The sequence below is a fragment of the Methanosphaera sp. BMS genome, from assembly GCF_003268005.1.
Taxonomy (GTDB): domain Archaea; phylum Methanobacteriota; class Methanobacteria; order Methanobacteriales; family Methanobacteriaceae; genus Methanosphaera.
On sequence record NZ_CP014213.1, the window covers coordinates 2,240,515 to 2,471,200 of the forward strand.

Sequence of the window (230,686 nt, forward strand, 5' to 3'; positions counted from 1 at the left end):
GTGCTGTACACATATCACAACATCCCACAGATCATCATGAATTACCACCAACAATGAATAAAGCAGTAGAGAATTTACCGACAAAACCCCACAAAGTAAGTGCAGATACAATCTATAAACAAGAATCTACTCTTCAATATCTTGAAAAAGAAGGTTATGATGGAATAATATCAGATCAAGGACAAAACAGGATAAATCAAGGTAAAATACCAGACAATCTATTCCATAAAGACAATTTTACATACAATTTTGACAAAGACACATTTTCAATATCCCTCTGGAGAAACATTAAATCATAAATCCACCACATATGAAAAATTAGAAGCAGATGACACAATAAACTTTAAAACTTAGTAAAATACCATATAGATGACTACATGTTAGAAATAATACAAGAATTTGATGACATCAAATTCAAACTAACAGAACTAAAAAAATCAAACAGTATTACAAAAGAGTGAAAAAACAGACTTTATGCCAACACTCTGATTTTTTTACACATAAATATATATAATTAATTGACTATATAGTCATATATATAAGAGTATTTTTTCAGGAGTGTCTCTATGAATGAAAAACAGCAACGTATAATGGAGTCAGGACTAAAAATATTTGGTAAAAAAGGATATGGTTCAACGACTACCGCTGAAATTGCTAAGGATGCAAATATAAGTGTCGGAACATTATTCAACTACTATCCATCTAAACAGGAATTGATCAATCAACTCTATTTATATGCTAACAGGGATTACTGTAACTATGCAAAAAATCTAAAAGAGAAAAAAGATTTCAAAAAGGGAATGATAGAATTATGGTCCCGATGTATAGACTATGCACTAGACAACCAGGATACTTTTAGATTCATAGTCCTCTTTAGAAATTCACCAGTAATAACTGATAAAACGATACAACAAATCAATGATGAATCAAAATTCTTTGAAAACGTATATAATAAGTTTAGAGAAAGAAATGAAGTCAAAATATATTATGATTTGTTCAGCTACATAATGTTTGGTTGCTTAATAGCAACATTGGAATTCATAGAAAAAAATCCTGATAAAGAAGTAGAACATATAAAAGATGTATCCTTCGATTACTTGTGGGATGGAGTTAGCCCATAGGATACATGAATTTATTATTAATAGGTGATTAATTATGGATAAATTTGCTTTTGGAATGATGCGTCTTCCACAATTGGATGAAAATGATCCAACAAAGGTAGATGTGGAACAGGTAAAACAGATGGTGGATGCATTTATAGAAAACGGTGGCAAATACTTTGACACGGCATATCCTTATCATAATGGTGTAAGTGAAAACGTACTCAAAGAGGCAGTAGTTGACAGATATCCAAGGGAGGATTTTATTGTAGCTACAAAATTACCAATATTTTCAGTTACCAAAGCCGAGGATATGGAAAAGTTCTTCAATGAACAACTCGAAAAGTGTGGCGTGGACTATTTTGATTATTATCTGATACATAATGTTAATGAGATGACACATCATGCAGTATATGATTTTGATTCATTTGAATTTGTAAGACAAAAAAAGCGTGAGGGAAAAATCAAGCACATGGGATTTTCCTTCCATGACAAACCGGATGCATTAATTGAGGCATTGGAGGCATTTCCTGACTGTGACTTCGTTCAACTACAAATTAACTACTTGGACTGGGATAATCCATCAGTAGAGTCAAGAAGATGCTATGAAATAGCATGTGAATATAATAAGCCTGTTATTGTAATGGAACCTGTTAAGGGTGGAGCTTTAGCTAACTTACCACAACAAGCTGAAGAGATATTCAAGGAATATGATAATGAATCTGAAAATGTATCATGGGCATTAAGATTCTGCAATGACTTGGACAATGTTTTCATGATTCTAAATGGTGTAAGTAGCATAGACCAGATGAAAAGTAGCATAAACATATTCAAGGATATCAAACCGCTCAATGATGAAGAACATGAATTGATTTTAAAGGCATGTGATGTAGTAAATGAGTTAACCCCTATTAAATGTACTGAATGTAACTACTGTATAGAGCATTGTCCTGTTAATATTCCTATATCCAAGTACTTTTCCATATATAACACAAATCACATTAATATAACGCAGGGTGGAGATCCAATTAACGCATCTGTTAGCTACCTTGTAATTGCCGAAAGCGATGAACATGGTGCGGCAAATGATTGTATAGAATGTCAGGCATGTGAAAAATATTGTCCGCAACACTTGGATATACATGAACTGTTAAAAGATGTTGATAAGAAGTTAAACAATCCTATGATGAAAGAATTTTTATCCACCTAGGCGGGATAATATTTTCAAAACCATAATCGGATAATCATTTTTATTTAGCATTATCCGTTCTTTACTTTTTTTCTTATAAACTTAGTTGAATATGGACTTCAGTCCCAATAATGGCATTATTTTTTTTTAAAAAAAATTAAAAATAGGGTGGGGGATTAATATTTACTCTTTTTTACATACTTTGGCGTATTCTGCCCCTTGTATGTCATGGTATTTTACCATACCAATCATTTCTCTTTGATCGATTAATTCCTTGTCTTCAAAGGATACTGTGTCTTCATTGTATATTGCACATGATGATTTTTTGGTAATTACTTTCATTGATCCTTTGTGTAATCTTACTTCAACGCAGCCGTTTACTCTTCTTTGCATGTGGTCATTTACAACATCCAGGTCTTCTCTTAATGGTTCATTCCATAATCCGTTATATACCAGTTCCGCATATGTTTGACTTAGGTTTTCTGCAAATTTAATTTCCTTTCTACTGAAGATTAGTTTTTCTAAGGCTGAATGAGCTGTTATTAAGAGGATTGCTCCTGGTGTTTCATAGTTTTCTCTTGATTTCAAGCCTATGATTCTATCTTCAATCATGTCTATTCTACCTATACCATGTTCACCGGCTATGGCATTTGCTTTTCTGATAAGACTTACAGGATTAAGTTCTTCATCATCAATAGCTACTGGTTCACCGTTTTTGAATGTTATCTTAACTATTTGTGGTTCATCAGGTGCATCGATTGTTGATTTGGTCCAAGCGTAGATATCTTCAGGAGCGGCTGTTGCAGGGTCTTCTAGTAGGCCGCCTTCTATTGATCTGCCCCATAGGTTTTCATCTATACTGTATATTTTTTCTGATGGTAATGGTATTCCATGTTCCTTTGCATATTCCTGTTCTTCTGTTCTTGTAAGGTTATAGTCTCTTACAGGTGCTACGATGTCTATGTCTGACTCTGATCTTATAGTAGCTTCAAATCTGAATTGGTCATTACCTTTTCCGGTACAGCCGTGTGCTATTGTTGTAGCATTTTCTTTTTTAGCTATTTCAACAATTTTTTTTGCAATAAGTGGTCTTGCAAATGCTGTACTTAATGGGTATCCTTCATATAATGCGTTTGTTTTTATACATCTGAATGCATAATCTTTTGCAAATTCCTCTTTTGCATCTATTGTGTAGTGTTTTGCTGAACCGATTTTTTCTGCAGCTTTTTGTGGTCTTTCTATTTCATCTTCTGGCTGACCTACATCTACACAAGCCGTGATTACTTCCATGTCATATTTTTCTTCCAATAATTTTACACATACGGAGGTGTCTAATCCTCCACTAAAAGCTAGTACTACTTTATCCATTATTTCACCTTTGTTTTTAGTTTTTTTGATTATTTTTATATATTAAATTGAATTGACTTTTTTATTATAAATTTAGTATATATTAATATATGTTCTTGATTTCTATTAAATTATACCTTTAACTATCGGGTCGACTCTTTAAAAAATTAGGGGGGATGGGGTTTTTGAGTAATACATTCTTTGTTTATTTTGTATCTTTCTTTTTTTAAGGTATTCTTGCCAGTCTTCCTTCCTTTGTTTTATATTTTCTTTTATATTTCTTAGATATTGTTTTGGAGAAAAAAATTTTCGATTCTATTCTTCTAGTGTGACATGTTTGAGTTTTCGGTGTATAATTTAAAGCTTATGAAGTTGTTTTTGTTATCTGTTTTTTGATGATTGTCATCATGATTACTCACTATAATTATCATTATCTAGTGTTTCATAGGATTTATGCAATCTATTATTAAGTTGATATTTTTCTTATATTTTGAGTGTTGGCATAAAAACTTCCTCCAGCATTTAAAAATATCAATTGGTACTTTGATACTATATTACTAATTATCATATAAATCCCCTTAAAAATAGTTATAAGTTTCGTTTTTAGGAATGATGTATGCTCTTTTAATTGAATCAATATAAGTTACATTATCTTTATTGTAATTGCCGTAATCATCAAAGGGTACAATTATTTTATCAATATAATTAGTTTTATTATTTGGTATAATTGTTCTACCCTCAATATATTTATTATATAAACTAAACTGGATTTTATTTTTTATTCCGTTTATTTACAACTATGGTTAACAACGACAATGAAATGATTATCATACAGTCATAGAATATATCCAATTGAAAAACAATCATAACTACAAGAGAGATTACTGAAATAATTTCAATTAGCAAATTATCATACTTAATGTTCATAGAAATCACTACTCATTGGTTATATACATTAAAAAACATGCAACAATACCTATTATTAGTATATGTAAGTTTTCAAAAGTTCCTGTTTTAAAGTAGTTGTAAATGCCTAAAATTAGGCATAATATCATCAAACATAATGTAAAAAGAACCTCTATTTTAAAAACTGTCATATCTATTCACCTGTTTTGTTTGTTAAAAAATTATGCATATATTCAATCCCTAATTATTGAACTTTATTTTTTTAAGTACATGTATATGTATTTATTTGTAAACTTGCTCTTAAGACAAATCTTCCTTCAGTAGTCAATGATGTTCCTAATTTATTTATCAATTTTAATGTATTTACTACATTCTAATAGTTCCATATGGTATTATTGCTGATTTTATTATTGTTGGTGTTGCTTTTATCCGGTAATATGGGTTTAATATAGATGCTTTATCTTTCCTGCAGTATTTAAGTATAATTCTATGTCCATTCCTACAAAAAACCATATATTAATCCTGTTGGAATATTTTTAAAGGAGAGTGTCAGGGAGATTATTTTGAATATTTTTTTCTAATTTTCTCCCAAACACCATATTTCTTAAAATGGGTATGGGTATCGATTATAATTAGTATTAAAAAACATGAAAAAAATCCCAACATTTTTTCGTCATGTTTAATGATTGTTAATACTAAGAATGGAATACAAATAATCCATGAAATTATCAGTTTACCATCAGGAGCAGTAGTTATATGAAAAAAATCAACAAAATTATAATAATCTTCACCAATTTTCTTTAAATATCTTGATAATTTCATAATATCACTACTCTGGAATTTCAATACCAAAAATTGAGTATCCATAATCGATACCATTTGATACAAAATAACTTTCAGCTTGTTTTTTTAATAAATTATTAAATGAACTGTAAGTATTTGTCTTTAAACTGGTCATCAGTACGAATTTTCCTTCATCGAATAAAGGTAATCCTACTTTCTCAAGTAATTGTAATCCTTTTGCAGCATTTCTTACTTCTCCATATGGTACTATTGCTGATTCTATGATTGTTGGTGCTGCTTTTGTTCAGTAATATGGGTTTAATATGTCTGATGGTTCATCTGCTCCTGCAGCATGTAAACATAATCCTATACCCATTCCTACTATTGCTACTCCTACTACTACTGGAAGCATTGTTCCACCTGATGCAAGTACTATTGTCATACCAGCGGTTATTGCTGTTCCACCCGCCCAGTCTTCAAAGAAACTTACCATATCATCAGATATGCTTTGACTTAATTCCAATCCTTCCTGCATCATTTGAAGATTTTCCTGACCCATACGATACCCGATAGCATCAATATAATTTGTCAGATTTCTAAGAGCATTTGAAAAGGCATCTGTTCGTTCATCATGGTAACATTCCCCTTGATTGTCTAGTGTTGTTGCACCTTTGAGATACTCTGGAGTCAGAAATATTAATGTTTCATAAAAATTGTAAGTGTATGTCCATACAATTCCCGTGTCTAATTCTATGATAAACAAACATTGTAGCTCATATCCATCTGCATATGGAACTATTTTAATGGTATTGTTATCCTCATTATATATTATATTTAGTGTTGATTCATTTAATGATTTCCAGAATATTTGGAATGCACTTGTTGTTGTTTGGCCTGAAGCCTGCAATGCCATTCGTTCACATTCAGATAACATTAATGTAGACATTAATCTGAAATATAATTTATTTGATTCATTTCCATATATGTTTAAACCTAACGTTGGATCAGGTGTTGTCATATAGGTTATTCCACTACAATGTACTCCAATAAGTACTTGAGCTTCTTGTTGTCTTGAAAATTCAACATTTAGTTTATCTGCAAAAAACTTGCTTGTTTCGTCATAGAAGTATATGGTTGAAAGAGCAGTTAAATAAGTTCCGTAATATGATTTAAGTACATTAGTATTGTAATTATCTTTCAAATTCATGTACGACTTCAAAATACTTGTATTTATTACTTTATTAGTTAAAACATATGTTTGAATAGTGTTAAATGATATCTCTGAGTTATATTCTGATGTCAATATTTCTGTTTTGGACACCATGTCAGAATTATGATTTGAGATAAATCTGGTGAAAAATGTTTTATATGCATCCATATTATAGAAATACAAATCAACAAGTTTTGAACGCTGATTATTATTAAATACATAAACGCTGGTAACATTGTTATTATTAAACAGCTTACTAACACTAATAGTATTAACATCACCATAAACACGATTAATATATTTAATTGCTATATTATAACCATCCTTATATAAGAGTACCCCATATTCATTTACAGGTGTATCCGTCAATATAACAGTACTGTTTAATCTATAATTATAGAAATAATACTTACCATTATTTAGATTATCAATAAATGCTTGATTAGATGTGTATAGTTTGGTATTACCTAATGATATCCACATACTTTCAAATGAAAACTCCATTAAATAAGTATAATTCATAACAGTTTTAGACCCATTTATTGGATTGTACTCGATTGTCTTGGAGTACTTGTCATTATATTGTGTGTATATTTCTATTTTGGTATTGGTATCTGTTGTGTAGCTTCCGTAGTTGTTTAGTGTTTCTGTTGGTGCTTGTGTCTGGTTATACTTTGTTATGTTGAATTTTCCTGGCTGGTTGGATTGTATGATTATTTTCTGCTGTCCATTGCTCCAGATGTTACTTGCGTTCATGATTGTTATGGTTGGTCGCTCGTCCGGGTGCTGTACTGGTGTGTAATTGAATACCTTTGATTTGTAAAGCTGAATATCATCCTGCGTGTAGTATTTTAGTCGTGTGTTTTTGTTCAGGTATATTTTATCATTGTTTTTAGCAGTTTTTACTGTTGAACTATTATTTGGATTTGTACCATCGGTTGTATAGTATACAGTGCAGTTTAGTTTGTTGGTACTGAATTGTATTCTTTGTTTGTTGTTTTCCAGTGTTGTCAGTGGTCTTATTGCCGTTATTGGTGGTGTGATTACCTTCGGTGGCTGGTAGAATGTTACATCAGATGTGAATCCTTCATTATCCACCAATATTACTCTTACCTGTGTCTTTATGGATATCATTACCTTGGTGTTGTTAGTCCACGTGTTACTGCTAGTATTCGGTATTGACCCGTTTCTTGTATAGTAGATTGTACCTGCCTTGTTTATTTTTACCGTTATGTTCTGGTAGTTGTCACGTACATCTGTAATGTTTTTAATTGTTACCACGGGTTTAACCGCATTCATACGATAACTATAGACGTTGCTGGTTATTGAACCGTATACTGAGATAAATCGTAGGTCAGTATAGTTATTTATCTTTATGGGTGCATTATACTTGGTGCTCTTGGTGGTAGGTATGCTGCCGTCGATTGTATAGTATATGCTGGTTGTGGGCAAGGTATATGAAATGTATACCTGTTGTGCCTTATTAGTTATCGGTGTCTTGTATACAATGTACGGCGTTGAGCCTTCACTAAGCTTCATGGATAGAACTGCACCGCATTCACCGTTAGCCTTAACTGCAAAATACTTCAAAGTCTTACTCGTATCATAAACAAATGCTTTGTTGTATTTTGTACTGCTGGTTGTTGGATTAGCACCATTTAAAGTATAATAAACCGTACAGTTGTTTACGCCACTAAAAGTAGTATTATATGTGGTGGACGTGAGTTTGCTTAGAACTACCTTTACACTTAAAGCGGTGGTGGTGTTACTTACAATAGCACTGGTATCTCCACTTGCCCTGTCATTGTTGGGGTTACGTCTAGTGGAATCTCTGGATTTGTCATCTTCGACAAAATCATCCTCATCCTCATCAATAGTAGTATCGTTTAGTTCTATTATTTCAGAATTTTCAAATCCATCCTCAAAATTATTATCGGGAATAACTTCCCCATTATTCATATCTTTATCCATGTCTTGTTTAATGTTATTATTGTAATTTGCAGTTGCAGTAATGCTCATGTCATCATCATTTGATTCGTTGACATCCATAGCACATGCTACACTAATGCAAGAGAGAATAACAAATAAAAACAAGATTATCTTCTTATAGTTAATAAATATTAGCCTCCAATTATTTTTTTATCGATTAATTAATAATTAATCAGGTTATTTTGTCGTTAATCCTATAACTCAACTTAAAATTCGTTATATCAAAAATGATTAGCAACATTAAAACTTCTTTCTTAACTTATTAATAAAGATTACCTTTTTATTAAAAAAATGACTCTTTAAAAAATTGTGGGGGATGGGGTTTTTCAATAATACTTTTTTTGTTTCTTGTTTCGTTCATATATTACTTTGTTTAAGTGTATTCTTACCAGTCTTCCTTCATTTGTTTTATATTTTCTTTTATATTTCTTAGACATTTTTTTGGAGAAAAAAATTTTCGATTCTATTGCTTGTAGAGGCTATATTTGAGTCTGTTGTGTATATTTGAAGTTTCTGAATTGGTCTTGTAATCTATTTTTGATGAATGTTTTGATTTGTCCAGTATAATCGTTTAATTCTGACATTAATGTAGTTAATAGTTCAAATGATTTATTATAATCATCATTATCGAGTATTTCCTATAATTTATATTTTAAATAAGTGTATTTCTGTTTTATAGTGATTGTATCGTTGTATGATTTTGATAAGTTTTCTAAACCTCATTGAAGAAATATTTTACAATTGATTTTCCTTTGATTTCTTGTATTTTTTTCATTCGTTTTATTTTTCTTCCAATATTGATTGTTTTTAGCATGAAACATACAGTATTGGTGGTTAAATACTAATTTAGCTACTATTGTCTGTATTTATCTAAATTGGTAGTTATGCATTTGACAGTTATGTTTTAATGTATTTTCTTAGGAACGCTTCAACATTTTCGGAATTTTTATGATCATATATTTTATCGGCTATGATTTGATCTTGCTATAACTCATATAATGCAAAACGGTCACAGAATAGTACTAAAACAAAATACAAACATCAACAAAAACACACAATACTAAAAAAACATAATCTAAAATGACTAACCAACCCATATTAACTTTTTTTTACGAAAAATTAACCAATTCCCAGTTTAATACAAAACCGATATAACCTTGTTATATTAATGATGTGAAATCAACAGATTCATCAAATAATTCAGAATAATAGTCATATCATTTCAACCACATTTTCAATAGCCACTTATTATTAATATTTCAAAAGGGTCGGTCAAAAGTCAATATATACTAATCTATATGAGGAGGAAGCTGTTGATTTATTTTGAGAATTTTTTTTAGTAAGTTAGATAAGTGAATAGGTACTTTTTTGCTGAAGTTTCTTTCCATCCTCAACCTGTAGAGGTTGAAGTATTCATTTTAGGATAAATAATGAATATGACACATGTTTTAAGAAAAAAGAATTAAAGGATTCATCGGGTATGCCTATTAAGATAGGAAAAAGTAGCAATACTTTTTTGCAAAGTATACCCTCCTAAATTAATACAAACCCCTCCCCCAATTTTTTAAAGTCTCGTTGGGTCAAATCTCTCCATTTTATATTATCTTTTCATGATTATTTTTCTTGCGAGTACTTATCACACGCTCGCATTTACTTTAAATACTTTTACCTATATAATTAATATATCAATCAGCAGTTCAATATTTGGACGGAATTGAAAAATCAAATCAACGGGTCATCAATATGGAGTTTAAGATTACTGTAATTGATTCTGCTACCGCTTCCAGGGTATTAGGCAATGATACTTTAAACAGGTATCTTGTCAATAAAGGTTTTTTCAGGGCAAATGACTTCAAAAGTCTCATTGAATTAACTGTGGAAGGTTCTGTTGTATTAACTACTGAAAACAGGGGTGATGATTATCTGTTGCTTGCAGGGGTTCATGGTAATGAACTGGCTTCACAGGCTGCATTAACCAGGCTTTTGTATGAATTATATTCCGATAGGTATTCATTGAATCATACATTGCACATCATTCCATTTTTAATTCCAGTATCCACTTCTAAAAATACTCGCAATTACAATGGATTGGACATGAATAGAAATGCATTCGTCGATGGACCGACTAAGGCCGTCGTTGATTATGGGGTGAATGTCGGCATAAAGGCACTGTGCGATTGCCATTCCACAGATCCATCATTACAGCCAGGAGAAAATAGCGTTTTCTGTTCATTCAGACCACAGAAGGAAAGCTATTTTCTGGCAAAGCATATAGCTGACAGGACAAACTCAAAACTCCTGCCGATATCCAGGGCGGGTTCAGTGTTGAATGGTGCCGTTGAGGATGAGGCAAATCTTAGGGGAATACCATCAGTTACTTGTGAAGCATTGGAAGTTAACGGAAAAATATCCGACAAGTCCGTCTTAACTTCATATAATCAGGTAATGTCTTTTTTAGATTATTTTGATATTATAAAAAGATAATGTTAAATTAGGAGAATAATATTTAGTAGGTGAATCGTCATGTCAAATTATAGAACTCATGCCATTGCAGGAATAGTCATGGCTCTTCCATTTGTTCCGGATATATTTTATCTTTTCTTTGCGTTAATTGGTGCTTCAATATGTGACTTGGATCATGATAATAATAGACATAAGGTTAACTCCATGATGATTACCGGAGTAGTATTATCTGTAATATTATTCTTCTTCAATTCCAGCAGTATATCTGCATTGATTTTGGTTATATTGTCAATGATATTCTATATATCTAAACATAGGGGATTTACCCATACATTATTGGGGATTATTCTGTTACCCGCATTGTTCTTGTTTATGATTATGGGTTTTATTTCATTTTTCAACAGGATATTCTTAATTCTGAATATTCCCATACCGCACATGTTGGTGTTGTTTGTAACCATGGCCATTGCAGGATTCTTTGTAATCAGTCGTAAATATTATATATTGTATTTTATTGTTCTTGGATTGTATTTGTATGTGATTCCATTAGATTATTCAACAATCAACTGGACTATGGCACTTGTAATGTTATTTGTTGGTGCTATGAGCCATATTATCCTGGACTTATTAACGCCTGCAGGTTTAAATTTGTTTGAACCATTTTCTTCTGTTGAATGTCATAAAAAATGGGCTTTGGGTTTTGTTGTTATATGGATAATAATGGCATTATTTGTTAGTTTGCATCACGGCCTCTTTTTTACCCACCCCTAATTTTTTTACGTTTGCCTAAACCTTTTGCAAAAATATTAAATATACTTGTTTATAAATAAATAATTATACTATATACTTGAATTTTGGAAGTTTTTCTTTTTTGAGTATGGAGTTTTTATAGCTAATTACAAAAAAATATTGATTAACAAATAGATGATTTGTACATTTAAAAGAAATGTAGATCGTCTTAAAACCTTTGAACAAGGGGTTTGCTTGGTTATTAAACCAATAACTGAGAATCTTCATATAATGGAGAGGTTCTAAATTAAAACGGAGTTTAATTTATGTTTTTAAATAGAATAATCTACGGAATTGAATTTTTCGTAGTATTAGTAGTCGAAATAATTAAAGCAGTACTTGATACAAGTATGTGCTGTCTCAAGGGAGATGTAGATCCTATTGTTGTTGAGATTAAACCTGATCTTAAAAGACCAGTATCTCTTGCAATTCTATCTAATACTATCACATTAACACCTGGTACTATTACCATAGGAATGGATCAAGAAGCTGGAAGCTTAACAGTATCAGCTATCACACCTCGTGCAACAAAAGATATCATACCTCTTGAGCCAATAATAAAGAAAATGTTAGAATAAGCATAGGGTGATGAGATGGATTTTTTAACGATATCTGAATTGTTCCTCATGTTATGTTTTATTGTTTACATGTTTGCTAGTGTAAAAATAGCAACAAGAAGAACAGGCGGTTCAGCATTAGCTGGGGTAGCTGGTTTTTCAATCGCAGCTGCTGTTGTATTGACAATGGTTACTACATTAGCTGGTGTCGATTTCTGTAAAGACATAGCATTTGCATTAATAATATTAGGTCCTGTAGGTACAATTGCTGCAGCTTATGTATTAGCTGGAGGGGATTTATAATGGATTTAACAACATTCACAATGGGTGATCCTGTATCTATAATATTAGGAATAATCTTTATTATTTGTGGTATTTTCGTATTGATTACTGCAAAAGGATTGTTATCAAATACTGATGATGAATTACAATATACAGTATTTGGTAGATTAGAAATATTAGGTATTGTGGACATGGTCAGTGTATTAGTCTTAATCTTACTAGGTCAAGCAGCATTAGGAGTAGTATACTTTATATTAGCACCATTTGCAACACATGCTATTGCTAGTGGACATTTCCACGGAGAACAAGGAGAGCATTAATATGACAGGCGTAGAAATTTTGGTACAAAATTTTGTTCCATTTGTGTTATATATATTAGCAATCTTAGGAGCAATTGTTTGTTTAATGCAAAAAGACTTATTAAGAATGGCAATATTAACCAGTGTAACAGGTTTTATGTTAGCAGCTATTTATCAAGTCTTATTAGCTCCAGATGTAGCATTAACACAAGCTGTAGTAGGAGCAGCTATTGTCCCAACATTAGTGGCTCTAACAATATTGAAAACAAGAGAAGAACCTGTAATAGAAGATGATGGGCAAGGTGATGCATAATGGCAATAGAAGCAGTTCAATGTGGATCATTATTAACCGCAGCACTTTTAATGATTATAGGTTTAGTAGCATTAGTCTACTTAGATAATGTTGTAAAGAAAATTATTGGAGCAGCATTTATTGGTGATGGTGTAAACCTTTTATTAGTTTCACTAGGTTACAGAGCTAACGGAATTACATACATATTATTACCAAATATGGATGTAACAAACTTCTTAGGTCACGCATCATATCCTTTACCATTTGCATTAGTACTTACCAGTATTGTTATCGGTGCAAGTACTCTTGCTGTAATGTTAGCACTTTCAGTAGTTTTATATAAAAGACACGGTACACTCAGTGCAACCGTTCTATTAAATGATAAAAAACTTGGAGAGGATAACAATGAATAATGCTATTAATATATTCCAAGGGGGTATATTCTAATGGATGGAACAATATTTATTCCATTGATGGTTATTATACCTATGATATGTGCAATTTTAGTGAACCTTATACACGGTTCTGAGAAAATCACAAAAGTTATTGCATGGATAGCAGCTATATGTTTACCAATCATACCATTAGTTGCAACATATGGTAACCACTTCTTTGGAGCATACAAACCATTATTAGCAGGTAATGTATCTTCATTATTACCTCAAGCTTCACAAGCAATTATTTCTGGATCAATACTGGAAATTTTCCACCCTGCAATCACATATGCATTTGGTCCAGGACAACAAGTAATATTATTCGTATTAGGTTTAGTAGCAATGTGTGCAGTATTCATATCAATTGCTGAAACCAAAAAGACATCTGGTGTATATTTATTCATGTTATTCATGCTATCAGCAGCATTAATGGCATTTATATTAACAGATGATATATTCAACTTGTATGTATTCTTCGAAATTGCTGCTTTAGTACAGGTAGGTCTAATACTTGTATCAAGAGTAAAAGGCAATTACGAAACCGGTCTAAAATACATGTTACTCGGAGAAATCGGTGGATCTTTCATGCTAGCAGGTATTGCAGTACTCCTCGGTTTAACTGGTAACGTAAACATTTCTGATATAGTAATCATGATACACGCCGGTGCAGTAAACCCATATAATCCAGTGTTATTATTTGCTGCAGGTATGTTAATTTACGGTTGGTTATATGCAACAGGATTACCACCATTTAACGCTATTAAATCAGAAATTTACAGTAAAGGATTACCAAGTGGATCTATGATTTTACAGGCATTCTCAGTAATCGGTTGTATCAGCATAGGTTTAGTAATCATAAGAATATTCGGATATTTACCTACAGCTCAAATGGCAATGCTTGCAGTATCAGTAATCGCTATGATATTAGGTATCTGTATGGCTATGGTACAAGATGATTACAAACGTATCATCGCATACTTAGCAGTCGGTGAATTAGGTTATATCGGAGTAGGTCTAGGATTAGGTACTCCATACAGTATAACAGCTGGATTATTCCAGGCAGTTAACGAATTAGTAGTAACTTCATTCCTATTTATAGGATTTGGATTAGTATTATACAAAACTAAAACAAGTAAAATTAGTAAACTTGGTGGATTATTAGAATATATGCCTACAGCAGCATTATTAACTGTACTTGCTGGATTCACAATGGCAGGTGTACCTCCATTCAACGTATTCCAAAGTAAATACATGTTATGTCAAGCTGCCCTACAAGCAGGAATTCCAGAACTTGCAATAATAATGATTATATTAAGTATTGTAACATTCTTAGCATTCCTCAAAATCGCATATGCAGTATTCTTAAGACCTAAACCAGACGAATTAGAAGTATCCAGTGCAAAACTTCCTAAAACAACTATTGTTGTAATGACTGTATTCTTAATAATCTGTTTAATAATCGGTTTATTCCCAAGTCTAGTTACTAGTAAACTTGCAGTCATGGCTTTAGGTGCTTTGGCATTATAATGAGTGGGTGATAAAATGAATATGTACGAAAAACTTGTAGAAACATTAAAAAGTACATTTGGGGCAGATCCTGAGAAAACATTAGTACCAGGAGCACAGACTTCATCAATTCTATCTGCTGAATTAGTCTTAATGGCTTCATTATTAATTGCGGCATTAACCATCAGATTAGTTAGTCCTGCATTAATGATTGTAGTAGTTGTTGGATTAATGTTATTATTCATGTATGGAACACCATTAATGCCTAAATTGTACAAAGAACATTCAGATGATTTAAATAACATGATGTTTTATGCTGTGTTAACTTTAGCAATTATTGCAGTTGTATTTTATTGGGGGGTTTTATAGATGAAGGCTTCTATTAGAGATGTTGCATTAGCTTTATCTGTAGCAGCATTTGCAGCTATATTCTTAAACGCAACATTCAATTTCAGTGGTATGATTTTCCCTGGTATAAATTATATCTATCAAGGATTAGGAGTAAACATAGCACCAAACTTAGTTACAGACATAGTATTCGATTTCAGAGGATTCGATACATTAGGTGAAGCATTTATTCTTATAAGTGCAGTTGTAACTACAATGTTAGTATTTGGTAGAGGAAAAGTAAACCTTGGAGGCGACGACGATGAGTGATCTTCTTAAATTAATCGCATACCCAGTATCCTTTATTATGTTAGGTTATGGGGCTATGACAATACTCGGTGGTCACATCACTCCTGGAGGAGGTTTCCAGGGTGGAGCTATCATGGCTTCTGGAGCAATATTATGTATCCTCACATACGGTTTAAAAGATAACCCATTCAATCTTTCACACACAAGGATGTCCATTGTAGAAAGTTTTGGAGCATTAGGTTACATCTTTTTAGGTTTAGTTGGATTATTCACCGGTGGATCATTTTTATACAACGTAGGAACAAACCTCTCAGGTTTAGTACCTGGAAGTTTAGCTACAATATTTAACTATCCTGATGCATTACATGCTGGTATAGTACCTTACTTGAATATTGTAGTAGGTATGAAGGTATTCATAGGTTTAACTACATTAGTAGTTTTATTCTACGGTGTAACTAAATTACAAAAAGATTACATTGATGATGAGGAAATAGATTAGGGGGAGTTTTATGGTTTTAGAATCAGCAGCACCAAATTTATTTGGTATATTATACCTTGGACCAACATTATTTGGTTTAATTATGGGTTTTATAGTGGGAGCTATTATGCATAAAACACCAACTAATGGAATTAAATTGAATACATCTTCTTGGATTGCAATAATAATTGGAGCAATTATCGTTGCATGGTGGTTAGGAACCTTCCCATACTATGCAGGACTTCAATTCGGTCCAGGATTTGTAGCTTCAATAATAGGTGCAATAATCGGAAGAACACTTTTAGGAACTAAAAGTAACGCTTAAGTGGGGTAATAGAGAATGTTTTTATCAAATCCAGGTAAATGTAAAGGCTCAGGTGATTGTGTAGATGCTTGCCCTACTGATGCTATAAGAGTAGAAGACGGTAAAGCAAAAAGTTGTATTACCTGTGGAAAATGTGAACGAGTATGTCCAAATAGAGCCATATTTAAAAATAAATTTGGCGGTTATGTAGTAGACAGAACAAAATGTAATTTATGTGGTATGTGTCAGAAAGTATGTCCTGTTGACATGATCCGTGTGAAAGATGGAAAAATCATGGGATTATGTTCAAACTGTGGCGTATGTGTACCAGCTTGTCAAGAAGGAGCAAGAATGGCACCACCATCAAAACCTGTTCCAATGGAAAAAGAACAAGTAAACAGATTCAGTGTAACCACAGACCATGAAAACTGTATTGAATGTGGAAGATGTGCATACTTCTGTCCAACAAATTCAATCAAATTCTCATACATAGAACCGGGTGCATGTACCAAGTGTGACTTATGTAGAGATGTATGTCCTAGAGACGCAATCGGACCAATTGAAGAAGGCGGACAATATCAAATCGATACAGCAAAATGTGCAGTATGTTACAAATGTTTAATCGAATGTCCAAACGATGCAATTGTAGCAGAACACGGAGTACTTGAAATCCAACATCCAGAATATGATGTTGAAAACGATACTAAAATGATTTCATGTCTAAATTGTAAAGTATGTGTAGATGCATGTCCAACAGACGGATTAAAAATTGAAGGTAAATCAATAAGATTTGATCCTGATTACTGCTTACTCTGTAACGGTGATGACGATGCATGTGCAGCAGACTTTGATCATGCACCATGTGTAAGTGCATGTCCTCAAGGAATTTTAGAGTTTGTACCAGATTCCAAAATTACACTTGAAGGATATTGTGTATCCTGTGGTGGATGTATAGCACAATGTAAATATGATGCACGTAAATTTGCTAACACAGTATGGAATGGAGAAATCAAACCACAATGTATCAAATGTGGTATCTGTGTAGAAGTATGTCCTAAAGGAGCTTTATCCATTGCAGATGGAGAAGTAAAAGTTAACTTTGATGAATGTGTACTTTGTGAAAAATGTGCTATTCACTGTCCAGTAAATGCTATACCTAAAACATCACCACTTAAAATGAAAATAACCAATGGTTATTCAATGATAAACAATAACCTTTGTGTTGGATGTGGAAAATGTGTTGATGCATGTGTATTCAAAGCTATCTCTTCAGATGAAGACGGTAATTTAGTAATCGATAACAACAGATGTATTTACTGTGGAGCTTGTAGAACTGCATGTCCAGCAAGGGCTATTAAAATACAAAGAGATTTCGAGGCAACAATATGAGTATAGGAAAAGTTTTTGTCAACGGGATATATGTAAACCTTAAAAGGTTAATCTTTGGTAGTGATTGTGTAACTGATTTACAACTACGTCAAGATGCTTTAAATGGTAATATACAACCTTCACCTAAAGTTGCTCAACTCGAATGTATTGGTTGTGGTGGTTGTGCTAATGTATGCCCTACTAGGGCAATTACAATGAAACCAATAGAACCAGTTGAAATAGCTGAAGGTATTATCAAAAACGCAATACCAGAAATTGATGAAATTAGTTGTGTACACTGTTATCATTGTCATGACTTCTGTCCGGTATTTGGTTTATTTGGAGTAGCAGCTACTATACATCCTAACGATGTTGGAACAAAATGTCAAAAAGATGTAACTAGTATGTTAGTTGATCCAGCTGAAGTATCAGACCAACAAATCAGGATGATTGCACAATACTTAACCGATGATTCAATTATCCAGAAAAATAAAGAATTGAAAGAACAAGCACAAAAAGAAGCAGAAGCTAACGAAGAAGTTGCAGATGCATCTGAAGTAGCTGAAGATAAAGAATAAGAGGGATAGAAATGGGAATTAAATCACACTCACGTCAAAAGGCTATACATCTCATGCTTGTATATACAGGCGGATGTAATGGTTGCGATATTGAAATAGTTAACACTGTTCTATCTCCTAAATTCGATATAGAACAATATAATGTATTCCTAACATGGAATCCTAGAGAAGCAGATATATTAGTAGTATCCGGTCCTGTAACTCATTGGACAAAAGAGCCATTAATAAAAATCTACGAATCAATACCAAATCCTAAATTGGTTGTTGCAGTAGGTGCATGTGCTTTAACCGGTGGAGTATACAAAAATATTCATGGAGAAATTCCATCAGAAGAAATTGCAGGTCCAGTAGATAACGTTATTCCAGTAGATGCAAAAATCCCTGGATGTGCTGTAAGACCTGAAGATGTAGTTGCAGGTGTAGTAGGTGCAGTAACAGCAAATCTGCTTGATGTTGTAGATAATAAATAAGGAGTATTTTATATGGTTACTAAAATAGATGGAGCAACAACTTGTAACGAAGTAGAAAGACAAGTTTTTGAAACAGAAATAAATATGGGAACAGTACATCCAGCAGCTTTAGAACCTTACAGGGTTAGATTATTTGTAGAAGACGAAATAGTCAAAGATGCTGAAATTACTGTAGGTGTAAACCATAGAGGAATTGAAAGAATCATGGAAGGATTACCAGTAGAAAAGGCTAATGCTTTAACTGAAAAAGTATGTGGTATCTGTTCAAACGGACACATCTACAATTCCTGTCGTGCTGGTGAAGGTGCTTTAGGTATAGAAATACCTGAAAGAGCTGTATATCTACGTGTTCTTGCAGAAGAACTTGAAAGATTACACAGTCACATGCTTTACTTAGGACACGGTTCAGAAGTTTTAGGTCATGAAACTTTCACAATGAGGATCTTTTACATAAGGGAATCTGTTATGAGCCTACTATACATGATGGGTGGAAACAGAGTACAGTATGGTATATCTGTATTAGGTGGAATCAGACCTAGGGCAGACTTAAATTCAAGAGAACAACAAAGAATTCTTGATACAATGGATTACATTGATGAAAAAGTAGCTGCATTCGCCGAAAGGTTTGTTGCAGATCCTATGGTGATGAGCCGTATAACCGGTACTGGTGAATTATCACAGAAACAGGCATTAGACTTGCATGTAACCGGACCATCATTAAGAGCAACAGGTTACGCTTTCGATCAAAGAACAAAAATGTTCGAATATGAACCATTTGAATTTGACGTAATCACTCAAGATGGTGGAGATGTAAGAGCAAACATCCTCATGAGAGCTACTGAAATATTTGAATCAACTAAAATCATCAGACAAGTTATTAAAGGTCTTCCTGAAGGTCCTGTAATAAACAAAGATTGGGAAATGGTTGATTCACCAGTATATAAAAGTTATATTGAAGTACCTCGTGGAGTATGTTACCATTCCTATGGTTTAGAAGATGGTAAAGTAAGACACAGTATTATCAGAACACCATCAATGTCAAACATTGGGGCTATGCAAGAATCATGTATAGGACACCCTGTACAGGATGCTCAACTTAACATTGTATCATGTGACCCATGTTTCACATGTACAGACAGAGCTATTCAAATAATTAAATTATAGGAGATTAAACAATGGATTTAGTATCAACAATAGGTGCTGTTATTGGAGCTTTTATAATTGCAGGAATAGTTTGTTTATGGTTACCAGGTATTGAAAAGAATGCTGAAGCAAGAATTCAACAGAGATTAGGTCCACAATTTGCTAGTCCAGGATTATACGCAACCTTTAAATTTATATTTAAAGAAGCTTTAACGCCATCAGCAATTATGCCTAAATTATATAATGCTTTACCAATATTTACTTTAATAGTAGTTGCAGCATTATTCTTAATAATTAACAGAGAAGCAATGATCTACTTAGGTACTTTTGCTAGTTTAGTAGCATTAGTTGGTTTATTAAAAGTAGAAGAAGTAATGTACTTATTTATGAGTTCATTTTCTCAGTCTTTAATGTCTAAAACCATGCCTTTCCCAGATCATGCTAAAGGTGGAAAACATAGAGATGCAAAACAATCATTCACAGAACAAATAAGTGCAAGCAGATCATTAAGACTTATATCTTATGGTAGTTTACCATTTTATATATCCTTATTCGTACCTGCAATTTTAGCTGGTAGTATTGATTTAAGCAGAATTGTTATATATCAACAATTAACCGGACCATTCTTATTCACATTACCAGGTCTAATTGCATCTGTTGTATTTATCATAGGTTTCTTAATAGTGTTAAATTCAAACCCATTTGCATTTTTAGAAGGTCATTCAGACGTAATTCAAGGTCCATTAATGGAATATATGTCTAAATCAAGAGCTATATATACTATGGCACATGCTTTCTTAATATTTGTAGGTGGATGTGTATATTCAACATTATTCTTAGGATATCCTCCTTGTTTCGGAATATCAATGATTGTTCCAATCATATGTTCTATAATTATAACAGTCATTGCAGCAGTAGTCAGTGCATTCGCACCATTATTCACCAACCGTGAATTCTATCCTACTGTCATAGCTACAAGTATGATATCTGTTATAGCAGTATTAGTTGCTTTCTTATAGATTATAATTAAAGGTGATTAAATGAAAATAGTTTTAAGAGCTCATCATATTATTAGCTTAGCAGGTTATATTGTAGAATTAAGAACTTCCTTCAGAAATTTAATCGTTGTCAATCATTCTGACGAACCTATTAAACTTGAAGTTCCTGTCCTTAATGATGGATGGATTGAAGATCATAAGAAGTTAGGTTTGGAGATTATTCCACTAAATGATGATGATGATTTCTTAGTTCAATTCCAAATGGCTAAACATAAATTAGATGAAGAAAGAAAACAATTAGCTCAATAAGTTACGAATAGTTAATCTTTTTTAGATTAACTTCATTCTTTTTTTTAAATATTTTTTTAATAATAACTAAATTATATTTTATCCTGATAAAATTTCATGGACTTTTTTGATTTTGAATTTTGATATACCTAAACTTTATATACTAAGAAGAACTTATTATTATATAATTAGGTACAACTAAAAATTATATTTATAATTAACCTAATTAACAAATGTTTAAAATTTTTCTTGATTTGCAAAAATCATATAATAAAGTTAATTTCGGAGGAATAAATTATGGCAAGAACTGTAGATGATTTACAACCAGGAGAATCTGGTATAGTTAAAAAACACAGAGTACATGGATCTCTTGGAAAACACCTTAGAGAAATGGGTTTAATTAATGGTACTGCTATAAAATTAGAAAGAAGAGCACCATTAGGTTATCCAGTTGAAATCCGTATTCAGGGATTTTCATTAGCTCTAAGAAAAGAAGAAGCTCAAGCAATTGAGTTACAATAGTTCAAATCTTTTATATTTTAATTTATATCATATGCAATGATTTAAATTATGAATATAATCTATTCATTTTATTGACCTTTTATAGGTTTTTGCTTATCGGATACTAGTTATCTAGTAAAAAATTCATTTGGTTTTTTCAAATGATGACTTTAAAATTAATAAAAAATATTCACAAAACTTAATTTAGGCAAGCCTAAATTAATAGACGAAGAGGTATAATATGGCGAAACTAAAATTTTTACTCGCCGGTAATCCGAACGTAGGAAAAAGTACCCTGTTCAATCATCTAACGGGTATGAAACAACACGTTGGAAACTGGCCCGGTAAAACAGTAGAACGTAAATCTGGTAGTTTCAAATTCGATGGAAACGAAATCGAAGTAATAGATCTTCCAGGTAACTATAGTTTAACCCCATATTCAGTAGAAGAAATAGTTTCACGTGATGCAATAATTCATGAACCAAACGATGCTGTTATAAACATCATTGACGCGGAAAATATTCAAAGAAACTTATACCTAACATTACAAATCATGGAAACTGGTGCTAATACAGTTTTATGTGTAAACATGTTAAACTATGCTGAAGATGTAGGGTTTGAAATCGATCTTAAAAAATTAGAAAAAACATTGGGAATACCTGTAGTAGTTGTAGATGCAAGAGAAGCAGATGGAATTGATGAATTAATCAAAAGAACCATCGAGACTACTAAAAAACCAACTGACAACTCAAAAGACTTGTCCTATGGTATTGAATTAGATGATCAGATAGAAGAAGTCAAAAAATTATTCCCAAATCTAAAGATGGGTTCAGCACCTGATTCATGGGTAGCTGTTAAATTACTTGAAGCAGATGATGAAGCACTAGACTTGGCAGAAGCATCTCCAGACAAGGAAAACTTAAGAAAATTAACAGAAATCCGTAAACAATTAGAAACTGAATTTGACGATAAAATTGATGATGTATTTATTGACGCAAGATATGCAGAAATTGACAATATAATGAAAAAATGTGTCAAAAAACCATCAGGTGAAAATGAAACACTTACAGATAAAATTGATAAAGTAGTAACTAATAGATTCATTGGAATTCCAATATTCTTATTTATCATATTCTTTGTATTTTTCATTACATTCAAAATCGGAGCCCCATACCAGGACTTCATTGATTATCTATTCGGATTATTGGGTGACTGGTTATTAGGATTCTTCGGAGAAGGTTTAATATCCTCATTACTAGTCAAAGGTGTAATCGGTGGAGTAGGTTCTGTATTAACATTTGTTCCTATCATATTCATATTGTTCTTCTTACTAAGTTTAATAGAAGATTGTGGATATTTAGCTAGAGCAGCATTTGTTATAGATAGGTTAATGTATAAATTCATGGGATTATCTGGTAAGGCATTTATTCCATTAATATTGGGAATTGGTTGTAATGTAACAGGGGTTATGGCTACAAGAACATTAGCAAATGAAAGTGATAGAATCTCAACAATACTCGCATTACCTTTCATTTCTTGTAGTGCAAGAATTCCAATATATGCATTGTTTACATCAGTATTCTTTGCTGATCCAATACAACAGAGTGTAGTGACATTCGGATTATACATAGTGGGAATGATTGTATCAGTCATAGTTGCAAAAGTACTTAAATGTACAGTATTCAAGGATGATTCAGCACCATTTATCATGGAACTGCCACCGTACAGAATTCCAACACTTAAAAGTTCCCTATTGCACATGTGGGAGAGAGGTTCCCTTTTCATTAAAAAGGCAGGAACAATAATTTTGGGTGTTTGTGTACTTGTATGGATTTTAAGTAACTTACCACCTGGTGTTGAAGAAGCATCAATTAACAGTGTCCTTGGTATGTTCGGTAGTATAATAGCACCTATATTTGCACCATTAGGATTCGGATTCTGGCAAGCAGCGGTAGCATTCGTAACAGGTTTACTTGCTAAGGAAACCGTTGTAAGTACATTCGGAACATTATTTGGTGTAGGTGAAAGTGGATTGGAAGCAGTATTACCTGTACTATTTACTCCACTGTCAGCATTGTCATTCATGATGTTCTGTTTATTAAGTGGTCCATGTGCAGCACACTTCGGTACTGTTAAACAGGAAACAAACTCATGGAAATGGACAATTCTCTCATGGGGAATGTGTTTCATAATAGGATATGTAGTGGCATTAATAATATATCAAGGTGGATTACTCATATTAGGGCCTAATTCACCATATGTATAGGTATAATAAACATACCTATCTTTCTCTTTTTTAGATTATAGGAGGGAAATATTATGATTATTGGAATAAATACCAAAAAAGTTAAAATAAAATCAAAAAAATAAATATCTTTACTAATTAATAATGGAGGAATTATAATGCAATGCATGTTATGTGGATGTAAATTTGACTTAGAAGAGGCATCCAAATGTGAATGTAATTGTGCTTTTGGTGGATGTGGGGGACAAAATGTCAAATGTCCAAATTGTGGATATGATACTCCGGTACCAAGAGAATTAAGACCTAAAAATAATTCAAATATAATGAACAAAATCAAATCATCATTACGAATATAAATCAAATGAGGTATATACATGGCTATTTGTAGATTATGTGGACATGAATTTGATGAAACAAAAGAGGAATTACTTGAATGTAATTGTGGTTGTGGATCCGATAAGGTACTATGTCCAAACTGTGGTTATGACGTAAGAGTCAAATCAAACGTTGCCAGAAGGCCTAAGACTGAAGAGGAAATGGGTTTTTTTGGTAAATTAATTAACAAATTAAGAATGGATACTAATTAATACTATATTTATTTATTCTTAATAGTTTTATTTCTAATTTTATTTCTAATATTACTTTCAACGCTTTAATTTACTTTAGTAACTTTTTTATAACATTTTTTAAATTTTTCACACTTTTTAATTCATAACTCTCCCTTTATTGCCTACATGTTTTATTGTTTTTTATCTGTTTTTTAAACAGATTATCTTTAAATATCTTACTTTTAAACTAATTTCTTTGCTTTTGTTATATATTCCTTCGGATATAATAAACATTAATTAATTAATATATTCTAGATTTAAACTATAATTTTTTGATAATTTAAAAATAGGGGTATGATAATATGAATGGAATAGCTTGTTTGTTTATTGGTGGGATTACGGCATATCTCTAAAAGGATTTCTGGGAGAAAGTGGCATGGCTACTTTAATTAGTATAATCGTTGGATTTATGGTAATGGGCTTTATCGCCACATTGTAGGCAAGCTAAACAGGTAATTTTTTTATCCTCATTTTTTGATGTTTAATGTTTGTCATGTAAGATATCGGTTAATTTATCTTTCTGGTTGTTAAGAATCAAGGTTGATGGTTATCAAAATGTTAAGGATAATTTTTCTTTATAATTAAATAATTCTAAAAACTATAAAAAGGGTAAAAAAAGATTAAAGATGTGTGATTGCATATTTATCATGGGATTAAAGGGTATTGTCAATATTATCATTTATGTGGTGAAATGGGATTTTTTCATTTTACTTTAATTTCCAGGGTAAGTAACAATACCCATTTTGATAATATGCGGGTGGTACTTTTTACCACTACTACTTATTATGTAAGGGGTAGTATATAAAGATTACTTTATAGTTGTTAAATAATTTTTTACTTACCAATTTTTTTTATCAACTTTAATTTAAATAATTTATTTTTTGCTAAGTTTTTCTTGATTTTCTTTTTGAAAAAAATTTTATATAGTATATCCCTTAAACTTATTATTAGAACTCAATTATATATTATCTTTGAAAGGATGTAACAATGACCAATGCAATGAATATAAAAGCAATAGAAAAACCGGGTGTTTTAAGTAAACTAACCAGTTTTATTGCTAAAAGAAACGTTAATATAGTCTATACTCAAGTATATAGGGAATCTTCAGAATATGCTTCAACATATATAGAAGTAGAAGATGTTGATGATTTCGATTTATTAGTTAAAGATATCGAATGTATTGATGAAGTGTTGAGCGTTAAAAAATCACCATCAATGGATAAAATCTGGGGAAAAAGAATCATCATTATCGGTGGGGGTGCCCAAATATCACAAGTTGCATTAGGTGCAATAACAGAAGCCGATCGTCATAATATCCGTGGCGAAAGAATAAGTGTCGATACATTACCAATTGTCGGTGAAAAGAAGTTAACCGAGGCAGTAAGGGCTGTATTGTCCCTTCCACGTGTCGGCGTATTGGTTCTTGCCGGTTCATTGATGGGCGGTACGATTGTCGATTCCATCAAGGAAATCAAACAGCATAGTGATATAAAGATTATCAGTTTGAATATGGTCGGTTCCGTGAGGAATTATGCTGATTTGGTCGTAACTGATCCTGTTCAGGCAGGAGTCATGGCAGTAATGACCGTTGCCAATACTGCCAAGTTTGACATTGATAGGGTTGATGAAGTTTTATAATCCATTTGTTTTTGCTGATTTTTTTTCACTTTTTTCTAGGATTTCTTTTTTTCGTTAACCGGGCATTTTTCTAATTTTATGTATTCATTTATTGATTCACGGGTAGTGCCTATTATTAATTTGTATATTTTTATACCGGAGTCTTTATACAGATATTCTTCACATACACCAGAAGCAATAACCCTTTCATTATTCTTTACAATTCCCGTATAAGTATGAGTAAATGATATTATACTTTCAATATTTCTGGGTCTACCTTCTAAAAATTCAACATTGCTTATTGTATATGTAGCTGGATTGTCATAAGAAAGTGAATCATTAATTATGTCACATTTTATCCTAATCTTTTCCAATTGATTAATGCTGACATTCTCCTCGATATCAATTTCATCCTCTTTTCTGTTTAATAAAATATCAAACAATGTATTATTAATAACTCCCCTATTATTCTTACGTGATTCATACCATTTGAATTCATTAAAACTCATGGAATCATCCTTTATACGCTTATTATAAACAAATTCCCAATAATCATCCCCAATAGCATCCAAGCATACATTTTTATCATTCTTTGCATTTGAATAAAATTCAATTGCCCTTCTATGTTCATCCAGTCCGAATACTATAAAATCAATATCCGATGTTTCATTTTCAAGACCAATCAATGAAGAACCGGTAACACCCATATTTTCATAAGCAATGCCTGCACAATCATGAAATGTATCAGACAATAAACAAATCTTCTCATAAAGGGATGATTTGTTTCTGTTTTCCCTGATTTTTTTCAATCCTAGAATAGGATCATATACTTCAACGACATCCTCCTTTAAAACACCCATCATTTTTTTATTGATTATATTCCACTCGAATAAATAATCAGGATGATTCCTTTTTAAATAATCATATGCCTCATTGCTGTTAACCTTTTTATATCTAACACCATCCAAAACTCTATCTCCATCATCACACGGCACATATCTCAAAAATGCAATATAATGGGTTTTCGGATGATTATAGCTGTTTGCCGCAAAAAATAGATTGTCCCTAGTTTTTAAATAAAATCTTGTATTGACCTTCATGATAACCCCTCATATCTTAGTTTAATCTATGTCCATTATCCATTAAATTATTATGTGATTAAAGATATAAGTTAATATGAAAATTTATGGAATGGATATGATGCAGTATTTAAAATGGAATGATGGCAACAAATATGATGGAAGCCAAATAAATCCATCATGGGCTTTTAGGGAATTTGCAGTTAAAGATTCAACAATAGTCTCATGGGTTGGCCCCATGGATATTCAATCAGACAACCTTATAGACTATGAAGATGTAGGATTGGATATTAAGGGAAATAAGATGTTACACTTTATAGTAGAACACTTTGATGAACAGCCGGGTAACCTACGCCTAATATATCATAGGCAGCGATTGCTTGTTATGATAACAAGAGACATCCTAAAGGATTATTCTGTGGATACAACTCAAGACGGGGATGACATATTCATAGACAATAAGAAGTTATCCGTATCAATAGCATCGGCATCAATAAGTTCAATGAAGATACATTTTGCATTAAACATCACTACACAGGGAACACCGGATGATGTGGAAACCTCAGCACTGGAGGATAATATGGATATGAATGAATTATCTGCCTTACAGGATAAAATAGCAAATGAATACATTCATTTCATGGATGATATTGAAAAGGACATAACAAAGACAAAAGTATTTTAGGTGATTAATATGATGAAAATAAATTTAGATGGAATACACACGAACTTACGTTTTTCAGCAGCACACATGGTAATAGGACACCAGTCCTGTGGAAAGATACATGGACACAGTTACATAGTGGATGTTGAAATAGAGGGTAAACGTACCGGACAATTCGGATTTGTAATAGACTTCAAGGTATTAAAGGACATCACACGAAAAATATGCAAATCACTCGATCATAGGGTGCTAATACCATATGACAGTCCTGATTTAAACGTAACGTTTGAGGATGACAATTCAATAGAGTTCACTGTACTTGACTGTCTGGAATATAAGCTACCAAAACAGGATGTAGTACTGCTTCCAATAGAATCCACAACTGCAGAATCTTTATCCACATACATCACCGAAAAGATCGTTGATGAACTGGAGGATAAGGACACTTTAAATTACATCGAAGTACAAGTCAATGAGGGAATAGGACAGGGTGCTTCATATCGTAAATACATAGAACTTTAATTATTTCTTTAATAAATGGGGAGGTTTTACTATCACGGTCAATATTAGTGAAATATTTTCAAGTATACAGGGAGAAGGAAAATTCATAGGTAAACGACAGATATTCATACGATTTGCAGGATGCAATATTGACTGTAAGTACTGTGATACCTTGGAGAGCAAATCCTTCGATACGGGCAAGTCTTATTCTTATGAACAGTTGAATGATGAGATTCAATCTTTAATGACCGAAGATTTCCATTCATTGGAAATAACCGGTGGAGAACCGCTTGTTCATGCGGAATATATTAAGGAATTCTTAAACACATATCCATATCCGGCAATGCTTGAGACAAATGCAACACTGCCTGATAATCTACTGCTATTGAAGGATGTAATCAGCATAGTCTCTATGGATATAAAATTACCCGAACATTTTGATGATCAATTACAGTGGAAACAGGTGTATTTAAATGAGTTGGAATCAATCAGGATTATGCAAAAAGAGAATATGGATTATTATCTTAAGATTGTCGTAAGTGATGATACGCCTTTGGAGGTTATCCAAAAAATACTTGATGACTTAACAAAAATTCAATCAGATGACATATTGCTGGTCATTCAACCTGTAAGTCCTATGGAAAAATGGACTGATAAGACACACCTGTTTGAAATATCCGAACTTGTGGGTAAGTATTATCCCGTATCAATCATTCCTCAGATTCATAAGTACATGCAAATCGATTGATTCATACCACTTTCCTCTTTTTAAATATTTTTTAGATTTGACCATCGCTTTTTTTTTCGATGAATATTAATTATTAAACGTTACAATTTCATGACTTACCTTTTTGACAAATCCAATAATTTTTAAAAAATATTATTATAACTTAAATCATAAATAATATTATTTGATAAGAATTACTAGTCTTATAAATAATTAATATAAGAGGGAAATATCATGAAAAAACTAAATAAGAGCATAATGTTATTTATCACATTGTTGATATGCGTCATTTTCTTATCAGGTATTGTAACAGCAAACGACTCATCAAGTACATTCATAACGGATGAATCTTCATCAATGATTAATGAGAATGTTGCTGATACATCAGATAATCAAATGACTCTGCTAAATGAAATAAACGATAATGACATTCAGACAGGCATGCAAAGTAGTAAAAAAGATAAAAACATAAAGGATGATACAAAGCTACAAACAGTTTATGTTAATTCCGGGGCAAGCCAATCAAATACGGGTGAAGACAGACAAAATCCTACAACATTAAACAATGCCCTCAATAACGTTGCCGACGGCGGAACAATATATCTGATAACTGATTCGTTTACAGATACATACAACTTGACATCAACGTTATCTCTAAGCAGATATTCAACGAACATAAACTCATTAAACATCATCGGAGAAGAAAATAAAAACATTACAATCTCTGGTAATAACAATACACAGATATTCAATATATATTCAACAACCGTCAATATTTCAAACATTAACTTTAAAGATACGCAATTGGATTCATCCAGCAGTATATATGCAAGCAGTTCAACATTAAATTTCATAAACTGCAGTTTCGCGAATAATTATCGTAAGGATTATGGGGCAAGCATCTACGCATCATATTCCACCATCAACTTAAACAATTGTAAATTCGACAACAATACGGCTAATTACGGTGGGGCAATATATCTAACAAGATCCAATTTAACGGTTGATTCATCAGAATTCAATGATAACAATGCATTCAGTGGGGCGGCAATCTATGCATTAAATTCTAAACTAACAGTCAATTCATCAACATACACAAGAAATAATGCAAGTTTCGGATCCTCCGTATATGCTCTTAAATCCAACATCACCAGTGGTAATACAAGATTTATCAATAACACCGCACTGTATTATGGTGGAGCAATCATTCATCTTAGCGAAGGAAAAACAGTTATAAACAATTCGTCATTCATTTCAAACGGTGCCCGATACGGTGGAGCGGTTTATGTAATGCAATCCGATTTAAACGTTACCTATTCCGTATTTGAAAACAACACCGCCCAGTCGGCATCAGCCATATACACATATAACAATACGGTTCATATTAAAAATAACTGTATTGTAGACAACTGTTTAAACAATTCATTAATATCAATGGCATATCCGAAAAGTTACATCCTTGATGAGAACTGGTGGGGAGTGAATAATCCGGATTTCTTTAAATTAACGGGAGGTTATATCCCAGATACATGGGTATTGATGACATTTAAAAATAATACGTCAACACAAACGGATAAACTAAATCTAACGGTATCCATCAATCAATTATCCGGTCAAAACACTCTTCAAAATCCAATACCAACAAGAAAAGTGATATTTTCCTCAGAAAGCGGTGAATTTGATAATGAAGTGATGGATATATCAACAAGCGTAACTAATGGATATTCCGGTGATTCAACGCTTTATGCAAGAATAGATAATCAGTATATGCAATTAAACAGTAAAATAATCCCATCCCTTCTAATGGATGATTACATTACAAACGAAAGCAGCATTAACCTTACAATAACTGCCAATAAGGACATATCAGGTACGTTTAACTTAACATTAAACAACTATACCTCAAAGTTGACTGCCAAACAAAAAACAAGATTGTACTATCCAATATCCGACTTAACTCCGGGAGAATACATCATCAACTTAACGTATATGGGAAATACGAAGTATGATACTGCAAGTGTAATCTCTCATTTGGTGGTTCAATCAAAGAATTACACTCAAAATGAAACAATACTTCCAACATTAACTAAAGAGACAATTAACTCCACAACATTGCCATCCAAATATAATCTTTTGGACTTGGATTTACTTACTCCTGTAAAGTCACAGGGATCAGCGGGTAGCTGTGTATCATTTGCAGCAGTTGGAGTAATGGAATCGGCCTTAAAGAAATTAACCAATATGACCTATGATTTATCTGAAAACAATGTAAAAAACATGTTTAAGAAATATTCAATTCTGGGCTTATCCGGTTTGGAGCCCAATGATGGAGGATATGACATGGAACCCGTTGGTTATATGGCCAGTGGATATGGTCCTGTACTGGAAAATCTGGATGAATACAACACACAATCCCACATCTCCAACATATTCGAACCGCTAATCAGGGTACAGAATATATATTTCATACCTGCACGTAATAATTTCACGGACAACGATAAAATCAAGGAAGCTATAATGAAATACGGTGCCATGTATACCGGTGTAAAATTAAGTAGTTCATTAAACCAGTATAATGTCGGCGTTAATCAATCAACACATGCCGTTTGTATTGTAGGATGGGATGATACGTACAGCAGAACTAATTTCTCACCTAATGCTCCTGGAAATGGTGCATTCATTATAAAAAATTCATGGGGAGAAAATACTGGAAATAACGGTTATCAATATGTTTCATATTATGATAGTGTAATAGGCAACATCCCATATGTCGGTGATTATAACTCATTAAACTTTGTAATAGACTGTGACAACAGTTATAATTACTCCAACATCTATCAATACGACAGTGTGGTTTACGTCTATACATTAGGGGATACCGATGGTCAATACTGGATAAACAACTCATATACCATCCAAAAAGATGAGGTAATATCTGCCGTCGGAACATACTTTATTGATGATTCGGAATATGAAATGAAAGTCTATATAAACAATAACCTCGTTACAACAAAATCCGCTAAGTTAACCCAGCCTGGTTATCAAACAATACAACTGGATAACTTCTATCGTGTAAAGAAAAATGATGAGGTAATGGTGGTCATCCGCATTAAGCAAAACATCGGGGATGGTAACATTTATGTGCCGTTACATGATAATGAATATCCAATAGCCTACTCTAATCCCAAATCATTCATAAGTTATACGGGATTTCAGTATGAAAACTTAAAAAGTCAGGATACGGTAGCACCTATAAAGGTATACACCATGGATGTGGCGGAATTTGACACAAACGTAGATGTGGATTTAAGAAGCATCAATATAAAAACTGATATAACCAATTTGGATTCTGATGCAAAACTGTACTATAAAATAAACGGGGAATTTATTAAGGATTCTGAGGATAACATAATATTCACGGATTTGACGGCAAATGACTCAAGCGTTGAATTAATCTATTACAAGGACACCCTAACCGGAAACAATGTTACATTGGATACCATATTATCATATAAGGGATTGAACATTACAAAATCATTGGAATTCAATCCAATTAGGGAAATACGATTGGAAATTGATAATATAACTGCATATATCAACACCCCTATATCAATATCACTTAATGTTACCAATCAGGACAATGAAAGATTAACAGGTGGATATGTGGTATTTAATGATGTGTATGGTAATAGCCTGGGTCAAGCAGATGTAATTGATGGACTGGCCACAATCACGCTTACATTCGATGATTATTATGATGATGTGCTAAGCGTAACCTACTTTGATAAGGATAATCAACTGCTAACAGAAAACACAACCTCATTAACGGTTAAAAAGCATGAAGTCATAATTCAAATGGAGGATATCGTTGCAAATCCGGGGGAAACCGTGACGTTGACTGCTAGGATAACTGATGAAGCAGGTTCCAACATTGAAAACGGTAAGGTGGTCTTCAAAATTAATGGTAAAACACTAAAAGATGTTAATGGCAAGGTAATCTATGTAAAAGTGAGGGATGGAATAGTATCAACTCAATATACTATAGCAAGTAATACTACAAACGCTAATTTAACTGTTCAGATAACATACTCCGGTTCAAACAAATACGATTCATCTAAAAATGAATCTACCATAACAATCAATCCATTAACGCCGGAACTTAGATGTGAGGATATCACTGCCAACAAATCCGGTCAGATAACATTGAAGGCTTGGATAAATGACGGTGACAATAACATAAACAATGGAAAGATAGTATTCAAAATCAATGGTAAAACGATAAAGGATGAAAACGGTAAGGTGATATATGCCAAAGTAGTAAACGGAAGTGTCGCCGTTAACTATACCCTACCTGATTCCATGAATGCCAAAAACTATACAATTACGGCGGTTTTAATATCCTCGGACTATCCAAGACTGGAAGATACTAAGACATTGACCGTACTTTAGAGGATATTCCTCATTACCCTTATTTTTTCAAACTAATTTTTTCTTTATTTTATCTTACAATACTCCTCTTTAAACGGAATTCTCACCTAAATTAATGATTCTCCACTGCAATGTCTCATATTACAATTTAAAGTAGTTTAAATTTTTTCAATCAAAAATAACTATTCCTATCTTCTTTTTATAATTTGATTTATAGAAAAGATCATATGTATATCATAGGATATCTTGTTTCTGGTAGTATTTGCTTTAATCCAATTGATTAAATTTATCCTTATCCATTCATATTCTTTTTGTTTTCTTGAGGATAATTTACATTTATCAATAGTAAATCTTATAATGTTATTGTAATAAATATTATATTAGGAAGTTTAAATTAATAATTAGGTTATTATATTTTTAATAATATACGGAGTTGGTAATATGGATGTAGATATGAAGGATAGCATTGGAATAAAGGATGCTATGACCTATAATGTCATTACAGCTACTAGTAACACCACGGTTTCTGAAATAGCAAAAATAATGACTGAAAATGATATAAGTTCGGTGGTTATACTAGATGATGAAGTTGTAGGAATAGTGACTAGTAGCAGTATAATCTCTAAGGTCGTATCAAAAAATATTGCACCAAAGGATATTACGGCCGATATGATAATGACGGATTATATTAGTATTGGATTAAATGCTTCCTTAATTGAAGCTTCATCAATAATGTTAAAAAACAATTCTAAACTAGTATTGGTGATGGAAGATAAACAATTAAAGGGTATCGTTTCACAAACCGATGTAGTTAGAGTTTCACCCGAATTAATTGAATTATTTGTCGAACAAAGCAGTATTGACGAAAGCACTTATTCAGATGATGTTAACTATAAAATAAACTATGACGAAAACTTGGATGAGGGTGTATGTGAAAAATGTGGAGTCTATGATCAACTAGAAGAGGTTGACGGTCAGTTTTTATGTTCTGGTTGTATAGATGAATCAGATGAAGACTAAAAACCATTCAAAATAATACGATAACAAATAACAGGAGAGGAAATTATGCGAAATAAATTAATCAATAAAATAAACACAATCGGAAATCCAGCAAACTTACAAATAACTAAAAAAGCAGACACTGATGGAGATATTATGGAAATAGCTTTTAAAGATGTTGTAACAGCATCTCAAAGTGCATCCATAATCGAAATAGCAAACTTAATGAGTAAAAAAGACTTCAGAAGAGTACCAATAACAGATCCTGGTAGTGGAAAACTAATTGGAATAGTAACGACAATGGATATTCTTGACTTCTTCGGAGGAGGAAAAAAATACAATTTAATAACACAAAAACATCAAGGTAACTTCTTATCCGCTATTAACGCACCAATTAAGGAAATAATGACAACCGGCGTAAAAACAATGACCAACAAAGACACCATAGTTGACGCCGCCACATTAATGTTAGAAGAGGATATCGGTGGATTCCCAGTAGTAAATTCAGAAAACAAAATTGTTGGAATGGTAACTGAAGGAGATATTGTAGATAAACTACATAAATTAATATCAAATGTTGAAGTCCAGGAAGTAATGGCTACAAAATTAATAACAACAACACCAGGTACACCTATTGAAGGTATCGCCAAGATTATGGTAAGAAACTCATTAAGAAGGGTACCTATTGTAGGTGAAGATGCAAATTCACAATCCAAAGAGGAAAAATTATTAGGATTCGTAACAGCATCAGACATACTAAAATACATAGGAGAACACAAGTTATTCGCTAAACTATTCTCCAATGAAGGTGAAGACGTAGTAAATACAACAGTAGACGAATTGATGGTAACCGATTTAATAACAGTATCAAAATATGACAAATTAGGAACAGTTGCAACTTTAATGATGGAAAACAATATACGTGGAGTACCAGTAGTTGATGATGATAAAAATACATTAATCGGTATAATAACAATTAGGGATTTATTAAAATCAATTATTGAATAAAATTTTACAAATGAGAATATTATCTTGACTATAGGTATTTATTATAAGTCATAGATAAATAATAAGTGTACTCAAAAAAACACAAGGAGTCGATTATAATGACAATAGATAAAATAATGGCAAAAGATATTGTAACAGTACGCAAAGATCAAACAGTATTAGATGCAGTAAAACTCATGAGTAAACATAAAATTTCCAGATTGCCTGCAGTTTCAGCCAAAACCGGAGAATTGGTAGGTATAGTTACTGATGTAGACATTGCAACTAAAACATCATCATCAAAATATGAATCTTTACCATTATCACACATAAGGATTTCTACAATAATGACGCACGATGTCATCACAGCAAAAACATCCGATTCTAAATTGTCAGTTCTTAAAACAATGGTAGATAATCATATTGGTGGAGTACCAATCATGGATGAAGATAAAATTGTTGGTATGGTGACAAAAACAGACTTCTTAAAAGACTTAGACAAACAACCATATAATGAAGTAGCAATTAAGGAAATTATGACAAAAAGGGTCGTAACTGTAAGTCCTGACGATAGATATGTCCACGCTAGAAGATTAATGTTGGACCACGGTATAAGACGTTTGGTTGTAGTAAATGCCGGAGTTATTATAGGTATTTTAACAGTTAAAGATTTAGCTAAAACTATCATTGACTTTAAAAAACGTGTACCGGAAAAATATCAGCATTCACAGATAAGAAACTTATTTGTACAGGAAATCATGTCCCAGACTATTGAAACAGCAGACCAAAACGACACAATATCTGACGTAGCTAAAGTAATGGTTGAAAAAGAATTTAGTGGAATGCCAATAGCCGATGAGAAAAATAAGGTACATGGTATAGTATCTAAATCAGATATACTTAAATATATATACAATTATAGTAGAAAACGTGGAAATTACTAAATTTCCATTTTACTATTTTTTTAACATTTGACTTTTAAACATTTTATATTAACAGAACTTTTTTTCATATTCATTTTAAATCTATTTTTTCACAAAAAGATATTAATTTTATGTAAACATATAATTATATAATGATTAATAATAAACAAGTTGGTTATCTTGGTCCCGAGGGGACATTTTCCAATGAGGCAACTATAAAAATAACCGGTTCAAAAGACAACTTATTGGCTTTTGACAATATTATCAGCATCTTCGAAGCATTGACTAATGATGAAATCGATGAAGCAGTAGTTCCAATTGAAAATTCAACCGAAGGATCGGTGATGGTCACATTAGATGCACTTATGCATTATAATCTTAAGATAAAGGGTGAATTCTTACTTCCCATACATCATTATCTATTGGTACAAAAGGGAGTGACAATCGATGACGTTAAACTCATCTGTTCACATCCGCAAGCCATAGCACAGTGCAGGATATACATACATAAAACCAGTAAACAAGTTCGTGCAACATCAAGTACGGCCGATGCTGCAAGATATGTATGTGAATTATCAAATGCCGCCGTTATAGGAAATAAAATGCTATCCCAGAAATATAATCTTGAGATATTGGATGAACAAATACAGGATTATGACAATAATGTTACTAGATTCGCATTAATATCTCATGAAGATGACCTGCAGATAACCTCAAATGATAAGACATCAATTATCATCTCGTTGCATGGTGATAAACCAGGGGGATTATATGAGGTTTTATCAATATTTGCCAGGGATTCTATTAATCTTACGAAAATAGAGTCCCGACCATCCAAAAGGGGAATGGGCAAATACTTGTTTTTTATTGACATGGAAGGTCATAGAAATGAATCCAAGATTGCCAATGCATTGCAGGACGTTAGAAGGAAGGTTGACTTCTTCAAGATATTGGGTTCATATCATCAAATAACAGTTGGGGGGAATTAAAATAGGACCAGGAAGCTCTCGGCGAAAAATAGAACAAAAATTAGAGGATTTAGAAAGACAAAAAGATGAAGGATATATTACCTTAGAGGAATATGATACATTAAGAATCAGATATGAAAGAAAGTTAGGTAATAGGGAGGCAGTTTCCAAACTTCAAGAAAGAAAAGGATTCAAGCCATCAAACATTGCAGAGAAAAAAGCAATCAAAGAAGAATTATACGATGATTTTGTAGACAAGTATGCCAAACAAGAAAATATTGATGCACAGAAGGAGGCATCAAGCTCATTAAGTGGCAAGACTAAGGGAATGCTTCTATTGGTGTTTGTATTGGTGGCATTTACCATAGGGATAGCCGCCGGAATGACTGCATTGCAATCCCATCATCAGGAAGTAATTTCAAATATAACCGTATCGGACTCAGCATTTGTTTCCAACACCACATTAGAACAGGCAAAAAATTTAACTCAACAAAATAATAATATGACATCAACCAATACCAAGAAAACAACCAAAAAATCAACAAATACATACAAGAAAAATTCGACATCAAGTTCAAGTTCATCAAGCTCGGACAGTTCATCCGGTTCAAGCGGTTCTGGTAGTTCATCTAACTCAAGAAGTTCAAGCGGTTCCGGTAACTCCAGATCATCAAGTGGATCATCTGGTTCAAGCAGCTCTAGTAATTCGAGATAATTGATTTAACAATTAATTTAAGGAGACATAATATATGAATAATAAAAAGTTATTATTAATTTCATTATTGGTTATTGTAGGCATGTCAGGGTGCATGGTTGTAAGTGCCGCCAACTTTGAACAGAATGGTGTAAGATTTGAATATCCTGATGATTGGAATCAAGTAAAAAGTGTGGCTGAAGGTACAATTGCTGCCATAGCATATTCTAAGGATAGTAGTATATCGATACTTGTTCAACAGGTACCTTCAGAGTATGGTTCTACATTAGAAGAGGCATATGCGGAAAACAATAAAAGATTGGCGATGATGCCGGGATATACAAACATACAGGAAAATAAGACAACATTAAAAAACAAGAATCTAACCCTTCACAGATACATAGTAAGTGATCAGAATGGATTACAGAAAGAACACATTGCCTCATGGACAAAAATGAGTGACGGTAAGATGTATGTGATATTATATTCGGCTCCGGTTGAAAATTATGAACAATATAAGGGGGCCTATGATGATGTGGTATCATCATTTGTATTAGAAAGTGATCCTAAAGAGTCCATCATTGATCAGGTAACCAACTTATTTAAATAGGTGGATATTATGAAGATTATTCTATGTATTACCGGAAGTATAGCGGCAGTGGAAGATTTAAAACTTGTACATCAATTGCAGCGTAGCGGTTTTGAAGTCGAATGTTTCATGAGTCCCTCAGCATGTGAATTAATCACACCATTATCAATGGAATTTGCAACCAAAAATCCTGTGAATACAAAAATAACGGGTTATGTAGAACATGTTACCAATGCACAGGCAGATTTAATACTAGTTGCACCATCTACGGCAAATACCATAAGCAAGTTTGCAAATAAGATTGCCGATACAAATGTCACCACGCTATTGCTGACTGCCAGCGGCTATGATACACCCATCTTATTTGTACCGTCAATGCACATATCAATGTACAGGGCTATCGAGGAAAACATCAATAAGATAAAAAATCAACATCCTCAGGTACATTTCATGGAACCGGTCAATGCCGAAAGAAAGGCCAAGTTCCCATCAAAGGAAGATATTGTACTGGAAGTAGAGAGAATGTTGTCTGATGCAACATTCAAGAATAAAAATGTTCTGATAACTGCCGGGGCAACGATTGAATCAATTGATCCGATGAGAATCATTACAAATAGAAGCTCCGGTAAAATGGGCGTTGAATTGGCTAAGCAATTCTATCGTCAGGGTGCTAATGTCACGTTATTATGCGGAAGAACACAGAATGATATTCCAAGTAATTTCAATAGCATTCACGTAGAATCAACACGGCAAATGCTTGATGTTGTCACGGAGCTCGTTGATGATATGGATATTTATGTATCTGCAGCGGCCATATCTGACTTTAGGCCTGATAATGATAGTACATCCAAGATTTCGTCAGATAGTGATGTTACATTAAGTCTTGTCAGATTACCCAAAATATTGGAAAAGGTTAAACAATTAAATCCCGACATATTTGCCGTTGGATTTAAGGCAGAATCCGGATTAACTGAAGATGACCTAATCGATAGGGCAAGAAGTCGTATCGAGAAATATGGTGTTGATTTGATGGTTGCCAATGACATTTCAAGGGCTGAATGTGAACCTGGTTCTAATAGTAATGAAGTTTATCTTGTGGATAAAAAGTCATGTGATAAACTGCCTCTTGACTCTAAGAGAAATATATCACAAAAAATAGTTGAAAAAATAAGTGAATTGTATAATTCACATTAAATCCTCTCTTTTTTTGAATTATCATTTTTTGGGAAATGATTTTATGATTTGATTATATTTACTCGTTTTTTAAGAATTGTTAAAATTCCAATTCCAGCGTTACTGGACAATGGTCTGATCCGTAGACATCACTCAATATGCCGGCAGACGTTATGTTGTCCTTCATTTCCTCATTGACGTAGAAGTAGTCAAGTCTCCAACCTGCATTACGTTCTCTTGCACGTGTCCTGTAGCTCCACCATGTATAGTTTTCGGCACTTTCATCAAATAATCGGAATGTATCGATAAATCCTGCCTCTTCAACTTTGTCAAGCCAAGCTCTTTCTTCCGGCAGGTATCCTGATTTTCCTTCACAGTTTTGTGGGCTGTAGACATCTATGGGATTATGTGCAATGTTGTAGTCTCCTGTTACTATGACGTTTTTGCCGTTGTTTTTTAAATCCAGCATTACATCAAGTAGTGCTTCGCAGAAGTCTACCTTGTAATCCAGTCGTTTTGCTTCCATTCCACTGTTGGGAAAGTATATGTTAAATAATGTAAAGTCGGGGTATTCAATTTGAAGAACTCTTCCTTCCTTATCCAGTTCTTCTATTCCAAGTCCTTTCCTGACACTAATGGGCTCTATTTTCGTGTATGTTCCAACACCGCTATATCCCTTCTTTTCAGCCTCATTGAAGTATGTGCTGTATCCTTCTATATTCAATACCTTTTTTGGAATTTTTGATTTTTCGGCCCTTACTTCCTGGAAATTGATTATGTCACCATCAGTATTGTCTAGCCAACTCCAAAATTCCTCTTTTTTGCTTACCGCTCTGATTCCATTAACATTCCATGATACTAGTCTTATTGTCATATAAACTCACTTCATTATATTCTTCTTTTCATTTTCATTAGTAACAAATATCGCTAAAAGTATTTTTCACAAATAAATGCAATATGATCCTTCTCATATGGGTCAAGTTTTATTTCTTCCAATATTCTAAGGCCACCTTCTTCCAGCTTTCTTTTTTCTTCCTTAAAAATAACACTTGGCTTCTTAGTCACATCAATACTTCTGGCTTTAATCATTATTATGCCGATTGTATCTTCCCTTGCAAATAGTTTAAAATTATCCAGGAATAATTTTGTCTGGGTAGCCTGTGCCACATCACTATATATTATGTCAACACTCTCAACAAGGGCCTGGTAATCTGATGGATGGGTTGCATCCTCAAGAAGTGCCAAGAGATTACATCTATTCTTGGAAACATCCAAGAATTCCCTCATCATCGTAGCCGAAAATTCCACACAATAAATTCTTCCATTTGTACATATGTCCGATATGTGTGAAGGGGTAGTACCGGCCGAAGCACCCAGATACAATACGGTAGAATCCTCTTTGAATGGGAATATACTAAGGCCGTTGATGATGGCCGCCGCTAATTTCGAACGCCGGGGATTCCATAACCTGAACTGTTTATCCTCATAGTCCAACAATTTTTCCTGATAAACTTGCACTCCTGGAGTTAAGTTAACAGTAGCAATCTGATTATCTATCTGGTATACGTTTTCACCTATCTTATTTATCTGCATAACTCAAACCTCCTAATATGTATATTCCCCTTTTTTAAGTTTTCTCTTGTTACGTTTGGATTTCTTTCGTTTATCCTTTTTGGATTTTTTGCCCTTTTTTTGCTTTGCATCATCAACTGATTTTTTATTCCTACGTTCAGGGAATGGATTGTCCTTTTTAATTTTTTCAACACGTTCATCCAGCTGTTCTTTTAATTCAGGACTGTACTCACCTGTAAATGCATCACGTCTTGCGGCAATTGTAATTTTACCCGCCACAGCACGTGCAAGCTTTCCCCTATGCCACCAGTTGGATCCGCGAATAGCAGGATGCTGGAAGATAAGCCCATGCTTCGGAGGTTTTTCACCGGTCTTAAGGTGTCTGAATACGGCCTTCTCGGCACCTATAATCTGAACGGTACTTGAAGGAAGCTTCGCCAGATTTTCAAGTCCATTGCAGTGGGCAATCAGCTTGGCCGCCAGGTTGGCACCGGCGACATCATAGAGATTCGGTGCAACATCATGCACCTTCTCCTGAATATACTCCTCCAATGTATTCTTGCTCTCATATAAAGCGTTTAAGCTAAGTGCAAATGATTTGATTATCTCAAGGTCATTATCATTCATTTGAATATCGTACTCGTCGCTTAACGTCACATCGGTACCTTCAAGCAGCGGTGAATTTCTAATGTTTTCACGTGTAGTCTCAAAAGCTATCAGCCTGGTATACAGTTGATGGTTATGCAGCTTGTCAAGCTCCGGAAGATATGGCATACACCATTGACGCAGCCTTTCAATCAGCCTGCCGGTACTGTCCTCCAAGTCCTCCAATGCATTGATTGTTTCAACTATCATCACGTCATTGGTTTTAACCGATTCGGTAATTTTGTTCTTGCTTGCTTCCATGTACTGATTATGTGCAATCTCCAGCAGTTTTTCATTGCTGAAGCCGGAGATATCTCCTATGATATCATATAAATTGTCCCTTACGTGTTTGCCGTAAGAATTGCCCTTTTCTACCATGATATTTTCAAAACATTCAAGGCTTTCATATGCATTCAATGGCTTGTTCGTTTCAATCAGGATATCGTCATACCTGGAGGATAATTCATCTATAAATTCAACTTCATATGAAGTGAGTATACATTTATCAATAGCCTCAATAAGGCTGGCACCATCATCAAGTAATAGTTTTGATGACGCAATTTCATAGTCTTCATTCAATGCTATGAATCCAAAATTTGTTGTTATAATAATGACCTTCATAATTAATAATTTGATTTTCATAATTAATTATGCTTTGCAGCAACTTAATTTTTAAATCCGATGAAACTTTTTTTTAATATTAAGCATTAATATTCATTATGGCTTTATTAGTTTAGTTATTTTTTATTATGTTATTGTACATAAGTATCTTTTTTCAAAATAATGATAAAACTATTGTTTATTACAATAATTCTCCTTAATTTTTTAATTATTAATAACTATGTTAAATAGATAATTTTATTATAATATATTACAAAAATTATTATTGAAAATAAATTAAATTTAATAATCATTTAACATATTCATATTTTCAATTTGTTTATTAAACTAATGATTAATTTAGTTTTTTAGTACGAAAAGTATATGAAATAAATGAATTTTTAATTTATTTTCAAATTTAAAATAGGGGATGTTCTAAGTTCTTGTTAAAATAAAACCGCCGTAATTGTCGAATTATTTAATAAGTTGAGAATATTCCAATGATAATATAACAAATGGAGGTAATTGAAAATGAAATCATTTTCAAAACAATTGATTGTACTTGGATTAGTACTACTGGCATGTGTATCTATCGTCAATGCAACAGATGTATCTGATGATGTTGCAGTCGATTCTATTGAAACGCCTGCAGTTGATACACCACAAATAGAAACAAATGTCCAAGAACAAAGTAATTCTGAATATAATTCTGATATAAATCAGAATGCCAACGGCAACAGGGATATTGAAACAACTTTTTCTGATCAAGTTCTAGATATCCAGGATGACAGATATAACTATCAAACATTAACATTAAATGACAATGTACTTGTACATAGTTCTACCGATTTCCAATTAACCAATGTAGCATTCAATGCTGATGGAAACAACATAACAATAGAAGGATTAACAATAAACAATTATAATGACAACAACAACGGTATAGTTGTCACAGTATCTTCCGGTTCAAGTAATGTAAACATCATTAACAATACTATATCTAACCAGAGAACAGAACATGGAAAAATACAGGCAGTATTTGTTAATTCATCTGAAAATGTAAATATTATTGACAATATTTTAACAGTCGAAGGAGTTCCACAAGCATTAGGTTGGTATAACATTACACCTACAAAATGGTTAAGTGATGCCAAATTATCCGGTGTATTGGTATTAAATTCCGAATCAGTAAACGTATCAAACAATATCATTACAGTATTGAATGCAACCGATTACGGTATTCCGGAGGAATACACTACAGTCGAAGGACTAACAATCAAATCAGGAACTACAAACTCTGTATTTGATAATAATACCATTACAGTCAACGGATCGGAGTACATTTATGGTATATCTGTAAGTGAGGGCGTAACTTACATAAACATTACAAACAATGATGTTTATTTAAACGGTACAAATTACATTTGTGGTATCAACTTGGATAATATTACATATTCAAATATTACTGGAAATCTGATAAATGGTACTTGTCTAAACACGTCAGAAACTCCAATAAGAAGTAACGAATCAATGGCTTATGGTATCAATCTAATTTCACAGAATATCACTATTGATACGGAAACCAATTTCATCAACGTAACAGACAATACAATCAATTTAACCAGTACCATTGCATATGGTATTGAATGTTATTATGTTGATAACATAAAAATAGAGGATAACAAAATTAATCTGACTGCCAACAAGGCTATGGGAATAGCAGCTACAATCATGGATTTATCCAATATTACAGCAAATAAGATTAATGTAACAACATGTAATGATCGTACATTGAAGAATGTGGTTGAAGCTATTCAGCCAGTCACAACAGGTATTTATCTGTTGGCATGTGTTGACATGGAAGGAAACATTAATGATAATATAATAAATGTTACTGAAACAGATGATAGTGGGGATATTTATTCAATTATTTTAACTTCTTCTAATCTTTATGATGAATATGGAGTGAATGATAATTATATGAGTTCATATTCAACTGATACTCAGTTGGATGGGGATGATTCTGTTTATGATGACTGGGAAGAAACAGATGTAAGTAACAATCATGCATTAAGTGAGTGGATTAATCCCTCTTCATCTTTTTTTTCAAATAACCTAATTAATAATAAGCAGCTCAAATCTTCACCCAAAACATCACCAAAAACAATTGTCTTAAATGAAACAACATATGACACTTATATAACTAACGGATACCTTAATGATAATGTATCTGAGGGGGATGTTATCGATATAACATCACAGTTGGACAGTTCTTATTATTCATTAATAATCAATAAGCCTGTCAATATAACCTCTTCTAATGGAGAAGCCCTTTTGATTTTCCATACGGGATCTACAGATAGTTACGGTGGTTATTCAGGGGGTATTTTCAAGGTTTTACCGGAAGGTTCCAATTCCAACATTACAAACATAAGACTTAAAAGTACCCGTGTGAGCATTGAAGGTGCAAGTAATCTTTTCATAGACAACATAACCGTGAATCAAGGTTCTGGAATGGGAGTAGGTTCATTCAGTATCAGAAATAATTCAAATAACGTCACGGTTATAAACAGTATGTTTTTAACCAAGGATAATGGTGGACATAGTAATATTGTATTTGCCGGAGCTCAAAACTGTTTATTTGAAAACAATACCGTGACTGCAGAGGGCAATGTTGGAAATATCGTTTATTTAACCACATATAATACAGTTCCAGTGGTGGGTGATTATTTAAACAACAATATCACCATAAGAAACAATTATATTGATGGAAGCAAGGCATCCGTACAGATGATTTGTTATGGTATAGCTTTAGAAGGTAATGGCATAATCATAGACAACAATACCATTTTATATGGTGGAGAAGTAATCATCAATCAATGGGGTGGAGCAAACATAAACAACGTCACAATATCCAACAACAAAATCCCAAACGGTCATACATACGTAAGTTTCAAGAATACAACAGCATATGGCAACGAAATTAACAATGCACATCTGGCTAATGTAAATGCATACAACAATACATTCGGTACTGCAATATTATCAGACTATAATAATTTAACCGGCAATACTTTCGAATATCTGACATTCGATTCAAGTAACAGGGAGTTAACCAATGACAACAACATATCCAATCTCATCATCAGCGGTTCAAACAACAATGTACATGACCTGAAATTCACTAACCTAACCATCAGCGGTCAGTCAAATAACATAACCAACACACAATCAGAATATGTGTTAATCACGGGTGATAACAATAATTTTACATGTAATAATGTAAGTTCCTCCTATGAATACTCCATCAATGTAACCGGTCAATCAAACACAATAACCGATAACATTATTTATTCATTAACCAAGTGTGGAGATAATGCGGTTTATACTACTAAAACCAATATTATAGAAAATAACCTGCCATTAAACAATGAAACATTTGTCATTACTGACGATAACTACAGCCAATTCTTTGATGAAAATGGATTTGTAAATGCAAATTTAATACCAAATTATGCAAACATAACATTAAATGGCGAATTTTATAATAAAGACTTCAAATTTAGGGATAACGTATACACAATTACTGGAGATGAAGCCGTATTATACAATGCGACAATCTTAAGCAATGATTCTCGGCTTGTTATTTTTAACATCACAATCAACAATACTGGTGTTGCAAATGCAATAAACGTTAATTCCGATGGATCAATACTTAAAAATATTAAAATATATTCTGATAATAGTGGTGATATGGATGCGGTAATATTAAACGGAAATAACATTGAATTTTCAAATAACCTTATTAATATTACTTCCAGTGCAGTTGTTACTGCTATAAAAGTAATTCAAACAGATTCAAATACCATCCGTAATAACACAATATACATTAAAGGAAGTGATGTTGTTGCAGTTAATGTTACCGGAAGCAAAGTATCAAATCATATGGAAGAAAATAAAATCACAGTCAATGCAACAAATGCTATGGGAATACTTGTCAATGCAGACAACATTTCAAGCACTAACCTTTCATATGCAAATATTACAGTTAATGCCTTAGATACAGCAACCGGTATCATCATTGACAATAATGAATGTGCATTGGACAATTATTTATATCGTGTTGTCATCACGCTTAATGCTGAAAATACCAGCTTCATAAAAATAAATCAACAAAACAAAACCTGTGATAATAACACGATAAGTATGTCCTGGTTTAATTCCAATGCTACAAATACTATCGGTATAACCCTCAATGGTGATAATTTTAATTCAGCAGGAACATTGACATTTAATGTTACCACAACCAACTCATTTACAGGTATTAAAATAACAGGAACGAACAATACTATTTACCGTATTGATAGTGAAATTACAGGTTCAAATAAGGCTGATGATTTATCTAAATCACAATTATTATATGTGTATAATTCTGAAAAATTTCAAATAACTTCTCAAAGTTATCATAATCTTACTAATTCTACGGCAATTGTAATAGAAAATACTACAAACAGCGTCATATTTGCCCAAAACATTAATATAAAAGGTGAAGGTGTAGGGTGTATAATATCTAATGTGACAGATACCATATTCCAGACAAATAGATACAATACAAGCAATCCTCTTATAATCACGGATTCTGACAACAACAATTTCACATTTTCTGCATTCAATAATGATGCAACAGTCGTGTTAAGTAATTCCAAAAACAACATATTCAATCGAACCGATTTTAATTCTAACGAATTCACATTTATTGAATTAGAAGAATCAAATACTATATACAGTTCAAATACGTTCCGTAGCAATATGAAATTTACATTGAAAAACTCAACGTTAATGGAAAATAAGATTAATAACATAACATTGATAGAGTCTGATAACATAAATATATTTAAAAACATAATCAATGAAACATTGAACATAAATAACTCTGATAGCATTAACATAACCAACAATACTATCAACACAAATCAGGAGTATACTGTAATATTGAACAATACCTCAAATACACTTGTTAAAGGAAATATCTTATATGCAAGTGAAAAAGAGGGGGATAACTCAGTATTTAACAATGATTCATCAAATACTGTTATTGATAATGCACCGGATGAAGATATAATACTTACCGATGAAAACTATAACCAGTACTTTGATGAGAATTCCAGAATTATAAAGGAAACACCATTTATCAATGTAATACTGGGTTCAGACTTATATAATAAGGACTTGACATTTATCCAGAAAACGAACATGACTAACCCTGATAAGTATACTATATATAATTCAACCATAACATTCACTGATAATTCCAACTACGTGGACAATCTAGTAATAAAAAATATAAACAAGGATTATGCATTTGTCTTAAACGGCTCAACAAGAATAAACAATACAGAAATATATAATGGTACTGTTTTTTCCAGTGCTGAGTCATTTATTTATAATGTAACTATTAATAATACTGATGATAGGATATCTTCAGTAATCAACACAATTATAAGATACTCCAACATTTACCAGGAAAACAGGATTAATCAAGCAAAAGTAATTAGTGGTTCTACAATTGACTACAATAATATTACATTAAATGGTAATGGTACAGTATTTAATAATATAGCTAGGCTCAATTATAATAATATAACAGTTAACTCTTCAGATACTGTTGTAATATTAATCAAAAACTCAACTAATAATCTAACAGTTGAAAATAACAATATAAATGTTACAAGTGAGAATAAAGTTGTTGTAATTGATTATCAGTCACATGATAACTATATAAAAATAGAAAAGAATAATATCACCACCAATACCCTACAAGGTACAACACCATTAATTATCATAAAAGAAGCACCAGTAGATCAAACAAACACAGTTAAAGATAACTATATAGAATCAATAGATTTGAAGGGAAATCATGCAGTAAGTAAAAACAAAAATGTCACTATTTCGAATAATATTCCAGTACAAACCTTGACCATGGTATTGACTGATGATAATTATGGGGAATTATTTGAAGATGAACTATTCATCTTTGATGCAGATGTAATTGAACTTGGATCAGATATCTACAACAAAAACATGATATTTGACCAACAAAACCTTGAATTGACAAATCCTAACAATTACACGATATACAATGGAACCATTACATTAAATCAGGCTAAAAACATTAAAATCAATCATATCAACATAAATAATACAGATAAATCAGTACTACTAATCAATGATGCACAGGTTACTTTTACAGAAAATAACATATACACACAGTCAGATAATCAGGAATTGATAGTACTCAATACTCCAAACTATAAATCTACTATAACGAATAATAATTTAATATCTACCGGTAACAATAATACATTATATGCATTATATTTAAATAATTTGAGAAGCCCTACTTTCAATAATAATAACATGACGATTGAAGGGGATGATAATACCGCAATACGTGTTGTCAGCACTAACAGTAAAACATCTATTGAATCCAGCAGAGTCTTTGTTAATACTGATAAAGCTTCAACTCCAATAGTAGTTGATAAAGCAAGTGTAAATTTCAAAAATAATGTTGTACTAGTCAATACAACCCAAAATGGCGTACCGATAGTCAAAGTAACATATACAAAAGGAGAAGTAAGCAATAACTACATTGAATCATTGGACTTGGTGGGAAACGATGCAGTAGATACAACAGCTACAAAAAAATCAAACACGCCTACCACTACAGGCTACATTTCAAAACTGGATAACATAATACTACCTGAAGAGATAGTGGTAAATGAAGAAAACATTTTAACAATAACGCCGACAGATGCATTCGGACGAGAAATAACAGGAACAGTCACAGTAACCGACGGTGAAAACACATACACTACAGATGACAATGCAATAACCTATACTTCAACAACCACTGGCGATAAGACACTGACAATAACCTACACAGATCCAACCGGCAAATATAACACCACAACAAAAACAGTAGACATCACAGTACAATCACCAACATTAACGATAGATCCTATAACAGCAACAGCAGGGGATATTATTAACATAACCGCGAGAATCACGGCCAATAATCAGACAATAACTAGCATAAATGCAGGTAAAATAGCATTCAAAGTAAACGGAAAAACATTGAAAGATGCTAACGGTAAGGTAATCTATGTAAAAGTAGTAAACGGTACTGCAACCATCGAAAATTACATAGTGCCAACTGACTGGACAAAAGAAGGCACAACAATAGAAGCAATATACTCTGGATCAACAAAATGTGCTAAACTGACAAGCCAAAAAACAGACATCACAGTAGCAAAATCAGTACCAACACTAACAACAGAAAGCATAACCGCCGGTGCTGGAGACACCATCACATTGACAGCTACAATAACCGATGGGGATAAGCTAATCAGCAGTGGTAAAGTAGTCTTCAAGATTAACGGTAAAACAGTCAAAGATGCTAACGGCAAGGTAATCTATGCCAAGGTATCCAACAATCAAGTAAGTGTAACATACACTTTGCCTGATGATATGAAAGCTAAAGATTACAACATAACGGCAGTCTTTTCATCCTCGGACTATGATAGGTTAGAAGATACTAAAGTCTTGACTGTTAACTAAAAAGATATTATGTCTAATTTATATTAGATTTTTTTATCTTTTTCATCTTTTTTTTATTGTATTTTAATATATCCTTCAGAAATACCTTTTATTTTCTCATCAAATTATTAATTCTTTTTTAGGACATGATATAGGGGACATGTCTTCTTTTTTCGAAGATTCATTGCTTTTTCATCCATGGTATAACTTCATTCCACGTTCATGTTCATCTTCTTTAGCACGTGATTGAATGTTAAAATCGGATAAAATTTATATTAATTCAAATAAACAAATTAATATTATTGAATGTTAATCAAATATTTTTTATTAGGGGGATGCATTTATGAAGGCTAGTTATTTATTATTTCTTCTGATGATATTGCTTCTATCATTATCTGTAGTATCGGCAGATTCAAACACTACTGATGTTGACGATACGACTACTTCACTTGTCGGTGAAAAAACAGATAATAATCAAGTAGAAGTTTATGAAGATGCAAAAGACATTAAGAAAGGGGCAATTACAACCAGGCTAACAAGGGATAATTATAACCAATACTTCAAGGAAGATTCAAAAACAAACATGACAGCCACTACGGGACTTGTCTATAGCGGGGATACCATCAACTTGGAAGGAAGCTTTGAAAACGTCAATTTCACCTTGGACAAAGAGAATCTGACATTGACCAGCATAAATAAAAACGCTAAACTTATCAACTGTACGGTATCCGTAACTGCCAAAAACTGCAGGGTATCAAACCTCAACATCAATAATACGAACGAGTACGGTTTGGGAATATTCGTCAACCATACAACCAACGCCACGGTATATAATAACACGGTATTCGTACAGAACCTATATGCATACGGCATAGTATGTGACAGGATGATGAATTCAACAATAGAATCCAACAACATAACCAGTAAAAGGGTTGATAATCCCCCTTTATTTTCAAACTATAAGCAGTGTGCGGTGGTATTGACAACATCCCACCACAACAGCATACTCAACAATAGGGTAAACTGTACATTCGCAAACGGCATATATCTGAGCGTCTACGGCTCAGTATTTATGGAGGGAGGATACAGCGATAACAACCTCATCGAGGGAAACTATGTCCTGGGTGGAGATACGGTATGGTGCTATACTATACAAGTCATGGGTTCAAACAACGTCATAAGAAAAAACACGGTACTTGGTGGACATAGGGGAGTGTCCTGTGAGGGAAATAAGAACAACACTATCATAGAAAACAACATTCATGCAATTATGCAGGCAGTACATACGAGTGGAATATGTACTGTAGTAAACAACAACATTACTGTAGATCAGTCAGCCGTAGGTGTTTATACCGGAGATGCTAATGTAACAATAGAAAATAATAGAATTAACTCAGTCAACTCTCCGGCAATAAAGATAGCTTCAAGCAACGTAAAGATAAACGGCAACGTCATCACTTCATCAAACAGCTATGGAATATACTCCAAAGGAGCCCATAAGAACATCAACATAACAAACAACAACATCACCAGTCAGGAAACAGGAATACTCTTTGAAAAACAGTCAAAGACTAAACGTGTAAACAACATACTTGTACATAATAACAAGATAAACTCAAAATCAACATATGCGATAGACTTCTCACAGGCCGGCTCCCTTCAAGAGGATGAAATCCATGTAAACGTAACAAAAAACAATGTACTGTTATCAAGTAAGGGAAGTGGACTGGTAAATGCTTATCTGCCACCAACGGCACTAATCGGTTCTGTTGTGGTTGAAAAGGGAATCAATGCAACAGTAACTATGTCCAACTACCATACATACTTCAACGCCGAAGGTATCTCAAAGCCTGTAATTACTCCAAACTCAAACATCACCCTAAAAGGAGTGTTTAATGACGTTGATTTCCAGTTTACAAATCAGGTAAATGTCGTCGGACAAAACTGTATCATCAACATGGGAAGCATAATATTATCTGAGGATGCATCACTAAGCAGTCTGAGAAATATCAGAATAAACAATACCAAAAAAACGAACAACGTAAACAGACATGCAATAGAACTTATCGAGGTAAACAATTGTAACATAACCAACATAACAATAGACAATTATGACTTGGCCGAAAGTATTGGAATACTGGTATATTCATCCAGTGGAAATACAATATCCAACAATAACATCTCAACAAGTGGAAACTACGTAAATGATGGAATATTCATATACACATCGGACATAAACACCATTAAAAACAACACAGTCCTCATCAACCAGGGCAATAATCCTTATGAGGATTATGGAGAGATAATGTTTAGCGAAAGGCTTGGAACAATAAAGAATATCCAGCATGAACACGCTATAGTTATGATATATTCCTCATCAAATGCAATAGACCATAATATCATAAGCAGCAAATCCCAATTTAAGTCTTATATCCGTCCAAGCGAGGAGTTACAAAACAGTTTGACAGGTATAAAAATCTACTATGACAGTCATTCAAACAACGTCACATACAATCAGGTATACCTTGACAGTTATGCACCATACACCATTGGAATGAGTGTTGTGGGAGCTCCTACTGCCAGTACGCTTCTCCGATTGAACTCATCAAACAACCTCTTTAGAAAAAATACGGTCAAGGTTCTTGGAGGATACTCCACAACCGGATTTATCGCAGGAACAAACAGTGTTGACACAACAGTCAATCAGAACACCCTCACAATAACACCTAGAAGAAGTGCAAAATACTACGCCGATTACGGCTATGGATTAGTACTTAATTCAACTGCACGCTTAAACTTTACAAACAACAACGTTACCAGTAAGGCATCCTCCACATATAATGTCCTCTTGGATCATTCAAATTACAACAAAATATGTGAAAACATATTCAAGGTGAAGGGAACAAAACCATATGGAGTTGCAAGTACTCTTTCAACACATAACACCATCAGAGAAAACATATTCGACATAACTATGAAAAACTATGGAACAACCACTCCAATTGACGAACAGGTAATAGACAGTGGTGACTATGGGGTATATCTAAGTAAAAAATCACACAATAATTCAATAACGGCCAATACGATAAAAACCAATGCATTATGGGCTGTGATGGTTGGAGAGGATTGCGTACAAAACAACATAACAAACAATTCGCTTCAATCAAACAAGACATTCGGTGACAGGGCAGTAAAAAATGAATCAAAAGCATTGATTCAAAACAATTACCTATATCCAATAAAGTGCAGTGCAAAGAATGTTGATGGAATTGTCGGTTCAAACATTACTCTAATAGCATATATGAGTTCAAGAACAAAAGACTTATCCAACGTAACGGCAACATTCAGGTTAGGTGATGTTGTAGTGGGAAAAAGCAAGATAACCGATGGAAAGGTAAGTGTTGTCTATCAGATACCTTCCTATTGGAGAGCTGCCAATTATGATATTATCGTAGTGATGGGTGGTACGAACTTCCAGAACTCAACTGCACGTGCAACAGCCACAATAACCAAAAATGCAACAAAGACTGTCATAACTGCAAATAAGGTACTTGGAACTCCGGGTTCAACAGTTCAAATGAATGCCACAGTAAGGGATATATATGGAAACAACATGAACGGCAAGGTGGACTTCATATTAAACGGTACAAAAGTTGCCACAAAAACCTTAACTGATGGAAAGGCAACTTACTCTCATAAAATACCTTCAAACAGTCCTATTACAACAATACCTCTTGTAATAAAATATCAGGGAAATGATCAATTCGCTCCTTCAGAGTTATCAACAATACTTGGCATACAAAACAAGGTAACGGCCACGGTATACTACTCCAATGCAACAATCGGTTCACCTATCGTCTTCAAGGCAAAATTCACACAAAACGGCAAGGCATTAACCGGTGGAAAGGTGGCAGTAAAAATCAATGGATTAACAATAGGAACATGCAACATCATAAATGGAATGGCAACATACAACTATGTAATACCGGTAGGCTACAGTGTATTCCAGAAACACGTCGTACAGTTTGTATATGGTGGAACAGATACGTTGACATCTGCCAGAGCAGAAAGGGCATTTGATGTATATCCTATGAAGACGGTGATACAGTTAAACAGGACAAGTGCTAAGGTCGGTCAAAATATCACCATGAAAGTACGCATAACCAATGAATCATTAACTCATAACGCGGTATCTGGTAAGGTGGCACTAAAAATTAAGGGCGTAACTGTAAAAGATGCCGACGGCAATCCAATAGTTGCCGTTCCACAGAAAGGTATAGTGAATATTAAAATACCTATAACAAAGTCACTGATAGGAAACAATACGATCACTGTGACATATAGTGGAAATAACCGTTTAACAGGTGCAAGAGTAGACTTTAAGGACATACTTGTGGTTAGCAGTTAACTCCTCTTTAATTTATTTTTTTAATCAGACAAGAAATCATCTTTAATTTTATTCTCCTCCTGAAACTTTGTTTTTTTGTTAATTTTATCTATTTAGCGAATATTTCTAATGCTGTTGTATGGGTCATTTTTCCCTTAAAACAGCCTCACTGCTAACGGTGGGGGGTTGTATGTAATAATAATCTCGACTTCCAACATGCATGCAGTGGATGGCAAAAAAAGCCCAATATACTGGCTAATATTAAAATACTTTTGACCAAGTTTCGTAAATCTAACAGTACTAGTTATTTTATAATTATCTGTCTTTCTTATTTCATAGCATTCATTACTGGATTTATTCCAGTACTTCTCATCCCATCAATCGAATTTTTTTCATTAGCCAAAAAAAGTATGTTACAGTCTGAAATAATTGGAATATCAACTTAATTAAAAGAAGAAAAAATGTTATTAAAATCATTCTGACATCAATGATATAACAATTAAACTTTACTCGATTAAATTTAGGATAAATGATTTATAACATTTCTTCCATATATATATAGCTTAATAACTATGTGTAATAATTAATTTGAATGCTTTATTAAAAGAATCAGAATAAATACTTTATTTTTAATTATTCTACTCTATTAATGTCCAATTTAAAAAGCTGCAAATAACCAAAAAGGTTCTGTCCTTTTTTTTATTGGATTCAATCAATTTATTGTTACGTTAGTCTTATTAAGTTATATGCATTAGAAACTTTAACCGGAATTTCCTAGAAATATATTCTAGAATAACTGTTATTCTAGAGTAAATAATTATGAAGTCAGGTTATTGTTCTAATAATAATTATGTTTCATGAAGTTTTTACATGAACATATAATAATTACCACAAAAAATGGAGGAATAAAAAACACATGTTGAGTAAGAAACATATAGTTATCTTCATGGCATTACTTGTTTTTTGTATGAGTGTAGCAGTAGCAGCAGATACTAATGACACTGCCAGTGTTAACTCTGATGTAGCTGATACAGTTGAAGTAGATACAAGTAATGTTCAAACACAGACAGTTGCAAGTGTAAGGGAAGATAATAATCAAAAAATAGTTAAAGAAAGTAAAACGGTTAAAAACGATGAAAATGACCCTGTACTTGTAACTACAAGTACACAGTTTGATGATTTATTTGAGGATGTGTCTACAAATATACATCAAATTAAAAGTGAATATACTGGTAAAACAATTAAAATCAATACTGATATAACAAAAAATGAACAGTCATACATTATTAATATTCTTATAACATTAACCAGTGACAATAATAATACCATTGACTTAAATACCAGTAACGGTTATGAAAATACTATTATACCACGTTGGACTTCTATAAACTTTACAAGTGGAGCATCAGGTTCCAGAATAAGTAATATGCAATTTTATAATACACAAATATTTGTAAAAGGAGCTAATGATATAGAATTCTATAACAACACATTAAACAACGGTGCATCATTTAGTGGAGCACAATGTAGTCTTGTAGCAGGAAACACATTCACAGGAACAGTAACCATAGCAAAAAATTCAACCGTAAAAAACAACATATTCTACAAAACAGCAACAATAAATCAAAACTCTGACATAATAGACAACCAATTTAATGGTACAGTAACAATTAAAAAATACTCAAACGTTAAGGACAATATATTCAATGACACAGTAACAATAAATGAATACTCTAACGTTACAAACAACATATTCCGATCAGATGTTATACTAAAAAATAATGTAAACTTCAAAAATAATAACGCAGAAAACTCAACAGTATATGTAATTGGTGCAAATTGTGATTTATGTGGAAATAGGATTAATACATTAGTAATTTCTGCATACCCAGTTTATGTTTGTAGAGATAATATTTTTACTAATTATCCAACAGATCCAAATATTTCCTGGTATTTTCATGGTTCAAGAAATAGTAATTTAGATAAAAACTATTTACGTTCAGTAAAAACCTCAAGTGTAACAGAGGGAATAGAGTATGAAGAAATTGATATTGATGATGAAGAAACTTTTTTAAAATACTTCCGTTATCAAGAACAAGGTGAGGCATGGTTACCTCTTGGTACACACATTACTGGAAATACAAGATTTAAATTAGGTTATTTCCCAGAAAAAGGTAAATTATTTTATTTAATGCTTCCAGTTTATGGTCAATATATGGACAGTCACTTTTCAATAGTTGGGAAGAATAATCTTACATTAAATAACGTTGGTTTTTATGTTGTTGGAACACATTGTTCCATATCCAATTTTAATTTAGTTTATGACTTAGAAGATGAAACTGACAATATACAACCAGTTGCTTGCCAAGATTTTGGTATGTCTGGTTGTTATATTGAGTTTGATAATTTAAATATTACCTTAAACTGTGAATATGGAACAATTAACACAGTCTTTGGAACAACTAAATCAAATAATTTGGGTAATATAATTCTTCAAAATTCAACAATTAATGTTAAATGTCCAGCTAGCTCATTTGCAGTAATAAGTAACAATGCAGAGAATACTAAAATATTAAACAATATAATTAACATTGAAGAAAAGTATAATGTTGGTGATAATCCTTATATTATAGGAATATATGGGGATGTAAATTCTACTTTAAACCACAATTCCAATAATGTAACTTGTATTAATAATATAATTAATATGAATGGTGAATCCACACTCATAGCAATAAAAATAGGGGGTAACACCAATACAATTACAAACAACAACATAACAGTAACCACAACAGGAACAGCAAACGGAGTAGAACTCACAGGAAACGACAACATAGTAAAAAACAATAAAATATCCGCTAATGACAAAACAGGTAACGATGCAGTAACTGCAACCGGCGAAAACAATATAGTGGAAAACAATACCGCATCTGAAGCTGATACCCGTATACCTACAAGCATCGAATTAAACTATGATGGCACTCCTATTGATGTGGGACAACAATTAGTTATTCGTGGAGCATTCAAGGCAGGTAAAGATGAAACAGGTGCCGAAGACATCAAAGTATATGATAACAACGAATTGATTGCAACCATCAATACCATTGATGAATTTGGTACAATCACATATGCATATATTCCAACAGTAAGTGGAAGTCATAATATAACCTTTGCATTTGAAGGAAATGACACCTGCAAAAATACATCCACCACCATAACAGTAGAAGTAAATGAAGTAATAGAACCAACAAAAGAATACACACTTAAAGTAGACACAACCGAATTCACACAAGGTGAAACCACAACAATCACAGCAAGTATATACTATGGCGATGAAAACGAACAAGAAATAGCAACAAACATAAGCAAAGGAAAAATATCATTCAAAGTAAATGGTAAAACACTTAAAGATGCTAACGGTAAGGTAATCTACGCCAAAGTAGTAAACGGTACGGCAACAATAGAAAACTACCCAATACCAGAATCATGGAAGGAAGGTTCAACCATACAAGCCGTATACTCAGGATCAACTGATCTTGAAAAAATGTCAAGCGAAAAAACAGAAATCACAATAACCACAACCGAACCAACAATCACAACAGAAGACATAACCACTCAAGCCGGAGCTATAATCACACTCAAAGCAACAATAAACACCGACGTCACAATAAACACCGGTAAAATAGTCTTCAAAATAAACGGAAAAACAGTAAAAGACACAAACGGCAAAGTAATCTATGCCAAAGTATCAAACAACGAGGTAACAGTAGAATACACATTACCAGAAGAATACACCACAGGCACATACAACATCACAGCCGTATTTATCTCACCAGACTATGAACGCCTGGAAGATACCAAAACCTTGACAATCACAGCATAAACATGCATTTGTTGTTTAAATATAATAGGAGAAACGTTTTATTTATTATAAAACATTTTTATCCTACCTTTTTTTTTTATTAATGTTTTTTTGTCTTTGATTTTTGAAATACTCTTTTTTTTAAGTCTTGTATGTTGTTTTTTGCTAAACATATGGGAGACATTATTAATTTTATTGCTTATGAAGAGATACTGCTAATTAAATGTTTGGAGCATGAAAAGAAAAGTATAATGTTTTGTTAGATTTAAATACAATAATATGATTCAATGTGACTGATAATCAAAATCATAGAAACAATAATATTTTTACTGGAAATGGTTCTAGCTTATATGTGTGGGGGTTTAATCAAGTAAATGATTTCAAGAATGGAAAAATCTTGAAAATATTTTTTTGTTGTGATAAACAATCGTTTTTCCTCCTTTAATCTAAGTACAATATTTTTTTATTTTATTTGCGAGTTATTAACATAGTTATGGGTTATTTTTGCTTGAAACAGCATTCTTTGCTAGCAGGATTTGTGGATTGTATGGGAGTTAAATGTCTAATCATATTCTTATATATTGGGATAATATAATGCTAATTAAAGGCTGCTGATGGTTAATACAATAGAAACAGAATTTGGTTCGTACAAAGCCATTAAAGAGGAGTATTATGTTATTTAAGGATAAATTATAATCTATTTTTATAAAAGTTTCGGGAAAAGACATGGAAAACTTTTTTTTGACTCTCTAATAATTTTACAATTAATATAATCAAACTAATATGTTCTATTTATTTAAGATGATAAATATAAATATCGAATTAATCATAGTAAAAAGTATAAGAAATAATAATTTAATATTTGGTGATAGTATGTTTAATAGGATTAAAATTGCCAAAAATTTTGCAAAAAGAATTAAATCGGATAAGATTAATCAAATTATATTGTTTGGATCGGTGGCACGTGGGGATGATGGGGAAGATTCTGATATAGATATATTAATTATATCACCAAATTTAAATGAAATTCAAGATGACGTGGATGATGAGGTAGTTGAAGTTATTTTAGAAACAAATCAATTTATATCTGCTCATTTAATGACTACAGAACATTTTAATAAAACCAAAAGTAATTCTTTTTTAAGAAATGTTCTAAAGGACGGTGTTGTAATTGGATGAAGTTGAGGGATATGTTAAATTAAGTCAGGAACATATTGAATCTAGTCTAATATTGCTTGAAGCAAAGAAATATCGAAGTTCAATATCTAGTTCTTATTATGCAATGTTTTCAATAGCAAAAGCATTACTTATTAAAGAAGGTATTGAAACTTCAAAACATTCTGGTGTTACAAGTTTCTTTGGTCAATATATTGTAAAAGGTAAAGGTTTTGATAAAACGGTATACAAATATCTCACTCGAGCTAAAACCTATAGGAAGCAAGCGGATTATGATTGTACTACTGAATTGGATGAAAGTGATGCAAAAACTATTTATAATCGTGCCATAATTTTTATTCAAGAATCAAAAAAGTTTTTATAATCATTTTAGCTAACAAATTTGCTTGAGATGTACGTTTGAAAAAGGACAACTATGCTCCTGAAAGAAGAGGGAAAGTCAACCTCTCTAAATCTCTCACTATAAAATATTATTTTGTAAAATGAAACTCGTTTTTTAATTAAAAAATTCATTGTATCTTTTTTTGTCTTTAATTTACCCCTCTTACGGATTTTTTATGATTTACTAAAAAATTCTATTAACCACCATTTACATAAATAATTAATAATAAAGAAAATATTTTTTAAGGATTAATTATTATGTTGAAAACAGATATTCTTGGTATGAAATTATCCAATCCCCTCTTTTTGGCAGCGGGTATTCTCGGAACTACTGCTAGTAGTATGAGGATGGTTGCTGAATCCGGAGCAGGGGGAATTGTAACAAAGTCGTTTAGTCTTGAAGCTAATGACGGTTATGATAATCCGACAATAGTAAAGATTGAAGGTGGAGTAATTAACTCCGTTGGACTTGCCAGTCCTGGAGTGGAGGAAAAAACAAAGGAACTAATTGAATTGGAGGATATTCGTGATAAGACACCTGTAGTTGCATCAATATATGGTGATAGTGAAGAGGTATTCTGTGAAGTGGCCAAGCGTACAAGGGAGTATGTTGATGCTTTTGAATTGAATGTCTCATGTCCTCATGCAAAGTGTGGCTTTGGATCAAATATTGGTGAAAATCCGGACATGACATATGACATCGTCAAGGCAGTCAAGGATGAAATAAAAGACACTCCTATAATTGTAAAGCTAACGCCTAACGTGACTGATATTACAGAAATAGCCAAAGCAGCAGAAAATGCGGGGGCTGATGCTCTTACGTTAATCAACAGTGTGGGTCCGGGTCTTCGAATAGACTATAAGACGTCCCGGCCAATACTTAACAATGTACTGGGTGGTATTGCAGGGCCAATGATAAAGCCGATAGCATTGAAGTGTGTCTATAAGACATATCAGACTGTGGACATTCCAATATTTGGGGTTGGTGGAATACGTGACTATAAGGATGCATTGGAATTTTTCTATGCAGGTGCAAGTCTGCTGCAGATAGGTACATCCATAATGTATGACGGACCGGAGATATTCAGTAAGATATCACAGGACTTGGAAGCATTTCTTGAAGAAGAAGGATATAATAGTATAAGTGAGATTATAGGATTAACTCATAGATTAGAGTAGGAGGTGTTTTAAGTGATAAGTAACGTTTATGATGATGAGGTGCCAAAGGTTGTTAAAATTAAGGAAACAATAATTGAAACACCAACGGTTAAGACATTCATATTTCCCTTTGAAATTACGGATGATATTCATCCTGGACAATTTGTAATGGTATGGGATTTAAGCAATGAAAAGCCGATGACCATTTCAATTATTGATAAAGAAAATAATCTCATGGGAATTACCGTCCGTAAAGCGGGACCGTTTACAAATAATCTGTATGATAATGTGGATGTCGGGGATTATCTGGGAATTCGTGGACCATATGGTCATGGATATGATCTGTCCGGTTATAAAAGGATATTGGCAGTTGGTGGAGGGTCAGGTGTTGCAAGTCTTGGACCGATAGCCTCATTCTATGATAATGTTGAGTTTATCTCGGCTGCCAGTTGCAAGGATGAACTGGTATTTGTCGATAGATTTGATAAGCTGGAAATAGATGTACGTGAGTGTACTGATGATGGCAGCTGTGGTTATAAGGGTTTCAGCACGCAACTGGCCGATGAGCTATTATCCACGGGGGACTATGATATAGTTATAGGCTGTGGACCTGAGATAATGTCCTATAAGTTGTATGAACTGGCAGATAAGTATGATATTGACTGTCAATTGGCACTTGACAGATATATGAAGTGTGGATTGGGTATATGTGGTCAGTGTTGTATGGATGATACCGGCTGGCGTGTATGTGTTGAAGGACCGGTCTTTGATAAAAAGCAGTTGGGTATGTTATCGGAGTTCGGTAAGTATCGACGTGATGCATCGGGCAGTATTGTTGATTATTAATCTCCTCTTTTTTTATCTTTTATTATAATTCATTTTCTATTTGATTTTGTGGTGGATGGTATCTACAAAGCTTTGCCAGTTAAGTTTGACTATTTTTGTTATTTTATCCGATTTTCTGATGCGGATTGTGTCATTTGTTCTTATTTCATAGGGATTGCCGTCACTTAATACATATGCCTGGGTGTTATTTCTAAGTTCTGTAATTTTAATTTCTATCAGTGCATCGTCTGAGAATACTACGCTTCTATTTAGTAGTGTGTGGGCTGCTATGGGGGTGACTGTTAATATGCATGCTGTTGGATCAACTATCGGTCCTCCACATGATAGGTTATATGCCGTTGAACCTGTAGGGGTACAGACTATTATTCCATCAGCCGTGTATGAATTGATTAATCGTCCATTAACTATTGTATCGAAACGTACTACTCCAAAGCTATTTTTTGATATTGCTATTTCATTTAATGCATCTTCAATTTCTATAATTTCTCCATTTTCTTTTATTATTTCTGCCTTTAACATCATACGTTCTTCGATGAAGTATTTCTTATTAATCAGGTCATTTATTGCCTTGTCAATTTCATCCGGATTTATATCTGTAAGATATCCTAATGTTCCACAGTTTATTCCTATAAGGGGAGCTGTTGCTAGTTTTGAGGATTTTAAGAATGTGCCGTCTCCACCGATTGAACAGATCAGCTTAGCCTCTTCTGGATTATCACAGATTTTCAGGTCATGTCTCTTGCATATTGAGATTAGTTTTTCTTTTGTTCGGATGGCTTTTTTGTTATATTTATCGACATTTATAAAGAGCGTCATATTAATATCTATGTTTTAATTGTGATATATATCCTTTTGAATATGTGACTATCGGTTATTTGAATGGGTATAGGGATATGTATTTTTTGCTTGCATTATCTTTCAGATTCCTATTTTTGCAACACTTCTCCCGATTTCTTTTTGTTCTAACATCTAAGTTATAACTTATAACTTATAACTAATAAATTATAACATTTATTTTTGCAATGATTTGTCATTTTTTTAATTTAATTTTCTAAAAGATAGTATAAAAAGAAATTAGGTGGTTAAATTAACTTTGTTTGGATACTTTCACCTATTATTTCATCAAATTCCAAACCTTTGCTGAATGCCAAGTCAACGTTTACCCTATAGTTTCCGTTACGTGTCACATGTAGATCTTCAAGTTTGATAAATCTCCATTTTTTACGAATAAACTTAGCACCAACATATGCTGTTGCACCGAATATGTTAGAAAATTCAATCAGATTCTCAATCTTTTCTTGATCTATATAGATGTGTTCTTGTCTTGTGGATTTTACTTCTATTGCCAAATATAATTTGCCGTTTCCTGCAAGTACGTCCGGAAGGGGTCTTTTGGTAGCACCACCACTGGCCGGTGCCCTCATAGCTGCAAAACCGGCATCCCATAATCTGTTTACCAAGTCTCTTTCTTCAGTAGAACCTTTTTTGCTCATGTTATTTTGTTCCTTAATAATTGTCTATTATTATATTATGTTAAAGGTGTATAATTATATTTTAAACATGCATGATTTATGCCAGAGTAACTTTTTAAAACAAAATCTTTCTATAACATTTGGAACGATTGTTATACTGATTGAATTAGGATGACTTGACAAAAAAAATTTTGAAAATAAATGGGAAAATTTCATTTTATTTTGATTGCATTATACTTAAAATTTCAAGTTATTATTTCACTTGTTATGGATAACACTATAAAAATAAAAGTATTGTTCTTTATTTTAAATGGTATATTATTAAAAATATTTGTTTTTAAACTTTCACATGTATATCATTTATCTTGAAAAGACAAGTTTTTACTATCACAGTTTAAATCCTGTTCCTATAAATAATGCAACGTCACGTCCTATATCATCATAAACGTCCACATTGATTATACTTTTGGTTCTTCCATTTTTTTTACAAATCTAAGAGTAAAACTTTTTTTTGTTGTGAATTAATTTATGCCAAGTCTTAAAAAGTAAATATAATATGGGATTTGGTTGATTTTTTCATGTCTTTTTACAGTATTGTCTTGGAACTATCCAGAAAATGGATTTTTATTGAAATTGAAAAATCAATATCGTAGTTATACGTAATTTTTCAGATTTTACATGTAGTATTCTAAATCTATAAATAATATAAAAACTATTAATATTTACTTGGACATATCATTATTTATTAAATAGATTTTCAAGGGATTTTCATGGTATATAGTATTGATGAAATTAGGGATATTGTAATTCCAATAGTTAAAGAGTATGGAGTTGCTAAAATAAGTCTTTTTGGATCATATGCCAAAGGAAAAGCAACTGATGAAAGTGATTTGGATTTTATAATGGATAAAGGTGATTTAGTAGGTTTACAATATTTCTCATTATTAAATAAATTGGAAAATGCCTTTAATTGCAAAGTTAATTTAATCACAACTGGTTTTTCAAATAAAGATTTTTTAAATAGGATTCATAATGAAGAAGTGTTACTCTATGAACGATAAGGATAAAAAATTTGGAATATTTGTTATATCATTGTAAAAGACTGCAAAGACATGTTGATTATTTTGTTGATGATTGGATTGAGTATAGTACTAATGAACATTATCAAGCAGCTTGTGGATTAGAGATTGTTGAGATAGGCGAATATATTAAAAGATTGTCTCCATAATTTTTGGAAGAACATCCTCAAATAGATTGGAGTGGCTTAATAGGCTTAAGAATTATTCATGCCCACCATTATGAAGGTATCATGTATGATTTAGTTTGGGAAGTTATTAAAAGAGATATTCCTGAATTGAAGAATTATTTGCAAAAATTATTGTAGTTATATGAAAACTATTTTTTCTATCTTTTTTAATGAGCGATTCATATGTTTATAATCGTTAATTGGTTTTATTCTATTGAATATTGGTTTTATGATATTTAACATCTATTTTTAACATTTAACCCTGTTTAATCAAAAAAAGTTTAAAAGTTGGTTAGATATAGAGTCATAGTTCTAACAACTGGTTATTTTTTTTCAAGTTTAAATCCTGTTCCTATAAATAATGCAACGTCACGTCCTGTATCATCATAAACGTCCACATTGATTATGCTTGTGGTTCTTCCATTTTTTCTACATGTAGCCTTTGCAAATAACTTATTGCCCTTCGGTGCACTTAAGTATGTGATGTTCACGCTTTGGGCTACAGTCAAGGAGTGAATGTTATTGGATAGTGTTGCAAATGCAAAATCTGCCAGTGTAAATATGGCTCCACCCATTACTCCACCATAAGCATTCTTATGGTTGTCATTCAATTCTAGGCTGCATAGGGAATAGTCTTCTGTTAACTCTTCGAGTTTGACTCCATTGTTAGTTGCAAATTTATCTTTCTTGAATTCTTTTCGTGCTTCTTCTGTTGAATTATATACGACCATTTTTTCACCTTCATGTTGTTGTATTTGGATTATTTTTTCTTATTTTTTTATTTATATAATATAAATAATAGCGGTGTTATTTAAAAATAAGCGGATTGACATTTTTGTCAAAGGTCTGCAATATATATCGGGGGGTCATGAATAAAAAAAGGAAATGGGGAATCTATACGATTCCTTGTGCTTGCATAGCTTCTGCTACTTTTTCGAATCCTGCTATGTTAGCACCTGCAACATAATCGTTTCCTTGTTCATATTTGTTACAGCTGTCTTCGATTTGTTTGAAGATGTTTTTCATGATGTTTTCAAGTTTGTTGTCAACTTCTTCGAAGGTCCAGTGTAATCTTTCTGAGTTTTGACTCATTTCAAGAGCTGATACTGCTACTCCACCAGCGTTTGCTGCTTTAGCAGGACCGAATACTACTCCGTTGTCCTGTAGGTATTTTGTTGCTTCAAGTGTTGTAGGCATGTTTGCTCCTTCTACTAATGCGAAGTAGTTGTTTGAAAGTATATTTTTAGCATCTTCTATGTCTACTTCGTTTTGTGTAGCACATGGTAGAGCTACATCTGCTTCTATTGTCCATACTCCTTTACCTTCATGGTATTCAGCTGATGGTCTTTCTGCAGCGTAGTCGCTCATTCTTAATCTTCTTACTTCTTTTATGTCTTTGAGTAATGCTACATCGATTCCATCTGGGTCATATACCCATCCGGTTGAGTCGGATGCTGTTACAGGTTTTGCACCTAATTGTTGTGCTTTTTCAATTGCGTATGTTGCCACGTTTCCTGAACCGGATACTGTAACGGTTTTTCCTTCTAAGCTTTCTCCGTTAGCTTTTAACACTTCATTTGTGAAGTATAATAATCCGTATCCTGTTGCTTCTGTTCTTGCTAATGAACCACCGAAGGTTAATCCTTTACCTGTTAATACTCCTTCGTATTGTTTGGTTAATCTTTTGTATTGTCCGTATAGGTAACCTATTTCGCGACCACCTACACCTATGTCTCCTGCAGGTACGTCTTGGTCTTGTCCGATGTGTCTGTATAATTCGTTCATGAAACTTTGACAGAATGCCATTACTTCACGGTCTGATTTACCTTTAGGGTCGAAGTTTGATCCTCCTTTTCCTCCGCCTATTGGAAGTCCAGTAAGTGAGTTTTTGAATATTTGTTCAAATCCTAAAAATTTGATAATACCTATGTTTACGGAAGGGTGGAATCTTAATCCTCCTTTGTATGGACCGATTGCACTGTTGAATTGTACACGGTATCCTGTGTTTACTTGTACTTGTCCTTGATCGTCTACCCATGGAACTCTGAATTTTATTTGTCTTTCAGGGTTTGCTAATCTTTCTAGAAGTGCATCTTTTCTGTATTGTGCTTCGTTTGCATCTACTACTACTTCTATTGATTTATATACTTCATTTAATGTTTGGTGAAATTCAGGTTCACCTGGGTTTTCTTGTGTAATTTTATCAATTACTTCATCGACATATGACATAATTATTATTCTCCATTGTTTTAGTTTTACTTTCATATGATTAATTTATGAAAATTATAAACAGAAATATACTTCCGATAATAAAGGAAATCATTTTCCGTTCTAACGTATAATAATATGATTGAACTTATATTTAAATTTATTTGTAATTAAATTTCTATGGTGATTTTTAGATAATAAAATAAGCGGCCATGATGATTAACAGCATGCTATTAAATAATAGATATACCTGAAAAAAAATGGTAATGACATAATTTTCAATAAAAAAAATGGGGGGATGGAAAAAATATGGAGTTAACCAAACATCTTGTCCTCAATGGTCTTAACCTCTTTTTTAGACTCACATATTGCATAATCAATATGCTCTTCAGTAATTTCATCACAAGACTGGCTGATGGCCCTATGAAGAGCGGTTTTAAGTATTTTCTCCTTCAAATCCCTACCTGAAAAGCCATCTGTCTTATCAACCAGATTGTCCACATCAAATGATGCTTCAAGAGGAAGAGTTTCAATGTTTGTCTGAAGAATCAGTAACCTGTCCTTTTTACCCGGTAAAGTAAATTCAATCTCCTCTTCAAAACGACTTCTAATGGCATAATCAAGAAGTTGTGGATTATTTGTGGCACAGATTGTAATAATGGAATCATTATCCTCGATACCATCCATCTCAGTAAGAAGTGCATTTACAATCTCTGTAACATCACCCCTAAGACTCTGATACTTACGTTCCAAACCAATGGCATCTATCTCATCGATAAATATCACAGTAGGTTTGTTGTTTCTTGCTTCTTCATACAACTCATGAATCTGCTTTGAACCATCACCAACATGATCTCCGATTAAACTGGTGGCCTTAATCATTTTGATGGGAACATCCAATTCATTGGCCAATGCCTGTGCAAGCATAGTCTTACCGGTACCAGGCATTCCATAAAATAAAATATTCTTAGGAGCCCAATTTTTGAACTTTTCCGGATTTTCAAGATATTTTGTAATAATCTTACTCTTATCCTTAGCCTTTTGTTGGCCTATAACATCATCCACCACGTACTTCTGATTCTGTATGCTTTCAATTGATTTCTTTTCAGTAGGCAATAATAAAAAGGAAGTGTTGTTTGTAATGTATGAGTTATCCGGCCTTACATCCACAATCTGATATGCAAAGTCCGGAAGCAGTTTCTGGTCAAATATGTACTGGTACTTATGTACCTTATACCCATTCCATTGGTCAGTTGCATAAATATCAAATAATTCCTTATTTGTAACCTCTATCTCCGGTGATTCAAGGTAATTGCTTTCCAATGGATAACCAACCGCCTTTAAAATAATTAGTTTCGCTTCCTTTTTCTCATTTCTTACCTCATATCTGGCCTGATTATTTATTCTATACGGATTCTCTTGTCTCACAATTTAACTCCTAAAAATTAATAGTAATATCTGCTTCTTCGTTATCTAAATTAAACTCTATGTTTTCAACACCATTATAAAGTACTTCAAATACTTCCCATAATGTGTCATTATCTGCCTTGATAATGATGGAATTTTCCTCTCTTGTAATTGATGAAATACCGGGAAAATCTCCAAACAAGTCATCCTTAATCTTGGAATATAATTCATCTGTTAATGTCATGTCATTCACATTAATTTTGATTGAATATCACTGCTGGCAATGGCACCCTGGGCTGTGGCAACGGTTATCTGTTTAATGCCACCAGTAACATCCCCTGCAGCATATGCTCCCTCAACGGATGTGGCCATGTTCTCGTCAACAATAATATATCCATATTCATTACATTCAACACCGCTTGATTGTGCAAGTTGACTGTTAGGGTCATGACCAATAGATAGGAATATACCATTTATGTCAACAGTAATCTCTTCATTAGTCTTGTTGTTGATGAGTGTTGCACTTTCAACAAATACGTCTCCATTAACACTTTTAACTTCACTGTTCCAGTAAATCTTGATATTATTGTCCTCTAAATCCTTTTGAAGTTTGGCATCACAGCGTAGTTTGTCACGTCTGTGTACAAGTGAACATTTAACGCCAATTCTGTTTAAATAAAGTGCCTCTACCGCTGCACTGTTTCCGCCGCCAACAACAAGTACCTCTTTATCCACAAAGAAATTACCATCACAGACGGCACAATAGGATACTCCACGACCAGCATATTCTTCAATTCCAGGTGCGTCTAATGATCTTACATTGGTACCGGTGGCAAATATGACCTTTTTGGCTTCAATATCCTCGTCACTTGTTTTAATGATAAAATTGTCTTTTGTTTTACTTACCTCAGATACGGGGGTAAATTCCTTTATTTCGGCATATTTTTTTGTCTGACTAGCCATCATTTCTATTAATTTCATACCCTCTATGGCCTCAAATGCAGGATAATTCTCAATAAGCGGTGCATTGTTAACGGTTCCACCAACCTGTTTTGAGTCAATTATCAGTGCATTTAGTCCTGCCCTTCCGGCATATATGCCTGCTGTAAGTCCTGCAGGACCGGCACCTATAATCACAACATCATACATGTACAATCACCTAGTTTGTTAAATTCATTATCTCTTTCTTGATTATGCTGCTCACGGTTTTACCGTCAGCCTTACCCTTAAATTTGGCCATGGCCTTACCCATCAACGGACCCATGGCACCCATTTTACGTTCAAGAATCATGGATTCATTTTCTTTAATTATCTCTTTAATGCCCTCTTCTATCACGTCATCGGATAGTTTTTCAAGGTTATTCTTTTTAACGCTTTCTTCGGCACTGATGCCATTACATGCATCTTTAAGAACTACTTCTGTTTCAGCTGCCGCTATGACATTATTATCAACCAGAGAGAATATTTCGACCAGGACATCCCTATTTAACTTACTGATATCCAAACCGTCACGTCTTAAATCTTTAAGGGTATATGCAATATCCGATGCTATTTTAACAGATTCCATATTAGGTAACTCTTTTTGAACCTCTTCAAATAAATCTGCATTGTTTTCCTGCACCAGTTGTTCTGCCAGATCCTCACTTAATCCATAACTTTCTTTTATACGTTCCTTTTTAACAACAGGTAACTCAGGTAGGTTGGATGCTATTTTTTCTACGCGTTGCTTGTCAATGATTTCTGTAGGGATGTCTGTTTCAACATACATTCTGCTGGCAGTCGGCAGTGGTCTGAGATATTCAGTATTTCCATTATCCATTGCACGCCGGGTTTCTTCCGGTACTCCGACAAGTGACTGTTTTGCTCTTTTAATAACTTCCTTCAATGCATTGTTTGCCTTGATTCTGTTACCTGATACAAGTATAAATGCATCATTTTCTCCAAGATTCAATTTGCTTTTAATCGTATCCACTTCTTCCTGGGTTATGCCGTATGCTGGTAATTCATCCGTATGGAATAATCCTTTCACACCCATTTTCTTTCCATGTTCTGAAAATTCAGTACCTAATCTGCGTCCAGGTTGAACTTCCCTTCCGATAAGTCCGTTAAATCCACGTAATATTATGGCTAACACTGCACTGTCATCTTCGGATAATGTGGATTGAACAACCTTGGACTGTGAGTTTTCCAGAAGTTCTGTTACGTCATGAATTTCTTCTTCAACTTCTGCATCTCTTTTGTCCAGGATTTCTGCAATTTCAATTAAGTTCAGTTGTCTTTCAACCTCATTTTCCACGATTGTAGGCATTAGGTCAAGGTCCTGAACACCTTTAACTTCTATTCTGGCACCATCTTTAATTGATATGTTTAAATCTTGTCTTATTGTACCAAGTCCACGTTTTACACGGGTACTTCTAAGTATTTGTCCAAGCTGGTATGCAACGGCCTTAACCTGTAACGGATGATGCATATCAGGGGATGTGGTAATTTCGGCAAGTGGTATGCCCAGCCGGTCTAGTCTGAATATGATTTTACCATCTTCTTCTCCTATACGACGGGCTGCATCTTCTTCAAGTCCCAATGTTTCAATGGTAACATTGCCATATTTTGTTTCAACATAACCGTCGGTAGCTAGTATACCTGTTCTTTGGAATCCACTTGTATTACTTCCATCAATAACTTGCTTACGCATTGTATGGAATTCATCCACTACTTTCATGTTCATAAGGCAGGCGAGGATGATTGAAATATCAACAGCTTCCTGGTTAAGTGGTGCAGGAGGTTCTTCATCCGCTTCAACTAGGCAGGTATGGTGATTGTATGTTTCATAGATAAACTGTAGGTTACGTTGTGATTCCTCGTAAGCAGCACGGTCAATTTCTCCAAGTTCACTCTGTGTTGGCCTTAATCTACGTTCCAGTCTACCTTCCGGTTGTTTATCTGTCAAGGAGTTTGGACATCTACAAAATAGTTTTGTCTGACTATCTAATTGTTGATGTATTTCAAGTCCCATCATTAATCCTAATTCTTCATAATCAAATTTATCTTCAGACATCTAAATACACCTCAATTAATTTTTTATAAAATACCTCTGGCTTAGTGTGGTGTTTATTTCACCTTTAAGATTGCTTTGCATAATGTAACGTATTTCATCACTTTCATCGCTTTGACCTACTGCCCATAATAGTTTTGTATATGCTGTTTCCGGGAGCATATCGGCCACAGGTATGACATTTTCATGAAGTAGTCTACGTCCGCTACTGTAAACGTTCATGTTTGTTCTTCCAAATAAGCATTGTGATGTCATGACAACTGGTATGTTTTCATCTGTTGCCCTTGCTATTGCCGTTATAACCTCATCGCTGCAGTGGCCCAGCCCTGTTCCTTCAATTACAAGTCCTTCATATCCCTTATCTACGTAAATGTCAATAAGTTCAGGACTGATTCCCGGATACATCTTAACCAACGCAACCTTTTCTGCCAGGTTATCGTTAATGGCAAGTTCGGTTGAATCTCTTTTGAAGTATTCTACTTCTTCATCCACCATCTTAACTTTGTTGTTGCTTATTCTTGCAAGCGGATTCATGTTGATGCTTGTAAAAGTGTCCCTACGTGAGGTATGCATTTTACGTGCACGGTTTCCTCTATGTAGGTCACATGATGGATCATCTTCTGTTGAATGCATACAGATACATACCTCGGCAATGTCTGACTTTGTCGCTGTTACAGATGCCATCAGGTTTGTAAATGCATCACTTGATGGTCGGTCTGAACTACGTTGTGCACCGGTTAATACGATTGGTACCGGCGTGTCCAACATGAAACTGAGTGCTGAAGCCGTGTAATGCATGGTATCTGTTCCATGTGCTATAATCACTCCGTCTGCGCCATTGTTTATCTCATCATAGATGCTGTTTGCCGTTTTAATCCAGTATTCCGGATTCATGTTTTCACTTAATATATTGAAAATGGCCTTTGCGTTGATATTGGCGTAATCCACTAATTCGGGTGTTGCCCTTAACAGGTCATCTGCCGTAAATGCAGGATGTACCGCTCCTGTTTTGTAATCGATTACACTTGCAACGGTTCCCCCTGTTGAAAGGATGGATAGGTTATCCTTATCACTACTTATCTGTTTGTCTACAGGATCCAATTCTATCTTCGGTTTTTCTCCGTCGGCAATTTTTTCTATTTTTGCATCCTGGATATCAACACCAATGTTGTATCCACTGTTTAATTTGATGATTAACGTGTTTTCATTTGAATAATCTGGTTTTTCAAGTAACATTCCCTTATGGGTGATGTTGTCTTTTTCTATTTTAATTATATCTCCAACGTTTATGTCGGATAATTCTAGAAAATCACGTACATATCCTTCATATACCATGTATTTACCTCGTTTCATTGATTTTTTTTTAGTAATTTATATTATAATGAGTTTTAGATAATTTTTTTCTAAAAACTTATGATTTTTTCATTTAATAATATATAGATATATGATTTTACTAGCTAATATTTTTAGCTATTTTTGATAATTTTCTTAGGTACATTGTTCTTTCATGATTCATTGCCCCTAGTTTTACTGATTGTAATTATACCTTTAAACTTATATATTAAAACTTCTAACTTATAACTTTTAACATATAAATCATTACTTATAAGTTATAACTTTTACTTTTCATAATCTAATTCTCTAATAAAATCTTCAAAAAAAAACGATTATCTTCCTTAAGATATTAAATAATCACAACAGAAATAGTTTATATCATGAGACGTAATAAGAAAATCTGTCACGTTTAAATTAATCAATTGTTTGTCAAACTAAAAAAAAGAGAAGGGGAATGTTAAATTCTATTCATTGTTTTTACTAGGAATAACCATTACCGGCACTTTGCTGTGTCTGACAACTTTTTCAGTTACACTACCCAGCAGGAATCTGTCGAGCATGTGTTTACCACTACTTGCAATGACAACCAGGTCAACATCTTCCTCTTCAGAAACTTTTAATATTACTTCTGCAGCGTTACCTTCAGTAACAGTCTTTGTAGTTAATTTAACTGACTCGTCATATTGTACTATAGGACATGTTTTGATTGTTTTTTTAACTTTTTCAAGAATTTTAACACTTTCTTCTTCCATAATCAATTCGGTTTGGGTAATTAAATCTTCTTCAGGAAGACCGGTTAAGTAAACACTATCAACCACATTTAATATGATAAGTTCTGCTTTTTCATGTTTTGCAATTTGCATTGCATGTTTAATTGCTCTTTTGGAATTTTTTGAACCGTCTGTAGGTAATAAAATTTTATCATACATTTTTTATACATCTCGATATATCGTTGTTTTATAATAATACTTATATTTCTGATTAATAATAAGATTTTTTATTCATGAAGTTTATCTTTGAATTCAAAAATGAACATAGCAAAAATTCATCCGATAAATCATAATCATGATTCGATAACACTTTCATTAAAAATAAAGTAAAGTAATATTCAAAGGTAATATTTGCAGTTAAAAAAAAGGATTATTGATAAAATGGGGGTTACAACGACTAAAAAAATGTTGGAAGGGATAATTTATGATAATGGATTATTTGCTGTTGAATAATTTCTTAGCACATCTTATTGTTTCATCATCATTTTCATTGGCTGCTTTCTTAAGATTTTTTATTATGTCAAACATCATCTTGTCAACGATACTGTGGGTCAACTGATTGAGTACCTTCACTTCTTTATCACTTAAATCAAGCATATTCAATGTCTTATCCAGCTCCTGTTTTCTTATCTTTTCTGCCTCTACATTAAGTGATGATAATATCGGAGAAATTTCCAATTGTTTGAGTGAATTTTTAAGAAGAATGGTTTCCTCCTCGATAATCGCTTCAGCCTTAACTGCTTCTTCTTCACGTTTTTTCTTGTTTTTATCGGTAACATATCTTAAATCATCGATGTTGTATAATTGAACCTTAAGTTCCCTTACATCATCATCTATATCCCTTGGATTTGCCAAGTCTAACATTACCATATTTTCAAGATGTTCTTTAGGTAGAACTTCGATTCTTTTCTTATTAATCAACGTGTGCGGTGCACCTGTAGCACTTATTAGAATGTCGATTTTATGGAGATTCTCATCCATTGAATTGAATCTGATTGCTATTCCATCCAGTTCCTTTGCAAGTTGCTGTGCCTTGTCATAGGTTCTGTTTGCAACTACTATTGCATTTGTCTGTTTTTCAAGAAGTGCCTTTGAGACTACCGTTCCCATTTCACCGGCACCTACGATAAGAACGTTCTTACCTTTCAGGCTTCCATATTTTTGTTCTATGAGTTCTACTGCTCCACTACCGACAGATACTCCCCCTTCATTGATATGCGTATTTTTTCTAATGGACTGACCTACATGTATTGCCTTTGTAAATACCTTTTCCAGTTTTGGTCCAATCGTAGCCTCTTTGATTGCATTTTTACGTGCAGTCTTTATCTGTCCGAGTATCTGATCTTCACCCATTATCATGGATTCAAGTCCTGAGGCTAATCTTAAAAGGTGGTTTATTGCAACGTCATCCTTTTCAACAATAAAGTTTGTTGTTGGTAGGGTCACATCATCATCTACAATAAGGTATATCTCGTATCTGTTACATGTCTTAAGGGTTACTTCCTCTTGTATGTTAAGCTCTTCGTGTAATTTGGAATTCAAGTCGTCTAATTTGGAATATGATTGTTCCATAGTTCCAATATCTGCGATTTTATAGTCTATTCGTATATTTAATAACATTAATTATCCCCTGTCATAATCAATAAAAATAATTCTTTTTTAATTTTTAAATAATGTTTATCAATGATTCTTGATTTTAATACTTATGCTATCTTTTTAATTATATATCCTCTTTTTAATACTTAAATAATTTGTAAAGTTAACTTAAAATTTTTCTATGATTTCTTTAACATATCTTTTTGCTTCATCAATATCATTGTTCTGGATAAGCTCTCTTACTCTTTCATCTTCATTAATCTTAAGCATGTATTCCTTTCTATCCTGCTGTGAATCCACGTTCGCTTTCAGCAATTCTCTCACATATTCCTGCAATTGAATATAATAAATATCCTCATCGGTTATGATACTTTGAATCTTTTTTCTGAGTGTTTTTGCCATTAAGGGACTTTTGGAACCGGTGTATACGGATATTGTCACGCCGCCGATATCGAATGTCGATGGAAATATCACATTGCTGATTGAAGGATCGCTAGAACAGTTGATAAGTTTATCGTTTGCTTGGAGTGCTATTTTCTCATTGAGTTCGATGTCATCTGTGGCAACAACAATCAAATCTGATTCGTCAATCAGATTGTCCAATTGATCATTGTCATAAAAATGTGCACCTTTCTCCAGAAATTCATCTTTAACGTCTTCATCAATTGATTTGGTAACTATGTTGACATTGGACTGGGCCTTTAAAAATCTTCGTGCCCTTCTTATTCCAACCGAACCTGTACCTATTATCAGTACATTCTTGTCTTTCATATCTAAATATAATGAGGTTAGTGCCATTAGATGACCTCTTTAAAAATAATTTAAAAAATAAGTATATGAATGAAACTATAATGTTTTCATCCTAAGATTTCTTATTGCAGTTTTCAAGTCATTATCTGATGATTCTAATTCGTTTTTTGCTTCATCAAATGATATGTTAAATGTATCCGCCAATGATTGTATATCCTCATCAGAATAATTTACAGTATTAACATTTGAATGTTTTAATATTTCTTCAGCTAACTGCTTTTTAAGAGTCATGTACTCATCATGGCTGATGCCGTTAGCCTGTAGTTCCATATCCCTTAGTGGGCATGGCTTTGAATCTTTACAACACCATACGAATGAACCAAAACATGTACTTGCCCCATATTTAAGTTTTGTTTTTTTGGCAAAGTCCTCTTTAATTTTTACAAATTCCTGTGGAGTCAACCCTATTTCATTAATTTTCATATGTACTGGACATGGCTTAACCGGTGGACAACAGAATGCTAATCCACGTGCATCTCCTCCTCTACATACATGAGCTGGTGCATCATCCCATCCCATTCATATCCCTCCTTATTAGTATCCAATATTTTTTATAGTTATTTATAATTTGTTAAATATCAATATTATACTTATTGAAATATATGGGTAATGTCTCCATCAAGTGCTGCACGTGCTACCGATACGCTACTTGCACCTGCGTCCAACATTTTCTGATATCGTTCATGACTTGTCACGCTATTGTTTGCTATGATATGCATATCTGTAATTGAAGCTATCCTGTTGATGATTTCATAATCCGCCTCATCTATGCCCGGGTTAAATGCATCTACATGTAAATATTTGACGGGATATGATTGAATGGATTCCACTATTTTTAATGTATCAACATCTTCTACGTTGGCCCTTATCTTTACACTAATGTCGAATGTGGTATTTTCACATAACGCGTCTATCATTTCAAGCAACAATTTCTCATTTTTGAGCAGTGCTTGACCTGCACCCGCATCCTGTGTTGCTTCTTGTCTACAATGGGCATTTATTTCCACGATATCCAATTGTGTATTTTTATATATTGCCTTGAATGAATCAGCACTAACTGCTCTCATGTTTGCCGCTATTTTTCCTTTCCATTTTGGATTATATTCTTTTATGATATCTATCTGTTCATTAATATCCTCTGATAAATGATGAGGACATGTGATAAATTCTTGCCTGTATTTTACAGAGTTTTCCAGTCCCGCTTTAAATGTCTCCAAGTCGATGTTATATCCACCTAGCGTTATGATATCTACATTTTGTTTTGTGAATTTCTTACAAAATTCACCGTCATTAATTCCTGCCATTGCTGATAATACATTCATTATACTTCACCCATATTATATCAATATTCATTAATATGTAACATAGTTAATAAGTACTTTGATAACTTTTTGTAAAAAAATATTTGATTGGAGCTTAATTAGATTGGATGTTTAATCCTTCCTAAATTCATTATACTTTCAAATAACGATTTTTAAACAAAAAAATTAAAATTAGTAAGTATGTTTTTTCATACTATTTCTTGATTAATCAGATTTATTCGAGGTCATTAAGTAATAACACTGAATCACTTGTCTTATTTGCTCTTATATCCTCTAATCCAATATCTGCTAAATCTGCAGCTCGGCCAGGGGTCTTTGCCATTCCCACGCCTGCCTTAAGTTTAACGTTGGTCTTCTCATCAACCTTTTTGAGCACTTCTCTTAATTTGTCCATGCTGATATTGTTTGATGGGGCCATGTAATTGTCTCCACCAATGAAGAAGCATAATGCATTCTCGTTTCTAAGCTCAAGCATTAATTCATACAATACATTATAAACTTTAATGGATGTGTCATAGGCATTCTCCACATCGGTCAAAGTATTTGTTATGTCATTAATGTCTATATGAGCTATCTGTACAAGACTGTCATCCTCATCTGCAAGTGAATCGATATTCAATATCTCACATCTTTCGGATGATTGTGCTCCTCCACCCTGTTGAATCATTTTTGTAGCAATTTCCTGGGCCTCATATGCAGTTTCTGCACATCCAACACCCATACTGATTGTTATAGGGTATCTGTTTCGGATTGATTCCTGAATTCTTTTATGATCCTCATAATCCATTCCATTGCTCACGGCAATTAAATTATCAAATCTGTTGAAGAAAACTATTGCATCATGTGAACCAAATTCACGTTCCAAATCTCCGTATAATCTTGATTGTAACGTTTGTAAATCAGGTTCAAACCTTGGCCCTGGAGTTACAGTCCATGGTCCATAATTATCTATCTGAATTAGTGTTATCTGTATCATTTCATCACTTAAAAAAATATTTTTAATCCCATTATTTATACTTCTTCAATAATCGTTCTACTTAGAGTTATCTTATCGTTCATGTTTTTAAGTATTATATTCTCTATTGAAACTTTGGGTATAAATTCCTCTATACTATCTTTATATTTTTCATCATTAGTATTTATTATGTAATGATTAAGGAAATCTTCATATATTTTTGCAACTGCCCTGCAATTAATCTCCATACCCTTTGCCCGCATAAACTTTGCAGCCGGACCACTAATTGAATCCTCACCTACAAGTGGGGATACGCTAGTAACATGGGTTTTTTTCAATGCATTTCTAACTCCTGGCATAGATATGATTGGATTTATTGATGTAATAGGATTTGATGGGCCTATAATGACCTGATCGGCATTTTCTAAACTTGATATCACATTGCTTGATGCTTCTACAGTATTGTACTCAATATCCACTACCTCAGGCTTTGATTGGTGTTTTATCAGAAATTCATGAAAAGACATTGTGCCCTCATTCGTATGAATTTTAACAATGCTATCCTCGTTGCTCATCGGAAGAACCCTACTGCTTATGCCTAGTTTTTCACATTGTATTTTAACGGCATCCTCAAGTGAATGTTTCTTAAGCAGCATAGTCTTCTGTATCTTTAATGCACGGTCTTTATCACCAATTCTAAGTGTTTCATCAAAACCCAATTCTACAAGTGTTTCATGTGTATGGAATGTATCGTCACGTCTGCCATACCATACATCCTCATTTATCAGGTCTGTCAGGGTATACATCACACTGTCAATATCGGCCGATACATAAACTCCGCTGAAATAATCATTTTCCAACGTATTTACAATAACAGTCAATTCTTCTGGATTTACCACTTCCTTTAATCCTTGAAGTAGCTTCGGAGTACCAGTTCCACCGGATAATACACAAATCATATCAATTACCTGAACGCGTCCATACTTTTTTCTCTAATTATCTCATCAATTGATGAATCATTAATTGAACACTTTGAAAAACGGGAATCATATCCTCTAATTAACACAAGACAAATTCCATTATCGCTTTGACCCATAAGAAGGCTTGCGGCAGAGGCCAATTCATCACCTGTAGCTTCAATAGTACTTTGCAGCTCCTGATTGTACAAGTCATAACATCCTCTAAAGTCACTGCATGGATGTATGCCGCTAACGCCTATGGCAACACCGATTGCACCGACACGCCATGCACGGCCTTGGGTATCCGAGATAATCACTGCAATATCACAGCCATATTTCTCATCAAGATATTCTTTAATTTTCTGTGCTGATTTGTCTGGATTAACAGGTAGCGGAGTAACATAACCCTCTTTGCAATTACTGTTGTCAATGCCGCTATTTGCACATATGAATCCATGTTTTGTCTCTGTTATTATCAAGCCTTCCTGGCATCTGAGGACGTCATTGGAGTTATCCAATATTATCTGACATAATTCGGCATCTTTTTTGCTAACTTCAGACATTTCAATGGCTTCTTCTGTTACTTCAACATCATCCACCTTTATGATATTTCCCTCAGCTTTGCTGACAACAGTTTCAGCAAGTACCAATATGTCATCGTCCTGTAGCTTGATGCCATTTTTCTCCAATGAATCATAAATTATCTCCGACAGATTATCATTTTCTTCAATAAGGGGAATGTCTTCTATTCCAATTAACTCTATACTCATATTATCACAGTCAACACTTTTTTTTTCAATTAACTCTAATCTCAAAGAATTTATTAGCAATTTCATTCAACTGATAAAATAATCAATTCATAATTTTTTTTTAAAAAAAATATTATAGGGTGGGGGTTATTTATTCAACGGGATTCTTATAACCGATTTCCCAGTCATCATCCTTAATAAATGCAGCACAGCTTGTTACAGGATTTGTAAATTCACTAAATGATCCTTCTCCAAATATGTATTCACATGCTTCCTGTGCATTGCTTGCTTCATATTCAACGCTTCTTGGTGAGTTGTGTTCATAAGTGGAAACATAGTATGCTTCATTAGGGTTTACTTTAATAACTTCCAGGCTGCTGTCGGTTACAATACCAATAAATCCGTTACCGTCCTTGTTGATGACTGCACCAATACGTGGCGTGTTATAGTCATCCTTTTCATAATCCATAGTCAACAATGAATATGCAAGGCTGTCTCTCAGGTTCATTCCTTCTCTTATTTTACCGGCAATAATGTCGGTATGTGAACCATTTGTAATTACACATACATCATCAATTATGTCAACACAATTGTAGCTTATGTATGGATTTTTATAGATGTCTCCTTCTGAACCTTCTGTAGGTACAATTGCCACCTTGTTGTCATTCACTACTGATTTACGATTTGGAAATGATCTACTTGACACACGATATGATGCATAAGTTCCATTTTCATTACTTCCAATTGATATTATTCTTCCAAGATACATGTCTAATCAACTCCTAATTTAATGTCTGCTATGATGCGGACGGTGCTCGCACCGCTACATCATCTAATTCTGCAGGTGATGTTATTGTTATCGATCCAGTTTTTGAATCCATTACTATTTGGCCTTCATCCATTACTCTTGTATGTACTGCTATAGCACCATTTCTTATGTATTCTGACTTGTCAACACCATTTACCGTTACCTTATGCAGTCCATTTAACGGCATCAGATAATACTCCGATGTACCTGATTGACTGGTAGGCTTTGCAGATATCTGTTCCGGTGTATGATTCTGGTCCAGTGATGGTTGTTGGCTAATCATTACTAATAGAAATATCATTATTGTAAAAATCACATCTAATAATGGTACAAGATTAATGTTTGGTGTTTTCTGGTCGATTTTATTCTTAAATCTTTTCGTGTCTATGGTCATTAATCTCACCTTATTGTCTTAGTTTACTTTCAACAATTCTGTTAGATGCGTCTGTTCTTTCACGTATAATTGTTTTTATACCTTTTTCTAACATGTTCGGCTTAATGTCTATCAATAGATTTGCCTGTTCTTCATCTATTTCTCTTACCTTAATTATACCTGGTGCGTCCTGTAGTGCTTCAATGACTTCTTCTTTATCTGATTCAATCCAGATTTTCATTTCGGCATATCTCCAGTTGCTCATTTTCTTGGCTATTTCAATGTTGTCCAACTGCACTTCTATTAAACTTTTGATGTATGTATAAAACGGTAGTAATATGATTGCAACGGCCAATCCAAAGATTGTTGTAATGATTGAGACATAGATACCATTTGACATTAAAGTAATATCACTATTTACGCCTAATTGTTTAAAGGTATACCACATTCCTATTACAGTACCAATTAATCCGAGTAAAGGAGCAATTTCAATTATTGTTTGTAGGGATGAAAGTCCTTTCATCATTTTACCCATTTCAACGATAAATACCTGTTCCATGTTGTCTTCTACTTCTGATTTGCTTCTGTAACCTATCTTAAGTGCTTCTGAGATGATTCTTGAAATTGGTGTTTTGAAGTTTCCAATAGCTCTTAGTGCCTCTAATGAACCACCATGTGCCATTGACTCGTTAACTATTATCATTATTTCGGATAAGTCAATCTTTGAAGCTCTTCTTAAATAGATTATTTTTTCAATTGCTAGGAATAATCCATATAATCCTATAATCGTAAGGATATAAGTGATTATTCCCCCACTTTGAAACATGGATACTAAGTCATTAAATGTTGAAATGATTATTCCTAAAAAGTCCATTTTCTATAACTCCTTAAGTCAACTGTAATAAATTTTTAATTATCTGTCATTATTAATAATATTTATATTTAACTTTTATACTATATTAATTTACAGTTTTTTATCATATTATCTTTCTTTCATTTTCACTACAGTATTCCATGTCTGTCTAACAATTGGAGGGAAATTTTTATTTAGACTTTCAAGGTAAGCTATGGTATATTTATCGCTGGGATAACCTGATCCTATATCTCCATATTCTCTGCGGAGTATTGCCATCTGTTTGTCTCTTTCAACCTTGGCTATTATTGACGCTGCCGATACGATGTCATATATGTCATCTGCCTTATGTCGGGTAATCACTTCGATTTCAGGGTATTTTTCTTGTATGTTGTCATGGAATCTGTCTTCTTTTACGTCAATACAGTCTATGTAACATTTGTCTGGATTGCTGCGTGTTATTATATCGGTCATTGCATTTGTCTCTATCTGGTTTAGGTTTGTTCCATTGAGTCTTAGATTATCTATTTCCTGTGCGGTTATTATGTTGGTGTATGTTTGACTTATTTTTTTGATTTTTCTTGAAAGAACGCTTCTTTTTTTACTGCTAAGTCTTTTTGAGTCCTTAACTCCTATTCTTTCTAAGAATCTGATTTTATCTATGGGCATCAGTACTCCGCCTATTACAAGTGGACCCAATACGGAGCCACGTCCGGCTTCATCTATACCTAATGCGTATGTTTTTTCATCTGTTGACATAATTTTTAATTTCCTGGTGTTTATGTTATCTTTTTTATTTTTTTTAATAATTGAATTTTTGCAAAATGATATTTTTTGTATCATTATAATAACATTTATATGTATCAATAAACAATGTTTAATTATAAGTATTTTTATTATTTATTTTAACATTATTGAATTGCCATTAGTGAATATGATATAATCCATAAAATAATTAAATATATCTGTTAATTGATACATAAATATAAATTAAAGCAAATAAAAAAGGGAGTTCAAATATGGAAACAAACATATTAAAAATTATTACATTGGCGGATATAGCTTCATTGGCAAATGGATTATGTGGATTTTTCTCAATAATATCAATACTTCAAAACAATGTCATACTATCTGCACAACTATTGCTACTGGCAGTGATCTTTGATGCAATGGACGGAACATTAGCCCGACTATTTAATAGTGGCAATGTCGAACATGACGTCTTCGGAGAAACAATTGACTCTTTATCTGATATGGTTTCCTTTGGTGTGGCACCAGCCGTAATCATCTACATGATAACTGGTCAATTATATGTCTTAATAGCATCAGCTCTCATAGTCATCTGTGGAATATTAAGATTAAGCAGATACAATACCATAAGTGCATTTACAGATGCTCCTACAACAACATTCATAGGATTGCCAATACCTGTAACGTCTTTTATACTGGCGGCATTTATGCTATCCTCATATAATGTCATGCTGCTATTTGTCGTTATGATTGTATTGTCAATATTGATGGTAACGGATATAGAATACCCTAAAATCAAAGAAATACCTATAATAGTAATTGTATTGATATTGATGATACTGGCAGCAATTCCATCCTTAAATGCAATGCTATACAAAATTCCGGCATATCTCCTATTGATTCTTGGATTATTATATGTTGTTGGAATTATTGCAATTTCTATATATGATAACAGAAACATTAATGGTAAATTACAGGAGTTTGATGACTTTACTAACATTCTAAATAAACGATAAAATACTTTTTTTTATTGTAATATTTTTTTTTTAAATTATGAAAAGATTGCATCGATTATTAAAACATAACAAAAACATTTATCAACGATTGGAATTCTTAAAAAAAGATGACAAACCAAAACTTCATAGAAATGAAAATTATGACTATAAAAATGATGATTCAACTAAAGAATTTAATGTAGGTTTAATTGTCATTATACTGGTAGTCTTATTGTTGATTACATTCGGATATTACCTCTTGGTATTTCAGCCACAAATGCAGGAATTACAGGAACATAAAAACATCAAAATCAATCAGGTTAATCAACTATTCAACACCACCACGTCGGAGGATGCCAATAAACAAGCAATTCTTGCAAAAATAGACTCTGCATCCACAGTCAGTCAAGTGGATGACATAGACGTATATGCATGGGCAACGCCGATAATCAAGAATAATCTTAAAGAACAAATAAAAAGCCAAAAGGATAAGTTTGGAAGGGTACAGATAAACACTGAAAATACAAGCAACATAATAAGCCAAAGTGATGCAAACAAGTACTTAAATACATTGGATGCAGATGGCTTATCAAAAACCTCAATATCCATGCCCGATACAGTGATAATACCTTTGAGCTTAAACAGGCGTCAGGCAGCCAGTGGCCTGTTGAAAACTGGAGACAGTGTGGATATATACAATACCAACAAAGAAATAAGTACCAGTCATGACCATTTAAACGCTACTGGTGATACTCACGAAATTTCCGATGAATCTAATCAGACAGAAAACAAAACATCCCTTGAAAACATTCCCGTAAATTCGACCGTGGATAAAAAATTAGTGGGTGGGGCAACTGTTGTATCAATTCTTAGATCAAAGGATTCGGGAAGTGTAGACAGCAATATAGAATTAAGTCAATATCCACATACTCGAAATTATACACAATCCAGTAAGGTGGATATAGAAGAGGTAATCCGAGCTAAAAGCTCCGGAACTCTGGATGAATCAAAACTAAAAATCATACTTGAGGATTACGGCTGGAAAATATCCAATTATGAAAGACTGGCTAATATAGGTGATCTTGACTGTGAATATATTATCATGCTTGAAGTGCCACGTGATGCCACTCAGGATTTGATAAATAACATGGACACGTTACTTCTTGTAATACCAAGCTATGACGCACCGGATTGGGTGATACTGTGAAAAATGATGAAAATAAAATGGATAAATATTTTGAAAATTTAACTGATAGAGAACGAGCAATATTTGAAGGTGGTATAAGTATGGGTTCACTATATCATCAATTTGTCGGAACCCCTGTAAATCTTGATACCTGCACTTCATTGGAAGATGCCATAAGAGAAAGTATTATGCTGCAACCTGCAGTAATTGATGTGGTAGTTAAATTAGATAAAGGATTGATTAAACAAGCAACTTCTTTGTCAACATATACTTCTCTTGCAGGTAACATGCTGAATATTGAGATTACTACCAAAATTCATGAAGAATTGGTTACTACATGTATATCATATAATGAAGAATTGGATTATCCATTGATGTATATAAAGGACTGATTAACTTTCATCATCATTCCCTTTTTTATCTTCTGTTCCCGCTGATAATTCCTTAATCTCTTCGGGAAGTCTATTTAACAAACGGTCAATAAAACTCATGCTTTGAACCTGGCCTATGGCAAAACTGTATTTTTCCAATCTTTTCAACGTATCATTCAATTCATCCTGTGTCTTGTTCAGTCTTTCCTGTGCATGTTCTCGTTTGTTTTTAATTTTAGTATTTTCCTGAACTTGTTTGTTAGTCTCATCCACTTGCTGTCTGTATTTTTCTTCCAATATGTTGTTATCATTGTTTAACTTATAAATTGTGTTCTTTTGTGTTTCCACTTCTTTTTCTAATTTATCAATATCCTTTTTAAGTCTTTGAATATCTTCATTTGATCGACTTAGATTGTCCTTCAGGTTTTTATTTTCATTTTCCTTACTTAAAATTGTTTTTTCCTGTTCGGTTATTATTTTCGAATCATTTTCAGACTTTTTATCGAGTTCTTCTATTTTTTCCTTTAGACTTGCATTTTCATTCTCTTTTTTTGAATATGATTCTTCCAGTGTGGAGTGTTTTTCATTAAGATTTTTGATTTCATCTTTTAAATTGTTGATTTTTGTTTTTGTAACTTCCACATCATAAACATCCTCGGTGATATAATTTTCAATAGCCTTTTCGATTTCTTCTGAAGTATGTTTATAAGTAGTTCCATATTCCTCTTCAATTTTTTCCTGGAATTTGTTCCATAAATCCTCATTGATCTTTACTGTTTTTCTTACATATTCGCTCATATTACCATACCTAGTTACTCTATTTATCTTCGGGTAATATATATTTAATGCTTCCCTCCTGCTTTTTAGCCGGTTGTCAGACATGACAAAAAAGATGAAATCATCTTTTCAAAGTATGTTTTCATATCTATGATTATAATATATGTTTTCGCAATTATGTCTTTTCTTTATCCTCTTTTGAAATGTTGTTTTTTAAAGTATGATTTCATACTTCATACTTTTTTACATATTGTGCATTAAAGTTGATTTCATAGTTTCAATGTATGATTTCCGATTTTCAAAAACAAATATTTGAATTTAAAATTATGAATTTTGAAATTAATTTTTCATGTAAAATCGAAGTATGTTTTTCAAAATCAAATATCTGAAAAGTTGAAAAACATCCTCATCAAAAGTATGTTTTTCAAAGTATGATTTTTGTTTTTGACTGATGATGAAATTTATTATAAAACAGTTACTCTCCCTTTATTTGTAGTTTAAACGATTATTTGTGATTTTTCAAGAATTATGTTTTTTCATATTTTGATAATATTTCGCCATATTTCATAATAGGTGTCACCATTTTTTTCATTAAATAATTTGGATATATTTCACTGTAAGTCATGGCAAATAATTGAAAAAAAATGTGGGGTTGACAGTAATATTTCACAATCGGATAAGTGGATTATGTGATGAAGATTCATATTAAATTCTTGCATATAAGCACAGGGCATATGCCAAAAATTATCCCTGATGAATACCAGGAATCTAGTTAACATATGTCAAATTATAATAAATTGTCATTACTTTTTAGCTATTTTATCATAGTTTTTTCTATTATTTGTTGAAATTATCTGTTATTTCTTTATACAAACAAACATTGTATAATAATATCCATGTTTTCACATATCCTTTCTATCCATTTGACCTTTTTAATTGTATATTCAAACATATTATTTTTTATATTAAAAAAAATAAATATACATATATATAATCTTGAATGTTCGGATAGTAATGTTATACAAAATTCATTATTTATTTGATAAGAAAATATCCCAGTATCATGTTAGGGTATATACAAGGATATTTTTTCACAGATTTATTATTATATACAAGTTATATTTTATAAATTCATAAAAGATAGGTAAACAGGGTTTTATATAAAGACAATCACCCTTTCATACTTTTCTTTTTAATCAAGATTTAAATAATCGATAATTAGGTAATAATATGATATACTTAAACGAAGACTTGTGTAAAGGATGCTATTTATGTATGGAAGTATGTCCACGTAAAGTATACACACCTTCTGAAAATTTAAATCATAAAGGAATACGTGTACCTGTATTTGACCTGGAAAAATGTGTTAAATGCCAGTTATGTACATTAATGTGTCCTGATCAAGCAATTTTAATAGAGGATGATGATTAATATGGCCGATAAAGAAGTATTTGTACAAGGAAATGAAGCCTGTGCATTAGGTGCAATAGCTGCAGGTTGTAGATTCTTTGCAGGTTACCCAATTACTCCATCAACCGAAATTGCAGAAATAATGAGTAAAAAGCTACCAACCGTTGGTGGCAGATTCATACAGATGGAAGATGAAATCTCCGCAGTAGGAGCCATAATAGGTGCCAGTTGGGGTGGACAGAAAGTTGTTACAGCTACCAGTGGTCCAGGATTTTCCTTAATGCAAGAAAACATAGGTTATGCAGCAATAACTGAAACACCAATAGTAATAATAAACATGCAAAGAGGTTCTCCATCAACAGGTCAACCTACACGTTCAGCTCAGGCAGATATGATGCAGACAAGATGGGGATCACACGGTGACTACGAGACAATATCACTTGCTCCATCATCAGTACAGGAGTGCTTTGACTACACAGTAGAAGCATTCAACCTCGCAGAAAAATATCGATGTCCAGTATTTGTAATGGCAGATGAAATCGTAGGGCACATGAGAGAAAAAATCACAATACCAGAAAAGATTGAAATCACGCCAAGACAAATGCCAGAAAAAACAGACAACTACCTACCATATGATGCACCGGCAGACGGCACAACACCAATGCCCGCATTTGCATCAGGATTCAACATACACGTAACAGGATTAACTCATGATGAAAGAGGTTATCCAAGTACGGATGATCCAGAAGTACATTCAAAGCTAGTCACAAGATTATGCAATAAAATACTAAAAAACAGAAGCGACATAGCTCAGATTGATACAAAATTCATCGATGATGCCGATACAATCGTGTTAAGTTACGGTATACCCTCCCGGTCTGCACTAACAGCAGTTAAAAAGGCAAGAGAGAACGGATTAAAAGTAGGCTACATTAAACTAGGAGTAGTATGGCCATTTGCAGAAGAATTACTCCTCGAGTATACAAAAAATGCAAAAAGAATAATAGTCCCAGAATTAAACCTAGGACAAGTATACCTAGAAGTAGACCGCGTACTTGGTAAACATGCTAAAGTGGAACTAGTATCTAAAATAGGTGGAGCACTCATAACACCAGATGAAATTTTAGATAAAATAATGGAGGAATAAAATTGATAGAAAATGAACATCCTCATAAATTTATTAAATATCTACGTCCTGAAAGACTACCTCATCTATTCTGTCCAGGTTGTGGAAACGGGATAATATTCAACACATTATTCAACGCAATAGAAATGTCCGATATAGACTTTGAAAATATCAGTATGGTATCAGGTATAGGCTGTTCCTCAAGAATCCCTGGATATGTAAAATGTGACTCACTACACACAACACACGGACGTGCCATAGCATTTGCCACAGGACTAAAAATGGCAAATTCAAACCAGGACGTAATAGTAGTAACCGGTGACGGAGACGCTACATCAATCGGTGGAAACCACCTTATACACGCAGCACGTAGAAACATTGACCTAACAGTAATATGCGTAAACAATGACATATACGGTATGACCGGAGGACAAATAAGTCCAACCAGCCCAAAGGGAAGTTATGCTACAACAGCACCATACGGATCAACCGACAAGCCATTCAACATAGCAGAAGTAGTTAAGGCCGCCGGAGCATCCTACGTGGCAAAATATACCGTAGCTCAGCCAATACAGGTATCCAATGCAATCAAAGATGGACTGGCCAACAAAGGCTTTTCATTCATAGAAGTAATAGCCCAATGCCCAACATACTACGGACGTAAAAATAAGCTTAAAACACCAATATCAATGATAGACTGGTTTAAAGAAAACACAATTACCTTAAAACAGGCAGAAGACATGACCGATGAAGAATTAGAAGGTAAAATAATTACAGGCGTATACGTTAATAAGCCAAGAGCAGAATTTATCGAATCAATAGATGCAATCGCAGCACAAAACTCTGAAATTACACCAGAGGACAACATCAACAAAGCATACATGGGTGATTAACAATGAGAACAGAAATAAGAATCGGTGGATTTGGTGGTCAAGGAATATTAATGTGTGGTATAATCATAGCAAAGGCAGCATCACTATACGACCATAAATTCGCAGTACAAACCCAATCATACGGTCCAGAAGCAAGAGGAGGAGCATCACGTACAGAAGTCGTATTGAGTGATGAAGAAATAGACTATCCAAAGGTTGATGCACCTGAAGTATTCGTAGCTATGAGTCACGAAGCATTCCTAAAGTATGTGGAAGATGTAAAGGACGGTGCAATACTAATAACAGATCCAGACTTGGTAGATGAAGATGAAATAATAGACATCATCAACAAAAAGAATTTCAAATACTACACCTCCGATGCAACCAAACAAGCACAAGATACGCTTGGACTAAAAATAGTTGCAAACATCGTAATGCTAGGTTCATTTGTAAAGGCAACCGGATTAATCTCTGAGGAATCAGCAAGAAAAGCAATCCTTGAAAGTGTACCACCGGGTACAGAAGAAAAAAATATAAACGCATTCGAGCTAGGAATGGAAGTAGTAAAAAAAGCAAACTAATAAAGAATACAATACAAAAATAATTATAACAAAAAAAATAGCACATGGTGAAATAATGAATATACATGAATATGTTGCAAAAAATATCTTCAGACTATGCAATATAAAAGTACCTGAAAGTTACCTTGCAAACACTCCCGAAGAAGCATATGAAAGAGCACAAATGATAGGAAAACCTGTAGCGGTAAAATCCCAGGTACTAACCGGTGGACGTGGAAAAGCCGGAGGAATATTATTTGCAGATACACCTGAAGAAGCTAAAGAAAAAACCAAAGAACTATTCAAAAAAACAATCAAAGGAGAAAAAGTAACCAAAGTACTGATAGAAGAAAAAGTAGAAGGTACCATAAGTGAATACTACCTGACCATCATTCTAGACCGTGACGCCAAAAAACCACTAATCATGGCAAGTACAGCCGGTGGAATGGACATCGAGCAGGTAGCAAAAGAAACTCCTGAAAAAATAGTCAAAAGATATGTGGAACCACTAGAAGAATTCATGCCATACCAGGCAAGAAACATAGCACTCGAAATGGGTGTAGACACAAGTGAAATATCCGCTATCGGAAACTTAATCTGGAAATTATACCAGGCATTCCAAGAATATGACGCTACAGTAGCAGAAATAAATCCACTAATCAAAACAGAAAAAGGATTCATCGCCGCAGATGCAAAAATGGCAATAGACGACGATGCATTCTTCAGACACACAAAACTCAAAGAAATGGATGAATTCAAAGATAATGAATTTGCATACGTAAAACTTGACGGAAACATAGCCGTAATAGGAAACGGGGCAGGATTAACACTAACCGGTATGGACTTAATAGAATACTACGGAGCAAAACCAGCCACCTTCCTTGATGTAGGTGGAGGAGCATCCGAAGAAAGTATTACACACGCAATTGAACTAGTGCTTAAAAATCCAAATGTTCAAGTCATCTTCCTAAACGTACTTGGTGGAATAACACGTGCAGATGACGTGGCAAGAGCAGTGGTAAACATCGCAAACGAATACGGTAACAAAGTGCCAATAGTAACCAGACTAACAGGAACAAACGAAAAAGAAGGTCAGCAAATACTCAAGGACAACGGCATTTCCTTCGAAACATCCATGGAAAAAGCAGCACAAAAAGCAGTATCACTGTTAAATTCATAGATTTTTCTATGGATTATCTTTTTTTAATTCTTTTTTATTACCAATTTTTTGCATCTATTTTTTCTATGAGCATTTTGCAGCTTCAGATTTCAAATAATTTTGCAGGATTTATCTTAAATTGTAGCATGTTTGCGGATTTTTTACCTTTATCTCCACCTTTACGTTGCATACTGATTTTTCCGATTTTCAGATTACCCTTTGGTGTTATGAAAACTTCTCCTTTCGAATAATAATTAATTACTTTATTAATAGGTTGCAAGATCCATCGTATGTTATCTGTCTTTTGAACAACAAGTATCCATTCTGTCGAATAGGGGCCTCTACCTCTGAGTAAATCACAGATAATCCATATCTTGTTGTCATTAAAGAAGTTCAATATATCTTTTTGTTGTTTTGCTGAAAATTCATTTAAGTAAATTCTTTTTTTATCATCATCAGTACATGGTTTTAGTTCGCCAGTATAATATTTTAATAGTTCTGTTATATCATCAGGTATGTTCCACATCTTTTGATAGTTGTCAATCCACCTTTTATCGACTTGATTAAATCCTCTATAGCTGCTTAGTGATTTGACCTGTATATTATGGGTGTCGGTATGTTCGGTATCTGTTCTTGATATCTTAACTTGTATATCTGTTTTATTGTTTCTTATTGTATTGCTTTTTACTGATATGATCTCACTTAGCTTGTAACCCATTATTTTTAACCATTGTTTGGAGTCTTCATCTTCTTTCCAGTTATTGAATTTATTCACGATATCCTTTTCACTTTGAAAACCGCTTTTTGCAATTTCAGAACCATTCTGTTTAACCATTGTAAATACTTCCATCTTTTATTAGCTCTCTAATTATATACTGTAATATGTCAATTATGATACTGTTACCAAATTGCTTATGTGCCTGTGCTATGGATGGATTGATTTCATAATCATCTGGAAATCCCATCAAACGGGCAGTTTCACGTGGATGTAACTTTCTTACATTATTGTCAATATAATATAATCCTGTTTTTGAACCATTTCCTCCACCGGTTGCTGATAATGTTATTGCATGACCTTTATCTGAATATATTCTATCTCCCTGGCCGCCCTTATTTACGGTACCTACACGGATAGGTTTATTACTGCGAGAATTATTTATTTTACTGGTATCCAGTTTGTATTTCTTATTCAACACGAATTCATTCATGTTCCCTTTTAGCAGGATGTCTTCAAGGGCCACATCTTCATTTGTCGGATCTGGAAACTTAAAGTTGTGATTATCGATATCCTCTCTGATACATATGATGTATATGCGTTTTCTGCTTTGAGCGATACCATATTCACTGGCATTTATGACTTTGTAATATATATTATATCCTAATCTTTCCAGGTTCTCCTTAATTGTTATGAATGTTTTGCCGTGGTCATGTCTTTCTAGGTTACTTACATTCTCTAAAAATATAATCTTTGGTTTGTGATGTTTTGCTATTCTTATAATTTCAAAAAATAAGGTTCCTCTGATGTCTTCAAAACCTAATTGTTTTCCGGAGATGCTGAATGCCTGACATGGAAAACCTGCACATAATATGTCATGTTTTGGGATATTTTCCTCATTGATGTTGCGGATATCTCCATGGGAGTGTGTGTTGAAATTCGTATCATATGTTTCACATGCATATTTATCTTTGTCTATACTGTATACACATTTTGCCCCAAATGATTCAAATGCTATTCTGAACGCTCCTATTCCTGAGAATAAGTCTATGAATTGCATATCTTTCAGCAGTTCTTTTTCATTTTCACTTAAGTTTATCATTTTTTACTTCAAACCCTTTGGTGCTTATTTTAATTATATTTTATGAATTATTATTTATATATTATTTGATTAAGTAAATTATTTCTTCTGACATAGTATTTTTGAGTATGTCTCTATTTTTCCATGTTCCATACTTTAATCTACTTTACTTTCTCATTGTTCTACCCTTTTTATTATAACTCATAACTAATACCCTATATCTTATATGTTATATGTAATAACTTATATCTATTAACTTATATCTAATAACTTATATGTACTAACTTATAACTAATAACTATGTTCTTATAACTAATAAGTAAAAACTTATAATAAAATCAAGGCTGTTCTAAGATATATGGTTGATATCAAAACGATAAAAAAATGTTATAAAAAAATGGTTAAAAGAGGATATGGGGAAGAGAGTGTTATTTTTGAGGTAGGTATTTGTCAAGTAATGATTGAATTGTTCTCCAAATCATATCAAATATATTTTGTGCATCTTCACTGTTTATATAATCGGATACCTGATTTTGGTATTGATTTGCCTTATCCTGAACGGATTGCGTTTGCTGAATACTGTCTGCTATGTTGTTTATGTCATCACCGGATATCTGGATGTTGTTGTTGCTTGCAATGTTGTTTACAATATTGATTATGGTCTGCTTATCGGTGGTATTTTCCTTTTCAACTTCATCTTTAGCCTCATCAACTAAGTTTGCAACATCATCAGCACTAAGGTTTGTGTTATTTACAACTTCACTTTGTGTATAAATCTCATTGTTTGCAGCATTCTTAACTTCCTCAGGGATAAGTTGACCGGTTGCAGTTTCATACGCTTTCATAATACCTGCAAGTGCTGATTCACCGGTTGCCGTAATAGGACTGGTTACAATCACATGGCCCTTTTTAATTCCGGCGGAGTCAAGTGCGGATTTATACATACTAGGTGTTACAGTGGTAATTTTTGGATCTACATCAATTTTAATATTGTTGTTGCCACTTAAATCAACCATTGCACATGAAAATATCTGATTGGAATTATAAGTCCTTTGACTTATACCGGATGATATTCTGTTAACGTCATTTGATGTAATAATCTTTTCATCTGCATCCTTCAAACTTACATGTCCATTTCCTTCAAAGTATTCATCTACCATCTGTTTATATTCAGGATTATTATATGTTGTTTCACCATATGTTACTGCTATAGAATTGTTTCCATTACCGCTTGAAGAACCCAGCGGTACAAATAATCCCACAGCAATAATTATCAGTATTATTATACCAATAAGTTTTCCACTCATTTTATCACCTCTACTATAATAATTTACATTCTAATTATTATACTTTGTGGGTAATTTATCTCCGAGCAACAATACCCTACTTTTTTCAACTTCATTTATAACATCCAAACCAGCCTTACTGGCCACGTCATATGCAAAATCATGCAATTCTTTGGTTGTAGGCATATTTTCCCATTTTAACCTGTTTCTTGAGTCTCCGACAAACATGTATGCCTTTATTTCAACATAATCAATGTCCGTTTTATCAATAATTTTTGCATATTCATCTGTATTAAGCATATTCAACTCATTGACAGACGTGATTCTAAGAACCTTCCTTGTATCAAGGGTACTTAATAATTCAAGGCTTTCATTTAATTTTTCCCATCCATTTTCTACCTGTGGAAGACATACCTTCCTATAAACATCCTTGTTCGGAGCATCCAATGAAATGTATAGTTGGGTCGGCTCCTCATCTTCAAGCTTCTTAAGCAAATCAGGTCGTTCACCATTCGATACTAGAAATGTAGTAAAGTCCTTCTTTTCAAACTCCCTTAAAAGCTGATTGATTTCAGGATATAATAACGGTTCACCGGCTAAGCTAATGGCCGCATTATTGGGAGTTAGGCATTCGTCAAGCTTTTTGGGATTTGCATTTTCGTTGCCGAAAAATCCGCATAGCAATTGTTTCTGATTGGCTATGCAATCCTCAATAATAGTCTTTGGGTCATCATAGTCATCACTATCCCATGATGTCTTGGTAATCTCAGTATCCCTCCAACAGAATAAACATTTATGTTGACAGTAAGGTATTGCAGGTGACATTTGAAGACATCTATGGCTTTTAATTCCATAGAACTCTTCCTTATAACAGACACCATCATCAACAATACTCTTTCTGGTCCAGTGACATATCTTGTTACCGCTATGCAGATGTTGTCCGCTAAATCGATATCCTTTCTTTTCCATATCTTTCTTTTTTGTTTCTGAAATTAACATATGAATATTTTATTTGTTTTTTATTGGTTAAAAATATATTTGAAATATTCCTTTTTACCATCCACCTGTAATTTTCAAGAAAGGAATTTCATGGTAAATTACTATAATTTAAATGTATATAATATATAATATTAGTAAGATGATTTTTTTATCTTCAAATATAATAAAAATTATTAACTTATAATTAGTAGGTATTTTTTATGGCAAAAAACAAAACACCAATAATAATATTAAATTATAAAACATATCTGGAATCAACTGGAAATAATGCAATACAATTATCAAAATACGTTGAAGAAGCAAGCAACGAAAGTGGTGTCAATATGGCAGTAGCACCACAAGCAGTGGATTTATACAATGTCATAGAAGCTGTTGATATACCAGTATTTAGCCAGCACATGGATGCTATAACACCTGGTGGACATACCGGTTCAACACTTCCTGAGGCAATCAAGCAATCCGGTGCAGTGGGATCATTAATAAACCACTCAGAACAAAGATTAACATTAGCTGATATCGAAGAGGTTGTATCTAAAACTAAAGACTTGGAATTAAGCAGTGTCTTATGTACAAATAACGTGAAGACAAGTATGGCCGCATCATTATATAATCCGGATTACATTGCAATCGAACCACCCGAATTAATCGGTACTGGAATACCTGTATCCAAGGCAAATCCGGAAGTCGTTGAAAATACTGTCACTCAAATACATGATATAAACAGGGACATCTCAGTATTATGTGGTGCAGGAATAACCACTGGTGAGGATATGAAAGCTGCATTGGATTTAGGTGCTGAAGGAGTACTCCTTGCTTCAGGAATTATCAAAGCAGATAATCAAAAAGATGCCTTACTTGATTTGGTAAGTTTAATATAATAAGGGGTTTTTTATCATGGAACATGAATTCAATACTATGGATGATTTTGACTTAGAAGGAAAAACAGTACTATTGAGAGTAGATGTCAATTCACCTGTAGATCCGCTAACGGGGGATTTACTTGATGATACAAGAATGCAATTACACTCTATCACAATCAAGGAATTGCATCAGCGTGGTGCAAAAGTGGTTGTTCTTGCTCATCAAAGTAGGCCTGGTAAGTCAGATTTCACCACACTTAAAGAGCATGCAATATCATTATCCAATATCGTAGGATGCGAAGTACAATATGTTGATTCAATATTCACAAAACAGGCACAGGATATCATTTCCAATATGGTAAACGGTGAAGTTGTACTTCTTGAAAACTTAAGATTCTTCTCTGAAGAAATGCCTAAATTAACCGTGGAAGAACAAAAAAACAGTATCTTGGTACAATCACTTGCACCTCTTGCTGATTATTATGTAAATGATGCATTTGCAACAGCTCACAGATCACAAACATCTCTTATTGGATTTGCAGAAGTTCTTCCATCAATGGCCGGACGTGTAATGCAACAGGAATTGTCCTCATTATATGGAATACTTGACAACGCTCAACAACCACGTGTATATGTATTGGGTGGAATCAAAGCCGATGATTCCATTGAAGTGATGGCAAATGCCCTTAAAACTGATAGGGCGGATTGTATCTTAACAACCGGACTGGTGGCAAACATATTTCTCGTTGCGAGTGGAGTTGACTTAAAAGAATACAATTATAATTTTATAGTGGAACGTGGATATGAAAGTTATATCGATGTTGCTAAAGAATTGTTGAAAGATTATTCCGATAAGATAATTTTACCTGTTGACTTGGGAATTCTTGAAAATGAATCTCGTGTTGATTATGCCGTTGATGAAGTACCTAATTTGCCTATTTATGATATAGGATTAAAAACTATTGAATTATATAAGGAGAAAATCTATTCTGCTAAAACATTATTTGCAAATGGACCTGCTGGTGTATTTGAGATGAAAGAATTTAGTAAAGGTACTCAGGACTTGGTGAATGCATTATCATTATCCGAAGGATTTTCTATTATTGGTGGAGGACATTTAGCAGCTGCTGCTAGTAATATGAACTTGGATGGAGAAATAACTCATATTAGTAGTGGTGGAGGGGCCAGTATTAATTTAATTTCTGGTAAAGAATTGCCGGCAGTTAAAGCATTGGTTGATTCAGCTAAACGATATAAATAAAATTAAATTTAATTATTTGATATGAAAGGATACTTCTTATCCTTTTTTCTATCCATTTTGGCTTTGCTTAGGTGATGATATAACCATAACCTTTATATATAAAGAAGGACTTAAATAATAAATGACTTCTACTTGTTATATGCTAACAAGTATTATGAGATATATGCCTTAGTAGCTCAGTCTGGTGGAGCACTTGACTTGTAATCAAGCGGTCGGGGGTTCAATTCCCTCCTGAGGCTCTATATCATATAATTTTAATGGGGGTCCGTAGGGTAGCTTGGTCGATCCTTTGGGCTTTGGGAGCCTGAGACTCCGGTTCAAATCCGGGCGGACCCATTTACCCGTCTTAGCTCAATTTGGCAGAGCATCGGACTGTAGATCCGAATGTTGCTGGTTCAAGTCCGGCAGACGGGATATACCTTAATATTTTGTATGTTATTAAATTAACATACAATGTATTAATTTATAGAAAATGATAACATTTATATACTATAAGCAATATAGTATAGTATAGTTGCTTTTATAACTAAAATAATTATTTAGCATATGCCGTGGTAGTGTAGAGGCTATCATGCAGGCCTGTCGAGCCTGCGACTCGGGTTCAAGTCCCGGCCACGGCGTTACACATTTTTATTGGGGCTCGTAGCTCAGTCTGGGAGAGCGCCTGGCTTTTAACCAGGCGGTCGCGGGTTCAACTCCCGTCGGGCCCGTTATATTATACTTAATTTTATTGAATCTATTTTAAGTTATTATTTAATGTTATATTTAGTTATTAAACATTTTTTTATTGGGGCTCGTAGCTCAGTCTGGGAGAGCACCTGGCTTTTAACCAGGCGGTCGCGGGTTCAACTCCCGTCGGGCCCGTTTTATAATGATAATTTTTTTTCTTAGTAATCATTTTATACTATTAAAAATATAACTATACTTTAATCTTATTAATGTTGATATATTAAGACTTATTAAATTGGAGGATATTACTTTGAACGTGGATATATTACAACATAACTTAGTTCCGGAACATTTAATCTTATCAGAAGAAGAAGCACAAGAGGTTCTCGATGAACTAAATGTCTCCGAAGATCAAATCCCAAAGATATTACCTGCAGATCCTGTAGTCAAAGCCATCGGTGCAAAAGTTGGGGATATGCTTAAAATTACCAGAAAAAGTGAAACAGCCGGTGTTTTTGTAGCATATCGTATGGTAAGAGAATAATCTTATCCTAACAAAATTCTTTTTTTAAATTTTAACCATAATCTTTTTTATTCATATTAATTCTTATTTTGTTGTTTCATCACTATTTTATTCACAATTATAATGATGTAAATTAATTTTATCTTCTTATATTATTTCTTGTCAAAATTATTTTTTCTTAAATTAATTGTACTCCAATCCAGTGTATATGAATAAAACTTGAAAAACACATTAACCTATTATGATTTACTTCAAAAAATACATGAAATTGGATTTTTTTTGTTTCAAAATAATTGACAATTTCTAATGGGAAAATATTTTAGTCATAAGTTATTAAACAATTAATGGGAGGTATAAAAAATGAATTTTTCTATAAGTGAAAAATATAGTTCAATTATCATGATTATTCTGGGTATCATAGCATTATTATTCCCAATGCTTTCCACTGGAGCAATCGGTTTCATGAGTGGAATTGTTCTAATATTATTGGCGGCTGGTTTTATAATTGCCGGAATATCAGAATTGATTTTAACTAAATATTATGGACTTGCATATATCATTCTTGGTATATTATCTATGGTACTTGCTTGTTGTTTTATATTTAATCCTGCATTAGTATCTGGAATTTTAGGATTTATGATTTATCTATTCGGTATCCTGTTAATTGCATTAGGTATAATCTTGTTCTTTATTGGACCATTAGGTATACTTGGTATTATTACCTTAATGTATGGTATATTAACTATTGTTGTAGGTTACTTCATTAATGATCCTAGAATGTTAGGTACATTAATAGGGTTATGGCTATTAATATTTGGAATATCATCATTATTCCTTGACAATAAAGATTATATAGATGTATAATCTTAAACTATCTTTTTTTTAAGTTTAATATTTTTACTTTTCTCATTTAATAATTTCCTATGCTTAACTGATATCTTAATGAGGGTCGTATTTTTGGGGGGGCACTGTCCATCTGACCTTATTTATATTTTTCATAATCTATTTTGACAACCAATATATATTTATATGATGTGGTATATACATATGATATACGTATTAATTTATAGAATTAAATGTTAAATCATGTTTCCTTAATCAGATTTTAGAGTTCTATGTTTATTCAAGCGTAGGATTTGAAAAACGTTATTCTAAAATTCAATATGAAAAAAGTAATTTAATCAGGCTTTTAAAATCTTATGTAAGGTTTTAAGTTTTGATTTTTGTAGAATATTTGATATATTTAAAATAAGTTTATAATAATATCTAATAATTGCATTTCAGGGATTGATTATCTTTATTGTATTTTATGGAATTTTTTTATGATTTCAATGTAATTTATCTTTGAAGAAAACTATTAGATTAAGTGATGGGTTATTTATAAATTGGATTTTTTTTATATTAATTTATAAAATATTTTCTTTGTATTTTTTGTTGGATTTTTTTAATTGCAAAGACTTAGTTATCGGCATGATGACTCTATGGATGTAGATACATTTTTATCTTAAGATGACTCTATGAAAGTTCCTGAGAATTTTATCTAAATTTAAAGGGGATTCTATCCGTTTGGTTATTTTACATGATGACTTGCTCTTTGGAAAATTTAACGAATAATTCATAAACCTATAAATCATTTAATCTAATTTTTATATTATTATTTCATCTAATTACCATCACTTATGGGTGATTAATAATATGCGTAATTATTGGCTTTTAATATGAATCTCTTTTTATAAATATCGGATATTGTCAGTAGTTGATTGAAAAACTAAAAAGAATCAAATTATGATAGAGTAGTGTGTAATATTATTTTATTGATTCTTTTGTATTGGGAGATGGATATATGACTAAAAACGCATGGTCGTTAGTTGATTCATTTTTTGATGAATATGATATCGTTGATCACCATATACGTTCATACAATGATTTCTTGGATAATAAAATTCAGGAAATTGTCGATATAACTGAACCAATCACCCTGGATCATGGGGAATATACTATCAAGACAGGTGATGTTGAAATAGTAAAACCATTTATCAAGGAAGCTGATGGTTCAAAAACTACCATCGAACCTGCTGAGGCCAGGTTAAGAAATCTTAACTATTCCGCTCATATGTATCTTGACATGGCCCTTGTAAAAGGCAACAGTGAAGATTATGAGATGGAAAAGGTATATATAGGTGAGTTACCTGTCATGCTTAAATCAAAGGCATGTCACTTACATGGTTTAAACGATGAAGAGTTGGAAAAAGTTGGTGAAGATCCACAGGACCCTGGAGGTTACTTCATTGTAAACGGTTCTGAAAGGGCTATCGTTACAATGGAAGAAATTGCACCAAACAAAATAATCTTAGAACAAAGTGAAAAAGATAAAGCTGATAGAAGAGCACGTGCAGTTGTAACTTCTATTAAAAGTGGATTCCGTGCAAGAATAACTTTAGAATACAGAAAACCTCATAAAAAAGGTGTATTTTTAAGAATATCATTCCCTTATGTACCTGGTGAAATACCACTTGTAATCCTGTTAAGGGCACTTGGATTTGAAAAGGATGTTGACTTGGTAAACAGTGTATCCGAGGACATTAATACACAATTCCTGTTAATAGATGATATACAGACAACTGGTATAAACACTCAATATGATGCCGTAAAATACATCGGTAACAGGGTAGCAAAAGGAATGACTGAAGAGTATAGAATTAAACGAGCAGAAGATGTCATTGACCGTTATCTATTGCCTCATGTAGGAGTTGCTCCTGAAGATCGTATAGATAAGGCAGTATATCTTGCTGAAATGACTGATATGCTTTTACAAGTTATTAACGGTGAACGTGAACCTCACGATAAGGACCACTATGCCAATAAAAGATTAAGAGTATCCGGAGATTTAATGGAAGACCTCTTTAGGGTGGCCTTCACATCACTCACAAGGGATATGACCTATCAATTGGAACGTAGTCTTTCAAGAGGAAAGGAGCCTTCCGTAAAACAGGCGGTACGATCTGATGTAATTACCGAAAACATTAAACACGCAATTGCAACAGGTAACTGGGTTGGAGGAAGAGCAGGGGTTAGTCAGTTGCTTGACAGAACCAGTTACATGGGTACATTATCACACCTTAAACGTGTTGTAAGTCCATTGTCAAGAAGTCAACCTCACTTTGAAGCAAGAGATTTGCATCCAACACAATTTGGAAAGATATGTCCAAACGAAACGCCGGAAGGACCAAACTGTGGTTTGGTAAAAAACCTGGCCGTAATAACAAAGATATCCGAGGGATATCCATTGAAGGATATTGAAAAGGATATCAAAGCAATGGATTTAATCACACCATTAGATCATAACCTAGAACAAATATAAGGAGAATTATAATGGCAACAGTTAAAGTATATATAAATGGTAAATTAATTGGAACAACAGAAGATCCAGAAGCATTTGTAGCTGAAGTTAAAGCCAAAAGAAGATCTAATGAGTTGACTAATGAATTGAATATCACTTACTATGAAGAAAATAGTGAAGTATTCATATTCACCGATCCGGGACGAGCTAGAAGACCATTGGTAATAGTTGAGGATGGTGTGTCAAAGCTTACCGATGAAATCATCGACGATGTTGTGGAAGGAAAACTCAAATGGTTTGACCTTATACACAATGGTATCATCGAATACATTGACGCAGAAGAAGAAGAAAACGCTTACATAGCAATGTTCGAAGAGGATTTAACCCCTGAACATACACATCTTGAGATAGATCCTTCAACAATGCTTGGTATATGTGCAGGAATTATTCCATACGCTAACCATAACTCTTCTCCGAGAAATACGATGGAAGCAGGTATGACAAAACAGGCATTGGGATTGTACGTGTCAAACTATAATTTAAGAACAGATACACGTGCACATCTATTACATCAGCCCCAGATGCCTGTCGTAAAAACAAAGAGTATGGAGTCAACCGAGTATGATAAAAGGCCATCAGGTCAAAACTTTGTAGTGGCAATTCTTTCATATCAGGGATATAACATGGAAGATGCACTTGTTATGAACAAGGCCGCATTGGAACGTGGACTTGGTAGATCATCATTCTTCCGTTCATATGAAGCATCCGAAAGAAGATATCCTGGTGGACAGGAAGACCACTTCGAATATCCTGAAAATATGGTGAGAGGATACCGTTCAGAGGAAGTTTACAAAAACCTCGATGAGGATGGACTGATAAACCCTGAGGTAACCGTAGACTCCGGTGACGTACTCATAGGTAAAACATCCCCTCCTAGATTCCTGGAGGATGTGGATGAATTCGGTACTGTAGCCGAAAGAAGACGTGAAACAAGCGTTACTGTTCGTCATGGTGAACATGGTATAGTCGATAAGGTAATGCTTACAGAAACCATTGAAGGAAGCAAACTTGCAAAAGTAAAGGTCAGAGATCACAGACAACCTGAATATGGTGACAAATTCGCATCACGTCACGGTCAGAAAGGGGTATTGGGTCTAATAGTTCCTCAAGAAAACATGCCGTTTAATGAAAATGGAATGTGTCCTGACTTAATGATAAACCCTCATGCTATCCCATCAAGGATGTCCATCGGACAGATTATTGAGATGCTTGCAGGTAAGGCAGGATGTATGGAAGGTAAACGTATAGACGGAACGCCATTTACAGGTGTGCCTGAGGAAGAAATCAAACGTCTGCTACATGAAAACGGATTTGAAACTCATGGCCGTGAACAGTTATACAATGGTATAACCGGTGAAAGATTCAATGCAGAAATCTTTGTGGGAGTAGCATACTACCAGAAATTACACCACATGACATCAGATAAGGTCTATGCCAGAAGCCGTGGTCCTGTACAGGTACTTACCCGTCAGCCAACAGAAGGTAGGGCAAGAGAAGGTGGACTCAGATTTGGGGAAATGGAACGTGACTGTCTAATTGCACACGGTGCAGCATTATCCCTAAAGGAAAGACTTCTTGATGAGTCAGACAAATATGAGGCATTGATTTGTGGAGATTGTGGAAGACTTGCAGTAAGGGATAAGATACGTGACAGAACTTACTGTTCAATATGTGGTGAAACTGAAACATTCCCTGTAGAAATTTCATATGCATTTAAATTATTGTTAGATGAACTTAAATCACTATGTATATCTCCAAATCTTGTATTAGAGGATAAAGCATAGCTAATTTGCAAGGAGGATTAATAGTTGAAAGGAATAATTAAAAAGATATCTGAGATAGACTTTGGTTTAATGTCTCCTGAAACAATCAGGAAGATGTCCGTAACCAAGATTGTAACTCCGGATACATATGATGAAGATGGTTATCCAATAGAAGCGGGACTTATGGATCCAAGACTTGGTGTAATCGATCCTGGACTCAAATGTCGCACATGCGGTTCTAAAGGTGGAGACTGTCAGGGACACTTTGGACATATTAACTTTGCAAGACCCGTTATTCACGTAGGATTTGCAGATACCATACATAAGATATTAAGATCTACCTGTCGCAGCTGCGGTTGTGTACTCTTAAGCGATACCGAAAAGGAAAAATACAAGGATAAGCTTGAAGAAAGAATAGCCAATGGTGAAGATATTTCCAAAATCTTAAAACAGATTCACGTAGCCGCTAAGAAAGAAAAATGTCCTCATTGTGAAGAGGAACAGGTAGAAATAAAAATTGACAAACCGATTTCTATCGTTGAAGGTAACTACAAACTAACGGCAAGTGAAGTACGTGAAAGATTGGAAAACATACCTGAAGATGATTATATCTACATAGGTATCAACAAGGACGTTGCAAGACCTGAATGGATGGTATTGACTGTTCTGCCTGTACCTCCTGTAACGGTAAGACCTTCAATTACTTTGGAGACCGGTGAACGTTCTGAGGATGACTTAACCCATAAGCTTGTAGACATATTACGTATCAATCAGAGATTGAAGGAAAATATGGAAGCGGGAGCTCCACAGCTGATTGTTGAGGATTTATGGGAATTGCTCCAATATCACGTTACAACCTACTTTGATAATGAGGCAAGTGGAGTGCCACCGGCAAGACACAGATCCGGAAGACCATTGAAAACACTGGCTCAGCGTCTTAAAGGTAAGGAAGGAAGGTTCAGAAGTAACCTTGCAGGTAAACGTGTAAACTTCTCAGCACGTACGGTTATCTCACCGGATCCTAACATCAGTATCAATGAGGTTGGTGTTCCTGAGATGATTGCAAAGGAAATTACCGTACCTATCACCGTGACAAAGTGGAACATAGACCAGATGAAGGAATACATTAAAAACGGTTCAAACGTTCACCCTGGAGCCAACTATATAATAAGGCCAGATGGACGTAAAATAAGGGTCTATGACGAAACCAAAGAGGCAGCAATGGAAAACCTGGAGCCTGGTTACATAGTCGAAAGACACATCATCGATGGGGACATAGTACTGTTTAACCGTCAGCCATCACTTCACCGTATGTCAATGATGGCTCACGAGGTAAGGGTGCTTCCTTACAAAACATTCAGATTACATCTGTGTGTATGTCCGCCATACAATGCAGACTTCGACGGAGACGAAATGAACATGCACGTATTCCAGACACCTGAAGCACGTGCCGAGGCAAACAATATCATGAAGGTACAGGAACATATCCTATCACCTCGTTATGGTGGTCCGATTATCGGTGCTATTCACGACCATATTACCGGTGCATACCTGCTTACACATAAGGACACGGTCTTTGAAGAGGATAAGGCTCTTCAAATAATAAAAAGGGCTAAAATGCCTCTGCCTGAAGCTAAGGGCGAACCTTGGACAGGTAAGGAAGTATTCAGTTTACTTCTTCCGGACAGGCTTAACCTTGTATATAAGGCTGAAATCTGTAGAAAATGTGAAGAATGTAAATATGAAAACTGTGAATACGACGCTTATGTAGTAATCAGTAACGGTCAATTATTACAGGGAGTAGTGGATGATAAGGGATACGGTTCCGGTAGTGGAAAAATACTCGATGCTATCGTGAAACAATTCGGTCCGGCCGAAGCAAGATACTTCCTGGATCATGCTACAAAACTGGCTGTATTCGGTGGTGTAATGCAGAGAGGATTCACAACCGGTACGGCGGATGAGGAAATTCCTAAAGAAGCTGAGGAACGTATTGCAGAGCTTCTTGAAGAATCCGACCAGAGGGTAGAACGTCTAATTCAAACATATGAAGACGGTGAACTTGAAGCATTGCCTGGCCGTAGCTTACGTGAAACACTTGAGATGAAAATCATGCAAGTGCTAGGGGAAGCTAGGGACAACACTGGGGTTATCGCAGAACGTTACTTTACAACCTCAAACAGTGCGGTTATCATGGCACTTACCGGTGCAAGGGGTTCCATGTTGAACCTAACTCAGATTGCTACCTGTGTAGGACAGCAGGCTGTTCGTGGTGGACGTATTAACAGGGGTTATATAGATCGTACATTACCTCACTTCCACAAGGGGGATGTTGGTGCTAAGGCAAGTGGATTTGTAAACAGCAGTTACAAACATGGACTTGATCCATTGGAATTCTTCTTCCACGCTATGGGTGGTCGTGAAGGACTGGTGGATACCGCTATTCGTACAGCACAAAGTGGTTACATGCAAAGACGTCTTGTAAATGCATTGCATGACTTGAGTGTACATGAGGATGGTACCGTAAGGGACAACAATGGTGTAATCGTTCAGTTCAAGTATGGGGAAGATGGAATCAACCCGGCAAAAAGTGATTATGGAAAAGTTGCTGATTTAGATAAGTTGATTGAAGAAATGAGATTAGAATCTAATGTAGCAGGTAAATAATGGTGATCTTATGGATTTGGATGAAATTCAAAATATAGTTAATGAAGTAGGTGCAGGTTATTTTCCAATAAAGCTTGTTCAGGAAATCAATGATGCATGTAATCGTAACGATTTAAGTGACGATGAGGTAGAAACCTTGGTTCTTAAGGTCAAGGAAGCTTATGAACGTGAAGAAGTTGAACCTGGAGAATCTGTTGGAACTATTGCAGCTCAGTCTGTAGGAGAGCCTGGTACACAGATGACCATGCGTACTTTCCACTATGCAGGGGTAGTAGAGTTAAACGTAACTTTAGGTCTTCCTCGTCTTATTGAGGTTGTGGATGCTCGTAAGAAAATCTCAACGCCTACTATGGAGATATATTTCACTCCTGAGTATAGTAATGATGAGGAATTCATTACCAAAATGGGTAATACCATCGGTAAGATTACGTTGAACGACATTATTAAGAACTTCAACGTAAATTATATGGACAACGTCATTACGGCTGAAATTGATCAGGATATCATTGATGAAAGAAGACTTGATATTAATGAAATTTTAAGTGTGATTGATAAAACTTTTAAACAAGTAAAAATAGATAATAATGTACTGAGTTTTGAAACCACATTTTCTAAAGATGAAGAAAAAATTTCACATGGTATTCGAGAATTAAGATTACTTGCAGATAAAATCAGAGATCTTCAGATTAGTGGTGTTAAGGGTATTGGTAAGGTAGTTATTCGTAATGAACATGATGAGTGGGTTATCCACACTGAAGGTTCAAATATCGGTGCCATCTTAAAACTGGAAGGTGTCGATATAGTTAGGACAACTACGAACGATATCTATGAGATTGAAAAAGTTCTTGGAATTGAAGCGGCAAGAAATGCCATCATCCATGAGTTATACACGACAATGGAAGAACAAGGGCTTAGTGTGGATATTAGACATATCATGTTAGTTGCTGATATGATGACAGTTGACGGATTCGTAAAATCCATTGGCCGTCATGGTATCAGTGGTGAAAAATCAAGTGTGCTTGCAAGAGCAGCATTTGAGGAAACCGGCAAACACTTACTTAACGCTAGTATTCGTGGAGAAACCGATAAACTCTCAGGTATTATCGAGAATGTCATTGTAGGTCAACCTATACCTCATGGTACGGGGTCAGTTGGCATAAATATGAAAGAAATTGATTAATTAGGAGGCAACAAATGGATATAGAAAGAGGAATCCGTGTAGCCGTAGATACTGGTAAGGTTATATTAGGATCCAACAAAACAATCCAAGCTATAAAACTTGGTAATGGAGAATTAGTTGTAATCGCTAACAATGCTCCAAAAACTTTAAAAGATGATGTAGAAGCATATTCAAAATTATCTAATATACCAGTATACACTTTTGAAGGTTCAAGTGTGGAATTAGGTTCAATCTGTGGTAAACCATTCACAGTAACAACCCTTATGATTCAAGAACCTGGAGACTCTAATATATTAGAGATTAAGGAGTAAATGAACATTATGTCCGTCAAATTCACAAGCAATGAAATAAGATATATTGCATTGTTTGAAACTGTTACCAATGCAGTTGTTAAGGATTGTATTGTAGATGACGAACATGATAGAGTTACTTTTTTGGTAAAAAAAGGAGACATGGGATTAGCAATAGGAAAACGTGGTAGTACTATTGCTAAGATGCAAAAATCAGTTGATAAGAGTGTTGAAATAATGGAACACTCTGATGACCCAGGCGAATTTATAAAAAATTTATTATCTTCTGCTAAAGTAAATTCAGTGGAATTTACTACAGATAGTAAAGGTAACAAAATCGCCACCTTGGATGTCGACTCAAAGGATAAGAAAAATGCCATTGGTAAAAATGGTCAAAATATCCAGCGAGCCAGACAATTTGCTAAAAGACAATTTGAAATTAGTAATATAATCATAAACTAACCGTATTTATGATTTTGGTATTTGGGCATACTTAAGCAAAATCTTGCTTAAAATCCAACGCCTAAATTCTTAAAGAAACTCAGTTAATACTAAAAGCTATGATGAAAAGTACGTAAATAATAAGTGCAGCATCACAAATAACAGCTCTATATGTAAACGGTGAACAAAAATTATCATCACATGTATTGCATGTGGAGATGTTTTATTAAAAAAACTTTGAATAGAATAATTAATGTATAAATGGAGGAATAAATTTGCCAGGATTATTCGCAGCAAAAAAATTAAAAGATAACAGACAAAACTTCCGATGGAAAGACACACAATACAAACGTAAAACCCTCGGATTAGATATTAAAGCAGATCCGCTAGAAGGATCACCTCAAGCTAGAGGAATCGTAATTGAAAAAGTAGGTATCGAAGCAAAACAGCCTAACTCTGCAATCAGAAAATGTGTAAGAGTTCAATTAATTAAAAACGGTAAACAAATCACTGCATTTGCACCAGGTGACGGTGCTATCGGTTTTATCGATGAACACGATGAAGTAATGATTGAAGGAATCGGAGGACCATCAGGTAGGTCCATGGGTGATATTCCTGGAGTAAGATGGAAAGTTACAAAAGTAAACAACGTAGCTTTATCAGAAATGGTAAGTGGAAAAATCGAAAAACCAGTAAGGTAGATATTTACGCATAGGAGTTTAATTAATATGAGCTTTAAATTATTTGACAAATGGGATGTAACAGAAGTTACAGTAGAAGATATGGGATTACAAAACTACATATGCTTAGATGAAATTGTTGTACCACACACTATGGGACGTCACGTAAAAAGACAATTCGCAAAATCCAAAGTATCAATCGTAGAAAGATTAATGAACAAAGTAATGAGAACCGAAAGAAACAGTGGAAAGAAAAACAAAGCATACTCCATGGTAGAAGATGCATTAGATATCATCCACAAAAAAACCGAACAAAATCCTATACAAGTATTAGTAAAAGCTGTAGAAAACACAGCACCTAGAGAAGAAACAACCCGTATTAAATACGGTGGAATCGGTTACCAAATAGCTGTAGATATAGCACCACAAAGAAGAGTGGATTTATCATTAGGATTCATCACAAAAGGTGCAATGCAGTCAGCATTCAAAAACAAAAAATCAGCAGCACAATGTTTAGCTGATGAAATATTACTTGCAGCAGATGAAGATTCAAGAAGCTTCGCTGTACAGAAAAAAGAAGAAAAAGAAAGAGTAGCAAGATCTGCACACTAGATTTTAAGGATATACTTCTTTCTTATATCTTTTTTTTAGAATCATGAATTTTATCACAAATCTTTAAAATAAATGAATCCTTGGTATTCACAATTTTAATGACATGATAAAATAAACAAATGCTAATCAATATAAAAAGTATAAAGTAAACTTTAAACATAAATTATTATAATAAAAATAAGGTGATATATTTGAGTCGACGAGATCAAATGGTAGATAAAATCAAAGAATTAATGTATGAGCCAGATTATATCAGAAACATCGGTATAGTAGCTCACATCGACCACGGAAAAACAACATTATCTGATAACCTATTAGCAGGTGCAGGTATGATTTCAGCTGATTTGGCTGGAGATCAAAGACTACTTGACTTCGATGAACAGGAACAGGAAAGAGGTATCACCATCGATGCGGCAAACGTATCAATGGTACACACATACGATGATGAAGAATACCTAATCAACCTCATCGATACACCAGGTCACGTAGACTTCGGTGGAGACGTAACACGTGCAATGAGAGCAGTAGATGGTGCTGTTGTAGTTGTATGTGCAGTAGAAGGTGTAATGCCTCAAACAGAAACAGTACTCAGACAAGCATTAAAAGAAAATGTTAAACCAGTACTTTTCATTAACAAAGTGGACAGGCTAATCAACGAATTAAAACTCGATGATGCTGAATTACAAAACAGATTCATTAAAATCATCGCAGGAGTAAACAAACTCATCAAAAACATGGCTCCTGAACAATACAAAAATGATTGGCAAGTAAAAATTGAAGACGGTTCAGTAGCATTCGGTTCAGCATACCACAACTGGGGTATCAACGTACCACACATGCAAAAAACCGGAATCACATTCAAAGATATCGTAGCATACTGTAACGAAGATAACCAAAAAGAATTAGCACAAAAAATCAAAATCGAAGAAGTTATCTTAGGAATGGTAGTAGAACACTTACCAAGTCCAAAAGTAGCACAGGCATACAGAATTCCTAAAGTATGGTCTGGAGATATCGAATCAGTAGAAGGACAAGGTATGATAAATACTGATTCAAAATCACCATTAGCTGTAATGGTAACAGACGTAAGTATCGACAAACACGCAGGTGAAATAGCAACCGGTCGTGTATATGGTGGATCAATCGAAAAAGGATCAGAAATATTCTTCGTAGGTTCAATGAGCAAAGCAAGAACCCAACAAGTAGGAGTATATATGGGTCCTGAAAGAATCAACACCGATGCAGTACCAGCAGGTAACATCGTAGCAATTACCGGAGCTAGAGGAGCAGTTGCAGGGGAAACCATCACAGATGCAGACCACAAAATCGCACCATTCGAAAGTTTAGAACACATATCTGAACCGGTAGTTACAGTAGCAGTAGAAGCTAAAAATACAAAAGACTTACCAAAACTCATTGAAGTACTAAGACAGGTAAGTAAAGAAGACCCAACAATTCGTGTAGAAATTAACGAAGAAACCGGTGAACACTTACTGGCTGGTATGGGTGAATTACACTTGGAAGTTATGATTTACAGAATCAACGAAAAAGGTGTGGAAGTAGACACTTCAGAACCTATCGTAGTATACCGTGAAACCATTGCAGGTACAGCTACAAACGTTGAAGGTAAATCACCTAACAAACACAACAGATTCTACATTGACATCGAACCATTACCTGAAAACTTAATGAATGCCATTAACGAAGGGGAAATCGAAGAAGGTAGAGTAAAAGGTAAAGAAGAAGCTAAAAAATTCCAAGATGCAGGAATGGACAAAGACGAAGCAAAACGTGTTTGGGACGTATACAAACACTGTATGTTCGTTAACATGACTCGTGGTATCCAATACCTCGCCGAAATTAAGGAATTATTACTTGAAGGATTCGAATCAGCACTTGAAAGCGGACCATTAGCAAACGAAAAAGCAATGGGATTCAGAATCAACCTCATGGATGCAAAACTCCACGAAGACGCAGTTCACCGTGGACCTGCTCAGGTATTACCTGCTATAAGAAAAGCTATCTATGGGGCAGTAATGCTTGCTCAACCAACACTCATGGAACCAATGCAAAGAGTATACATAAGTGTACCTCAAGACTACATGGGTGCAGCAACTCGTGAAGTACAAAACAGACGTGGTCAAATCGTGGAAATGGGTCAAGAAGGAGATATGTCAACTATCGAATCAAAAGTACCTGTAGCTGAAATGTTTGGATTTGCTGGTGACATCCGTTCAGCAGCTGAAGGACGTTGTATTTGGTCAACTGAAAACTCAGGATTTGAAAGAATCCCAAGAGAACTACAAAATCAAATCGTAAAAGAAATCCGTCAAAGAAAAGGTCTAAACCCAGAACCATATGGACCTGATCACTACCTAGGATAAGATTACTATTTATCATAGTAAACTTCTTTTACATTTTTTTTTAATTTACTTATTATTATCGTCTATTTTTTAATATAAATCCAAAATCAAATCCTAAAAGTTAATTCAAAGCTAATTAACTCATTGAAATATTTTGATAAATAGCTGATATTGAAAAAGTATATTAATAACAATTAACATAAAGAATAATTGATAAAAAAAATTTATTGTAATTTAATTAATGTACATAAAGATAATATGAAATATATTTTACAAGGGAATATAACAATTCCCTGTTATATTTCTTTGTATGAATACATTTCTTTTATTACAAAGTTAGAGGACGTTCTCTAGATAAGTAAATCTAGCAATCGGCTTACTAACACTTATAAATCACACTATATGAAAAAATAGTTCCTGATTTATAAATTATATTCAAAATACATGTTATATTAATATGGAGGAAATATAATGGCAAAAGCAAAAGAACATATGAACTTAGCAGTAATTGGTCACGTAGACCACGGAAAATCAACATTAGTAGGACACCTTTTATTATTATCAGGTGCTATCGCAGAACAACAATTAGATGAAGGAGAAGACAAATTCAGATTTGTTATGGACAAACTCGGAGAAGAAAGAGAAAGAGGAGTAACCATCGATCTCGCTCACGAAAAATTCGAAACCAAAAAATACGAATACACTGTAGTAGATTGTCCAGGACACCGTGACTTCGTTAAAAACATGATTACCGGTGCTTCACAAGCTGACGCAGCAGTTCTCGTAGTAGCTGCAAACGACGGTGTAATGCCACAAACAAAAGAACACATCTTCTTATCAAGAACTTTAGGTATCAACCAAATTATCATTGCAGTAAACAAAATGGATTTAGTTGACTACTCACAAGACAAATACAACGAACTCAAAGAAGAAGTAGGAAACTTAATCAAAACAATCGGTTTCAACCCTAAAGAAGTACCTTTCATACCATTATCTGCATTTGAAGGAGATAACATAACAGAAAAATCATCCAACACACCATGGTATGACGGAAAAACTTTAATTGAAGAATTAGATGAATTCGCAGCACCTGAAAAACCAACATCATTACCATTAAGATTACCTATTCAAGACGTATACTCAATTACCGGTGTAGGTACAGTACCTGTAGGAAGAGTAGAAACTGGTATCTTAAAAACTGGTGACAACATAGCATTTGAACCAGCTGGAGTAACTGGTGAAGTAAAATCTATCGAAATGCACCACGAAATTCTCCCTGAAGCAGAACCTGGAGACAACGTTGGTTTCAACGTAAGAGGTGTAGGTAAAAACGATATTAAACGTGGAGACGTAGCAGGAACCACAGCTAACCCACCTAGCGTAGCAAAAGAATTCAAAGCACAAGTTGTTGTATTACAACACCCTGGTGTAATCACAGTTGGATACACACCTGTATTCCACGCACACACATCACAAGTAGCTTGTACATTCTTAAGATTAGACACCAAACTCGACCCTGCAACCGGTCAAGCTAAAGAAGAAGACCCTGACTTCCTCAAAACTGGAGATGCAGCAATCGTTACCATTAAACCTACAAAACCTATGGTAATTGAAAAAATCAAAGAAATTCCTCACATGGGAAGATTCGCTATCCGTGATATGGGTCAAACCGTAGCAGCAGGTATGTGTATTGACATTACCGACGCTAAATAAGTAAATTAACATTTACTTATTAACTTTTTTCTTTTAAATTTAGATTCCCATGTGATAACTATTTTTCAAATGGATTATTTTACAAGGATAAAATATTTTGCATGTGTTAACCTATATTTTTCATATGTAACTTTTGAATATAATTGCATGGAGTCTGGTAAACGATTATTTTTTTATTTATAAGGAGAATTTGAATGAACAAAGCTAGAATTAAACTAACAGGAACCGACCCAGAAAAAATAGCTGACGTATGTGATCAGCTTAAAAAAATTGCTGAAAGAACTGGTGTCGACTTATCCGGACCTATCCCACTTCCTACTAAAAAATTAGTAGTTCCAACAAGGAAAAGTCCTGATGGTGAAGGTAAAGCATCATGGGAAAAATGGGAGTTAAGAATTCATAAACGTCTTGTAGGAATTGAAGCTGATGAAAGAGCTATGAGACAGGTTATGAAAGTTAATGTTCCAGATAATGTAAGTATTGAAATAGAACTTAAAGCATAATCATAAACTATATAAATCATTACTATCATATATAGTAATAGATTTGTATTAGTTAATTTTTTTTAAAATGCCGAGATAGCAAAGCCAGGTAACGCGCCGGACTTGAGATCCGGTGGGCAATTGCCCGCATGGGTTCGAATCCCATTCTCGGCGTAATTTTTATATTCACATACTATATTTTTATCATTTATTTTTTATTTTTTTTGAATTTACAATTACTTTGAGATCTTTTTATTTTTTAATGTTTTTTCACGTATTTTAAAATGGAATCCTATTGTTTTTATATGCTTTTCAATTGCAGTTATCAATTCTTTTTTGAGAGATTTTCCTTAACAATCCATTAAACTATTGATTGATGTATGGTATCATCTTTTTTATTTAAAATTAACCAAGGTTTCTTTATGATAATCAATTTCATGATTAAATATATTGCATTCAATTACATTTAACTTGACAATCACTTAGTCTACTTTCAAAATTATCCATGTATTAGAGGGGTTTCTTTTTCCCATCAATATGATTTTTGGACATTTCATTGAAATAATAGTCAGGGGATGTTAATATTACTCTTAGTAAAAATAGAAAAATAATGGGGGTCATTAGGTTAAATGGATGATTAACCGAGTTATACCTTGTATCTGAGGATTCCTGCTATTCCACCGAATGCACGGTCAAGTTGAGTTCCTTCTTCTGTCTCGATGGATATGATTTCCACTTGTGTAGCTACTTCCTCTGCAAGTTCGATGAATTCCTCTGTGGTTTCCTGTGTTTTTGTAATGTTCATCTTGTCATTACAGTTAGGACATTGTTTGTCCGGTGCTTCCTGATGTTGTCTTGTCGTTATGACTTCTATCGTACCGCATGAAGGGCATTGGTATGTTTGCCTGTTTGTCTTAAGGTTTTCTGATAACAGAAGTGTTTCTACCGCTCCCATCTGCAGGTTTTGTCTAACCTGTTTTTCACCATATGTGGAAAGACCATTTTCGGATATGAGTCCTGAAAGGAATTTCTTCATCAGTTTCTTTTCTCGCATGATGTCCATTTCTTCAAGTGCATCTGTGGATTCATCAATTACCTCCCTTATTCCAAAGTCTCCAGTATATGATGTGTCTACGATGTTGATGATTTTATCCTTTATCCTGTAGTCCAGGTAATCTCCCTCTTCAAAGTCATTTTTTGTATGACCCGGTCCTCCAATAAGTACACCTTTGAGTTCATCATCAATAGGCAGGAACGTGTCGTTGGAATGTTGTCCTATACGTTTTAGGAATTTATGTGCCTCATCTTCAATTACACGGTCAAACCTTCTTTGTGATTGTCCTCCGGCTTTATGTTTGCCTGGTACACCACTGGTTAAGGTTTTCACGATGTCTATTCTTTTTCCTCTTAGGGTTGCTATCGTTGCCTCCTTCCTGTCAAGTACCAGTACGCCGTATACTTCCTTGTATTCTATTATCTGTTTTAAAGGATCCAGGAAGAATTGGCTGTCACAGTGGTAGATGTATGTCTGTACAGGTTCCGGCGGTTCAAACACGTATGTCTCCATCTTTTCGGTACCTGGTCCTCCCTTAGGTATCATTCCTACAAACATTACCAGTCCTTTTTCGGGTGGCTGTGGGAACAATTTAAGTCTTTGGATGATTACCTCAATCGCGGATTGCACATTTTTTCTAGTCTGTTTACTCTTGATGTTGGAACTTTGTCCGATTTCATCAACCATCTGTTTTCTAACGTCACTTACCTGTTTGTCGTGTGGTATGTATACACTCACAAGTTCGGTTCCTCTTCCTTTTTTATCCTCTAATTCTTTCAATGTCTTTTTAACTTCATACATTTCCTTTGATGATACTTCACTCATATTATCAAAATCCTTATTAAATTATATAATGTTGTTAATGATTAAATTAAATTGTTAAATATGTGTAATCGTTCTCGTTTTTTTGTAGGCGGTTATATTGTTATATTTTTTTTGTTTGAAGAATTCGTTACACAATCATAAAAATCGATATCCATATTTATAGTATATTATAATGTTTGTTTTTCATAGTATTTTATATTGATTGTTTTTTTGTCATGATATCTTCATCCTTTCTGGATGGATGATTTTTCTTCCCCGGATATTTCTTGTTTTATATGAATTATACGAATGATTATTTTATAGGTTATAATCTTAACATGATGTTATAGTTGATATAAATACGTTTATTTTTATCCTCATATGGAATATTTATTATTTAATTCAACTCATGTATATCTAACATATTCATTAATTCATTTTTATGATAATTCCTTTGTTCCCATTTCCCGTTGATTTTTTAGATAACTATATCAATATTTTTTAACATAAATAAATAGTGATAATATAATATTAATTTATGGGGTTTTAATTAATGCGAATTGTAATAGCAATAGGCGGATCAATATTACTCAAGGAATATGATAGTAAAAAGTTTGAAGCATATGCAGAAATAATAAAACAATTGAATGACGATCATGAAATATTCATAGTTGTTGGTGGAGGACGACCGGCACGGGACTACATTGGTGTTGTAAGAGATATGGGCGTATCCGAATCCATATGTGATGAGATAGGTATACAAGTTACACGTGTCAATGCCAGATTATTGCAATTAGCTCTTAAAAACGAGTCCTACCCGGCAATTCCCGAAAACTTCCAAGAAGCATTGGAATATGCTTGCAGTGGAAAAATTGTAATCATGGGTGGAACGGAACCGGCTCACAGTACCGATGCGGTAAGTTGTATACTTGCAGAGTACGTTGACGCCGATTTGGTGATAAATGCAACCAGCGTTGATGGATTATACGATAAGGATCCAAACAAGTTTGATGATGCCAAAATGTTTAGTCAGGTAACACCGGACAAGCTTTTGGAAATAGTATCCACCAATGACAACAAGGCAGGAACCTATGAATTTATTGATAAAACGGCAATTGGAATTATCAAAAGATCTAACATAAAAACGGTTATAGTGAATGGTAACAACCCTGAAAACGTTAAAAAAGCTATAACAGAACCAATTGGAACTCTAATTGTTAATGAATAAACACTTTTTTCAGGAGGTAAATTAAATGGTAGTAGAAGCTCACAGACACTGTGCTATATGTGGTAAACCGATACCATTATCTGAATCATTCTGTTCTGACCAATGTCAGGAAGCATTCCAGCTAAAACAGAAACAAGTAGCTAAACAGAGAAAAATATTACTCGCACTCGTAGCTATATTCGTGATTATCTACTTTGCATTCATGTTCCTTAAATAGGATCATGAATTTCTTTTTTTAATTTTTTGTTATTTAATATAGTTTAAACTCATTTTATTTAAATAATCAGCATAATTTTCTATAAAAATATTTTTTTTAACTATTTATTAGTGTAAACTCTTCAAAAATAAGTATCAGTTCTAGTTGATGGGGAGATGATTTTTTTTTAATAAAAAAATAAAAAAAAGAGGGTGTTATAATGCCACACCCATTTCCAATTGTTCGGTTAGTTCCTTATACCTGTTTCTAATGGTCACTTCTGTAACACCCGCGATGTCTGCAACGTCACGTTGTGTTTTTCTTTCACCCAGTATTACACTGGCAATGTACAATGCCGCAGCCGCTACACCTGTCGGACCACGACCACTGGTTAAACCATTCTGCATGGCCTCATTGATTATTTCAATTGCCTTGGATTGAACTACACCTGATAAGTTAAGTTCACTTGCAAATCTTGGAACATAATCAATAGGGCTGGTAGGTGGAAGCCTTATGTGTAATTCTCTAGTAAGGAATCTGTAAGTTCTACCTACCTCTTTTTTGCTTACACGTGAAACTTCTGCTATTTCATCAAGTGTCCTTGGCACTTGACATCTTCTGCAAGCGGCATATAAAGAAGCAGCAACTACTCCTTCTATACTTCTTCCCCTGATAAGCTTGTTTTCCACGGCATTTCTGTACACGACAGAAGCTGACTCACGTACAGATCTTGGAAGACCCAGTCTGGATGAGTCACGGTCAAGTTCACTAAGTGCGAATGCAAGGTTTCTTTCAGTAGCCCCGCTTATTCTTATTTTACGCTGCCATTTTCTAAGCCTGTACCACTGTGCCCTGTTTCTTGCAGGGATGTCTCTTCCATAGATATCCTTGTTACGCCAGTCAATCATGGTAGACAATCCTTTATCGTGTATGGTATATGTGATTGGAGCACCTACTCTTGTACGTTTGTCCCTCTGTTCATGGTCAAATGCCCTCCATTCAGGACCCATATCAACAAGGTTGTCATCAATTACAAGTCCACATGTACCACATACAACTTCTCCACGTTCATGATCATTTATCAAACGTGTAGATCCACATTCAGGACATTTGGTCTCTTTTTTCTCCATCTCTGCAACGTCTTCTTTCATCTGTTGTTTTTCACTGATACCTCTTTCTTTTTCCAGTTCTGCTTCCAGTTCCTCGGAGTCGGTGTTGTCAATTTTGATGATTTCCTCAACGTCTAAATCGGAGTTTGACATTAATTCTATGTCACTGTCTTCATCCATCATGATGTCAGTACCGGTCATTGGTGCCGTCATGAATTCACTCATGTCGTCGGTTGTATCATCATCGTTGGAGTTTTTGTCATCTTTGAAGTTGTCCATGATTTCAAGTAATGGATTAGGATTACTTCTTTTAGTCTTTTTGCTTGTCTTGTCCGTTTCTTCACTTTTCTTTTTCTTTGGTCTTCCTGCCTTTTTCTTAGGAGCCGCATCTTTTTTCTTTTTAGGTCTTCCCGGACCTCTTTTTTTAGGCTTTTCTTCAGGTTCGTTTTCTTCAGTTTTTTTCTTTTTTGGTCTTCCTGCTTTTTTCTTGGCCGGGGTTTCTTCTTTTTTGGGTCTTCCTGGGCCTCTTTTTTTAGGCTTTTCTTCGGTTTCCAAGATGGTGGTTTTGTGTTTGTCGTCTAATTCATCATCTTCTACAACATCTTCTTCAGCCTTTTTTTCCTTTTTAGGTCTGCCCCGTTTTTTAACTTTCTTATTGGTGGTTGTTTTATCGTCACTTTCAGAGTCTTCTTTTTTCTCACTGTCGGAGTCTTCTTCAGCTTCTTCAGCTTCTTCAGCTTCTTCCTCTTCAGATTCATCTTCAGTTTCCTCATTTTCTTCTTCAGACTCTTCTTCTTCAGCTTCTTTTTCTTCTTCTTCAGGTTGATTTTCAGCTAAGTTTTCTTCTTGTTCTTCTATTTGTTCGACTTGTTCTTCTTCTACTTTTTCCAATTCTTTCTTAGCTTTTTTCTTATCATCTTTTATTCTTTTAGAAGATTTATGAGGTCTTCCATATCTTCTTTTTCGTCTTAGTATGCCTGCCGTGGTCTCATCCTCCTTTTCTTATTTTTTGGTGGTAAGTAAACTGCTTCCCCCACATTTATCTTATGGAATTTCTTGTTTGTCTTAATTGATACGTATGGATTTTTTGTTGATCCAATGATATCATTAATTTTGCCAATGGCTTTGTTGTTTTTGTTGACTACAAGCAATCCAATTCGTGGGCTTTTATTTGATGGTACTATTATTTTATTAGTACTTGTAACATGGCTTATATTACCAATCTTTTTTAATTTGCTGTTTTTCCTTGTCATGATTTTTTTAAAATTTTTATTTAATTTTTCAATTAATTAGGAAATGTTATATTGTGAATAACTTGTTTTAGGGTCATGTTTTTATTGTTGAAATTTTTATATTTAAAAAAATTGTAATTTGTCGGATCTTGATGTTTTGTTTGTGGAGTTCATATCTTGATGATATTTTAAGTCAATGTAAATCATTATTTCCTATTTATTTTAATTATCATCGTTTCATATTCTTTTTTCACTATCGAAAATTATATTTCTATAATTTATACTAGTAGTTTGTATGTTTTAATATATATACTTTTGGATACCTTTATATACTAATGTCTTTTCATTTAATTCTTATATATATACTTTATATCCCCGAACATTATTTTTTGAATCTTAATTAACTAATAATTAATTTGTTCTTTAATTAAAAACTTAATGGATGGATATACTCGAAGCATACAAATTATGGAAAAATACTAATAGGCAAATAAGACATTCAAATCAAATATGGGTGAATAAAAAAAATGATGAATAAAAAAAATAATCATCAGGATAAAAATAAATTAGTCAATATCCAATATCTTATCCATCCGATTGTCCGGATCATTCATTTGAGCCATAAGCTTCTGCTCAAATTTCTTAATATTGGATACCTCCTCCAAGACATCATCAATTCTCTCCTTAGGAACAACAACAACGCCTTCACTATCGCCTACAATATAATCCCCATTAACAATGACATTACCCTCGATATTCAAACGTTCATTAATAACACCATTGTTCAATGCATAACCGGCATTAGGCATAGTGGCTTTGGAATAAACGGGATAACCCAAGTTTTTAATTCCCTCAGTATCACGTGAAGCCCCATTAATGACAGTGGCCTGAAGACCATGTTTTTGTGCAGCTTGTGAAGCCAATTCTCCCCAAATGGCCGTTTCATCATCAGAACAATCAATCAATAATATCTCATCTTCCTCACATTCATATATTGCCTTGATACCAGTACCCCAGTCACTGGAATTAGTCTGTGCAGTTCTGATTTTTCCTACAATTTTAGATTTTCCATCAATCGGCTTAACATTCCGGATAACTCCATTCTTACCACATACCTTTTTCATAGCATCAGAAACATTATCCGTGGTGGCCTTATCAAGTAGGTTATCTAAAGTAATTTTGTTTTTGTTTTTTCCATGATTCAAAATATTCTTCGGTGTAATCTTATTAACAGACATCATTATCCTTCCCAAAAAAAAATAATAAAAAAAAGTTTAAATTAATCTTGTGGTGTTGTTACCTCTTCGACTAATTTTCTACCGGCAACAACTTCATCAACACTATGAACAGAAGCTCCATAATGTTCAATAGCCTCTTTAATCTGATTATACTTAAGATCTGATCCTTCCATAGTGATTTTAATATTCTCAGTATCCTTATCAATTTCCATTAATGTAATGTTAACACCATCAACACCATCAAGATCACTTAAATAAAGTGCAAATGAAGGCAGTGATGGGCTATGTGGTTTAAGCACATCTAAAACTACTCTTATCAACGCATTCTGCATTCTGTTAAATCCTCCGATTTAATAATTCATTATTATATTAATATATGGTACTTTATATAATAAATATATTTTTTTTCTTTATATGCGTAGGATTACTTAAAATCATATTTTTATCAAAAAAATACTCCATTTCATCTATTAAAACCTAAAGTTAATGAAATATGCTTGAATCAAATAATATTATGTTAATGTAATTTTTTTTCTTCGTTATATTATTATATAACGCAATAAAAATAAAGAAATATGACAAACTAAAAACAAAGAATAAAAAAAGGTTACCTGAAGATTAACTATAGATTATAACCAGTTAACAATAAACGTTGTAAAAAAATAGAGCAAAAAAAGGGAGTTTAGTTGGTGATTTTTATCACTTTTGTCGTGTTTCTCTGTGAGTTGTATGCCAGTCTATCCTGTGTAATAACCTCTATATTGGCGTAGTTTTTAGATTGAGGTACCGGTATGTTTTTAAGGTCTAAGACTCCATCGGTTGTGTAGTAGTACTGTACATTGGTACCGTTTTTGAGTGTTACACCATTAACTTTTATTATACACTTGTTAGGACCGGCCACTACATTGCCGAGATAGTCCTTGATTGTTATTTTCATGGATAATGTGTGTGTCCTGTTGTTTATTGTGGCATTGGCTAGGTTGATTGTGATGTTTGATCTTTCCACCTGGAAGGTTGGTGTTTTTGTCATAATATTCTGATAGTTTTTATTGTAGAGTCCCACTTGTATTGTGTGATTTTTTGGTGTTAATGTCTGCATATCTGTTACGCAGGATATTCCTAGTGGTATTGTGTAGTTAACCGTTGCCGTACCGTTTACTATCTTGACTTTAAGCATTTCTCCGTTAGCATCCTTGAGCGTTATACCGTTTATTTTGAAGTATACGTATTCGTCCTGGTATCGTGTTATGTTGCTTGTTTTTTTGCCGTTTGTGGTGTCATAGATTTTAGCGGTTATCGTGAGTACTTGTCCCTGTTTGATTATCTTCTTGTTTGTAGTTACTTCTATTGTAGCGTTACGTTTGGATATATTTATACTCGCAGGGCTACTAGTGGATGCATTGTATATCGTTGTACCCACATAGTATGCAGTTATGTTTTTAGCATTGGTCATATTAATATCTGGTATGATAGTTGCTGTAGCTACTCCCTTTACGACTTTTATCTTGAGTGGGTTATTTGAACCGGTTAGTTTTCCGTTGTCTTTTATTGTTACTCCGTTTACTTTGAATATGAGATTTCCCTCGTTTACCTTACCTCCGTTTGTATCGGTTACTGTTGCTTTGATGGTGAGTTTTTCTCCTATAACACCAATAACTGGGTTTACCGTGGTTTGTGTTTTTATCTTGTTCTTGACTGTTATTTTGATGGTTTTTGTACTGTTGTTGTATCTGCTGTCTCCAGTGTATGTTGCGGTTATGTTTTGTGTTTCAACTTTAGTAGGTGTATAATTTTGTGTTACTATTCCATTATTGTTTGTTTTTGCCGTTACTGTTTTTCCATTGATATTTAATGTTACTTGTTGATTTGCTAACTTGTTTCCATCTGCATCTGTTAGTGTCACGGTAATGGTTACTTGTGTGTTGTTTATAGGTGTGGTGTTGGATACTTTAAGATCTATTTTTGTATTTATTTTTTTGACTGTGATGTTGGTTGTCGCGGTACTGCTATTGTGCTGACTGTCTCCATTATATGTAGCAGTTATTGTTTGTTTTTCTACTTTGGTTGGCGTGTATGTTTGTGTTGCTATTCCATTGTTATTGGTTTTTATGTTGAAAGTTTTATCACTTACTTTTATTGTAATATTTTGATTTGCAATTGCTTTATTATCAGCATCTGTCAGTGTTGCTGTAATTGTAATGTTTGTATTGTTTACTGGTGTGCTGTTGGATACTTTTACTGATAGTTTGGTGTTAATTTTCTTAACGGTTATGCTGGTTGTTGCAGTACTATTTATGTATTGGCTATTTCCATTATAGGTTGCTGTTATTGTCTGTTTTCCTAGCGTTGTTGCCATGTAGGTTTGGGTTACTATTCCATTATTGTTAGTTTTAACTGTGAATGTTTTATCTCCAGTAGTTATTGTAATGTTCTGATTTGTCAATTTATTGTCATCTGTATCTGTTAGTGTTACGGTTATGTTGATTGGTGTGTTGTTTATTGGTGTATTATTGGATACTGTTAGTGTTAGTTGTGTGTCTATTTTGTTTGCGGTGATTTGTATTGTTGTGCTGTTTTCTTGGTATGGATTGTTTGCCTTGTATGTTGCGGTTATGGTTGTTGTTTGGTTGTTTGTTGGTGTGTATTCGATACTTGCAATACCCTCGTTGTTTGTTGTTATCGTATTTGTCTGGTCTTTTATTGTTACGAGTATGTTTTGTCCTGGTAGTGTGTATCCTAGTTGGTCTTTTAGTGTGTAGGTTATGTTTATTGTATCATTTACGTATGGTTGTGTATTGTTTATGGTGGCTTCTATTGTCGTGTTTAACTGTTCATATTCTACATTAAATTCAAGAGTAGCACTAGCATCTTTATATACTGTGGACTCATTTGCATATTTTGCTTCAACTGTTATCGTGTCATTATTATTTACAGTTACAGGGTATATTAACTTACCGTTTTCACCTGTTAGGTTATTATATGTTAGTAGGGTATCTGTTGTGTTTTTTATTGTTAGTGTTATGTTGGCATCTTTTACTCCATTTTTATCCACATCAAGTAATTCTACAGTTATGTTAAATGTTTTATTAACATATACCGTCTCATCACTTTTGCTTATATTTAGTGTCGTGTTTATTTTTTCAACAGGTATTAATATACTCCTGGTTGAGTATTTATAACTTGTTGTTTCAGGATGTGAAGCGTTTACTGTGATTGTTTGATTGTTTACTGGCATGTATTCCAGGTAGGCGATTCCATATTGGTTTGTTTGAAGTGTCTGTTCCTGATTGTTAATTTTTATGTCTATTTGCTGATTTGATAGGTTTTTATTATTCACGTCTGTTAAGTGGAATGTTAAATTAATAACATCATATACATATGGATTAGTGTTATTAGATGATATTGTAAGTGTAGTGTTAACCTTCTCATCATAGAACACATTACCCACAACACGAGCACTACCCTGACCGGTTGTATTTGTGTATATTGTATTATTGTATTCAGTTGTATCATCACCTATATTATCCTCTATTTTAACGTTTTGACTACCCTCTGCTATTTTAATTGGTTCACCGTTTTTGGGTGCGTTGTTGGCTATGAAATTATTCTCCTCAACAACCACAACACCACGATTGTTGTATATTGCTGCTCCATCTTTGTATGCAGTGTTGTTTGTTAATGTGGAGTTAGAAATATTAAATGACTCCCCGCCGTTGTGTATTGCTCCTCCACGACCAGTTCCATCGTTAGGATTTCCTGCTTTGTTGTTTTCCAGTATGGAGTGTATGATTGTTAGCAAACCATAGTTGTATATTGCACCTCCATCAGTGCTTGCGGTGTTATTGTTGAGGTTGGATTGTGTTATGTTAAGATTACCACCATTACTGTTGTATATTGCACCTCCAACTACATATTGTCCTGTTGCCTTGTTTTGTGTGAGGTTGGATTGTGTTATGGTAAGATTACCACCATTGTTGTATATTGCTCCTCCCCATCCATAATGTCCTGTTGCCTTGTTTTGTGTGAGGTTGGATTGTGTTATGGTAAGAGTACCACTACCAGTGTTGTATATTGCACCTCCAAGTCCATATGTTTGTCCTGTTGCCTTGTTTTGTGTGAGGTTGGAGTCTGTTATGGTAAGAGTACCACCATAGTTGTATATTGCACCTCCACTCCCATCTAGTTGTCCTGTTGCGGTGTTATTGGTGATATTGGCATTGGTTATATTAATAGTTCCCGCATAGTTGTGTATTGCACCTCCATATCCATAGTTTTGTCCTGTTGCTGTGTTTTGTGTGAGGTTGGATTGTGTTATGGTAAGATTACCACCTTCGTTGTATATTGCACCTCCAAGTCCATCTCTATTTTGTCCTGTTGCGGTGTTATTGGTGATATTGGCATTGGTTATATTAATAGTTCCCGCATAGTTGTGTATTGCACCTCCATATCCATAGTTTTGTCCTGTTGCTGTGTTTTGTGTGAGGTTGGATTGTGTTATGGTAAGATTACCACCTTCGTTGTATATTGCACCTCCAAGTCCATCTCTATTTTGTCCTGTTGCGTTGTTTTGTGTGAGGTTGGATTGTGTTATGTTAAGATTACCACCACGGTTGTATATTGCACCTCCAAATCCATATCCATTTTGTCCTGTTGCCTTGTTTTGTGTTAGGTTGGAATTTAATATTGTTAAGTTACTGCCTGTACCATTGTTAACTATTGCTCCCCCATATTCAGTTGCGTTGTTATATGTTAGATTGGTGTTGTTCAGGGTTATGCTACCATTAACATTGTTTATTGCTCCTCCATTCTTTGTTGCGTTGTTGTATTCAAGTATTGAATCGTTAATGTTTAAATTACCACCATATGCGTTGTGTATTGCACCTCCAACTCCATTTTGTTGTCCTGTTGCTGTGTTGTTGTTGAGGTTGGATTGTGTTATGTTAAGAGTACCATCTTCGTTGTATATTGCACCTCCAACTCCATTGTATTGCCCGTTTGCTGTGTTTTCGTTGAGTTTGGATTGTGTCATGTTAATAGTACCATATATGTTGTATATTGCACCTCCTTCTCCACTTGTTTGTCCTGTTGCTGTGTTTTGTGTGAGGTTGGATTGTGTTATGGTAAGAGTACCAGTGTTGTGTATTGCACCTCCTTCTCCACTTGTTTGTCCTGTTGCTGTGTTTTGTGTGAGGTTGGATTGTGTTATGTTAAGAGTACCACCATATGAGTTGTGTATTGCACCTCCACATCCATTGTTTTGTCCTGTTGCTGTGTTTTGTGTGAGGTTGGATTGTGTTATGTTAAGAGTACCACCATATGCGTTGTATATTGCACCTCCAACTCCCTCTAGTTGTCCTGTTGCGGTGTTTTGTGTGAGGTTGGATTGTGTTATGTTAATAGTACCACCATATGCGTTGTATATTGCACCTCCATCTCCATCTCCATATTCTTGTCCTGTTGCGGTGTTTTGTGTGAGGTTGGATTGTGTTATGTTAATAGTACCACCATATGCGTTGTATATTGCACCTCCATCTCCATCTCCATATTCTTGTCCTGTTGCTGTGTTGTTGTTGAGATTGGTGTTGGTTATGGTAAGAGTACCAGTGTTGTATATTGCACCTCCCTCTCCATATCCAATTTGTCCTGTTGCGGTGTTTTCAGTGAAGTTGGTGTTGTTTATGTTAAGAGTACCAGTGTTGTATATTGCTCCTCCTTGTCCATCTTGTGCATGACAGTTGGTGATTGTGATGTTGTTAAGGTTTAACATTTGATTACTTGTTATATTTAAAAATCGGTATTTGTTATCTCCGTTTATTGTGTAACTGTTTCCGTTTATTGTAATGGTCTTTATATTAGTATTTAGTGTTGGGCTGGCTGTGAGTGTTATGTTGGAGTTAATGTTTATAGTTACTTCTTCATCGGTACTATTTAATGCATTTTTTAGTTCAGCGTAATCGCTTACGTCATGGGTTTGGCTTGCGGTTTTTAAGTTTTCTTCTTTTTTGTTTATTTTCTTTTCATTTATTATATTTTCTTCTATATCTGTTATTGTGTTGGTATTTTGTACTGTTTCTTTTGTATTTATATCAGTACTTTGTGTTGTGATTGTATCACTTGTGGATTCATTTTGTATATCTGCTGCAGTTGCAACTCCCACTAAGAGTACTAATACTATGACAAATAACAGTACTTCTTTTATTTTTTTCATATTGAACTATCCCCATTAGTTATAGTTTATTATGATATTCTATATGTGAAGTGGTGGTATTTAATATTTTTTAGAGTTTTTTATAAAAAAAGAAGTTAAATTAAATAGTAATATACTTATTAAAGAGTTTATATTCTGAAATTACTGATTTTTCTTAGGGCTGTAATGATTGTATCCTATGTATCTTTTTTCTATGATTATTTAATGTAGGTACATGATTAATCATGATAATTAGGGGGTGAATATTATCTTTTTTTATACAATTTTCCTGGCGTATAATTATTTGTGTTTTTGTTCATTTTGTAGGTCCAATTAGTATATCTTATATTTTTTATTATTTTTCTTGTTTTACTAATCTTTTGTTTATAATATAATTACTTTTTGTATCTATCTGTTTATTTTGTTCTTCTTCTTTTCTTATGTTTTGTCGCATATTATATTAATATGCGATATATTTGAGTTTTATCCGGTAATGTTAAAATATTGTCTTTAATATTTATTTTCTTCTATGATATTTCCAATGTTTTCTTGTCATATATTCATATACCATGTTTTTTTGGGTGGTGGTTTTAGTCTTCATGTTCTCATATAATTCTAAAATAAAATATTATTTCTTTATAATTTTTTTTAGTTGATGTTCTATTTCATTGACTTTGTCTAGGGCCTGTTTGCTGGATGGGCTTCTTTTTGATTCACTTTTTTCAGATGTCATATTTGAATTTTATAATGTTACTCACATTTTTGGTGTCTAAAATTATAATTACTTTTATTATCTATCACTGATAAAGATATAATTGTATAAAATATATAACGAAGTAATTCTTATTATACTTTTATACAATGGTTAAAATAATATTTTGACCTTTAATTACATATTCGAATTGAATATTAAATTTACTATACTAATGATAACGTTAATTAAAGATGTATATTACATCATTTCATAAATTATGATATTGAAAATATTTTTTCATCGCTTTCTTAATGTTTGATTAAATTTATCAATATAATTAAAGGCGATAGAATGACACATAAAAATGCCAAATATCATGATGATGAGGATTATTATTACATGGTAAAGGATGAAGTAACAACAACAAAATACTTGATTCATTCACAGATAAATGCAAAGGGTTTTGTAGAAAAACCTGACGTGGTAGGAGCAATCTTTGGTCAGACAGAGGGACTGCTAAGTGACAGTCTTGATTTGAGGGAACTGCAGAAAACAGGCCGTATCGGTAGAATAAAAGTCGACATGACCAATAAATCCGGAAAAACTAAGGGTGAAGTAATCATACCTTCAAGTCTTGACAGGATAGAAACTACAATATTGGCTGCATCCCTTGAAACAATCAATCGTGTAGGGCCATGTGAGGCTAGTCTACGTATTACCAAGATAGAGGATGTACGGGCCGTAAAAAGAAGAACCATAGTGGAACGTGCAAAGGAACTCTATAAAAATATGATGGAAGAGTTCACACCTGAAAGTACACGTATGATTGATGAGGTAAAAGAATCAATCAGACGACCTGAAATAATTGAATATGGGGAAGAAGGATTACCCGCCGGACCAAACACGCCAACCTCTGATGCTATATTAATAGTTGAGGGAAGATCTGATGTGTTAAATCTACTTAAGTATGGGATAAAAAACACCATAGCTGTAGAGGGGGTCAATGTTCCAAAAACGGTTGCAAAGCTAACCAAAGAAAGGACTGTAACGGCATTTCTTGATGGTGATCGTGGAGGAGACCTGATACTTAAGGAGCTATTGCAAATTGGTGATATTGACTATGTAACAAGAGCGCCAAGAGGATTGGAAGTGGAATATTTGGATAAGGACCAGGTAATCTACGCACTTAAAAACAAGACGTCGGTTGAAAAAATCACATCACAGGCAAACTACAATCACAACTCACACAACTACATCAGAAACAATAACAAATACAACAAGACATCAAATAATCAGAAAACAGACGTAACTGAGGAACATAAGAAGATAATTGATGACAACAATAAGTTCAAAAAAGAAATGAACCTGAACAACACATTAAGTGATGATGATGCTTCCCTGGATTATCAGGAAGATACCACTTCACAGGATGCTTCAAATAATTCCAACGACAGCACGCAGGAATTGGATGACAAAAAGCCTGCCGATACAAAAGTTCAAATCGATAATGAAGACGTTGACAAAACAGAAGAGATGGATGATGGTCAGCAAGGTCAAAACAAACATCAAAAGATACTTGAAGAGTTATCAACAACTGGATGTGGACGGTTATATGATGAAGACTTCAACATGATTGCTGAAGTGAAGGTTGAAAACATTTATAATCAAATCAAATCCTCTGATAAACCTATAAAAACAGTAATATTTGATGGAATAATAAGTCAGAGACTTGTGGATTTATCAAAAGAGAAAAATATTGAAAGCCTTGTGGCAGTTAAAATGAATGAGGTTGTTAAAAAACCCGAAACTATAAAGATAATAACCAAGAAATCATGATTTTATTTAAGGAGAATTCATTCTCCATTTTTTTTTCAAGGCAAATGATTGGGGGGATAACTTTGACACAGGAATATTTGGATGAAATAGATTTTGAGGAAAGTATGGAAGATTACATTCTGGAAATGGATATTCAAAGTTATTCATCAAACACTTTAAAAACTTACAAATCAATACTTAATAACTTTTATCACTATTTGCTAAAACAAAAAAAGATCAATAGTCCTAAGGCAATTTTACGTTCATTCAAAAAATACATACAACACTTGAAAAGAGACAAGAATGTCTCACAGAATTATCTATATCTTGTAACGGTAGTATTGAAGAAATTCTTCGAATTTGCCGAGATACAGATTACCGATGAGATTAAAGCACCAAAAAGAACCAAATCATTACCAAAATCCTTAAACGAACAGGAGGTATATGATTTAATACATGCAAAGGATGATAAGTACGATCCTGAAAAATCAAATCCTCAGAATATCTCACGTCTAAGAAATAAATTAATCTTAACCTTACTTTATTCAACAGGACTACGTGTATCCGAACTTATAAAACTTAAAATATCAACCATTGATGAAAAGGAACGGACAATACGTGTAAGGGGTAAAGGTGAGAAGGATAGGATTGTAATATTCGATGGCAATACATTGGATTTAATTCATGAATATCTGGACAAAAGGAATATGGATAGTGAATATCTGTTTCTTAACCAGGAGGGGAATACTTTAAGTCCAAGGTATGTTCAGTTGATGATTAAGGACTATGCAGAAAAGGCTGAAATCACAAAAAAGGTTACTCCTCACGTGTTACGTCACTCATTTGCAACGCACTTATTAAAAAATGGTGTGGATATCAGGGCAATACAGCAATTACTTGGACATAGTAATCTCAGTACCACCCAGATTTATACGAGTGTGGATATGCACACGCTTAAAAATGTATATGATGATGCATGGTCTTCAAGAGACAGCAATATAAGAAAAACACAAGAAGAGATAAATGCTTCTTTAAACTTATAACTTACTATTTTTTTCATAATTTTATATTTTATCTGCAATATTATCTTATTTATTAATCGGATATTATCCAATGATTCTTGTTTTTTGTTCCATTAAAGTCCAGACAATACCATAATAAAAATGAACATATCCGTACATAGATGTGTTATATATGGCACTAGTAAGTTTTTGGTTTTCACATATCCATAAAACTCAAATATTGAGCCAAATCCCTGTAGGGCAAGGACAGAAACCAATGACTTCATATCTGTCAGATGCAGCAGTGCAAAAAATATCCTTATAACAATCATTGAAACTATAATTGATACTTTACGATTGCCAGTATATTTGTACACTAACCGTAGGAAGAACATGAACGGAATGAATTTAATCAGTTTTTCCCCCCATCAGTGAGCAGAATAATGACAGTAACATGATTAGTGTCACAGAACCAGCACTTACTATGTCGCTACCGCTCAATGATAAGAACGCAAGTAAAGAACTAATTATCAGTGCATATGCCAAATAACCAACAAACAGTATAATGGCAAGCTTTATTTCACTTCTTTTTGGCTTATGAAATGGTGCAGTATAATCCCATTTGAGATAATACAATACCGCAACGAGAGGTATTAGACAAAAAAGCAGTCCGTCTATTATCTTATTATCACATATGTTCATTGCAATAAATGATATGAACACGGAAAGTAAAAGCACTATCCATCCGGTCTTGGGAATATGGGGATTTTTCTTATAAAACGGAAAATCCCTGTCTTCATCTTCTAAATTAAAATAGTCTAAGTTTTGGATAAATTACTTTTGTCTTATGTTAATATAATCTGTTGTAGGATGGTGATTGATTAACTGTGGGGGGCAATTGTTCAATTTCATCATTTGTTTATAAAAAGAGTGTGATTTGTGTGACTGGTTTTTAACAAAGAAAGGGGATTGAAGAATAGTATTATTCTTCTTTTGGTAGTATTGATGTTGTTATTCCGGATGCTATCATAATCTTAAATAAGTCACCAACAACAAATGGTACTACTCCCATAAATAATAGTTCAGGAAGTGTTAATACGCGTCCAGAGTTAAGCATAGTATTGTATAAACCAATTAATCCTGGTACATAAATACATACAAAGTTTGCAATCATCAAGGTAAGAACGCTTCCAACTGGTTTTCTTGCATTTACATAATTGTCAAATACGTAACCTGTAAATATTGCCGCAAAGATAAATCCTATGATATATCCTCCACTGGCATGGAACATAAATGCTAAACCGTGGTTCATATTGGTAAACCATGGCATTCCAACTATACCTAGAAGGGTGTAGAGTATCATGGAAAATCCTCCCCATTTACTTCCAAGAAGTACTCCGGCAATTAACACTGCAAAGGTTTGCAGGGTTATAAGTACTGGACTCCATGGAATTGCCAGTGATACCTGGGCCATAAGGCCGGTAAAACATGCAAAGAGGAATGACGTTAAAAGCATGGTAACTGTATCTGCATTGTTTCTCCATGAATACCATGAATTTTGCATTTCGTGTACTCTTTCTTTGTTGATATTTAATTGCATAGTTTAACCTCCTATCGTTTATATATAATTATATTAAATAATCGGTATTTGTACTTTTTATAATGATTATTTTCAATACCATAATTATATTTGGCATAACTACTATTTGAATTTATTTTTTTTGTCAGTATGTTGGATACTATTTTTCATGGATTTTGTATATTGGTGGTTTAATGATTCAAAACAAATCTTTTAATCAAATTAATCGATTTAGGGGGGTGTATGTTCTTTTTTTGATAGATTACTTGGAGTAGATGTTAGGAGTGTATTTTATTTTCCTTCTGTTGTGTGGGTATTTGCCTAAGATTAATCTAGTAAACTATATATTCTACTTTAAACATAAATAATATCATATCTAAATTGTATAAAATATACATTTTTTAATTTATTATGATTATCTCATCATTTACTTAATGATTTTTTTTAAGTAAACATGTTATTTGAAACATGTGTGATATTATTTAATCATAAAAACAGAAATATATTTCGAGGGAATTTTTTATGGCAACAAAAGTAGTTGAGATTAAAACTTTAAAACAAGGAAAATACTTAGTATTAGGTGGAGAAGCTTCAAAAATTACCAGTATTTCAACATCATCTCCTGGTAAACACGGTGCAGCTAAAGCACGTATTGAAGCAGTAGGAATTTTTGATAACCAAAAAAGAAGTCTTGTAAAACCTGTAAACGCTAAAGTGGACATACCTATCATTGACAAAAGAGTAGGTCAAGTATTAGCTATAATGGGTACTGAAGTACAATTAATGGACTTAGAAACTTATGAGACAATCGAATTACCTATACCTGATGACTTAAAAGATGCAATCAGTGAAGGTGTAGAAGTAGAATACATCGAAGCTATGGGTAATATGAAAATAATGAGAACAAAAGGTGGAAATTAAACACTATCCTTTTTTCCAATATCTTTTTTTTTATCAAATTTTTTTTTTCCAATAATTTAAATTACATTTAATTATTCATTGTTATTGTTGAATATATTATTAACAATTATTAATTACTATTTTGTCGATAATTTTATAAAAATAATGATAATTAATTTACAAAAAGTAATATAATGGAGATTATTTTTATTATATACCCTTAATCATTAGCATTTTGTTTAAGGATTTATTGTATTATTATAAAAAGTAAATTTATATATTAGTAATAATATAAATTATATTAGTTAATTAGCTATACAAGAATGAATATATTTAAAATTCATATAAAAGAAGAACTGATGAATCATAAATTCATGGTAAGTTATATAGTATAATTCAAAATTTTTTTCTTATAAAAGATTTTGAAAAAACTTCATTTTATATAATTATAATTTTAAATATTATACATTCTTTTTCAAAGGGAAATAATCTACACAATTAAAATCCTGAGCATGAAAATATAGCTAAGAAATAGAACAGTTAAACTAGTTCTATCATACTACATAACTTTTTTTAAATCATATTGTGCTGTTAAACAATCAGAGATATTAAATGTCCATGTTTCGTACATAGTTATTATTTTAATAATTTTTCATATTTTTTATACTCAAATCAATTAATAGGTTATCATTTTTTTTCGATTCATGGGTATTGGTGTTATTTTACTATAAGTTAAATTAAAACCAATCTGCTTTTAGGAAATTAAAAAAATCATTTGGGAAAGTTTTATACATCATGGGATTATCTTGATTTGGCATTATGGTCAGTAATCTGATTAATCAGCATATTAACAATATCAAATCTTTTTCAATCTCTTATTATAAACTAATTTAAAAGTTATTTGATTTTCAAATTCAAAAAAAGGGAAGTTGAGGGGTTTAATCTCTTTTAGGACCCATATAAATAACCGGTAAATGTATTTCGGTTTGAATTTCTTCAACAGGGGTATTTTCACTGGCCGGAAGATAAATTTCAGTTATAGGTCCTACAATGTCATAATCATTTTCAATCGCATAATTTACCATTTCACGTACCGATTCATTGAAGTTTTTATGGGAGCCCACGTGTCTTGCTGCTAAAACGGTATGTGCCGTTAATTCCTTAAGTCCCAATTTTCCTAATCTTGCGGCAGGCTTGCCATCCGCAAAGAAATCCTTGATAGGCATACCTACCTCAAAAATCTGGTCATTTTCCGCACGTTCTTCCAGGTCATTGTCATATGATCCATACGGGAAGCCAACAGCCTCCAATCCATTATCATGAATAAGCTGAGCTACCTCTTCAATAAACTCTGGTAATTTACTAAAACTATCAATATGAGGTACATAAGCCACTTTCTGATCTTCTATCTTTTTTTCAACAATTTTCATATAAACACTCCATTATCTATCTGATTCTGTTATAATCATGTCTCTAATTTTAAAGATTATTTTTATATTTTTTCCTATTATTACTTTTATTGTTAGAATCATATAATACTTTTATCAATGCCATTTACCTGACCCTATCATTTATGCCACCCCTCTTTTTTTTTAACGTTCTGTATGATTTCAACACAACTGCGAGTATCATACATATAATAATATGGAGGCCAATAAAAAAATCTCACCTCCATAAAATCATTGCATTTACTTGAAAACTTTACTATCGACATCTACAATCAAATCAAAGGAGAAAAAAATGATTAAGTCTAAATACAGGGTTATGTTTGTCATATTTGCAGTTGTGGTGTCATTTGCTATTCAATCAATAAGCGCCACATCTTTGGATTCAAATGACTATTCGATTGATGAAAATTGTCAGGATTCAAATGCAAATCATGACTTGGGTATGGACAATAACACGGAAAAATACAATAACCTAAACGATAATGCATTTTCAACAACAGGCAACCAAGCCGTCAATGTAAAAAAGGATACATATTTGATGTGGTGGCAACACATAACCTGTCATATTCTGATAACACACTGGAATTTGATAGCTACGGTTATGAAGTAGGTCTTCACAGCATATACGTGTAGTATACTGCCGATTTGATTCATGATTTAATATTGAAAACGGGTCAGACCAACTGTTACTTGCATGTTACAAGTCAGTCCGTACTAAAAATAGTGGATTAGAGATTGTCATCTCTAATCATTCTTTTTTTTGATTTTATTTTATTGGCGGGTCATGGACTATAGATTGTTTGCACTTCTTGGATAGCTGCTAATAAGTCCGCATCTAAACAGGCTATAACCATATGAACCGGCAGACATGACTGCCTTTGCATCGGCTTCAAGTTCAGCCTGTGATAACCGGGATAAGTTATTGTCATATGTTTGAAGTACGCTAACTACCTTACAATATTTGGCGCGACTGACAACATATTCCGTTGATGATTTAAGCCATTCACGTCCTGCATTGTATTCGTATTTGTATGTCATAGGAAGCATCACATCAAGATACCTGCTTAACTCGAGATAGTCCTGTCCATAGTATGTCTTTGTACCTGCTTTTTCGGCAAATACACATGCAGACAATTGTAAATTGCTGTCATAATCCTTGATTATGGCGTTAACTGATTTTACGAAGTTCGTGATGATGTTTGGATTTACAATACTTACCTTCGTTCCACTATATCTTACATAATCAAGACATACACCATTAACTCCATTCAGCTTAATGACATTTTTAATAAATGATCTAAGGGTATTCTGTCTGGCAGTGGACACATCGTCACCACTGAAACATATCACCCATGCATGAACACGTATAGGTGTATTCTTACATAAAGCGGCCACATTTTTCAAGTTGGCCACATCATTTGTGGAAGCCCTTACCTGAACATAAACATCGGTGACACCAACGTTTATCCAGGAATTCACCATGCTTTTTGTCACACCGTAACCAATCTGAACGAAGTATGAGGTTATCTTTGACTTTATCAGACTGCTTTTAAGGGTTAACTGATTGTTTAGTTTGCAGTTGTATGTGTAAGCGGTCACGCTTACGCTGCCATCTTGGGTGTATTTGTCACTAAGACTGCATACACCGTTTGCAACGCTTTTTTCTATCGACTTGGATATGCCTCCGCCGTTAATTGTTACATTAAACGTTAATGCAGGTAACCTTGTGGCATCTATTGAAGTAAATGTCTTTCCGTCATATACCCGGTTAACACTTGCAGTAGCAGTAACTGTTTTGGTTGTCTCATCTGAGAGGGCATCAAGCTTAAAATAAACCCAATTGTTCACGCTAAAGCCATTGGCATTCTGTGAATTAACGGAGTTTTTTAGCCACCAGTTATAGTTTGCATTAACTGCTCCGTTATAGTTGCACACGTCAATCTTGTTGTTTTCACCAATAACGCAATAGTTGACTGTAGTCTTTCCCTGGTTGTTATATATTGCCCCTTTTACGCTATTGTTGTTTTTTGTGACCGTTGACTTTGTGACTGTAAGTACGGATTTCTGGTTGAATATGGCAGAACCCGTGTCTCCTATGTTTTTTGTAAAGTTACAGTTTGTAATGGTGTTTGATATTCCACTATCACATCTAAGATATACTGACCTGTTTGTATTGTATGTTATAACTGAATCCTTAAGCATCAGCTGGTTCTTGTTTGTAACATATACTGCAGCTCCATGAACTTTGGCAGTATTTGATATGAACGTGGATGAATCTATGCTCGTTGTTTTCACTATGTTTGATGTACTGCTTATGGCAGCACCATTTGTGGCCCGGTTATTTTCAAATTTTGAATCGGACATTTTTAATTCATAGCTACTGTATACTCCTCCCCCTTCATTCGTTGCACTATTTGAATCAAAGGTTGATGAAGTAATTGTTGTCGTGTTTTTGACTGCTATGGCTCCACCATCATCTGCACGATTGCCTTTGAATTTGGAATTGCTTATCGTCGTTGTTCCGCTTGAGTATATCGCCGCTCCATAGTTTGTAGCGGTATTCTTTTCAAAGTAAGTGTTTTTGACTTGTAATGGTGATTTAATGTCGTATATTCCGGCTCCATGAACTGCTCTATTGTCAGAAAATAGACATGAGTCTATGATTGAATTCTTTGCTGATTCTTCTATCAATATGCTTGAATTTATGTTGCTTGTAAAGTTACATGATAGTAGATTCATGTATGACGTTGAGTATATTGCTGCAAATTCCGTTGCCTTATTTGATGCAAATACGCATTTATTTGCCTCAAGTGAGTTAAGGTTATAAATACATGAAGCGTATTTGGCGGTGTTGATCATAAACAACGATTTGAACATGTATAATGTTCCCTTGTTGTATATTGCACCACCATTTCTTGCTTCATTGGAGTACATTCGTACGTGTTTCATGCTCAAATAACCCTTGTTGTATATTGCACCACCGTTTTCATCAAAAGCATTTTTAAGGGTTATCGTTTTTATGCTGACTCGTGCTCTTGTTGCTATCGTGAATAGGTGCCTGTTTTGGGCATTTATTATGGTAGTTTTAGGGTTTTCTCCCATTATTGTAATGTTCTTGTCTATTAGAATTCCGTGTTCGTAGTATGTTCCGCTTAATACATATATTGTATCATAGTTTTTTGCTATTTTAAGTGCATTTTTAATGCTTTTCAATGGGCTGTTTTTTGTTCCACTGTTGTTGTCACTGCCTTTTAAGCTAACGTATATTACTTTATTGGCGGTTGCCGTTTTAAGGTTGCTTTCAGAATTAACTATCTTGACGGCAGTGTTGGTGTTGTCTGTATTTTGTATTGTTGCATTGTCTGTGTAGTGTGTGCTGTCTTCTTTTTGATTGTTCTGGTTGATATTATTCTTGTTTTCTATGTTATCGTTCGTGTTGATATTGATGTCATTATCTACTTTCATATTGTTAACAGTATTATCTGTTGTAATTGAATCTTCATTTGATATTATTGTACTTTCTTGTGTTAACGTAGCATTATCTGTTGCAGAAATACAAGTTAAACATATTAATATTGAAAGGACAAATAGTATCGGAAATATTTTCTTAAATAATTTTCTTTCTAAAATAAATTACACCTTCCTTATTAAATATTAAGTAGTAGTACTTAAATATTTAACGGATAATATCTTCAAAAAAATAGCTTTTTAATCCAAAACATATGTTATAATATAAAAATAAGGCAATTAAACTGTCAATGTGATAAATAAAATATGTTTTAACAAAAAAAATTAGGAAAAGGGATTTAATTTCTTATTATGATAAACATCATGTATACTATGAAAATTGCAAGTAATATGATACCATCTTTTTTATTAAAGTCCTGCTTATCATATGCCAATACATAGGATATTCCAAGAAGCACTATCATAACAACCGTGTCAACTAGCATTACCTGGGTTGTTTGGATAGGACTTATCACATTGGTTAAACCAAGTATAAACAAAATATTAAATATGCTGCTTCCGATAGCATTTCCTAATGCAATATCCTGTTTTTTATTAAGTGCCGCAGTAATGCTGGTAATCAGCTCCGGTAATGATGTACCGATAGATACAATGGTAAGACCGACGAGCGTTTCACTCATACCCAAACCAAGTGCTATGTCCTTAGCAGAATTTACCACTAAATCTCCACCTACAACAATGGCAATCAATCCACAAATGATATAAATTCCAATGATTGGTGAAGATAATTTGGACTGTTCAACAGCCATGTTTGACTTGTCTTTTCTGGCCTTAATGATAAGCCATGAAATGTATGATATGATGATAACTAGGAATATTATCCCTTCGATACGACTAATCTGATTTCCCGTAATTATGAATATCAACAGGAGAACACAGCTAATCAGAAGTAATGGAAAATCAATCTTAAGACTTTCCTCTTCAATGCTTATCTTATATAAGACCGCAGTTGCTCCCACAACAACAAGCATGTTGAATATATTACTACCGATAACGTTACTTACGGCAATGGCATTACTGCCGGTAAGGGCTGAAGCTACGCTTACTGCAGCCTCAGGTGCACTGGTACCGAATGCCACTATCGTAAGTCCGATAATCATTGAGGGAATTTTCAACTTATTGGCCAGGTCGCTTGATCCTTCAACAAAGAAGTCCGCACCCTTAATAAGAAGAACAAAACCTACAACCAATAATATTATGCTCAGTATGTTCATTTTACAATCCTCTTATTCGTATTTGATTATAAAGTTACGTTTATACGTGAATTCATTCCTCAAGCTTATGCAATTCCTCATATAATATTGGCAGGAATGATCCAATATCTGTTACAATGCTGATAACCTGTGCACTGCCACGGTCTGACAGTTTTGTAACGCTGGCATTGCTGATATCTACACATACACTTTTAATGCGTGCAGGTATCAGGTTACCTGTTGCCACGCTATGAAGAAGCGTTGCAATCATAATGACCATGTCCACATCCTGGATTTCTTCACGCATACGCTGCTGGGCAACCTGTGAATCGGTAATTACATCTGGAAGAGGGCCATCATCACGAATGCTGCCTGCAAGAACATATGGTGCATTGTTTTTAACACATTCATACATCACACCGCTTGTAAGAATACCCTGTTCAACCGCATTCTTTATGCTGCCCGCCTTATTTATGGTATTGATTGCACATATATGATGTTTGTGTCCATGTGCTACAAGTTCACCAGTTTTGGTCTTCACACCCAGACTTGTACCATACAATGCATTTTCAATGTCATGGGTAGCAAGAGCGTTACCTGCAAATAACTTATCAACGTAATGTTCCTTAATCAAATCGGCAAGTATCTGTGCACAACCTGTATGTATAACTGCAGGTCCGCCTACAACGACAATCTTACCTCCTTTGTCTTTAATTTCCTTCATCTGACTTGCAACATTGTGAATAATGCTTCTTGTAGGTTTTTCAGCTGAAGCCTCACTGTTCATGAATTCAAATGTATTCTTTCCACGTGATTTTTCCGGTGGTGATACTTTAACTCCTTTATGCCCAACAACTATCATTTCGCCTTTTTTAACATTGTTCAATGGTTTACAACAGGCCGTCTTGTTTTCTGTATCAACAACCAGTACACAATCCATTTCAATATTGTCTATATTGATCCATCTGTTGTCATAATAGATTTTGGTATTATAATTAGTTGTTGAATAAAAGTTATCGGGTACGGTGGAGTCTTTTTGTGATGCAACAAGTTCAACCTCTTCCTCTTCAATTAACTGTGCACCTAAATCCGTTACCATGTCTAAAATTTTATCTAATTTTTTCTCATTTTCACATTCTATTCTGATTCTAGCGGTACTGATATCATTGTTATGTTTACCAACATTCAATTCCTCTATCTCATAATCACCATCTTGGTCGATTATTGTATCCATTACCTTTTGAAGGGTAAAGGAATCGATGATATGTCCACTTAATCGTATTTTTTGAACAAACATTTATTCAACGTCCCATTTATTTTATTATAATATGATTATTTTCATTTCATTTTGTTTTTACTTAATAATTATTATTTATTTAACTCTTAGTTAAAAATATTTATGGTATATTTTTCATAAATTACAATTTTTAAAAGAGTAGCTTACTGTATGAAGATATCTAAAATAAGGAAGGTGTGGAAGGGAGTATATCTATAATATACCCATTGCTTTATTGGTTTTTAGGATAGATTTTTCACCATCTTCTTCTAGTTCAAGCATTGCTCTTATACAATCAACGTTTTCAGGAACTACGTCAGATTCTTGGTGAACAGCTTGCATATAGAATAATTCTCCATCCACTACATTAACTGATTCTTTCCATACTGGTATTTCATACATGTCTCCACGACTTCTACCAAGGTCTTTTGCAAATTCCATAATTTCTGCAGTAGATCCTAATTTAAGACTAGCATCTATTGGCATTACACGATGTGCTTTTTCAAATTCATCAAGAACATCATCAGTTGTCACATCGCTTTCAAGTTCAACCATTATGTTATGTGTGTGCATTAATGTTGTTGGAACGGCCAATGCCATAGTCATAACGTCCATGTCTTTGATGATTGTCTGTACATCCGGACCATGGTGGGAAGGAACTGTCGTTACAGGTTTAATGGCATTGATAGGTCCTTTTTTAGAATCGTTAGGGTCAGCAGCACGTCTTACCATTACTGCTCTAACCTTTTTTACTCCTGCAAGATCATTTACAGGTTTAAGGGTACGGCATAACCCGGTAGTGTTACATGAAACTACACGAACATAATCCTTTCCTAAACTTTCCTCATAGTTTGATTCGGCATTGAATGATGTACCGACAGGATCATGGTCTTCTCCACCTTCAAATATCGCTTTCAATCCTATCTTCTTATAGGTTTCTTCCATGTTTTGAATACCTACTCCACCGGGAGTACAATCAACTACCAAATCTAATTTTTCAAACAGTTCATCAGCGGTACCGGCTACTTCAATTCCTGCTTCCTCAAATTGTTTTTCTCTGTCAGGAACACTTATGTATAAATCATATCCTTTTTCAACAGCGGCTTTAGCTTCATAGTCAGGAGTTCTTTTTGTCACTCCAGCAATTTTCATGTCATCTTGAAGGGTCACAGCATCTGCAACTCTTTTACCTATGGTTCCATATCCATTGATTCCTATATTCTTCATAGTACTACTCCTCATATCACATGTGTATGATTTATAAATCTTAAAATTCAATTTACAATGTTGTGTATTAAAATATTTAAGTTACAATGTTGTGTATTAAAATATTTAAGTTACAATGTTGTACATTAATACATTCAATATACAATATTATGAATTCAAATCTTAAGTTATTCTAATATTATTATATATATAGTTTATGTTGTAATATATTTATGCTTATTAATAGGGATTTGATTCAATATACTTTGGTGTAAAATCTTCATCGAAATCTCAATAATAATGGGGATATGATGTTAAATTTTCTATTTTTCAGGTAAAATAAAGTTACCTCTTTAATTTATATTTTTAAAGCGAATAATTCCTTTTTTCATATTCTTTTTGCAATGGTAATTTATGTTAGAAATTTTAATAATATTTGACAAATAGGATAGGGCAATTCCTTTTTTCTAAAAAATAATTATGGAAGGTATCTTAATCTAATGGAAACATTATTCTTTAAAAATTAAAAAAAAAGAGTTTTGAAGGGGGAATATTATCCCGTATTAGGAATTCTCTCGGAGGTATTTGATTTAATGTATTTTGCTACGAAGTTGTTGTACATATTGTTTGTCTGATTTTTAACAGTAGCCGTTAAGTTGTAATTCAATTTCAGGATTAGACCGGAGGTATCGTAGTTGTTGAAACAGCTTTTCACATAGGATACGGTCAGCCAATTTGTTGGCATACCATGACTTCCCTCATTGTAGGAACCTGATGGATTTGCCACCAATACCCTTGATTTATCTTTACTTATGTCCAATATTGCAACGTAATGATTCCATGTGTGGAATATCAATGCACATCCACCTTTTGACAGTTCATTCAATGCATTGTCAAATGTTGTATTGTAGTAAAATGTAGCGGACATGTTGTGCATTCTGGCAGCACTTGCAAGACCGCTGGTTGATGAACCATCAGAATAGGTTGAACCTGCGTCAATGGATCCTCGATACTCTGAAAAGTAAGTCTTAAGCGTCTGACTGCACATGCTAAGGGATGTCGGACCGCAGGTATATGACGTGTTTTGAATGTCCCTTACTTCCGAATATGTATATTCAACACCCCTGAGGTTTGCTGTTATCTCCGCAGGGTATGCTCCTCCATTGGATAATACAAGATTACGGTTTATGGCTTTTTCAATGACATTCCATTTTTCACGTCTCAACACATGATACAAGTCAGGTTCTGATTTTGTCTTAAATGCAACATATCTTGACATGAAATTATTCAGGTACATGCTGTAGCTATCTTGTACGGTTATTTCCTGATATTGCTCACGTGTAAGGGTATATGTGGCATTTTCATCAGCCCACAAGTAATTTGTCATCAAGGAAATATTTGGCATTCCGTCAACATTTTCTATTATATTGTCCAAAGGATTTTTATTACCTTTGATTGCAGTATTTTCACTATTTAACTTGCTTTTATCCACTGTTTGAATTATCTTCGTATCAGTACTATTTCCATAAACTCCTGATATGTAATATGCATCAATTATATGGCTGGAAGTATCATTTGGCATGGTATAATTGTATAATGCCTTTGAATTTACGATGCCTACCTTTTTGATTTGGTTATTGTCTATTTTAAAGAGTACATAACCGCTATTGATGTTGGTCTTATAGTACTTGGTATTGTTGAACGTTACATAAGCACGTAACTCTAATTTATTGGCGTTTTGTGTAGCTTGTGGTATGTCAAGCAGCAAGTTCACTATAGGTGTTTCATTCTTAACAGTTATGCTGACGGGTACTGCAGTTTTTGTATAACCAGGGGATATGAATTCTAACTTAAAGTCATGGTTTCCGGCACTCATCTTACCCAGATACAACTCTCTTTTTCCATTGATTAAAGAGTTTTCTCCAATCAGCTTATTGTTTTGATATAATCTGATTTTTCCTGTTTCAACGATATTTCCATATTCATCAGTAACGTTAACATTCAAGTAAACTATGTCATTTGTCGTTTTTATCAGATTGTTTGAGTTTATTATGGCTTCCTTAATGATTTGCTTCGATAAGTTGCTTCTTGAACCTTCAAATATTTCATTACCACTGTAAACAGCTTGGATTGTAATGTTGTTGGTCGTCCATGAAAGGGGTGTCGTGTAATTGAGTACAGCCGAACCGTTTCTAACCCGCACTTCTATTGCCGTATTGTTTGATTTGAGTGTGGCTCCATTGATTTTATATATGGCTTTTCCACCTGAGACCGGATTTCCCCTTTCATCAATAACCTCAGCCGTTAATTTTATGTTTTCTTGATATGCCAAATTATATGATTTGATGCTAACGGTGGTGTCTAACTTCATGCCATCCAATATTAGGGGATTGCTTCTACAACTATTATATTGGCTGGTTCCACTATAAACTGCCTCCAGACTGATGGTTTTATTCCATGACTTCGGTATGGTATAGTTAAGTATTGCAGTGGAGTTAACCACTGGTGCATAACTTATTTGGCCGTTGTCTTTTATGGTTTCCTTATTTACCTTAAACAATACCTTTCCTGCGTTAATGATGCCATCATTTTCATCCTTAACGCTTGCTTTAAGCTGTACGTTGTCTCCGATTTTGCCCGTGAAGTTTTCTACCTCAATGTTGGTATTTGTTTTTGAATCGCCTTTAGCTGTCTTGTTTTTTACTTCTGTCTGTTCTATTTTATTGTTTTCGATATTTTTTTCGCTTACCTTAACATTGTCAACGTCTTTTAATGTATCACTTAGATTATTTTGTGAATCATCATTAATGGCATTTACACTGGATAATCCCAGTATTAACGTAAATACTACTAAGAAAAATATCACATCTTTAATCTTGATATTCAAGTTATCAATCTCCTTTAATTTGATTTTAAAAAAAAATAGGCGGGGTTTATATATTTAATTCTTTTGATATATAATAACCGAGTACTCCACCGATAACTCCCACTAATGTATATATCACCAGATATAGCAGGGTACTTGTCAACATATACTGCACATATAATGGCCCATAAATCATATATGTGAATGCTAATGTGAGTATTGTTACAACAAATGAAGCGATAAGTGAGGCTAATCCTCCAGCTACTGCTGATTCGCTTAGTGATTGGTTTTTAACTAAACCTATAATTATTCCTGTAAATAATATGTATGGAGTAATGCTGGATGAGCTTCCACTTATAAGGTAGGTTATTATTATTATAATGATTCCCAGTGGAACAATTTTTCCTTTGGTAACATTGTTAATGTCCATAATATCACCCTTTGTTTTTAATTTCATCTCTTATGTAGTAACCTATTGCAGCACCAATTACTGTTATTACGACATAGAATATTAACAGAAACTTGGCCGATTGAATTACGGCTATTGCATACAATGGACTTTCCGTATAATACACTATGACTGTAGATATTGCAAAGGATATGAGTGATCCTATTAGTGATGCAATAAATGAATTAATCAATGCAATCCTTTTATCGTTACCCAGTATGATTCCCATCAATATGCCTACAAATAGGAAGAATGGTATGATTGTGGATGAATCCGTACTTAGTAATGAAAAAATTACAATAATTATGATTGCAATGAGTATACTTTTTACTTTTATTATTTCATTTATATTAATATTATCCCCTCATAAAAAAAAATTTATAAAAAAAGATAATAATCAGTTTTTATCTATTCTATTGGCTGACCTTCGATAGCACCAATCTTTGCAGGGAAGTATTCATCTACGATGTATTCCAATCCATATTTGGAGAAAGACTGCTGTTCTGCTTTTTTACCTAACTTAAGCATTTTCTTAATTTCGGTCTGCCAGAAATCACCCCTATAACGAGGATCGGCAGACAGTTCTTTTAAACGTGCAACGTCAACATCCTTTAATTTGTCCGTTGGCAAATCATAATTGGTAATGTCTGATGCGGTTACACCCAGGAACTTTGCGTCAGGTGTTGCCAGGTCATGGTTTACGTGTGCAAGTTTAGCACTTCCTGATATGATAACCATACCTATGTGGAATCCCCATGGGTCTCCGTCGTTACAGATGTATACCGGAACGTTCAATTCGTCACTGGCACGTCTTATGAATCTACGTGTAGCACGGGCAGCCTGACCTTTAAGTCCCACAATCAATGTATTGAACCTGTCATATGCTTTTTCCTGTACTAAACGATGGAACATCCCCATGGTTTCCACTGCTATGATACGTTCTACTCCGCTATCTACAAATTCCACGTCATCTACGGTAGGTGGGATTGAATAACCTGATTTTCCCATTTTAAGTGCATTGAATTCCACGTCGTCATCCCTTAGGGTGATGTCTCCGTATACTGCTGCACCGTCTTCTTCAGGTAGAAGTCCTAGGTTTTCACGTGATACTCCAAGTGTTACCTCAATATCCTCAGTGATGTTGTTTGATTCCTGCTGGTTGTCAAATCCCACATCCCATCCTTCGGATACGTAGTACATCTCCCTCATTGTAGCGGTCTTTTGGATGTTTACCAATTCCTTACAGAAGTTTCCAACACACATCATCTGTGCCATCTTCTTAATCTGTTTTACGTTTCCCAAGGAACGGGTTCCTTTTCTGTCACCAAGTTCAAAGTATCTTTTCTCCTCATTATATATGATGTTACCGGTTCCCCTTGATGGTATCTTTATGCTTGGTACTTCCTCTTCCAATATTTTTTCAAGTACTTCATCACCCATACCTTTTAGTCGGTTAAGTGCATATTCTTTATGTTGCATCATTTTATCTTTACCTCCCTAGTATTCTTCATCATCTGTCTGTATTCTCATTTTTGGCTCTTCGGTTTTTATGTGCATTGGCTCAATTTCCGGTTGTTGAAGACGATTTTTCATATCCATAATCTTAGCCTTGTGCGTTACCTCATCCATTATCTTATTATATTCCGGTACGTCTTTTTCAGCCAATAATGCTGATTGTTTAATAACTACAGGCACCAGGTCTTCAAATATTTTAGCTCTCATTTCTTCATTTTTAGCAGCCTTTTTGGTTCTTATGTATTTTTCCAGTTTTCTGGCTATTTTCATTGTTGCCTGTCTTATTTCACGTACGATTTCTTCCTCTGGAGCTACACTTTGTTTACCTGTGGATAGGTATGGAACGTTTGTTGATATGATGTTTACAAATACTGATATTGGTGCATCATCCAGGCTTCTTACACCATATCGTCTCCAGTCAATACTTTTTAATGCCTCTGTTATTGCACAGCTTCCCTGGTCAAATGTCAAAGGTACACGGTTGGCAAATCTCATGATTTCTGCCTTTCTTTGTTGGCCGACTAGACGTCCTGCTTTTCCACCATATGCAATACCCGCTTCTACGATGAATGATACTCCACCACGGTATGCTTGTGGTTTTCTGGTTATGGCAGTTGAAAATTCCGGCAGTAATATTTCATTAATACCTTTTTCTATCTGTTCGTTACCGATTGGTTTTAATCCACTTGTTGGTGGAGCCATGAATTTCATTTGATCAAATTGGTTCACAACGGCTTCTGCTTCTTTCCATGTGATACTTTTTGGTCTTTTGTTCATGTCCAGGCCTGTTGCTTCCTCAATTTCCTTGATTTTTGCCGCGGACACACGACTTAATGAATCCATGAGCAGGTTTTTGAATCGTTTTTTGTTTGTTGATTTGCAGAGGTATATTATATCATCGGCGGTTACCCCTTTTGGATGTGGAAGTACTTCTTTTGGAAGTGGAGGTATCTTGTCTGTTGCCCTGTCAAAGGTGTATTTTCTTCCTGTAGGATCTTTGAATACTATTTTTGCATGAGGATTACCTATTACGGTACGTCTTATGTATTCGTATGCTCCCTGTTCACTCATTGAGTATGATACATCTTTAAATTCAATTTCAATTCCTGAACCTGTTCTGTCTGTTTCAAATTCCTGTCTGTCCAGAATTATACCGGTATTCTTTTTAACATCTAACTTAACGGTCATTTCAATACCTTTAAGCTGGTTGCCGTCTTTGTATCTTGATCTTATTTTTACCGGTTGACCTGTGGTCATCTGGGAGAGTAATACACATCCACTACAACCTAATCCCTGTTGTCCACGTGATTGGATGTTTCTGAATTTACTTCCTGCAAACATTTGGCAGTATACCTTTGTTATAAATTCTTCCGGTATACCCGGACCATTATCCGCATGTGTTAGGAGGTAATGGTCTTTTCCTAATCTTTTAAGTTCTATTGTTATGTCTGGTAGTATTCCAACTTCTTCACATGCATCAAGACTGTTTGTTATAAGTTCGTGGAATACGATAGTAAGTGATCTTATCTTTCCAGAAAATCCTAACATCTGTTTGTTTCTTCTGAAAAATTCTGATGCTGTTAATTCCTTAAATTCTTCGAATAATTCGGATGTGTCACGTTCCAATTTATTTTCCTCCAATTTTTTTATTTAAATCAACTATGTATTACTTGGTCTTTGTTTGTTATTAACCACTGTGCTTGTTTACTCTGTTGATTATATTTGATTTCAATGGTTGTTTTGTTAATTTTTTATTAAAAATTATATTTATTTACTAAGCATATATACATGGGTGATTATTAGAATATGAATTTTCTTGTATACTATAATATATGTAAATGCTATAATATAAAACATTGCATATACCCTACCTACTAAAAATACTATAAGTTAGGGGGGTCTTGAGAAGTATTCCCACTTGCAAAAAAAAATTAAAAACACTCCTCTTGATACTCAATGCAATACCTGGAAGAATTATCGATGAGGTTATTTCACATTTTAATAAGATTATCTTTTAATAACATCAGCAAGTATTCAAAAATAGTCATGTTAATGGCGGTCAATCAAAAAAAAGTATTTAAGAAGTTTTTTAAGGATACTTCTTATTGTTGTTCGAGTTCTTTTAATCTATTTTCCTCTTCAGTTTCTCGTATAATGGCTTTTATGGTTTCTTCGGTTGATAAAATTTCTTCAGGCTCATCATCGTACTCTTCATCAAGTGAATTTTGGTTATAATCTGATTCGGCATCGGTATAGTCCACATCACTATCGAGATCTTCCCTTAAATATTGTCTTTCATCGGCTTTTCCATGAATCATTTCATCAAACTCTTCCCTTTTGAGCTTGTCATGCATCTTCTCTAGGTATGCATATACACTTTTCTGTCTTGAACCATCAAGAATCATATTGATGGCTTCCTTAGCCATTTGAACATTTTCGATTTTACCAATAAGCGAAACGGTTTTTCCGTAAATGCTTATTTCAACATCCAACATGTCATGCATAATCTGCCTGGTTCTTCCACCTTTACCTATAATCCTTCCTTTTTGTCTGACTAAAGCCTTTTTACTTTTACCGACATAATCCTGTAAGTTTATAATCTCAAGAATTAGCTCTTCATTATCCAGTCTTAATGCAATTTCCGGATTGAATCCTCTGCCGATAGCCTTAATCATATATCTGGCTTTCCATATTGCCAATGGATCTTCAGTTTCTTCAGTTGAACTGATGGCAATGTTACCTGTTTCACTGTCAATTTTAAGTTCGGTTTTTGTGATAATTTCAAGCTGATGTTTGATTTTACCATTTTTTCCGATAGTTACGCCTACTCTGTCTTTTGGTATTTTTAAGTATTCTATGTTAACCATTATAAAAAACTCCTTAAATATCTATGTTTATGTTTATTTAAATAATAAATGGGTTTATGTTCTAAAAAATAATCTAAAATTTTAGTTATTTTATGGGTAGTTTATTTTTTTTTAATTAATTTCTAATCTTAAAATAATGAGTTCTTATTAAGATTATGTTTTTGATTTGTCAGGTTATATGTTCATTTTATGAATATCATATATTTTTCTATATCAATGTCATATTTTTTATTTTTCAATAAAGAAATAATTGGAGTATTTACTCTTTATCTTACTCTACTCTAATTTATGTATACTATAGTATAAATAAGTTTATGCTTAATATCGATTGTTATTATAAGTAATTATTATTAAATTAAATTATTTTTTAATTTTATCTTCAATGTATTCATATGATAAATCCACATTAAATTTTTTAGCATCATATATTATATTATTTATGTCCCTTTCAAGTAAAGTTCTGCTAAGAGGATGGCTTGTTAATGTAGCTTGGGATAAATCAATAATGTACGGATGATTGTAGCTCATTAATATGTTATATCTTGATAAGTCTCCATGGACGAGATTGGCTTGGTTATAACACACATCCATAAAGTCGATAATTTCTTCAAAGACCTCCTCTGCATTATCCAGTTTTGCCTTATGTAATGGTACGGCAGCACTGGCATCACTTTCATTATGCTCAAGAAATTCCATTACAAGTACATTTTCCTTGGCGGTATAGGGTTCGGGTACACGGGTGCCCAACTTGTATAATCTGCTCAAGTTTTTAAATTCCTTCTGGGTCCATGCTGTTATAAGTTGTCTTTTATTGCCTCCATGGCTTTTAAACCTTGGATCACCCGCAATGTATTCGTTGAGTTTCTTGAAGTCAAGGGTGACTATCCGGTAAATTTTAACCGCGACATTGTTTTCGTCATCATCCACTCCTAAAAATACGTTGGCTTCCTTACCCGTACTTATAACTCCGTTTAAACTTTGAAGATATCCCTGATTAGCCAGTTTATACAATACTTTCAGTGTCTTATCATCAAACACCTCACTTGAAACCTGTTTATCTTCAACACTTTTCAAACGTTTTCTTTCTTCAAATTTCCGCATTTGACTATCTGCATCATCATAATGTTTATCCATCTTCACCACATTCCTCAATACTTCTCTTTGATACTTAACAATATTCTTGAAACAATATATAATACAGGTAATTCTATCAATGGTCCAATTACCAGACTTATTGCAATTAATTCATTATTTGCAAATGAACTTATGGCTATGGCCAACGCTAATGGACTGTTACGTGCAAGAGTAGTAAATGTTAGACTTGCATATTCCTCATAACTGAAGTTCAACTTCTTCGATGTGATATAATCAAGTAAGCCGTTTGCCATAAAAAATAGTATAAGGGGTATAAAAAGTACGCCAATACTATTGATGTTTTCCAACAAAACCGAACTTTCAGTATTAAACAATCCAAATATCGCTATGCATAAAAATAACAATTGGTTATCTGTAAATATGCTTGTAATCTTTTCGTTATATTCCTTGTCTTTTAATAGGTATTTAACAATCTGGGCTAATATAAATGGTAGGACTATGTATGTTATCAAACTGTTTATCAAGTCACTTAACTGTAACGTGTTGCTGCTTGAAAAAAACAGCAGCAGATAAACTGGAAGTAATATTAACTGTAACACTAGGTTAATTGGCAGTAATGAAATGCTGCTGGCCAAATCTCCCTTGGCCATCTTTGTAAATACCAGGTACCAATCGGTACAAGGCGTTAGAATAAGCATGAAAAATCCTATAATTAAATCAATATTTCCATTTAAAAATATATTAGCAAGAAAATATCCGAATAAGGGGGTCCAGATAAAATTAATTATTAGGCTTGTACTGGTGAACTTGTGATTGGAAAAGCTATGTTTTATATCTTCAATAGGTATGTCCAGGAATAATGTAAATAACATTAAAGATAGAAAAATTGTAATTAGATAGGGGCTTATCTGGTTAATTATTGGGATATTATTAAATAATAAACCAAGTATGATGGAGATGAATATGAAAACAGGTTCTAATTTTTCAATTAATTCCATATTCATAACTCCATGCTATACATTCTTATTATATTTTTAAGAATCCTCTTCTTTCAAGATAGTTGGCTTCTGTACGGGTGTATCTCCAAATTACGTCTGCCTTTTCATTACTTTGGAAATCCCATGGTTTGACAAGTACCACATCACCTTCACGAATCCAGATTCTCTTTTTCATTTTACCAGGTATACGGCATAATCTTATGTTTTTGTCATTGCATCTTACCTTAAGTTTTCCATGTCCCAATATTTGTTCTACAATACCTGGAATTTCACCTTTACGAGGTGATCTAACTCTTATATTTTCGCCTTGTGGCTGTTGGTTATTGTTATTTCCTTTATTTTTATTATTTCCTTTTTTCAAACTATATTTCTCCCATTAAACATTTATGATGTAATTATATGATTAAAATAATCCTTTATCAGTAATTTGTATTACTTTTGTAGTTACCATATATATTATATTAATATGTAGTTATGTAATCCAAAGTATATATCTTTTTTCAACTAATGCAACCAAGCATCAAAAAAGAAATAGTTTAAATTAGTTATTATTTAATCAGTTCAATGATTGAAGAATTAAGCTTAGTTTTATATATGAATGTTTTTTCATATTATTTCATTTGAAAAAAAGATTTCTTGTCTGTTTTATATGATGTATAATCCTGCAGTGAAAATGTGTTTGCAACATTCATTCAGGTTGTCTGGGGGGATTGTTTAATTTCAAATAATAAGTGTGGGTATTTATGAGGAAGCAATCATATGAAAAATTAAAGGAAAGATGATAAAATAAGATAGATCATAGGGGGGTATGATTATCCTACCTTATTGATTTTAATCAATGATTTAATTGGAATGTTATCCAAATCATTAATGCCCTTCTTATCAACAAGTACCGTTACGGCTAATGGTTTTGCACCCTGTGATTTACATACATTAATTGCATCCGTAATTGTTCTACCACTGGTTATGACATCATCCACAATAACAACACGTTTATTTTTAACGTTTGCAAAGTTATGACTTATGGCTCCCTGTGAAGATTCATTTTTCATGTGTTTTATTGGATGGAATACTGCTAATTCGGCTTCAAGATAATCTGCCATGAATGTGGCAAAAGGAACTCCACTGACTGTTATTCCAACAACGGTATCTATTTCTTCATCAACTAAATCAGCTAATGCTGCAGATATGAATTGCATCCTATTGGAACTTGAACCAATGGTTTTCCAATTGATTGCGAAGTCATCAGGTTTTTGTTTTTGTTTATTTTGGGTTACTTGACTCATCTGTAAAATTAGCCATTGGGCGGTATCTTTGGAGATGTTCAATTCATCTGCTATTTCACCAGTTGTCAATCCTTTATTTCTTAGTCCTGTTGCTTTTTCAATTAATTGTGAGTTCATATTCATTCCTCTTTTTCTATTCTAAATATATTAAATTCTTTTCTTTTGATGATTTCATTGCAGCTTCAACAATACGTAAAGCTTCATATCCGTCTTGACCGGTTACCTCGGCTTCTTTATTTGACTGAACCGCATTTACAAATGAACGTAATTCTTCTTTCAACGGTTCCTTGTTTTCAACCTTTACCTCTTCCACATGGTTATTTTCCTTGTATAATGTAACGGTCTGACTTCCATAATCCACACTGATTATACCATCCACACCTGTTATGTTAAGCTGTCGTTTTTTATATGGTGTTAGCCAGTTGGTTTCCAATATGCTCAATGCACCGTTTTCATATTTTGTCATGATTTCTGCGTGATCTTCAAATTCACAGTTTTTAAGGTTACTGCTCATGTTGGCAAATACCATTTCGGCCTTACTTTCAAACAAGTAATTGAAAATGTCAATATCATGTATTGCAAGGTCTGTTGCAACTCCAACGTCTCTAATTCGTGGAGGGTATGGACCCAATCGTTTTGCGTTTGCAGTTACAACTTCTCCAATTTCTCCCTCTTGAAGCAATCTTTTGGCTACGCGAACGGCCGGATTGAATCTTTCGACATGACCGGTTGCAAGGATAACTCCCGCATCCTTGGCGGCATCAATCATCTCTTTGGCTTCTGTTATATGACTTGCCACGGGTTTTTCAACAAGTACATTCTTGCCCGCTTCAATAGCACTCATAACAACATCATGATGGAAAACGGTTGGAACACATATGTTTACGGCTTCAAGATCATCTAATTGTAAAATATTGTCATAATCCACATATCCGACAGTGTTGAATTCCTTGGATACATTATCCAGTGTTCCACGAACCATATCTGATATGGCAAGTAAGTTTGCATTTTCAAGTTCGGAGTATATCCTCACATGGTTATAACCCATAGCTCCTACTCCAATAACGCCTACGTTTGTTTGCTTCATAATGCATCATCTCTCAGTTTTTCTCCAATAGACTTAGCAGCAATAATGGCATTGTCCTTGTTTGTCTGTTTGTCAATTCTTGCCAATATTTCACCTTCAGGGCTTAATAATTCACAATAAATGGATATTTGATCCTTTTTTACCTTTGAATTAACGCCTACCGGCCATTGACATCCAACACCTAATGTTTCAAGTATTGTCTTTTCACACATGGCCTCTAGGCGGGTATCGTCATGGTTTAACTTACTTATTATGTCGTTGTATTGTGAGTCCTTATGTGTCATAACAGCCAATGCTCCTTGGCCAGCCGGAGGAACGATGTATCTTTCATCAAAGATTTCTTTGATATGTTCCTGCAGTCCTAATCTATTGATACCTGCCAAAGCCATTATTGTAGCATCATATTCTCCCTCTTCAACTTTACGAATACGGGTATCAATGTTTCCTCTAATCGGTTTGGTTATGACCTTTTTGTCATGAAGTTTGCAGTATGCTTCACGTCTTACACTGCTTGTTCCTAATGTGGCATTTTCAGGCAGTTCATCCCAGGAATAGTTTGATATTAAAACTTCATTTGTAGCTTCTCTTTTAGGAATTGCTGTTATTGTTAATTGGTCATTTAATTCGCTAGGCAAATCTTTGAAACTATGTACTGCAAAATCAATGTCTCCTTCAATCAATGCAGTATCCAACTCTTTTGTAAAAATACCCTTGGCATCAATATTATATAATTGTGAATCTTTAATTTTATCTCCTGTTGTCTTAATAATTTTTCTTTCTATTTTCTCTCCGGTTATCCTTTCCAAATCATCTACAACAGTTTGTGTTTGAGTAGTTGCTAGTTTACTTCCTCTTGTACCAACTATCAATAAGCATACCCCCTATCATCTTATTTTATTAAAAAATATCAGGTAATATTATACAGATTATCCTTTGATTAAATAAAAAATTATGCTCTTTTATCAAATAATTACTATTTAATTATTTTTCTACTCTTTATAATTATATGTTCAATATATTTAATAAAGTTTTTTTATTATTTTTTCATCATCCAATTAATTTTTAAAACGAATCAAATATCTAAAATGTTGATTTTCAGTTATTCTCCGGCAGTATTTATGTTTTCATATATTTAATTCAACATTTTTTGCATATTCACTTCTATAGATAACTTCTATTATTTCATTATTTTCTAGTTTAATCATCTCATTTATGGCCTTGTTTAGAGTGGGGATATATGTTATGTTGGATTTATTTAATTTGCCATGGATATTCCTTCCCAGATTTCCGGTTAACACTATTTTATTGGGCAATGTTTTAAGGTAGTTTACCAGTTTTGTCTCGTCAATCTCTTCACATGTAATTCCATAGTCGCCACCAAGAACTATGATAAAATTTTCATCTAATCTTTTTATATTTTCAATGGATTTTTTTATGGATGTTGTATTTAGTCCCGGATTTATTTCCTCTATGATGATTTTTTTTCCAACTTTCTTATATGATGTTCTGCCATCGATGGTGTTGATATCATCAATCTTTAAAAGTATGTCTTCCATACACATATCACACATCAGCCCTACGCTAATTGCAAAGAGGATGTTCAATACATAAAAATCCGTCAATGCAAAACAGGTTACGTCATACTTCTTGTCATTATAATGAAGGGTAAATGATGAATTTTTAATATCTAGATTTAGGCTTGATGTGTACATGTCACTGTCGGCATCAGACAATGAAATTTTAAATGCATCTCTTTTCACATCATCATAATATTTATCAAAGCTTTCTTTCATGCATATTACCCTATCACAGCTAAAGACATTTCTTTTTGCGGCGGATGCTTTCAGACTATCATCCGCAATGGGATAATCCTCAACAATATTGGTTAACACTCCAATACTTTCATTGGGAATAACGCCTAATGATACTTCGGCTATAAAATAATCAATTTTATCCAGCAAATCCTCTTCAAGTGCAATATTAAGTGCCGTAATAATACTGGAGGGAGTAATGCTAAGATTTCTTTTAAGAACAACCTTCCTGTTATCTGAATGATATGACAGTTCGCTGCTGTTTAAAACAAGAACGTTATAATCGGACAATATGTCTTTAATCATGGAGGTCACAGTAGTTTTTGCCTTGACACCGGTAACCTGAATAATTCTGAAATTCCAGTTATACTTATTTCTATGCTTGTTTACAAGATATGCTGTGAATTCATGGTGGGTGAAATCTTTATGGATTACAGGCCTCATATGAACGGGGGCAATTGTCGTATAACTCTCATCAATGGATTCCTTTTCTATAAATGAAACGTTATATTTTTGAGAATATGTCTTTTTATCCTCATCCGTTAATTTATTATAAATGTCATAGAAAAAAAGAGGTTTGGATGTATACTTTGAATATTCATCCAACAATACTAGTCCGCCATGATTGGCATCACATATAACTACATTATTTTTCATAGTAAAACCCGTTTGAACTTTTTATACTACTTTCGTTAACTTCTTATTGATGCTGTCATAGAATTTCTTGGTAAATCTTACAAAGTGTGCCTTGTAATTCGGCATCTTCTGAGATAAGACAGTCATAAAAACTGAAATAATACAAGAGAATACTAATAAAAAAGATGTCTGGCAGTATGATAATCTTTGATGGGACAACATTCAATATTAATTTTATGCAGATGATACTTATTTATTTAAATTAATATTCATTATAATCTGATTTTCTGGCAATAACATTTTGTATTTCTATAATATTTGATTTTGTATGTATGTAATAAACAATCCTATAATTTCCAACTTTATGTCGTTTACATTTAGGGCATCTAATACTTTCTAATTGTTTATTTGATGATTTATACGGATTTTTTTCTATTTTATATATTCCCTCTTTTAACTGTTTGTAAACCGTTTTGTTTTTCTTTTTATATTTGTTTAAATTTTTTAAAGCTTTTTTTGTATATATTATGTTAAAGCTCATATTATCCCTTTGGATTCTAATTCTTCTAATTTTTCATCTAAATCTTTCAATTCAACATTATAAGTATCTGAATAATCGTCATTTTCTAATTTTTCTATGCATTCATTATAATACTGGGCTTCTTCTTCATTAAATTCTTCCATACACCTATTTTTTTCAATTAATGAATAGATAATATCATTATAGGATTGTTTTTTACTGCCCATGTTTGTTAAAATTTGATGAACTTCATCTGAAACCTGAATTGTTTTCATAGTAATTATTCTCCTTATAACTTTTATAATAATTATAATAATTATAGTACTTATAGTTGGTGTTGATGGATGCTCATTTATAGAATGTTAATTTTGTTTATATCTATGCATTAAATCTGGTTTTTTTACTTTTTAATGAATCTTTTTTTATTTTTTTTAAATTTTGCCGCTTTAAATTTAACGTCCACAATTTCATAAATCATTCATTATTTGTCAATGTAAAATAGTTACTTAAATATACTTTCATCCTGGAATTTTTATGGTCTAACAATTAATGCATCATTTTTTCTGTTTTAAATCTACAACTTTTTTGCTGCCTCTAAATCAACATCTGCCGTTTATTGTTCTATATATTAATATTCTCTTGGCATATGAATATTATGATTAATAATTAATTTATATTTAATAATGCCTTGAAAACAAGAATATAATCGAAAAGGACGTAAATATGTTCATTTTAAACTAAATCATGAAATATTTTCAAAAAAAAAGGAAAAAATAAGTTATGTCAAGTTTTCACATAATCTGCCATATACAAGAATTTTTTGGAGGAATATCTTAAATTTTCGTTCAGTGATAAATTTTTTTCTCTTATTTGCATTTTTTAATGCATGCTCTTTATAATACAAGTATTATACTACTTTCGTTAACTTCTTATTGACGCTGTCATAGAATTTCTTGGTAAATCTTACAAAGTGTGCATTATGTTCTGATTTTCTGATTTTAATCTCATCGTTGTGACTGTATACTTTTTCTGTTACTCCATCAAGCACAGCTACTGCTTTTTTATCCACTTTGTTGAATTTGATTGTTATGGTGCTGCTGCTTGGAACAATTATTGGCCTGGAATTTAGTTTAAATGGACATATCGGTATGATTAATGCCGCATCAACACGCGGATCTACTATAGGGCCTCCGGCACTCATGGCATATGCAGTTGAACCGCTTGGAGTGGATATGATGAGGCCATCGGCATGTATTTCATCGACGACTTCATCATCTAGGCACACGGTTAAATCAAGCATTTTTGCCGGTTGATTTGTCATGAGCACCAATTCATTCAGGACAGTTTGCCATTCGTTGTCACACTTTATGTCAAGTTGCATGCGTTCTTCCACAAAGAAGTCATAGCTTAACAGTTGATCCATGCATTCAAAGATGTCTTCAGGATCAACTTCCGTTAAAAAGCCCACGGTACCCATGTTGATACTTAATACTGGAATTTTCTTTTTGCTTAAGGTGTGCTGGGCATAAAGTACTGTTCCATCACCGCCGATGCATAATACAATGTCTGAGTCCATATCTTTGATGTTTGTGGAGTATTTTGAGTATTCTGTTAATACATCGGTGACTCTTTTTTCTATTTCAATGCATACCTTGTTTTCCTCCAGGTAGTTTACAAGGCTTTCAATCAATTCAAGTGCATCCTCCCTATCGGTACGGGATACGATTCCAATTTTCATGCTGCTGTCTCCTTAGTGTAAATAGTTCATCATATTCTCATGTAGCTTACTTGTGCATGTGGCCATTATTGAAGTTTTTTCTGTTAATTTTAACTTGCTGGATAATGGATTGCCCTTATAATCAGTAATGATACCGCCGTTTTCCTTTATAATAAGTTGGCTGGCGGCAATGTCTAATATTCTGACAATCTCATTAATGTCAATATATGCATCATATGCACCATCGGCAACATAGCACATCTCGATGGCAATAGAACCCATGATACGCATACGGCGAACACTAGAACAAAGATTGCTTAGCCGTTCTGATTTTGCACGGTAAACATAGCTGCATAAAGTGGCATCACTAACCTTTGTAACGCATGATATAGGGGTTATTTTCTCATTATTTTTCAATGCACCCTTACCCTTCACAGCACTATATGCATCACCTGTAGGGAAATTCTTCACATATGCAATCTCAATATCATCCAATGTAACCTCATCCAATGTTTTACTGGTCAAATCGGCCAATGCTATTGAAATACCATAGCAGGGCATATTGCGCATGGCATTGCTTGTACCATCCAGCGGATCTAAAATCATTAAAACCTCTGCATCATCATCCCCAATTTTAATTTCACCGATTTCCTCACTTATAAGAACCAGGGACTTACCACTTTCAGTTAATGTTTTAATAACACAATCCTCCGCAATTTCATCGATTTTATGTGTAGGAGTGCCATCAGCACCCATCTTTGTAATGATGGATAAATCCGGGTCACATCTAGCATCACTTATGGTACGTTCAACATTTTCTGATATCTTATCGGATATTTCTAGCCAAAAGGTAGTTCTGTCTTCATCCATTATAAAAACTCCACATTGAATTAAATTTTTTTTTTTAAGTAATTTTTTTTGTATATTAATATTATTTTTAAAATTTATAAATATTATAAATATTTGTCTTTAATGCCTTTTTAAATAATAATGAAATTCCGGATATCACTTTGAAATATTTACGATAGCATATATGGTATATATGGTGCTTGTTTTGGTTATAAGCGATTATCGATTGGCTTGTGATTTTATTAAGGATTGTATTGGCCGGAATATTTAATTAGAAATGGGCAAATTGAATAAAGATGATAAAATTCAGGGTAATTTTCATTTAAGGGTTAGTTTAAAATATATTGCCTGTAATCTTTTTAAAAAAAGGTATGGGGGTTAAATAAAACATTTTTAAGTTTCTGAGGTTATTTCTTCAATTTTTAAATTCAATTTCTTGGATTCGGGTAACTTGATGTGCAATGCTTCTTCCAGAACTTCCTCTATTCTTGTCACTGCCTTGAATTCCAGTGCTTGTTTTACTTCATCCGGCACTTCATCAAGGTCTTTTACGTTCTTTTCAGGTATTATTACTCTTTTTATTCCTGATCTGTATGCGGCTATTGATTTTTCTTTCAGTCCGCCTATTGGAAGTACTTCTCCTCTTAATGATATTTCACCAGTCATTGCTAGTTTGGAGTCTACTGGAATGCCGGTTATGAGGGAAGCCAGTGTTGTAAGAAGTGTAACTCCCGCGGACGGTCCGTCTTTTGGTATTGCTCCCGCCGGTACGTGGATATGTATGTCGTAGTTGTTTAAGCTGTCTTCTAGTAATGGGCTAAAGTGTGACTTTATCAGGCTCTGTGCAATCTGTGCCGATTCCTTCATAACATCCCCCAATTGTCCCGTAATTTTTAGATTGCCCTCACCGGGCATCATTATTGCCTCTACAAACAATATGTCTCCACCAACCGATGTCCATGCAAGTCCCGTCACAACACCTGCCGGGTTCTTATCGGCAACCACATCATAATGGGCTTTTTCAGCTCCAAGCATGTCATATACCATGTCGTTGCTAACGACGTATGGTCTTTCTACATTGTCCACCACTATCTTTTCGGTTGTTTTACGTGCTATCGCAGCTATTTGACGTTTTAATTCACGCACTCCTGCTTCCCTTGTATATCTTTCGATTACCGTTTCTATAACTTCATCCTCTATTATCAAGTCATCCTTTGTCAGGCCGTGGTCTTCAAGTACATCTGGTATTAGATGTTCCTTTGCAATGTGTAACTTTTCGTTATTTGTGTACGTTTTGAGTTCTATTATTTCAAGCCTATCACGAAGTGGTCCAGGTATGTCCTCCAAGTAGTTTGCCGTTGCTATAAAGAATACGTCGGACAGGTCATAGGCAACTTCCAGGTAATGGTCTGAAAAGGTGTCATTCTGTTCGGGATCCAGTACTTCAAGTAAGGCACTTGTAGGGTTGCCATTTATTGAAGCAGTTAACTTATCAATCTCGTCCAATACAAATACGGGGTTGCTTTGGCCGGCCTTCTTCATACCGGTGATTATTCTACCAGGTAACGCTCCAAGATAGGTTCTTCTGTGTCCGCGTATTTCTGATTCATCCTTTACTCCTCCAAGGCTTGCCCTAACGTAGGGTCTATCCAGTGCTGTTGCAATGCTACGTCCAAGACTGGTTTTACCTGTACCTGGTGGTCCTACAAATAGGAGTATTGATCCTTGTTTTTCATCCTTCATTTTAAGGACTGTCAAATGTTGTATTATTCTTTCCTTAACCTTTTCTAATCCGTAGTGATCTTTATCTAATTGTTCTTGAGCTTTTTTAATGTCTATCTTCTGTTTTTCTGCTTTATGCCATGGAAGGCTTAGTATTGTATCCAAATAATTTCTTATGATATTTTCTTCAGCATTGTTCTGTCCTTGTCGTTCAAGTTTATTCAGCTCTTCATATGCTACTTCTTCCACTTCTTTTGGTAGATTTGCCTCTTCTATTCGTTCTCGGTATGTTTTTCTGGATTTGGATGAATCAGTCATGTTGAGCTCTTCCTGTATCATCTTCATCTGTTCACGCAGAAGATTTTCCTTGTGGATTTTACTCATGTTCTCGTTGATTCTTCTGGCAATATCCATTTGTATGCTCATGGCGTCTTTTTGTTCTATAAGCAATTGGATTATGCGTAAAACTCTTATCTTAACGGAATCTATCTCAAGAAGTTCCTGTTTTTTATCGATTGTTATTTTCATGTATGGGAATATGCGGGATATTTTCTCTTCAACATCCTCCTCGTTAATAAGTCCCCTGATGAATACCTCCGAATTCGGTATGAATTTGGATATTTCAAGTATTGTTTCATTAATATCCCTGTTCATCTGTTCTGACTCTTCGGGTGTGATGGTATTTTCTTCTGTTACTATTCTATATTTTGCATGATAATATTCTCCATTGTCGGTCAGTTGCATTATTTCAACCTTGTCCTTCACACTTAATTCCAAGGTATACTCTGCCTCGTTTTCCTCCAGGTTTTCTATCTTCAATATGCTTCCTATATTGTAGAACTCCATTTTCGTATTGTCATCGGTAATCTTCTTGGGAGTTAATACGATTCCTTCCTGATTTTCATTTATACTTTTTAACAGATTGTCGGTATTGAACTTGTCAAGAGGAATTGTCAAGTGGGTATGTGGTAGAAATACCGTATTTGGAATTACGAGTATTGGTAATTCTCCATCATATTCAATTATTTTTTCTTCTTGAGCGGATAGGGGGTATGTTAATTTATTTTCGTTATATTTAACCTCTGTTATTATTTCATTATTTTCTCTTAATTTTTGGGTAAATGATAAATCTTTTTTCTCATCATTATTATTCATAAGTAATATTCTCTCCTATCTATTTATTTCAATATCATTTGGAATAAAGCATCTATGCACTCTTTATGTTGTGACATTATTTTTGTATTGATTCTATAATAAATATTGTTTCCTTTTTTTTCTGATTTCACGATTCTTGACGTTTTTAATAGTTTCAAATGCTGGGAAGCGGCGGGTTGTGTTATGTTTAACTCTTTTGCGATTTGATTTACTGTCACTTCCTTGTCGTCACTTTTTGAAAGGATGCAGATTATCTTTAAACGATTGGGATTGCTTAGAATTTTAAATGTTTCTTCCAATTCCTCTTCATTTGCATTATTGAATTTTTCCATGCTATTACTATATAAGCATATACTTATATACTTATCATTTATCTAAATTTTTAAAAAGTTAAATGTATAATATAATTATAAGTGAAGAAATATTTTTTGGAGAAGGAGATAATGGAAATATCATTAACAAAAGGAAAATCAGAAGGACCAACAAAATTAAATGCATTTGACAATGCATTGCTTGATGCAAAAATCGGAAATGTAAATTTAATACCCGTATCCAGTATGTTGCCGCCAAATGCACGTCTTGTAGACATGCCTAAATTGGAGATAGGTGCAATGACAAACTGTGTACTTGCACATCAATACTCACAGACTCCCGGCGATAAGATATCTGCAGTAATAGCCTATGCCCAGGCAGAAGAGATGGGATGTGTGGTAGAGGCTACCGGAATTAACAAAACAAAAATGGAATTGATGGATGAAGCAAGATTCATGGCAGAATACATGATAGAAAAAAGAAATCTTACGATAACCGACTATAAATCAATCATGGAAACACATAAAGTGGAACAAAAAGCAAGTGTAGTGGCAGCATTAATATATCATGATCCCATACGACATTAACATGTTAAAAATGGGAATGCTTCTAAAATCCGTAAAAAAAGTAGATTGATAGTGGAATAATAACTATTCAACTATACTTTTTAATATTTCTATAAAACGCTCATTTTTAGGGTGAGTTTCAACACTGATTCGAATATAATACTCATCCATATCTTGGAAACTTGTACAGTCCCGTACAATAACGCCCCTTTTCATAAGCTCTTTAGCTAACTCTGCGGCAGTAAAACCTGTCCTGCGTATATCCATTAATAAGTAATTGGATTTTGACTTATAGATGGTTATGTTTTCAATCTTATCAATACTTTCATAGAGGTACTCCCTTTCGGCAATTGACTTTCTGGTGGATTTTTCGATATACTCCTTATCACTTAACGTTGCAATCACAGCTTTTTGTGAAAGAACGGTTACACTAAAGACAGGTTTTATCCTGGACATCTTCTCAAGCAATTCCGGGTTTGACAATCCATAACCAATTCTTAAACCGGCAAGACCCAACACCTTGGAGAATGTCCTGATGATAAATACGTTGTCGTACTTATCCAATAGATCAATATTGTTGACTTCAGCAAACTCCCAGTATGCCTCATCCACTACAACCAATGCATCGGTAGATTCTATAACACGGATAATATCTTCACGTGGGATAAGTCCTCCCGTAGGATTGTTTGGAGTACATAGGAATATTGCCTTGGTCCTGTCTGTTATGTTGTCAAGGACACTGTCCACATCCAACCGATTCTTGTTTACATCCCACTTGGCATAAACGGCCTTTGCATTGTGCTGTTTAAATACATATTCATAGTAAGTGTAGGTAGGAGGATGTACGATAAATTCATCTCCGGGGTCAATCAATGCCTTGGCAAGAACGTCAAATATTTCATCGGCTCCATCTCCACCGACAATCACTTGATTTTGATTAACGCCGGCATATTCAGCTATCTTTTCCTTCAAGTATTCATGATTGCTTTCAGGATATCTGTTAATCTCATCAACCGAATCGATGATTGCTTGTCTGGCCTTTGGAGAAGCTCCCCATGGATTTTCATTAGAACCCAACTTGATGATGTCCTCCTCTTTAACGCCATACTCTTCCATTATTTCCTTCTTGGATCTACCCGGTACATAAGTAGTGTATTCATTTAAAATCTCTCTAGTATTAACCATATTTTCACTCGGATTTATTTGTTTTTCATACTTGATTATAATATATGTTTTTACTTATTGATTAAATGCTAGGTTAACATATTCATCAGCATTTTCCTGAATACTTTCAATCTGTTCTTCGGATAATTGACGTACTGCCTTTGCAGGACTTCCAATGATTAGTGATCCTTCAGGGAATTCTTTGTTCTCAGTTACAAGAGCACCCGCTCCAACCAAACAGTTTTTGGATATTTTGGCACCATTCAATATGATGGCACCCATGCCTATCAGTACGTTGTCTTCTATGGTACAACCATGTATTATTGCACCATGCCCTATCGACACATTCTTACCAATTTTAACTGGATAGTTCTTACTTACATGAACCACACAGTTATCCTGAATGTTGGAGTTTTCATCAACACTTATCGGGGCCTGATCACCTCTGACTACTGCATTGTACCATACTGAAACGTTATCTTTAAGTTCTACATCTCCCACTACTTTTGCTCCGTCATATATTTTAGCTTTATTTTTCATCTTTTTTTCACCTTGTATTATTCGGTTTATACTATTTTATCGTTACATGTATATATAATATATTTTTTCTTTTTTATCCCTTTCTTGAATAATTGGCCTATTTTTTCAACTATTTTTTCATTAGGATATATTAAAACGATTAACTATAACAGCTAACATGTAATTCAGATGGACATGTAATCATATATCATCTCAAAAAAATACTTTTATTAATATTTTTTAACATATATTATCTTAATTACCCAAGTAAAATTTTCGTGATATAATGAACATTCAACCGACATACTCCTCACTTGATTATCCAGGTAAAATGGCACTGGTCCTGTTTATACCTGGCTGTGACTTAAGATGCAAATACTGTCACAACCCCCAGTTGTTGAAGAATGAAAAGTTTGCTCCATGGGAATTGGAGGAGGTTTTTGACGCGGTTGATGAAAATATCGATTTTATCGATGCAATAGTCATAAGCGGTGGAGAACCATTGTTGCATGTTGACGTCGTTAAAAAGTTCATTAAAAAAGCAAAAAAAGAGAACCTGCTTATAAAATTAGATACCAATGGTTTACACCCCGATGGTGTGGAGAAAGTTATTAAATCATTGGACTATGTTGCCATGGATATTAAAGCCCCACTGGATGAATATTATAAGATAAGTGATGTATATCCTAAAAATGCTAGGCAATTAATCACTCGGTCCATTGACATCATAAGACAAAACAAGGTATTTCTTGAGTGCCGTACAACATATGTGCCCACGTTATTGACAAAGGATGATGTTGTAAATCTTGTATCTGATATCGATTGTGACATGTATACATTACAGCAATTCAGAAATAGATTGACATTTGATTCAAGCTTGGCAAATGTAACGGAACCTAATCCCGAAGATTTACTGGAGATTGTCCAGTCACTAGACACTCAAATTCCGGAAATTCATCTTAAATCAAATCAATTTGGAAACCAGACTATAAAAAAACAGTAACAAGTGTGTAAAAATGCCTATATTATTATTTAAAAACAAGGATATTGATTTAATAACAGGTAAACGTAACATAACAATAAGAAGATTATGGAAGACACCACTATATCGTGGCGATCGTTTATACTGTTATTGGAATATTCTCTCAAAGGAACGTGAAAAGTTATTTGAAGCAGAAGTAACCCGCGTCAATATCTTAACGTATGATGAGATAATTCATGACTCCAAGCTGGCCTCTGATTTGGGATATAAAAGTCTCAGGGAACTGGAGGATGACTTGAAAAAAACATATCCAAACAATCATAACAAGGATGACGAGTTTCAGATATTCTCATTTAAAAAGCTTCCAACAGATCAATGGGAAGGGCCGGTTATAAATCAAAAAACGATGATAATTAAGAAGGCGGACGTGCTCTTTGAGCTGGGTAAATATGAACAGTCTTCAATATGTTACAAGGCTGCACTGGAATATGATAAGGATGACACATACCTTTTAAATCGTATAGGAGATAACCTAACACGTCTGGGTCAATTCGGGGATGCCGTAAAGCATTACAAGAAAGCCATCAAAATAGAGCCGGATAACGAATATCTATATAACAACATAGCAATAGCATATCTTAACAGGGGAGACTTCGAAAAGGCATTGGAAGCCAATACCGAAGCGTTAAAAATCAATTCACAGAATACGACAGTTCTCTACTGGAGGGGATTGATATATGAAATGCTGAATGACTTTGACAGGGCACTCAAATTCTTTGACTATGTACTTCGTATAGATGATACCAACCCTGAAGTATGGAATGAAAAGGCAACAATATTAAACATGTTGGGTAAAAGTGAGGAGGCATTGCTTGCCTATGACAAGTCAATAGAGTTATGTCTTGATAATCGTATGGATGATGCAAACATGTGGGCAAGTAAGGGAAATACTCTTCTGGGTCTTCAAAGATATGCCGAAGCGATAATGTGCTATGATAATGCATTAAAGACCGATAAGTACAATCCAATCATATTGAACAATAAGGGAGTGGCACACATGGAATTGGACAACTTCCATGATGCCATTGAATGTTTTACGAAGGTACTTGTGATGTATCCTGATAATCCGGATGCACAGGTACTTAAAGAAGTATGTCTTGATAACCTATAACTCCCTTTCCAATGTTTTTTTTATTATGTTGTCAAGGATTTCAACTCTTTTCAATATGTTTTTTTAATTATAATTTACAGTGCCCCGTTTATTGCTGCTTTCTGCCATTGGCTGGTTGGAGTTATAGATGTTCTTATCGTTATCAAGGTCTTCTATAATATTTCCGGTTATCTTTGAATTGAACGTGTTGTTTTTGGCATTGATTATGCCGGCTACATCGGTATATGCCACCACGCCCTGAATATCCTTACCTTCAATATTATTTTCAAATTTGTTATTTTCCATAGTAACATTTGCCATATTGTTATAGAGCACTCCTCCCCTGCTTAAGTTTCCGACCATTTTGTTAGTGAATGTGTTGTCTGAAATAACGGCGGTGGAATTTCTATTGAATATCACTCCACCCTTACTGCAGTAAGCGGTACTTGTTACATCCTTTTGTATGTGGTTATCGTTTATGGTATTGTTTATAAACTCCAAATCTCCTATTTCATGGTACAGGACGCCTCCACGTAATTCTCCATCCGTATTGTCATTATCAAAGACGTTGTTTCTAATGGTTATGTTGGCTTCATAATTGTCAATGATTCCGCCCCTGATAACTTCAACATCCTTAAGTGTATTTTGATGGAAGCTGTTATTTGTTATATTGGTGTTCGTATGGTTATAACAGTGGATACATCTTCCCTTGTTGTTTGTGAAATTATTTTGGTCTATTATATTCAATCCGCCGGACACGCTGTATACTATGGCAGTCCTTTCATTATTATCATCTTTGTTTGCAATGTTTTGCTTAAACGTACTGTTTGTAATGTTTAATAAACCCCCATATTCACCAGTACTCCAAATTGCACCGCCCACATGGTTTACCGTATTGTTTATGAATGTCGAATCGGTGATTGTGGCATTTCCCCTATTTGTCAGGACGCTTCCCTTTTTGTCTCCAACGTTGTTTATGAATGTGCAGTTGATTACGTTTAGATTTGCCGGACTAATCATTTCAAATACGCCGGCATGATCTTTATCATCATGCACTGTATTTTTAACTATTAAATTTTTAAGTGTAATGTTGCAGTTATCAAAGTGCATGAACCTGTTCTTGTTTTGTCCGTCTATTGTATGTCCGTTTCCGTCTATCGTTAACTCCTGTTTGCTGTTGTCATTGCTTCTATATAAAATGGCCTCGGTGATGTTGTAATTTCCATCCTCTAGTGTTATGAGATATGATTCGTTATTATTGTTGCTGTTGTATTTTTCAATAGTGTCCTTCAACTCTTTGTAGCTGTGAACCTTAACTTCCGTAACGTTTGGGGAATCCTTGTTACCCATGAGAGTATCTTTTATTGAATCTATCTCATTGTTTATACGTTGTGTTATGTCCTCATTTGATTTATCGGTCAGTGCACTTATTGCAGTGGCCTGTGAGATAAAAACGATTAATATCATGGCTAAAATTAAATATTTATATTTCATATCCTCCACCTTTATCTATTCTTTTTGTCATAGTTCTAATTATAATTATCCCATGTCATGTCCGTCACTACCATTATTGTTTATGCTTAACAGTTTGGGGATATGGCCGTTTTTTGCAATCAAATCATCCTTTATCACTATCATTGCATCATAGTACTGTTTATAGTCATCCGATGCATCAAGGACATTGTTTATGATTTCTTCATTATCCTTTCCATTGGCCATATTTGCAAATCTGGTTGCAAGTCCATCGGCGATGCTGGCTTCTGTGGAAAATACAATCGTGGCATCACTCACTCCAAAGCTTTTTGAATGACCGAATGTTCCACTGGAAGTACATATTCCATATCCATCTCTTTTTTTATCAATCTCAAATGCCAGGTTGTTGTAGTAACTATTTTCTCCTGCATACACACTTATTATTGATTTTTTATCTGTCTTTAAGCAAATGTCTCCACCATTTTCAATAATTGAATATTTCGTATTAAGTTTGCCGAGGTACTCTATGCATATTTGACTAATGCTACCGGCAACTGATGCCATTGGCCCGGTATCTGATATTCTGCTCGAGTTTATCATCAAGTTCAGTATACGTTCATCGTTTAATTTTTCATCATACAATTCAATTTTTTCATATCCATTGAATTGAGGATACCTGTTTATGGCATCCCTTACTATTTGTCTTTGTCTGGTTATAACATCCTCAAGATTATCATTTTCTATGTCCGTTTTTAAATGAATATGGGTGGATTCTATATTTATGTCTTTAACATTGTATTTCTCATGCATATTACTATCTTTGTCAATTGGATAATTTCTTTTTTATTGTAAATTTTTTCTATTCACTTTCAGGCTATTTCTCCCCAAAAATAAATATCTATATTATTCTTGTTTTACATATATATTTAACATATTTAGAAAAAATATTGGAGATTATTAATTCATGATGCCAAAACCTAAACAATCCAAGAGCAATCATAACTTCAAGAATGAAGTTAACAGAATGTCATCTGAACGTGTATTATATGAATCTCAGCCAAATGTAATATTATATTCCGATAATTTTATATTCAAAATTATAGTACTGTTCATTTTAGTTTTCATGTTTAGTCCTATACTGGCCTTAGTCTATAGGATTCAAGGAACGTTGCAATCTAATTATCAGTTACAATTTATCAACATGACCTATATTGCAGAGATAATACTCTTCCTATGCATTATAGTAATTATTGTAAAATTGGTGCTTGATTACCTGGATTGGAAGAATACCCTATATACATTGACGGATAAACGTATTATAATTAAAAGAGGCCTTTTTGAAAAGGAAAAAATCAGTATGCCCTATGCAAAGGTTCAGGATATTGACGTTTCACAATCCGTTCTTGAAAGAATGCTTGGAGCCGGAGATATAGTAATCTATGGAGGACGTGATAACGTTGAAACAATCCTCGATGAAGTTCCTAATCCCAGGGAGGTTGAAGAAATCATTCTCAACCAGGTAAATCAGTCAAATTATGCATATACGCAAAGTCAAATTCCCGCCGGATATAATAATTTTGAAAATTATGCTTATAATCCAAATATGGAAAATGGGTATCATGTCTCTAGAAATAACAGACGATATGATGAGAGGAATAATTCAAGAAACAGGCAGTCTTATGGGGGACATGTTCCTAAGGATAATGCTCATGACAGGTATGTGCGTACTGTTAATGAGGACTATGAAAGGGGAACTAATGAATATGAGGATTATACTAGGGGAACTGATGAAGATTTCAATACCTATGATGATAGGGAATACTTTGAGGAGCATGAAGATAATTCCAGAAATGATGTTTATGATTCTAAAGATAATTCAAATGTACATTATTTCAATACAGAGGATAATCAAGGGTCTTCATTTATAAATAAACAGGATAATGATAAAAAAATAGATAAATCAAATAAAAAATTAAATAAGGATGATTTATTGTCAATAAACAAGAGAAAATTTAAAAAATCTTAAATATTTTATTATTTGAATAGTTTCTATAACGAATAAGGTGTGTGTCAAATGACGGATTATGATGTAATAGTGGTAGGTGCTGGTCCGATAGGTTCTACTTATGCATATCACATGGCAAACAAGGGGTATAGTGTTGCAATATTTGATATGAAAAATAGGATTGGAGAACCGTTACAATGTGCCGGTATCGTTTCGACAAATATCACGCTCACTGAAAGACTACCCGAAGAAATAATATACAATAAAGTAAAAGGAGCAAAGATATACTCACCTAACAAAACACTATTATATGTAAAAAAAGAAGAAACGGTTGCATATGTTCTTGATAGGGTTTATTATGATAAATATCTCTTTCAAAGAGCATTAGATGCCGGAACAACGCCATATTTATCTTCAAGAGTACTTGATGTTGATATGGAAAATACCAGCATAAAAACCATCGACAACACTTACACCTCCAAAATCATAGCGGTAGCAGCCGGTCCGGTATCATCAACATCAAGGAAGATGAATCCCGACCTAAATGACGAATCATTCACGGCAATACAATACACGCTGGATACAAAAAAACAGGATACACAAAACGTGATATTGGAAGTACATAATGAATTGCTGCCCGGCTTTTTATGGAAAATACCAGTGACGGATACAAAACAACGTTTAGGTTTATTTACCGATGCTTCATATAAAACTGCAGACAACCTCCTAAGAAATGCAATGAATGATGATGATATCATTATAGAAAAACACACTGGATTAATTCCAAAATACAATAAGGATAAAAAAATAGTTTACAATAACACCATACTTATAGGTGACTCTGCAAGTCAGATAAAACCCACAACCGGTGGGGGATTAATAGTCGGATCAAACATGGCGCGTTTGGCATCAGACAAATCCGATTTAATGCTAAAGGATAATGACAATAACCACCTATTGGAATATGAAAGGGAATATCATAAACGATATGACCATGAATTTAAGGCACAGCAAAATGTCCAGAGTATAATCAGGGAATTATCCGATGATGACTTTGATTACATGTTTGAACAACTACAGGAACATGATGTGGACAAAATAATATCAGAATACGGTGACATGGATACGCAAACACCATTATTGAAACAACTGGTCAAAAGTGGAATAATATTTAAATTGTTACCAAAAATAGGAGTCAGGAGGCTGAAAAACATATGGAAATCACTATAATTTTATCACAGGAAAATGAAACATTACCTAAGGCGGAACTTATTGCAAGGATGGAAACATTAAACATTGGATATGACATACTCGAGGAATATCCGGGTGTAATAATACTTGACGTTGACGCCGACAGGACAATGGTAGACAAGTTGGGAAGCCATCTGGCATACTCCCATGAAGTACTTGAAAACATTAAGCATACAACGGTGGAGGAAATCATAAAGGACTCTAATGAAATTCCATGGGATGAAATAATCGATGACTCATTCAAGGTAAGGGTCCGACGAATAGGCAATGGGCCAATCGCAAGAAATGAATTGGAACGACACATCGGGGGAATAATAAAACAATCATCCAATATGCCAGTATCACTGGATAACGCGGCATATACCATAAAGTTAATATTTACCGATCCAACAGAACACGTAAATGAACATAAAGAAGTATCAATATCAAAATACAACAAGATAATCATAGCCAAAAGCATAGTCCAGCAGGACAAGAAACATTTCTTCGACAACAAACCACACAAAAGACCATACTTCCACCCGGGTTCAATGAGTCCAAAACTGGCCTTATGTATGGTTAACCTGGCACATGTCCATGAAAATGACGTTGTACTTGACCCGTTCTGTGGAACCGGTGGAATACTTATAGAGGCAGGATGCTTAAACACAAAGCTAATAGCAAGTGACCTTGAAAGACACATGGTAGAAGGAACAAAACTAAACCTGGAAGCAGAAGGATTCAAGGATTTTAAGGTTTACTGGGAAGACGTTAGAAAACTGGAATTAAACGAAAGAGTAGATGCCGTTGCAATGGATCCTCCATATGGAATATCAACCACACTCGGCGGAATCGATACAAAAAAACTTTATCATGAGGCACTCATAGCAATAAGCAAATATCTTAAGGATGACGGGTATATATGCATGGCAAGTCCCCACTACATAGACTTATATGAAGTAATAGAGGACACACCACTTGAAATATTGGAACAACACTCAATAAGAATGCATAAAAGCTTAACAAGAATAATAACAGTATTATCCAAAAAGAGGGGATATAAATGTTTGAAAATCTAAGAATACTGGATACAACTCTAAGGGATGGTGAACAAACACCAGGAGTACTGATAACATCCAACGAAAAACTAAAGATAGCACTCAAACTTGATGAATTGGGAGTGGACGTGATAGAGGCAGGCTCAGCAATAACCTCCAATGATGAACAAAAAAGCATCAAATCAATAACAGAAAACAACTTAAACGCTGAGATATGTAGCTTTGCAAGACCACTTAAGATAGACATTGACACGGCAATAGACTGTGGTGTAGATAGCATTCACCTGGTAATACCATCATCAGATTTGCATATACAGCAGAAGCTAAGAAAATCACGTGAAGAAGTAGAAAAGATGGCCGTAGATGCAACGGAGTATGCTAAAAGTCATGGACTGATAGTGGAGCTATCAACAGAGGATGCGACAAGAACAAGTGTGGATGACTTAAAGCAGTTATATACAAAGTGCATTGATGCAGGCTGTGACAGGATATGTGCATGTGACACGATAGGATTATTAACACCCGAAAGATCATATGAATTCTACAGCCAACTTTCAACCCTTGATGTACCTCTTAGCGTTCATTGTCACAACGACTTCGGACTAGCAGTGGCAAACACGCTTGCAGCACTAAGGGCAGGTGCAACACAGGCACATGTAACCATAAATGGATTAGGTGAAAGAGCAGGAAACGCTTCATGTGAAGAATTGATAATGGCAATAGAATCATTATACACTGAAAAAACACACATTAATACGGAACTTTTCTATGAAACCTCACAGCTAGTTGAAAGAATATCCGGCGTAACCCTACAGACAAACAAGGCAATAGTAGGAGCCAATGCATTTGCACATGAATCAGGAATACACGCCGATGGAGTGCTTAAAAACTCCGATACTTATGAGCCTATGAAACCAGAAAAGGTAGGTCATAGAAGAAGATTCATCCTCGGAAAACATGTTGGAAAACACGTGATAAGAGAAAAAATCAAGGAAACAAAAACGGAAGTTAGCGAAGATGAATTAAACCGCATATTTGAAAGGGTAAAATCATTATCCGACATGGGAAAAACAGTAACCGACGTTGACCTGCAGGCAATAACCGATGAAATACTAAGCATAAATCCTGAGGATTCACTTATCCTGGAAGAATACACGACAGTATCCGGAAACCGTATGACGCCAACGGCATCAGTAAAGGTAAACATCAACAACAGGGAAAAAATAGAGGCAGGTGTTGGAGTAGGACCGGTTGATGCGGCAATAGAGGCAATAAGAAAAACAGTAGCCGATACGGCCGATATCACACTCGAAGAATACCACGTGGATGCAATAACCGGTGGAACAGACGCCCTTATTGACGTACTTGTAAAACTCAAGCATGACGATAAGATAATAACCTCACGCAGTACAGAACCCGATATCATCATGGCAAGTGTAGAAGCATACCTTAAGGGCGTAAATAAGATACTTACCGATAAAAAACGGGGATAGAAACATGCAGGACTTACAGGATGAATTGCTATTTCAGTATGATATAAATGTACATGCCTATGAAGACTGTATCATTGATGACATCCCCTCCTTTTTAAAGGAGATTGATAAGATAACTATACTCAAGGAGGATTCTATAATACAGCTATTGGACTGTGACTATATCTGTGGAATGAGTCATCTAAGACAAGCAATAAGCCAGGTGATAAAGGCATTTGATGAAAAACAGAACTTTGCAAATGATAAGGGCTTGGAGATATGTGTCAGATTATCCGGTCAAAAGCAGATAAGTCAGGCACTTAAGCTATTGGGAATCAAAAAAAAGGGAAATATATTGGTTGTATACGTTAATTGTAGTGATAAACAGGTGGAATTAACCGAAAAATTATTATCCGGTAGAAATGATACTTTAATAGAGGAATATGATGTGGATTCAATCATAGAAGCATATAATCTATCCGGTAGTGAGAATTTAGTTGGTGCCATATGTGAAAAAATAGCATTGCTTGCACTTAAAAACTAAAATAATTAATGTGGGAAATTATCTGAAAAAACTAATATGGATGACCCTTCAATTAACTCTTTTTAGAATAGATTCTCAAATAATTTTCTATTTTTAAGCGGTGTTTAATCAAAGAGTTACTTCTATAGCAATCGATTTTTTGACCTTTGTTTTGCTGTAACTGTTAGTTATTGTTTTTCTTTTTTTAATCAATAAACACTTCATTTATTCTTTTTTAGATTATTATCAGCCTATTACTTATTTTATTTCCGTCAACAGATTGAGGCTTCATTCTTCGATTTTAATTCCTAAAAACTTTGGATAGGGTTTATCATAATACTTGCACATGGTACATAGATAAGTATCATAGATGACATATGCCGAGTACATCATGATAAAGATGCCGAGGTAATAAATATTTTTTTTATTCATGAAATTAAGGAATGGTAGACTCCAATTGGAATAAATCCAATAAAAGTATATAACATCCAATATTAAACTTATAGTTACTTGAACAGCACATCGTTTAAATAATCCATTGAAATAATTACCCAAACCATTAATAAAGAAAAAGGAAGAAAAAAAGGAAATGATTGTAGGGAGCAACTCATCTTTCAATGAAAAAGCTAATCTTCCGAAGTTTTCTTTTTTAATATAAATATACATATATTGAACAAAAAATATTCCTAAAATGTAATAAACATTATTCCAATAGAAGAGTGTAATTCCAAAAATTTTTAAGAACGAAATTGGAAAAACTGACAAATAATCCTTAAATAAAATATCGATACGTCTATAACCTAATTGACTTAATAAGTACAATGAATGAATTATTATAATTATTAACAGTAAATCCGTCCAAATTTTATAATTTTTAAATGTCATTATAAAATTCCCCCTAAATAGTAATCATATATTGAATCATATCTTCCATTATAATAATTGAATTCCTCTTCTGTTAAATTTCTTTTTCCGTTAGTATCATACACAACCATATCCGTGTAGTCTAAACTTCCCCAACGACTTATCTTTATTCTGACAACCTTATTATTATCCTCTAATTCTTGCGGACTGTTATATGTTATGTTATTATATGCATCATAATCATGCATACTTAACGATAAATAACCATCAGTAATAGCGTAATATTCCATATTGTTGCTTGTATCTATATATGCTATTACTTAACAATTAATGGTTTAATTGCTCTTATATATAAAGTTTATCATGTTTAAACAATTTATAATTATAAAATGGAAATATAAACACTGTATAGACTAATATATCATTTTTAAAAAACAATAATTATGAATATTTTCCAAATAATCTTCAATTTCGTTTATTAAAAAAGATATTTCCATTAGCAATGTATTAATAAATATTTATATTATTTAATTGATTGTCGATTATAATGTATTTCTGATTTGTATATATTTGATAATATATCTAAAAAAATTGATTAATTAATTGTCATAAAACAAATAACAATATTTTTCTCTAAATTAATTTTATAGGGTAATTATTATTTTAGGAATCTTTGTGTGGTTATATATAGAAATAAGAATTTTTAATTTAGTTTTTCTATATTGGATCATAGTGAATTATTAATTACTCAGAATATAATGGGTTGATGATTAATGTATGTTTTGGTTGATGATTAATTTTTGAAAAAGATGTAAAGATGATATTTTACCAATCAAAGCCTTTTTATTAAAGATAGAAAAAGTAGTTTGGTTGATGATTAAAGTTGATGATTATAATCATTGTAATATGTATATAGTACTTCTACCTTTTCCAACTCTTTTTATCAATTTTTTATCTTTTAATTTTTTAATAATTTTATAACTGGCTTGAGAAGAAATGTTTAACATATTCTGAATATCTTTATTTTTTACCTGTTTTTTTTCTTCAAGTAATGTTAATACAGAAATTTCATTTGGGGTTAATTCTATGGTATTATCATATTTTGATGTAATTTGAGTTAAAGTCAATACTTCGTTTTTTACTTTTTCGATTGAATACAATACGCCCTGACAAAAGTATTCTAACCAAATAGTTAAGTCATGATTTTTATCTGCATTATTTAGTGCATCAACATATGCTTGTCTGTCCTTATTATAATATTCATCCAATGTAAAGTAGTTATCAATATTGAATTCATTCATTGATAATATTAATGTAGCCATAATTCTGCTGGTACGTCCATTGCCATCAATAAAAGGATGTATACGTACTAATTCGTAATGAAGAATTCCTGCAGTAATAACAGGATACATTTCACTTGTACAATTGTTTAACCAGCTTATCAATTCTTCTACTAAATAAGGTACTTTATAAGCATCAGGTGGTACGTAATTAATTTGTTTGGTATGTATATTGCCGATAATCACACTGGTATCCCTAAATTTACCTTCATATGCTGGATTTCTTAACAAATCTTTGGTCAACTCTTTATGTAATGACAGAAGGGTATTTTTTGTAATCTTTTTATCTGAATATTTTTCTAAATGATTCAATACATTAAAGTAATTTAAAACTTCTTGTTCTGCTTTTGTAACCGGTTTTTGATTGTTTATAATTAATGTTTTTACTTCCTCTAATTTTAAAGGATTTCCCTCAATTGATGTTGAATAATGGGAAGACTTGATAAGAGCTTCCTGCTTTAATTGTGTATCATATAATGGAATTATCTTTGCATTACTAATTATCTCCTTGGCTGAAGCAATTTTTGCAATATAATTTACAATTTTATTTGTATATGTAAATTTCGGTTCAAACATAATATCAACTTATAACCATTATTAATTATTATAATATAAGGGGTTGATGATTAATGTATGTTTTGGTTGATGATTAATTTTTGAAAAAGATGTAAAGATGATATTTTACCAATCAAAGCCTTTTTATTAAAGATAGAAAAAGTAGTTTGGTTGATGATTAAAGTTGATGATTATAATTTTTAGAATTAAATTAATTTAGAGACTTGCTAAAAATTAGTATAAGAGGGTTTGCTAAAAGTCAAATTTTCAAAAAGAAAGGGATTTATGTTGTTTCTTGAGAAGTTTAAAGCTGTTTTTAGAAAATATTATTATAGTTTTGGTGAAGTCCCATAAAACAAAAAAAAGCATTATTTCTTTTATTCGAGAATTGTCCAAAATTTTTTCATAGATTGTTTTTTCTAATTGAAATTTATTTGAACTTTATGTCTAATGATGCTAAGTGAGATGATGGTAATTTGGGTGTCTGTAGGAGTTCATTTAATGTGGGGTGGTGTTGATTTTTCTTTTATCCTCCATTTTATGGCTGTTAAGGATAAAATCAGAATCTGTTTTAATTCAAGCTATCACTTTTCTAATAAAGTATTCTCGAGGGATAATAATCCATACAACAAGTTAAAGGTATATGGGGGGACAATAGTGGCATGCATCTTAAAAAGGGGGTTCACACTAAACAGAATTAAAGAAGATTCTGGGCATGTAAAAAAGGTTTTTAAGAAAATGATTATTTAATCATCATATATTTTTTCAACAATGATTTCGGTCAGATAATCCATGTTTTCTTCTGTCAAATAATCAACATCTATGTTTTTTACTTCAATGTTTACTGATGGTATTTTTAATCTGTTATAGTTAGGACCGGTTGTTATTATTGATTTGTTATCAGCTATTTTCAATTCCTGTTTTATCCTGTATGCTAAGTCTTTTGCTTTCTTTTTGCTTTCTGTTGTTATGATTGTGTTGATGCCGGCGGAGTTTTCATAAACTATCTTATGCGTATCATCCATGAGTTTTTTGGATAAATTCTTTTTTAGATAAGTGTTTGCTTCTATTGTTTTTTTAAGTATTTCGGGGGATTTTCTTATCTCATGTGCTATGGCAGCACAGGTAATCTTGTCTGCCTTGAATGACTTGAGCAAGTGATTGTTAAATGTTATCTTTTTGGTTATGTTGTTTATGAATCCACCGTTTTCACAGTTTACTATCTTGGGACTTCCGGTGGATGCTATCTGCACGTCGCAGTGGGTGTTGATTTTTTCACAGCCTACTGTTCCTGAAATATCCAATATTAACACTACGTCATGTAGATTACATAAGTCATATATTTTATCACCAGGGTGCGTTGCAGTATATGCAATTAGTGATGTGATATACATGGACTTTATGTCATAACTTTCAATATAATCATTCAATACTTCAAGATTTATCATACCCTTGTCGGTTGGAATTTCAAGGTATTTCTTACCCAATATGTCACATGACTTCTTGAATCCATTCCATCCACCCATATCCACAGTAAGGATAGGCTCCGGCAGTGCTTCTGCAACAGTAAAAATACAGCTATTGGCACTATTCATGATGTGGGTCTGACCTGATGGATGAATCTCTTGAATGGATTCTACAGCATCAACATAAAAGTCCTGACTGGAATCCACAGCCTCTTTCATGATTTTTTTTGTATCATCACTTATCTTCTTATATTCCAATTTCAACATAAAATTCCCCTAGAAGAACTGATCAAGAGTTGTCTGGCGGTGCTTTATAATATCATCAAGCAAGTCCCCCGCCAACCTAAAGTCCTTGACGGTTAATTTAAGTTTCGTTTCAATATAGTCAAGTGCATTGTTCAATGTCTCAAACTCATTATATGGACTGTTCATTGCATGTCTGATATTTTCACGTACGTTGAACACGCCCAGTGGTATGTAGTTTTCATTGGCTTCCCTGAATACGATACAGCAGGCCTGCAATTTGTCCCTTTCTAATTGTTCAAGAATGGCCATCTTGGCGGTATAGTAGCATCCCCCTACACGTGAATACTCCTTTTTGCCCTTGTTGTTTTCATAATCGGTAAATATCATCGTTCCCTTGCCATGGATATCAAGGAATGCCTCCATCCACTCATACTGCCATGGACTTGGAATCTCAAGAATTGCATAGTAATTGTTGAGGCTGGAATACTCGTATACGCGGTATGTGTCCAGCTGTGAATAGTATTTTACCTTGTCAAGCAGTCTATCGGCTATTGTAGTGTCAACGGCGGTTATTGACCAGCGGGTAGGTACAAGTTTTCTGTTGTCCTTAACTCCCATTGTACCTACACTGAATGCCTTCTGTATCTGTGAGAAAGGAATATCCTTGTCATGCAATATTTCAACGGCATCTGCCGCCTTAAGATCAGTATCATAGTAAGTCTTTTCCAACTGGTGATCCCATTTGACGTTATCTATGTCGAACTTCTTCAGGACGGCACTGGGTCCATGGGGGGCATTCTCTGCACTGAATGTCATGCCACGAGGTTTTTTATTAAACTCCGCTTCACTTTGAATGGACTTTGATGCCATGGATATTTCCTGAAGCTTTTCAACATAGTTGTTTTCAAGGTCTGTAATTCCTATTGTTTGCTTTCCGCGTACAAGATTCAACCTGTATGCTATGATGTCCTGCTGGGAGGTATTGTTGTTGACCCACGCTTCGGGGTTGTCCATTATTGCCGAGTCCTCATAGCTGGGTGCAAGAAGTGGTCCGGCAAATACCTTAGGATAATTGTATGTACCGATAAATACGGAAGGAGGGGTTGTTCCATCTAACTGCTTGTCTACCTTCGTTGACTTCATGTTATACAATTGCCGTGTTATCTGTTTCAGGTATGCATACTTACTTTCAATCATCTTAAATTACCTCCTTCACCATACTATAATATATTATTCTCTTTAAGACATATGTTATTTTGGTTAATTATTTTATCTAAAAATAAGAAATAATTATAATATGAATAATAAAATTACTGAAAATAAAATCGGAATAATAGGTGCGGGAAATATCGGACAATCATTAATAATAAAATTGCTTAAAGAAGGTTATCCCGAAGAAAATATCAAATTAACATATAGAGGTTCAATATTTACCTTTGAAAAGATATATGACAACAACCTTGTGGATATGATAAGTGACAATTCAAGGATTGTAGAAGAATCGGACATACTCATTCTCAGTGTTCCGCCACAGGCATTCAAACAGATAGGGGACTTCGGACTCAAAGAGGATAATCTTGTAATATCATTCATGGCAGGAATATCCATAGATGAGATTAAAAAGCAAACGGGATCTGATAATGTAGTCAGGGTAATGCCGACCGGACCAGATACAATATTAGACTCAAATGCCATAGCTGGTGTGTATCCTGAAAATGATGATGCATGTGAACTACTTGATTTATTGGACATTGATTATTATATTCTTGACATGGAGGATGATATGAAATACATGACGCTTATCGGATGTTTGCCGGCGGTGTACTGTGTGTATGATTATGAATCTGTTGAGAATAAGGAGGTGGTTGATAAGTTCTCCAAGGAATTTCCACTATTTAAAGAATTATCATATAAGGCTTCCCTATTAGTTCCAAACGAGGACAAGGAGGAATTTGTAAAAAAGGTCGCAACTCCTGGTGGAGTTACGCAAAAGATATTATTTTCGCTTGATAACGGTGAATCGTTTTATGATTCATTGGTCATAGCTTTGGATTATATAGATAAGTTGAATGATATGATATTTGTCTGAAATTTTTTAAAAAAAGAAAAAAAGTAATGTTGTAAAACAAGGTTATTGTTTTACATTCACTTATATTTTAGTTGACAGTCAACGTTTTTGTGTCTTCTATTCTATCATAGTTTGGTGATAGGAAAACCGCTGTTATGTTATATGTGCCTTCTGTATAGTTTGAAGGTAATGTGTAGTCAAAGCTTACCTGATTGTTTGAGACTTTGGCATAGATGACTTTGCCGTTTTCATCTTTTATTGATTTACCGTTTATCTTGAATACTACTTTTCCGGTGTTTATCGTGGCATCTGTGTTTATTGTTGCCGTGAGTGTGACTGTACCGCCGACTGTCGTGGTAATGTCTTCTGTTGTTATTGTCGGTTCGGCCGTTATTGTTATTTCTGTTTTTTCACTTGACATTTTAGCTACATCACTTGAACCGGAGTATACTGCCTGTATAGTTGAGCCTTTGTTTGCCCAGCTTTCCGGTACTGTGAAGTCTTCTACGCTAGCTGTACCGTTTACTACTTTGGCATAGATTACCTTGCCGTTAGCGTCTTTTAATGTCTTACCATTTACCTTGAATGATACTTTACCCTTGGATATATTTCCTGCTACTTCTTTTGAACTTTCAGTTCCATAGTATATGCTTGCTGTTATGTTTGCAGTTTGTCCCGGAGTAAATTCCGTGGTATCTACCACAAGTGAGTATTCTTTAACTATTTTAGGCAAGTTATTTTCTATGATGTTATTTGTACCATTGTAGTCAAATACTGATTCATCACCTTTTAGTTCTGGTGAAACCAGATAGTTTTCAGTTACAATATTTCCTGTACCTTCATTTATTTCTACAGTATTTGTATAATTTTCTACATTTACAGTATTATCTTGACTTACTGTATTGTTGGAGTGGTCTATGAATATTGCTCTACCAGTTGTAGTGTTTATTGTGTTGTTGGTGATGTTTATTCCCACACTCGTAAATCTGGTGTATACACCAACTGTTCTTGAAGTTAGATAATCCACAGTACTTTCAGTAGCATTGTTTGTACCGTTTGCTACGATTGTATTACCGGATATTGTTACGTTTTCTCCTATTGCACCTATACCCATCGGTACACGGCTTGTAAGGGTTATATTGTTATTTGATATGTTAAGGTTATTTCCCCCATAAATTTCTACACCATATGATTGACCTGCATCACAGATGATTGTATTGTTGATGTATGATACATTTTCAATCGAGTATTCATTTGGTACATATTGGTATCCTTTGTATGAGTAGTCAAGTATTAATGCTCCATATGCTACATGTGGATTTTGGTTAGCGTTTTCACCATAACCTGCTGTTACGTTGATGTAGTTGTTCTCTAATGTGTTGTTTGCTATGTTACTGCTTTCGACGTTGATTCCACAAGCGTAATAACCAGTACATTCTGAGTTTATGGTGTTATTACTAATAATGTTGTTGCTTCCTCTTGCTACCACTCCATAAACGCATTGGCTTCCTTTTACATTGACTGTATTGTTTACAAATGTAGTATTACTTTTTAGGTATACACCATACATTGAACTATATTCATTGTTATCATAATAAGTTTCAGTTTCATTGAAATTTATAACACTATTTGTTATAGTTAAATTACTATAAGTTGACATATCATTAATTGCTATGGTATACGGTAGTGATGCAGCACTTTCCCAGTTTATAGGACAGGTATCAGATATCATATTAACAGTCACATTATTTAAACAAACATTAGGAATACCATCTCTGATATTTGTAGTGTAAATTTCCACAGGATTTATATTTTTGTCCAGAACACTATTATCATCTAATTTTAATGTTGCTTTAGAATTTATTGTAATATTTTCAAGTAATGTTCCAGCTAATGTGTATTTAGAGGGAGTAGATATTTTAATCATGGACTCAGAATAAGATTCGCCATAATTAAAAGTCATATTAGAATATTCAACTCTATTCATCATAAGATAAGAGTTTAACATTACATTATTTAATGTCAGATTATTTATTCCAGATACTTTAATAGTGGATTTTCTTGCAGCTTTATTTGAGAAAGTAAAAGATAATACTCTCGTTTTAGATGGAAGATATCCTATATTGAATATGTATGTTGCATTTGCCGTTGTAATTAAATTAGGTGCATCAGGCCATACAGAAGCAGATTCTTCATCAAATTGGAAGTATTGATTAAATGATTCTTCATCGATAATATTATAAGTAAACGTATTTTCATTATCACCCTTTAGATTTTTGTTACTATTTGTAATCATATCAGAATCATCAATACAATATTCACAGTCATCACAATATACTATTACAATATTATTTGATGAACCAGTAATAGAAGTAATATTGTTACACTCACATTTACTTGTATTAGTTGCTGATGATCCTACCTTTAATGTTCCAATAGTATTATTACATAAGTAATTGTTTTTTCCTGTTACACTTACATTTGTAGCGGTATTACATATGAATGTACAGTTTTCTACTAGTGTAACTGCATTTAATGTATTGTATGTGATTGTACTGTTATTTGTTGCCTTAAATGTAGCTCCATTATATATTGTGTTATTAACATAATTATTTCCTTTGTATCTTTCACTATTGTTACCAATTTGTGGTGTTGCAGGATCAGTATATGCCCATTGTGTTGTTATACCTTGACCATAAATATCTACAATGTTGTTTTTTATATTGTTATCATGACCAGTAAGCGTAATACCATAAGTGATATTAGATTCACCTTGAGGTCTGGATATTTTATTGTTAGTGATATTGTTATATGAATTGAGTTCAATATCATCAATGTTCATTCCTACAATATTGTATGTTGTAAGATATAATAAATTTCCCACATTTCCACTACCTGTGATGTTATTATTATGAATAGTACAGTGGTGAGCTGCTGCAAGTACTAATGTACTACTTCCAGAATTGTTTGTTGTAGAGAATCTTGAATTTTCTACTGTTACATAACTTGAATTATCTCTTATTGAAAATACTCCTACTCCTTGACCAATTCTTTGATTATTAACCACTACTTCAATATTATCAAAAGTAACATTAGTAGTGTTTCTCACAAATATTTGGGTGTTGTTGAAGGTTATGTTTGTTATTGTTGAACCTGCCGCTCCGTTATCGAAGATGAATGAAGAACCGGTTTCGTTTCCAAAGTAACTTCCACTTGTCGTGTTTAACGTTATTGTATGGTTTTTACCGAATAAATTTACTTGTTTGGTTATAATGTAAGTAGTATTTGTTTTACTGATGTTAACTTCAAATGTTATGTTGGATCCATTGTCTATGTCGTCTTTCAATGTACGAATATTTGAAGAATTGGTAAATAACTCATCGAAATCATGTTCATTATTAATTGTGTAATTGCCTCGTGTGTTTTGTTTTATATTTTTAGTTTGAACTGGATTATCTGTATTGTCACTTGTGGGTATGCTGTCGACAGTATTTGTTTCTGCATGTTCTGATGCTACTGTTGTTGTTTCTATTACATCAGAGTTTGTATCATCAACAACATCGGATGCTGATGCTATGGATATGCATGCAAGTACTACAAGTGTTAATAAGAAAAATCCTTTTAGGTATTTTCCTGTCATATTTTTAAAAACTCCGTTAAATTAATTAGGTTAACTTTCATATTATTTGAATAAATTATCGTTAAAACTATATTACCTAATTAATGATATTGTCTTGTAATGCTTTTTTGTTCATTTTTTGATGTTTCTTTGTAAATTAAATCAATACTGTGTGTTTTTTACTGTTTATTGTTTTGAAATTGTTTGATAATATATGTAATTGTTAGATTAAAGTTATGATTTATTTAATTAGTTTATAGTTTATAATTAATTTTTAAATAATAGAATTTTAACCTATTTTTTAAATATATTCTAATTTATTAATATAAGTTATTAATTTAGATAATTATATATAAAATTCGGAATATATTATATTATAAGTATTAATTAATAAAATTTTAATTTTAATTTAAAAAAATTTTATTTTATAATTATTTTTAATAATAAAAAAATAATCAGAAGGATGTATCTTATGCATATAATTCAATATTATAAATTAATCAAAGAAATATTCAGAACCACCAATAATCCAGTAACTGTACTACTTTATAGAGCAGGAATAATCAATGAAACAAAAATCAGTACAAAAAATTATGGGTTATTTAAAATTACAGGTGATTGGGAAAATACATTTATTTTCAATTTAATCTATTCATATCTTGTAAACATACCTCCAGAGATTAAACCCTCAAAGGAGGATATCACAGTCTTCAGAAACTTCATAAATGATATATTAATTAAAAAAGATACAATAACCGTTGATAATCTAACCTTCGTAAACAACAATACAATATGCACAGTAAGTGAACGTTTAACCGATAAATATAATGTAACATTAAATGTTAAAGACAAAGTAGTTTTGGATTTAGGGGCTAACATTTGTGATACTGCATTATACTATGCAAAAGATGGTGCTAAGAAAGTTTACTCATATGAAGCATCACCCACGGTTTATACCGTTGCACTCAAAAACCTAGACTTAAATCCACAATACAAAGACATAATTGAAATACATAATATCGCAATATCAGACAAAAAGGTGTTGCATCTACCCATTGAAGATGATACTTTTAGTGCAATAACCTCCGAGTACAATGATACGACTAATAAAGAAATCGTGGAAGTAAAAACAATCACCATTAATGAGATTGTGGAGAATCTTAATGGAAACGTTGATGTTCTAAAGTTAGACATTGAAGGTAGTGAATTCGATCTTGTTGATAATACTGATTTTAGTGTTTTCGATGAAATGTTAATCGAATATCATAGTAGTTTAACCGGAATTTCAAGAAACGTTATAACCGACAAACTGGAAAATCAAGGATTCAATGTTGAAGTTCTCCAAACAGCATACTATGATATAGATGACTTCGGACTTATACATGCGACTAAAAATTAGGTAAGGGGTGATATCGGATTTAAAAAAGTTAAAAATTTAATGAAAAAAGAAAATCTTTTTTGTACTCTACACGTGTTTTTAGAGTATTTTTTTAGGGAGTTTTTATTTTCTTTTTTGTTTTTACAAGTTATATTATGTTTTTAATAAGGAGTGGTGAGTTTTTTTAGACTTAAGAATGTTTTTTGTTTTAATAGGTGATTTAATAACTATCGTTTATTCACATTTTTTTAGAGTAATAGTTTTTGTGGTATTCTTTTGTCATTCAACTCGTGACTAAGATTTTTGGATTATTTATAGGATATTTATAAATTTAGGATAACCTAAATATCTTAGTCAATTAAATGTTGTACTCCATACTATATAAAGGTTTGGGCATACCTAAAAATTTTTTATTGTAGATTAAATCCAAAATAAGCTATAACCGTTTATGATATAATTATGCTCTTAAAAAAATTTTTTTAAAATTGATTTAATAAAATAAGCTATTTGTATTAGTATATGGTATAAATAAAATTGTTAAAATAAAAAATATTAAAAAATGGAAAAAATCTATTTGATGTCACCCAAAAGATGATAGATTAACTGTTCGGCGGTACGTCCGGACTGTGCTCCGTGTGTTCTTACCCAGACATTGGCCTCATGTTCCAACTCATCATCAGTCAAGGTAATTTCCGGATATTTCCTAGCTAAAGATTTAACAATTTCAAAGTACTCCTTCATGCTAGGCTTATAATAACCGATTGTGACACCAAACCTATCAACCAGGGATAATTTCTCACGCACGGTATCCGAGTGATACATCTCTTCACCGCCGGAGGTGTTGACCCGTTCGTTCCACGTTTCCTTGATAAGATGTCTCCTATTGGATGTTGCATATATCAGGACATTGTCGGGCTTTGTCTCAAGGCCACCTTCAATCAATGCCTTAAGATACTTGTACTCGCTTTCATACTCTTCAAATGACAAATCATCCATGTAAAGGATAAACTTATAGTTACGATTTTTAATCTCCGATATTATCTTGGATACATATTTCATCTCATGCTTATAGACTTCTATCATACGAAGTCCCATGGGATAGTACATGTTGAGTATTGCCTTTATGCTGGTACTTTTTCCAGTACCCGCATCACCGTACAGCAATACATTGTTTGCCTTTTTACCGTTAACAAAGCTTTCCGTGTTATGGATGAGCTTTTCTTTCTGCAAATCATATCCCAACAGATCATCCAAAACAACATCATCCAAAGAGGTAATGGCTATTAAAAAGTCTTTATTTTCATCATGGGACAGTTGAAATGCCCTGTTTAATCCATATTTTCCAACACCATACTCCTTATAGAAATCGGTTATGATGTCAAACAAGTCATTTTCATCATTGGCCGATTCCATCCTGGAGCTTAACAATTGAACCTTTGAACTGACATCCTGGTTAAACAGCTGTTGTTTCTTTATTATTGAATCATAATTGGAGATTATGCTAAAGCAATCAATGTCTAACTTTTCTTCTATAATGCCAAAGTCATAGTTGAATAATTTATGAAATATTTTCATGTCATGCTTTACAAATTCATTAACGCTGCCCTCTTTTTTTCCGGTCTTCTCACTTGTTAATGTAAATGGGTTTTCGATCGTGGCAATCAGGTATGCTATGTAGTTATGCCATAGATTTTTATTGAATCCATAAACGGTTGCAAGACTAAGTAACTTGTTTATCTGGGTGTAAATATCGCTGATTAAGTCATCCGCGTCATAGTCACCTTTTTCAAATCTTTTAAAAATTCCCGATAACTCCAGTAGTATGGGTTCATCTATATTCTTATATACAATCAGTTTTGAAATTAGATTATGCATAGATATCACATTAATTTAAAATTTAATAAAAATGCTTTTAAAATAAAAAAAGTAAAAAAAAATGAATTTATTCAAATTCAATGGTACTAGGTGGCTTATTACTTAAAGAGAGGGATACGTGTGTTATCTGAGGTACTTTTGCAGTTATTTCCTGTGATACGTTATGCAGGAATTCCCATGGAAGGTCAGGTACATTGGCTGTCATTGCATCAAATGACTGTACCATCCTTATAACCACGAGGTATCCGAAGTCTCTTTGATCACCTTTAACTCCGGTTACTTTACTGTTGGTAAGTACTACGAAGTATTGCCATAAGTCTTTGTCAAGTTCTTCCTTCTCAACAAATTCATTTAAAATTGCATTGGCTTCTCTACAGATATCCAACTTTTCCTTGGTAACTTCACCGAGTACACGTACCGCCAGTCCAGGTCCAGGGAATGGTTGTCTGTGTACAATCTTATCCGGTAAACCTAACTGTGTACCTACTTCCCTTACTTCATCTTTATACAATTCACGTAGTGGCTCAATTATTTCAAGTACTAATCCATCAGGTAGTGTTAGGTTATGGTGTGATTTTATGTTTCCTTCACTTTCAATCCAATCGGGAGCTATTGTTCCCTGCAGCAGATATTTTGCACCTGACTTTTTAGCTTCCCTTTCAAACACTTCTATGAATTTATGTCCAATGATTTCACGTTTTTTCTCAGGATCAGTTATTCCAGCAAGTGCTTCTACAAATTCATCAGCAGCATCCACGAGTTTAAAGTTTAATTTGTCTTTAAATGTCTCCTCAACTTCCTTTGCCTCATCTTTTCTTAAAAGACCGTGATCCACGAATATTGCTTCTAACTGTTTTCCAATGGCCTCACTTGCAAGGGCACTGGCAACTGAACTGTCCACTCCACCAGATAATGCTATTATAACTTTTTCATCTTTAACTTCATCTTTAATGTTTTGAATTGATTCTTCTATAAATTTTTCTGTATCCATCATCATTTAATCACACAACCTATTTATTATCCGAATAAATTTAATTATCATTTTCGATAATTGCCATATGCATTATATATGATATTTGTAGTTTGGTTAAAATTAATTTTTCGGATATTCTTTACATATCCTATAAAAGTTTTCAAATATCTCTCCACCACGTGGGGTGTGTTGAACTTCAGGATGGAATTGAATTCCATAAATTTCCTTATCCTTATGTTTCATAGCTTCAATGGAACATTTATCAGAATCTGCGATTACCTCAAATGATTCAGGTAATGTTACAACTTCATCCTTATGTGAAGCCCATACCTTCAAGGTATCGTCAATGCCCTCAAATAGCCCTGTATTTTTCAGGATATTGATTTCAATCTGTGCATAACTTTCAACATCTGCACTTTTGGTTTCTCCGCCAAAGTAATCGGCGATAAGTTGATGTCCCAAGCAAATACCTAGAATAGGAACGTTAATATTTCCAAGAATTTCTTTACAATTACCTATCCTTTCAATGGAAGGCCCACCACCTAATATGATACCTTCCGGATTTAATTTCTTTATGTCCTCTAGACTAGTACTGTTTGATATTAATTTATTTTCGATACCCAGGTAACTTAGGGTCCTGGATATTCTGTGATTGTACTGTCCAAAATTATTAATAATAACAATGCTCATAGTAAGTCCCTTAATTATTTAAAATAAGTAATAAAATAATGTACAAAAAATTAAAACTGGAAAAATATTTAATAATTTGTTATATATTACTTTTGTCTATATATTATATTATGATAACAAATGATATATTAATTCTTTTAATTGGAGTTAGTAACATCAATAATTAGCATGGTTATTTTTTTTTATTTAAATATGTGTTATAGGTGGAAAAGTATATTATGTTATGACGAGTATATGGTGAAGATATTAATCTCAAATCCATTTCTAAACTGATGGTGATAAAAAATGTTTAACAACTTGAATATTGAGGAAAACACACGTTATGAAGTATTGGTGACTACACCTAATAATGATGGTTCATATAATACCAAACCATTTGGGGTATTGTTCAAAAATAATGAGGTCATACTGAATTTATATCCCAACACTACCCTGGAAAACATAAAAGACAATCCCTCATTTATCATACAGTTGTCTTCAAATCCCCTGGTATTTACAAAAGCATTATTGAATAAACTAGATTCCTCGGATTATAATAATGAAGGAATAATTAAAAAAACTTCCTGTGCATTATATGCAAATGCCATGGATTATGTGACAATTATACATGAGGACAAATATGGTGATACTCCCCTATGTAGAATAACCGCTGAAATTACCGATATGATATTGATTAATAATTCACCTTCAGTCATTAACCGTACAACCAATAAGATAATAGAGTTGCTTGTTAAGTTATCCAGAATAAATTATATGAACAGTAAACAATTGGACTTATTTGAAAAAGAGCTGGATGAATCTCTGAAGTTCATCATCAAGGAAGGAAATCAGGATCATATTGATTCATTAACATTAATAAAAGAAGAATTAAACAATAATAAGGAAAAATATTAATAAATACATTATTTACGGTAGCTGGTATGACTGGTTATTCGTAATTGGTGGATTTAATTAAAAATATTATAAAAAAAGAAGGGTTATAAAGAAGTAATATTAATCTTCTTTTATTATTACATCAATAAATGTACTATTTTCAACATCAAACAATCCCTTATCAGTTATTTTTAGGGATGGCAGTACGGGCAGTGCCATGAATGACAGTGTACTGATAGGATTATTCAGGTTACATCCCATTTCATGGATAAAGGAATTAATGTCCTGTGACTGTTTGGCTACAACATGTGCCGGCTTATCACTCATAAGTCCGGCTATAGGTAGGGATAGGTCAATCTTATCCTTGTTTGATATTGCGGATATTCCTCCGTTGTTGGAAATAACCGTATTTGTGGCTTCAGCCATGTATTTGCTATCGGTACCCACAACCATTATGTTATGGGAATCATGTGCAATGCTTGATGCTACGGCACCATTTTTTATTCCAAATCCTCGGATAAATGCATTAAATACAGTATCTCCACCATATCTTTCAACAACACTGATTTTAAGAACATCATTAAACACTGAGGGGATGATGTTTCCTTTTTCAATATTCAGTTTGGCTGTTGTCTTGCCCGTTACAATCTTATTGTCCCACATGTCAATAACGTTTACAGTGGCACTCTTTGATTCGGGATTGTTTGCTTTAAGGTTGAAGTTATCAACACTTTTGAATGATACGTTCATGCCGCTAGGAAGTTTGTAGGGATTGGCCCGGTATAATAGTTTTTGTTTCTTGAAGATGGTATTTCCATTGATGATGACTCTTTTAACATTGAATTCTGATAGATTGTCAATAAATACCAAATCAGCATTTCTGCCCGGCCCTATAAAACCGGCATTAATGTTATAATAATCTGCAGGATTAATGGTAACCATTCTCAATGCTTCAAATGGATCCATACCCAAATCCACGGCTTTACGTAGAATAACATTAATGTGTCCGTTTATCAAATCTTCAGCTTTCAAATCATCCGTTACCAAAAAGTCTCCCTTGCTTCTTATGAATTCTTCAAGAGTCTTTGACTCTGAACCTTCACGAATCATTATTTTCATACCGAGGCGTCTTTTTTCTTCAACCTCCTGTTTTGTCACTGATTCATGGTCGGTGGTAATTCCAGCCAGTATATATTTTTGTAATTTTTTACCGGTAAGAAGTGGTGCATGACCGTCAATTGGCTTTTTATATTTCTTGGCAACGTTTATTTTCGCCATCATTTCCCTGTCATTGTTTATCACTGATTCATAGTCCATAACTTCTGACAAAGCTGCAAAATTATATTTTCTAAATAGGGTTTCTATATCGTAGCTGGTTATGGTGGCACCGTTTGTTTCATATTTTGTTGATGGTACACACGGCGGTGCGGTAAAATAATAATGAAGAGGGGATGATCTGGCATCCTTAATCATATATTCTATTCCATCCATTCCCATTACATTTGCTATTTCATGTGGATCAGAAACAACTGATGTTGTTCCATGACGTAATGCTATTTCGGCAAATCGTGATGGAGTTAGCATGGAACTTTCAATGTGAACATGTGCGTCAATAAATCCTGGAACGATAATATCATTAAAGTCTTTGTTAACTTCTTTTATTGATATTATTCTGCCTTTTTCTATTTGTATTTCTCCAGGATATATTTCATCTGTTATAACATTTAAAATATTTCCTTTAATATACATCTTAATTAACTCCGAAAGTTTGATTTTATCGGATTTAATCATATGTCATTGTCTGTCCTTTTGCATAATTTAAAATTCTTCGTTGCTGTTAAAAATAAATACAATTTCAGTGTCCTTAAACTTAATTTATGCATTATCTCATTGTTTTTATCATGGGTGTTATTTAATTAAATCCAATAATTACCATAAATTTATCAGTTTTGATAGTATTTAAGATATTACTATATATGGACTGCTTTATATTAAAGTATATTCTTAATATTATTTTCCCAAATTCTTTTTTTAATATGTTTCATTCTTTTTTTAATAATTTTTTTATTCATAGAAGTGTTTTAAAATTATTTTCATCTAATTTACTTTGAAGATGTCTGTTGTATCGTAATAATATTGACTTTTATGATGATATTCATATTCCTTTTTATATTTCAGCACATCATCTCTATTCCAGTTATTTTCATTCAGCTTGTCTCTTACATATCGTGCGATATGGATATTTTTATATGATCCGTAATATTGTCTTTTCTTGTTGATGACATGTTGTATGTAGTAATCGTTTCCTTTCTTAATTATGTTCTTGTCCCTGTCTTGAATTTTTCGGGTGATGTCTATGATGTAGTTGACAATACTCAATTCCCAGTTATTGTTTGTCAGGTATTCCTTTACCAGTAATGCCAAGTCATATGTTTGATATGAACCTATTTTCAGTCTGTTGCTCCTTATCTGTTTTTTCAGGGTATACTTGTTCTGTAGTTTGTCTTCATATGTTATGTTTTCATGATGATAAAAGGGTGGAAGCTTATCATCATCATATCTGTATATCTCGGTAGTTTCACACATCAGTTCCTCATCCATCCCGTATTTCAGGTAGAGATCCCTTTCTTCAAGCACTTCTGTCAGCAGTCTGCTTGTAACAATTGTCATATTGTTGTATGTGAACTTATAATAACCTTGTATGGTATTATAGCTGATGTACTTGTAGAATTCTTTTGCAGCCTTCTTTTCTATTATTTCTATGTTGATGTCATTTCCATAAAATGGCAGTATCATTTTTATAATGCCTGCATATTTTTTACTTTTGTATGAACCGAATGTTTTTCCTGTTTGTCTATTTTTAACAATGTACTTTCCATGATTGTCTTCTCTAATGCAATATCGAGGAAAATGTTCATTTTTATCGTAGCCTGTTGATTTGTTTTTTATCCACCCGTATTTTCTCAGTAATCTTTTCTGTTTTAATGCATCCTCTTTTGTATCATAGCTACCATAGTTGATTATCTGTCCGTATATTGTCTTTTCGATAACATATTTATTGTTTACCTTTTTGATGTTTGTAAACATTTTAACCTCCTTCTATTATCGTTTCCAATATGTCATAACGATTGTTTTCATCAACAATTCGGGTGTTGACATTATCAAGACGGTTTATCCTGTTTATTTTTTTGTCTATCATGTGGTTTTTTTCTTTGTCGCGGATGTTGTCTATAATTACTATGCTTATCTTTCCCTTGTCCTTTAGTTTTTTTGTAAGATTGTTGATGTCCGTTTCCAGAATTGTTGACTTGTATGTCTGTGCTATTTTCATATTCTTTACTTCATATTGAATTCCCTTATCAAGTTCGCATATCTTGATGTTATACTTTTTTTCGTATTGTTGGAAGTTTTCAATTATTGATTCTATGTCGTTTTCCCTGTTTATTTTCAATGTTTTTTTATTTTTAAATTTCATAAATATTCCTCTAATTACTTCATAAAAACCTAAGTTTACGTATTTTTTTGTAGCATTCCTGTTTTTTATTTTTTTACAATTATACTATGTTATACATTCTTTATAAAGCAATTGAGGCCCCATACACTCCCATATACTCTCCCACACTCACACGCTCCCCCACCCCCTCCCCCCTTCACTTGCAACATATGTATAACGAAATAAAATTCACTTTTGAATACTTATCACTACCCCCTCCCCCAGTATTACTTATCATTACCCGGTTTTCTTTATATATTATCCAAGAACAAATCATAACATGGAAAAATCAAAATCTAAAAAAAAAAATAAAAGGAGTGAAAAAAGTCTATGAGCATATTTGATGAAGTAATGAGTTCCGATTTCACGGTATTCAAAAACAAGGAAATCTTTAATCTTGATTACATACCCGAAATCATCCAATGTAGGGACGCACAACTAAAAAGTGTTCTGATAAACATAAAACCATTACTGGATAACAACAAAGCAATAAATTCCATATTAATCGGAAATACAAGTACAGGAAAAACAACAGTCGTAAAACATGCAATAAGGGAAATTGAAGAACACACCAACTTAAAGACATGTTATATAAACTGCAACATACAGGATACTCTGCGCAAATGCTACTTTCAGATATACCGAGTATTGTTTGATAGGGAAGCAAGACGTGGACTCAGCACTGAACTTATACAGGAAGAAGTAATGAAAAAGCTCGAGGAACAATCATGCATACTTGCAATAGATGACATAAACTATCTAAGCAAAAACGATGCAAATAATCTTATCAATGAACTATTCCGGTCCAATGAATTCTACCACTTAAACATAGCATTAATAATAACAATAAATGATGAAACATTCAAATATTCACTGGAAAAAAATGCACAAAGTATACTCTTGGGTCATGAAATACGATTCAACGATTATACGAAGGATGAAATCTACTCAATATTAAAGTACCGATGCAATGCTGGCCTAAAGGACCGTGTTATAAATGATGAACAGTTGGAACGAATCAGCAACTATTCCCATAAGATAGCTAGTCTGAGAAGAGGACTAATATTAATACAAGTTCTAGGACAGACTATAGAATCAGAAAGCAGGTGTAAAATAGAGGATGAGGATATTGACAAATATGTTCCATATTAACAGGATTAAAAATTTAAAAAATCATATAAATGGATGTGGGTGGTGATAATATTAATTTTGTTGAAGCAATGATTTATGTGGATATATGTATCAGCGTACTGCTTGCAATAACATTTTTATCATTCCTGTTGGGATCTTTTATAGCAGATGGATTTAATCTGACCGGCATGGTATGGTGGACATTTGTAATAATATTTGTACTGGTTATTTATAAAATACTGAATTAAATTATGGATTAAATCAGTAAAAAAAAACATTTTAACAATCTTTTTTCTTTTAAAAAAATATTTAGGGGGTAATGATTTGATTAGAGTAGTTTTCTTAACTTTAATAATTTTCTAGGGGAAACCTTAAGCAGAGCCTTAATCAATGACTTGGTGGATAATGTACTTATATCCGCATTGGCAAGTGCCGTAATGTACTCGTTTAAATCATCATCTTCCAAGTTATATAGGAAGTCCCTTATGCTAATGTACTTTCTAAACTTCTTGGCTATATGCTCTTCGATATAATCAGAGTATTCGCTCAGATTGGATTGGCTGCAATCATTCTCCTTAACGCATCTGGCAGCAACACGTCCTGCAATCATACCACTTTCAAGTGCCGTGTCAATACCTCCTCCGGTAATTGGACTTACACATCCGGCTGCATCTCCGACAAGCAACAGGTTATCTGAGATTATCTTGTCAAATACGCCACAGTATGGATTTCCTCCTACATTCAATTCCACGGCCTGGGCATTTTTGGTTTCATCACAGCTTGCTACAAATTCATCCAAGCATTCAAGTGCGGTCTTGTCGGTCTTAACGTTGGATATGTCAATTCCCACATTTGCTATGTCATGGCCCTTTGGGAAAATCCATGCATAACCTCCGGGGGCTATGTTGCCAAAGTAAAACTGAATAACCCTACTGTTTTCCATTTTTAAGTTTGTCATCTCATACTGGGCACCTGATTCCATCTCAGCCAAGGATACTTTGGTGTCAAGTCCGCCCCAACTGGCTACACGGCCCTCCGGTCCGTCGGCCGCAATGACAATTTTTGCTTTGATTCTGTCAACCTCATCCAGTTGACTTTTAACATCTACAATAAATCCATCATCAACCTTTTTCATGGATGTCGCTTCACATCTAAGCATGACCTTCGCACCTTCCCTTATTGCATCCATGGTAAGATGTTTGTCAAATACCTTACGTTCAAGCACGATACCGGTGGCGGGTGTTTCCAAGGTTTCCGAGGTAAACCATGCACTGGTGTTGTCTGGAGAGACGATACGTGCTCCATCAATATCCCTTGCAATGCATCTTTTATCGACGTGAATGTCCATCCTTTCAAGAACACCACTCATAATGCCCTCAGCACAACGCTTAGGTGTACCTATCTCTGCTTTCTTATCAATAATTAATGTTTCAGCACCATTTTTGCTGGATTCTCTTGCAGCCATAGAACCGGCAGGACCTGCTCCTATAACCAATACATCAACTTCTATTTGTGTCATATTAATTCCCTTTAAAAAAATCATTACTAAAAATTCTTTTATATTATTTATAATATATCTCTTTTTAGATTATTATTTTTTTAGTTGTTTTAGTGGGCATCTTTGGAAGACATATTCTTCAGGCAAAAATTTGTAAGTATTAATTTTGAGCAAAAAATAAAAAAGTAGTATATTGATGAATGATAAAAAGGAATTTATGTCAGAAAATAAAAATGTTGGTATATTAGCATCAAAAAAAACAAAGAGATATCTGTTAAGTTATATGATTGTTTTAGCGGTGATATTTGTATTGCCACTATTTATGCTGTTATTTAGCAGAGATTTAACGCTACTCGGGGCAAATCTATTGTTTTTTGAATTGAACATGTTTCTTTTTTTAGTGCTAATGGTATATACATATATTACAAGAAGTGAAAATAAGAATTGGAAAATCTACACATACTCTTTCATTCTTTCATTAAGTTACCTGATAATAACATTCATTGTATTTTCATTATTCATGTAATTTGAACTATAAACTTTCTTAAAAAAAGGGTATGCATGTATACTCATGATTTGAAATATAAATTAAAGAAAATTATGTCAGAAATAAATATTAAAGATAAACTGGTTGAATACACCTACGTGTATAGGGATGTAAAATACTTGAGATATGAATTAAATGCAAACAAGTTACACCTAATCATACCTACATCATGTACTGGAAGCATAAGGGGATATATTCTTGAAAAAGAGGATTGGATTTACAGGAATCTGGTTGAATATGAGTATCCTTTAAGTAAATTGTATGATGATGATTATGATGGGGGAATATATAAAATAAGGGATAAAACACTAAAGTTTGCAGTTGAATATAAAAAAGTCAAGTATATTCATTATGAATTATATGAGGATAGATTACGGCTTGTCTTACCAAAAAGTTATAAGGATACTGTTAACAATGCACTTAAAATGAAAGAAAAATGGTTATATAAACAGTTGGTAAAAAATGAGGAATATATGGCTAAACTGGATGATGAATGCAGGGATATTTCTTTATTAAACAGGACTGAAAACCAGTTAAGAACATTATGTGCCGGATATATAGAAAAGTATTCAAGGCAGTTGGATGTACGGGTAAATCGTCTACAGTATAGGGACATGACCACTAAGTGGGGAAGTTGCAGTATCAGATCCAACATAACCCTGTCGAAGTTACTTGCATATCTTCCTGATTATTTGGTGGCATATGTCGTTTATCATGAATTGGCTCATCTGATTGTACTGGATCATAACGATGCCTTCTTTGAGATAATCAAAAAGGAATTTTCAAATTATAAAGAGCTTGACGAACAGTTGGAACGCTATAATTATCTCATAGGCAAACTATGATTGGATTGGTATTGTCCTGCTTATCCGGGACTGGGCTTTATCGTTATTCATAGCGAGTGTTGGCAAAAAAGATTTTTCCTATTTTTTGAGTAATACTTTTTTTTAAAATTCAATTTTTTCTTTGATAAAATCACTTATTTTTTTAAAATATTTTATATTTAATTTTATTTTATGATTATAATAATTATTATAGCATAACATTTAAATACTAGTAATTATATATATTTATATAGGAAATTAAAAATAATCTGGTATTTATATATGGAAGTAAAAGTTGTGGATTTGAAACAGAGCAAATGGTATTATGGTTGTTTAGATGATGAGATTCCAAGTGATGATATCGTGTTTTGGTCCTTTAACTGATTGTCCGTATAATATTAATTGATATTTTGTTTCTATGGAAATATGGTTTTTTTGTGTAGCTGATTCTCTTTTTGTTTGCTCTTTTTCTGTAATATATTGTCTCCTTGTTCGTTGGTAAATCCTGTTCCATCAAGGGCTATGATTTCAGGTTCTAAATTATAAAAACTTAATATCTTAGAATTAAGTTTTACTAATTATTATGATGAATATTATTATATAACTATAATGTGACATTAATGCCACTTTATTTAAAGTTTTTAACAAAAAGAAACATATTAATAACTATGACTTTAGAACCAGAACGACTTGAATATTTTGAAAGAAAATATGAAAGAAACCCTGTAGAAGAAGTAAGTAAATATTTATCAAATAAGTGGACATTACACATATTAAGGGATCTTTTCTTAGGAAAGAAACATTTCAATGAGTTCAAAGAGAATAGGAAAACATTAGATAATAAATCATTAGCAAGGTGTCTTAAAAACATGGAAAACAATGGTCTAATAACTAAAGAAAAAGATGAAGAAGATTCAAATAATACTGAGTACTACTTAACACAAAAAGGAAGATCAATGAATAAAATATTCTATGAATTAATACTCTTTGCAATAAAAAATGATGAAGAAAACGAATATTACTCCGAAAAACATAAAAAAGAACTTAAAGAAATGTATAAAGAAATATTGAATATATAATATGTATTATTTTTTTTCTCTTTTTTTTTAGATTTTTAATGTGTAAATATCCTCTAGTGTATATTGTCAATATGATTTTATAGGAATCACTTACATATTTTTTTTATTATATGATTTCTACATAAATCATTTACATATTTTTTTTATACTTTGATTTCTTTAGAAAGCATTAAATATTTGTATTAATATATTATATTTTAGGATTAGTATTTTTCATGGTTGATATAAATGATTAAAAGAGAGTTATACTTAAAACAAATTAGGTCTTTATTTGATACGGATTTTGTAAAGGTTATAATTGGTATGCACAGATGTGGTAAAACATCATTTTTAAAAAGTATAATAGAAGAATTAGAAGAAAATAATGTAAACAAAGAAAATATAATATATATTTCATTTGAATCAATTAAATATAAAAATATATTTACTTCAGAACAATTAGATGAAATTATTCTTGACTTAACAAAAAATCTTGATGGAAAAATTTATCTTCTTTTTGATGAAATACAACAAGTTCAGGGTTGGGAGAAATCTATTAACGCATATAGAGTAGATTTTGATTCAGATATTTACATTACCGGTTCTAATTCAAAGTTATTATCCTCTGAATTAGCAACATTACTCTCTGGTAGGTACATTAAAATTAATTTATATCCGTTTTCGTTTAAAGAAATATTACAGTACAAAAAAGAATACTTTAATATGGAATTAACTCATGAAATTAAAAAAAATCTATTTAAAGAATATATTCAATATGGTGGAATGCCCGGTTTACAAAGTATAACTGATGAAAACAATAAAATAAATGCATTAAGAGATATTTATGATTCAATAATTATTCATGATGTATTATCAAGGTATACTATTAAAGATGTAGATTTATTTAAACGTTTTACACATTACTTAATGAATTCAACAGGCCAAACATTTTCTAAAACAAGTATAACCAATTATCTAAAAAATGAGAATAGAAAAACAACCAGAAATACGATATTAAATTTTACAAATTATTTAGAAGATGCATTATTTTGTAAGAGGGTTAGACGACAGGATATTCTTGGAAAAAAAATATTAAAAGTCGAAGAAAAATATTATCTTACAGATATTGGATTTCATCATGCATTAATTGATAACAATAATAAATGGATTCCTAGAATCTTAGAAAATATAGTTTTTAATGAGTTAATTCGACGAGATTATGATGTTAAAATAGGTAAGTTAAATAAAAAAGAAATAGATTTTTTATGCCAAAAACATGATAAAAAAGTTTACATACAAGTTAGTTATCTGTTAGACTCTGAAGAAACAATTGAACGAGAATTCACACCATTACTTAAAGTTCCAGATAATTATGATAAATATGTTTTAAGTATGGATGAATTTGACATGTCCCATGATGGGATCAAACATGTGAATATTATTGATTTCTTGTTAAGTGATGAAATATAGTTTTCAAAAGATTAAAACTAAAATTTTAGTAAGGATATAGTTAAAAAATTATTAAAACTTCAACTTCTTTTATGCTTTTAAATTTTTTAGGTGGTTTGCAAACAGGATTAATATATTTCCTAGTCCAAATACAATCATACCATTTATTGAATTTGTAACCCCAATTTTCAAGGTATGAAACCTCTTCAAAACCTTGTTTTTTATGGAAATTTTTAGATTTATTATCTAAAAATTCATCATCTTTTTTATTAATACTAATATAAGCATTAATGGATATTACATTTTGTATTATTAGAATCTCTTCTAATTTAGAATATAAAACACTACCAATACCTTTATTCACATGATTTACATCTAAATATATGCTCGATTCAACAGTATAATCATATGCTTTAGAATTATAAATTCTTTTTGCATATGTATAACCAACTAATTTATTATCAATTTCAGCAACTAAAACAGGATAATCCTCCTTAATCTTATTTATATAATCATCAAATTCTTTTAGATTAGGAATAATATCTGTAAACAATACGGCTGTATTAATAATATAATAAGAATATATTTGATGCATCTTTTTAATATCATCAGTTGTTGCAAAACGTATTTTCATATAATTATACCTCATTTGGAGCTTCAAATATTTAAATATTATTTAATTTTTATTTTTAACATGGGTGTCCGCCAAAATTAATTTTACACTGGAAATGGTACAACTTCAAATTTTTTAAATTCAATTATTTTTATAATTACCTTATTTTTAAGAGTTATACCTATATGTGAAGATATACTTTTAATTATTTTTCATATAAATATTTATTTTATTCTTATTATTGTTAATAATCCCTAATTATTTAGTTAAGTTTATATAGTAGGTTATACATAATTATTATTATAAAATGAATTAAATGGATTGTTTATTTATGGTTATGAAAAATATGGATAAGAAACAAGCTAAACTAATTATTAGAACTAATGATTACAATGTTCCAAGTGATCATATTTCTCGTTTTGTTGTTGATTTTATCGAAGATGCTTATGAAAAATTAGACATTAAAGTAAATGAAAATAATAAAGGTAGACCTTCTTATAACCTTTGTTCAATGATTAAATTACTTGTTTGGGCTAAATTAGAACATATGGATAGTGCGAAAATTATTGAAGAGATGGCAAAATACCATGATATATTTAAGTTTGTTTGTGATGGAATTACTCCTTCAGAACGAACAATACAAAGATATCGGGATGAATACGGAGAATATTATGAGTTATTTCTACAAATGACACTGAAAAAAGCATCAGAAGAAAAATATACAGAATTTAATCACGTTGCTATCGATGGAACCGTGAAAAAAGCATGTAATTCCAACCACAATACAATCTCAAAAAAAGAAACCCAACTATTACTTCAATACTACAAAGAAGTTCAAATTGATGAAAATAAACTGGAAAACCTTCATAAACCTGCTAAAAAATTATATGAAAATCCAAATTTAAGTAACGAAGAAAAATTAGAAATATTATACGACATAGAAACAGAATTCACACTCACCGGACAAGATAAAATACCAATGAACGATAAACAAGCACGTAAAATGAAAGGAAAAAAAGGAAACTTCTTAATAGCTTATAATATACAATCAGCAGTTGATTATGAAACAAAATTAATTTGTGCAATAAATGTCACACAAAGTCCAACAGACCATTACCAACTACCAGCAATAGCAGATAAAGCAATAAAAAATATAGAAAAAATACCAGAACATATGAGCGCAGATACAATCTATTTAAATCCCACAAGCTTATCTTACTTTAAAAATAAGAATATTGATGGATTAATACCAACAAGAAAACAATCCAAAGAAATAATAGGAAAATTAAACAAAAATCCATTTCATAAAGATCATTTCGAATATATCGGAGAAAAAGATGTATTTAAATGTCCATCAGGACAATATTTAACATTTTACAATCAATACACAATACCAGACAAAGACCCAGAAAAACCAGCAAAAATAAAACGATTATACAACAATTACACAGCATGCAAAAACTGCAAATATCAAAAAGACTGCATATCACAAAAACAAACACACAGAACCATCACAGAAAACGGTAACAGATTACAAATAGAAATGTACTTTAAAATGGAAAAAGAAGAATATCAAGAAGAATATAGTAAAAGACCATGTGTTGAAGGACCATTCGGAACATTCAAAGAATTTTATCATATAGAACAAGAAGTTGTAATAGGAAAAACAAAAACAGAAGAAAGAATCTACTTAGATGCATTAGCATATAACATAAAAAGATTATACAACTTAAAATACAATAAAAACAATCAAAAAGAAGATATAATGAATTTTTGCGAAAATATATCCGTTACACACCAATTAGCACTTGATGTAAATATATTTTAAAAAAAATCAAAAAATCATTTTTGGCGAACACCCGAGTGTTGGCAAAAAAGATTTTTCCTATTTTTTGAGTAATACTTTTTTTTAAAATTCAATTTTTTCTTTGATAAAATCACTTATTTTTTTAAAATATTTTATATTTAATTTTATTTTATGATTATAATAATTATTATAGCATAACATTTAAATACTAGTAATTATATATATTTATATAGGAAATTAAAAATAATCTGGTGTTTATATATGGGAGTAAAAGTTGTGGATTTGAAACAGAGCAAATGGTATTATGGTTGTTTAGATGATGAGATTCCAAGTGATGATATCGTGTTTTTGGTAACATATTTTGTGTTATCCAATAAAGATAAGATATATGAAGTTGTGGATATTAAAGAGAAGGGTAGGCCTGTTAATCCTCCAGAATATCTTGTATCTCTTTTAATTTACGGGGCATTACGTCATATTGATGGAACTGATGAATTAGCTGAAATGGCTAGGTTTCATCAGAAATTCAGATATGCATGTGGTGATTTACAACCTTCTGGAAGAGTTTTACGTAAATTTATGCAGGATTATGGTAATTTATTTAAGCAAATGTTAGCTCTTACATTAAATTTAGCATATAATTTAGGATTAACTGATTTTGATTTTGTTTGTGTCGATGGAACCATAATTAAAGCAATTAACTCCCCATTTAATGTAATTTACTATGAAGATGCGTTAGTTTTGATAAAAAACTTGAAATCTGATTCACCATCAAGTTAAGCGATTGATGATCTTCGTTGTCTAGCAAAAAAATTCTATTATAATTCCGTTATGACTACTGAACGTAAACTAGAGTTATTAAAGAAAATGATTGAAATTATGGACAATAATGGAAAAAATAAGATTCGTGCATTTGATATTGATTCACGAAGTATGCAGACTAAAAAAGGTCATAAAGAGCCATCATATAACATGCAATTAGTAACAGACACACAATCAAAGTTAATTTGTGCTGTACACATATCACAACATCCCACAGATCATCATGAATTACCACCAACAATGAATAAAGCAGTAGAGAATTTACCGACAAAACCCCACAAAGTAAGTGTAGATACAATCTATAAACAATAATCCACTCTTCAATATCTTGAAAAAGAAGGTTATGATGGAATAATACCAGATTAAGGACAAAATAGAATAAATCAAGGTAAAATACCAGACAATCTATTCCATAAAGACAATTTCACATACAATTTTGAAAAAGACACATTTCAATGTCCATCAGGAGAAACATTAAATCATAAATCCACCACATATGAAGAATCTAAAGATGATAAAAACACAAAAATACGAGTAAAATCATATTATAACTATAATGCATGTAAAAACTGTAAATATCAAGACCCATGCACTTCACCTTCCCAATCACACCGAGTTATACAAGAACGAGGTTCAGACCTAAGTTTGGAAATGAAAAACAAAATGAACACCAAAGAATACCAAGAAGAATACAAAAAAAGAGGATCTACTGCAGAATCACCTAACGGAACACTCAAAGATCAATACCACATTAACCAAATAATAAGCAGAGGACAAGAAGACAAAGAAAACAAAATAACACTAAGAGCCGTAGCATACAACTTAAGAGTAATATTCAACAAAATATTAGAAGCAGATGACACAATAAACTTCAAAAACTTAGTAAAATACCATATAGATGACTACATGTTAGAAATAATACAAGAATTTGATGACATCAAATTCAAACTAACAGAACTAAAAAAATCAAAAAGTATTACAAAAGAGTGAAAAAACAGACTTTATGCCAACACTCATAGCATAAAAAAAAGTTTCTTGGTGATTAGTATAACTTATCACCACTATACTCATTTTCTTCAGAATATATTCTAATTAATGTGTCTATATTGTCATCATACATTAATCTGTAACCTATGGCTCCACCATCTATAGTTTCAACATTGTTTATTGACTTATCGCTGGATTTGCTTGAATTGTTGATGATGTACCACATTCCATGAGGTGTGTATATAAATAGACTCCCATCACCATCTTTTCTACCATTTTTATATCCATCTTCAGGGTCATATATCTTTGTTGAATGGATGACTAGTCGACTTAGCTTTTGCTGGGGTCTTGTTCCTCCCTTTTTAAATAGGGTTACGAGCCAATTAAGGGATTGATCTTTCAGTTTTCTTTTTTCATCCGGATTTTCGAAGGCCTTTCTTATTTTATTTTGTCTTTTTTCAAGGGTATTGGTTATGCCGAGTATTTCCTCTACCTTTGCCACGTCCTTTTCCAGGCAACGATAGCCTTCAGGTCTACCGGTGACCTTGATTATTCCATCCGCGAAGTCCTTTCTTCTAAAATCCTTCATGTACTTTTTTACCTTTTCGAAATCCTCATCAGGTATTTTCTGGTTTAATCCATATAAATATCCATAATCTACTGCATCATAACATTTTGTTTCTAATCTTAATTCTTTGCTGTTCATTTTCATCATCAATAATAATATATTATATTAATACATATAAATATATCGATATGTTTTCTGTGGGACACTTTCCTTGTCAAGACAACCTGCAACAATTCCGTTTCAGGGTCTTATTAGCATGATTTTAATAACGCTATGTTTATATTGTCATAATTGATGTTATATTCTGTTTGGAATATGTGGTTATGTGATATACAATTCACATGGCAATATAATTGTCGCACACAATCTCTAACTCAAAAAAAATAGAACAAATAATTTAAATAAAAAAATAAGCATCAAAAAATCAGTATACTATATGCTCATAATTGTTTCACACGCTCTCAAATAATCGAAAAAAAATTAAAAATGTCAAAAAAATAAAAAAAGAGTATTATCTGTTTTCTAATACGTCTTCTTTTTTGCTTGAATGGCTAAATGGCATGTTAAGACCCATGTCCACTTTTTTATCTATTCGTTTTTGATTTTTCTTTTTCTTGTTCGTAGCCAGTTTTCTAAGCATTTCCAATCCAAATTTACCCTCGTTTGTTTCAGTTACTTCAAGAACACCTTCTTTTATGGCATCATCAATCAGTGTGGAACCTTTCTCGGTTCTTTTTATGATTGTGGACCATCCTGGTTTAGCTCCAACCGATCCGCATGAAAAGTCGGATAACTCTGCAACGTAATCCATGCAATAGTTACATCCTGTTTGTTCATATCCGTGTGTTTCTTTTAGTGGAATTGGATATGCATCTTTGCTATCGGAGTGTTTGATGAAGAGTTTTCCCTTTGTAATGTTCATCTTGGTTACCTTCTGTGGTGTGGTTCTGGCTTTGTCACACACAAATGTTCGCAGAGATTCATAGGGGAAGTTTTCCATACAGTATATTCCAATTGACAATGCTATTTTATCACTCACATTTCTGATTCCCATAGGGTATGCCTGCATCTTACGAAGACCCATTACCTGGCATGGTGTACCCACAGCAGCTATCTTTTCAAGTCCATATGATCTGGTTGCTTCCTTTATAAGCGACAGGTTAGGACACATTGTGTATTTTGTTCCTGCAGCCTTAAGAATATCCTTTTTGGTAGTTGCTACTTTAGGCTCTACCTTTAACGCCTCATTTGATTCAACCGCTACTATGGTTCCATCAATAATGTTTTCCTCCAAGGCATAGATAAGTAATGCAGATACGATTCCACCATCCTGTGATTTGGATGTAATCTTTTTATCCGATGCCTTTGCAGTTATTATCTCCTGGTATGGTCCCAGTACAGAATCTTGTATCATAGATTATTCCTCCCATAGTCCTAATTCTTTTTTGATTTCATCTATCGGCCACCAGCTACGTGTACATTGATAGTAGCATAGTCCACACTTTACACATCTGTCACAGTTAAAGCTTGGTCTTCCCTCTTTCATGGTCATCGCCCTTGTAGGACAGGCAGCTGCACATGCTCCACATCCTATACATATTGACTGGTTGATGATTTTCTTTTGCAAGTCACATCCGCATGCTTCCTCATTCTTTGCAAAGTCCATGAATGGTGCCAGGTAGTCCATGTCGTTGTTGACGGCGGCAAGCAGTATCTTCTTAATTATCTCCGGTGATGGTGGACATCCTGGAATGGCCATATCCACCTTTACCAAATGTTGGAGTGCCAAGAATGATGAGTGTTGGGGTTGTGCCTGCTGTCCTCCTTTGGCATAGACGGTAAATCCGCCGGTAGCTGCACATGAACCAAGTGCCACTAACAGTTTTGATTTTTCTCTTGCCTCTTTCAGTTCCTTTATTGAATGTTCATCTTCCAAACATACTGACCCTTCTATAAGTACTATGTCCATCTCGGGCATCTGCCAGTTATCCACCAAAGTTTGCCCATATACTATGTCAACTGCATGAAGAATGTCTACAAAGTCATCATAGTTTTCACTAAGTGACATCAAATCTCCTGTACATCCGGACAGATGAATATAACCAATTTTTAACTTTTTACCATTGGATAGGCTGCTTCTACTTTTATTTGGTGATTTCTCATCACCTTTTACCATGTTCTTAAGTTTTTCAAACAATCTTATCACCTTGTTATGAAATTCCTTTTTTTAATAATTTTTGTTCCACTATTTTTATAACCTGAATTCAAATGTATGATGTTCTACTTTGTTTCATGACTTAAATCTAATAACTCAAGAAGTACTTCTCTTGTCTTGGATACTGCCAGTGGTATGCTTTTTTCAACGCTGTCTGTCAAACCAATCTCCATTTGGCTGGGAATGCTTTCTTTTTGGCATGCTATGATTTTGATGTTTAATTTGTCCTTTAGCTTGTGTAGGGGGTATGTTACGGATATTCCATGAACATCCATGTAACGGTAATCCTCGGCAACCTCATCAAGCTCAAGTACTTCGATGCATCCGGCTTTCTTATTCAGTTCTGCTATGTCTATTATGATTATGTTTTTCCATTTGGGTTCTGGTAGTGTGAATATATAATGGGGAGCACTTGTTCCACCATCAATCAGCACGGTATCACCGGGAAATTCTATGTTGTTTTCCTTCATGTACTTTATTACTTCCACTCCAAAGCCGTCATCACCATATAGGATATTTCCACATCCCACTATTAGATTTTCATGATTGTATGACATTTTAATCCCTTTTATAGTTGAACAAATTTGTCCTCCAATACCTCTTTTGTCTGTTCATCCTTTACGGTCATATGGGTAGCACAGGATAGGCATGGATCATATGCCCTTATGACGTGCGGTGCATATTCATGATGGAAGCCCTCCGTTGCTATTCCCATTGTAGGTATGTTCCATGTTGTCGGAACAATTGCCCTGTAGTCTGTTATGTATCCTTCAGGGGATATTTTCACTGTATGGATATTTGTTCCACGTGGTCCTTCTATTACTCCCACTCCCAGTTTGTCCGTACCTTCAATCGTGTATTTTGCAATTGTCTGGGCTGACGGATCCACTTTGTCTATAAGTTCTATGATTCTATTGGCTGATGTTATCATCTCGTTGGCTCGTGCTATGTGTTGTGCTTTAACTCCTTTTTCCTTATAGTTACGGAATTTATTGGCTCTTGCACGCGGACCTGTTTCCACGACGTTTCCTTTGTAAAGGGGTATCTGTGAACATGCACGCTGGCCTATGCTTTCTTCATCATACCAGCTTGTCGGCATTATCTCTTCCACTTCATGCATCGATAGGTTTGATGAAGAGCCATAAGTGTTGCTGGTTGCAAATACAGGTTGTGTGTGTACTCCAAGGTTATCAGGGAAGTCTTTGTCCTGTACCAGTCCTATTATCTGTTCAACATGTTCCTCCAATAGGGGTAGTATTCCCTTCATTCTTGTTTTTATCTTGTTTATTGAGTTTCTGGTTAGGTTGTGTGCCATTCCACCTATTCTTATGTCTGATGGATGGATACCTTCTCCGCCTACAACGTCTTCAATGTATTGTGCGGTCTTTCTTATTTTTGAAACATTTCTAACTACGCTGTCATAGTCGTCCGGACTAACAAAGTCTGGTGCTATCAGGAACTGATGTATTGCATGACTATTTATCATATGTGCCTCAAGACATATCTCCCTTAATATACGTCCGACCTTAGGCACATCTATTTTCAATGAATCATCAATGGCTTCGACCGATGCCAGTGTATGCGTAACAGGACATACTCCACAAATTCTCTGAACTATTACCGGTGCTGATTCAGGTCTTCTGCCTATGACCATCTTTTCAATTCCACGTACTGGTGTTATACTGAAATATCTTCCTGTTGTAACTATTCCATCCTCATCAACTTCCATTGATAATTCTGCATGTCCCTCTTGACGACTCGTAGGGGAGATTACTACAGTTTCGCTCATATTAATCACCTATTGATTTTTATTTTCATTTAAAAAATAATTGTTGATTACACTTATTTTTTTTAATAGTATTGTCTTATTCTATTAAAATATATATTTATATAATTCATTTTTGTTTCTCATGAATTATATATGTTTTTTTATTAATTATTTTAATGGTTATTGAATTTTTTTTATTATTTTCGGATATTCTTATGATGTTTTTGGTGTTTTTTCCCGATTTTTTGCTTTCTTTCCAGATATCATCCGGTTATGATAAAGGAAGTTTATTTCCTTTAGTATACTTCCGACTCACTTGCTAGTATCTGACAAATAGTATTATTGGGAAAATATTTTTATTTTTTTCCAACGTTGACTAAATATAATTGGAGGTAATGTTCAATAGTAGGGGGTGGCAACATTAATGATATACTAGGTGAAAAGCTATTGAGGAAATCCAAAGGGAAACGATAAAGCAAAACAATTGGAACCCTGAAGTTGGGGATAAAATGGGGAACATTATTGTCCCTAACCAAATCAGAGGGAAACTTTTTAATAAATATATATGATGTTGACAAATGAAAACAAAAAGGGTAAAGGTATTCGGATGCAGGCACCTTGATGAACTGATGGATGAAGTGGAAATAGGTGATTATATACGAATAACCTACAATTGACTTAAAAAAACAAACAATGGATATAATATGAAAATATTCAATATAGAAAGGAGGATAAACGATGAAGAATAAGGAAGAATTTTGGAAACCCTTGGAAAATGAATCAATAGGGGGAGTACTTGTTGAAGTAAATGAAAATGCAGGAAAATATGATGATACTCTCTATAAGATAAGAAGTGATGATAAGACATATTGCGTATGGGAAAGCGTCGAACTGAAGGTACTGTTTGATAATGTGGAGGTGGATGACAGAATCTATCTGAAGTATGTGGGAATAACAAAAAGTGGTGAGTATTACAAGAAGATATACGAATTGGAAATATTGTGAGTTAAATGGATGCTTGCATAATCTGAAAACAAAGAGGATATAATTATATATAAAATATGATAGAGCAAATCAACAAACAACTGCAAAAACATAATAATGTACTGCTTTACAATGAAGATTTGTATAGGTACTACAAAAAACATGAAAATAACCTGAAGGATATCTATATCTCAACACCTAAAAAATGAAAAACGGCATTTGAAGCTATGCTAAAAAAGTGGATAGAAAAGCCATAGTAAAAAACAAGACCATAAACAAACTCATAGAGCAGATAAAATGAAAAATTCCCATTACATTACAATAGATGCTGAAAAACTGTAGAAATAGGAATATCGCAACAAAAACAGAAAATGACACAACAACTAGCATAATGGATTTTACTGCCAGATAGTTTAAAAGTAGGCTTTAAAAAAATAAAAGGAGGTTATGTGTAAGAATAAAAGAGGAATGTTTGATTATTCCTATTTTTTATCTTTTTTTTTCAAATTTTTCAACAGAGACCTCTGCAGTTGATGTGACTGTGGATTTGCATGGAACATCATGGTAAATCACACATCCTGCATTAATGTATGAGCCATTACCTATTTTAACACCTGGATTTACGCTGGTGTTAATTCCTGTTTTTACACCATCACCGAATATTGCTCCTAACTTTCTAAGTCCTGAGTCTACCCTTTCACCTTTAATGATAACTTTCACATTTTTATCATCAAAACGTAGATTGGCTATATTTGTACCGGCTCCAAGGTTACAGTCAACACCAATAACTGAGTCGCCTACATAAGACAGGTGATTAACATTTGTATTGTCCATGATTATGCTGTTTTTAATCTCCACGGCATTGCCCACATTAACATTGTTGCATAGGCATGTGTATGGTCTAATGTAAGTATTTGGTCCCACATCACAGTTATCTCCAATGAATACGGGACCCTGAATGTAACAACCGGAGCGTATTATACTATTTTTACCAAGATGTATTGGTCCGTGTATTGTTACGTAGTCTTCGATTTCACCTTTAATGTCTTCTTCCATTTTTTCTAAAAAGTCACTGTTGGAACTTAACAATTCCCATGGTCTTCCCACGTCCATCCAATGTTCATTGGATATTAATCCAAGTATTTCCCATCCTTCATTTAATTCAATGGCAAGTGAATCGGTTATTTCATATTCACCACGTTCGGACAGTTCGGTTTTTCTAATGGCATCGAATATTTCCGTGCTGAACAGGTATATTCCCGCATTGGCAAGGTTACTTGGTTCTTCACCTTTTGCCGGTTTTTCAACAATCTCTTTAATCTTATCATTTTCCATGGATACGATACCATAGTTTGATGGATTGTCCACAGTAATAAGGGTCATTACACTTTTAACATCATTGCTTGTTCTTGTAGCATATTTTTCAATTAGGTTTCGGATAAGATCGTAACTTACGATTATGTCTCCATTGAGTACAATAAAGCTTTCATCGATGTATTTTTCCGCACTGGCAATGGCATGTGCTGTTCCAAGCTGACCATCCTGGACGGCGTAGTTAATTTTCACGCCAAATTCTGATCCATCACCGAAGTAGTCTTTTATTACTTCCTTCTTATATCCAACAACTAACGTTATGTCTTTAATTCCAGCATCTCTCAGTGATTCTATATTGTATTGAATTAATGGTTTTCCACCGGTAATAAGCATGGTTTTCGGTCTTGTAGTGGTTAAAGGACGCATTCTTGTTCCTTCACCTGCTGTAAGTATAATTGCTTTCATTAACATTCACCTAAAATTATTATTAATTTTTTTTAATTTATTGGTATATAATATGTTTTTCAATCTATTTATTATATTTAGTTTTTTGAATGTCTTAATTAATTTGTTTTGCCCTATGGCATCAATCAATCTAATAAAAAAAAGGAGTATTTGGGGAGGTAAATCTTGTGGATAATTGTTTTTAAAGCATAATTGATATTATATCAATTTTTTCAAGAAGTTTTGTGATATTTCATTGATTTTATCGAGATTTTCTTCTGTTCTTGCCTCGGCGGTTATTCTGATGTATGGTTCGGTACCGGATGGTCTTATAAGTACCCAACTGTTATCTTCAAAGCTTAACCTTACGCCGTCAATAGCTAAAACTTCTGTTTTTTCATTGAACTCATTTTTAAAGTCACGTTCAACATTTTTCATGACTTCTTCCTTCTTGTCATTATCACATGTGATTTTTTCACGTATTGTCGGATAGTTTTCGATGGCGTCCAATTGTTCTGATAGTTTTCCATGTACCTGTATTGCCCTTACAATACGAAGTCCTGATAATAACCCGTCAGGACACATACAGAAGTCCGGATGAAGCCATGTACCTGATGGTTCACCGCCGAATGTTGCATTGTTTTTTATCATGGTTTCTGCTACATGGACATCTCCGACGGGTGTTCTAAGTACATTTCCGCCTATCTTTTCCATTGCAGTGTCAAGACATGCGGATGCATCTACGGTTGTAACTACGGTTCCACCAAATTCCAGGGCCATGATGGTAAGTAGTTTATCAAAGTCGGATATGTTACCTTTTTCATCTACTGCTATCATCCTGTCGGCATCACCATCATGTGCAAGTCCCACATCTGCCTTCAATGCCTTAACAGCCTTCATAAGTTCCTGTAAGTTGGCACTGTTAGGTTCGGGGTTACGTCCTGGGAAGAATCCGTCCGGCTGTGCGTTCATGGTGATAACATTCATACCTGCCTTACGTAATGCTTCAGGTGATAAGTATGAGCCTGCTCCACTTGCACAGTCAACAATTACCTTAAGTGGTTTTGACGGATCAATTTCTGATATTTTTACAATATCCTTCACGTATTCGTCCTTGAATGGTGTTATGTCATATTCTTTACCTAATCTGTCCCATCCTGCCTTATGGAAGTCTTTTTCATAGACCATTTTTTCGATTTGTCTTTCCTGTTCCTGTTTATATGCCAGTCCGTCATTGTTCCATAGTTTTATTCCCGTGTAAGGTGAAGGATTATGGGAAGCGGTTATCATTATGCCCGCATCTGCCTGTTTTTTGAGGGTGGCGTATCCAACAACAGGGGTTGGCACTACTCCCAATAGCAGAACATCACAGCCTGACTCCTGTAATCCTGCGGACATGATATTTTCCATTATTTTGCCGGTAGTTCGGGTATCCCTTCCTATGACTACCTTTTTACCTTCTCCTCCGATGTATTGGGCTAATGCTCTAGCCACATCCAATGCTAATTCGGGTGTAACTTCTTCTTGGTATTTTCCACGTATTCCTGATGTTCCAAATAATCTTGGTATATCTTTTGTCATCTATTCAAACTCCTTTTTTTAATGGATGATTCTAATTATATTCATCATTTGCTGCTTGTCATGATATAACTTTAAAAAAATAATTGATGGGAGGTTAAGTATTAAAAGATTTTTTCCAATTTTATGCTCCAAACTTGCTGATTACATTCATTAGGTCTCTGATGATGTACATTACATCAGTACCTCTTATACGGCAAAGTCCACCTTTTGCGGCAGCTCTTTCACCGTACTCTGTAATGTCGTCTACACGTAGGCCGTCTGCTTTGATGAATACAGGTACTGGATCTCCTGAATGATCCATTACACCTACAGGGGTAGAGTGGTCTGCTGTTACAAAGAGAACTATGTCATCTATTTCATATAATTCTTTCATTATGAGTGCGTCTACTTTTTCTATAAAGTCTCTTTTATCAAATGCTGCACCATCGTGTCCGCATTCGTCTGCTCCATCCACATTTACCAGCATGAAGTCATAGTTGTCATCTTTAGCATATTTGACTATGTAGTCACGTACGCTTTCAAGGTCTGTGTTGATTCCACCTGTGGCTCCAGGAATGTCTACTATGTCCATTCCTGCAATTTTTGCTATACCTTTTATAATACCGGTTTCTGCTACACATACTCCTTTTAGGCCGTATTTATCTTCAAATGCTTCTACACATGGTACTTCTCCTCCACCTCTTGGAAGAACAATATTTGCAGGATTTTTACCTTCTTTTATTCTTTCAAGGTTCACAGGGTGTTCTTTAAGCATTTCGTATGATTTTGTTACGAATTTGTTTACTAATTCCGCAGTATATTTTGCCTCTTCTGAGTCATCTGTTGCTTTAACGCATTTTGGTTTGTTGCCTTCATGTTTTGGATCTGCATCAGTGATTTTATCTGATAATCCTTCTCCTCTTAAAACAAGTACTGCTCTGTGTGCATCTGATTCTTTGAATATGATTTCCACATTGTCGTCAAGTTTCATTTCATTGATTGTTTCGGCTATTTTATCCGTACCGCTACTTATTCTACCTGCACGACGGTCTGTTACTGTCAAATCATCTTCTGCTGTTGCAAAGTTGCATCTGAATGCAATGTCTCCAGGTTCTACATCTACATGTATTCCGGCGGCTTCGAATGGGCCACGTCCTGTGTATACTTCGTATGGGTTGTACCCGAGAAGTGTAAGGTGTGCCGTATCACTTCCCGGCCTTACTCCAGGTCTTATGGTGTCCATAATTCCGGTTATTCCTTCTTCAACCATTTTGTCCATATATATGGTTCTTGCACTTTCTAATGGTGTTTTGTTTCCTAATTCTTTAACAGGACGATCTCCCATCCCATCTATTACAAATATAATTCCTTTCATTTTTTTTATACTCCAATTGTTGTTAAGATGATACCAACTAATGCTCCAATTATTGTGGCAGTTAAATTAACGTGTTCATTGTTGAAAAGTCCATTACGTTCTAGTGTTGCTCCTAAAAGACTATCTGCAAAGCATCCGATCATACCGGCAAATAATGCTATTGCGATACTGTGGGTAACGTCTGGGGATACATTTACAATAAACGCTGAAACTCCTATTATTAAAGCTCCAATCAATCCTGCTACAGTTCCAAGAACGGATATTCCTCCATCTGTTCCAGGTTTTACTTTTTCTTGGCTTGTAATTAATATGGGTTTACTTAATACTCCTATTTCACTTGCCATGGTATCTGCAGTTGCCGTGGCTATTGATCCAATAAATCCACCATAATTTCCGAGTATTGCCATTACTACTGGCACAATTCCATTGGAAATAACATTTTTTATGGTACGTTTTTCATGGGTTAAGCCTATGCGTTTTTTATAGTCTGACTTAAATTTGGTAAATACAGTACCTAACAGTAGAAATAGTAATAGTATTGCTAACCAGTTAATACCTCTGGTTATAATAATAAATATTCCAATAATTGTAACAAAAGATGAGCCCAGTAAATCAAGTGCACCACTATAGTATACTATGATTCCAAGTATTACACAAATTATAAGGAATATTAATTGTATCATATTATAATATTTTGTGTTTTATTAATTATATATTTTAATAACATTTTATGTAAAAAATATTTCTAAAAAAATAAAAAATAATTTAAGGGGGTTAGGATATATTTGATATTTCGCATTATATCGTAGTATTATACTAAATTTATAATACTTTTGTTTTGATTGTTTCCACTTTTTTGAGTGGGTAAATTTTCTTAGCTTCATGGTAGATGTTGGAAGCGAATTTACCTGTGATGATTTCGTTTACCAGTTCATCAAGAGTTTTTTCTGCAGCACTTTCTAAAATCATGTTTTGCATGGTTTCTCTGATGTATCTTTGTTGTGAAGCTTTTGCTCTTTTTACAGTAATTGCTAACATGTGTACATTGAGTTTTTTGCCGTCTTTTGTAGTTGCATCAGTTATTGTGTCTATACGACTGGTTCCGCGTCTGATCATACTACGTACGTAATCTGTTGTTACTTTGTGTCCTTTAAATACTGTGTGGGCTACTTCTCCACTTACATGGTCGACTTCAAAGAATAGTTTAACGTATTGTCTGCTGAAGTCACCTGTAATTTCACGCATTGATGTTTCTATTTTACGACCTACTAACATATCCGGTTCTTTTGCAGGACTTGTTCCAAGACTTGCTTCCTTGAATTCTTCAGGTGCTAATACTTCATACCATACTTTTTCTTTCCATGTGTCACGTACTCGTCTTCTTGCTTTTGCCATTATATCATACTCTCCTATTGTTTTAATTAATTTATTTTATTAGTTTTATGCAAAATTTTTTACAGCATACTGTCTAGTCCATGCTGTTTTCATATGTTTTGTAACAATTTGTCACGTTTTAAAATGTTTTAGTAAAAATAAGATTCTATCTATCTTATGCTTTTTAATTTACTATTAGTTTTTATAGTTAAAAATTATTTCAAGTCTATTAAGGTTGAAAAGATCCGTCAGGTTTATAATAAATAAGACACTCGTCTTTTATAGGGAATTTAGATACTCATGACTTTTGTCATATTCCTCTACAATAATATTTCAGCTATTATAAATTATTATAAGCCTAGTCTATATTCTATTATTATATTATATTTTAAGTATAATATAAATGTGTTGTTTTATTATTGTGTGGATTGGAATTTATTGAAAATTAGTTTGAAAAAGTTGGAGAGTATAGATATTTCAATTTAAATATTGTCAATATCTATTTCAAGGAGACTTTTTCCTTGAGCTTTTGTTTTAGTGATTCCAGCATCTATGGTTTCAAGTAATTTGTTTAGCTTTGTCACATCCTGGGTTTTATCAGGTAATATGTAATTCGTATTTTTATCTGTACTGTTTTGGATTATTTCTTTATATTCTGAGTTTATGTCATAGGATTTGACGTATAATTTTGAATCTTTATTTTGACTTCCGAGTAATGTGATAATCTGTGAGAATGGTTCAATTTCTGCATAAGTGATTGTCTTAAGATTCAAAGTCTTTTCCAGGAATGTGTAGAAGTAATATAATGTTTCTGTAGGATTTTCAAATTCTTCTTCATCAAAGAATAGGTATAATGAACATTCATTAATCCCATTAAACACACTGTATCCTTTAACATTTAATTTATCTTCAAGATAATCGTATGTTTTTTTACATTCTTCTACAATCTCTTCATTGAATCCAAGGTTAATTGTTCTCCTGATGAACATGAATTTTTGAATATCAGTAAGGTCTCTAACTTCTTCCTTAAGTATTTCGGAATTTTTTCTAAATCTGATTACAAGCGAATTTTTTACGGATGTACTTATAAACTTATTTAAATCCGTTTTCATCCATCGGGTAACATCTTCATCTGTATTGTAATCATAAAAGCTTATGTATATCTCATCTTCTAAGTTAGTTTTGTTGATAGCCGCTTTTAATTCATCAATGTTGTGTATTGAAAAAGTAGAAAATCCTTTTTTCATGGAACCGGTAAGTAGTGTTCTGTTGAATTCTTGACCATACATAGCTTCATATAGTTTTTCTAAATTTTTATCTACTTGCATTTAACAACTCTCCCTTTTTGAAGTATAATCTTCAAGGTTCTTTATCATATCCGTTAATTAAATATCTCTTTAATAATATGATTATGTTATTTTATTTCTATTTTATATATAAATAATATTTAACTATAATTTGTTAAATTTCATTTTAATTTCTGTCCATCAAAATTAACTCAAGTGTTTTGCTGGAGATTTTGCCGATAAATAAAGAGCTTCGTTATGTAACAAATTAATAATAAATTAAGGGGGGTAGATTTTTTTTTAAATCAAATATGTCAAATTGATTTTGAAAAAAAGAATGTTTCTTTTTCTAAAGGATGTTATCCTTGTTTTTTTCAACTAGAATGAACTTGTCGAGGATGTCTTCAACAGCCCCCTCTTCTTCAATAACTTTTATGTCCATCATTTCAACTTCTGCTTTTGCAATCGGTCCAATTTTTTCACATATGACAATATCACAGTTTTTTATTGAATCGGCGGATTTTTCCCACTCTTCACTATCCTGTTTATGGTTTTTGGATGAGAAGATAATATTGTCATATTCTATGCTATGGTTGTCCTCATCATAATTATAAACAAGGAAATATTCGCATATCCCAAAATGTTCCACTTTTTTACCTGTATCCTTAACAGCAACTGCAATTTTTTTCATACATAAATCCTCTAAAAATATAAGTATTATAATATTTGTATTTTATCCATTAATAATTTTGTTTGTTTTTTCGATAAAATATTCAATACTTATATCACCGACGATAGATATTATTTCATGACACGAAATACAAAAGTTCACATAGTTTACTGTCATCCGGATAACAATAGCATGACAAACGAAATTAAAAAAGCATATGTCCATGGATTAAAAGCCAAGAATATTGATTATACGATAAGTGATCTGTATAAGCAACATTTCAAATCAGATATTACTCGAAGTGAATATCAAAGAGAGTCAAATATTATCTCTTCGAATTTATCGGGAGATGTATTGACTCAACAAAGATTAATCAATGATGCGGACATATTGACATTCATATTTCCATTATTTTGGATGGATGCACCTTCAAAATTGGTGGGTTATTTTTCACGAGTTTTCACTGTGGGTTTTAGATATAGCAATGATGATACGCCTGCAACTATGAATAGATTAAAAGAGGTGAATTTTCTTATAGTGACAGGTTCTAGCTATGATGATTTATTGAATGATGGAAAAATAGATGCACTAAAAACTATATTTGTAAATGACCGTATAGCGGACAAATCAGAACGTACAAAAATGTATTTCTTCTCCAACACTGCCGTACACAAAAAAGAGAGATTATTGAATAAACAACGATATATCCAAAGGGCTAAAAAAATAGGGATGATAACACCAAAACGAATTTAATCGGGGTTATCTTCAGGTTCATCGATGCGGTAATCGGTGGTGGGAAGTGTTTTGTTTATTAACTCAATGACTTCATCTACATTGACCGTGGTGTTTATACATCCATCTGTAAGCAGATAAACTCCTTGTGGTGTAAAATCATGTAACGATGTCATTGCCAGATTCAAATCCACTGGACAAGCAACTCCTATAACCGCCTTGAATTTTCTTTGTTTTACTATGTTTTTGATAAACGATGAGCCCGGAACGATGTATAAATCGATACTCTTTTTATCGCTGATATTTTTTATCTTACCGATGGAACATTTTCCACATTTGACGCATTCCAGTCCTGATTTACCTAACTTTGCAGGACAACTTGTGTCACGAAGACAGTGAGGCAGGACAATTATAACATCTTTTGCGTCGGTTTTTTCAAATTTCAACTTGTTGATTCTATTTCTTAAGTCAATGCTAATCCTATCAATCATAAGATCATCCAGTTGTAAAAATCTAGAAATATTTTTGAGGATAGGGTAAGTCAAATTTAATGTAAATAACAATAGTTTCGGAAATACTAGCTTATCTTTCTTCAAAAGGTATAAACCAAGGATTACTGTTATGATACAGAGTATGACCAATATTACGAGGAAGATAACTACTATCTGACCTATGGTTGTGTATATGTTCAGATTCATCTTTACATCCTTAAGAAATTTTAATTTTATTATGATGTTGATATACTTTTTTTTATTTGTTTGTATTTATATCTATCTATTGGGTAGGTATTTTTCTATTTTGATACTCTGTTGTTGATTTTTTTAGTTTGTGTTTTCAATGATATTTTCATGTCATGACAATAGTAATCTTTTTATTATTTGAAGTATATAGATAATATATACTATTCTAATAATACATATTATTCTAGGAAAAATTTCACAGAATAATTACTCATAATAAATTATTGGTTTAATAAGATGAAAATTGTAATTTATCACTCAAGAGAATGTGATCCGAAAAAATGCACATCAGTAAAACTTGAAAAACAGAATAAGGTTGAAATAACACACAATATGCGTAAAATACCTTATAATGCTATAGTTTTAGATGCAGAAGCGGAGAAAGCAGTGTCTTTGGAGGATAAGGATAGAATTACAAAGTATGGATTGTCTGCTTTGGATTGTTCTTGGAAGAAATTAAAAAAATCATCTTTCAATTTTAAATCTAAAAAAAATCATAGATTGCTTCCTTTTTTAGTAGCAGCAAATCCAGTTAATTATGGAAAACCCTGTATATTGTCTACAGCTGAAGCTTTAAGTGCTACATTATACATTGTAGGATATAAGGATGAGGCTCGTGATTTAATGAATCAATTCAAATGGGGACCACATTTCATAAAACTTAATGAGCATTTATTAGAAGCCTATAGTGAGGCAGAAAACAGTACTGAAATTGTTAAAGTACAGAATGAATTTTTAGGAGGAGAATGATATGGCAAAATTTGAAGAAGCAGAAAACAGAATGTTCAATATTAAAATCTGTTTAAAATGTAACGCAAGAAACCCAGCTTCTGCAAAAACCTGCAGAAAATGCGGATACAAAGGTTTAAGATACAAAGCAAAAGAACCAAGAGGATAATCTTATCCCTTTTTTTCATAACTTTTTTTATAATTTTTTTTTGAATTGTTTACATATTTTCTTATTTTGATTTAGACTCCTTTTTAACTATTTCCTTAATCTATTAATATCTTGAAAATTAGAAATATAATATAATTAAATTCAATCATTATTAGTGAGCAGGTAATTATGAATGTCGAGAAATATTTAAATGATACATTGGAAAATCATAAAATACACATGACCTTAATCGATCCAGATGAACAATCACCACAAGAAGCAGTACAAATGGCTGTTGATGCTCAAAAAGCGGGTTCTGATGCAATAATGCTTGGAGGTTCCATTACCGATCAAGAAGTACTTAACCTAACGGCAAAAGCTCTCAAAGAAAATGTGGATATACCAATCATCCTATTTCCGGGAAATGTAACGGGTGTATCCAAATATGCTGACGCAGTACTATTCATGAGTTTATTAAATTCAACAAATCCCTACTGGATAACCGGTGCTCAAGCACTGGCAGCACCATCCATTAAGAAGATGGGATTGGAAACTATTCCTATGGGATATTTGATAGTGGAACCGGGAGGTACCGTTGGTTGGGTTGGAGATGCAAAGCCAGTGCCACGTAACAAATCGGATTTGGCCGTCGCATATTCATTGGCCGCTGAATTTTTTGGAATGCGTATAATTTATCTTGAAGCGGGTTCTGGTGCAGACTCTCATATACCTCTAGATTTTATCATGAAGGTTAAAAAATTAACCAACCTGATGGTTATAGTTGGTGGGGGTATCAGAACTGCAGAAGACGCTCGTGAAGTACGTGATGCAGGTGCAGATATCATAATAACCGGTACAGTTGTTGAAGAAACAGAGGACACCTACAAAAAAATAAAGGAATTAACCGATGCTATACATTAATCATTCTTTTATTAACCTTTTTTTACATATTCTATTTTTTTGGCTTGAACTTTTTAATTAATCAATAATCATTATCTCTTTTCATATATTCAATATCCCTGTTGTTTGAGTCTTTTTTTCAAATAATGTTAAATTAACATTGTTATATTCTCATTTCATAATAAAAGATATTAATTATTAATAATATATGATAGAATGTAAACAGAAATTATTTAGGGAGTAATACTAATGGATAATAATGAATTATCACAAAAACTCAATGAACAAGTAGGAATGGAAAAAGAACCCGTTGCAATAAAGGTATATGATGACGCAGCCTGTGCAGAGGCAGAACTAACAAAATATGACGGTCAGGCAAGGCATTGTCAATTGACATTCGAATCATCAACAGAGGGAAAATCATTCTATGCAACGGCCAATGAGATGAACTGTCCAAACGGTGCATTGGCATTAGGTTTTACAGACAAACAGGTTGATGCATTTCCACAGATACCACCTATAAAACAAGCATTGGGTTATGCACCTTTAAAAGATGCCACATTTGAACCGGATGTAATAATAATTTATGCAACACCAGTACAGGCTCTTAAAATAGCAAAATTATACAAGGCAACATTTAAAAAACGATTTGAAGCAAACTTCAATGGAACTGCATCGTTATGTGCGGATGCAGTATCATCACCTTATGTGTCCGGTCAATCAAACATGACTTTAGGGTGTACCGGTTCCCGTAAATTTTCAGATATAAAGGATGAAGAAATGGTTATCGGATTAACATATGCCGATGCGGTAGATATGTTACAAGATAAATAATTTCTTTTTTCTACTTTTTTAACATACCTCTTTTTTTATTCAATTATATTCATCTAAAAACTCATGTTTCTTCAATTTCTTCCTTTATCTTTAAATATTCGCTATAACAGTTAATATTTAGAAGTTCAAGATCATTTTCAGCTTTAACTCCATAAAATTCAACGTTATCCTTAATCATTTTACGTAGAATAGGGTTGAGATTATCATTTTCATCTTTAAGATATCCGTATAATAAGTCTCCATAACAGCAAAACGGCATACCTAATCCTTCTGCACTATCAAGCCACCCTGTTTTTCGTCTAGCCAGTATACTGATTGTATTGTCTGGATTTGGCGAGCTTTCCAGTTTTTCAATCATGTTATTAATTGTATTTGCAGTAACCGTTGGTTGATCTGCAGCGGCAAAAAGATAATAACTGTTTTTACAACCCTCTAAAGCAGTGGTAATTGTTTGGGATAATCCCACATCATTATCTTTGTTATATTTAACAGAAATCTTCTTTGTTAATCCATAATCTTCCAGCAAACCATAGATTTCATCCCTAAAGTTTCCAAGTACTATGGTAATGTTCTCAATATCAGATTCCAGTATATGATCTATGGTATGAATTAATATTTCTTTATCCTCTATTTTTAGCTTTAATTTATGAACAGGCGTTTTATCCATTCTTTTAAAGTCATTAATCATTCTGGAATTTTTTCCGGCAGCCGTAATTATTGCATCCATATTATCACTTCTTAAGTAATTCTATGTTAATATAATTGATTTAAATATTTTTATCTAAAAAAAGAAAAATGGTTTTGGGGGGTGAATTATTTTTTTTTAATAGGAAGTTATTCCTCCTCCGTTGAATTGGATGTATCAGGGTATGTGCTGTTATCTCTTAATTCATAGATTGTGGTATAGATGTGCGTGTCTCCACTTTCACCCTCTGTCCACATGACTATTTGAATTGGATAATCTCCCTCGTTTGATACAAGAACATCGATGGTTGGACGATATTCATAGAGAATTGATTCTTCCGCTCCGGACATACCTACTGGTAATGGGTATCCTAAGGATAGGATTGCATCTCTTAGTGATCTGCCCGGTGGACATACTCCATGAGTAGCACTTCCGGATGCAGCTTCCGCTTCGGCAATGGATGTAAACGTCACATTTTCTTTACCGTGAGCAGATTCATGTGGTGGTATAATTGTATTATTCCATCCATTAGCAAATTCTTTTGCATTTTGAGCACGAATCTCTGTAGGATACTCTGGAAGATATTCAACGACACTAACGGCACTACTTACATTTACTTTGGAAGCATTATGGTCATAAACCATTACGGGTGCACCTGGTGTGTAGTTTCTCATATAATTATACGGTTCTTCACCAAAGGCATGTATGATTTTTTCCTTGCCGTAAATTCCAGTACGGTTATCATTAAATCCACCTAAATAGTAATCCAATGTTATGTTGCTGCCATCTTTTGCAGTTTCAAACCATTCCTTAAGGCTGGCTGCACTTACAAAGTCTGTAGGTACTGTGTCATTACTAATTTCTGATTCCTTTAAAGTTTTAACGGTCTTATTATTTTCGATAACTTTAATTGAATCTCCTTCCTTAACCGCATAAGTATATGGTAATTTGTAACCCCATACAATGCTATCTGCTTGTTTAATTGAGATTTTACCATTTTTATCAGTTACTATGTAACCAGGACCTTTTAAATCATTGGAGATTTTACCGTCGTTAGTCATGAATTTGCTGTTGTTTATGACATCCTTAGGTATTGTCCCTGTGGTTAAAGCAGTATATACTGTCATTACATCTCCACTTAACAGAGGCCTGATTAGATTTTGTGGTGCTGAAAATATAGGCACTTTCTGCATTTCAGCAACATTAATAACCTGATCTCCGTTAACTACAGTTGAACCATTTTTATTCATTAATTGTGCCGTGGTTATGTCTGTAGATGATGCATGTTGACTGCACATAACTCCAGAAGCTAATGCTAGAAGTATTAATATTCCTATTAATAAGTAAGGATTATTTCTATCCATATTTTATTATATCCTCCTTTCTTATGGATTTCTTAATAAAAAATATTATAATAAGAATTATATTTTATTCAGTATTTTATAATATATTTTAATATGTAGTTTATTCTTTAAAATGTTGTGTATTAAAAAATCCATTCTAAGTAATATATTTAATAATGTGATTTTATTTATTTGGGATTATTAAGGGTATTTGTAATAATAAAAAAGAGGGGTCTATGATGAGTTAATCATCATCAAGTAATATGTTGGTAATTTCAGTAATTTTTGATTGTCCGTTACCGCCTATAAATATTTTCCCAAGTTCCTGCGTGTTCAAATATCTGATAATGTCGCAGATATTTTTTATGACCATGACATCTCTGGTATAATTGAGTTTATTCAGGTATTCGACATAATCATATGTTGTATCCTCAAGACCTGGGAATATTATGAGTCTGTCCGCTTTATATTTGCTGATGTAATCAAGAATATTATATCTGCACGTTTCATTCTTTCTGGGTGTTCCAATAATTAACGTATTAAAATGTTCTTCATCCAAAACAGCTTTAAGTGCATCGACATTGTCGGTCTTACCAATCACTATTTCCTTATTCCTATAATTTATCTTAAGGGTTCTTCCTTCAACTGTTTTAAATGTTTTAAGGGAGTGTTTGATAATCTCCTCATTAATGTTTAAAATTTTTCCTGCCTGATAGGCCGCATGTGCATTTTGCAAGTTAAAATTTCCAAAGAGGTTAATTTTTTCAGGATATTCATCGAAAAATATTGCATTTTCAGTATTGGCTGCAACTATCTGCAGGTTTTCATCATTTTTATTAAGAATACATGCTTTATCGCCTATGAAATCTATAACTTCTTGAGTGTAGTGTTCAATAGATTTATGAACATCCATGTGGTCATATCCAATGTTGGTAACGACAATCAAATCGATATCAAACACATACTTGCAAAATTCAAGGGTCATATCACATACTTCTATGACCATGAATTCGTAGTCGTCACTGTTTGCCTCTAATAGAAGATCAATATATCCCTTAAATCCTCCACCACCATTTCCACCGATAACTACCTTGTGGCCATTATTTACCAACATGTCATATATCATATGGCTGGTGGTGGTTTTACCGTTTGTACCCGTTACAGCGATTGTCGTAATCTCTTTATGATTGTTAAACACGTCTGATATGAATATGTTTCTATCAATGATATCCTTCGATATCTGTTTATTAAATAAACTGGGACTAACTGCTACTGCATCAGATTTATATATCTTATCCAGATTATGACTACCTATCTCTAAATCCAGTTTATCCCTTAAATCTTTGGATAATCTTTCGTTAAGCAATGATAAGTCAATTTTTCTGTTAATATCTGATGAATAAACGTCATGTCCTCTATACAATAAGGATAGCGTGGCCTGTTGGCCTTCAACACCTAATCCTACAACACTAATATTCATAATATGACAGCCTGTTAATTAATAGATATTCATATATTAATTTCTCTTAGTATTTATTATTTAATATTTATAGAAATTTAATCTTATTTGTGATTTTGATGCAACGACATGTGGTAGTTTAATCAATTCAAATAATTTTCTACCTGAAGAAAATTAACAATAATAATAAATATTTTAATTGGTAAATAATTACTCATAATAAAAAATGAATTTTTTTAAATTACATGACCATTATTTAATATAACAATGAATCTATGGGAGTTTTTTAAATTGAAAGATTTAACAAAAGACATTATTAGGAAAATTAATGAAATAAAACAACCAATAAAAATCATGCACGTATGTGGATCACATGAACATACCATCATGTACAACGGTATACGCTCAATGTTGCCTCCAGAGGTTGAAATCGTTGCAGGGCCTGGTTGTCCAGTATGTGTAGTGCCTGCACAGGAAATAGATGAATGTGTGGCATTGGCCGAACAGGGAGTGACTGTTACCATATTCGGGGACATGCTAAGAGTACCAGGTACAGAAAAGTCATTGGCAGATGCCAAAGCCGAAGGGGCTGATGTAAGAATTGTTTATGGTATCGGTAATGCAGTGGATTTGGCAAATGAGTTGGACAATGATGTGGTATTTATGTCAGCAGGATTTGAAACGACAGCACCAACAACAGCATCAGAAATGTTGAATAATCCGCCGGAAAATTTCTCAGTATTATCAAGTCACAGGTTAATTCCTCCTGCATTGGACTTCTTAATACATGATGAAGTAAAACTTGATGCACTGATAGAACCGGGACATGTATGTACAATCATAGGTACAAAACCTTTCGAATACCTTTCAACTGAGTATGGAATACCTCAGGCAGTAGCGGGATTCAATCCACTGGATATCTTATATTCAATTTATCTTATTCTAAAACAGAAAAAAGAGGGTAATCCTAGAATACAAAATGAATATAAACGCGCAGTACGGGATGAAGGTAATGTCATAGCACAGGAAGCAATGGAACAAGTATTCAGAGTAACTAGTAAGGAATGGAGAGGTTTTCCAGAAATACCAAATTCGGTATATGACCTCAAGAAAGAATTTGATGACAACAATGCAAGAAAATTATATGATATGGATTTGCCTGATTCTGAAAATGTACCTAAAGGATGTATTTGCGGTCCTATATTAAGGGGTATGGCAAGACCGGAGGATTGTGGCTTGTTCCGTGGAGAATGTAATCCATTACATCCAATAGGTGCATGTATGGTAAGTAAGGAAGGAACATGTAACATTGCATACAGATACTCTAAAATGGATGATTAATTCAGGTAGATATGATGAATATTGATGCAATTATTAATGATTTGGCAAAAAAAGTAGACTGTGCAGAATTATATATTCAGGAAGAGGAATCAACGGATGTTGAAATATTAAATGACAGTGTAAACACGGCAAAAGAAGAAAGTATAAAAGGTGTGGGAATAAGAGTCATTAATGATAATAAGCAAGGATTTGCATATACAACAAACCTTGATAAAATAGATGTCACTGCAAATCAAGCAATAATGAATGCTAAATTAAATGCTGCTGATGAAAATCTTGCAATGATAGATAATAATCATGAATACAATGAAGTGAAAGGATTATATGATAAAAAACTGGAGAATTTCCAACTGAAGGATGCAATAGACTTTTCAAAAAATCTCATTGATTTGGTAAAAGAAAAACAATGCAATCCTACCTCTGGGGGAATAGGGGTAGCAAATGGTACAATAACAATTGCAAATTCAAATGGTGTTTACGTATCCGAGTCAACCACATCCTGTGCTGCTTCGATTGAAGTGAATGTGGATGATGGGGATGTTGTATCAAGTGCTTATTACTTTGATGCCAGTCATGGATATGATATAGATTCTCAGTTAATCGTGGATAATGCCACATCATTGGCATTAAATTCAAGAAATGCCCAGGCTACCCATACAAGAGATAGTGAAGTAATACTTGACTACAATGCTGCAAGAGCACTTCTTTCAACATTCTTTTCAGCATTAAATAGTGAAAATAAGCAAAGAGGAAGGTCCTGCTTCAAGGATAAGTTAAACCAACAGGTTGCATCTGAACACTTCACATTAATTGATGATGGAACGATACCTGGAGCATTATGCTCTTCAATATGTGATGATGAAGCAACACCTTCTCAAAAAACAACCCTGATTGAAGAGGGAATTCTAAAAAGTTTCATATATGACATATATCATGCGAATAAGGATGAAGATGATGTGACTTCAACTGCAAATGCCGTAAGGAGTGGATATACGTCAGTGCCTTCAATAAGTTTTTCCAATTTAAAACTTGAATTTGATGATTTGAATACCGTAAGTGATATAACTAATGGTGTAATTGTGGATAGTGTTATGGGGGCACATACTGCTAATCCAATAACCGGTGACTTTTCAGTAGAGGCAAGAAATGCATTTGAAATTAAGAATGGTGAAATAACCACTCCAATTAAAAAAGCCATGCTTTCTGGGAATATATTTAAGATTATGGAAGAAGCAACCGCTGCAAGTAATAAGACTCGTCAATTAGGTTCATGTATCATTCCACCATTATATGTCAAATCCCTACGGGTAATTGGTAGTATATAACTACCATAAAAAACTATTTTTTTTAATTATTAAATGTACTCTTTTAAACGTCAGTACCATTTAAATTGAAATGGATTAGAGGGTTGTTTTTCAATTTGGACATTTGTCAACTGTTTTTTTCCGGTTATTTTCACAGTTAAACCAATAACATACATGCCTAAAACATTTCATGAAATAGATTATTTTTATATATTATAAAAAATATACTTAAACATAATAGATAAGATTATTATTCTAAATAAAAATCTAGTAAATATACGAAATATAATTACTTGAGTTATTTAACTTAATTTTATTATTCAAATTGAACAATTGGAGTATAAAAATGTTTTGTAAAAAATGTGGGACAGAATTAGGGGACAAAGATAACTTTTGTTTTAATTGCGGAACTCCTGTTGAAAAGAAAACCGAGCAAGTAGTTGAAACAGAAAATAAAGTTGAAGAAGCAGTAGTAGAAGATGAATTCTTGGATTTGGATGAAGAACTTGTAACTGATGATGTTGTTTGGGAAGAAGCACCAATCGAAGAAGTAGTATTGGATGCTGATACTCAACCGGTTGAAGAAGAATCTTCAGAATCTGAACAGGTTAAAGGTGTAGAAACAGTTGACATTGAAGAAATGGAAACCATTTCTATTGATGATAATTCAGATGAAGAAACAATAGTATTGGATGAAGATGAACTATTGGTTGATGATTTAATTACTGATGACGTGGTAGTTGAAGATATAGTATTTGATGATCCATTAGTACTTGATGAAAGTGAAGAAAAAATTGTTGATGAAACAATTCCTGATGAAGATATTATCATTGATGATGTTGCTGCCGATGAAGAGGTAATAGTTGACAGTGAAGTCAAAGAAGAAGTTATCACAGAAAAAGTAGCTGATGAAACAATTGAAGAAGTACCTGAAGAAGTACCTGAAGAAGTACCTGAAGAAGTACCTGAAGAAGTACCTGAAGAAGTACCTGAAGAAGTACCTGAAGAAGTACCTGAAGAAGTACCTGAAGAAGTACCTGAAGAAGTACCTGAAGAAGTACCTGAAGAAGAAATTATGGAAGAAGCATCATTGGAAACAGAGGATGTAATATTAACAGCTCCCGAAACAAAAAAATCTGTAAAATTGGATGAAGATGATTTGGTAGAAGAAAAAAGGGTATTTGAACCAGCTGAAGAGGAATTTGAGGAAATCATACCAGAAACTCCTGCAGCAGCTGCAGCAGAAAAAACCAAATCTGATTCAAAAATAAAAAGTTCAATTTCATCAGCATTATCCAGAAAAGAGGAATATGTTGAGGATGACTCATTTGATGAAAAATTAGAATCAAAATTAAATGTTTCCCATGATGAATTAGAAGAATTTGATTATGACATACAAGAAAACGTAAACAATTTCACAAGCAAATTAGTTACTGTATTGATTATCCTGTTAATTATAATAATTGCAGTAGTCGTCGGAACATTTTTATATCAAAACTTAATGTAAACATATAAAATCTTCACCTTTTTTTTAAATTTTTTTTTAACACTTAAAATATAGTGAGTATCATGGTATTATCAA

At 33.4% G+C, this 230,686-nt stretch carries 204 protein-coding genes, 7 tRNA genes and 1 pseudogene (2 of these 212 running past the window's edge); 113 read left to right on the forward strand and 99 right to left on the reverse strand.

Features of this window, described 5'->3' with window-relative positions; translation table 11 throughout:
* The 3 genes from AW729_RS08280 to AW729_RS08290 all read left to right on the forward strand — a co-directional run.
* On the forward strand, positions 1–299 hold the 3' portion of the coding sequence (locus tag AW729_RS08280) for a transposase (RefSeq protein ID WP_162685868.1). Its footprint begins 37 nt before the window's first position; only the last 299 of its 336 coding nucleotides appear in the window; its start codon lies beyond the left edge, outside the window; its stop codon occupies positions 297–299.
* Between the two features lie 267 nt (positions 300–566).
* Positions 567–1,121, forward strand: a complete 555-nt coding sequence (locus AW729_RS08285) for a TetR/AcrR family transcriptional regulator (RefSeq protein ID WP_112124668.1) — start codon at positions 567–569, stop codon at positions 1,119–1,121.
* 34 nt (positions 1,122–1,155) lie between these two features.
* Positions 1,156–2,310: an aldo/keto reductase gene (locus AW729_RS08290; protein ID WP_112124669.1), complete on the forward strand. Its 1,155-nt coding sequence runs from the start codon at positions 1,156–1,158 to the stop codon at positions 2,308–2,310.
* 162 nt (positions 2,311–2,472) lie between these two features.
* On the opposite strand, the gene AW729_RS08295 is transcribed toward AW729_RS08290, so the two are convergent.
* The 3 genes from AW729_RS08295 to AW729_RS08305 all read right to left on the reverse strand — a co-directional run bounded on the left by AW729_RS08295 (position 2,473) and on the right by AW729_RS08305 (position 8,584).
* A complete protein-coding gene (locus AW729_RS08295; protein ID WP_112124670.1) occupies positions 2,473–3,657 on the reverse strand; it encodes an argininosuccinate synthase in 1,185 nt (394 codons plus the stop codon).
* A 1,443-nt stretch (positions 3,658–5,100) separates the two neighbouring features.
* Positions 5,101–5,364, reverse strand: coding sequence for a hypothetical protein (locus AW729_RS08300; protein WP_162685869.1), 264 nt, complete (start codon positions 5,362–5,364; stop codon positions 5,101–5,103).
* A gap of 265 nt (positions 5,365–5,629) precedes the next feature.
* Complete coding sequence (locus tag AW729_RS08305; protein ID WP_112124672.1) at positions 5,630–8,584, reverse strand: chitobiase/beta-hexosaminidase C-terminal domain-containing protein; 2,955 nt, start codon at positions 8,582–8,584, stop codon at positions 5,630–5,632.
* Positions 8,585–10,267: 1,683 nt separating this feature from the next.
* On the opposite strand from AW729_RS08305, the gene AW729_RS08310 reads away from it, so the two are divergent.
* The 23 genes from AW729_RS08310 to AW729_RS08420 all read left to right on the forward strand — a co-directional run bounded on the left by AW729_RS08310 (position 10,268) and on the right by AW729_RS08420 (position 26,401).
* The gene (locus AW729_RS08310) at positions 10,268–11,008 is read left to right on the forward strand and encodes a succinylglutamate desuccinylase/aspartoacylase family protein (RefSeq protein ID WP_112124673.1); all 741 of its coding nucleotides are present in this window, start codon (positions 10,268–10,270) and stop codon (positions 11,006–11,008) included.
* 39 nt (positions 11,009–11,047) lie between these two features.
* Positions 11,048–11,758, forward strand: coding sequence for a metal-dependent hydrolase (locus AW729_RS08315; protein ID WP_112124674.1), 711 nt, complete (start codon positions 11,048–11,050; stop codon positions 11,756–11,758).
* A gap of 284 nt (positions 11,759–12,042) precedes the next feature.
* The gene (locus tag AW729_RS08320) at positions 12,043–12,354 is read left to right on the forward strand and encodes a Na+/H+ antiporter subunit E (RefSeq protein ID WP_112124675.1); all 312 of its coding nucleotides are present in this window, start codon (positions 12,043–12,045) and stop codon (positions 12,352–12,354) included.
* 15 nt (positions 12,355–12,369) lie between these two features.
* A complete protein-coding gene (locus AW729_RS08325; RefSeq protein WP_112124676.1) occupies positions 12,370–12,636 on the forward strand; it encodes a hypothetical protein in 267 nt (88 codons plus the stop codon).
* Positions 12,637–12,716: 80 nt separating this feature from the next.
* Entirely contained in the window at positions 12,717–12,935 is a 219-nt protein-coding gene (locus tag AW729_RS08330; RefSeq protein WP_162685870.1) for a cation:proton antiporter, read from the forward strand.
* Position 12,936: 1 nt separating this feature from the next.
* Positions 12,937–13,227, forward strand: coding sequence for a DUF4040 domain-containing protein (locus AW729_RS08335; protein WP_112124678.1), 291 nt, complete (start codon positions 12,937–12,939; stop codon positions 13,225–13,227).
* 5 nt (positions 13,228–13,232) lie between these two features.
* Positions 13,233–13,619 (forward strand): cation:proton antiporter subunit C, encoded by a 387-nt coding sequence (locus AW729_RS08340; RefSeq protein WP_204355216.1) that lies wholly within the window; start codon positions 13,233–13,235, stop codon positions 13,617–13,619.
* Between the two features lie 33 nt (positions 13,620–13,652).
* Entirely contained in the window at positions 13,653–15,167 is a 1,515-nt protein-coding gene (gene ehbF, locus AW729_RS08345) for an energy conserving hydrogenase EhbF (RefSeq protein ID WP_112124680.1), read from the forward strand.
* Between the two features lie 15 nt (positions 15,168–15,182).
* Entirely contained in the window at positions 15,183–15,515 is a 333-nt protein-coding gene (locus tag AW729_RS08350) for an energy-converting hydrogenase B subunit G, EhbG (protein ID WP_112124681.1), read from the forward strand.
* Positions 15,516–15,803 (forward strand): EhbH, encoded by a 288-nt coding sequence (locus AW729_RS08355; RefSeq protein ID WP_112124682.1) that lies wholly within the window; start codon positions 15,516–15,518, stop codon positions 15,801–15,803. It begins immediately after the preceding gene.
* Positions 15,796–16,281 carry an MnhB domain-containing protein gene (locus AW729_RS08360; RefSeq protein WP_112124683.1) on the forward strand — a complete coding sequence of 162 codons (486 nt, stop codon included), beginning with the start codon at positions 15,796–15,798 and terminating at the stop codon, positions 16,279–16,281. Before AW729_RS08355 ends, AW729_RS08360 begins: the two co-directional genes overlap by 8 nt.
* 10 nt (positions 16,282–16,291) lie before the next feature.
* Entirely contained in the window at positions 16,292–16,585 is a 294-nt protein-coding gene (locus AW729_RS08365) for an energy-converting hydrogenase B subunit J (protein WP_112124684.1), read from the forward strand.
* A 15-nt stretch (positions 16,586–16,600) separates the two neighbouring features.
* Positions 16,601–17,953, forward strand: a complete 1,353-nt coding sequence (locus AW729_RS08370; RefSeq protein ID WP_112124685.1) for a 4Fe-4S binding protein — start codon at positions 16,601–16,603, stop codon at positions 17,951–17,953.
* Positions 17,950–18,510, forward strand: coding sequence for a 4Fe-4S dicluster domain-containing protein (locus AW729_RS08375; protein WP_112124686.1), 561 nt, complete (start codon positions 17,950–17,952; stop codon positions 18,508–18,510). Before AW729_RS08370 ends, AW729_RS08375 begins: the two co-directional genes overlap by 4 nt.
* 11 nt (positions 18,511–18,521) lie before the next feature.
* The gene (locus AW729_RS08380; protein WP_112124687.1) at positions 18,522–18,980 is read left to right on the forward strand and encodes an NADH-quinone oxidoreductase subunit B family protein; all 459 of its coding nucleotides are present in this window, start codon (positions 18,522–18,524) and stop codon (positions 18,978–18,980) included.
* Between the two features lie 12 nt (positions 18,981–18,992).
* Positions 18,993–20,144 carry a nickel-dependent hydrogenase large subunit gene (locus tag AW729_RS08385; protein ID WP_112124688.1) on the forward strand — a complete coding sequence of 384 codons (1,152 nt, stop codon included), beginning with the start codon at positions 18,993–18,995 and terminating at the stop codon, positions 20,142–20,144.
* 11 nt (positions 20,145–20,155) lie between these two features.
* Positions 20,156–21,142, forward strand: a complete 987-nt coding sequence (locus tag AW729_RS08390) for a respiratory chain complex I subunit 1 family protein (protein WP_112124689.1) — start codon at positions 20,156–20,158, stop codon at positions 21,140–21,142.
* Positions 21,143–21,163: 21 nt separating this feature from the next.
* Complete coding sequence (locus AW729_RS08395) at positions 21,164–21,430, forward strand: energy-converting hydrogenase B subunit P (RefSeq protein ID WP_112124690.1); 267 nt, start codon at positions 21,164–21,166, stop codon at positions 21,428–21,430.
* Positions 21,431–21,706: 276 nt separating this feature from the next.
* Positions 21,707–21,931: a FeoA domain-containing protein gene (locus AW729_RS08400; RefSeq protein ID WP_112124691.1), complete on the forward strand. Its 225-nt coding sequence runs from the start codon at positions 21,707–21,709 to the stop codon at positions 21,929–21,931.
* Between the two features lie 220 nt (positions 21,932–22,151).
* Positions 22,152–24,176, forward strand: a complete 2,025-nt coding sequence (feoB, locus tag AW729_RS08405) for a ferrous iron transport protein B (RefSeq protein ID WP_112124692.1) — start codon at positions 22,152–22,154, stop codon at positions 24,174–24,176.
* A gap of 137 nt (positions 24,177–24,313) precedes the next feature.
* Positions 24,314–24,511 carry a hypothetical protein gene (locus tag AW729_RS08410; protein WP_112124693.1) on the forward strand — a complete coding sequence of 66 codons (198 nt, stop codon included), beginning with the start codon at positions 24,314–24,316 and terminating at the stop codon, positions 24,509–24,511.
* A gap of 18 nt (positions 24,512–24,529) precedes the next feature.
* On the forward strand, positions 24,530–24,742 hold the full coding sequence (locus AW729_RS08415; RefSeq protein WP_112124694.1) for a hypothetical protein: 213 nt from the start codon (positions 24,530–24,532) through the stop codon (positions 24,740–24,742).
* 1,008 nt (positions 24,743–25,750) lie between these two features.
* Positions 25,751–26,401: a DUF5612 domain-containing protein gene (locus AW729_RS08420; RefSeq protein ID WP_112124695.1), complete on the forward strand. Its 651-nt coding sequence runs from the start codon at positions 25,751–25,753 to the stop codon at positions 26,399–26,401.
* Positions 26,402–26,436: 35 nt separating this feature from the next.
* Here AW729_RS08420 and AW729_RS08425 read toward each other — a convergent pair whose 3' ends face one another.
* Positions 26,437–27,480, reverse strand: coding sequence for a nucleotidyltransferase domain-containing protein (locus AW729_RS08425; protein ID WP_112124696.1), 1,044 nt, complete (start codon positions 27,478–27,480; stop codon positions 26,437–26,439).
* A gap of 100 nt (positions 27,481–27,580) precedes the next feature.
* Here AW729_RS08425 and AW729_RS08430 point away from each other — a divergent pair, with 100 nt between their 5' ends.
* From AW729_RS08430 to coaBC, 11 genes are all read left to right on the forward strand, one after another.
* Positions 27,581–28,144, forward strand: a complete 564-nt coding sequence (locus AW729_RS08430) for a DUF366 family protein (RefSeq protein ID WP_394339557.1) — start codon at positions 27,581–27,583, stop codon at positions 28,142–28,144.
* A 9-nt stretch (positions 28,145–28,153) separates the two neighbouring features.
* Positions 28,154–28,645 carry a 6-carboxytetrahydropterin synthase gene (locus AW729_RS08435; RefSeq protein WP_335645351.1) on the forward strand — a complete coding sequence of 164 codons (492 nt, stop codon included), beginning with the start codon at positions 28,154–28,156 and terminating at the stop codon, positions 28,643–28,645.
* 64 nt (positions 28,646–28,709) lie between these two features.
* The gene (locus tag AW729_RS08440; protein ID WP_257791427.1) at positions 28,710–29,372 is read left to right on the forward strand and encodes a 7-carboxy-7-deazaguanine synthase QueE; all 663 of its coding nucleotides are present in this window, start codon (positions 28,710–28,712) and stop codon (positions 29,370–29,372) included.
* 213 nt (positions 29,373–29,585) lie between these two features.
* On the forward strand, positions 29,586–33,800 hold the full coding sequence (locus AW729_RS08445; RefSeq protein WP_112124699.1) for a C1 family peptidase: 4,215 nt from the start codon (positions 29,586–29,588) through the stop codon (positions 33,798–33,800).
* Between the two features lie 420 nt (positions 33,801–34,220).
* On the forward strand, positions 34,221–34,799 hold the full coding sequence (locus AW729_RS08450) for a cyclic nucleotide-binding/CBS domain-containing protein (RefSeq protein WP_112124700.1): 579 nt from the start codon (positions 34,221–34,223) through the stop codon (positions 34,797–34,799).
* Positions 34,800–34,844: 45 nt separating this feature from the next.
* Positions 34,845–35,786, forward strand: a complete 942-nt coding sequence (locus AW729_RS08455; RefSeq protein ID WP_112124701.1) for a CBS domain-containing protein — start codon at positions 34,845–34,847, stop codon at positions 35,784–35,786.
* A gap of 98 nt (positions 35,787–35,884) precedes the next feature.
* Complete coding sequence (locus tag AW729_RS08460; protein WP_112124702.1) at positions 35,885–36,709, forward strand: CBS domain-containing protein; 825 nt, start codon at positions 35,885–35,887, stop codon at positions 36,707–36,709.
* Positions 36,710–36,840: 131 nt separating this feature from the next.
* Positions 36,841–37,677, forward strand: coding sequence for a prephenate dehydratase (gene pheA, locus AW729_RS08465; RefSeq protein WP_112124703.1), 837 nt, complete (start codon positions 36,841–36,843; stop codon positions 37,675–37,677).
* Positions 37,664–38,371: a hypothetical protein gene (locus AW729_RS08470; protein ID WP_112124704.1), complete on the forward strand. Its 708-nt coding sequence runs from the start codon at positions 37,664–37,666 to the stop codon at positions 38,369–38,371. Before pheA ends, AW729_RS08470 begins: the two co-directional genes overlap by 14 nt.
* Positions 38,372–38,405: 34 nt before the next feature.
* The gene (locus AW729_RS08475; RefSeq protein ID WP_112124705.1) at positions 38,406–38,960 is read left to right on the forward strand and encodes a PsbP-related protein; all 555 of its coding nucleotides are present in this window, start codon (positions 38,406–38,408) and stop codon (positions 38,958–38,960) included.
* 9 nt (positions 38,961–38,969) lie between these two features.
* Complete coding sequence (gene coaBC, locus AW729_RS08480; RefSeq protein WP_112124706.1) at positions 38,970–40,133, forward strand: bifunctional phosphopantothenoylcysteine decarboxylase/phosphopantothenate--cysteine ligase CoaBC; 1,164 nt, start codon at positions 38,970–38,972, stop codon at positions 40,131–40,133.
* A gap of 79 nt (positions 40,134–40,212) precedes the next feature.
* Here coaBC and AW729_RS08485 read toward each other — a convergent pair whose 3' ends face one another.
* From AW729_RS08485 to AW729_RS08495, 3 genes are read right to left on the reverse strand one after another with little or no spacing between them, the layout of a single operon-like run.
* Entirely contained in the window at positions 40,213–40,986 is a 774-nt protein-coding gene (locus AW729_RS08485) for an exodeoxyribonuclease III (protein ID WP_112124707.1), read from the reverse strand.
* 53 nt (positions 40,987–41,039) lie between these two features.
* Positions 41,040–41,705 (reverse strand): fibrillarin-like rRNA/tRNA 2'-O-methyltransferase, encoded by a 666-nt coding sequence (locus AW729_RS08490; RefSeq protein ID WP_112124708.1) that lies wholly within the window; start codon positions 41,703–41,705, stop codon positions 41,040–41,042.
* A gap of 12 nt (positions 41,706–41,717) precedes the next feature.
* On the reverse strand, positions 41,718–42,950 hold the full coding sequence (locus tag AW729_RS08495; RefSeq protein ID WP_162685871.1) for an NOP5/NOP56 family protein: 1,233 nt from the start codon (positions 42,948–42,950) through the stop codon (positions 41,718–41,720).
* A gap of 510 nt (positions 42,951–43,460) precedes the next feature.
* Between AW729_RS08495 and AW729_RS08500 the strand changes: the two genes are divergently transcribed.
* The 7 genes from AW729_RS08500 (at position 43,461) to AW729_RS08530 (ending at position 62,335) form a co-directional block, all read left to right on the forward strand.
* Positions 43,461–50,546 carry an Ig-like domain repeat protein gene (locus AW729_RS08500; protein ID WP_112124710.1) on the forward strand — a complete coding sequence of 2,362 codons (7,086 nt, stop codon included), beginning with the start codon at positions 43,461–43,463 and terminating at the stop codon, positions 50,544–50,546.
* A 322-nt stretch (positions 50,547–50,868) separates the two neighbouring features.
* Entirely contained in the window at positions 50,869–54,933 is a 4,065-nt protein-coding gene (locus tag AW729_RS08505; RefSeq protein ID WP_112124711.1) for a right-handed parallel beta-helix repeat-containing protein, read from the forward strand.
* Between the two features lie 898 nt (positions 54,934–55,831).
* Positions 55,832–58,795, forward strand: a complete 2,964-nt coding sequence (locus AW729_RS08510) for an Ig-like domain-containing protein (protein ID WP_162685872.1) — start codon at positions 55,832–55,834, stop codon at positions 58,793–58,795.
* Positions 58,796–59,647: 852 nt separating this feature from the next.
* Positions 59,648–59,953, forward strand: a complete 306-nt coding sequence (locus tag AW729_RS08515) for a nucleotidyltransferase domain-containing protein (RefSeq protein ID WP_112124713.1) — start codon at positions 59,648–59,650, stop codon at positions 59,951–59,953.
* On the forward strand, positions 59,946–60,314 hold the full coding sequence (locus AW729_RS08520; RefSeq protein ID WP_112124714.1) for a HEPN domain-containing protein: 369 nt from the start codon (positions 59,946–59,948) through the stop codon (positions 60,312–60,314). Before AW729_RS08515 ends, AW729_RS08520 begins: the two co-directional genes overlap by 8 nt.
* Before the next feature lie 275 nt (positions 60,315–60,589).
* A complete protein-coding gene (locus AW729_RS08525) occupies positions 60,590–61,510 on the forward strand; it encodes a dihydroorotate dehydrogenase (protein ID WP_112124715.1) in 921 nt (306 codons plus the stop codon).
* A gap of 12 nt (positions 61,511–61,522) precedes the next feature.
* Positions 61,523–62,335 (forward strand): dihydroorotate dehydrogenase electron transfer subunit, encoded by an 813-nt coding sequence (locus tag AW729_RS08530; protein ID WP_112124716.1) that lies wholly within the window; start codon positions 61,523–61,525, stop codon positions 62,333–62,335.
* Positions 62,336–62,371: 36 nt separating this feature from the next.
* Here the strand turns inward: AW729_RS08530 and AW729_RS08535 are convergent, their stop codons facing one another.
* Positions 62,372–63,151: an NAD(+)/NADH kinase gene (locus tag AW729_RS08535; RefSeq protein ID WP_112124717.1), complete on the reverse strand. Its 780-nt coding sequence runs from the start codon at positions 63,149–63,151 to the stop codon at positions 62,372–62,374.
* 266 nt (positions 63,152–63,417) lie between these two features.
* Positions 63,418–63,828 carry a Holliday junction resolvase Hjc gene (gene hjc, locus AW729_RS08540; RefSeq protein ID WP_112124718.1) on the reverse strand — a complete coding sequence of 137 codons (411 nt, stop codon included), beginning with the start codon at positions 63,826–63,828 and terminating at the stop codon, positions 63,418–63,420.
* 749 nt (positions 63,829–64,577) lie between these two features.
* Here hjc and AW729_RS08545 point away from each other — a divergent pair.
* Both AW729_RS08545 and AW729_RS11780 read left to right on the forward strand, forming a co-directional pair.
* Positions 64,578–64,868, forward strand: a complete 291-nt coding sequence (locus tag AW729_RS08545; protein ID WP_112124719.1) for a nucleotidyltransferase family protein — start codon at positions 64,578–64,580, stop codon at positions 64,866–64,868.
* Positions 64,869–65,038: 170 nt separating this feature from the next.
* On the forward strand, positions 65,039–65,191 hold the full coding sequence (locus tag AW729_RS11780; RefSeq protein ID WP_112124720.1) for a HepT-like ribonuclease domain-containing protein: 153 nt from the start codon (positions 65,039–65,041) through the stop codon (positions 65,189–65,191).
* Between the two features lie 185 nt (positions 65,192–65,376).
* Here the strand turns inward: AW729_RS11780 and AW729_RS08555 are convergent, their stop codons facing one another.
* The 19 genes from AW729_RS08555 to rnhB all read right to left on the reverse strand — a co-directional run bounded on the left by AW729_RS08555 (position 65,377) and on the right by rnhB (position 83,009).
* Positions 65,377–65,784 carry a PaaI family thioesterase gene (locus AW729_RS08555; RefSeq protein WP_112124721.1) on the reverse strand — a complete coding sequence of 136 codons (408 nt, stop codon included), beginning with the start codon at positions 65,782–65,784 and terminating at the stop codon, positions 65,377–65,379.
* Positions 65,785–65,947: 163 nt separating this feature from the next.
* Complete coding sequence (gene gdhA, locus AW729_RS08560) at positions 65,948–67,282, reverse strand: NADP-specific glutamate dehydrogenase (RefSeq protein WP_112124722.1); 1,335 nt, start codon at positions 67,280–67,282, stop codon at positions 65,948–65,950.
* Between the two features lie 294 nt (positions 67,283–67,576).
* Positions 67,577–68,689, reverse strand: coding sequence for an AAA family ATPase (locus tag AW729_RS08565; protein WP_236951221.1), 1,113 nt, complete (start codon positions 68,687–68,689; stop codon positions 67,577–67,579).
* Between the two features lie 10 nt (positions 68,690–68,699).
* Complete coding sequence (locus AW729_RS08570) at positions 68,700–68,912, reverse strand: hypothetical protein (RefSeq protein ID WP_112124724.1); 213 nt, start codon at positions 68,910–68,912, stop codon at positions 68,700–68,702.
* Between the two features lie 5 nt (positions 68,913–68,917).
* Complete coding sequence (locus AW729_RS08575) at positions 68,918–69,817, reverse strand: NAD(P)/FAD-dependent oxidoreductase (RefSeq protein WP_112124725.1); 900 nt, start codon at positions 69,815–69,817, stop codon at positions 68,918–68,920.
* Positions 69,818–69,827: 10 nt separating this feature from the next.
* The gene (gatE, locus tag AW729_RS08580) at positions 69,828–71,723 is read right to left on the reverse strand and encodes a Glu-tRNA(Gln) amidotransferase subunit GatE (RefSeq protein WP_112124726.1); all 1,896 of its coding nucleotides are present in this window, start codon (positions 71,721–71,723) and stop codon (positions 69,828–69,830) included.
* Positions 71,724–71,738: 15 nt separating this feature from the next.
* A complete protein-coding gene (gatD, locus tag AW729_RS08585; RefSeq protein WP_112124727.1) occupies positions 71,739–73,055 on the reverse strand; it encodes a Glu-tRNA(Gln) amidotransferase subunit GatD in 1,317 nt (438 codons plus the stop codon).
* Between the two features lie 464 nt (positions 73,056–73,519).
* Positions 73,520–73,984 carry a universal stress protein gene (locus AW729_RS08590; protein WP_112124728.1) on the reverse strand — a complete coding sequence of 155 codons (465 nt, stop codon included), beginning with the start codon at positions 73,982–73,984 and terminating at the stop codon, positions 73,520–73,522.
* Between the two features lie 276 nt (positions 73,985–74,260).
* Entirely contained in the window at positions 74,261–75,445 is a 1,185-nt protein-coding gene (gene hemA, locus AW729_RS08595; RefSeq protein ID WP_112124729.1) for a glutamyl-tRNA reductase, read from the reverse strand.
* Positions 75,446–75,589: 144 nt separating this feature from the next.
* Complete coding sequence (locus tag AW729_RS08600; protein WP_112124730.1) at positions 75,590–76,219, reverse strand: bifunctional precorrin-2 dehydrogenase/sirohydrochlorin ferrochelatase; 630 nt, start codon at positions 76,217–76,219, stop codon at positions 75,590–75,592.
* A gap of 48 nt (positions 76,220–76,267) precedes the next feature.
* Complete coding sequence (locus AW729_RS08605; protein WP_112124731.1) at positions 76,268–76,750, reverse strand: methanogenesis marker 9 domain-containing protein; 483 nt, start codon at positions 76,748–76,750, stop codon at positions 76,268–76,270.
* A 71-nt stretch (positions 76,751–76,821) separates the two neighbouring features.
* Positions 76,822–77,553, reverse strand: a complete 732-nt coding sequence (locus AW729_RS08610) for a tRNA-dihydrouridine synthase (protein ID WP_112124732.1) — start codon at positions 77,551–77,553, stop codon at positions 76,822–76,824.
* 214 nt (positions 77,554–77,767) lie between these two features.
* A complete protein-coding gene (locus AW729_RS08615; RefSeq protein WP_112124733.1) occupies positions 77,768–78,529 on the reverse strand; it encodes a GTP cyclohydrolase III in 762 nt (253 codons plus the stop codon).
* A 35-nt stretch (positions 78,530–78,564) separates the two neighbouring features.
* Positions 78,565–79,467, reverse strand: coding sequence for a 2-phospho-L-lactate transferase (cofD, locus tag AW729_RS08620; protein ID WP_112124734.1), 903 nt, complete (start codon positions 79,465–79,467; stop codon positions 78,565–78,567).
* Between the two features lie 5 nt (positions 79,468–79,472).
* Positions 79,473–80,237 carry a coenzyme F420-0:L-glutamate ligase gene (locus tag AW729_RS08625; RefSeq protein ID WP_112124735.1) on the reverse strand — a complete coding sequence of 255 codons (765 nt, stop codon included), beginning with the start codon at positions 80,235–80,237 and terminating at the stop codon, positions 79,473–79,475.
* Positions 80,238–80,367: 130 nt separating this feature from the next.
* The gene (locus AW729_RS08630; protein ID WP_112124736.1) at positions 80,368–80,985 is read right to left on the reverse strand and encodes an IMP cyclohydrolase; all 618 of its coding nucleotides are present in this window, start codon (positions 80,983–80,985) and stop codon (positions 80,368–80,370) included.
* A 28-nt stretch (positions 80,986–81,013) separates the two neighbouring features.
* A complete protein-coding gene (locus AW729_RS08635; RefSeq protein ID WP_112124737.1) occupies positions 81,014–81,418 on the reverse strand; it encodes a biopolymer transporter ExbD in 405 nt (134 codons plus the stop codon).
* 10 nt (positions 81,419–81,428) lie between these two features.
* Positions 81,429–82,271, reverse strand: coding sequence for a MotA/TolQ/ExbB proton channel family protein (locus AW729_RS08640; protein ID WP_112124738.1), 843 nt, complete (start codon positions 82,269–82,271; stop codon positions 81,429–81,431).
* A gap of 108 nt (positions 82,272–82,379) precedes the next feature.
* On the reverse strand, positions 82,380–83,009 hold the full coding sequence (gene rnhB / locus AW729_RS08645) for a ribonuclease HII (RefSeq protein ID WP_112125268.1): 630 nt from the start codon (positions 83,007–83,009) through the stop codon (positions 82,380–82,382).
* Positions 83,010–83,269: 260 nt separating this feature from the next.
* Here rnhB and pssA point away from each other — a divergent pair, with 260 nt between their 5' ends.
* The 3 genes from pssA to AW729_RS08660 are packed head-to-tail and all read left to right on the forward strand — an operon-like array spanning position 83,270 to position 85,573.
* Positions 83,270–84,016, forward strand: a complete 747-nt coding sequence (gene pssA, locus AW729_RS08650) for a CDP-diacylglycerol--serine O-phosphatidyltransferase (RefSeq protein ID WP_112124739.1) — start codon at positions 83,270–83,272, stop codon at positions 84,014–84,016.
* A gap of 46 nt (positions 84,017–84,062) precedes the next feature.
* Positions 84,063–85,202 (forward strand): DUF515 domain-containing protein, encoded by a 1,140-nt coding sequence (locus AW729_RS08655; RefSeq protein WP_162685873.1) that lies wholly within the window; start codon positions 84,063–84,065, stop codon positions 85,200–85,202.
* A gap of 17 nt (positions 85,203–85,219) precedes the next feature.
* A complete protein-coding gene (locus tag AW729_RS08660; protein ID WP_112125269.1) occupies positions 85,220–85,573 on the forward strand; it encodes a dihydroneopterin aldolase family protein in 354 nt (117 codons plus the stop codon).
* Here AW729_RS08660 and AW729_RS08665 read toward each other — a convergent pair whose 3' ends face one another.
* Positions 85,574–86,350: a hypothetical protein gene (locus AW729_RS08665; protein WP_112124741.1), complete on the reverse strand. Its 777-nt coding sequence runs from the start codon at positions 86,348–86,350 to the stop codon at positions 85,574–85,576.
* Positions 86,351–87,559: 1,209 nt separating this feature from the next.
* On the opposite strand from AW729_RS08665, the gene AW729_RS08670 reads away from it, so the two are divergent.
* From AW729_RS08670 to sucC, 5 genes are read left to right on the forward strand one after another with little or no spacing between them, the layout of a single operon-like run.
* Positions 87,560–87,760 (forward strand): ferredoxin family protein, encoded by a 201-nt coding sequence (locus tag AW729_RS08670; protein ID WP_112124742.1) that lies wholly within the window; start codon positions 87,560–87,562, stop codon positions 87,758–87,760.
* Position 87,761: 1 nt separating this feature from the next.
* Entirely contained in the window at positions 87,762–88,886 is a 1,125-nt protein-coding gene (locus tag AW729_RS08675; protein WP_112125270.1) for a 2-oxoacid:acceptor oxidoreductase subunit alpha, read from the forward strand.
* Positions 88,883–89,758, forward strand: coding sequence for a 2-oxoacid:ferredoxin oxidoreductase subunit beta (locus tag AW729_RS08680; RefSeq protein WP_112124743.1), 876 nt, complete (start codon positions 88,883–88,885; stop codon positions 89,756–89,758). Before AW729_RS08675 ends, AW729_RS08680 begins: the two co-directional genes overlap by 4 nt.
* A gap of 2 nt (positions 89,759–89,760) precedes the next feature.
* Positions 89,761–90,318, forward strand: coding sequence for a 2-oxoacid:ferredoxin oxidoreductase subunit gamma (locus AW729_RS08685; RefSeq protein WP_112124744.1), 558 nt, complete (start codon positions 89,761–89,763; stop codon positions 90,316–90,318).
* A gap of 55 nt (positions 90,319–90,373) precedes the next feature.
* Positions 90,374–91,477, forward strand: coding sequence for an ADP-forming succinate--CoA ligase subunit beta (gene sucC, locus AW729_RS08690; RefSeq protein WP_112124745.1), 1,104 nt, complete (start codon positions 90,374–90,376; stop codon positions 91,475–91,477).
* Positions 91,478–91,559: 82 nt separating this feature from the next.
* Here sucC and AW729_RS08695 read toward each other — a convergent pair whose 3' ends face one another.
* From AW729_RS08695 to twy1, 4 genes are all read right to left on the reverse strand, one after another.
* Positions 91,560–92,291, reverse strand: coding sequence for a type II restriction endonuclease (locus AW729_RS08695; RefSeq protein ID WP_112125271.1), 732 nt, complete (start codon positions 92,289–92,291; stop codon positions 91,560–91,562).
* Positions 92,284–93,273, reverse strand: coding sequence for a DNA cytosine methyltransferase (locus tag AW729_RS08700; RefSeq protein WP_112124746.1), 990 nt, complete (start codon positions 93,271–93,273; stop codon positions 92,284–92,286). Before AW729_RS08700 ends, AW729_RS08695 begins: the two co-directional genes overlap by 8 nt.
* A gap of 407 nt (positions 93,274–93,680) precedes the next feature.
* Positions 93,681–94,559 (reverse strand): DUF1002 domain-containing protein, encoded by an 879-nt coding sequence (locus tag AW729_RS08705; RefSeq protein ID WP_112124747.1) that lies wholly within the window; start codon positions 94,557–94,559, stop codon positions 93,681–93,683.
* Between the two features lie 30 nt (positions 94,560–94,589).
* Positions 94,590–95,537 (reverse strand): 4-demethylwyosine synthase TYW1, encoded by a 948-nt coding sequence (gene twy1 / locus AW729_RS08710; RefSeq protein WP_112124748.1) that lies wholly within the window; start codon positions 95,535–95,537, stop codon positions 94,590–94,592.
* Between the two features lie 200 nt (positions 95,538–95,737).
* On the opposite strand from twy1, the gene tpiA reads away from it, so the two are divergent.
* The 22 genes from tpiA (at position 95,738) to AW729_RS08820 (ending at position 114,615) form a co-directional block, all read left to right on the forward strand.
* Positions 95,738–96,415 (forward strand): triose-phosphate isomerase, encoded by a 678-nt coding sequence (gene tpiA, locus AW729_RS08715; RefSeq protein ID WP_112124749.1) that lies wholly within the window; start codon positions 95,738–95,740, stop codon positions 96,413–96,415.
* A 16-nt stretch (positions 96,416–96,431) separates the two neighbouring features.
* Positions 96,432–97,658, forward strand: a complete 1,227-nt coding sequence (locus AW729_RS08720) for a phosphoglycerate kinase (RefSeq protein ID WP_204355177.1) — start codon at positions 96,432–96,434, stop codon at positions 97,656–97,658.
* A gap of 165 nt (positions 97,659–97,823) precedes the next feature.
* Positions 97,824–97,897: transfer RNA gene (locus AW729_RS08725), tRNA-Thr, on the forward strand.
* A gap of 22 nt (positions 97,898–97,919) precedes the next feature.
* Positions 97,920–97,994 (forward strand) — tRNA-Pro (locus AW729_RS08730).
* A 4-nt stretch (positions 97,995–97,998) separates the two neighbouring features.
* Positions 97,999–98,072, forward strand: a tRNA-Tyr gene (locus AW729_RS08735).
* A gap of 134 nt (positions 98,073–98,206) precedes the next feature.
* Positions 98,207–98,278: transfer RNA gene (locus tag AW729_RS08740), tRNA-Asp, on the forward strand.
* A gap of 16 nt (positions 98,279–98,294) precedes the next feature.
* Positions 98,295–98,368: transfer RNA gene (locus AW729_RS08745), tRNA-Lys, on the forward strand.
* 80 nt (positions 98,369–98,448) lie between these two features.
* A tRNA-Lys gene (locus AW729_RS08750) sits at positions 98,449–98,522 on the forward strand.
* A gap of 115 nt (positions 98,523–98,637) precedes the next feature.
* Positions 98,638–98,871, forward strand: coding sequence for a DNA-directed RNA polymerase subunit H (locus AW729_RS08755; RefSeq protein ID WP_204355178.1), 234 nt, complete (start codon positions 98,638–98,640; stop codon positions 98,869–98,871).
* Between the two features lie 339 nt (positions 98,872–99,210).
* The gene (locus AW729_RS08760) at positions 99,211–99,714 is read left to right on the forward strand and encodes a DUF308 domain-containing protein (protein WP_112124751.1); all 504 of its coding nucleotides are present in this window, start codon (positions 99,211–99,213) and stop codon (positions 99,712–99,714) included.
* 979 nt (positions 99,715–100,693) lie between these two features.
* Positions 100,694–102,211, forward strand: coding sequence for a DNA-directed RNA polymerase subunit B'' (locus AW729_RS08765; protein WP_112124752.1), 1,518 nt, complete (start codon positions 100,694–100,696; stop codon positions 102,209–102,211).
* Between the two features lie 11 nt (positions 102,212–102,222).
* A complete protein-coding gene (gene rpoB, locus AW729_RS08770; protein ID WP_112124753.1) occupies positions 102,223–104,034 on the forward strand; it encodes a DNA-directed RNA polymerase subunit B in 1,812 nt (603 codons plus the stop codon).
* A 24-nt stretch (positions 104,035–104,058) separates the two neighbouring features.
* A complete protein-coding gene (locus tag AW729_RS08775; protein ID WP_112124754.1) occupies positions 104,059–106,680 on the forward strand; it encodes a DNA-directed RNA polymerase subunit A' in 2,622 nt (873 codons plus the stop codon).
* A 10-nt stretch (positions 106,681–106,690) separates the two neighbouring features.
* On the forward strand, positions 106,691–107,860 hold the full coding sequence (gene rpoA2 / locus AW729_RS08780) for a DNA-directed RNA polymerase subunit A'' (RefSeq protein ID WP_112124755.1): 1,170 nt from the start codon (positions 106,691–106,693) through the stop codon (positions 107,858–107,860).
* Positions 107,861–107,874: 14 nt separating this feature from the next.
* Positions 107,875–108,171 (forward strand): 50S ribosomal protein L30e, encoded by a 297-nt coding sequence (locus AW729_RS08785; RefSeq protein WP_112124756.1) that lies wholly within the window; start codon positions 107,875–107,877, stop codon positions 108,169–108,171.
* A 9-nt stretch (positions 108,172–108,180) separates the two neighbouring features.
* Entirely contained in the window at positions 108,181–108,612 is a 432-nt protein-coding gene (locus AW729_RS08790) for a NusA-like transcription termination signal-binding factor (protein WP_112125273.1), read from the forward strand.
* Positions 108,613–108,866: 254 nt separating this feature from the next.
* A complete protein-coding gene (locus AW729_RS08795; protein WP_112124757.1) occupies positions 108,867–109,292 on the forward strand; it encodes a 30S ribosomal protein S12 in 426 nt (141 codons plus the stop codon).
* 27 nt (positions 109,293–109,319) lie between these two features.
* Positions 109,320–109,883 carry a 30S ribosomal protein S7 gene (locus AW729_RS08800; RefSeq protein ID WP_112124758.1) on the forward strand — a complete coding sequence of 188 codons (564 nt, stop codon included), beginning with the start codon at positions 109,320–109,322 and terminating at the stop codon, positions 109,881–109,883.
* 191 nt (positions 109,884–110,074) lie between these two features.
* Complete coding sequence (locus tag AW729_RS08805; protein WP_112124759.1) at positions 110,075–112,267, forward strand: elongation factor EF-2; 2,193 nt, start codon at positions 110,075–110,077, stop codon at positions 112,265–112,267.
* A gap of 450 nt (positions 112,268–112,717) precedes the next feature.
* Positions 112,718–113,959, forward strand: coding sequence for a translation elongation factor EF-1 subunit alpha (tuf, locus tag AW729_RS08810; RefSeq protein WP_112124760.1), 1,242 nt, complete (start codon positions 112,718–112,720; stop codon positions 113,957–113,959).
* Between the two features lie 194 nt (positions 113,960–114,153).
* The gene (gene rpsJ, locus AW729_RS08815) at positions 114,154–114,462 is read left to right on the forward strand and encodes a 30S ribosomal protein S10 (RefSeq protein ID WP_112124761.1); all 309 of its coding nucleotides are present in this window, start codon (positions 114,154–114,156) and stop codon (positions 114,460–114,462) included.
* A 69-nt stretch (positions 114,463–114,531) separates the two neighbouring features.
* A tRNA-Ser gene (locus tag AW729_RS08820) sits at positions 114,532–114,615 on the forward strand.
* Between the two features lie 472 nt (positions 114,616–115,087).
* Here the strand turns inward: AW729_RS08820 and prf1 are convergent.
* Positions 115,088–116,320, reverse strand: coding sequence for a peptide chain release factor aRF-1 (gene prf1, locus AW729_RS08825; RefSeq protein ID WP_112124762.1), 1,233 nt, complete (start codon positions 116,318–116,320; stop codon positions 115,088–115,090).
* Between the two features lie 532 nt (positions 116,321–116,852).
* Between prf1 and pyrH the strand changes: the two genes are divergently transcribed.
* Complete coding sequence (gene pyrH / locus AW729_RS08830; protein WP_112124763.1) at positions 116,853–117,527, forward strand: UMP kinase; 675 nt, start codon at positions 116,853–116,855, stop codon at positions 117,525–117,527.
* 25 nt (positions 117,528–117,552) lie between these two features.
* Positions 117,553–117,744 (forward strand): DUF2116 family Zn-ribbon domain-containing protein, encoded by a 192-nt coding sequence (locus AW729_RS08835; protein WP_112124764.1) that lies wholly within the window; start codon positions 117,553–117,555, stop codon positions 117,742–117,744.
* 194 nt (positions 117,745–117,938) lie between these two features.
* Here AW729_RS08835 and AW729_RS08840 read toward each other — a convergent pair whose 3' ends face one another.
* The 5 genes from AW729_RS08840 to AW729_RS08865 all read right to left on the reverse strand — a co-directional run bounded on the left by AW729_RS08840 (position 117,939) and on the right by AW729_RS08865 (position 127,510).
* Positions 117,939–118,874 carry a transcription initiation factor IIB gene (locus AW729_RS08840; RefSeq protein ID WP_112125274.1) on the reverse strand — a complete coding sequence of 312 codons (936 nt, stop codon included), beginning with the start codon at positions 118,872–118,874 and terminating at the stop codon, positions 117,939–117,941.
* Between the two features lie 926 nt (positions 118,875–119,800).
* Positions 119,801–120,085 carry an H/ACA ribonucleoprotein complex subunit GAR1 gene (locus tag AW729_RS08850; protein ID WP_112124765.1) on the reverse strand — a complete coding sequence of 95 codons (285 nt, stop codon included), beginning with the start codon at positions 120,083–120,085 and terminating at the stop codon, positions 119,801–119,803.
* Positions 120,086–120,630: 545 nt separating this feature from the next.
* On the reverse strand, positions 120,631–121,302 hold the full coding sequence (locus AW729_RS08855; RefSeq protein WP_162685874.1) for an RraA family protein: 672 nt from the start codon (positions 121,300–121,302) through the stop codon (positions 120,631–120,633).
* Positions 121,303–121,343: 41 nt separating this feature from the next.
* On the reverse strand, positions 121,344–121,634 hold the full coding sequence (locus tag AW729_RS08860) for a DUF211 domain-containing protein (protein WP_112124767.1): 291 nt from the start codon (positions 121,632–121,634) through the stop codon (positions 121,344–121,346).
* Positions 121,635–121,984: 350 nt separating this feature from the next.
* A complete protein-coding gene (locus AW729_RS08865; protein WP_112124768.1) occupies positions 121,985–127,510 on the reverse strand; it encodes an Ig-like domain repeat protein in 5,526 nt (1,841 codons plus the stop codon).
* A gap of 1,072 nt (positions 127,511–128,582) precedes the next feature.
* On the opposite strand from AW729_RS08865, the gene dnaG reads away from it, so the two are divergent.
* Together dnaG and xerA are read left to right on the forward strand one after the other, a co-directional pair.
* Positions 128,583–130,019, forward strand: a complete 1,437-nt coding sequence (gene dnaG / locus AW729_RS08870; RefSeq protein WP_112125276.1) for a DNA primase DnaG — start codon at positions 128,583–128,585, stop codon at positions 130,017–130,019.
* A gap of 104 nt (positions 130,020–130,123) precedes the next feature.
* The gene (xerA, locus tag AW729_RS08875) at positions 130,124–131,041 is read left to right on the forward strand and encodes a site-specific tyrosine recombinase/integron integrase (protein WP_236951279.1); all 918 of its coding nucleotides are present in this window, start codon (positions 130,124–130,126) and stop codon (positions 131,039–131,041) included.
* Positions 131,042–131,133: 92 nt separating this feature from the next.
* On the opposite strand, the gene AW729_RS11785 is transcribed toward xerA, so the two are convergent.
* The 3 genes from AW729_RS11785 to AW729_RS08890 all read right to left on the reverse strand — a co-directional run bounded on the left by AW729_RS11785 (position 131,134) and on the right by AW729_RS08890 (position 132,599).
* On the reverse strand, positions 131,134–131,394 hold the full coding sequence (locus AW729_RS11785) for a type II CAAX prenyl endopeptidase Rce1 family protein (protein ID WP_112124770.1): 261 nt from the start codon (positions 131,392–131,394) through the stop codon (positions 131,134–131,136).
* A gap of 13 nt (positions 131,395–131,407) precedes the next feature.
* Positions 131,408–131,701: a hypothetical protein gene (locus AW729_RS08885; protein ID WP_162685876.1), complete on the reverse strand. Its 294-nt coding sequence runs from the start codon at positions 131,699–131,701 to the stop codon at positions 131,408–131,410.
* Between the two features lie 280 nt (positions 131,702–131,981).
* Positions 131,982–132,599 carry a biotin transporter BioY gene (locus tag AW729_RS08890; RefSeq protein ID WP_112124772.1) on the reverse strand — a complete coding sequence of 206 codons (618 nt, stop codon included), beginning with the start codon at positions 132,597–132,599 and terminating at the stop codon, positions 131,982–131,984.
* Positions 132,600–133,100: 501 nt separating this feature from the next.
* Here AW729_RS08890 and AW729_RS08895 point away from each other — a divergent pair.
* Positions 133,101–133,499 (forward strand): translation initiation factor IF-5A, encoded by a 399-nt coding sequence (locus tag AW729_RS08895; protein ID WP_112124773.1) that lies wholly within the window; start codon positions 133,101–133,103, stop codon positions 133,497–133,499.
* Positions 133,500–134,416: 917 nt separating this feature from the next.
* On the opposite strand, the gene AW729_RS08900 is transcribed toward AW729_RS08895, so the two are convergent.
* Positions 134,417–134,908 (reverse strand): GyrI-like domain-containing protein, encoded by a 492-nt coding sequence (locus AW729_RS08900; RefSeq protein ID WP_112124774.1) that lies wholly within the window; start codon positions 134,906–134,908, stop codon positions 134,417–134,419.
* A gap of 310 nt (positions 134,909–135,218) precedes the next feature.
* Here AW729_RS08900 and AW729_RS08905 point away from each other — a divergent pair, with 310 nt between their 5' ends.
* Positions 135,219–135,536 carry a hypothetical protein gene (locus AW729_RS08905; RefSeq protein ID WP_112124775.1) on the forward strand — a complete coding sequence of 106 codons (318 nt, stop codon included), beginning with the start codon at positions 135,219–135,221 and terminating at the stop codon, positions 135,534–135,536.
* Between the two features lie 179 nt (positions 135,537–135,715).
* On the opposite strand, the gene AW729_RS08910 is transcribed toward AW729_RS08905, so the two are convergent.
* The 23 genes and pseudogenes from AW729_RS08910 to AW729_RS09020 all read right to left on the reverse strand — a co-directional run bounded on the left by AW729_RS08910 (position 135,716) and on the right by AW729_RS09020 (position 163,033).
* On the reverse strand, positions 135,716–138,391 hold the full coding sequence (locus AW729_RS08910) for a right-handed parallel beta-helix repeat-containing protein (protein WP_112124776.1): 2,676 nt from the start codon (positions 138,389–138,391) through the stop codon (positions 135,716–135,718).
* Positions 138,392–138,732: 341 nt separating this feature from the next.
* Positions 138,733–139,668 (reverse strand): calcium/sodium antiporter, encoded by a 936-nt coding sequence (locus AW729_RS08915; RefSeq protein WP_112124777.1) that lies wholly within the window; start codon positions 139,666–139,668, stop codon positions 138,733–138,735.
* Positions 139,669–139,720: 52 nt separating this feature from the next.
* Positions 139,721–140,944 carry a TIGR00300 family protein gene (locus AW729_RS08920; protein WP_112124778.1) on the reverse strand — a complete coding sequence of 408 codons (1,224 nt, stop codon included), beginning with the start codon at positions 140,942–140,944 and terminating at the stop codon, positions 139,721–139,723.
* A gap of 192 nt (positions 140,945–141,136) precedes the next feature.
* Positions 141,137–142,150, reverse strand: coding sequence for a phosphorylating glyceraldehyde-3-phosphate dehydrogenase (locus AW729_RS08925; protein WP_112124779.1), 1,014 nt, complete (start codon positions 142,148–142,150; stop codon positions 141,137–141,139).
* 532 nt (positions 142,151–142,682) lie between these two features.
* Positions 142,683–145,016: a cysteine peptidase family C39 domain-containing protein gene (locus AW729_RS08930; protein ID WP_112124780.1), complete on the reverse strand. Its 2,334-nt coding sequence runs from the start codon at positions 145,014–145,016 to the stop codon at positions 142,683–142,685.
* A 46-nt stretch (positions 145,017–145,062) separates the two neighbouring features.
* Positions 145,063–145,425: a DUF5518 domain-containing protein gene (locus AW729_RS08935; RefSeq protein WP_162685878.1), complete on the reverse strand. Its 363-nt coding sequence runs from the start codon at positions 145,423–145,425 to the stop codon at positions 145,063–145,065.
* 4 nt (positions 145,426–145,429) lie between these two features.
* Complete coding sequence (locus tag AW729_RS08940) at positions 145,430–145,798, reverse strand: DUF5518 domain-containing protein (RefSeq protein WP_162685916.1); 369 nt, start codon at positions 145,796–145,798, stop codon at positions 145,430–145,432.
* A gap of 53 nt (positions 145,799–145,851) precedes the next feature.
* On the reverse strand, positions 145,852–146,925 hold the full coding sequence (locus tag AW729_RS08945) for a DNA topoisomerase IV subunit A (protein ID WP_394339558.1): 1,074 nt from the start codon (positions 146,923–146,925) through the stop codon (positions 145,852–145,854).
* Between the two features lie 15 nt (positions 146,926–146,940).
* Positions 146,941–148,584, reverse strand: a complete 1,644-nt coding sequence (gene top6B, locus AW729_RS08950; RefSeq protein WP_112124783.1) for a DNA topoisomerase VI subunit B — start codon at positions 148,582–148,584, stop codon at positions 146,941–146,943.
* 659 nt (positions 148,585–149,243) lie between these two features.
* Positions 149,244–149,825 (reverse strand): annotated as a pseudogene (locus AW729_RS08955) (KH domain-containing protein); the annotation flags it as partial.
* 360 nt (positions 149,826–150,185) lie between these two features.
* A complete protein-coding gene (locus AW729_RS08960) occupies positions 150,186–150,959 on the reverse strand; it encodes a serine protein kinase RIO (RefSeq protein WP_112124785.1) in 774 nt (257 codons plus the stop codon).
* Positions 150,960–150,973: 14 nt separating this feature from the next.
* On the reverse strand, positions 150,974–151,918 hold the full coding sequence (locus tag AW729_RS08965) for an arsenic resistance protein (RefSeq protein ID WP_112124786.1): 945 nt from the start codon (positions 151,916–151,918) through the stop codon (positions 150,974–150,976).
* Between the two features lie 28 nt (positions 151,919–151,946).
* Complete coding sequence (eif1A, locus tag AW729_RS08970) at positions 151,947–152,279, reverse strand: translation initiation factor eIF-1A (protein WP_112124787.1); 333 nt, start codon at positions 152,277–152,279, stop codon at positions 151,947–151,949.
* Between the two features lie 451 nt (positions 152,280–152,730).
* Positions 152,731–153,321 carry an orotate phosphoribosyltransferase-like protein gene (locus AW729_RS08975; RefSeq protein WP_112124788.1) on the reverse strand — a complete coding sequence of 197 codons (591 nt, stop codon included), beginning with the start codon at positions 153,319–153,321 and terminating at the stop codon, positions 152,731–152,733.
* Between the two features lie 16 nt (positions 153,322–153,337).
* On the reverse strand, positions 153,338–154,291 hold the full coding sequence (locus AW729_RS08980; RefSeq protein WP_112124789.1) for a Gfo/Idh/MocA family protein: 954 nt from the start codon (positions 154,289–154,291) through the stop codon (positions 153,338–153,340).
* Positions 154,288–155,160 (reverse strand): hydroxymethylbilane synthase, encoded by an 873-nt coding sequence (gene hemC / locus AW729_RS08985; protein ID WP_112124790.1) that lies wholly within the window; start codon positions 155,158–155,160, stop codon positions 154,288–154,290. Before hemC ends, AW729_RS08980 begins: the two co-directional genes overlap by 4 nt.
* 255 nt (positions 155,161–155,415) lie before the next feature.
* Positions 155,416–156,759 carry a coenzyme F430 synthase gene (gene cfbE, locus AW729_RS08990; protein ID WP_112124791.1) on the reverse strand — a complete coding sequence of 448 codons (1,344 nt, stop codon included), beginning with the start codon at positions 156,757–156,759 and terminating at the stop codon, positions 155,416–155,418.
* Between the two features lie 241 nt (positions 156,760–157,000).
* Entirely contained in the window at positions 157,001–157,279 is a 279-nt protein-coding gene (locus tag AW729_RS08995; protein WP_112124792.1) for a type II toxin-antitoxin system RelE/ParE family toxin, read from the reverse strand.
* Entirely contained in the window at positions 157,276–157,533 is a 258-nt protein-coding gene (locus AW729_RS09000; protein ID WP_112124793.1) for a hypothetical protein, read from the reverse strand. The genes AW729_RS08995 and AW729_RS09000 overlap by 4 nt, the downstream gene beginning before the upstream one ends.
* A gap of 632 nt (positions 157,534–158,165) precedes the next feature.
* Positions 158,166–158,996: an NAD(+) kinase gene (locus tag AW729_RS09005; protein WP_112124794.1), complete on the reverse strand. Its 831-nt coding sequence runs from the start codon at positions 158,994–158,996 to the stop codon at positions 158,166–158,168.
* Positions 158,997–159,008: 12 nt separating this feature from the next.
* Positions 159,009–159,845, reverse strand: a complete 837-nt coding sequence (locus AW729_RS09010) for a bifunctional fructose-bisphosphatase/inositol-phosphate phosphatase (protein WP_112124795.1) — start codon at positions 159,843–159,845, stop codon at positions 159,009–159,011.
* 372 nt (positions 159,846–160,217) lie between these two features.
* Positions 160,218–162,701, reverse strand: a complete 2,484-nt coding sequence (gene lon / locus AW729_RS09015) for an endopeptidase La (protein WP_112124796.1) — start codon at positions 162,699–162,701, stop codon at positions 160,218–160,220.
* Positions 162,702–162,724: 23 nt separating this feature from the next.
* Positions 162,725–163,033: a metalloregulator ArsR/SmtB family transcription factor gene (locus AW729_RS09020; protein WP_112124797.1), complete on the reverse strand. Its 309-nt coding sequence runs from the start codon at positions 163,031–163,033 to the stop codon at positions 162,725–162,727.
* Positions 163,034–163,144: 111 nt separating this feature from the next.
* On the opposite strand from AW729_RS09020, the gene AW729_RS09025 reads away from it, so the two are divergent.
* Positions 163,145–163,600 (forward strand): pyruvoyl-dependent arginine decarboxylase, encoded by a 456-nt coding sequence (locus AW729_RS09025; protein WP_112124798.1) that lies wholly within the window; start codon positions 163,145–163,147, stop codon positions 163,598–163,600.
* Between the two features lie 63 nt (positions 163,601–163,663).
* On the opposite strand, the gene hisC is transcribed toward AW729_RS09025, so the two are convergent.
* Both hisC and AW729_RS09035 read right to left on the reverse strand, forming a co-directional pair.
* Complete coding sequence (gene hisC / locus AW729_RS09030; RefSeq protein WP_112124799.1) at positions 163,664–164,764, reverse strand: histidinol-phosphate transaminase; 1,101 nt, start codon at positions 164,762–164,764, stop codon at positions 163,664–163,666.
* 54 nt (positions 164,765–164,818) lie between these two features.
* Positions 164,819–165,283 (reverse strand): gamma carbonic anhydrase family protein, encoded by a 465-nt coding sequence (locus AW729_RS09035; protein ID WP_112124800.1) that lies wholly within the window; start codon positions 165,281–165,283, stop codon positions 164,819–164,821.
* Between the two features lie 265 nt (positions 165,284–165,548).
* On the opposite strand from AW729_RS09035, the gene AW729_RS09040 reads away from it, so the two are divergent.
* Both AW729_RS09040 and AW729_RS09045 read left to right on the forward strand, forming a co-directional pair.
* Positions 165,549–166,265, forward strand: a complete 717-nt coding sequence (locus tag AW729_RS09040) for an anaerobic ribonucleoside-triphosphate reductase activating protein (RefSeq protein ID WP_112124801.1) — start codon at positions 165,549–165,551, stop codon at positions 166,263–166,265.
* A gap of 13 nt (positions 166,266–166,278) precedes the next feature.
* Positions 166,279–167,415, forward strand: a complete 1,137-nt coding sequence (locus AW729_RS09045) for a tetratricopeptide repeat protein (protein ID WP_112124802.1) — start codon at positions 166,279–166,281, stop codon at positions 167,413–167,415.
* Positions 167,416–167,478: 63 nt separating this feature from the next.
* Here AW729_RS09045 and AW729_RS09050 read toward each other — a convergent pair whose 3' ends face one another.
* A complete protein-coding gene (locus AW729_RS09050) occupies positions 167,479–168,888 on the reverse strand; it encodes a hypothetical protein (RefSeq protein WP_112124803.1) in 1,410 nt (469 codons plus the stop codon).
* Positions 168,889–168,933: 45 nt separating this feature from the next.
* Positions 168,934–169,677 (reverse strand): UPF0280 family protein, encoded by a 744-nt coding sequence (locus AW729_RS09055; protein WP_112124804.1) that lies wholly within the window; start codon positions 169,675–169,677, stop codon positions 168,934–168,936.
* 154 nt (positions 169,678–169,831) lie between these two features.
* On the opposite strand from AW729_RS09055, the gene AW729_RS09060 reads away from it, so the two are divergent.
* From AW729_RS09060 to cgi121, 5 genes are read left to right on the forward strand one after another with little or no spacing between them, the layout of a single operon-like run.
* On the forward strand, positions 169,832–170,893 hold the full coding sequence (locus AW729_RS09060) for a PH domain-containing protein (RefSeq protein WP_112124805.1): 1,062 nt from the start codon (positions 169,832–169,834) through the stop codon (positions 170,891–170,893).
* A gap of 48 nt (positions 170,894–170,941) precedes the next feature.
* A complete protein-coding gene (locus AW729_RS09065) occupies positions 170,942–172,102 on the forward strand; it encodes an NAD(P)/FAD-dependent oxidoreductase (protein WP_112124806.1) in 1,161 nt (386 codons plus the stop codon).
* Positions 172,087–173,181 (forward strand): DNA methyltransferase, encoded by a 1,095-nt coding sequence (locus tag AW729_RS09070; protein ID WP_112124807.1) that lies wholly within the window; start codon positions 172,087–172,089, stop codon positions 173,179–173,181. Before AW729_RS09065 ends, AW729_RS09070 begins: the two co-directional genes overlap by 16 nt.
* Positions 173,166–174,653, forward strand: coding sequence for a (R)-citramalate synthase (locus AW729_RS09075; RefSeq protein ID WP_112124808.1), 1,488 nt, complete (start codon positions 173,166–173,168; stop codon positions 174,651–174,653). Before AW729_RS09070 ends, AW729_RS09075 begins: the two co-directional genes overlap by 16 nt.
* A 4-nt stretch (positions 174,654–174,657) precedes the next feature.
* Positions 174,658–175,176 (forward strand): KEOPS complex subunit Cgi121, encoded by a 519-nt coding sequence (cgi121, locus tag AW729_RS09080; RefSeq protein WP_112124809.1) that lies wholly within the window; start codon positions 174,658–174,660, stop codon positions 175,174–175,176.
* 863 nt (positions 175,177–176,039) lie between these two features.
* Here cgi121 and AW729_RS09090 read toward each other — a convergent pair.
* A complete protein-coding gene (locus tag AW729_RS09090; RefSeq protein WP_162685879.1) occupies positions 176,040–176,309 on the reverse strand; it encodes a hypothetical protein in 270 nt (89 codons plus the stop codon).
* Positions 176,310–176,915: 606 nt separating this feature from the next.
* Positions 176,916–177,935 carry a Fic family protein gene (locus AW729_RS09095; RefSeq protein ID WP_112124812.1) on the reverse strand — a complete coding sequence of 340 codons (1,020 nt, stop codon included), beginning with the start codon at positions 177,933–177,935 and terminating at the stop codon, positions 176,916–176,918.
* A gap of 459 nt (positions 177,936–178,394) precedes the next feature.
* On the opposite strand from AW729_RS09095, the gene AW729_RS09100 reads away from it, so the two are divergent.
* Complete coding sequence (locus AW729_RS09100) at positions 178,395–178,664, forward strand: hypothetical protein (protein ID WP_162685880.1); 270 nt, start codon at positions 178,395–178,397, stop codon at positions 178,662–178,664.
* Here AW729_RS09100 and AW729_RS09105 read toward each other — a convergent pair.
* Both AW729_RS09105 and AW729_RS09110 read right to left on the reverse strand, forming a co-directional pair.
* The gene (locus AW729_RS09105; protein WP_112124814.1) at positions 178,661–179,647 is read right to left on the reverse strand and encodes a hypothetical protein; all 987 of its coding nucleotides are present in this window, start codon (positions 179,645–179,647) and stop codon (positions 178,661–178,663) included. The genes AW729_RS09100 and AW729_RS09105 overlap by 4 nt on opposite strands.
* A gap of 9 nt (positions 179,648–179,656) precedes the next feature.
* Positions 179,657–180,823, reverse strand: coding sequence for an Nre family DNA repair protein (locus tag AW729_RS09110; protein ID WP_112124815.1), 1,167 nt, complete (start codon positions 180,821–180,823; stop codon positions 179,657–179,659).
* 100 nt (positions 180,824–180,923) lie between these two features.
* Between AW729_RS09110 and AW729_RS09115 the strand changes: the two genes are divergently transcribed.
* A complete protein-coding gene (locus tag AW729_RS09115) occupies positions 180,924–181,715 on the forward strand; it encodes a pyrroline-5-carboxylate reductase (protein ID WP_112124816.1) in 792 nt (263 codons plus the stop codon).
* Positions 181,716–181,782: 67 nt separating this feature from the next.
* Here AW729_RS09115 and AW729_RS09120 read toward each other — a convergent pair whose 3' ends face one another.
* A complete protein-coding gene (locus tag AW729_RS09120) occupies positions 181,783–185,334 on the reverse strand; it encodes a hypothetical protein (RefSeq protein WP_112124817.1) in 3,552 nt (1,183 codons plus the stop codon).
* Between the two features lie 451 nt (positions 185,335–185,785).
* Between AW729_RS09120 and AW729_RS09125 the strand changes: the two genes are divergently transcribed.
* The gene (locus AW729_RS09125; protein WP_162685881.1) at positions 185,786–186,712 is read left to right on the forward strand and encodes an FkbM family methyltransferase; all 927 of its coding nucleotides are present in this window, start codon (positions 185,786–185,788) and stop codon (positions 186,710–186,712) included.
* 549 nt (positions 186,713–187,261) lie between these two features.
* On the opposite strand, the gene AW729_RS09130 is transcribed toward AW729_RS09125, so the two are convergent.
* The 3 genes from AW729_RS09130 to AW729_RS09140 all read right to left on the reverse strand — a co-directional run bounded on the left by AW729_RS09130 (position 187,262) and on the right by AW729_RS09140 (position 190,229).
* Positions 187,262–188,566, reverse strand: coding sequence for an ATP-binding protein (locus AW729_RS09130; RefSeq protein WP_112124819.1), 1,305 nt, complete (start codon positions 188,564–188,566; stop codon positions 187,262–187,264).
* 67 nt (positions 188,567–188,633) lie between these two features.
* Positions 188,634–189,560, reverse strand: a complete 927-nt coding sequence (gene guaA, locus AW729_RS09135; protein ID WP_112125278.1) for a glutamine-hydrolyzing GMP synthase — start codon at positions 189,558–189,560, stop codon at positions 188,634–188,636.
* Positions 189,561–189,659: 99 nt separating this feature from the next.
* The gene (locus AW729_RS09140; RefSeq protein WP_112124820.1) at positions 189,660–190,229 is read right to left on the reverse strand and encodes a GMP synthase subunit A; all 570 of its coding nucleotides are present in this window, start codon (positions 190,227–190,229) and stop codon (positions 189,660–189,662) included.
* A 285-nt stretch (positions 190,230–190,514) separates the two neighbouring features.
* Between AW729_RS09140 and AW729_RS09145 the strand changes: the two genes are divergently transcribed.
* Positions 190,515–191,123, forward strand: a complete 609-nt coding sequence (locus AW729_RS09145; protein ID WP_112124821.1) for a DUF447 domain-containing protein — start codon at positions 190,515–190,517, stop codon at positions 191,121–191,123.
* A 99-nt stretch (positions 191,124–191,222) separates the two neighbouring features.
* On the opposite strand, the gene ade is transcribed toward AW729_RS09145, so the two are convergent.
* The 3 genes from ade to AW729_RS09160 all read right to left on the reverse strand — a co-directional run bounded on the left by ade (position 191,223) and on the right by AW729_RS09160 (position 194,577).
* Complete coding sequence (ade, locus tag AW729_RS09150; protein ID WP_112124822.1) at positions 191,223–192,851, reverse strand: adenine deaminase; 1,629 nt, start codon at positions 192,849–192,851, stop codon at positions 191,223–191,225.
* A gap of 348 nt (positions 192,852–193,199) precedes the next feature.
* Positions 193,200–194,189, reverse strand: a complete 990-nt coding sequence (locus AW729_RS09155; protein ID WP_112124823.1) for a hypothetical protein — start codon at positions 194,187–194,189, stop codon at positions 193,200–193,202.
* Between the two features lies 1 nt (position 194,190).
* Positions 194,191–194,577 (reverse strand): hypothetical protein, encoded by a 387-nt coding sequence (locus AW729_RS09160; protein WP_112124824.1) that lies wholly within the window; start codon positions 194,575–194,577, stop codon positions 194,191–194,193.
* Positions 194,578–194,925: 348 nt separating this feature from the next.
* Between AW729_RS09160 and AW729_RS09165 the strand changes: the two genes are divergently transcribed.
* Both AW729_RS09165 and AW729_RS09170 read left to right on the forward strand, forming a co-directional pair.
* On the forward strand, positions 194,926–195,747 hold the full coding sequence (locus AW729_RS09165; protein WP_112124825.1) for an AAA family ATPase: 822 nt from the start codon (positions 194,926–194,928) through the stop codon (positions 195,745–195,747).
* A gap of 29 nt (positions 195,748–195,776) precedes the next feature.
* Entirely contained in the window at positions 195,777–195,974 is a 198-nt protein-coding gene (locus tag AW729_RS09170) for a hypothetical protein (RefSeq protein ID WP_112124826.1), read from the forward strand.
* Positions 195,975–196,054: 80 nt separating this feature from the next.
* Here AW729_RS09170 and AW729_RS09175 read toward each other — a convergent pair whose 3' ends face one another.
* On the reverse strand, positions 196,055–197,245 hold the full coding sequence (locus AW729_RS09175) for an NAD(P)/FAD-dependent oxidoreductase (protein ID WP_112124827.1): 1,191 nt from the start codon (positions 197,243–197,245) through the stop codon (positions 196,055–196,057).
* Between the two features lie 579 nt (positions 197,246–197,824).
* Between AW729_RS09175 and AW729_RS09185 the strand changes: the two genes are divergently transcribed.
* The 3 genes from AW729_RS09185 (at position 197,825) to AW729_RS09195 (ending at position 201,123) form a co-directional block, all read left to right on the forward strand.
* Complete coding sequence (locus AW729_RS09185) at positions 197,825–198,616, forward strand: M48 family metallopeptidase (RefSeq protein ID WP_162685882.1); 792 nt, start codon at positions 197,825–197,827, stop codon at positions 198,614–198,616.
* Positions 198,617–199,215: 599 nt separating this feature from the next.
* Positions 199,216–199,674, forward strand: coding sequence for a helix-turn-helix domain-containing protein (locus AW729_RS09190; RefSeq protein WP_112124830.1), 459 nt, complete (start codon positions 199,216–199,218; stop codon positions 199,672–199,674).
* 228 nt (positions 199,675–199,902) lie between these two features.
* Complete coding sequence (locus AW729_RS09195) at positions 199,903–201,123, forward strand: ATP-binding protein (protein ID WP_112124831.1); 1,221 nt, start codon at positions 199,903–199,905, stop codon at positions 201,121–201,123.
* 40 nt (positions 201,124–201,163) lie between these two features.
* Here AW729_RS09195 and AW729_RS09200 read toward each other — a convergent pair whose 3' ends face one another.
* Positions 201,164–201,736, reverse strand: coding sequence for a GNAT family N-acetyltransferase (locus tag AW729_RS09200; RefSeq protein ID WP_162685883.1), 573 nt, complete (start codon positions 201,734–201,736; stop codon positions 201,164–201,166).
* 310 nt (positions 201,737–202,046) lie between these two features.
* On the opposite strand from AW729_RS09200, the gene AW729_RS09205 reads away from it, so the two are divergent.
* The 4 genes from AW729_RS09205 to AW729_RS09220 all read left to right on the forward strand — a co-directional run bounded on the left by AW729_RS09205 (position 202,047) and on the right by AW729_RS09220 (position 205,334).
* Entirely contained in the window at positions 202,047–203,543 is a 1,497-nt protein-coding gene (locus tag AW729_RS09205; RefSeq protein ID WP_112124833.1) for a transposase, read from the forward strand.
* 240 nt (positions 203,544–203,783) lie between these two features.
* The gene (locus AW729_RS09210; protein WP_112124834.1) at positions 203,784–204,302 is read left to right on the forward strand and encodes a transposase; all 519 of its coding nucleotides are present in this window, start codon (positions 203,784–203,786) and stop codon (positions 204,300–204,302) included.
* 87 nt (positions 204,303–204,389) lie between these two features.
* Entirely contained in the window at positions 204,390–204,656 is a 267-nt protein-coding gene (locus tag AW729_RS09215; RefSeq protein ID WP_162685884.1) for a transposase, read from the forward strand.
* Positions 204,657–204,737: 81 nt separating this feature from the next.
* The gene (locus AW729_RS09220) at positions 204,738–205,334 is read left to right on the forward strand and encodes a transposase (protein ID WP_236951280.1); all 597 of its coding nucleotides are present in this window, start codon (positions 204,738–204,740) and stop codon (positions 205,332–205,334) included.
* Positions 205,335–205,386: 52 nt separating this feature from the next.
* On the opposite strand, the gene AW729_RS09225 is transcribed toward AW729_RS09220, so the two are convergent.
* The 5 genes from AW729_RS09225 to frhA form a co-directional block, all read right to left on the reverse strand.
* Positions 205,387–206,037 carry a hypothetical protein gene (locus tag AW729_RS09225; protein WP_112124837.1) on the reverse strand — a complete coding sequence of 217 codons (651 nt, stop codon included), beginning with the start codon at positions 206,035–206,037 and terminating at the stop codon, positions 205,387–205,389.
* Between the two features lie 373 nt (positions 206,038–206,410).
* Positions 206,411–207,313: a coenzyme F420 hydrogenase subunit beta gene (gene frhB, locus AW729_RS09230; RefSeq protein WP_112124838.1), complete on the reverse strand. Its 903-nt coding sequence runs from the start codon at positions 207,311–207,313 to the stop codon at positions 206,411–206,413.
* A 3-nt stretch (positions 207,314–207,316) separates the two neighbouring features.
* Positions 207,317–208,075: a coenzyme F420 hydrogenase subunit gamma gene (frhG, locus tag AW729_RS09235; RefSeq protein WP_112125279.1), complete on the reverse strand. Its 759-nt coding sequence runs from the start codon at positions 208,073–208,075 to the stop codon at positions 207,317–207,319.
* 104 nt (positions 208,076–208,179) lie between these two features.
* Positions 208,180–208,671, reverse strand: a complete 492-nt coding sequence (gene frhD / locus AW729_RS09240; protein WP_112124839.1) for a coenzyme F420-reducing hydrogenase, FrhD protein — start codon at positions 208,669–208,671, stop codon at positions 208,180–208,182.
* An 11-nt stretch (positions 208,672–208,682) separates the two neighbouring features.
* Positions 208,683–209,903, reverse strand: coding sequence for a coenzyme F420 hydrogenase subunit alpha (frhA, locus tag AW729_RS09245; protein WP_112124840.1), 1,221 nt, complete (start codon positions 209,901–209,903; stop codon positions 208,683–208,685).
* 717 nt (positions 209,904–210,620) lie between these two features.
* On the opposite strand from frhA, the gene AW729_RS09250 reads away from it, so the two are divergent.
* Complete coding sequence (locus tag AW729_RS09250) at positions 210,621–210,887, forward strand: hypothetical protein (protein WP_112124841.1); 267 nt, start codon at positions 210,621–210,623, stop codon at positions 210,885–210,887.
* 468 nt (positions 210,888–211,355) lie between these two features.
* Here the strand turns inward: AW729_RS09250 and glmU are convergent, their stop codons facing one another.
* The 7 genes from glmU to AW729_RS09285 all read right to left on the reverse strand — a co-directional run bounded on the left by glmU (position 211,356) and on the right by AW729_RS09285 (position 218,910).
* Positions 211,356–212,651, reverse strand: coding sequence for a bifunctional sugar-1-phosphate nucleotidylyltransferase/acetyltransferase (gene glmU / locus AW729_RS09255; RefSeq protein ID WP_394339559.1), 1,296 nt, complete (start codon positions 212,649–212,651; stop codon positions 211,356–211,358).
* A gap of 192 nt (positions 212,652–212,843) precedes the next feature.
* Positions 212,844–214,205, reverse strand: coding sequence for a phosphoglucosamine mutase (gene glmM / locus AW729_RS09260; protein ID WP_112124843.1), 1,362 nt, complete (start codon positions 214,203–214,205; stop codon positions 212,844–212,846).
* Between the two features lie 121 nt (positions 214,206–214,326).
* Positions 214,327–215,559 carry a 2,3-bisphosphoglycerate-independent phosphoglycerate mutase gene (locus AW729_RS09265; protein WP_112124844.1) on the reverse strand — a complete coding sequence of 411 codons (1,233 nt, stop codon included), beginning with the start codon at positions 215,557–215,559 and terminating at the stop codon, positions 214,327–214,329.
* Positions 215,560–215,564: 5 nt separating this feature from the next.
* On the reverse strand, positions 215,565–216,242 hold the full coding sequence (locus AW729_RS09270; RefSeq protein WP_112124845.1) for a TIGR00297 family protein: 678 nt from the start codon (positions 216,240–216,242) through the stop codon (positions 215,565–215,567).
* Positions 216,243–216,381: 139 nt separating this feature from the next.
* The gene (locus tag AW729_RS09275; RefSeq protein ID WP_112124846.1) at positions 216,382–216,954 is read right to left on the reverse strand and encodes a 30S ribosomal protein S3ae; all 573 of its coding nucleotides are present in this window, start codon (positions 216,952–216,954) and stop codon (positions 216,382–216,384) included.
* 461 nt (positions 216,955–217,415) lie between these two features.
* A complete protein-coding gene (locus tag AW729_RS09280) occupies positions 217,416–218,261 on the reverse strand; it encodes a hypothetical protein (RefSeq protein ID WP_112124847.1) in 846 nt (281 codons plus the stop codon).
* Positions 218,262–218,568: 307 nt separating this feature from the next.
* Positions 218,569–218,910 (reverse strand): NifB/NifX family molybdenum-iron cluster-binding protein, encoded by a 342-nt coding sequence (locus tag AW729_RS09285; protein ID WP_112124848.1) that lies wholly within the window; start codon positions 218,908–218,910, stop codon positions 218,569–218,571.
* Positions 218,911–219,027: 117 nt separating this feature from the next.
* Here AW729_RS09285 and AW729_RS09290 point away from each other — a divergent pair, with 117 nt between their 5' ends.
* Positions 219,028–219,642: an NAD(P)H-dependent oxidoreductase gene (locus AW729_RS09290; protein ID WP_112124849.1), complete on the forward strand. Its 615-nt coding sequence runs from the start codon at positions 219,028–219,030 to the stop codon at positions 219,640–219,642.
* Here AW729_RS09290 and AW729_RS09295 read toward each other — a convergent pair.
* Positions 219,639–220,319: a DUF116 domain-containing protein gene (locus tag AW729_RS09295; RefSeq protein ID WP_112124850.1), complete on the reverse strand. Its 681-nt coding sequence runs from the start codon at positions 220,317–220,319 to the stop codon at positions 219,639–219,641. The genes AW729_RS09290 and AW729_RS09295 overlap by 4 nt on opposite strands.
* Positions 220,320–220,598: 279 nt before the next feature.
* Between AW729_RS09295 and AW729_RS09300 the strand changes: the two genes are divergently transcribed.
* The 4 genes from AW729_RS09300 to AW729_RS09315 all read left to right on the forward strand — a co-directional run bounded on the left by AW729_RS09300 (position 220,599) and on the right by AW729_RS09315 (position 222,972).
* Entirely contained in the window at positions 220,599–221,111 is a 513-nt protein-coding gene (locus AW729_RS09300; protein ID WP_112124851.1) for a DUF367 family protein, read from the forward strand.
* 1 nt (position 221,112) lies between these two features.
* A complete protein-coding gene (locus tag AW729_RS09305) occupies positions 221,113–221,259 on the forward strand; it encodes a 50S ribosomal protein L40e (RefSeq protein ID WP_112124852.1) in 147 nt (48 codons plus the stop codon).
* Between the two features lie 168 nt (positions 221,260–221,427).
* A complete protein-coding gene (locus tag AW729_RS09310; RefSeq protein ID WP_112124853.1) occupies positions 221,428–222,159 on the forward strand; it encodes a geranylgeranylglyceryl/heptaprenylglyceryl phosphate synthase in 732 nt (243 codons plus the stop codon).
* Between the two features lie 228 nt (positions 222,160–222,387).
* On the forward strand, positions 222,388–222,972 hold the full coding sequence (locus AW729_RS09315) for a DUF169 domain-containing protein (RefSeq protein WP_112124854.1): 585 nt from the start codon (positions 222,388–222,390) through the stop codon (positions 222,970–222,972).
* 61 nt (positions 222,973–223,033) lie between these two features.
* Here AW729_RS09315 and AW729_RS09320 read toward each other — a convergent pair whose 3' ends face one another.
* The 3 genes from AW729_RS09320 to AW729_RS09330 form a co-directional block, all read right to left on the reverse strand.
* Positions 223,034–223,699: an NTP transferase domain-containing protein gene (locus AW729_RS09320; RefSeq protein ID WP_112124855.1), complete on the reverse strand. Its 666-nt coding sequence runs from the start codon at positions 223,697–223,699 to the stop codon at positions 223,034–223,036.
* 107 nt (positions 223,700–223,806) lie between these two features.
* Positions 223,807–225,021 (reverse strand): hypothetical protein, encoded by a 1,215-nt coding sequence (locus tag AW729_RS09325; protein ID WP_112124856.1) that lies wholly within the window; start codon positions 225,019–225,021, stop codon positions 223,807–223,809.
* A gap of 223 nt (positions 225,022–225,244) precedes the next feature.
* Positions 225,245–226,480: a Mur ligase family protein gene (locus AW729_RS09330; RefSeq protein ID WP_112124857.1), complete on the reverse strand. Its 1,236-nt coding sequence runs from the start codon at positions 226,478–226,480 to the stop codon at positions 225,245–225,247.
* Between the two features lie 270 nt (positions 226,481–226,750).
* Between AW729_RS09330 and hypD the strand changes: the two genes are divergently transcribed.
* The 4 genes from hypD to AW729_RS09350 form a co-directional block, all read left to right on the forward strand.
* On the forward strand, positions 226,751–227,800 hold the full coding sequence (hypD, locus tag AW729_RS09335) for a hydrogenase formation protein HypD (protein WP_112124858.1): 1,050 nt from the start codon (positions 226,751–226,753) through the stop codon (positions 227,798–227,800).
* A 14-nt stretch (positions 227,801–227,814) separates the two neighbouring features.
* A complete protein-coding gene (locus AW729_RS09340) occupies positions 227,815–229,125 on the forward strand; it encodes a TldD/PmbA family protein (protein WP_162685885.1) in 1,311 nt (436 codons plus the stop codon).
* Positions 229,126–229,450: 325 nt separating this feature from the next.
* A complete protein-coding gene (locus AW729_RS09345; protein WP_112124860.1) occupies positions 229,451–230,611 on the forward strand; it encodes a zinc ribbon domain-containing protein in 1,161 nt (386 codons plus the stop codon).
* Positions 230,612–230,673: 62 nt separating this feature from the next.
* Positions 230,674–230,686, forward strand: partial view of an AarF/ABC1/UbiB kinase family protein gene (locus AW729_RS09350; protein WP_112124861.1) — the beginning only. The gene runs 1,646 nt beyond the window's last position; the window shows 13 of its 1,659 coding nt (coding positions 1–13); it begins with the start codon at positions 230,674–230,676; its stop codon lies beyond the right edge, outside the window.

Bases quoted from the DNA above. Each gene is read 5' to 3' on its own strand.
- AW729_RS08285 (WP_112124668.1), top strand. From the start codon at position 567: ATGAATGAAAAACAGCAACGTATAATGGAGTCAGGACTAAAAATATTT.
- AW729_RS08290 (WP_112124669.1), top strand. From the start codon at position 1,156: ATGGATAAATTTGCTTTTGGAATGATGCGTCTTCCACAATTGGATGAA.
- AW729_RS08295 (WP_112124670.1), bottom strand. From the start codon at position 3,657: ATGGATAAAGTAGTACTAGCTTTTAGTGGAGGATTAGACACCTCCGTA.
- AW729_RS08300 (WP_162685869.1), bottom strand. From the start codon at position 5,364: ATGAAATTATCAAGATATTTAAAGAAAATTGGTGAAGATTATTATAAT.
- AW729_RS08305 (WP_112124672.1), bottom strand. From the start codon at position 8,584: ATGGATGTCAACGAATCAAATGATGATGACATGAGCATTACTGCAACT.
- AW729_RS08310 (WP_112124673.1), top strand. From the start codon at position 10,268: ATGGAGTTTAAGATTACTGTAATTGATTCTGCTACCGCTTCCAGGGTA.
- AW729_RS08315 (WP_112124674.1), top strand. From the start codon at position 11,048: ATGTCAAATTATAGAACTCATGCCATTGCAGGAATAGTCATGGCTCTT.
- AW729_RS08320 (WP_112124675.1), top strand. From the start codon at position 12,043: ATGTTTTTAAATAGAATAATCTACGGAATTGAATTTTTCGTAGTATTA.
- AW729_RS08325 (WP_112124676.1), top strand. From the start codon at position 12,370: ATGGATTTTTTAACGATATCTGAATTGTTCCTCATGTTATGTTTTATT.
- AW729_RS08335 (WP_112124678.1), top strand. From the start codon at position 12,937: ATGACAGGCGTAGAAATTTTGGTACAAAATTTTGTTCCATTTGTGTTA.
- ehbF (WP_112124680.1), top strand. From the start codon at position 13,653: ATGGATGGAACAATATTTATTCCATTGATGGTTATTATACCTATGATA.
- AW729_RS08350 (WP_112124681.1), top strand. From the start codon at position 15,183: ATGAATATGTACGAAAAACTTGTAGAAACATTAAAAAGTACATTTGGG.
- AW729_RS08355 (WP_112124682.1), top strand. From the start codon at position 15,516: ATGAAGGCTTCTATTAGAGATGTTGCATTAGCTTTATCTGTAGCAGCA.
- AW729_RS08360 (WP_112124683.1), top strand. From the start codon at position 15,796: ATGAGTGATCTTCTTAAATTAATCGCATACCCAGTATCCTTTATTATG.
- AW729_RS08365 (WP_112124684.1), top strand. From the start codon at position 16,292: ATGGTTTTAGAATCAGCAGCACCAAATTTATTTGGTATATTATACCTT.
- AW729_RS08370 (WP_112124685.1), top strand. From the start codon at position 16,601: ATGTTTTTATCAAATCCAGGTAAATGTAAAGGCTCAGGTGATTGTGTA.
- AW729_RS08375 (WP_112124686.1), top strand. From the start codon at position 17,950: ATGAGTATAGGAAAAGTTTTTGTCAACGGGATATATGTAAACCTTAAA.
- AW729_RS08380 (WP_112124687.1), top strand. From the start codon at position 18,522: ATGGGAATTAAATCACACTCACGTCAAAAGGCTATACATCTCATGCTT.
- AW729_RS08385 (WP_112124688.1), top strand. From the start codon at position 18,993: ATGGTTACTAAAATAGATGGAGCAACAACTTGTAACGAAGTAGAAAGA.
- AW729_RS08390 (WP_112124689.1), top strand. From the start codon at position 20,156: ATGGATTTAGTATCAACAATAGGTGCTGTTATTGGAGCTTTTATAATT.
- AW729_RS08395 (WP_112124690.1), top strand. From the start codon at position 21,164: ATGAAAATAGTTTTAAGAGCTCATCATATTATTAGCTTAGCAGGTTAT.
- AW729_RS08400 (WP_112124691.1), top strand. From the start codon at position 21,707: ATGGCAAGAACTGTAGATGATTTACAACCAGGAGAATCTGGTATAGTT.
- feoB (WP_112124692.1), top strand. From the start codon at position 22,152: ATGGCGAAACTAAAATTTTTACTCGCCGGTAATCCGAACGTAGGAAAA.
- AW729_RS08410 (WP_112124693.1), top strand. From the start codon at position 24,314: ATGCAATGCATGTTATGTGGATGTAAATTTGACTTAGAAGAGGCATCC.
- AW729_RS08415 (WP_112124694.1), top strand. From the start codon at position 24,530: ATGGCTATTTGTAGATTATGTGGACATGAATTTGATGAAACAAAAGAG.
- AW729_RS08420 (WP_112124695.1), top strand. From the start codon at position 25,751: ATGACCAATGCAATGAATATAAAAGCAATAGAAAAACCGGGTGTTTTA.
- AW729_RS08425 (WP_112124696.1), bottom strand. From the start codon at position 27,480: ATGAAGGTCAATACAAGATTTTATTTAAAAACTAGGGACAATCTATTT.
- AW729_RS08430 (WP_394339557.1), top strand. From the start codon at position 27,581: ATGCAGTATTTAAAATGGAATGATGGCAACAAATATGATGGAAGCCAA.
- AW729_RS08435 (WP_335645351.1), top strand. From the start codon at position 28,154: ATGATGAAAATAAATTTAGATGGAATACACACGAACTTACGTTTTTCA.
- AW729_RS08445 (WP_112124699.1), top strand. From the start codon at position 29,586: ATGAAAAAACTAAATAAGAGCATAATGTTATTTATCACATTGTTGATA.
- AW729_RS08450 (WP_112124700.1), top strand. From the start codon at position 34,221: ATGGATGTAGATATGAAGGATAGCATTGGAATAAAGGATGCTATGACC.
- AW729_RS08455 (WP_112124701.1), top strand. From the start codon at position 34,845: ATGCGAAATAAATTAATCAATAAAATAAACACAATCGGAAATCCAGCA.
- AW729_RS08460 (WP_112124702.1), top strand. From the start codon at position 35,885: ATGACAATAGATAAAATAATGGCAAAAGATATTGTAACAGTACGCAAA.
- pheA (WP_112124703.1), top strand. From the start codon at position 36,841: ATGATTAATAATAAACAAGTTGGTTATCTTGGTCCCGAGGGGACATTT.
- AW729_RS08475 (WP_112124705.1), top strand. From the start codon at position 38,406: ATGAATAATAAAAAGTTATTATTAATTTCATTATTGGTTATTGTAGGC.
- coaBC (WP_112124706.1), top strand. From the start codon at position 38,970: ATGAAGATTATTCTATGTATTACCGGAAGTATAGCGGCAGTGGAAGAT.
- AW729_RS08485 (WP_112124707.1), bottom strand. From the start codon at position 40,986: ATGACAATAAGACTAGTATCATGGAATGTTAATGGAATCAGAGCGGTA.
- AW729_RS08490 (WP_112124708.1), bottom strand. From the start codon at position 41,705: ATGCAGATAAATAAGATAGGTGAAAACGTATACCAGATAGATAATCAG.
- AW729_RS08495 (WP_162685871.1), bottom strand. From the start codon at position 42,950: ATGAAGGTCATTATTATAACAACAAATTTTGGATTCATAGCATTGAAT.
- AW729_RS08500 (WP_112124710.1), top strand. From the start codon at position 43,461: ATGAAATCATTTTCAAAACAATTGATTGTACTTGGATTAGTACTACTG.
- AW729_RS08505 (WP_112124711.1), top strand. From the start codon at position 50,869: ATGAAGGCTAGTTATTTATTATTTCTTCTGATGATATTGCTTCTATCA.
- AW729_RS08515 (WP_112124713.1), top strand. From the start codon at position 59,648: ATGTTTAATAGGATTAAAATTGCCAAAAATTTTGCAAAAAGAATTAAA.
- AW729_RS08525 (WP_112124715.1), top strand. From the start codon at position 60,590: ATGTTGAAAACAGATATTCTTGGTATGAAATTATCCAATCCCCTCTTT.
- AW729_RS08535 (WP_112124717.1), bottom strand. From the start codon at position 63,151: ATGACGCTCTTTATAAATGTCGATAAATATAACAAAAAAGCCATCCGA.
- hjc (WP_112124718.1), bottom strand. From the start codon at position 63,828: ATGAGCAAAAAAGGTTCTACTGAAGAAAGAGACTTGGTAAACAGATTA.
- AW729_RS08545 (WP_112124719.1), top strand. From the start codon at position 64,578: ATGGTATATAGTATTGATGAAATTAGGGATATTGTAATTCCAATAGTT.
- AW729_RS08555 (WP_112124721.1), bottom strand. From the start codon at position 65,784: ATGGTCGTATATAATTCAACAGAAGAAGCACGAAAAGAATTCAAGAAA.
- gdhA (WP_112124722.1), bottom strand. From the start codon at position 67,282: ATGTCATATGTCGATGAAGTAATTGATAAAATTACACAAGAAAACCCA.
- AW729_RS08570 (WP_112124724.1), bottom strand. From the start codon at position 68,912: ATGACATTAACAGATGAATTATATTCCAAGATTAAGGATGACTTGTTT.
- AW729_RS08575 (WP_112124725.1), bottom strand. From the start codon at position 69,817: ATGTATGATGTTGTGATTATAGGTGCCGGTCCTGCAGGACTTACAGCA.
- gatE (WP_112124726.1), bottom strand. From the start codon at position 71,723: ATGTCTGAAGATAAATTTGATTATGAAGAATTAGGATTAATGATGGGA.
- gatD (WP_112124727.1), bottom strand. From the start codon at position 73,055: ATGGTATATGAAGGATATGTACGTGATTTTCTAGAATTATCCGACATA.
- AW729_RS08590 (WP_112124728.1), bottom strand. From the start codon at position 73,984: ATGTATGATAAAATTTTATTACCTACAGACGGTTCAAAAAATTCCAAA.
- hemA (WP_112124729.1), bottom strand. From the start codon at position 75,445: ATGTTATTAAATATACGAATAGACTATAAAATCGCAGATATTGGAACT.
- AW729_RS08600 (WP_112124730.1), bottom strand. From the start codon at position 76,219: ATGGCACTAACCTCATTATATTTAGATATGAAAGACAAGAATGTACTG.
- AW729_RS08605 (WP_112124731.1), bottom strand. From the start codon at position 76,750: ATGGGATGGGATGATGCACCAGCTCATGTATGTAGAGGAGGAGATGCA.
- AW729_RS08610 (WP_112124732.1), bottom strand. From the start codon at position 77,553: ATGAATGTATTATCAGCAATGGCAGGAATTAATGACGGTGAATTTTGT.
- AW729_RS08615 (WP_112124733.1), bottom strand. From the start codon at position 78,529: ATGATACAGATAACACTAATTCAGATAGATAATTATGGACCATGGACT.
- cofD (WP_112124734.1), bottom strand. From the start codon at position 79,467: ATGATTTGTGTATTATCCGGTGGAACTGGTACTCCGAAGCTACTTCAA.
- AW729_RS08625 (WP_112124735.1), bottom strand. From the start codon at position 80,237: ATGAGTATAGAGTTAATTGGAATAGAAGACATTCCCCTTATTGAAGAA.
- AW729_RS08630 (WP_112124736.1), bottom strand. From the start codon at position 80,985: ATGTATCTTGGAAGAATAATATCAATTGGAAGTAATGAAAATGGAACT.
- AW729_RS08635 (WP_112124737.1), bottom strand. From the start codon at position 81,418: ATGACCATAGACACGAAAAGATTTAAGAATAAAATCGACCAGAAAACA.
- AW729_RS08640 (WP_112124738.1), bottom strand. From the start codon at position 82,271: ATGGACTTTTTAGGAATAATCATTTCAACATTTAATGACTTAGTATCC.
- rnhB (WP_112125268.1), bottom strand. From the start codon at position 83,009: ATGTCAACAGATGAAAAAACATACGCATTAGGTATAGATGAAGCCGGA.
- pssA (WP_112124739.1), top strand. From the start codon at position 83,270: ATGGAAACAAACATATTAAAAATTATTACATTGGCGGATATAGCTTCA.
- AW729_RS08660 (WP_112125269.1), top strand. From the start codon at position 85,220: ATGGATAAATATTTTGAAAATTTAACTGATAGAGAACGAGCAATATTT.
- AW729_RS08665 (WP_112124741.1), bottom strand. From the start codon at position 86,350: ATGAGCGAATATGTAAGAAAAACAGTAAAGATCAATGAGGATTTATGG.
- AW729_RS08670 (WP_112124742.1), top strand. From the start codon at position 87,560: ATGATATACTTAAACGAAGACTTGTGTAAAGGATGCTATTTATGTATG.
- AW729_RS08675 (WP_112125270.1), top strand. From the start codon at position 87,762: ATGGCCGATAAAGAAGTATTTGTACAAGGAAATGAAGCCTGTGCATTA.
- AW729_RS08685 (WP_112124744.1), top strand. From the start codon at position 89,761: ATGAGAACAGAAATAAGAATCGGTGGATTTGGTGGTCAAGGAATATTA.
- sucC (WP_112124745.1), top strand. From the start codon at position 90,374: ATGAATATACATGAATATGTTGCAAAAAATATCTTCAGACTATGCAAT.
- AW729_RS08695 (WP_112125271.1), bottom strand. From the start codon at position 92,291: ATGGTTAAACAGAATGGTTCTGAAATTGCAAAAAGCGGTTTTCAAAGT.
- AW729_RS08700 (WP_112124746.1), bottom strand. From the start codon at position 93,273: ATGATAAACTTAAGTGAAAATGAAAAAGAACTGCTGAAAGATATGCAA.
- AW729_RS08705 (WP_112124747.1), bottom strand. From the start codon at position 94,559: ATGAGTGGAAAACTTATTGGTATAATAATACTGATAATTATTGCTGTG.
- twy1 (WP_112124748.1), bottom strand. From the start codon at position 95,537: ATGTTAATTTCAGAAACAAAAAAGAAAGATATGGAAAAGAAAGGATAT.
- tpiA (WP_112124749.1), top strand. From the start codon at position 95,738: ATGGCAAAAAACAAAACACCAATAATAATATTAAATTATAAAACATAT.
- AW729_RS08720 (WP_204355177.1), top strand. From the start codon at position 96,432: ATGGAACATGAATTCAATACTATGGATGATTTTGACTTAGAAGGAAAA.
- AW729_RS08760 (WP_112124751.1), top strand. From the start codon at position 99,211: ATGAATTTTTCTATAAGTGAAAAATATAGTTCAATTATCATGATTATT.
- AW729_RS08765 (WP_112124752.1), top strand. From the start codon at position 100,694: ATGACTAAAAACGCATGGTCGTTAGTTGATTCATTTTTTGATGAATAT.
- rpoB (WP_112124753.1), top strand. From the start codon at position 102,223: ATGGCAACAGTTAAAGTATATATAAATGGTAAATTAATTGGAACAACA.
- rpoA2 (WP_112124755.1), top strand. From the start codon at position 106,691: ATGGATTTGGATGAAATTCAAAATATAGTTAATGAAGTAGGTGCAGGT.
- AW729_RS08785 (WP_112124756.1), top strand. From the start codon at position 107,875: ATGGATATAGAAAGAGGAATCCGTGTAGCCGTAGATACTGGTAAGGTT.
- AW729_RS08790 (WP_112125273.1), top strand. From the start codon at position 108,181: ATGTCCGTCAAATTCACAAGCAATGAAATAAGATATATTGCATTGTTT.
- AW729_RS08800 (WP_112124758.1), top strand. From the start codon at position 109,320: ATGAGCTTTAAATTATTTGACAAATGGGATGTAACAGAAGTTACAGTA.
- tuf (WP_112124760.1), top strand. From the start codon at position 112,718: ATGGCAAAAGCAAAAGAACATATGAACTTAGCAGTAATTGGTCACGTA.
- rpsJ (WP_112124761.1), top strand. From the start codon at position 114,154: ATGAACAAAGCTAGAATTAAACTAACAGGAACCGACCCAGAAAAAATA.
- prf1 (WP_112124762.1), bottom strand. From the start codon at position 116,320: ATGAGTGAAGTATCATCAAAGGAAATGTATGAAGTTAAAAAGACATTG.
- pyrH (WP_112124763.1), top strand. From the start codon at position 116,853: ATGCGAATTGTAATAGCAATAGGCGGATCAATATTACTCAAGGAATAT.
- AW729_RS08835 (WP_112124764.1), top strand. From the start codon at position 117,553: ATGGTAGTAGAAGCTCACAGACACTGTGCTATATGTGGTAAACCGATA.
- AW729_RS08840 (WP_112125274.1), bottom strand. From the start codon at position 118,874: ATGAAAGAAGACGTTGCAGAGATGGAGAAAAAAGAGACCAAATGTCCT.
- AW729_RS08850 (WP_112124765.1), bottom strand. From the start codon at position 120,085: ATGACAAGGAAAAACAGCAAATTAAAAAAGATTGGTAATATAAGCCAT.
- AW729_RS08855 (WP_162685874.1), bottom strand. From the start codon at position 121,302: ATGTCTGTTAATAAGATTACACCGAAGAATATTTTGAATCATGGAAAA.
- AW729_RS08860 (WP_112124767.1), bottom strand. From the start codon at position 121,634: ATGCAGAATGCGTTGATAAGAGTAGTTTTAGATGTGCTTAAACCACAT.
- AW729_RS08865 (WP_112124768.1), bottom strand. From the start codon at position 127,510: ATGAAAAAAATAAAAGAAGTACTGTTATTTGTCATAGTATTAGTACTC.
- dnaG (WP_112125276.1), top strand. From the start codon at position 128,583: ATGGTAAAGGATGAAGTAACAACAACAAAATACTTGATTCATTCACAG.
- xerA (WP_236951279.1), top strand. From the start codon at position 130,124: ATGGAAGATTACATTCTGGAAATGGATATTCAAAGTTATTCATCAAAC.
- AW729_RS11785 (WP_112124770.1), bottom strand. From the start codon at position 131,394: ATGTTCTTCCTACGGTTAGTGTACAAATATACTGGCAATCGTAAAGTA.
- AW729_RS08885 (WP_162685876.1), bottom strand. From the start codon at position 131,701: ATGAACATATGTGATAATAAGATAATAGACGGACTGCTTTTTTGTCTA.
- AW729_RS08890 (WP_112124772.1), bottom strand. From the start codon at position 132,599: ATGCAATTAAATATCAACAAAGAAAGAGTACACGAAATGCAAAATTCA.
- AW729_RS08895 (WP_112124773.1), top strand. From the start codon at position 133,101: ATGGCAACAAAAGTAGTTGAGATTAAAACTTTAAAACAAGGAAAATAC.
- AW729_RS08900 (WP_112124774.1), bottom strand. From the start codon at position 134,908: ATGAAAATTGTTGAAAAAAAGATAGAAGATCAGAAAGTGGCTTATGTA.
- AW729_RS08905 (WP_112124775.1), top strand. From the start codon at position 135,219: ATGATTAAGTCTAAATACAGGGTTATGTTTGTCATATTTGCAGTTGTG.
- AW729_RS08910 (WP_112124776.1), bottom strand. From the start codon at position 138,391: ATGAAAGTAGATAATGACATCAATATCAACACGAACGATAACATAGAA.
- AW729_RS08915 (WP_112124777.1), bottom strand. From the start codon at position 139,668: ATGAACATACTGAGCATAATATTATTGGTTGTAGGTTTTGTTCTTCTT.
- AW729_RS08920 (WP_112124778.1), bottom strand. From the start codon at position 140,944: ATGTTTGTTCAAAAAATACGATTAAGTGGACATATCATCGATTCCTTT.
- AW729_RS08925 (WP_112124779.1), bottom strand. From the start codon at position 142,150: ATGAAGAATATAGGAATCAATGGATATGGAACCATAGGTAAAAGAGTT.
- AW729_RS08935 (WP_162685878.1), bottom strand. From the start codon at position 145,425: ATGGACATTAACAATGTTACCAAAGGAAAAATTGTTCCACTGGGAATC.
- AW729_RS08945 (WP_394339558.1), bottom strand. From the start codon at position 146,925: ATGATGCAACATAAAGAATATGCACTTAACCGACTAAAAGGTATGGGT.
- AW729_RS08960 (WP_112124785.1), bottom strand. From the start codon at position 150,959: ATGGATAAACATTATGATGATGCAGATAGTCAAATGCGGAAATTTGAA.
- AW729_RS08965 (WP_112124786.1), bottom strand. From the start codon at position 151,918: ATGGAATTAATTGAAAAATTAGAACCTGTTTTCATATTCATCTCCATC.
- AW729_RS08975 (WP_112124788.1), bottom strand. From the start codon at position 153,321: ATGAACTCACAATTAATTGAAAAAGCAACAGGACTAAGAAATAAAGGA.
- AW729_RS08980 (WP_112124789.1), bottom strand. From the start codon at position 154,291: ATGAAGCAAACAAACGTAGGCGTTATTGGAGTAGGAGCTATGGGTTAT.
- cfbE (WP_112124791.1), bottom strand. From the start codon at position 156,759: ATGAAAAATAATGTAGTTATATGTGATGCCAATCATGGCGGACTAGTA.
- AW729_RS08995 (WP_112124792.1), bottom strand. From the start codon at position 157,279: ATGAGCTTTAACATAATATATACAAAAAAAGCTTTAAAAAATTTAAAC.
- AW729_RS09000 (WP_112124793.1), bottom strand. From the start codon at position 157,533: ATGAAAACAATTCAGGTTTCAGATGAAGTTCATCAAATTTTAACAAAC.
- AW729_RS09005 (WP_112124794.1), bottom strand. From the start codon at position 158,996: ATGAAAATTGGAATCGTATCCCGTACCGATAGGGAGGATGCACTTGAA.
- AW729_RS09010 (WP_112124795.1), bottom strand. From the start codon at position 159,845: ATGGATGAAGACAGAACTACCTTTTGGCTAGAAATATCCGATAAGATA.
- lon (WP_112124796.1), bottom strand. From the start codon at position 162,701: ATGAATAATAATGATGAGAAAAAAGATTTATCATTTACCCAAAAATTA.
- AW729_RS09020 (WP_112124797.1), bottom strand. From the start codon at position 163,033: ATGGAAAAATTCAATAATGCAAATGAAGAGGAATTGGAAGAAACATTT.
- AW729_RS09025 (WP_112124798.1), top strand. From the start codon at position 163,145: ATGGAAATATCATTAACAAAAGGAAAATCAGAAGGACCAACAAAATTA.
- hisC (WP_112124799.1), bottom strand. From the start codon at position 164,764: ATGGTTAATACTAGAGAGATTTTAAATGAATACACTACTTATGTACCG.
- AW729_RS09035 (WP_112124800.1), bottom strand. From the start codon at position 165,283: ATGAAAAATAAAGCTAAAATATATGACGGAGCAAAAGTAGTGGGAGAT.
- AW729_RS09040 (WP_112124801.1), top strand. From the start codon at position 165,549: ATGAACATTCAACCGACATACTCCTCACTTGATTATCCAGGTAAAATG.
- AW729_RS09045 (WP_112124802.1), top strand. From the start codon at position 166,279: ATGCCTATATTATTATTTAAAAACAAGGATATTGATTTAATAACAGGT.
- AW729_RS09050 (WP_112124803.1), bottom strand. From the start codon at position 168,888: ATGAAATATAAATATTTAATTTTAGCCATGATATTAATCGTTTTTATC.
- AW729_RS09055 (WP_112124804.1), bottom strand. From the start codon at position 169,677: ATGCATGAGAAATACAATGTTAAAGACATAAATATAGAATCCACCCAT.
- AW729_RS09060 (WP_112124805.1), top strand. From the start codon at position 169,832: ATGATGCCAAAACCTAAACAATCCAAGAGCAATCATAACTTCAAGAAT.
- AW729_RS09065 (WP_112124806.1), top strand. From the start codon at position 170,942: ATGACGGATTATGATGTAATAGTGGTAGGTGCTGGTCCGATAGGTTCT.
- AW729_RS09070 (WP_112124807.1), top strand. From the start codon at position 172,087: ATGGAAATCACTATAATTTTATCACAGGAAAATGAAACATTACCTAAG.
- AW729_RS09075 (WP_112124808.1), top strand. From the start codon at position 173,166: ATGTTTGAAAATCTAAGAATACTGGATACAACTCTAAGGGATGGTGAA.
- cgi121 (WP_112124809.1), top strand. From the start codon at position 174,658: ATGCAGGACTTACAGGATGAATTGCTATTTCAGTATGATATAAATGTA.
- AW729_RS09090 (WP_162685879.1), bottom strand. From the start codon at position 176,309: ATGGAATATTACGCTATTACTGATGGTTATTTATCGTTAAGTATGCAT.
- AW729_RS09095 (WP_112124812.1), bottom strand. From the start codon at position 177,935: ATGTTTGAACCGAAATTTACATATACAAATAAAATTGTAAATTATATT.
- AW729_RS09105 (WP_112124814.1), bottom strand. From the start codon at position 179,647: ATGTTGAAATTGGAATATAAGAAGATAAGTGATGATACAAAAAAAATC.
- AW729_RS09110 (WP_112124815.1), bottom strand. From the start codon at position 180,823: ATGATTGAAAGTAAGTATGCATACCTGAAACAGATAACACGGCAATTG.
- AW729_RS09115 (WP_112124816.1), top strand. From the start codon at position 180,924: ATGAATAATAAAATTACTGAAAATAAAATCGGAATAATAGGTGCGGGA.
- AW729_RS09120 (WP_112124817.1), bottom strand. From the start codon at position 185,334: ATGACAGGAAAATACCTAAAAGGATTTTTCTTATTAACACTTGTAGTA.
- AW729_RS09125 (WP_162685881.1), top strand. From the start codon at position 185,786: ATGCATATAATTCAATATTATAAATTAATCAAAGAAATATTCAGAACC.
- AW729_RS09130 (WP_112124819.1), bottom strand. From the start codon at position 188,566: ATGCATAATCTAATTTCAAAACTGATTGTATATAAGAATATAGATGAA.
- guaA (WP_112125278.1), bottom strand. From the start codon at position 189,560: ATGATGGATACAGAAAAATTTATAGAAGAATCAATTCAAAACATTAAA.
- AW729_RS09140 (WP_112124820.1), bottom strand. From the start codon at position 190,229: ATGAGCATTGTTATTATTAATAATTTTGGACAGTACAATCACAGAATA.
- AW729_RS09145 (WP_112124821.1), top strand. From the start codon at position 190,515: ATGTTTAACAACTTGAATATTGAGGAAAACACACGTTATGAAGTATTG.
- ade (WP_112124822.1), bottom strand. From the start codon at position 192,851: ATGTATATTAAAGGAAATATTTTAAATGTTATAACAGATGAAATATAT.
- AW729_RS09155 (WP_112124823.1), bottom strand. From the start codon at position 194,189: ATGTTTACAAACATCAAAAAGGTAAACAATAAATATGTTATCGAAAAG.
- AW729_RS09160 (WP_112124824.1), bottom strand. From the start codon at position 194,577: ATGAAATTTAAAAATAAAAAAACATTGAAAATAAACAGGGAAAACGAC.
- AW729_RS09165 (WP_112124825.1), top strand. From the start codon at position 194,926: ATGAGCATATTTGATGAAGTAATGAGTTCCGATTTCACGGTATTCAAA.
- AW729_RS09170 (WP_112124826.1), top strand. From the start codon at position 195,777: ATGGATGTGGGTGGTGATAATATTAATTTTGTTGAAGCAATGATTTAT.
- AW729_RS09175 (WP_112124827.1), bottom strand. From the start codon at position 197,245: ATGACACAAATAGAAGTTGATGTATTGGTTATAGGAGCAGGTCCTGCC.
- AW729_RS09185 (WP_162685882.1), top strand. From the start codon at position 197,825: ATGTCAGAAATAAATATTAAAGATAAACTGGTTGAATACACCTACGTG.
- AW729_RS09190 (WP_112124830.1), top strand. From the start codon at position 199,216: ATGCCACTTTATTTAAAGTTTTTAACAAAAAGAAACATATTAATAACT.
- AW729_RS09195 (WP_112124831.1), top strand. From the start codon at position 199,903: ATGATTAAAAGAGAGTTATACTTAAAACAAATTAGGTCTTTATTTGAT.
- AW729_RS09200 (WP_162685883.1), bottom strand. From the start codon at position 201,736: ATGAAAATACGTTTTGCAACAACTGATGATATTAAAAAGATGCATCAA.
- AW729_RS09205 (WP_112124833.1), top strand. From the start codon at position 202,047: ATGGTTATGAAAAATATGGATAAGAAACAAGCTAAACTAATTATTAGA.
- AW729_RS09210 (WP_112124834.1), top strand. From the start codon at position 203,784: ATGGGAGTAAAAGTTGTGGATTTGAAACAGAGCAAATGGTATTATGGT.
- AW729_RS09215 (WP_162685884.1), top strand. From the start codon at position 204,390: ATGATTGAAATTATGGACAATAATGGAAAAAATAAGATTCGTGCATTT.
- AW729_RS09225 (WP_112124837.1), bottom strand. From the start codon at position 206,037: ATGAACAGCAAAGAATTAAGATTAGAAACAAAATGTTATGATGCAGTA.
- frhB (WP_112124838.1), bottom strand. From the start codon at position 207,313: ATGATACAAGATTCTGTACTGGGACCATACCAGGAGATAATAACTGCA.
- frhG (WP_112125279.1), bottom strand. From the start codon at position 208,075: ATGGTAAAAGGTGATGAGAAATCACCAAATAAAAGTAGAAGCAGCCTA.
- frhD (WP_112124839.1), bottom strand. From the start codon at position 208,671: ATGTCATACAATCATGAAAATCTAATAGTGGGATGTGGAAATATCCTA.
- frhA (WP_112124840.1), bottom strand. From the start codon at position 209,903: ATGAGCGAAACTGTAGTAATCTCCCCTACGAGTCGTCAAGAGGGACAT.
- AW729_RS09250 (WP_112124841.1), top strand. From the start codon at position 210,621: ATGAAGAATAAGGAAGAATTTTGGAAACCCTTGGAAAATGAATCAATA.
- glmU (WP_394339559.1), bottom strand. From the start codon at position 212,651: ATGTTAATGAAAGCAATTATACTTACAGCAGGTGAAGGAACAAGAATG.
- glmM (WP_112124843.1), bottom strand. From the start codon at position 214,205: ATGACAAAAGATATACCAAGATTATTTGGAACATCAGGAATACGTGGA.
- AW729_RS09265 (WP_112124844.1), bottom strand. From the start codon at position 215,559: ATGAAAGGAATTATATTTGTAATAGATGGGATGGGAGATCGTCCTGTT.
- AW729_RS09270 (WP_112124845.1), bottom strand. From the start codon at position 216,242: ATGATACAATTAATATTCCTTATAATTTGTGTAATACTTGGAATCATA.
- AW729_RS09275 (WP_112124846.1), bottom strand. From the start codon at position 216,954: ATGGCAAAAGCAAGAAGACGAGTACGTGACACATGGAAAGAAAAAGTA.
- AW729_RS09280 (WP_112124847.1), bottom strand. From the start codon at position 218,261: ATGCAAGTAGATAAAAATTTAGAAAAACTATATGAAGCTATGTATGGT.
- AW729_RS09285 (WP_112124848.1), bottom strand. From the start codon at position 218,910: ATGAAAAAAATTGCAGTTGCTGTTAAGGATACAGGTAAAAAAGTGGAA.
- AW729_RS09290 (WP_112124849.1), top strand. From the start codon at position 219,028: ATGACACGAAATACAAAAGTTCACATAGTTTACTGTCATCCGGATAAC.
- AW729_RS09295 (WP_112124850.1), bottom strand. From the start codon at position 220,319: ATGAATCTGAACATATACACAACCATAGGTCAGATAGTAGTTATCTTC.
- AW729_RS09300 (WP_112124851.1), top strand. From the start codon at position 220,599: ATGAAAATTGTAATTTATCACTCAAGAGAATGTGATCCGAAAAAATGC.
- AW729_RS09305 (WP_112124852.1), top strand. From the start codon at position 221,113: ATGGCAAAATTTGAAGAAGCAGAAAACAGAATGTTCAATATTAAAATC.
- AW729_RS09310 (WP_112124853.1), top strand. From the start codon at position 221,428: ATGAATGTCGAGAAATATTTAAATGATACATTGGAAAATCATAAAATA.
- AW729_RS09315 (WP_112124854.1), top strand. From the start codon at position 222,388: ATGGATAATAATGAATTATCACAAAAACTCAATGAACAAGTAGGAATG.
- AW729_RS09320 (WP_112124855.1), bottom strand. From the start codon at position 223,699: ATGGATGCAATAATTACGGCTGCCGGAAAAAATTCCAGAATGATTAAT.
- AW729_RS09325 (WP_112124856.1), bottom strand. From the start codon at position 225,021: ATGGATAGAAATAATCCTTACTTATTAATAGGAATATTAATACTTCTA.
- AW729_RS09330 (WP_112124857.1), bottom strand. From the start codon at position 226,480: ATGAATATTAGTGTTGTAGGATTAGGTGTTGAAGGCCAACAGGCCACG.
- AW729_RS09340 (WP_162685885.1), top strand. From the start codon at position 227,815: ATGAATATTGATGCAATTATTAATGATTTGGCAAAAAAAGTAGACTGT.
- AW729_RS09345 (WP_112124860.1), top strand. From the start codon at position 229,451: ATGTTTTGTAAAAAATGTGGGACAGAATTAGGGGACAAAGATAACTTT.